This window comes from Massilia phyllostachyos, assembly GCF_021044825.1.
GTDB lineage: Bacteria > Pseudomonadota > Gammaproteobacteria > Burkholderiales > Burkholderiaceae_D > Telluria > Telluria phyllostachyos.
The window spans coordinates 452,671-680,490 of sequence record NZ_JAJNOC010000002.1 but is presented as its reverse complement, the minus strand read 5'-3'; the positions used below and the strand labels follow the sequence as shown (position 1 = coordinate 680,490).

The window sequence follows — 227,820 nt, the reverse complement described above, 5'->3', positions numbered from 1 at the left end:
CGGCCCTGGCGCCGACCGCCATGTCGACCGTCGCCGTCATCCCGAGACGCACGTCGGGGCTGTCGGGGATCGAGACCTTGACGGTATAGGTGCGCGTGGCCGGGTCGGCCACCGGCGAGACTTCGCGGATCTTGCCGGGGATCGCCGCGTCGCGGTTGGCCCACAGGCGCACGTTAACGTCACTAGCTGCACGCAACTGGCCGACCCGGTCTTCCGGAATGCCGATCACGACTTCCTTCTCGTCGGTGCGCGCAACCCGCACCACCGGCGCGCCGGCCGCGACCACCTGGCCGACTTCGGCATCGACGCCGGTGACCACGCCGTTGGTGTCGGACTCCAGGTTGGCGTAGCCGGCCTGGTTCGACTGGCCGCGGAAGCCCGCGCGCGCCGCATCGACGTTGGCCTGGGCCGCGCGCAGCGCCGACTGCTTGGCGTCCAGCACCGCCTGGCTGACGAAGTTCTGGGCGCGCAAATTCTGGTGGCGCTTGTAGTCGGCCTGGGCCAGGTCGCGCTCGGTCTCGGCGGCGCGCAGCGTCGCCTGGGCCTGGGCTTGCGCCAGCCGCAAATCCTGCGGGTCGAGCCGCATCAGGACTTGCCCGTCCTTGACGTTGGCGCCCACGTCCACCTTGCGCTCGACGATCTTGCCGCCGACCCGGAAGCCCAGGCGCGACTCGTAGCGCGGACGCACGTCGCCGGAAAACTCGACCCGCTCGGCGCTCTCGCCAGCCGCCAGCTTGATGACCCGCACCGGGCGGATGTCCTCGGCCTTGGGTTCGTCCTTGCCGCAGCCGGCCAGCAGGAGCAGGAGCAGGGGCGCCGCGCAGGCGCTGCGCAGGAGACGTTGGTGATTGGGGGAAGCGGAATGCGAGAAAGCGAACACGAGAAATCCTTTGTAATGGCACTGGCCGCGCTAGGGCATTTGTAATTGAGCAATTATAATCATGGAAACAGCAAAGAATCTGACTTTAGAGTCAATAGTCAAATATGCCCGTCGAGCATTACGAAAACTTTCCGGTTGCATCGTTTCTGCTGCCACGCCGCCTGGTGCCGGCGGTCGAAGCGATCTATGCCTTCGCCCGCAGCGCCGACGACATCGCCGACGAAGGCAACGCCACGCCGCCCGAGCGGCTGGCGGAACTCGAGCGCTACGGCCGCGAGCTGGAAGCGATCGAGCGCGGCGCCGTGCCCGCCGAGCCGATGTTCGCGCGCCTGGCCGGCGTGGTGGCGCAGTACCGCCTGCCCGTGAAGCCGATGCACGACCTGCTGTCGGCCTTCCGCCAGGACGTGGTCACCACCCGCTACGCCGACTACACCGCCCTGCTCGACTATTGCCGCCGCTCCGCCAACCCGGTCGGGCGCCTGCTGCTGGAACTGTACGATGCGGTCGATGAGCGCAATCTGCGCGATTCGGACGCGATCTGTACTTCCCTGCAGCTCATTAACTTCTGGCAGGACGTCGCGATCGACCTGGCCAAGGGGCGGATCTATATCCCGCAGGAAGACCTGGAGCGCCATCTCGTCCCGGAGAGCGAGCTGGGCCGCGAACCCTCGAACCCGGCCTGGCGCGCATTGATGCGCTTCGAGGTCGACCGCGCCCGGGCCCTGATGCTGAGCGGCGCGCCGCTGGCGCTGCGGCTGCCGGGGCGGGTCGGCTGGGAGCTGCGGCTGATGGTGCAAGGCGGTTTGCGCATCCTGGAGTCGATCGAGAAGGTCGACTACGATGTGTTCGCGCGGCGGCCGACCTTGCACGCGTCCGACTGGATCGTGGTCGCCTGGCGTGCGATGACGATGTAGGGCAGCCGGTCCTCCTGATAAGATAGCGGATTCGCCGCCAACACCGCAGCAAAACCAATAGCAAGAATTACATGTCCCCCGACGAATATTGCCAGCAAAAGACCGCCCAGAGCGGCTCCAGCTTCTACTACAGCTTCCTGTTCCTGCCGCCCGAGCGCCGCCGTGCGATCACCGCGCTGTATGCCTTCTGCCGCGAAGTCGACGACACCGTGGACGAAACCAGCGACGCCTCGGTGGCGCGCATCAAGCTGGCCTGGTGGCGCACGGAGGTGTCGGCGATGTACAAGGGCACACCGACCCACCCGGTGACCCAGGCCCTGCAGCCGCACATCGCGACCTATGACCTGAAAGAGGAACACCTGCTGGCCATCGTCGACGGCATGGAGATGGACCTCGACCAGAGCCGCTACCTCGACTACGCCGGCTTGCAGAAATACTGCTGGCGCGTGGCCGGCGTGGTCGGCATCCTGTCGGCCAGCATTTTTGGGTATAAAAATACGCAAACCCTGGCCTATGCCGAGAAACTGGGCCTGGCCTTCCAGCTCACCAACATCATCCGCGACGTCGGTGACGATGCGCGCAAGGGCCGCATCTACCTGCCGGTCAACGAGCTGCAGCAGTTCAATGTAACCGCCGCCGATATCCTGAACTTCCGCCACAGCGAGAAGTTCGAGGCATTGATGGCGTTCCAGGCGGAGCGCGCCCAGCGCACCTACGACGAGGCGCTCGCCCTGCTGCCGAAGGAAGACCGTCGCGCCCAGCGTCCCGGCCTGATGATGGCGGCCATCTACCGCACCCTGCTCGACGAGATCGAGCGCGACAAGTTCCACGTGCTGAACCAGCGCATTTCGCTCACGCCGCTGCGCAAGCTGTGGCTGGCCTGGAAGACCTATGTCCGCACCTGATGCGGTCCGCGTCGCCGTCGTCGGCGGCGGCTGGTCTGGCTGCGCGGCTGCGAGCGAGCTGGCGCGCGGCGGCGCCGATGTGACCCTGCTGGAATCGGCCCGTGCGCTCGGCGGACGCGCGCGCGGGGTCGAGGTCCAGGGCCGCATGCTGGACAACGGCCAGCACATCCTGCTGGGCGCCTATGGCGAGACCCTGCGGCTGATGAAAGAAGTCGGCGTCGATCCGGATGCGGCCCTGCTGCGCCTGCCGGTGCAGATGCGCTACCCCTTCCCCCAGCAGAACGGCGGCATGGATTTCGTCGCCCCGCGCTGGCCCGCGCCCTTCCACCTGATGGCCGCGCTGCTGCGCGCCAAGGGCTTGACGCGCGCCGACAAGCTGGCCCTGGCGCGCTTCAACAGCGCCGCGAAGATGATGGGCTGGGAGCTCTACCACGATTGCAGCGTGACGGAGTTGCTGGACCGTTTCGACCAGACCCCGAACCTGAACCGCCTGCTCTGGCATCCGCTGTGCATCGCCGCCCTGAACACGCCGCCCGAACGGGCCTCGAGCAAGGTATTCCTGGCCGTGCTGCGCGACAGCCTGGGCGCGCGGCGCCGCGCGGCGTCCGACATGCTGCTGCCGCGCACCGACATGGGCAGGCTGTTCCCGCAGGCGGTCGCGAAATATATCGAGCGACACGGCGGCAGCGTGCGCCTGGGCGTCAAGGCGGAGGCCTTGGCGGCCCACGAGGATGGCTGGCAGCTGACCCTGAACGGGACGCTTGAGAGCTTCGACGCCGTGGTGCTGGCCACGCCGGCCACCGTGTCGGCCAGCCTGCTGGCGCCGCATCCCGAGGCGGCGGAACTGAGCGCGCAGCTGGGCGGCTTCGGCTACGAGCCGATCGCCACCTGCTACCTACAATACGACCCGTCGCTGCGCCTGGAACTGCCCTTCTACGCCCTGCTCGATGACCCAGGCCGGAACCGTTGGGGCCAGTTCGCCTTCGACCGCGGCCAGCTGGACGCGAACCACCCCGGCCTGCTGGCGGTGGTGGTCAGCGCCGCCGGCGACGCCGCGAGCCTCAAGCAGGACGCGCTGGCTGGCAGCATCGCGGCCCAGCTGGCCCAGGACCTGCGCCGTCCGGAACTGGCGGCGCCCCAGTGGAGCCGCGTCATCACCGAGAAGCGCGCGACCTTCTCCTGCACGCCTGGACTGGCCCGTCCCGGCGTCGACACGCCGCTGCCCGGCGTCTTGCTGGCCGGCGACTATACCGCCAGCGACTACCCGGCCACCCTGGAAACGGCGGTGCGCAGCGGCGTGGCCGCGGCGACGGCCATCCTCGCCTGCGACACCCTGCCCCGCGAAAAGCGCAGCCTGTCGCACGCCGGTGGCGCCACGGGGAGCGCTTCCGTACAGTAGCACCATCGATACGTTGGTTTTACGGCACGGAAATGGACATCATGAACAATCTTCGACTCGGACTGCGCACCCTGGCCCTGCTGGCCCTGGTCGTCGCCAGCACCGCGGTGCTGGTGCATCCGGAACTGATCGGCGGCTCCAGCGCGGGCACGGCACTGGCGATCGGCAGCATCCCCGTGGTCGCGCACCACTGACACCCGGGACCACCATGGGCAAACTGGAATATCTCGACGCGCTCAAGCGCGCCATGCACGGCCTGCCGCCGGCAACCCAGGCCAAGACCCTGGCCTGGTACGAGCAGCGTTTCGTGGACGGCATCGAGGCCGGGCGCAGCGAAGACAGCATCGCCGAGGAACTGGGCGACCCGCGCAAGGTGGCGGTGACCCTGCGCACCAGCGCGCACATGGATGCGTTTGCCGCAAAGAAGAACCCGGCCAACGCGGCGCGCCTGATCGTGTCGAGCGCGGGCCTGCTGGTGTTCAACCTGTTCATGGCGATCCCGGCCGCCGTCTACGCAGCCCTGCTGGTCACCGTGTACGCCTGCGCGCTCGGCTTCTATGTCTCCGGCATCGCGATCACCGCGAGCGGCCTGGCGGGCGCCAATGAACTGGTGCTCAACAACCCCCTGCACCACATCGAGCGCATGGACGACGGCAGCGAGCGCCGCACCACGACCAATTCGCGCACCCGGGTCGCGATCGGCGAGCAAGGCATCCACATCTACGAGGACGACCCGGCGCCCGACCAAGAACTGGGCGGCGAGGCGGGCGACATGGGCACGTCGGAACTGGCGATCCGGCGCGCCGAACAGGTGGCCGACACCGGCATCCAGATCACCACCGACCTCGATCGCGAATCGCGCACCACCCAGACCGTGTTCGGCCTGTCGATGGTGTGCGGCGGGATCCTGCTGTTCCTGCTGTCGCTGGTGGTCACCAAATACACCTTCATCGGCCTCAAGCGCTACCTGGGCATGAACCTGTCGCTGCTGAAGGGAGCCTAGGATGCGGACCCTGGTCAAAGTGGGCTTCAGCCTGCTGCTGCTCGCCTTCGTGCTGATCGGCCTGAGCTACGGCATGCTGCGCGCCAACGGCGTGACCGCCGCGGCCGAGGGGCGCCGGCTCAGCGTCGAGACCCGCGAGGTCCCGGCCGGCATCAAGTCGGTGGACCTGGACGGCCCGATCGACCTCACCCTGCGCTACGGCGCCACGCCCTCGCTCAAGGTGCGCGGCGAGTCGCGCCTGCTGGGCAACGTCGACGTGACCCAGGATGGCGACATCCTGCACATCGGCATCCGCGGCATGGTGCTGCGCCACCGCCGCCCGCTCGAAGTCGAGCTGATCCTGCCGGGCCTGAGCAGCGTGACGGTCGACGGCAGCGGCGAGAGCACGGTCAACGGCTTTTCGGGCGAACGCATCGAGGTCCGCATGGAAGGCCCCGGCAGCCTGCGCTTCAACGGTCGCTTCCGCCAGGTGAATGCGGCCATGACCGGCAGCGGAGAACTGGACCTGAACGGCGGCGCCGGCATCGAGCGCTTCGACGCGGCCCTGACCGGCTCCGGCAGCCTGACCATCGTCGGCAGCACCCGGGCACTGACGGCCACCGCCAGCGGTTCGGGCGACCTCGATGCGCGCCACCTGCGCGCCGACACGGTCAAGGTGAGCCAGAGCGGCCCGGGCAGCAGCACGGTCCAGGCCCGCGACACCGTCGCCGCCTCGGTCTCGGGCAGCGGCGACATCGAAGTGCACGGCAATCCAGGCGAGCGCAGCGTGAGCCGCACCGGGACCGGCAGCGTCACCTTCTCGGAGTAGCGTCGTTCAGCCAGGCCAGCACGTCGCGTCCCGCGGCGCGGCCGCTGCCGAAGCAGGCGGTGAGCAGGTAGCCGCCGGTCGGCGCCTCCCAGTCGATCATCTCGCCCGCCACGAAGACGCCCGGCAGCGCGCGCAGCATGCTGCCGTGCTCCAGGCTATCAAAACGCACGCCGCCGGCGCTGCTGATCGCCTCGTCGATCGGGCGCGGGCGGGTTAGCACCAGGGGCAGCGCCTTCAGCGCGCGCGCCAGTGTCTCCGGATCGCTGTACTCGTCCTTGCCCAGGCACTCGTGCAGCAGCGCCGCCTTGACGCCCTTGATCCCGAGCCGGCCCTGCAGGTGGCTGGACAGCGAGCGCGAGCCGCGCGGGCGCATCACCTCGTCCAGCACCCTTTGCGCATCCAGGTCCGGCAGCAGGTCGAGCCAGATGGTGGCACTGCCTTCGTTCGCAATGCGGTCGCGTACGGGGGCCGAGATCGCATAGATCAGGCTACCTTCGACGCCGCTCGCGGTCACGACGAACTGGCCCTGGCGGCGCTGCAGCACGTTTTCGTGATCAAACCAGGACACGGCGACGGTGCTCAGCGGCGCGCCGGCATGCTTGTCAACCATGTGGGCGCTCCAGTCGACGTCGAAACCGCAGTTGGACGGGACCAGCGGCGCCACGTCGACACCACGCTCGTTCAGCAGCGGGACCCAGGCGCCGTCGGAACCTAGCCGCGCCCAGCTGGCGCCGCCCAGCGCCAGCACGGTGGCATCGGCGTCGACCAGCAGCTCGCCATCCGGCGTCGCCATGCGCAACTTGTCACCCTGCCAGCCGAGCCAGCGATGGCGCTGGTGGAAGCGCACGCCGGCTTCGCGCAGGCGGTGCAGCCAGGCGCGCAACAGCGGCGCCGCCTTCATCTCGAGCGGGAACACCCGGCCCGAGGTTCCCACGAACGTCTCGATGCCGAGTCCATGGATCCAGTCGCGGACCTGCTGCGGATCGAAGCCGTCCAGCCAGCGCGCCACCTCGCTCTCGCGCGCGCGGTAGCGGGCGCGGAAGGCCGGCAGCGCCTCGGAATGCGTGATGTTCATCCCGCCCTTCCCGGCCAGCAGGAACTTGCGCCCCACCGAAGGCATCGCGTCGTAGACGTCGACCTGCACGCCGCCGGCCGCCAGGGTTTCGGCCGCCATCAGGCCGGCGGGACCGCCGCCGATCACGGCGACACGTTGGGGAGGGCTGGGCTGCTGGCTCATCGGCATTCGGGGAAGGCAAAGGAGCGAAATTGTAGTCGTTTTTGCGCCCTGCATAAAATCACGAACGCGATGTAAAGGGTGCTTGACATGTCAGGTTTCCTTGACTACGATGTCAAGCATACTTTACTTCACGGAGGATGTCATGCACGAAAAGCGGGTTGCCAAAGCCTACACGCGAGAACTGATGGCGTCGCTGGTCCTGTACGCGGTGCTGCTGGTGGCGGCCATCCGCTGGGGCCGGCCGATGGAAGAAGGCGTGCTGCGTACCCTGGTGCTGCTGTCGCCGATGATCGGCTTCGCCGGCGCCCTGTGGGTGATCGTGCGCCACTTCGGCCGCATCGACGAATACCAGCGCATGCGCGCCCTGGAAAACCTCGGACTGGCCGCCGCCATCACCGCCGGCCTGACCTTCACCTACGGCTTCCTCGAGACCGCCGGCTTCCCGAAGCTGTCGATGTTCACCGTGTGGGTCGTGCTGTGCCTGTCCACCGTCGCCGTCCAACTCGCACGCAAGCTGCTCGACCGATGAACAACCAAATCCGCACCCTGCGCGCCGAACGCGGGTGGAGCCAGGCCGAACTGGCCGAGATGCTCGACGTGTCGCGCCAGAGCGTGAACGCGATCGAGACCGGCAAGTACGACCCGAGCCTGCCGCTCGCCTTTGCGATTGCCAGACTGTTTCACCTTCCGATCGAATCGATCTTCACCCCAGACCAGGAGTCAGCATGAAAGCCACTTTGTTCTCAGCCTTGTTCGCAGCAATGTTCGCCGTCGCGGCGCCAGGCTTCGCCCAGGAGGCGCCGGCCCAGCCGAACCGCTACCTGGCCGCGCTGCCGACACCGGCCGAGCGTTTCGAGATCAAGGGCATGCTGGTCGAGCGCCATGGCAGCGGCCCGCGTGCGCTGATCCTGGTGCCGGGCCTGTCGAGCGGCGCCTGGGTGTGGCAGCAGACGGTGCGCGACTTCGCCGCGACCAATACTGTTTATGTCGTTACCCTGCCCGGCTTCGACGGCCGCCCGGCGGTCGCCGGCGAACCCTTCGACAATGCCCGCGACGCGCTGGCCGAGCTGATCGTCTCGCGCAAACTCGTGAAGCCGGTCGTGATCGGCCACAGCATCGGCGCCGCCCTGTCCTACGCCCTGGCCCAGGAGCACCCGGACCGTGTCGGCGGCGTGATCGGCATCGACGGCCTGCCGGTCTTCCCGCGCACCGAGAACATGACGCCGGAACAGCGCGCCGCGATGGCCGACGGCGCCCGCACGCAGATGTCGGCGCTGAGCGGTCCGGCTTTCGAGGCCAACCAGCAGCAGTACATGCGCGGCATCGGCATGGTGGATATGGGCAAGGCCGACGATGCGGCCAAGCTGAGCGCCCGCAGCGATCCGCAGGCGGTCGGCGCCTATGCCGGCGCGCTGATGGCCCGCGACCTGCGTCCCGGCATGAGCAGGATCAGCGCACCGGTCCTGCTGCTGGCGCCGTACTACGCGCCCGACGCGCCCTACATCGGCAATATCAGCAAGGACGACAAGGTGGCGTATTATCGTGCGCTGATGGGTGCGACGCCGAAACTCGAGGTGGAAGCGATCGACAACGCGCGCCATTTCCCGATGATCGACCAGCCGCAAGCCACGAGCGACGCGATACGCCGCTTCCTGAAAAGCCTGTAACCACCTGCAAGGAGACGAAACCATGCAACGACTGATCTACTGGAGCGGCCAATACCTGCTGGCGGCCGGCACGATGTTCGCCCTGCTGGTCGCGGTCGACGTGCTGCTGCGCGGCGAAGCCTTCGAGACCGGCTGGCGTGAATCGCTGGCCTGGGCGATCGCCTCGAGCGCCCTGTTCATCGGCAGCCGCTATTACCGCGCCAGCAAGGGCGACGTCAGCTGCGACATGTGCCGCCACCCCGACGCCAAGTCCTGAGCCAGTAGCCTCCGCGCTGGATCAACACGGCCCCGGCCGGGTCGCGCAAGATACCGTCTTGCGCCCCCGCCCGGGGCCGTGACCATTTGTGATATTTGAAAGATTCCACTTGACAATACATACAAGGGGAATATTCTTGTATCCGCTACAACGAACGACGGCGCCCGCTCGACGAGGCTGCTGCGATTCGGGAGGCAGTCCGTTTGACCATCTTGGAGGATGTGTATGTCGGTAATGACAAGGGCAGCAATGTCTCGCAGGACAGTGCTGGGCGCAATCGCGTCCAGTCCACTCTGGATGCAGTCCGCATGGGCGCAGCCGAACAATCTGAAAATCTCGCACCAGTTCCCCGGGGGCAGCGTTTCCGAGGGTGATTTCCGCGACCGCCTGTGCCGCCAGTTCGCGGCCGACGTCGAACGCCGCACCCGCGGCGGCCTGAAATTCTCGATCTACCCCGGCTCCAGCCTGATGGCCCCGAACGCCCAGTTCGCCGCCATGAAGAACGGCAGCCTGGACATGGCCCTGGTGCCCCTGTCCTATGCCGGCGCCGAAGCCCCGGAAGCGAACATCGGCCTGATGCCCGGCCTGGTCACGTCCTACGAGCAGGGCTTCGCCTGGAAAAACGCTCCGGTCGGCAAGGAACTGACGCGCATCCTGAACGAGCAGGGCCTGGTGATCGTGAGCTGGATCTGGCAGGCCGGCGGCGTCGCCTCGCGCGGCAAGCCGCTGCTGCATCCGGACGACGTCGCGGGCCTGAAGGTGCGCGGCGGCTCGCACGAAATGGACCGCCTGCTGCAGGACGCCGGCGCGACCGTGGTCAACATGCCCTCGAACGAGATCGCGGCCGCGATGCGCGCCGGGAACCTGGACGCGGCGCTCACCTCCTCGACCTCGCTGATCTCGTTCCGCCTGGCCGAATCGGCGCGCTCGCTGACCACCGCGCGCGGCGGCGCCTACTGGTTCATGTTCGAGCCGCTGATGATGTCGCGCACCGTGTTCGATCGCATGAGCAAGCAGCAGCAGGCGGCCGTGATGGCGGTCGGCGCCGGGCTGGAAACCTTCGCGCTGAATGCCGCGCGCGGCGACGACGCGCAGGTGGCCTCGGTCTACGCCAAGGCCGGCGCCCAGGTGGTTGACCTGAACGCCGACGCCCTGCGCAAGTGGCAGGCGGTGGCGCGCACCAACGCCTGGCGCGAGTTCGGCGAGCGCAGTGCGAACTGCGCCAAGCTGCTGGAACTGGCCGAGCAAACCATCGTGTAAGAAAAACGGGGCGGCCGGCGCCGCCCCGCTGGCGTCAGCCGCCCGTCACCGGCGGGAAGAAGGCGACTTCGGCGCCGTCGTCGACCGGCGCGTCGGCGTCGCACATGATCTGGTTGCAGGCCATCCGCACGGCGCGCTTGTCGCCGAGCGCTTCTTCCCACGCGCCGCCGCGCGCGACCAGCAAGGCGCGCACGGCGCCGACGGTCGCTACGGAATCCGGCAGCCCGATCGCTTCGGCGCCCGTCCCCACCGCCTCGCGCACCGAGGCAAAGTATTTCACATTGATCTTCATGCTCGGTCCTAGTGCTGCAGTTCGGCGAAGGGAATGAAGCGCACCATATCGCCTTCGGCGATCGGCTGTCCCGGCGGATTGTCGATCAGGCCGTCGCCCCAGACGGTGGAGGTCAGCACGCCCGAGCTCTGGTTCGGGAACAGGTCCAGGCCTCCGGCCGCATTCACGCGCGCGCGCAGGAATTCGTTGCGGCGGTCCGCCTTGGGCAGCGCGAAATCGGCGCGCATCGTGTAGCCGCGCGGTTCGACCGGGCCCGTCGCCCCCTGCAGGCGAAGCAGGAAGGGCCGCACGAACAGCAGGAAGGTGATGAAGCTCGATACCGGATTGCCCGGCAGGCCAATGAAGAACGACGACCCGACTTCGCCGAAAGCCAGCGGCTTGCCCGGCTTGACGGCGATCTGCCACAGGTTCAGCTTTCCTTCCGCTTCCACCGCCGGCTTGATGTGGTCTTCCTCGCCGACCGACACGCCACCCGAGGTGATGATCAGGTCATGCGCGCGCGCCGCCTCGCGCAGGGTCGCGCGCGTGGCCTCGAGCGAATCCGGCACGATGCCGAAGTCGGTGACCTCGCAGCCGAAGTTCTCCAGCAGCGCACGCAGCGTGTACTTGTTCGAGTTGTAGATCGCGCCGGGTTTCAGGGGTTCGCCCGGCATCGCCAGCTCGTCGCCGGTGAAGAACACGGCCACGCGCGCGCGGCGCAGCACCGGCAGGGTCGCGAGGCCGACCGAGGCGGCGAGCCCCATTTCCTGGCTGCGCAGGCGGGCGCCGGCCGGCAGGATCACGGCGTCGGCCGACACATCCTCGCCGATGCGGCGGATCCATTCGCCGGCGCGCGGCGCGTGGCGCACGGTGACGCTGTCGCCGACCAGTTCGCACTGCTCCTGCATCACCACCGCGTCCGCGCCGGGCGGAATCAGGGCGCCGGTGAAGATGCGCGCGGCGGTACCTAGCGCCAGGTACTCGCCGACGCTGCCGGCCGGGATGCGCTGGGCCACGCGCAGGGTCGCGCTGCCGCTCTCGCAGTCGAGCGCGCGCACGGCGTAGCCGTCCATCGAGGTGTTGTCGGCAGACGGCACGTTGATGGTCGAACGCTGGTCACCAGCCAGCACGCGGCCGTTGGCGTCGAGCGTGTTCACGACCTCGGTGTCCGTGATCGGGCGCACCGCGTCCAGCAGTTGGGTCAGCGCTTCGCGCACCGACAGCATGGGAGGCCGGTTCATCTCAGAGCCCCGTGTGTTCGGCGATATAGGCCTTCATGGCGTCGACGTCCGGACGCGTGACCACGAAGCGCTGCGGCAGCGCCTCGATGTTCTCGAAGCCGGCCGGGCGCTCGGCATCCTCGCCCAGCGCTTCCAGGATGGTTTCGTTGAACTTGGCCGCCAGCGCGGTCTCCAGCACGATCATCGGCACACCGGGACGCATGTGTTCGCGCGCCACCTTGATGCCGTCGGCGGTGTGGGTGTCGATGGTGATGCCGTAATCGTCGGCGACGTCGCGGATCGTGTCGAGGCGGTCGGCATGGGTCGATTTGCCTGAAGCGAAGCCGTACTGGCCGACCAGCTTCCATTCGTCGCCGTCGCTGCCCGGCGCGCCGGACAGGTCGAAGCCGCCGTGGCTGTCGACCTTCTTGAACAGCAGATGCGTGCGCTCGGCATCGCGGCCCACCAGCTCGTAGACGAAGCGTTCGAAGTTCGAGGCCTTCGAGATGTCCATCGAGGGGCTGCTGGTGTGGTAGGTCTCGGCGGGCTTGCGCACGCGGTAGACGCCGGTGCGGAAGAATTCGTCAAGCACGTCGTTCTCGTTGGTGGCGGCGACCAATTGGTCGATCGGCAGGCCCATCATGCGCGCGATGTGGCCGGCGCAGATATTGCCGAAGTTCCCCGACGGGACCGTGAACGAGACCTTCTGGTCGTTGCTGGTGGTGGCCGCCAGATAGCCACGGAAGTAGTAGACCACCTGCGCGACCACGCGCGCCCAGTTGATCGAATTGACGGTGCCGATTTTGTGGCGCGCCTTGAACGACAGGTCGTTCGAGACCGCCTTCACCATGTCCTGGCAGTCGTCGAACACGCCTTCGACCGCGATGTTGAAGATGTTCGGGTCCTGCAGGCTGAACATCTGGGCGGTCTGGAAGGCGCTCATCTTCTTGTGCGGCGACAGCATGAACACGCGCACGCCGCGCTTGCCGCGCATCGCGTACTCGGCGGCGCTGCCGGTGTCGCCGGAGGTCGCGCCGAAAATGTTCAGCTCATCGTTGTTCTTCGCCAGCGCGTATTCGAACAGGTTGCCCAGCAGTTGCATGGCCATGTCCTTGAAGGCCAGGGTCGGGCCGTTGGACAGCGCCTGCAGCACCAGCTTGCCGTGCGGGCCTTCTTCCAGCACGCGCAGCGGGGTGATCTCGCTGGCCGCTTCGTCGGTGCGGGCGTTGCGGTAGACCTCGGGGGTATAGGTCTTCGCGGTCAGGGCGCGCAGGTCTTCGTCCGGAATGTCGGTCGCGAATTTACGCAGGATTTCGTAGGCCAGGTCGGCGTAGGACAGCTTGCGCCAGGCGTCGAGTTCTTCATGCGACACCTGCGGATAGATTTCAGGCAAATACAGGCCGCCATCCGGGGCCAGGCCGGCGAGCAGGATGTCGGAGAAACGCTGGGGATTGCGTGCTGCGGACGCGCTGGTTGCGCGGGTGGAGACGTAATGCATACGGTAAGGGATCCGGTGGGGGCCAAAGTTGAACTTTTATTATAGCGCCCTGGGGGTTCGTATGCTGCGGTGCGAGGTAATGGTGGTGGCTGCGGTGCGAAACCTGGGTTCCGGCCTGCGCCGGAACGACGGTCTTGAGGCTAGTGGAACGAAGCTGGCAGCCAGCTGCCCAGGCAGGTCGTCCCGGCGCAGGCCGGGACCCAGGTTGACGTCAACTCAGCAAGCCGCGTGGTTGACCGTCACCACATGCACCGCCAACCCACCCAGCGAAGTCTCCTTGTACTTCACCTGCATATCCGCCCCGGTCTGCCGCATCGTCTCGATCGCATTATCCAGGCTGACGAAGTGCGTGCCGTCGCCCTTCAACGCCAGCGAGGCCGCAGTGATCGCCTTGATCGCCCCCATGCCGTTACGCTCGATGCAGGGAATCTGCACCAGCCCGCCGATCGGGTCGCAGGTCATGCCCAGGTGGTGCTCGATCCCAATCTCGGCTGCGTTCTCAATGCGCTCGTTGGAGCCACCGAGCGCCGCCACCAGGCCGGCCGCCGCCATCGCGCAGGCCACGCCGACCTCGCCCTGGCAGCCGATCTCGGCGCCCGAGATCGAGGCGTTCTTCTTGCACAGCATGCCGATCGCGGCGGACGTGAGCAGGAAGTCGCGGATGCCCCCGACCGGATCGCTCGGACGGCAATCCTCGGCATAGTAGCGCAGCACCGCCGGAATGATCCCCGCCGCGCCATTGGTCGGCGCCGTGACGACCCGCCCGCCGGCCGCATTCTCTTCGTTGACCGCCATCGCGTACAGGGTCACGTGGTGGGTCGCGTCGTGCGGCAGCTCGTTGACGCGCTTGCCCTCGTTGCAGTGCGCCTGCTTCCACAGCTTGGCCGCGCGCCGCCTGACGTTCAGGCCACCCGGCAGCTGGCCCTCGGTGACGAGGCCGTGGGCGATGCAGTCGCGCATGACTTGCCAGATGCGATCCAGCCCCCCGTCGAGGTCCGCTTCGCTCATGCGCACCAATTCGTTCGCGCGCAGCATGTGCGGGATCGACAGGCCGTGCGTGCGGCCATGCGCCAGCAGCTCGGCCATCGTGTCGAAGGGGAACGGTACCGAGGTCGACGGGGCTTCGTTCGCGCGCGCCTGGCTCTCGCCGGCCGCGGTGATGAAACCGCCGCCGACCGAATAATAGATGCGCTCAATGATGCTGCCGTCGCTCAGGTGGAGAATGAACTTCATGCCGTTCGGGTGTTCGGGCAGGGTCGACTGCTTGTGCCAGACCAGCCCCGTCTTGTACCGGAACGGGACTTCCTTCTCGCCCAGCAGCTTCAACACCCCATCCATCTCGGCTTCGGCCAGCTTGTCCTCGACCGCGTCCGGATCCACGCCCTGCGGCGTTTCGCCCATCAGGCCGAGGATCACCGCCTTGTCGGTGGCGTGGCCGACGCCGGTCAGCGCCAGCGAACCATACAGGTGCGCTTCGACGCCGACCGCATCGTCCAGCGAACCGCACTCCAGCAAAAAGCGGCGCGCCGCCACCATCGGGCCCACGGTGTGGGAGCTCGACGGCCCGATACCGATCTTGAACAGATCAAAAACGCTCATGTCCATCTTGTTGTCTCGACTATCCGATTTTTATTATTGTGTTGTGACGCTTACGCTGCGACGCCGACGTCGACGTTCTTCAGCATGCTGTCGACCATCTCCTCGACGCCGATGCGTGCCTTCCAGCCCCAGTCGCTGGTAGCACGGCCGTCGTCCAGGCTCTTCGGCCAGGAGTCGGCGATCTGCTGGCGGCTGTCCGGCTTGTAGGCGATCTCGAATTCCGGCAACGCCTTCTTGATGGCGGCAGCGAGTTCGCGCGGGTTGAACGACACGCCCGCCACGTTGTACGAGGAACGGATCGCGATTTTCTCGGCCGGGGCATCCATCAGCTCGATGGTGGCGCGGATCGCGTCCGGCATGTAGATCATCGGCAGCGTGGTGTCCGGGCCCAGGAAGCACTCGTAGGTCTCGCCCTTCAGCGCGCTGTGGAAGATCGCGATCGCGTAGTCGGTGGTGCCGCCGCCCGGAGGCGACTTGAAGCTGATGATGCCGGGGTAGCGGATCGAGCGCACGTCCACGCCGTACTTGGCGTGGTAGTACTCGCACAGGCGTTCTCCGGCCAGCTTGCTGATGCCGTAGATCGAGGTCGGGTCCATCACCGCGTACTGCGGGGCCGGGTCGGCCGGGGTGTTCGGCCCAAAAGCCGCGATCGACGAAGGCCAGAACACCTTCAGCGGTTTGCCCGCTTCGCCGCGCTCGCGCGCCACTTCCAGGATGTTCAGCAGGCCGTCCATGTTCAGGGTCCAGGCCTTGAGCGGCGCCTTCTCGCCGGTGGCCGACAGCAGCGCCGCCAGTTGGTAGACCTGGGTGATGCCCTCGCGCTCGATCAGCGCCCCCAGGCCATCCTTGTCCAGCACGTCGAGCTGGGTGTAGCGCGCCGCGCCGTAGACGTTGTGCGTGCCGATGTCCGAGGCGAGGACGTTCCGCGCGCCGTGCTGCTCCGCCAGGGCGGTCACGAGTTCGCTGCCGATCTGGCCGTTGGCGCCGATGATGAGGATGCGTTCCATGTATCCAATCCAATCTTAATTATTCTTGAGGATGCCCAGCTCTTTGCCGGCTTGTTCGAAGGCTTTCAGCACGAAGTCGAGCTGCTCGCGGGTGTGGGCGGCGGAGAGCTGCACGCGCACGCGCGCCTGGCCCATCGGCACCACCGGGTAGAAGAAGCCCGACAGCAGCACGCCGAGTTCGAACATGCGCGCCGCGAATTTCTGCGCGACCGGCGCTTCGAACAGCATCACCGGCACCACCGGGTGGGTGCCCGGCTTGATGGTGAAGCCGATGCGCTCGATCTCCTGGCGGAAGTAGGCGGTGTTGTCCATCAGGCGGTCGCGCAGCTCGGTCGATTTCGAGATACGGTCCAGCACCGCGAGCGAAGCGCCGGCGATCATCGGCGCCAGGGTGTTCGAGAACAGGTAGGGGCGCGACTTCTGGCGCAGGGTCTCGATGACTTCCTTGCGGCCGGAGGTAAAACCGCCCATCGCGCCGCCCAGGGCCTTGCCCAGGGTGCCGGTGATGATGTCGATCTTGCCGATCACGCCGCAGTGTTCGTGGGTGCCACGGCCGGTCTTGCCCATGAAGCCGGAGGCGTGCGATTCGTCGATCATGGTCAGGGCGCCGTATTTCTCGGCCAACTCGGTGATTCTATCCAGCTGGGCGATGGTGCCGTCCATCGAGAACACGCCGTCGGTGACGATGATCTTGTGGCGCTTGCCGGCTTCGGTGGCCGCGACCAGCTGCTTTTCCAGGTCCGCCATGTCGTTGTTGGCGTAGCGGTAGCGCGCGGCCTTGCACAGGCGGACGCCGTCGATGATCGAGGCGTGGTTCAGGGCGTCCGAGATGATCGCGTCGTTCTCGTCGAACAGCGGCTCGAACACGCCGCCGTTGGCGTCGAAGGCGGCGGCGTACAGGATGGTGTCTTCGGTGCCGAGGAATTCGGAGAGCTTCTGCTCGAGTTCCTTGTGCACGGTCTGGGTGCCGCAGATGAAGCGCACCGAGGACAGGCCGTAGCCGTATTTTTCCAGCGCGGCGGCCGCCGCATCGGAGGTCTGCTTGTCGCCGGACAGGCCCAGGTAGTTGTTGGCGCACATATTGATGAGCGTACGGCCGTCTTGCGCGACCACTTCCGAACCCTGGCGCGAAGCGATCACGCGCTCCGGCTTGAACAGGCCGTCGGTGCGCAGCGTCTCGAGTTTCGATTGCAGGCCGCTATAGAATGCTTGGTCGCTCATTGTTGCTCCCCTGGTGGTGTTGGCATAAGCCGGCTTGACCGGCGGTTGGCGAATGTCGTATCGTTTGACTCGTTCGATTCAAGAAACCAAGTTCTGTATGTCGAACGAAAATTCAATATATTGAATCTTACCCCTCGCTAATGAACTTGGCAAGCCACGCTATAAGCATATTCATGCAATGACTAAAACTCTAACAAAGAACGCCCCGCCCGAAGTTGGCGCCACGCTACAGCGCCTGCGCTTGGCGCGCGGCCTGACCCTGGAAGACCTGTCGCGCATCGCGGGGGTGTCGAAGTCGATGCTGTCCCAGATCGAACGCGAAAAGGCCAATCCGACCATCGCCATCACCTGGCGCCTGGCCAATGCGCTCGGGGTGGAGATCGGCGAACTGCTGTCGTCCGAGGTGCGGACGGTGGATCTGATCCGCGTGGTGGACCCGCACGAGACCCCTACCCTGCCTGGTGCGCATGCAGGTTATTCGCTACGCATCCTGGGGCCGATGGACCTGGCGGGCAAGTATGAATGGTATGAACTCACCCTGGCGCCCGGTGGGGAAATGGCGTCGCAGGCGCATGATCCGGGGACCAAGGAGCATTTGACGGTCATTACCGGGACGATCGAGCTGGAGGTGGGGGTGGAGAAGAAGAAGATCAAGCATGGGGGGACGGCGAGGTATCCGGCGGATCATGATCATGTGATCAGGAATGCGGGAAAGACGGAGGCGAAGGCGTTGTTGGTGGTGGTGCAGCGCTGACGGCTGCTCTGGCACACTTGGGTTCCGGCCTTCGCGGGAAGTCGTAGGCGCCAGTGGCGCGTACGACGGTCTTACTTATAACTTAGAAAGCCGCTGCAGTCGGTTCATCACGCAACAGCGGCACGTCATCCCGGCGGAGGCCGGGATCCAAGTTCGACGCACACCACGGACGCAAAAAAAACGGCCACTCAACTACGAGTGGCCGTTTTCATATCAATCAAGGGAACTTACTTGCTACCGCCCGCCGCGACCGGCGCCGAATCACCCACCTTCAACTCCCGCGCCAGGAACCCCCAGCGATCCGCCACTTCCTCGATCTGCTTGGTGGTCGGCTTGCCCGCCCCATGCCCCGCCTTGGTCTCGATGCGGATCAGGATCGGCGCAGCCCCGGCCTGCGCAGCCTGGGCGGCCGCGGCGAACTTGAAGCTGTGCGCCGGCACCACGCGGTCGTCGTGGTCGGCCGTGGTCACCATGGTCGCCGGGTAGCAGCTGCCCGGTTTCAGGTTGTGCAGCGGCGAGTACTTGACCAAGGCCTTGAACTCGTCCGGGTTTTCCGACGAGCCGTAGTCCGAGGTCCAGGCCCAGCCGATGGTGAATTTGTGGAAGCGCAGCATGTCCATCACGCCCACGGCCGGCAGCGCGGCGCCGAACAGTTCCGGGCGCTGGGTCATGGCGGCGCCCACCAGCAGGCCGCCGTTCGAGCCGCCGCCGATCGCCAGTTTCGACGGCGAGGTCACCTTGTTCGCCACCAGCCACTCGGCCGCGCCGATGAAGTCGTCGAACACGTTCTGTTTCTGCAGCTTGGTGCCGGCCTGGTGCCAGGCTTCGCCGTATTCGCCGCCGCCGCGCAGGTTGGCGACGACATACACGCCGCCCATCTCCATCCAGGCCAGGTTGGCCGGCGAGAAGCCCGGGGTCATCGAGATGTTGAAGCCGCCGTAGCCGTACAGGTAGGTCGGGTTCTGGCCATCGAGCTTCAGGCCCTTCTTCGAGACGATGAACATTGGGACCTTGGTGCCGTCCTTCGAGGTGTAGAACTGCTGGCGGGTCTCGTAGTCCGCCGGGTTGAAGTCGACCTTCGGCTGGCGGAACACGGTGCTCGCGCCGGTCTTCATGTTCAGGCGGTAGATCGTGGTCGGCGTGGTGAAGCCGGTGAAGGAGTAGAAGGTTTCGGTGTCGCCGCGCTTGCCCGACAGGCCGCCGACGGTGCCGATGCCCGGCAGCGCGATCTCGCGCACCTGCTTGCCCTTGAGGTCATGCACGCGCACGACCGAGCGCGCATCCTTCAGGTACTCGAGCACCAGCTGGTTGTCGATGATGTCGGCGCCGGTGAGGGTGTCGGCGCTTTCGGCGACGATCTCCTTCCAGTTGGATTCCTGCGGCTTGCTGACGTCGATCGCGACGATGCGTTTTCTCGGCGCCTTGCGGTCGGTGCTGAAGTAGAACACGGTGCCGACGTTGTCGATGAAATCGTAGCCCGCGTCGAAGTTGTCGATCAGGTCGACCACTTTCGAATCGGGCTTCGACAAGTCCTTGTACGAGACGCGGTACTTCGGCGCGGTGCCGCGGGTAGTGGTGATGATCAGGTAACGGCCGTCGTCGGTGGTGTGGCCGCCGAAGCCCCATTCCTTCTGGTCGGGACGGTCGTAGACCAGCGTGTCCGCGCTTTGCGGGGTGCCGATGCGGTGGAAGTACAGCTTCTGGAAGTAGTTGACGTCGGCCAGCTTGGTCGCTTCCTTCGGCTCGTCGTAGCGGCTGTAGAAGAAGCCCTTGCCGTCCTTGGTCCAGGCGGTGCTGGAGAACTTGACCCACTTGACGTGGTCCTCGATGTCCTTGCCGCTGGCGATGTCGCGCACGCGGATCTCGTTCCAGTCCGAACCCGAGGCCGCGGTGCTGTAGGCCAGCAGCTTGCCGTCCGGGCTGACCGCCAGGCCGGCCAGGGCGACGGTGCCGTCGCTCGACATGGTGTTCGGGTCGAGCAGCACGCGCGGGGTGTCGGTCAGGGTCTTCTGGGTGTACAGCACCGACTGATTCTGCAGGCCGTCGTTGCGCGAGTAGAAGTACTGGCCACCTTCCTTGCCCGGCACGCTGTAGCGCTCATAGTTCCACAGCTTGGTCAGGCGCGCGCGGATCGCCGCGCGTTGCGGGATCTGGTCGAGGTAGGCCTGGGTGACCGCATTCTGCGCGGTGACCCACTGCTTGGTCTCGGCGCTGTTCGCGTCCTCGAGCCAGCGGTAGGGGTCGGCCACCATGGTGCCGTGGTAGTTGTCGGTCTGGTCGAGCTTCTTCGCGACCGGGTAGGTCAGGGAAGCGCCGCCGGCCGGGGCCGGGCAGGTTTGCGCCAGCGCCGGATTGGCGAAGGCCGCGGCCAGCAGGGTGACGAGCGTTACGTGTCTCAGGGTCATGTCGTTCTCGGTCGATGATGAGGCTGCGAAAAATTCGCCCATGGCTGCCTTGCCTCATCTCGCCGTACTAACGTACTGTCTTCGACTCGGCGCCTTGCCCTGGCCGCTTTTTCACACCCTCTATGTATGGGGTCGGCTATTGCCGACGGCCATCATAACGCGAATCGACGAGGCCGCCTATGGTCGGGCAGCCCGGCACACGCCTCCGCTTCACCACGTGCATACGGGCAGAAGCCGCCAAATAACCGGCTGCCGGCAGCGGACAAACAGCTATTGATCCGGCGCCTCGCGCCGCAGCCGCCCGGCCTGGACCCGGCTGGCCAGCGCCCGCGCCCACTGCCCACCCGTGCCGGGCTTTCCCACACCCCTGCCCTCCTTGCACACCGCGCCGCCATCCTGGCCGGCCGCCAGCAGCATCCACATATAGGCGCGCAACGGGTCGCGCTCGGCGCCGCGGCCGCTGCCGACCATGCCGCCCAGGTTGTACTGGGCCAGCGCATGGCCCTGCTCGGCCGCCTGGCGGTACCAGTAGGTGGCGAGGGTGTCGTCGTGCGGCACGCCCTGGCCGTTGGCGTACAGGACGCCGAGGTTGTTCTGGGCGCTAGCGTCGCCCTGCCGGGCCGCGCGCAGGTACCACTCGGCGGCCCGCGCCTCGTCGCGCGCCACGCCTTCGCCGCGCGCGAACATGACGCCGAGGCTGAACTGGGCGTTGGGCGCGCCCTGCTCGGCCGCGCGCAGCGTCCATTCGTGGGCGCGCTCGGGGTCGCGCGCGGCGCCGCGTCCGAGCGAATACATGACCCCGGCGCAGTACTGGGCCTGGACGTGGCCGCGCCCCGCCGCGCGCACGAACCAGCTCAGGGCGCGCTCGTCGTCGCCGGAGCCGTGCCCGGCCGCCAGCAGGGTGGCGAGCGCGTACTGGGCCTCGGTGTCGTCGCGCACCGCGGCGCGCTCGAGCCAGGCGACGGCGCGCGCCGGGTCGGCGGCGACGCCCTGGCCCTGGGCGTAGGCCAGGCCGAGGAAGCGCTGCGACACCGGGTCGCCCTGGCTGGCCGCCTGGCGGAACCAGCACAGGGCCTGGGCGTCGTCGGCCTCGACGCCGTCGCCGCGCCGGTACATCAGGGCCAGGCTGCGCTGGGCGCCCATGTGGCCCTGGCGCGCGGCCTTGCGGAACCACGCCATCGCCAGCGGATGCGAGACCGGCACGCCCAGGCCCTGCGCGTAGCACTCGCCGAGCAGGTGTTCGGCGCTGGCCAGGCCCTGCTCGGCCGCGCGGTAGAACCAGCCGAAGGCGACGTCGTGCGACTGCGGCACGCCGCGCCCCTTGCGGTAGAGGAGACCGAGGTTCTGCTGCGCCGAGGGGTCGCCCTGGCCGGCGGCGCGCGCGAACCACCAGGCGGCGAGATCGTCGCTGCGCGGCGCACCCTGGCCCTTGCTGTACATGGCGCCGAGGTGGTTCTGGGCCGCGGCCAGGCCCTTTTCGGCGGCGCGCCCGATCCACTTGAGCGCATAGGCATCGTCGCGTTCGACCGCCAGGCCCTGCTTGTACAGCAGGCCGAGATTGAACTGGGCATAGGGATTGCCCCGCACCGCGGCCGGATGGAACCACAGGAAGACATCGTAGCCCTCGCGGGCGGCATTCTGGCGACTCATCCCTCCCCCTCCAACCGGACGCGCGTGACGATACACGGCAAGACGCGACGACGCCGGCAACGGTGACCCCGGTGGAACGCAGATGTCCCGCCGTTGTTAAAAGTTTAAGGGGGCGACACGCGCGCGGTTTGCGTCCGCGCAAGCGTGCCGTTCTCGCGCGGATGCGCGGGGGAAGAAGCGGTTCAGGCAGCCGACAGGCGGCGTTCGCGCTCGACGGCGGCGTACTTGTCCAGGAAGACCGTGACCTTGGCCGCGGCCAGCTTGTTCACCGAGACCAGCAGGTCGGGCGCGACCTGCTCCAGGCCGTGGCTGCGGCCCAGGTGGCGCGCCGCGTGCAGCAGCACCTCGGCGGCGACCTCGGCGTCGGCCTCGGCCCGGTGGGCGGTGCCGCGGAAGGCAATGCCGAGGCTGCTGGAGAGATTGCCGAGCTTGTAGCTGGGCAGGCGCGGGAACAGGCGGCGCGCCAGCTTCAGCGAGCAGACCAGGCCGCAGTGCCCGGTGGGGCGGCCGATGCGCCAGCCCTCGGCCTTCAGGAACTTCTCGTCGAAGCTGGCGTTGTGGGCGGCCAGGGTATCGCCGCCGATGAAGTCGAGCAGCTCCGCCACCACTTTCTGGTTCGGCGGCGCGGAATCGACCATGTCCTGGGTGATGCCGGTCAGCTGGGTAATGAAGGAGGGAATCCGCACGCCGCAGTTGACCAGCGAAACGTAGCGTTCGCGGATTTCGCCGCCGACGATGCGCAGCGCGGCGACTTCGGTGATGCGGTCGCCCGCCTCGGGCGACAGGCCGGTGGTCTCGAAGTCGAGCATCACGATCGGACGTTCAAATACACTCATGGGTGTCCTCGCATCTCCAACAGTTAACCAAAGCGCCGCAGCGCGTCGAGCGCCAGGCCGGCGCCGATGCTGCCGAACAGGTCGCCCTCGACCTTGCGCGCCATCGGCAGCAGGCCGGCGATGCGTTCGCGCAGCAGGCCGACGCCGCTCGAGCCGCCGGTAAAGAAGACCGTGTCGATCGCGTCCGGTTCCACGCCCGCTTCGCTGACCAGGCGGGTTACGGTGGCGCCGACCTGGTCGACCAGGCCGGCGATCGCCGCCTCGAACGCTTCGCGGGTGACGGTCAAGGACTCGGGCGGCGCCAGGCGGTCCAGCTCCATCGTCACCTGCGGGCTGGCCGACAGGCCGATCTTGGCGGCCTCGACCTGGATCGCCAGCCAGTGGCCGGCGCGTTCGTCGATCAGCTTCTGCAGGCGCGCCAGCTTGGCCGGTTCCTTCGCATCGCGCACCAGGTCGGCCAGCTGGGCGATGCTCTTGCGCGTGTACGCCTGGTTGATCGTGTGCCAGGTGGCGAGGTTGAAGTAATAGCTGGACGGGATCGACGCGCCGGACAGCATGCTCGAGCCGTGGCCAAGCAGCGGCATCACGCTGGCCAGGCTCAGGTACTTGTCGAAGTCGGTGCCGCCGATGTGCACGCCGCCGTTGGCGAGAATGTCGTCGCGCCGTTCGATGCGCCCGGCGCGGCCGGGCCCGAGGCGCACCAGCGAAAAGTCCGAGGTGCCGCCGCCGATGTCGGCGATCAGGACCAGCTCTTCGCGCTCGATGCGCGACTCGTAGTCGAAGGCGGCGGCGATCGGCTCGTACTGGAAGGCGATCTCCTTGAACCCCACCGAGCGCGCCACCTCTTCCAGCGTGTCCTGGGCGCGGCGGTCGGCGCCCGGGTCTTCGTCGATGAAGAACACCGGCCGCCCCATCACCACGGCGTCGAAGGCGCGTCCGGCCTGGCGCTCGGCGCGGCGCTTGACTTCGCCGATGAACTGGCCCAGCAGGGCCTTGAACGGCAGCGATCGGCCGGCAACCTCGGTCTGGCCGTCGATCAGGCTGGTGCCGAGCAGGCTTTTCAGCGAGCGCATCAGGCGGCCCTCGTAGCCCTCCAGGTATTCGGCCAGGGCGGCGCGGCCATAGCTCACCTGCTCGTCGTCGGCATTGAAGAACACCACCGAGGGCAGGGTCGCCTTGCCGTCTTCCAGGACCAGCAGGGACTGGCCGGCAGCGGAATAGTCGTCGCCGGCGAGCCAGCCGACGGTGGAATTGGACGTCCCGAAATCAACGCCGCAAGCGCGCGCCATACGAACCTTTATCACGAAGCGAGTATCTGAAAGGGGCGACATGGTAACAGATAACGGCCTCGGCCGACACGGCGGGCGAGGCGTTTTTCGCGCCTGTGGCAAACTTGGCTAAGCAGATCGACAACCTTGTCTCCCCCATATATGGACGCGTCCGAACCCGACAAGCCGGCGGCCGAATGGCTGATGAAGCGCAACTGCTCGCTGAGCCCGCGCCAGGCGCTGCTGGTCTATGCCCTGCTGTGCACGGCCTCGCTCGGGATCGCGCTGGTCTTCACCTTGCAGGGCGCGTGGATGGTGCTGGCCTTTGCCCTCGTCGAATCGGCGGCGGTGGGCGCCGCCCTGCTCCACTACAGCCGCCATGCCCTCGACCACGAACGCGTCCGCCTGCAGGACGGCTGCCTGCTGGTCGAGCATGCGGACGGGACGCGGCGCCGCGTGCTGCGCCTCGATCCGGCGCACGCGCGCATCAGCCTCGCGGACAGCGGCATGCGCACCCTGGTCGACATCGAGGCGCGCGGCGTGCGGGTCCAGGTCGGACGCTATCTCACCCCCTTGGCGCGGCAGGAACTGGTGCGCGCCCTGCGCCAGGCCTTGCGCGGCGCATCCCTGCTCTATCCGGGCCAAAAAAATCTCCTGTAAGCAAGCTCTTACACAGGCACGGCAAGGGCACCGATATGGTGCGCAGGCGGCAACCCGGATAATCCTGATATTGACTCCGAGACAACGGAGATGAATATATTGCAACGCACAATCATCAGGAATACATGAGCAACACTCAACAAGCCGGCGCCGTCGTGGTGCACGGCGGCGTCGGTTCTTCGACCGACAACGAAGACGGCTGCGTCCTGGCGGCGCGCCGCGCTCTGGGACAACTGGAAGCGAACGGCGATGCGCTCGACGCCGCCATCGTCGCCGTCGCCACCCTGGAAGACGACGGCCGCTTCAACGCCGGCAGCGGCGCCACGCTCGGCCTGGACGGCGCCACCATCGAGATGTGCGCATCCATCATGGACACCCGCGGCCGCCTCGGCTCGGTGATCTGCGTGCGCGACGTGAAGAATCCGGTGCGCCTGGCGCGCGCCGTCGCCGACACCCCGCACGTGGCGCTGGCCGGCGAAGGCGCCCAGCAGTTCGCGCGCAGCCTCGGCATGCCGGGTTCCGCACCGGTCTCGGAGCGCCAGCGCAACGCGCACCGCCAGCTGATGCGCGAACTGGCCGGCTCGGTGCCGCTCATGCCCGGCATCGACAACCGCCTGTTCGAGCGCTTCTGGAACTACAAGACGCCGCTGCAGCTGCCCGCATCGAGCGCCTGCGACACCGTGGGCGCGGTGGTGCGCGGCCCCGACGGCGCCTTCGCCGTCGCCTGCTCCACCGGCGGCTCGGCCCCGCGCCTGCTGGGCCGCGTCGGCGACAGCCCGATGGTCGGCAGCGGCTTCTACGCCGGCACGCTGGGCGCGATCGCGGCCACCGGCATCGGCGAACACATCGTGCGCCACCTGCTGGCGCGCACCGTCTACGGCTGGCTCGAGCACGGCATGGCGCTCGAGGAAGCGCTCAGGCGCGGCGTCGAATTGTTCCCGAACGATGTCGACGTCGGCCTGATCGGCGTGACGAAGACCGAGGCCTGCGCCTTCGCCAACAAGGCCCTCCCCCTTTCCAAAATGACCCAACGATAAAACGACAATGAGCGCGACAATGAGCGAACCTGCACAACAGCAGAAGAACGGCCACCTCGTCATCATCGGCGGCCATGAAGACCGCAAGCACGACATGGAGATCCTGTCGCGCTTCGTCGAGCTGTCCGGCGGCAAGGATGCCAACATCGTGGTGATCACCGCGGCCAGCACGGTGCCCGACGATATGTGGAGCATGTACGACGACGCCTTCGGCAACCTCGGCGTTGAGCGCCGCAGCCACCTCGAACTGAGCAGCCGCCAGGAAGCCAACAGCGAGGAATTCGTGCGCCAGGTGGCCGAGGCCGACGGCATCTTCATGACCGGCGGCGACCAGAAGCGCCTGCTGGCCCTGCTGGGCGGCACCGCGCTCGACGCCGAGATGCACATCGCGCTCAAGACCCGCGGCGCCACCATCGGCGGCACCAGCGCCGGCGCCTCGGCGATGTCGGGCCACATGCTGGCCCAGGGCCGAGTCGAACTGCACCCCGAGAAAGGCTCGGTCAGCCTGGCGGCCGGCCTGGGCCTGCTGCAGCGGGTAGTGATCGACCAGCACTTCTCGGAACGCCAGCGCCTCTCGCGCCTGCTGACCGTGGTGGCCCAGAATCCCTACCTGCAGGGCATCGGCATCGACGAAGACACCGCGCTGGTGGTCGAGCGCGGCGTCGGCATCGAGGTGCTGGGCCAGGGCGCCGTCACCATCGTCGACGGCCGCACCATGATCACCAACGTGGCCGACATCAAGGACCGCGACACCCCGGAACTGATCGACGTGCGCCTGCACCTGCTGCCGGCCGGCTCGAGCTATCGCCTGCCGACCGACGCCACCGCGCCCGGGAAGGGCCTGCCGCTGCCGCTGCTCGACTTTCTGGAACATGTCACGAAACGGAACCCGATCCAATGAAACTCACTGAAAAACGCCTGCTGCGCGGCCCGAATCTCTATGCCGACACTCCCTGCCTGATGGCGGTGGTCGAAGACGGCGCCGTCAAGACCCCCGGCTTCGCCGCCCGCCTGTTCGCCCTCCTCCCCGGCCTGGCGCCGGACGCCGCGGTCCGCCTGGCCGACGAAGCCATGCTGGTCGAAGCGCTGGAGCCGGTCGTGATGGAGCTGCAGCGCCTGGCCGGCGCCGCCGGCAGCGGTGGCGCGACCCTCGCCGTGCTGGGCGAACCGCGCGTGCGCCGCGTCGTGTGCGGCTATGCGATCGAACAGGTGGCCGAGGAAGCGCTGCGCACCGGCCTGGCGCTGGTGCGGGCGGCGGCCGAAGACCGTCCCTTCGACCTGCCCGAAGCCGTGGCGCGCCTGCACGAGCTGGCCGAACGCCATGCGATCGGCACCTCGACCGGCGCCGTGGTGCAGGCGGCGATCCGGCGCGGCATCCCGGCGCTGCGCCTGACCGAGGAAGCGAACCTGTTCCAGCTGGGCTGGGGCAGCCGCCAGAAACGCTTGCAGGCGACCATCACCGGCGCCACCAATTCGATCGCGGTCGGCATCGCCAGCGACAAGCAGCTGACCAAGGCCCTGCTCGAGCAGGCCGGCGTGCCGGTCCCGGGCGGCGCCACCGTCAGTTCCGAAGCCGAAGCCCTGCGCGTGGCGAAGCGCCTGCGCGGGCCGGCTTGCGTCAAACCGCTCGACGCCAACCAGGGCAAGGGTGTCACCACCAACTGCGCCACGCCGGAAGAAGTGGCGCGCGCCTTTGCCCACGCGCGCAAGCACGGCCGCCACGTGATCGTCGAAGAGCACCTGGCCGGACGCGACTACCGCGTGCTGGTCACGGGCAAGAAGATCGCCGCCGCCTCGTGGCGCCGGCCGCCGTGCGTGACGGGCGACGGCCACAAGACCATTCGCGAGCTGGTCGAGATCGAGAACCGCAACCCGGCGCGCGGCGAAGGCCACACCAACATCCTGACCAGGATCCCGCTGGACGCGCTGGCCGAGGAAGCCCTGCCCAAGCAGGGCTATACCCTCGACACCGTACTGTCGCTCGGCCTGGGCGCCGACCTGCGCGGCAACGCCAACCTGTCCACCGGCGGCACCGCCGAGGACGTGACCGACCTGCTGCCGGAAGAAACGCGCGACATCTGCATCCGCGCCGCGCGGACCATCGGCCTGGACGTCGCCGGCATCGACATCGTGTGCCAGGACATCTCGAAACCGCTGCGCGAGCAGCGCGGCGGCATCATCGAAGTCAATGCCGCTCCCGGCATCCGCATGCACCAGTACCCGAGCCGCGGCACGCCGCGCGACGCCGGCGCCGCCATCGTCGACGCCCTGTTCGGCGAGTCCGACGGCCGCATCCCGACGGTGGCGGTCACCGGCACCAACGGCAAGACCACGACCTCGCTGCTGATCGCGCACGCGACGCGCATGGCAGGCCTGCATACCGGCGTCACCACCACCGAAGGCGTGTACGTCGACGGCATGCCGACCATGAAGGGCGACTGCACCGGCTACCACTCGGCCAGGAGCGTGCTGGCCGATCCAAGCGTCGACTTCGCGGTGCTGGAGACCGCGCGCGGCGGCATCCTCAAGCGCGGCCTGGCCTATGACCGGGTCGACGTCTCGGTGGTGCTGAATGTCTCCAGCGACCACCTGGGTCTGGACGGCGTCGACACCCTCGACGACCTGGCCAGGGTCAAGGCCGTGGTGGCGAAGCAGGCCGCGCGCGCGGTGGTGCTCAACGCCGAGGACGACTACTGCGTGGCGATGGCCGGCTACTTGCGCGACGGCGTCGAGATCATCTATTTCTCGCTCGACCCCGACAACCCGACCCTGCTGCGCCACCTGGAGAACGGCGGCCGCGCCGTCTACCTGCAGGACAGCACGCTGGTGCTGGCCAACGGCGCGCGCCACGAAGCGCTGCTGGACGCGCGCGACATGCCGGTCTCGCTCGGCGGCGCGGCGCGCTACAACATCGCCAACGCCCTGGCCGCGGCCGGCGCGCTGACCGCCCACGGCTTCGGCAACCTCGAGATCGCGGCCGGCCTGCGCAGCTTCGTCTCGGACGCCAAGCACAATCCGATGCGCTCGAACGTGTTCGACGTCGACGGCGTGACCGTGATCGTTGACTACGCCCACAACTGCGCCGCCTACGCGGCCCTGGCCGAAAGCGCGCGCGCGATGAGCGCCGGGCGCCTGGTCGGGGTGGTGGCGGCGCCGGGCGACCGCCGCGACGCCGACCTGATCGACATCGGCCGCGTCTGCGCCGCCGGCTTCGACGACCTGGTGGTGTTCGAGACCGAGAACCGCGGCCGCGCCGAGGGCGAGACCGCGTCCCTGCTGGTGCGCGGCGCCCAGCTCGGCAAGATCCCGCAGGACACCCTGAGCGTGGTCCTGCCGTCGCACCGCGCGATCCAGCATGGCCTGTCGCTGTGCCAGCCGGGCGACGTGCTGGTGTTCGGTTGCGGGACCACGATTTCGGAGCTGACCGAAGCGCTGCGCCCGACCCGCCCCGAACTGGCGCGCAAGATCGAGGCGGAAGCGGTCTGACGCTTTCCTCGGCCGTCATCTCGAATGCCCCGCTTGCGGGGCATTTTTACTTAGAGATGACTTAAAAGCCGGCATGCATATGTGTCAATAAGGCCAACTTATTGCATTTCGTTACAAATTGATATTTCCTTCCTTCTGCTCAGCTGTTACCTTGCCGATTCAGAATTCGGTTCAATGAAGGATTGGAAGGAAGACGCATGCGCAAATCGTTGGCTGTCCTCGTCTCGGGCTATGCACTCGCGGGTCTCGCGCATGCCATGGCCCCCGCCGCCCCGGAGCCCGACGCCCCGCGCACCGCGCCGCAAGCCTATGCCGGCCTCGGTGTCGGCCTGGTCGACTACAGCGGCGGCGGCAGCAAGGCCAGCCCGAAGCTGTTCGGCGGCTACGAGTTCACCAACAAACTGGCGCTGGAAGCCGGCGGGATCGATTTCAAGAAGGGCTACGGCCTGTACATCGCGGTGAAGCCGACCGTGCCGCTGACCGAGAAGCTGTCGGTGTATGGCAAGGTGGGGGTGGCGAAGAGCCGGCGCGAGATCCTGCCGATCGCGGCGCTGCCGGCGGCGCCGCTGGTCAGGAAGAACGACACGGGCGCGTATGGCGCGTTCGGCCTGCAATATTCGATCACACCGAATACGGTGGTGACGGCGGAATACGAACGCTTCGGCAAGAAGAAGGAAAGCGGCGCCAAGGAAGATGTCTGGACGCTGGCGCTCAAATTCTTCTTCTGATCGACCCGGTACCGCATTTCCGTAGGGTGGGCCGCCCAGGCCCATCCTACACCTGGGCTGCTACCAGGTCGGCGCTTTCCGGATCGTTGACCCGCAGCGCATCCACGAACACCTGCAGCGACGAACCGCAGGCAAACACCAGCACGTCCCCCGGCCGGCACAGCGACAGGCCGTGGCGGATCGCGTCGCCCACCTCGATCACCCGGTGCAGCGTATCGCTGATCCCCGCCGCCGCCTCGGCGCCCTCCAGGATCAGGTCGACCGCCTCGCCGATCTCGCGGCCGCGGCTCTGCGATTCGTACACCACCAGCTCGTCGAAGCGCTCGCCGCACACCCGCCCCACTTCCAGCAGGTCTTCATCGCGGCGGTCGCCCGGCGCGGTGACGATGCCGACCAGCTGGCCCGGCAGCAGCGCGCGCGCCATCTCGGCCATCGCGCGGTAGGCGGCCGGGTTGTGGGCGTAGTCGACGATCACGGTCACGCCGCGGATGTCGAACATATTGGTGCGCAGCGGATTGGTCTTGCCGTTCGAGACGAAGGTCGACAGGCCGGTCGCGATCTGCAGATTGCTGAAGCCCGAGGCCATCAGCGCGGCCGCCGCGGCCAGGCTGTTGGCGATATTGAAGCGCGCGCGGCCGCCGAAGGCGACCGGCATGCTCTCCACCCGCAGCAGTTCCTGGTGCAGGTTTTCGTCGGCCACCACGATCGCATTGTCCTGCAGGTAGACGCCGCGGCCGCCGTCTTCCAGGTGCTGCAGGAACACCGGGTTCTCCGCATCCATCGAGAAGTACACGACTTCGGTCTCGGGCTTGACGCGGCGCGCCATCGCCACGCACAGCGGGTCCTCGGCGTTGAGCACCGCCGCCTTCGAGGCCGATTGCGCGATCACCGCCTTCACCTGGGCCAGGTCTTCCACCGTGTCGACGCCATCGAGGCCGAGGTGGTCGGCGGCGATGTTCAGCACCACCCCGACGTCGCAGCGGTCGAACGCCAGGCCGCGCTTGAGGATGCCGCCGCGCGCCGTCTCCAGCACCGCGAACTCGACGTCGGGCGAACCCAGCACGGTGCGCGCCGACCAGTAGCCGGTGCAGTCGCCCTTGGCGATCTGCTTGCCGTCGATGAACACGCCTTCGGTGGTGGTCACGCCGGTCAGCTTGCCGGCCATGCGCACGGTGTGCGCGATCAGCAGGGTCGTGGTGGTCTTGCCATTGGTGCCGGTGACGGCGATGGTCGGGATGCGGCCGTCCGAATCGCCCATCAGCCCCTGCACGATGGCCGCGCCGGCGTCGCGCGCTTCGCCGGCGCTGGGGTACTGGTGCATGCGGATGCCGGGCGCCGCGTTGACCTCGATGACGGCGCCGCGCTGGGCGTCGAGCGGCAGCGCGATGTCGCGGCAGACGATGTCGATGCCGGCCACGTCGAGGCCGATCTTGGCGGCCGCGCGCACGCACAGCTGGCGCGTCGATTCCGGCAGCAGGTCGGTCACGTCCTCGGCGGTGCCGCCGGTGGACAGGTTGGCGTTGCCGCGCAGTTCGGCCGCGACGCCGACGGGCAAAACGCTGTCGAAGTCGAAGCCCTGCTTCGCCAGGACGTCGGCCGCGTGCTCGTCCAGCGCGATCTTCGTCAGGATGTTCGTGTGGCCCGCGCCGCGCGCCGGATTCTGGTTCTCGCGCCCGACCAGTTCGCGTACCGTGGAGACGCCGTCGCCGACCACGTGGGCCGGCCGCCGGCACGACGCTGCGGCGACGTCACCGTTGGCCACCAGCACGCGGTAGTCGCGGCCCTCGACGAAGCGTTCGACGATGATCTTGCGCCCGTACTCGCGCGCAAACGCGAAGCCGCGCGCGATGTCGTCCGGGGTGCGGCAATCGACGGTGACGCCCTTGCCCTGGTTGCCGTCGAGCGGCTTGATGGTGCACGGCGCCTTCAGGCGCGCGGCCGCGCGCTGGGCGTCTTCGAGCTTGGTCACGACCGCGCCTTCCGGCACCGGCACGCCGGCTTCCTTCAGCAGGGCCTTGGTGAGCTGCTTGTCGCTCGCAATCTTCACTGCGATGAAACTGGTGTCGCCGGTGGTGGTGGCCTGCAGGCGCTTCTGCCTGGCGCCCCAGCCGAGCAGGAACAGGTTGGCGTCCTCGGTGATGCGCTGGGTCGGGATGCCGCGTTCGTGGGCGGCGGCCAGCACCGAGGCGGTGCTGGTGCCGATCGCGTAGCGCGCCGCGATCGCGCGCAGTTCGTCGAGGCGCGGCGCCAGCTCGAAGGCTTCGCCGCGCGCCAGTGCGCCGACCAGGTCGACCGCCAGCTCGAAGGCGGGCTGCACCAGTTTCTCGGACTGGTAGGCGACCACGATGCGGAACTGGCCCGTGTGGCCGAGCACCGGGCGGGTGCGGCCGTAGCTGGCGGGCGCGCCGGCTTGCGTTTGCAGGTCGAGCGTCACCTGCTCGATCACGCGGCCGAGATAGGTGCCTTCGCGCAGGCGCTGGGCGAAGCCGCCGCGCTGGCCGCTGGGCAGCAGCTGGCCGTGCAGCGAAGGCAGCGCTTGCAACAGCGCGTCGTTGAAGCCGGGGATGTCTTTCGAAGAGCGTCCATACAGGTCTTGCAGGTCGACCACGCTGAGCAGGCAGGGCGAGTCGGCGTGGACGTTCGGTCCGCGCAGGAAGCGTTGTTCCAGGATTTGCACGAATAGATCCTTGTCGTAATAGTGAACGCGTCCTTCGTCTGGGAAGGACGCGGAAAACCTTGTTGCCCGCCCCTGCTCAAGCGTCGAACAGGCGCGTGTACATGCGGGTGGCCATCAGACCCACCGCCGTGTGGTGGATCTCGGGCGACATCAGGCTGCCCAGCAGCTCCATCGCTTCCCCCTTGCCGGCCGCGCTGGCGACCTGCTCTTCCAGCAGGCGCAGCTCGTTGTCCTGCGACTCGAGGCGCGGATGGCGGCGGATCAGGCCGCGCTCCGGGAAGTCGGCGCTGCGGTCCGCATGCTGGCCCAGGTTGTCGAGGGTGCGCTGGCGTGCGCGCCAGGTCATGGTGCGCGGCTCCTGCGCGCGCGAGCCGTCCGGCTTGGAGGTGATCCAGTCGCGCAGCACCTGCAGTTCGTAGGCGCTGAACACGCCGAACATCTCGGCCTTGTCGCCGTGGACCAGGCGCCAGAAGCGGCTGTGCTCGACCTCTTCGCCGCGCTGGATCCAGCCGGCCTTTTCCAGCGCCGCCAGGAAGTCCGGGATGCGCGCCGGGTCGCCCAGCCAGTCGTTGACCGAGCGGCCCGCGACGCGGCAGTAATCCGAGTGCATGTTCTTGCCGACGCCGCTCTTGGCGGCGAGGATGTCGACCAGTTCCTGCTGCAGGTCGAATTCGGCGATCACGGAAGTGGTGCTCGCGCCCAGCTCGTTCAGGCGGTAGCCGTCCAGCACGCGCTGGTAGAAGGCATCGCGGTCGCCGACGCGCGGCATCAGGCCCTCGAGCGCCTGGACCGCCTTCTGGGCGTGGCCGCTGGCGGCGTTGTCCACCGTGACGTGCAGGGTGAAGTAATACGGATCGATGCCGAACTCGTTCAGCTCGTAGGAGGTGATGAGCAGATGCAGCGGCAGCTGTTCGTAGCCGAGGTTGTAGCCGATGACTTCGGGCAGGAAGTGGTCGGCGTGGTGGCCCAGCGCCAGTTGCAGCGCGCCCTGCACGAAGTGTTCCTCGCCCAGGTTTTCCCAGCCTTCGCAGCCGTGGGTCGCGAGGAGCTTGCGGTAGATGGTGACGTGGTTCTTGCTCGGCGCGCCCTCGCCCAGTTCTTCCAGATAGGTCTTGATCAGCTCATGGTAGGCCGGGTTGTCCCAGTGCTTCAGCAAGCCGTACAGCCAGGCGCCGTCGACCAGCTTGGTCGGCGCGACCGACTTGATGAAGTACAGCGCATGCGCGCGGCAGGAGAAATAGCGGCGCGGCGCGCCGTTCTTGCGCGCCGCGAGGTAGTCGCGGTATTGACGACCGACGGCGTCGGTGCGTTCCTGGACCCAGGCCTGCAGGCCGGCTACGGTCGGCGGCAAATCGGCCGGCAGGTCCTGCACGGCGGCGATCTGGTCGGCGACATAGGCGCGCGCTTCCTCGGGATCGGCCTGCGGATTCTCGTACAGCGCGAAGTACAGGTGCCTGGCGCGCTCCGGGGTGACCGCGGCGCCCCCATGGGTGCGGGCCGCGGCGGTGGCCGCGGCTGCGTCGGCTAACAGCATCGAATTCATTTGTCTCAACTTTTGTTGGTCTGGTAGGACGATAAGCAACATTATCCGGACTGGGCCAGTTCCTCGACATCGGCTCGCGCGCTGAGTGAATGTAAGAAAGGGATTACAAAGTAACAAAACCGGGACAGTGAATCCCTTGCCTCCAAGTCAAGATTGGGCCTGCGCGCCGCGCCGCACCTCCGCCGCTTCCTCGTCGCCCTTCGCGATCGCCTCTTCGTATCGCGCCTTCTGCTGTTCGACCGTGTGCGGCGGCAGCGGCGGGATGTTCGGGTCGACCACGACTTCGAGCACGTAGGGCCGGCTGCTAGTCAGGGCGCGCTCCCAGGCGGCGCCGAGCGCTTCCGGGTCCTCGACCCGCTCGCCGTCGATGCCGAGCAGGCGCGCATACTCGGCATACGAGAAATCGGGCAGCTGCTGCGACGGCTCGTACTTCGGCTCGCCCTCGTTGCCGCGCTGCTCCCAAGTGACAAAGTTCAGGTCGCGGTTGTTCAGCACCAGCACGATGAAGGTCGGATTGGTCCAGCGTCCGCGGTGCCAGGCGACCGACATCAGGCCGTTGATGCCGTTCATCTGCATGGCGCCGTCGCCGGCCAGGGCGATGACGGGCCGGTCCGGGTGCGCCAGCTTGGCCGCCAGCGCGTAGGGCACGGCCGAACCCATGGTGGCCAGTCCGCCCGAGAGCGAGGCCAGCATGCCGCGCCGGATGCGCAGGTCAAGCGCATACCAGGCCGCCGCCGATCCGGAATCGGCCGCGAGGATCACGTCGTCGGGCAGGCGCGGCGACAGTTCGGTGAACACGCGCTGGGGATTCACCGGCTTGGCCGGCTCCATCGCCTTTTCGCCGAGCACGCGCCAGGAGTCTGCGACCTTGGCTTCGATCCGTTCACGCCAGCTTTGGTCGGTCTTGCGCTGCAAATGCGGGATCAGGGCGCGCAGCGTCGCTTTCGCATCGCCCACCAGGTTGCTCTCCATCGGATAGCGCAGGCTCAGCATGCGCCCGTCGATATCGATCTGCACCCCGCGCGCCTGCCCTTCCGGCGGCAGGAATTCGGCGTAGGGAAAGCTCGAACCGACCATCAGGAGGGTGTCGCATTCCTCCATCATCTCGTTGCTGGCTTTGGTTCCGATGATGCCGATCGAGCCGGTCACGAACGGCAGGTCGTCGGCGATGACCGCCTTGCCCAGCAGGGCCTTGGCCACGCCGGCGCCGAGCAGTTCGGCCACCTCGACCAGTTCGTCCTCGGCGCCGTGCGCGCCGGCGCCGGCCAGGATCGCGACCCTGTTGCCGGCGTCGAGGATGGCGGCGGCTTCCGCCAGCGCCTCCTGCGGCGGCACCGGGGCGGTCGTCGGCGCGCCGACGCCCGAGAAGGTATTGCCGTGCTCGCGCGGCGGCATCGGGACCGCGTCTTCTTCCTGCAGGTCGTTGGGCACGATGATGCAGGTGACGCAGCGCTCGCTCTTTGCGATGCGCAGCGCGCGGTCGACCAGGTGGCGCACCTGCTCCGCCGTGGTGGCCATCTGCACGTACTCGCCGGCCACGTCCTTGAACAGCGCCATCAGGTCGATCTCCTGCTGGTAGTTGGCGCCGAGCGCACTGCGCTTTTGCTGGCCCACGATGGCGACCACCGGCTGGTGGTCGAGCTTGGCGTCATACAGGCCGTTCAGCAGGTGGACCGCGCCCGGTCCCGAAGTCGCCAGGCAAACGCCGACCTCGCCGGTGAACTTGGCATGGGCGCAGGCCATGAAGGCCGCCATCTCCTCATGCCGGGTCTGGATGAATTCGAGGTCATCGTCCTTGCCCTCGCGCCGTCCGAGCGCGGCCATGATGCCGTTGATGCCGTCGCCGGGATAGCCGAAGATGCGCCGCACCCCCCACTGGTGCAGACGTTCGAGTAGAAAATCGCCGACGGTCGCCATCCTGGTTCCTCCTGAAGCTGTGCGCATGGAGGGGACAGCCTAATGGAGCCCGGCGGGGCGCCACCGTGCGTTGCCGCGCATACCGCGCGGCAAGCGTGGCCGATTCAGGGCAAGGCGCCGAGCGACAGGTCGCCCACCAGGCCGCCGCTGGAGAGCCGCACCGGCACCGCGCCGCGCGTGAGCATGCGCGCGATCGCGCGGTCGCCGTCGCCCGCCGTGACCTCGACCGCGCGCGTGCCTTCCAGTGCCAGCAGGATCTCGAAGCCGGCCTCGATGCCGTCGAGGACGGTATTTAGCACGCAGTAGTCGGTGGCCAGCCCGCACACCGTCACGCGGTTGATGCCCTCGGCCAGCATGGCGCGCGCCAGGCCGGTGCCGTTGAAGGCGGAGTAGGCATCCTCGGCCGCGGTGACGGCCTTCGAGACAACGATGGCGTTCTCGGGCAGGCGCAGCGCGTTCGAAAACGCGGCGCCGGCGGTATCGGCGACGCAGTGCGGCGGCCACGGCCCGCCCTGGGCGGAAAACGAGCAATGGTCGCCCGGGTGCCAGTCGCGCGAGGCGTAGACCGGCAGGCCGCGTCCGGCATACAGTTCGATGAGGGTGTTGATCGGGTCGATCACGCGGTCGCCTTCCGGCACGCCCAGGCTGCCGCCGGGCAGGAAGTCGTTCTGCATGTCGACGATGAGCAGGGCGTCGCCCTTGCCGAGCACGATGGCGCTCATGAAAAATTCTCCGCTGCTGTTGGGAGTTCGAGCTTACCACGGCGCCATGAAACGACAACGCCCGCCCCCTTTTGGAGGGAGCGGGCGCAGTTCATACGAGCGGCGTTGGCCGCTGGTACATCAAGCCTTGTTCAGCAGCGAACGCTGGCGCGCATACATGAAGTAGACCACCAGGCCAATCGCCAGCCAGATCACGAAGGCGACCCAGGTGTGCCAGCTCAGGAAGGACATCAGCGCCAGGCAGAAGATCACGGCCAGCGCCGGGATCACCGGCACGCCCGGGCAGCGGAAGGCGCGGTGCAGGTCCGGACGTTTTTTACGCAGGATGATCACGGCGACCGACACCAGCGAGAACGCGGCCAGGGTGCCGATGTTGACCAGCTCGGCCAGCACGTCGAGCGGGACCACGGCGGCGATCAGGCCGAACACGATGCCGACCATCCAGGTGGCGAAGTACGGGGTGCCGTATTTCGGGTGCACTTCGGACAGCTTGGCGGGCAGCAGGCCGTCGCGCGACATCGCGAACAGGATGCGGGTCTGGCCGTAGGCCATCACCAGCATCACGGTGCTCATGCCGAGGATGGCGGCGAGGTCGACGAAGCCGGCGACCCAGTCCTGGCCGGCGTACTGCAGGGCCAGCGAGACCGGGTGGTCGACGCCCTTGAAGTTCGGGAACGGCACGATGCCGGTCATGATGGCGGCCACGATCACGTACAGGATGGTGCAGACCGCCAGCGAACCGATGATGCCGATCGGCAGATCCTTAGCCGGATTCTTGACTTCCTCGGCGGCCGAGGTCACGGCGTCGAAGCCGATGAAGGCGAAGAACACCAGCGCGGCGGCGCTCATCACGCTGCCGAAGCCGAACGGCATGAAGGGCTGCCAGTTTTCCGGCTTGACGTAGTTGACGCCGACCACGATGAACAGGATCACGACGCCGGTCTTGATGATCACCATGATGTTGTTCAGGCGCGCCGATTCACGCACGCCCATCGACAGGATCCAGGTCAGGAAGATCATGATCAGGAAGGCCGGCAGGTTGAACAGGGTGTTCACGCCGGGCTGGGCGCCGGGGGCGGCGCGCAGCGCTTCCGGCAATACCACGCCGATGCCCTTGAGCAGGGACTGGAAGTAGCCCGACCAGCCCACCGCGACGGTGGAGGTCGCCAGGCCGTATTCGAGCAGCAGGTCCCAGCCGATCATCCAGGCCACGATTTCACCGAGGGTGAAGTAGCTGTAGGTATAGATCGAGCCGGCCACCGGCACGCTGGAAGCGAACTCGGCATAGCACAGCGCGGCGAAGCCGCAGGCCAGCGCGGCCACGATGAAGGAGAGGGTCAGGGCCGGGCCCGCGGTGACGGCGCCGGTGCCGGTGAGCACGAAGATCCCGGTGCCGATGATGGCGCCGATGCCCATCAGGACGAGGTCGAACGGGCCCAGTACTTTCTTGAGGCCGCCCGGCTTCTGGGCCGCCGCTACCATCGTGTCGAGGTTTTTGGTTCTGAAAAGACTCACTGCTGGTTCTCCAATCAAAAATAGTATGGCTCCGCGTCTCGTGGGCGCTGTTGTGTTGCGGCCGACGCCGGCTTGTGAACCGACGTAGGCCGTGGAACCGGATTCGCCGCTACTGCCGCCTTGCAAACTGCAGGCGTAACATTATCACCAGAAAGTTGTTTGGAATCAAAGCAAAGTCATGAAACAGGAAGATTTCCTTAGTTTTAAAGAAAAAACCACGCCGTTGCGCATGTGAAACGTCAATACCGACTGATAATTTCAATCGCTTGATTTCCGTAAATCAACAGAACATAATCGATTGGGTGTCGGCATTCCGCCGCGTACTGGTCACGCATGCGTCTTCTATCGCCCTCTCCCTCCGGAACCAATGCATTGCGTCGAGCTTGCCATGTGCTGCTATTGGCGCTGGCAAGTACCCAGCCGGCCTTGGCGGCAGTAAGCCCGGGCCAGGAGCGCCCAGGTGCGGCGGTCGCGGCCTCGCATCCGGCGCAATTGCGCCTGCGCGAACTCGACCAGCTTGCCAACCGCAATACGCGCGAGGCGCGCACCCTGCTGCTGCAGGAAGCGCCGCGTTTCGAGAACGGCGCCCCCTACCCGCTCCTGTTCAAGTACTTGCGCCTGCTGCGCCGCACCCATGTCGACGCGGGCCAGATGCCGGAGGCCTATGCGATCGACGAGCGCCTGGTCCAGCTTGCGACCAGCCAGAACGACACGGCCGACCTGGCGCTCGCGCGCCTGGGACAGGTCGCACGGCGCCTGAACGACAACGATCCGGCTGCCGCGATGGCCCTGCTGGAAATGCTCGTCAGCGAGTACAAGGGGCTCGGCAATGCGGAGTTCGACGCCAATTCCGAAATCGCCTACGGTTCGATCTACAACATGACCGGGCAGCACGACCGCGCCCTGGCCCACTACCTGCGCAGCCTCGAAATCGTGCAGCGCCATCCCTTGCTGTGGAGCCCGCGCGAATCGGACCTGCGCCTGGCCCTGGCGCGCCTGTACGTGAACGGCGGCGATCCGGCCAAGGCGCTCGACATCACCGCCAGCTACCGCGCGGCGCGCGCCGACCCTCGCAACGTCCCCGTGCCGCCGCGGGTCGAAGCGGCGATGCACTTCATGGATGGCCGCGCCTACGTCGGGCTGGGGCAGCTGGGCCAGGCCCACGCCGCCTTCGGGCGCGCGCTGGCGCTGGCGCGCGAGAACGACCTGCGCTGGCTGCAGGCGAGCGTGCACGGCAATATCGCCGACGCCTGGCTGAGGGAACACCGCTACGTCGAGGCCGAGCAGTCGGCACGCGCCGCCATCGCGATGGCCGAGCAGGTCAAGGATGGCGCCATCATCCAGGTTTCCTGGGCCAACCTCGGCTTCGCCCTGTTCGGGCAGGGCAAGGTGCAGGAAGGCGCCGCCCATATCGACCGCATCGCCGAAGACATGCGCAAGGCCGGCTCCATGGTGAGCTTGTCCAGCCTGCTCGACGAGAAAGCAGCTGCGCTGGAACAGGCCGGTCTGTATCGCCAGGCGCTGCAGACCGTGCGCGAGCGCGAGAAGATCCAGGAATCCCTCTCCACCGAACGGCGCGACAAGGCCTTCGCCGCGCTCAACGAACAGTTCAACGCCAAGCAGCGCGCGGCCCAGATCGAGCGCCTGCGCCACGAGAACGCCGCCAAGGACGCCGAGATCAGCAACCGCAAGCTGCGCTCCTGGCTGGCCACCGCCGGCGCGCTGCTGGCCCTGTCGCTGGCGGCGGTGGTGTTCGTGCTGTACCGGCGCTCGCGCGCAACCGGCCTGCGCCTGGCGCAGCTGAACGCCGAACTGGCGCACCGCTCGGCGCACGACCCGCTCACCGGCCTGTACAACCGGCGTTCGTTCGCGGACCGCATGCGCGAGCAGCCGCCGCCCGGCGGCGACTGCTTCACCCTGCTCGACATCGACCATTTCAAGCGCATCAACGACCAGCACGGCCACGCCGCCGGCGACGCGGTGCTGGTCGAGGTCGGGCGCCGCCTGAACGAGGCGGTGCGCGAGTCGGACATGGTGCTGCGCTGGGGCGGCGAGGAATTCCTGGTGTATTCGCCGGGCGTGGTCCCGGCCCAGCGTCCGCTGCTGGTGCAGCGCATCCTGAACGCGATCGCGGCGGCGCCGGTGGTGCTGGAAGACGGCAGCGCGGTGCAGGTCAGCGCCACCGCCGGCGCGGTGTCGCTGCCCGTGACCCCGGATGCGGGCCTGGGCTGGGAACAGGCGATCGCGCTGGCCGACCGCGCGCTCTACAAGGGCAAGGAATCGGGACGCAACCGCGGCGTCATCGTCGAGGACGTGGCGCCGGGCGGCGCCGACTGCGGCATGAAGCTGCAGGTGGTGCTGCCGGACATGTACTGGCAGGCGGCCGCGCCGTAATCCTATTCACCCACCGTCGCGCGCCTGCGCGCCAGCGCCACCACCGCCTCCAGCAGCGCCCGGGGACTGAGCGGCTTGGCCATGAAGCCGTCGAAGCCCGCCTCCCGCGCGCGCTGCTCGTCCTCGCGCCGCGAAAAGGCGGTCAGCGCGAGCGCCGGCACGCCGGCCAGCTGCGGGTCGGCCAGCGCACGCACGCGGCGGATCAGGTCGAAACCGTCCATCAGCGGCATGCCGATGTCGCTGACCACGAGGTCCGGCCGTTCGCGTTCGACGGCGCGCAGCGCATCCTCGCCGCATCCGGCGCACACGATGCGCACGCCGGTGGTCGACAGCACCTGCTGCACCAGCTCCAGCGAATCGCATTCGTCTTCCACCACCAGCACCGTCAGGCCGGCCAGCTCGCCTTGCAGCCCCGCGCAGCGCGGCGCCGCGGTCGGCGCGGCCGGCGCATCCGCGGCATCGGCGGCATCCGCGACGTGCAGCGGCAGGTGCAGCGTGAAAGTGGCGCCGCGCCCGATGCCGGGGCTGGCCACGGTGATGCGGCCGCCCTGCAGCTGCACCAGCTGGCGCGCGATCGCCAGCCCCAGACCGAGGCCGCCGTGGCGCCGCGCGGAGGAGGAATCGGCCTGGCGGAAGCGGTCGAACACGAAGGGCAGGAAATCCGGGTCGATGCCGACGCCGCTGTCGGCGACGTCGATCGCGACCTCGCCGCCGTCGAGGCGCACCGTCACGACGACGCTCCCTCCGCTTCCGGTGAACTTGACCGCGTTCGACACCAGGTTGGTCATCACCTGCTGCATCCGCGCCGGGTCGCCCAGCACCGGGCCGGCGCCTTCGCCGTTGGTCACGGCGGCCGACAGCGCGACGCCCTTGGCCAGCGCGGCCGGGCGCGCCGTCTCGAGCGCGGCATCGACGAAGTCGAGCGGCATCACGGCGCGCAGCTCGACCCGCACCTTGCCGGCGATCAAGCGGCTCATGTCCAGCATGTCCTCGATCAGCTGGGACTGAGCGCGCGCGTTGCGCTCGATGGTCTCGAGCCCGCGGCGCAGCATGGCCTCGTCGCGCGCGCCCTGCAGCAGCAACTGCGACCAGCCCAGCATGGCATTCAGTGGCGTGCGCAGCTCGTGCGACAGCGTGGCCAGGAACTCATCCTTCAGCTGGCTGATGTTCTCGGCCTCGAGCCGCGCCTTCTGTTCGCGCAGGTACAGTACCTGGCGTTCGGCGGCGGTTTCCAGCGAGGCGGCCAGCGTGCGGTTGCGGTGCTCCAGGCGGGTGTCGAAGATGGCTGACAGCAGCGCGATCGAGAGCACCGCGCAGGTCGCGACCGCCACCAGGATCGCCAGGTGGTCCTGGTTGACGCCGTCGTTCGCCGCGCGGCAGATGCTGCCGGCCTCGAAGTGGGCCGCGGCCATGCCGGTGTAGTGCATGCCGGCGATGGCCCCGCCCATCACCACCGCCGCGCCCAGCTGCAGCAGGCGCGGGTGCAGCAGGTTCTCGTTCAGGCGAAACAGGATCCACAGCGCCCCGGCCGAGGCGCCAATCGCGATCGCCACCGAGGCCAGGAACAGCCAGGGATCGTAGGCGATGCCCGGGTCCATGCGCATGCCGGCCATGCCGGTATAGTGCATGGCGTCGATGCCCAGGCCCATCAGCAGCGCGCCCCAGGCCAGGTGGCGCCCGCCGATCTCGCGGTGGCGTACCTGCCACAACGCCAGGCCGGACACCACCACCGGCAGCAGCCAGGAGACGAAGGTGATGGCGGGATCGTAGCCGAGCGGGATCGGCAGGCGCAGGGCCAGCATGCCGATGAAGTGCATGGCCCAGATGCCGCTGCCCATGGCGAAGGCGCCGCCGGCCATCCAGGCATGCGGGGCCAGTCCCTGCGACGCCTTGACCCGCATCGCTAGGCTCAGCGCCGTGTAGGACCCGAACATCGCGACCAGGATCGAGAGCAGCACCAGCGTGGGTTCGTAGTAGCCGGTCAGCATGGCAGTCGAAACATGTCTGCATCCTTCCTCATGGGGCGCACCGGTGTCGCGGCGCGCGGGCACGCCGAGTGTACACGAGGCGCCGGCGCCAGGTGCGTCCGCCTATATTACCTCACGGCAATTCTGTTCGGAAGGTTCAATGTGCGTCGCCGTGCGCCGCCACGCGGTCGCGCCCGCCGCGCTTGGCGGCGTACAGCGCCCGGTCGGCGGCCTCGATCAGCGCCGCCGGTTCGGCCGGCAGGCCAGGCGCGGCACCGTCGAAAGCCGCCACCCCGATGCTCAATGTGACGTGCGGGCGCAGCGCGCCGGGTGCGTGCGGCAAATTCAATCCGGCGATGTGCAGGCGGATCGCGTTGGCGACGGCGCGCGCCTGCTCGAGCGTGGTGTCGGGCAGGATCGCCGCGAACTCTTCGCCGCCATAGCGCGCCGCGACGTCGCCGGGACGCTTGAGCATGCCCGCCAGCGCTTGCGCGACCCGGGTCAGGCAGGCATCGCCTTCCTGGTGGCCGAAGTGGTCGTTGTAGGCCTTGAAGGAATCGATGTCCATCAGGAGCAGCGCCAGCGCGCTGCCGTGACGCAGGGCGCGGCGCAGCTCGCGGTCGAGCGCGACATCGAAGTGGCGGCGGTTGGCGATGCCGGTCAGGCCGTCCACCTAGGAGCGGGCACGCAGCGATTCGGCATGGTCGAGCAGGCGCCGTTCGCGGTCCAGGGTGCCGCTGACGTCGCGGATCTCGATCAGGCAGAAGCGCTCACCGCCTTCGGCGAAGGGCGTCACCGTGACCGCCTGGTCGAGCCGGGCGCCGTCGAAGCTGCCGGCTTCGCGCAGCGGGAACGGCGACGGCTCCTGCGATGCCGGGATGGTGGCGCCGACCTGCTGGGTCAGCGCCGCCAGCACCGCCGCCTCGACCCGCGAGCCGCGCAGTTCGGGGAAGACGTCGGTGAGCGGGCGTCCCTGCACCCGCGCCGCGGCATAGCCGGCGCGCGGCACCATCCAGGCACTCCACAGCACGATCTCCTGGGCGGCGTCGAGCACCACCAGCCCGCAGTTGGCGAGGTTGACGGCGCGCGCCAGCACGGCGCCGCCCCGATCGAGCTTGGTATGCATTGGACCGACTATTAATGTCAAAAGGAAACTATTCGATGATACCCGAGTTCACGCCGGGCGGTGCTGCTGCGTTCCTGTCGACTGCTTCCAAAGAAGGTTTGTCGAAAAGAGGCCCACTGTGATTTTTCGTGAGCCTTGCCGCCTACCTTTCCGATTACGATCAAGGCCTTGGTGCGATAAATGAGGCGAGCAGCCGACCGCAAACCAATCACGCAACGTTCGAACGAAGGGAAGTACAACATGGCGGGCAAGATGATGGATGGAGAACTGGGCATGGATCTGGCGCCGGAAACCGCGGCGCAGAACGCCGGCTGGCCGGCCGCGCCGCACGAACTGCGCCGCCTGCGCATCCGCAAGCGCGAGAGCCAGGAAAAGTTCTGGAGCCGCTTCGGCGTCACCCAGTCCAGCGGCAGCCGCTTCGAGACCGGTGTCATGATCCCGCCGCCGGTCGCCATCCTGCTGCGCCTGTACGTCAACGGCACACTCAAGGACGACGATCTGCACGGCTGAGCCTGCGTCGCCCCCGGTCCCGCCGCGCGCGGGTTTGTCGCTTCCATTTTTCGGAACAAGTCGTTCGGGAATTGACGCTTTTCCCGAAGGAGCCGGATGCTTTATTCTTTCCCATCGTAAAATACGGCACACTTGCCGTCGCTTGCGAACAACGAATAAGGTATCCGAACCATGAAGCGTCTCCTCCTCCTTCCGGCGACCGGCGTCGCCGCTGGCGCCATCGCGGCGCCGCTCTCCGCGTCCGCCTCCGCTTCCGCCCCCGTGCGCAGCTAGACCGGGACCGCTCCAGGATGCGCGCTTCCTCCTACGTCTTGCCGGTGGCCTTCGCCATCGCCCTCGCGCTGCTGCTGCAGCACTTCGTTTCCTCGCTGGCCTGGGCCGGCCTGCTGGCCGTGATCACCTGGCCGCTGCACCTGCGCCTGCAGGCGCGCGGCCTGCCGCGCATGGCCAGCGCCAGCGTGATGCTGCTGCTCCTCGTGATCGGTTTCTTCGGTCCCTCGCTGCTCTTGGTGAAAGCCCTCGGCAACGAGCTGGTCGGCCTGCGCCACCTGCTGGCGCGCCTGAACGAGGTCGGCATCGCGCCGCCCGGCTGGCTGGCCGCGCTGCCGGTGGTGGCGGAACGGGTGCTGGAATGGTGGAAGGAACACCTGGCGGTGCCGGGCGGCCTGAACGCCCTGATCCAGTCGACCCTGGGCGACGTGATGCCCCAGCTGACCGGTGCGGCGCGCCTGTGGGGTTCGGCGATCCTGGCCAATGCTCTGTACCTGTTCCTGACCTTGCTCACCCTGTTCGTGCTCTACCTGCACGGCCCGACGGTGGTGCGCTATGTCGACGGCGCCGGCGCGCGCCTGCTGCCGGCCCACTACGGCAAGCTGCGCGCCATCCTGCCGCTGTCGGTGCGCGGCACGGCGCTCGGCCTGTGCTCGATCGCGGTGCTGGAAGGGATCGTGCTGGGCGTGGCCTACGCGATCGCGGGCGCGCCGGCGCCGGCCCTGCTGGGCGTGATCACCGGCTACCTGGCCCTGATCCCGGGCGGCGCGCCGCTGTCGTTCACCATGGTGTCGCTGCTGCTGCTCGGCCAGGGCAACGCGGGCGCGGCGCTGGGCCTGTTCACCTGGGGCGCGGTGGAACTGTTCATGGTCGACAAGTTCATCCGTCCGAAGCTGATCGGACACCGGGTCAACCTGCCCTTCCTGGCGGTGCTGTTCGGCCTGCTGGGCGGCGTGTCGACCATGGGCGTGATCGGGCTGTTCGTGGGGCCGTTCATGATGGCGGTGCTGTTCGGCTGGCTGCGCGAGGGGCAGGCCGCCAAATGATTCCCCAAGGCCGCGCCCGGTGCGCGGCCCTCGACGCGAGAAGTAAAAAAGCCCGCAAACATCGCTGTTTGCGGGCTTTTCCGTATTCTGGTGGGAAGTGCAAGTTTCGAACTTGCGACCCCTGCAGTGTGAATGCAGTGCTCTACCCCTGAGCTAACCTCCCGATGCGCTTATTATGCACTAACCGTTGAGATATATCAATATCATCCGCCGGATATATCCCCTGCCACCTTAGTGATCGTTTTCCGCCTTCGGCGGCTGCGCCAGCACCCACATGAAGTACAGGGCCTTGGCCGCCTTTGCCCGGCTCACCAAGGCAGCCGGTTCCAGCACGTTGCCGTTGACCATGCGGCCGCGCGCAATGCCGGCTTCGGACCGGATCAGGCCCAGCGCGTAGGCTTCCTTCAGCTTGGCGGCGTAGGGCGCCGACACCGCGCCTGTGTCGGCCAGGCGCTCCCACGCCACCAGCGGATAGTACATCGCGCCCTGCGCGCCGCTGTCGAGGTTGGGGTCGTAGCCCGGCGCGCCCGGCACCATCGTCTTGCCGTTGTAGTCGGTCATGTACTTCGGCTTCGTGCTGAACTTGGCCTGGTAGGCGTCGAGCAGCATGGCGCCCATGACTTCGCGCGTCAGCGGGGCGTCGGGCCGGCCGTCGGGCGCGTGCGCGTGCGCGGGCAGGCGCATCACGGTCTTCAAGGCGGCCGCGAACTCGCGCGTGCGCATGGCCTGCCGCGGATGGACCATGCCTTGCGCGTCCTTGCGCAGGGCGCCGAGCTGGATCAGCTTTTCGAACTGGTCGCGGTAGTAGGCGCCCTCGCCGCCCGTGATGTCGCGCGCGATCTCGGGGTGGATCGCCGACCAGTCGCCCGCAGTGATCGCGGACTGCACTTCGGGCTTGAACTGGGCGGCGATGGTCGATGCCACCTTGTCGCCTTCGACCGCGAGGCGCGCGATCTCGGTGGCGACCATGCGCGCATACTGCTTCGACATCGATTCGCGGAAGTGGGTGCCGTCGATCTTGTTGGCCGGGTGGCCGTTGGCGTAGCTGCCGTCGTTGGTCTTGCCCGGCGTCTCGCCGGCCTCGATCGCCATCACCATCGGCGTGATCGTCTCGGCCCCGCTGCGGTTGTAATAGTCGACGCTGAGCGCATTCAGGTCGAGCACAGGCACGCCGTGTGCGGCGCCGAGCTTTTTCATCAGGTCCGGGAAGCGCCGCTTGCTGAACGAGTTCACGTAGGTCTCGCCCGGCTTGGCATCGCCCTTCACGCGCGACATCGGCGTGACGAACACCGGGACCATGCCGCGCGCGCGGATCGCCGGCAGGTAGACATCGACGATCAAGCGCTCGTACATGGCCTCGGTCGCGCCGCGTCCGAAGCGGCGCGTCTCGTCCAGGCTTTCGTCGTTGTGGCCGAACTGGATCATCACCACGTCGCCAACGCGGCCCGTCATCAGGAGGTCGTTCAGGCGTCCCTCCGCGTACGCATTGCGGAAGGAGCGGCCGCCCATCGCGTAGTTCAGCACGCGCACCTTGCGCGGGTCGAACAGCTTGTCGAAGACCTGGCCCCAGCCGCTCATCGGCGCTTCATCGAAGGTGTACGATTTGACGGTCGAATCGCCCAGGGTGAAGATGGTCGGCAGCTCGTTCCCGGCGCGCGCCTGCGCGGCGATCGGCTCGAGCACGATCTCCTCGATGCCCACCGGCGTATTCGGCCGTTTCGGCTCGATCTCGATGTCGATGAAGCCGCGCCCGTTCACGTAGCGATAGCTCCACTGCCTGCCCTGCGTGGACACGCTGGTGCGGTTCGGCAGCAGGCTGGCGGCGTCCCAGAAGGTGCCCGGGCCCAGGCGGCTGGCCTGCATGCCGGTGACCGAGACGATGGTGTCGTCCAGGCTTGAGGTCGTCCGCACGCGGATCGCGTAGGCGCCCGGCGCGGCCTTGATGCGGAAGGCCATGCCGTAGTGGTTGTAGTGGTCCTTCTCGAAGCCCTTCTCGGCCTCGAACACCGGCTCGCTGATGACGAAGCCCCGGCCGTCGCTGCGGATCTCCTTCACGTGCACCGGGCGCGCCGGCAAGGCGCCGGTGCGCTCGACGAAGCCGAAGCCGGCCGCCTCGTCGTAGAGCGGCGCGCCGCCACGGTCATTCCACTTGACCTGGACCGCGCCGGGCGCCGGCCGGGCCGTGAAATCGAAGCGCAGGGTGTCGGCGCATGCCAGGGAAGGCAGGCAGAGAGAAGCGGCCATCAAGGCGCCGCGTACGAAAGCGATATGCATGGGCAGTCCGGTTCGAAGATTAGTCGTCGGCGACGGCGCCGGGCACGGGCGCCCTGGGGCCGGCGGGCATGGCGCCGACGCGCTGGATGCGCAGGGCCATGTAGGGCTTGCCCGGCAGCGCGACGCTGCGCTTGTCCTGGTCGGCGACGCGGTAGCGCGTCAGTTCGCCGATCGAGAAAGTGCCGGCGACCGGCGTGATGGTCATGTTCCAGGTGTCGATGACGTCGACCTTGAACTGCATGCCGCTACGCAGTTCGCCCACCGGCAGCTCGAAGCGCCATTCGCTGGGGCGCTCGTCGCCGAAGTACATCAGGTAGTATTCGCCGGCCTTGCCGGCCGTGTTCATCACGAACAGCTGGTCGATGGGTTTGAGGCCCTCCTTCGGGCCGGCTTCGACGATGGTGCGCAGGAAGGCGATGCGCTCGGGGCTGGCGCCGGCCAGGTAGCCGCCGCCGCCGATCCAGCCGTTGTCGAGGATCTCGCCGTGGGTCGCATAGGCGCCGCCGGTCAGCGCGATCCAGAAGCGGCGCGTCAATTCTTCGCCGCTCAGCTCGCCCCAGCGGCTGGCCGAGTTGCCCTCGTAGTTGATCTCGTCGTGCACGATGGGCTTGCGGTAGATGTCGCGCAGCAGCGGCGACACGCCGAACACCTTCACCGCGTTGTAGTACTGCAGGCTGACGTGGGTGACCCAGGGCTTGTTGTAGTCGTAGATGCGGTCGGCATTGTGGATCGAGCGCAGGTGGCCGTAGGGGTCGTGTTTCTGCACGATCTGGAAGTAGCGGTCGAAGTCCTCGTCGCCCAGGTGCTTGATGTAGCTGTTCTCGTTCGCCATGCTCCACCAGATGTTCTGGTATGCCGCGAAGCGCGCCACCATGTAGCGCACGAAGCGCTGGTTGACGGCGTCGCTGGTGGTGTCGAAGCCCCACTGGCCCTTGTCGTAGGGGCGGAACAGGATCAGGTCGACCTGGATGCCGAGGTCAGACAGGCGCTGCACGTCGCGTTCGAGGTTGCGGAAGTAGACCGGGTTGAAGCGCGAGAAGTCGAAGTCGGCGCGCGAGCTGCCGACGAAGGGAAAGTCGGTGAGCCTGGTGGCGCCGCTCAGGTAATACGGCTTGTAGGGCGGGACGGCCAGCATGCGCGCCTTGTTGAAGGCGGTCTTGCGCAGCGTCTCGAGCGTCTGCCGCTTCTTCGCTTCAGGCTGGAAGGCCCACTCGTAGATCGTGGTGCCGAAGGGGCGAAACGGCGTGCCGTCGGCGTGTGCGAAGTGGTGCACGTTGGCGACCCGCACCGGGCCCTTGTTCTTGCCTTCCACGGCGACAAAAGCACCCTTCTTGCCGTCGAGGTCCGGATGGTTGCTGCGCGTGACCCAGCGCCACTGGCCGGCGCTGGGCGGCATGAAGCGGATGCGGTAGGTGCCGTCGCCGTCATAGAAGCCCTCGGGCGCATAGCTTTCACTGCCCTGCGTGAAGGTGGCGCCAAGTTCGAGATCGATGAAGGGATTGCCGGCGTCGGCGCCCTTCAGGACCACCTCGTACACGCCCCATTTCTCGACGCGCTCCTGGGCGTGGGCGATGGCAAGACTCGACAACAGCAGCAAGGCAGCGAACAACCGTTTCATAGCGTTCCGATCGTGGGGAGACAGGCCGGCGCACCACGGAACGAATGCATGTCTCTCCAGTGGTACGATGACCGATCGGGGGACCATAGCAGAGCTCCCCTCCGAACACAAGTGGCTGGACCACTTTCGTGGATGATGAAATTTCGTAAGCGCCCATCCCCTTACGCGCCCGCAGCTTGGCCGCCTTCGCCGCCGCGGCGTCGTCTGGTGCACGGCGCTGCCGGACTCCAGGCCCTTGCGCTGGGGCCAGCTGCGCGTCGGCAGCCGCGTGGTGTCGCACGACTTTCACATGGGAGCGCAGTGGCCGCCGGACCAGATCGTCCAGGTCCGAGACAAGACGCTGTACGCGTAACCGATTACGCAGGACTTGGAGGAAGCGCTTGGGGCGACTGGCGCAGGCAGGACTTGATCGACGCCAGCTGGGTCAGCGCGATCTCGCGCCCGCGCTTGGACGCCTGCATCGCCATGTGCCAGTGCCCGAGCGCGCGCAGCAGCTGCTCCTCGTCCTGCGCGCCCTCGACCTGGCGCACCACTTCGGCTGCCAGCAGCCCCAGGCAGACCTCGGCCGAGCCGATCATCATGGCTTTTGCCTGCGCCATGGTCTGCAGGTCGATGGCGGGAGCGGCGGGCACGGCGGGCGCCGCCGGGCCGGTGGGCGCAATGAGCTCCAGCGCCGCGAGTTCATCGAGAATCGGCAGCAGGGCGGGCGCGGCCATCGCCTGCATCAGGGCGCCGCAGGTCTTGCGGCCATCGACCATGATCAGCACGGTGCGCTGGCGTGCACTCAAGCCGGCGCCACGGCCGATGACCTCGGCGCGGCCCTTGTCAGTCTTGGCGAAGATGCGTTCCGCTACCATGTTTGAAACGTGAACGGGAGAATCGTTTGATTCTACGGAGCAAGTATGACGGGAATATGAAAAAAGGCGCTGCCCGCATACGCAGGCAGCGCCTTTCTCTGAATCCTGGTGGGAAGTGCAAGTTTCGAACTTGCGACCCCTGCAGTGTGAATGCAGTGCTCTACCCCTGAGCTAACCTCCCGAAGCGAGGCGTATTATGCCACAGACCCTCACCCCTGTGAAGAGTAACTGCGCCAGATACACTGCCCTTTCACATTCTTGTCGAGTCCAGCCAGCACGTCGTCGTGTGCGGCGAGCTCGTCGCCGCTGGCAGCGACCACGATGATCTCCCCCAGCGGGCCGGCATCGACCAGTTCGCCGACGCTGGTCGTCTCGACCGCGACGTCCATGCTCAGGCTGTTCTGGCCGCGCGTCATCGCGAGGTAGACGTCGGCCAGCAGCTCCGAGTCCAGCAGCGCGCCGTGCAGCTTGCGGTGGGCGTTCGAGATTTCGTAGCGGTCGCACAGCGCGTCCAGCGAGTTGCGCTTGCCCGGGTGCAGCTCCTTGGCTTGCACCAGGGTGTCGATCACGCCGCTGCAGTGCTCGGTGAAGGGCGGCAGGCCGAGGCGCTGGAACTCGTGGTTCAGGAAGCCCAGGTCGAAGGGCGCGTTGTGGATGATGATCTCGGCGCCCTGCACGAAGGCGCGCAGCTCCTCGGCGATCTCGTGGAACTTCGGCTTGTCGCTCAGGAATTCGGTGGTCAGGCCGTGGACCGCCAGCGCCGCCTCGTCCGAATCGCGCTCGGGATTGATGTAGCGGTGGAAGTTATTCCCGGTCAGCTTGCGATTGAAGATCTCGACGCAGCCGACTTCGATGATGCGGTCGCCCGTGCGGGGATTCAGGCCGGTGGTTTCGGTATCGAGGACAATCTGGCGCATGGGAATACGAATGAGTTAGAGCGGCCCGCAGTATAACAAACTGCGGGACCGAAAAACGCCTTAGCGGCGCACCGAGGCCGCGCCGCGGTTGGCCAGCACGTCGGCCCGCTCGTTGCCTGGATGGCCGTTGTGGCCGCGCACCCAGCGCCATTCGACCGCATGCTGCTGCTGGGCCAGGTCGAGCGCCTTCCACAGGTCGTCGTTCTTGACGGGTTCCCTGGTCGAGGTCTTCCAGCCGCGCGCCTTCCAGCCGTGGATCCATTCCGAGATCCCCTTCTGCACGTACTGGCTGTCGGTGTGCAGCACCACCTGGCAGGGACGGTTCAGCACGCCCAGGGCCTCGATCACCGCGCGCAATTCCATGCGGTTGTTGGTGGTGTTCGGCTCGCCGCCGAAGATTTCCTTCTCGTGGCCGTTCGAGACGAGGAGCGCGCCCCAGCCGCCCGCGCCCGGATTGCCCTTGCAGGCGCCGTCGGTGAAGATTTCGACCGTGGTCGCGCTGTTTGCCTTGGTATTGGTTTCGCTCATTCTCTGTTCGCCGCCGGCACCGCCTGCGGACGCTTGCTCGTTTTCTTGTTCCATGCAGGTCCGATGATGTGCATGCCCTTGACCCGCTTGATGGCGTGGACCACGTACACGGCGCCCAGGTAGGGCCACCAGCGCCGGCCGGCCGACTCCATCATCGAGAACCGGCTCAGCCAGTGGGCTGTCCGGCACGGCGGCGCGTAACAGCCGAAGTGGCTGCGCGTGACGCCGAGATTCAGCAATTTTAACCAGTCCTTCAGCCGCGGCATAGAGATGAACTCGCCGGAGGCCGGCAGGTAGCCGTTATTCGTGACCTTGCCTACGCCCTGGCGCATGCCCCACAGGCTGGCCGGATTGAAGCCGCAGATGATCACCTGCCCTTCCGGAATCAGCACCCGTTCGACTTCGCGCAAGACCTGGTGCGGCTCCTGGGCGAACTCGAGCACGTGCGGCAGCACGATCAGGTCCATGCTGTGCGAGGCGAAGGGCAGCTCCTCGAAATCGAGGGCGACCGCGATCTGCTTGCCGCCGGCGGCGAAGGCGAGTTCGTTCGACGTCGAGGTACGGGTGGCGGCCTGCCATTTGTTGGGCATGCGGTTGGCGGCGAGCGCGTCGAGTTGCGGCACGCCGATCTGCAGCGCATTGAAGCCGAAGATGTCGGCCGTCAATTCGTCCAGGCAGGCTTGCTCGAAGGCGCGCACGTAGGCGCCCGCCGGCGATTGCAGCCAGAGGTCGAGCGCTATAATGGATTTTTCGGATGCCGCGTCCATTCCATCCCTTGGTTTCACAACTCCATGACGACTTCTCAGCGCCAGACTCTTTCCGTTCTCACCGTTCCCGCATTCAACGACAACTACCTGTGGGTCATTCACGATGGGGTGAACGCCGCCGTCGTCGATCCGGGCGATGCCGGGCCGGTCCGTGATGCGCTGCGTGCGCATGGACTGACACTAAGCTGCATTTTACTCACCCATCATCATGCTGACCATATCGGGGGCGTCGCCGCCCTGCTTTCCGAGTGGGCGGTGCCGGTCTACGGACCGCGCAACGACGGCATCCGCTTCGTCACGCATGCGCTGGATGAAGGCGCCCGGGTGCGGGTCGATGGGCTCGACCTGGAGCTCGAGGTGCTCGAGGTGCCCGGACATACTTTAGGGCACATTGCCTACGTGCGCGTGACACCGGGCGAACACTGGCTGTTCTGCGGCGATACCCTGTTCGCGGGCGGCTGCGGCCGGCTCTTCGAAGGCACGCCGCAGCAGATGGCGGATTCGCTGGGTAAATTGGCGGCGCTGCAGGACGATACGCTGGTGTATTGCGCGCACGAATATACGGTGTCGAACCTGACCTTCGCGCAGGCGGTGGAGCCGGACAACCAGGGGCTGGCGCTGCGGATGCGCGACGCCACGCAGCGGCGCGGGACGCGGCTGCCGACGGTGCCGTCGACCATCGGGCTGGAACGGGGGACGAATCCCTTCCTGCGGTATACGGAGCCGGGGATCGTCAAGAGCCTGGTCGATGCCGGGCGCCTTCAGGAAGGGGCGGCGCCGGTCGAGGCGTTCGCGGCGCTGCGCGAGTGGAAGAATGTGTTCTGACCGGCTTCGTGATGGATTCGTAGGGTGGTCGGCTCTGCCGACCGCGCGTCCAACCAGCGTGGGAGTGGACGATGTGCGTCAATTCACCGTGTAGTTGAACGCGCGGACGGCGAAGCCGTCCACGCTACAAAAAAGGGGCCGCATATATAGGCCCGGAGGATCAAATCTCCTCGTACAAAGGAAGCGTGAGGAACTCCGCAAACGTATCCGACGTCGACATCTGTTCGAAGATCTCCGCCGCCCGCGCATAGCTAGGGTTGTCCCCGTTCGCCACCACGCCCTTCACCTTGGCCAGCTCTTCCGGAATCATCGCGCGCACCATGTCGGCAGTCACCTTGCGGCCGTCTTCCAGCACGCCCTTCGGCGTACGGATCCACTGCCACACCTGCGAGCGGCTGATCTCGGCGGTCGCGGCGTCTTCCATCAGGTTGTGGATCGGCACGCAGCCATTGCCCGCCAGCCAGGCGCCGAGGTAGTGGATGCCGACGTTGATGTTGTAGCGCAGGCCCTCTTCCGTGATCGGCGTCTCCGGCTTGAAGTCGAGCAGTTCGCCGGCGGACACGTTCACGTCAGGCCGCTGCTTGCCGATCTGGTTCGGCCGGTCGCCCAGCACCTTCACGAATTCCGTCATCGCCAGGTCCACCAGGCCCGGATGGGCGACCCAGCCGCCGTCGTAGCCGTCGGTGGCGTCGCGCGCCTTGTCGTTGCGCACGCCGCCCATCGCGACCTCGTTCCTGGCCGGGTCGTTCTTGATCGGGATCAGGGCCGACATGCCGCCGATCGCCGGCGCATTGCGCTTGTGGCAGGTCTTGAGCAGCAACAGCGCATAGGCTCGCATGAAGGGCGCCGTCATGGTCACCCTGGCGCGGTCGGCCAGGCAGAACTCCTTATCCAGCTTGAACTTCTTGATGCACGAGAAGATGTAGTCCCAGCGGCCGGCGTTCAGGCCGGCGCTGTGTTCGCGCAGCTCGTACAGGATTTCGTCCATCTCGAAAGCCGCCAGGATGGTCTCGATCAGCACGGTCGCCTTGATGGTGCCGCGCGGCAGGCCGAGCGCTTCCTGGGTCATCACGAAGATGTCGTTCCACAGGCGCGCTTCCAGGTGCGATTCCATTTTCGGCAGGTAGAAATACGGCCCGGCGCCGCGCGCCAGCTGTTCCTTGGCGTTATGGACCATGAACAGCGCGAAGTCGAAGATGCCGCCCGAGACGCGCTTGCCGTCCACCAGCACGTGCTTCTCGTCGAGATGCCAGCCGCGCGGGCGCACGACCAGGGTCGCGACCTTGTCGTTCAATTGGTAGGTCTTGCCGTTCTGTTCGAGCGAGATCGTGCGGCGCACGGCGTCGCGCATATTGATCTGGCCGGTGATCTGGTTGTCCCAATTCGGCGTGTTCGAATCCTCGAAGTCGGTCATGTAGCTGTCCGCGCCCGAGTTCAGGGCGTTGATGACCATCTTGCGCTCGACCGGGCCGGTGATCTCGACGCGGCGGCATTCCAGCGCCTTCGGGATCGGCGCGATGGTCCAGTCGCCGTCGCGGATGTGGGCGGTCTCGCGCAGGAAGTCGGGACGTTCACCCGCATCGAGACGGCGTGCACGCTCGGCGCGGGCGGCGAGCAATTCCTGGCGACGCGGCTCGAAGGCGCGCGACAGCTTCGCAACCAGGTCGAGGGCCTCGGGGCTCAAGATGGCTTCGTATCCGGGCTTGATCTCGGCGGAAATCTCCAGGCCGGCTGGGGTGGCGATCGTCATCGTGCTGTGCTCCTGTAAGTAAGAAACCTGTCGCGACGCCGGCGGCAATGCGCCGCCTTGGCGTTTGTCATAGCATCAAGTATATTCACTGGAAGATAGCTAAACGATACATTTTCTCACTACATCTGTGCGTTTTTGTATCAAATGGAGGCCGCATGGACAAGTTCCGGCAAATCGAAACCTTTGTGGAAGTGGTGGCGCGCGGCAGCCTGTCGGCGGCGGCGCGCGCCGAGGGCATCGCGCCGGCCATGATCGGCCGCCGCCTCGACGCCCTCGAAGCGCGCCTCGGCGTCAAGCTGCTGCAGCGCACGACGCGTCGCCTGGCGCTCACCGACGAGGGCGCGGCCTTTCTCGAGGATTGCCAACGCATCCTGGCCGAGCTCGAGGAAGCCGAATCCGCGGCCAGCGAACGCAGCGCCCGCGCCAGCGGCCACCTGCTGGTGTCGGCGCCGGCCGGCTTCGGGCGCCAGCACGTCGCGCCGCTGCTGCCCTCGTTTCTCGCCGAGCACCGCGAGCTGACCGTCAACCTGAACCTCACCGACCGCCTGGTCGACGTGGTCGGCGAAGGGGTGGACGTGGCGATCCGCATCGCCAGCCTGAACGATTCGAGCCTGGTCGGCGCCAAACTGGCCGACAACCACCGCGTGGTGGTCGGCACGCCGGCCTACCTGAAACGGCACGGCACGCCGCGCAGCCTGGCCGACCTGGCGCGCCACAATTGCCTGGCGATCAGCAGCGAAGGCAGCCAGCGCGGCTGGACCTTCCTCGACAAGGGCAGGCCGGTCACGCTGAAGGTGGCGGGGAATATGGAGTGCAACGACGGCGCCGTGCTGCATGCCTGGGCGCTGGCCGGCAAGGGTTTGGCCTGGCGCTCGATGTGGGAAGTGGGCGCCCAGATCGCTTCCGGCGAACTGTGCACGGTGCTGGACGCGTACGCGGCGCCGGGCAACGATATTCACGCTGTATTCGCACAACGCCGCCACCTGCCCTTGCGCATCCGCAGCTTCGTCGATTTCCTGCGCCGCAGTTATGCCCAGCCGGATTACTGGCGTTCCTTCGAAGCCGGACAAGCACGCGGCGACGTCGCGTCAAATTTCCAAAGAGAATGAACTCATGAAGACCACGCGGCTCGCATAATGCCGAGTCCGCTTGCACCGACGGGCAAGCAGCCGGGAAATTCCGGACAAAAAAATCCCCGGAAATTCCGGGGATTTTTCGCTATCGCTGGAGAGCGATTACAGCGGCTGGATGTTCGCGGCCTGCTTGCCCTTCGGGCCGGTGGTCACGTCGAACGAAACGCGCTGGTTCTCTTGCAGCGATTTGAAGCCGGTGCTCTGGATTGCCGAGAAGTGAGCGAACAGATCTTCGCCGCCTTCGTCAGGGGTGATGAAGCCGAAACCCTTGGAGTCATTGAACCATTTAACGATGCCAGTTGCCATTACAATTTCCTATTTCAGTTAAGTGGGCTTACGCCCGTTTAAGATCGTTTGAAGAAGCAAGAAAGGAATGACAGACAGACTGCACTACTACCTACAACCCAACGATCCCACATTATACCGAATAAAAACGGATAAACGTCCAGTTCGCAAAATAAAAAAACTGGCCGTCGCAACAATTTCGTCAAAAATTCCTTGATTCAACTATTCCGACGCCATTTTTGAATCGGCAGTAGAGAAAATATAGGGCATGGAGAGGCTGGAAATTTGCGCGGCATCAAACTATGCAGCGTTGCTTCCTTGCGCAAGCACAAAAGCCCCTAGGCAATTTCAGCCTAGGGCGCGCGGATCGCGCCGGCCGGCCTCGACGAATTCGCCGAGCTCGCCCAGCCAGATCGACCAGTCGGCGTGGGCCACCGCATCGAACGTCATCAACACGCGCAGGCGCTGCTCGAGCGCGCGCGCATGCTGGCCCAGGCCGCGATAGCCGAAGGTGACGGCGGAGCCGGCCACCGTGTGCAGCATCGCCTGCAGCTCGGCCGCGGCCGCGTTCGGCGCGGCCGGATCGAGTTCGCCGCCGAGCTGGCCCAGGCGCGCAAGGGTGGACGGCAGGCCGCTGGCGAAGCTGTCGTTCGCCGAGGCCAGGCGCGAGAAGAACTGCTGGTCTGCCGCGTGCTGCATCCGATCGTCCATGCCGTCCTCCGCGGCTTACTTGGTGCCGAAGATGCGGTCGCCCGCATCGCCCAGGCCCGGGATGATGTAGGCGTCTTCGTTCAGGTGCGAGTCGAGCGAGGCGACGTAGACCTTGACGTCCGGGTGCGCCTTCTGGAACACCTCGACGCCTTCGGGCGCGGCCACCAGGGCCAGGAACAGGATCTGCTCGCTCGGCACGCCGCGCTTCTTGAGCACGTCGACGGCGTGCACCGCCGAATTGCCGGTCGCGACCATCGGATCGCACAGGATGAAGGTGCGCTCGTTGGTGTCCGGCAGGCGCACCAGGTACTCGACCGGCTCGTGGGTGTCGGGGTCGCGGAACACGCCGATGTGGCCCACGCGCGCCGACGGGACCAGCTCCAGCAGGCCGTCGCTCATGCCGATGCCGGCGCGCAGGATCGGGACGATGGCCAGCTTCTTGCCGGCGATGACGGGCGCGTCGATGGTCACCAGCGGCGTCTTGACGACGCGGGTGGTCAGCGGCAGGTCGCGCGTGATCTCGTAGCCCATCAGCAGCGTGATCTCGCGCAGCAGCTCGCGGAAGGTGCGGGTCGAGGTGTCGTGCTCGCGCATGTGCGACAGCTTGTGCTGGATCAGCGGGTGGTTCAGGATGAAGAGGTTGGGAAAACGCGGATCTTGTTTCATGGTGGTGTTCGAATCTTGAGAGTGTTGCAAGTGACCGGCATTATCCCAGCCGCGGCCCGTTTTGTCCCGCTCTTTCGGGCCCTGGGCTCGCTGCACGGCTCACTGGGCGGCTTACTGCCCAGCCCGCAGCGCGCGCCCCAGGATCGCCGCGCAGTCGGCCGACGCCGGCAGCCGGCCGAAGGCGCCGCCCGGTTCCTGCGCGATGCGTGAGGCAACGAAAGCATCCGCTACATAGCCCGGCGCATGGCGCAGCAGCAGCGACGCCTGCACCGCCAGCACCAGGCGCTCGGCCAGCACCCGCGCCGCGCCCTCCTCCCGCGCCAGCTGCGGCAGCGCGTCCAGCAGCGCTCCGGCCCAGGCGCCGAAGCGGGCGTCGAGCGCCATCGCCGGCGCCAGTTCCGCTTCGAACGCGGCGCGCGCCTCCGGCGGCGACTTGCCGAGCGCGCGCAGCACGTCCAGGCACATCACGTTGCCGGACCCTTCCCAGATCGAATTGACGGGGAATTCGCGGTACAGCCGCCCCAGCGGCCCGTCCTCGACGTAGCCGTTGCCGCCCATGACTTCCATCGCCTCGGCGCCGAACGCCGGCCCGCGCTTGCAGATCCAGTACTTGCCGGCCGGGGTCAGGATGCGGCCCAGCAGCGCCTGCGCCGGATCGCGCGTCTCGTCGAAGCAGCGCGCCAGCCGCAGGGCGAAGGCGGTGGCGGCCTCGGATTCGAGCGCCAGGTCGGCCAGCACGTTCTGCATCAGGGGCTGCTCCACCAGCTTCCGGCCGAAGGCGCTGCGGCCGCGCGCGTGGTGCAGCGCGTGGCACAGGGCGGCGCGCATGATGCCGGCGCTGCCCAGCACGCAGTCGAGGCGCGTGTATCCGCCCATCTCGAGGATGGTCGGGATGCCGCGCCCCGGGCTGCCGACCGGCCACCCGACCGCGTCCTGGAATTCGACCTCGGACGAGGCATTCGAACGGTTGCCGACCTTGTCCTTCAGGCGCTGCACGCGGATCGCGTTGCGGCTGCCGTCCGGCAGGAAACGCGGCACGAAGAAGCACGACAGGCCGGCGCCGCCGCCATCGCCACCGCCACCGCCATCGTCGAGCTGGGCCAGGATCAGGTGAGCGTCGGCCTGCGGCACCGAGAAGAACCACTTGTGGCCGACGATGTGGTGGGCGCCCTCGCCCGCATCCCCGAAGCGCTCGCGCGCCTCGCCCGTCGGCAGCGGGACGGCGCGGGTGGTGTTGGCGCGCACGTCGCTGCCGCCCTGCTTTTCCGTCATGCCCATGCCGACCAGGGCGCCGCGCTTCTCGCTCACCGGCAGCGAGCGCGGGTCGTACTGGTTCGACAGGATCTTCGGCAGCCAGGCCGCCAGGCGCGGCTCGCGGCGCAGCGCCGGCACCGAGGCATAGGTCATCGTCACCGGGCACTGGCTGCCGTTTTCCAGCTGGCCGAACAGCAGGTACATGGCGGCGCGCGCCACCTGGGCGCCGGGCCGCGCATCCTGCCAGGGCGCCGAGTGGGCGCCGGCCTCGATCAGCAGCGTCATCAGGGCGTGCCAGGACGGGTGGAACTCGACTTCGTCGATGCGGCGGCCGGCGCGGTCGTAGGCGTGCAGGCGCGGGCCGTTGGCGTTGGCCTGGCGCGCCAGGTCGAGCGTATCGGCACGCCCGAGCGTCGCGCCGAGCGCCGCCAGGCCGTCGCGCGCCCAGCCGGCCCCTTCGCGTGCGAGGGCTTCGCCCAAGGCCGGGTCGCAAGTGAACAGGTTGACGTCCTCGAAGGGCGTGGCCTGGTTCGACACCGTATGGGTGGTAAAACGGTTTTCGATTCTATCCATTTGTTTTCCACTCCTTCGGGCGAGCGCGGCGCAGCTTGCAAACCATGTTGCAAACAGGCATCATTCGACATATCGATTATTTGCCTTACGGCAATAATCAGCGACAATGGCGCTTCACCGTTTGCTTGTCCAGGCGACAACAACGCTAACCCATCGGGGGCATCAACGCAAGCGTCTGCGTCAGCGCAAAGCCGGGCGAAACGGACACCGGCTTTGTGATTTTTAATGCCTTTCAGAATCTTTCAATGTTACAGTCGCCGTTGGTTTGGTAGACTTGCATGGTTTACGCACGGTATGCAGGGCGAATGCGCGCATGCCAGCAACAAGAAGGCAGACAACCGAGAATGCACACCAGTTCCATCGCCGCCATCCAACCCGAACCCCGCAAGCCGGCGCTGTCCCTGCTCGACAGCGTGCTGGAAGCGGCCGGCGACGCCGTACTGCGCGTCACGCTCGGCGGGCAGGTGCGCGCCGCCAGCCGCCGCGCCCAGCTGCTGAGCGGCGTCGAACTGGACGGCCGCTCGCTGGTGTCGATGGTCCACGACGTCGACCAACCGGCCCTGCGCGCCGCCCTCGCTACCGCGGGCGGCGCCCAAGCGGGCGGCGAGCCGGTGCTGGTCGAAGCGCGCTTTCGCAGCGGCGAGCGCGACGTCTGGTTCGAGCTGCGCCTGGGCCTGGTCGCCAGCGGCGACGATGCCCCGATCCTGGTGGTCGGGCGCGACATGTCGGCCCAGCATGCGACCGAGGCGCGGCTGCGCCACATGGCGACCCACGACGCCCTCACCGAATTGCCGAACCGGGTGCTGCTGTCCGACCGCATCCGCATGGTGATCGCCAACGCGCGCCGCTCGGGCCAGGGCTTCGCGGTGGCCACCATCGGCCTGGACGGCTTCAAGAAGGTCAACGACGGCCTCGGCCACGCGATCGGCGACGCCGTGCTGCGCCTGGCCGCCGGGCGCCTGCGCAAGACCCTGCGCGACAGCGACACCCTGGCGCGCGTCGGCGGCGACGAGTTCGTGGCGGTGCTGCCGGGTTCCGCCAACGAGGCCCAGATCAAGCTGGTCACCGGGCGCCTGATGGCGGCGCTGCAGTCGCCGTTCGAGATCGACGGGCACACCATCTACCTGGCCGGCTCGATCGGGGTGGCGACCTACCCCGAACACGCCGAGGACGAGGTGCGCCTGGTGACGCTGGCCGACACCGCCATGTCGCGCGCCAAGGAAACCGGCAAGGCCCGCACCGTCACCTACAGCCCGCGCGACGCCGGCCCGCCCGAGCACGACATCTCGCTGGAAGCGGCGATGTTCAACGCCGTGCGCGAAGGCGAATTCCAGCTCTACTACCAGCCGATCGTCGACGCGCGCGGGCGCACCATCGAGGGCTTCGAGACCCTGATGCGCTGGAAGCACCCGACCCTCGGCATGGTGGCACCAAGCCGCTTCATCCCGATCGCCGAGACCAACGGCCTGATCAACCTGCTCGGCGCCTGGGCCCTGAAGGCCGCCTGCATGCAGATCCGCCAGTTCGAGGAAGTCGCCGGACGCGAACTCTACATCTCGGTCAACATCAGCCCGCGCCAGTTCAGGAGCGACAAGTTCCTCACCGTGCTCGACGACGCCCTCGCCATGTCCGGCACCCAGGGCCGCAACCTGGTGCTCGAGATCACCGAGGGCACCCTGATGGTCGATCCGCTGCATGCCGAGAACGTCCTGGCCCGCATGGCCGAGCGCGGTGCGCGCATCGCGATCGACGACTTCGGCACCGGCTATTCGAGCCTGGCCTACCTGAAGCGCTTCCCGATCTCGGTGCTGAAGGTCGACCGCGCTTTCGTGAAGGACCTGCCGGGCGCCGCCAAGGACGCGGCGATCTGCAACGCCGTGATCGACATCGCGCGCCACCTCGACCTGTCGGTGGTGGCCGAAGGCGTCGAGACCGAAGCCCAGCTGGCCTTCCTCGACGGCCTCGGCTGCCAGTATGTGCAGGGCTACCTGACCGGCAAGCCGATGCCGGCCCACGTGGCGATGACGGCGCTGAAAGAAGACTTGTATACCGAACTGCTGCCAGCCGACTTCCGGGCGGTGAAACCATGACGATTCCTATCACCGCCCCGCGCTCGCGCCTGGCCGACGCCACCCTCGCCCTGCTGTGGGAACGCACCCGCCGCCAGGGCGACATGCCCGGCTTCACCAAGGCCATCAACGCCATCCTCGCCTCGATGCGCGGCGAGGACGAGCGCGAGTTCTCGATGACCCAGACGGTGCTGTCCGACCCGGTCCTGACCCAGAAGGTGCTGCGCCTGGCCAACAGCGGCATGTACTCGGCCTTCGGCCAGCGCATCAACACGGTGTCGAAAGCCGTGCTGGTGCTGGGCACCGAGGCGATCGGCCACCTGGCGCTGGGCCTGAAGCTGATCGAGGAACTGGCCCGCTCCACGCCCGACACCGAGGCCGCCCACGTCGAGATGGAAAAGGCGGTGCTGGCCGGGATGGTGGCGCAGCAGATCGCCGCCGGCAGCGTGCCGCGCGACGCCGAGGAAGCCGTGGTGTGCTCGATCCTGCATTCGCTGGGCCGCATGATGGTCACTTTCTACATGCCGGAGCGCTGGGCCCGGCTGCGCGCGGCCGCCGGCGCCGGGCGCGAGGAAAGCGCCGCCGCCGGCCTGCTCGGCCTCACCCTGGAAGAGATCGGCCGCGCCACCGCCGAACACTGGGGCCTGCCGCGCAACCTGGTGTCCAGCATGCGCCGGGTCGAGCCGGGCGAACGCTTCGAGGGCTTCGGCCACGACGACTGGCTGGCCGCGCTGGGCACCCTGTCGACCGACGCCGCCGACGCGCTCTGGCACGACGACGAGGCCGGCGCCGCGCGCGTGGCGCAGCTGGCCGATCACTTCGCGCCGATGCTGGGCGTGGAGCCCGGCAGCCTGCTGGGCGCGATCGACAAGGCGCGCGAGACCGCGTCCTCGGACCTGACCATCGCGCCGCTCGCCAAGCCGCTCGAGAAACGCGCGCGCCTGGCCGCCGCCACCCGCAAGCGCATGGCCGGCAACAAGGTCTTGATGAGCGGCGTGGCCGACATGCGCGACGCCGGCGCCAGCGCCACCCCGGGACAGATGATGTCGATGGCGCTGGAAACCATCCACAAGGGCCTGTCCTTCACCCGCTCCTTCGCTTTCCTGCGCAACCGCAAGGAAGGCAAGTACACGGCGCGCCTCGGGCTGGGCGAGGACAGCAAGGCCATGCTGCCGCGGCTCGTGTTCGACGACGTCTACGAACCCAACGTGTTCCATGCGGCCCTCGGGAGCGACCGCGTGATCTTCATCGAAAACGCGCGCGACGCCAAGTTCGCCGCCAAGCTGCCGGCCTGGTGGAAGGACGCCCTCGGCGAGGCGCGCTGCTTCGTCGTGATTCCGCTGTGCGCGCATGGGCAACCGGCCGGGTTCATTTACGGGGAGTGGGACGACAGCTTCCCGTCGGTGGTGCTGAGCCAGACGGAGTTTTCGCTGCTGAACGATTTGCGGGGGCTGGTGGTGAGGACGGTGGAGCGGAGGCATCAGACGGAGGCCGTGGCGTCGCGGGTCTGAATGCCGGCGCTGCGGCTCCACCATTCCATTGTTAGCTGAAAGACCGTCGCTCCGGCGAAGGCCGGAGCCCAATTTCGCTCCGCAGTTGCCGACGCATCCGCGAAGCGCCGTCATAACGCGACGAACTTGGATCCTGGCCTGCGCCGGGAGTCATGGGCGCCAGTGGCGCGCATGACGTTGGCTGATTATCTGGTCATTCAAATAGCGCGGCTCCGGTAGAGCCGCCTGACCCATTACGCCAGCTTCGGCGTCCCCACCTTCACATCCCCGCACTGTGCCCGGTGCATCAGCGCATGATCGATCAGCACCAGCGCCAGCATCGCCTCCGCAATCGGCGTCGCCCGGATCCCGACACAAGGATCATGACGCCCGAAGGTCTCGACCATCACCGGCTTGCCGTCCTTGTCGATCGAGCGCCGCGGCGTGCGGATCGAGGACGTCGGCTTGATCGCGATCGACACCGTGATGTCCTGCCCGGTCGAGATCCCGCCCAGCACCCCACCGGCGTTGTTGCCGACAAAGCCCGCCGGCGTCAGCTCGTCGCCATGCTCGGAGCCCTTCTGCGCCACCGAAGCGAAACCGGCGCCGATCTCGACGCCCTTGACCGCATTGATCCCCATCATGGCGTACGCAATGTCGGCGTCCAGCTTGTCGTAGATCGGCTGGCCCCAGCCGACCGGCACGCCGCGCGCCACCACGTCGATGCGGGCGCCGATCGAGTCGCCGGCGCGGCGCAGTTCGTCCATCGCGGCTTCCATGCGCCCCAGGAGGTCGGCGTCGGCGGTCGCCGCGAAGAAGGGATTCGCATGCACGTGCTCGAAGGACTGGAACGGCACGTCGATGTCGCCCAGCTGGCGCATGCAGCCGAAGAACTCGGTGCCGTGCTGCTCGCGCAGCCACTTCTTGGCCACCGCGCCGGCGCCGACCACCGGCGCGGTCAGGCGCGCCGAGGAACGGCCGCCGCCGCGCGGGTCGCGCACGCCGTACTTGTGCCAGTAGGTGTAGTCGGCGTGGCCGGGGCGGAAGGTTTCGACGATGTTGCCGTAGTCCTTGCTGCGCTGGTCTTCGTTGGGAATCAAGAGCGCGATCGGGGTGCCGGTGGTGACGCCCTGGTAGACGCCCGACAGGATCTGCACCCGGTCGGCTTCCTGGCGCTGGGTCACGTGGCGCGAGGTGCCGGGCTTGCGGCGGTCGAGCTCGGGCTGGATGTCGGCTTCGGACAAGGCCATCCCGGGCGGGCAGCCGTCGATGACGCAGCCGATGGCCGGGCCGTGCGACTCGCCGAAAGTGGTAACGGAAAACAGCTTGCCAAAGGAGTTGCCGGACATGGATTGCTCTGCATGCAAAATGATGGATTTGGCATTCTACCAGTCCCACGGGCGTCGCCGCGGCGTCGCGGTTACTGCCTCAGCCCTAAACAGTTGCCGTAAGGATACATATTTATCATGGATGGCCATTCTGTAAGGTTCCGTAAGGGTAATTGCATATATACTGAGCTGAAACAAGCCCCGCCTCTGGAGACTTATGCCTTCTTCGATGATGCCGCCGGGCCCGACAACAGAAGCGGTCGATGACCGCGACGACCTGGTATTCGCCGACGAAGCCGATCCCGCATCGTCTTCGCCGCAGTCCGCAGCACCCCCGCCCGGCATCCCGGGCTGCCCCGGCGCGAGCTGGCGCATCCTGGTAGTGGACGACGACGCCGACGTGCACTCCACCACCATCTTCGCGCTCAAGGGCGTCGAGATGCAGGGCCGGTCGCTGGAATTCCTGCACGCGTATTCGAGCGAGGAAGCCTACGCCATCCTGGCGCGCGAACCGGACATCGCGGTGGTGCTGCTGGACGTGGTGATGGAGCGTCCCGACGCCGGCCTGCAGCTGGTGCGGCGCATCCGCGAGGAACTCGGCCGGATCGAGGTCCGCATCATCCTGCGCACCGGCCAGCCCGGCTACGCGCCCGAGCTGGACGCGATCCGCAACTACGACATCAACGATTACCGCACCAAGTCCGAACTCACCCGCACCAAGCTGTACACCGCGGTGGCCGCCGCCGTGCGCTCCTACGAACAGTTGCGCGCGCTGGACGCCAGCCGCGCCGGCCTGGAACACATCCTCGGCGCCGGAGCCCAGCTGATGGCGCTGCACGGTGTGGCCGACGCGGCGCGCGGCATCCTGCGCCAGCTGGCCGCCCTGCTCGGCCAGGCCGAAGCCGGCGCGCTGTGCGTGCGCGAACGCGGCGACGGCCGGCCGGACGCGATCCGCGCGATCGCCGCCGCCGGCGAGCATGCCAGCCTCGCCGGCAGCGTGCTGGCGGGTCCGCGCCAGGCGGCGCTGGCCGGCGCGGTGCGGCGCACCCTGGACGAGCGCCGCCGCATCGAAGATGACGGCTGGCTGACCCTGCACCTGCCCGGCAAGGCCGGGCGCGACTTCGCCGCCTGCATTCCGCTGACGCGGCCGGTCGGCGATCTCGAATGCCGCCTGCTCGACGTGTTCGCCAGCGTGGCCGCGGTCGGCCTCGAGAACGTCGAACTGGTCACCCACCTGAATCAGGCCGCCTTCCGCGACCAGCTGACCGGCCTGCCCAACCGCACCCACCTGGTCGAACTGATCGACGCCGCGCTGGCCGGACCGGGGCGCAATGCGGCCACCCTCGCGATCGTCGACCTCGACCACTTCGCCGAGACCAACGACGCCCTCGGCCACCATTTCGGCGACATGCTGCTGGTCGCCGTCGGGCGCCGGCTGGAAGAGCGCCTGAAGGACTGCCCGGCGGCGAAACTCGAAGTGGCGCGCATCGGCGGCGACATCTTCTGCGTGCTGGGCGACGCCGCCGCGGTGCAGCCGGCCACGATCGCGGCGCTGTTTCGCGAACCCTTCCGCATCGACGGCCAGGACGTGCAAGTGTCAGCCACCCTCGGCCTGGTACGCCTGTCGGAGCACGACGGCAGCGGCGCCGACGCCCTGAAGGACGCCGACATCGCGCTCAAGCGCGCCAAGGCCCAGCAGCGCGCCGGCTTCTTCTATTTTTCGCGCAGCATGGGCGTCGAGATTCGCGAGCGGGTGCGCATGATGCACGCGCTGCGCAGCGGCTTCCAGCGCGGCGAACTGTTCCTGGCCTTCCAGCCGCAGGTCGACCTGGCCAGCGGCCGCGCCTTCGGCGCCGAGGCGCTGCTGCGCTGGCGCACCGAGGATGGCCGCATGATCGGGCCGGACCGCTTCATCCCGATCGCCGAATACTCGGGCCTGATCGTCGACATCGGCGAATGGGTGCTGCGCCAGGCGCTGGCCGAACTGGTGCGCCTGCGCGCGGGCGGCCACCAGGACTTCACGATGTCGGTGAACGTCTCGCAGGTCCAGTTCCGCCACCCCCACTTCGTCGACATGCTGCGCCGCGCGCTGGACGACACCGGCGCGCCGGCCGAATACGTGGAACTCGAGATCACCGAATCGATGGCGATGGAAGAACCGGCGCTGCTGGTCGAAAAGCTGGCCCAGGTCAAGCGCACCGGCGTGTCGATCGCGATCGACGACTTCGGCACCGGCTTTTCCTCGCTCTCGCACCTGCAGCGGCTGCAGGTGGACCGGCTCAAGATCGACCGCACCTTCGTTACCGAGATCACCGGCTCGGCGCGCGGCAGCAGCATCGCCGAGATGGTGATCCAGCTGGGCCGCAACCTGGGCCTGTCGGTGATCGCGGAAGGGGTCGAGGACGAGCGCCAGGCGCACATCCTGCGCACCCTGGGCTGCCCGCTGGCGCAGGGCTTCCTGTTCGCGCGGCCCTTGACGCCGGAGGCGCTGCTGGAGTGGCTGGACAACCAGGCCCTGACCGAAGCGGCGTGATGTCGTTGTGGGCGGACGGCCGCGCCGTCCACCCGGCGATCAGTCCTCGGCGGCCTGCTCGGCCGGCCAGTCGCGGATATAGGCCTTGAGCATGCGGTTCTCGAAGCTCTGCGCCTCCAGCACCGCCTTGGCCACGTCGTAGAACGAGATCACGCCCAGCAGGGTGCGGGCATTCATCACCGGCAGGTAGCGCGCGTGCTTCTCGAGCATGATGCGGCGCACCTCGTTGACTTCGGTGTCCGGGGTGACGGTGATCGGGCTGTCGTCCATCACCTTGCGCACCGTGCCGTTGCCGAGAGCGCCGCCCCCGGCGTGCAGCTCCTTGATCACTTCGCGGAAGGTCAGCATGCCGACCAGGTCGCCGTACTCCATGACGACCAGCGAGCCGATGTCCTTTTCCGCCATCGTCGCGGCCGCCTCGAGCAGGGGCATGTCGGGCGTGACGGTATAGAGGATTTCACCTTTCACCTGCAGGATCTCGGAGACTTTCATATTGGCCACCCCGTCAGCTTGGTTAGTGATACCAGAAATATTTGTATAAGGCATAACACTGACTGTAGCCGATGCCCGCCAAAAAATCCAGCTTCGCACCAAAGCCGGGACAGATGCCCCATTGCGGAACATGAAAAGGGTGCTAGGATGCGGGCCATCCCAACCACGGATGAGTACGATACGATGAGCGGTCCACAAGATCCCGGCTTCGACACCCTGGCCCTGCACGCAGGCAGCGCCCCCGACCCCGCCACCGGCGCGCGCGCCACGCCGATCCATTTCACCTCGTCCTTCGCCTTCCGCGATTCGGACCACGCGGCGGCGCTGTTCAACATGGAACGTGCAGGCCATGTGGTTTCGCGCATCTCGAACCCGACCAACGCCGTGCTGGAAGAGCGCATCGCCGCGCTGGAAGGCGGGGTGGCGGGCATCGCCACTGCCAGCGGCCAGGCCGCGATGCACCTGGGACTGGCGACCATCTGCGGCGCCGGCAGCCACATCGTGGCCTCGAAGGCGCTGTACGGCGGCGCCCATAACCTGCTTCACTACACCCTGCGCCGCTTCGGCATCGAGACCACCTTCGTCGACCCGCGCGACCTCGACGCCTGGCGCGCCGCCATCCGCCCGACCACCAAAGTCCTGTTCGGCGAAACCCTCGGCAACCCGGGCCTCGACGTGCTCGACGTCCCGTCGATCGGGGCGCTGGCCCACGAACACGGCCTGCCGCTGATGGTGGACGCCACCTTCACCACGCCGTATCTGCAGCGGCCCTTCGACCTGGGCGCCGACCTGCTGTTCCATTCGGCCACCAAGTTCCTGTGCGGCCACGGCACCGCGGTCGGCGGCCTGCTGGTCGACGGCGGCACCTTCGACTGGGACGCCGCCCACGCCCGGCACGGCCGCTTCCCGGAACTGTGCGAACCCTACGCGGGTTTCCACGGCATGGTGTTCGCGGAAGAATCGACCGTCGCCCCCTTCGCCCTGCGCGCGCGCCGCGAAGGCCTGCGCGACTTCGGCGCGGCCATGAGCCCGCACAACGCCTTCGCCATCCTGCAGGGCATCGAGACCCTCGGCCTGCGCATGGAGCGCCACGTCGCCAACACCCGCCGCGTGGTCGACTTCCTGCTGTCGCATCCGGCGGTGGCCTCGGTGTCCTGGCCCGAGCTGGACACCCACCCAGACCACCTGCTGGCCCAGCGCCTGCTGCCCAGGGGCTGCGGCGCGGTGTTCACCTTCGAGCTCAAGGGCGACCGCGCGGCCGGACGGCGCTTCGCCGACGGCCTGCAGCTGTTCTCGCACCTGGCCAATGTCGGCGACGCCAAGTCGCTCGTCATCCACCCGGCCTCGACCACCCACTTCCGGGTGCCGGCGGAAGAACTGGCAGCGACCGGCATCAGGGAAGGCACGATGCGCCTGTCGGTCGGCCTGGAAGACCCGGACGACCTGATCGAGGACCTCAAGCGCGGCCTGAAGCTGGCCCGGAAGGGAGCGTGACATGAAGCGCGACATCAACGGCGCGGCCTGCTACGCCTACACCGGCGGCAAGCCTTTCGACCCTGCGCTGCCGACGGTCGTGTTCATCCACGGCGCCCAGAACGACCACTCGGTGTGGGCGCTGCAGAGCCGCTACCTGGCCCACCACGGCTATTCGGTGCTGGCGGTCGACCTGCCCGGCCACGGCAGGAGCGGCGGCCCTGCATTGGTTAGCATCGAGGCGCTGGCCGCCTGGCTGGTCGCTTTCCTGGAAGAGGCCGGCGTGCAGCGCGCCATCCTCGCCGGCCACAGCATGGGATCGCTGATCGCGCTGGAAGCGGCGAGCCGGGCAGGCGGCATCGTGGCCGGCCTGGCCCTGCTCGGCGCCACCTATCCGATGAAGGTGTCGGACGCCCTGCTCGAGACCGCGCGCAGCGATGAAGCGGCCGCGATCGACATGGTCAACGTCTGGTCGCACTCCTCGATCGCGCACAAGCCCTCCTGCCCCGGCCCCGGCTTTTCGGTGATGGGCGGCGCGCGCCGGCTCATGCAGCGCATGTCGGCGCGCAATCCGGATGGGCTGTTCCACACCGACTTCGCGGCCTGCAACGCCTATGCCAATGGCGAGGCCGCCGCGGCGACCGTGCAATGCCCGGTATTGTTCGTGTTCGGCGCCAAGGACGTGATGACGCCGCCGCGTTCGACGAAACTGCTGACCGGACTGCTCACCCATGGCAGAATCGTGACCGTGGACGCCGGCCACCAGCTGATGGCCGAAGCGCCCGACGCGGTGCTCGACGCCCTGTCCGGCTTCGCCGCCGCCGCGCTGAAGTAAGACCATTCGAGGCACAGGAGACCCCATGAACGCACGCCATGCCAGCTTCGCGGAGTTCTATCCCTACTACCTGACCCAGCACGCCGACCGCCGCTGCCGGCGCGCCCACTTCATCGGGACATCGTCGGCGATCGCCGCGGTCGCCCAGTACATCGACAGCCTGAACGCCTGGTGGCTGCTGTTCGCCGTCGTCAGCGGCTACGGCGGCGCCTGGATCGGCCATTTCTTCTACGAGAAGAACCGGCCGGCCTCGTTCACGCAACCCTGGTATTCGTTCCGGGCCGACTGGGTGATGTACTGGCAGATGCTGACGGGGAAACTCAGCTGGTGAGCTTCAAGCGCCGTCCAGCACCGCGCGCACCCGCCGTTCCAGTTCCGCCAGGGTAAACGGCTTGGCGATCACTTCGACGCCGGGATCCAGCACCTCGCCCTGCACCAGCGCATTGCGCGAGTAGCCGGTCGCGAACAGCGTCTTCAGCGCGGGGCGCAGCGCCAGCGCCGCGTCGGCCAGCTGGCGGCCGTTGGTCTGCGGCATGATCACGTCGGTGAACAGCAGCGCCACCTCCGGATGCCCGTCGAGCAGGCGCAGCGCGCTCGAGGCATTGTCGGCGGCCAGCACCCGGTAACCCAGTTCGCTCAGCATCTCGACCGACAGGGTGCGCACCGCATCCTCGTCTTCCACCACCAGGATGGTCTCGCCGGCGGCGCGCCGTGGCGCCGGGCCGGCTGGGGAAGGCGCCGGCAGCTCGGCCTGCGCCGCGTGGCGCGGCAGGTAGATCCGCACCGCGGTGCCCGCGCCCGGCGCGCTGTCGATGCGCACCAGGCCGCCCGACTGGCGCGCGAAACCGTAGACCTGGCTCAGGCCCAAACCGGTGCCGCGCCCCACTTCCTTGGTCGTGAAGAAAGGCTCGAAGGCCTTGGCCGCCACTTCCGGGGGCATGCCGGCGCCGTCGTCGATCACCGCCACCGTCACGTAGTCGCCCGCCGCCAGGCCGGGATTGGCCGCCGCCTTGGCCGCGTCGACCTGCACATTGGCGGTCTCGATGCGCAGGTGGCCGCCGTCCGGCATCGCGTCGCGCGCATTCACGGCCAGGTTCAGGATGGCGTTTTCCAGCTGGTTGGCGTCGGCCCAGGTCAGCCACAGGTCCTCGCTCAGCCGCGCTTCATAGCGCACGTTGCCGCCCAGGGCGTGGGCCAGCAGGTCGGTCATGCTGCCCACCAGCCGGTTCACCGACAGCGCGCCGGGTTTCAAGGCCTGCTGGCGCGAAAACGCCAGCAGGCGCTGGGTCAGCTGGGCGGCGCGCTTGACGCCGCCCTTGGCCATGCCGATATAGTGCAGGGCCTTGTCGTCGCCGGCGGCGAAGCGCCGCCCCAGCAGCTCGAGCGCGCTGTTGACCACCGCCAGCATGTTGTTGAAGTCGTGCGCGATGCCGCCAGTGAGCTGGCCGACCGCTTCCATCTTCTGGGCCTGGCGCAGCGCGTCCTCGATGCGCACGCGCTCGGCCACGCCTTCGATCACGCGCCGCTCCAGGGTCTCGTTCATGTCGCGCAGGGCGATCTCGGCGCGGTGGCGCTGGCTGACGTCCTGGAACAGCACCGCCACCTGGCGCCGCTCGGGCGGCTCGATGCGCAGCGCGGCCAGCTCCAGATGACGCCCGGTGGCCTGCAGCTCGCGCCGGAAGCGCACCGGCTCGCCGGTCACCAGCACCTGGCGGTAGGTCTCGACCCAGGCCTCGGCCTCCAGCGGCACCATCTCGCGCACGCGCCGGCCGACCACGTTCGGGATGCCGGCATTGGCTTCGTAGGCGGGGTTGGCCATCACGTGCACGTAGTCGCTCAGCGGCCCGTGCGGCCCGTCGAGGAATTCGATCACGCAGAAGCCCTCGTCGATCGACTCGAACAGGGTGCGGAACTGGCGCTCACTTTCGCGCAGGGCGGCGATCGCCGCATTGCGTTCGCTGAGGTCGAGCATGGCGCCGATCATGCGCAGCGGCCGGCCGTCCGCGTCGCGCAGCACCGTGCCGCGATCAAAAATGTCGGCATAGCTGCCGTCGGCGCGGCGGAAGCGGTATTCGCCGGTCCAGCTTGTCCCGCCATGGTCGATCACGGCGTGGATGGCGACGCCGATGCGCTCGCGGTCGTCCGGATGGATATGGTCGAGCCACCAGTCGGCCGTGGTGTGTTCGAGCGCGTGGCCGAACAGGGTGGTCACGGCTTGGTTCCAGACCACGTGGCCGTCGGCCAGTCTCCAGTCCCAGATCGCGTCGTTGGTGGCCAGGCGCGCCAGCCGGTAGCGCTCCTCGACCTCCTGGCGGTCGGCCTCGCGCCGCTGCGCCGCCTCCAGGCTGGCGGCCAGCTCCTGCTGCGCCAGCATCTTGCCGGTGGTTTCCCACACGGTGCAGGACAGGCCGCGGATGGCGCCGTCGTCGTCGCGCAGCGGCGTGTAAGAAAAGGTGAACCAGGCCGGTTCGTCGAAGCCCTTGCGCCGCACCACCAGCGGCAGGTCGTTGCGCACGACGCCGGTGCCGGCCAGGGTCTGTTCGATCAGGGGCGCGACATCCGGCCAGACTTCGCGCCACACCTCGGCCAGCGGCGCGCCGAGGGCGGCCGGGTGCTTCCCGCCCAGCATCGCGGCATAGGCGTCGTTGTAGACCATCGCCAGGTCCTCGCCCCAGGCCAGCCACATCGGCACCGGCGAATCGAAGAGCATGGCGACGGCTGCGCGCAAGGGGCGCGGCCACTGCGCCGGGGCGCCGATCGTCGACCTGCTCCAGTCATGCCGCGCCAGCAGTGCGGCCTGCGGCCAGCCGCTAGCGTCGATGGGTTCACGCATGGGAGGGCCCCGCCGCGAAGTGTCCCGCCAGGGTCTGCTCCAGACCCGCCTCGACCGCACCCTCGACCTGGCGCGCCAGGGCGGCCGTATCGAGCGCCAGCGCGGTCGGTGGTCCGGTCTCGTCCAGTGCCGCGCCGCCGGCGCCGGCCACGTCGAACACGAACAAGCGGTAGACGTCGGCCAGGCGGATGGTGGACGGATCGGCCAGCAGCACCCAGTTCTCGTAGCTTTCGCGGGCGCCGCGGCCCCAGCGCACCCGCGCCGGCACCTCGTCCTGCACCCGCCCGACCCAGCCGGCCGCCACCAGCTTTTCCAGCAGCTCGCCCATCTCGTCGTAGCCGATGCGGGTATGCGCGCGCACCGCCGCACTCGACACCAGCGCGGTGCCGGTGGCCTGCGAACTGCCGTGCAGCACCTTCAGCACCGCCATCGCGTCCACGAAAGCGCTGCCCGGCGTCGGCTGGTGCCACCAGCGTTCGTACTTCACCACCGGCAGCGCCGCGGTGAACACGGCGCCGACCAGGGTGATCATCCAGGACAGGTACATCCACACCAGGAACAGCGGCAGCGCGGCCAGGGCGCCGTAGATGATGGCGTAGGTCGGGAACTGGCGGATGAACAGTGCGAAGCCGCGCTTGGCGACTTCGAAGGCGAGCGCCGCAGCCAGGCCGCCCCACAGCGCGTCGCGCCAGTGCACGCGCCGGTTCGGCACCGCCATGTAGAGCATGGTGTAGAAGCCGGTCGACAGCCCGATCGAGACCAGGGTGAAGAACAGCGCGCCGAAGAACGGCACCGAGGCGACCAGGCCGCCGGTGGCGCTGAACAGCTGCGAGGTGGCGCTCAGCGACAGGCCGAACAGGATCGGGCCCAGCGAGACCAGGGCCCAGTAGACCAGCACCCGCTGCGACCAGGGACGCGCGCGGCGCACGCCCCAGATCTGGTTGAAGGCGCGTTCGATCATGCCCATCATGGCGGTGGTCGTCCCCAGCAGCAGCACCGCGCCCAGCAGCGACAGGCCCTTGGCCTTGTCGGCGAACTGGCTCAGGTTGGAACTGATGGTGTTGGCGATCGCCCTCGGCATCAGGGTCTGCACGAACCAGGTGTCGAGCGCCGCGCGCAGCTGGCCGAACACCGGGAAGGTGGTCAGGATCGCCAGCACGATGGTGAGCAGCGGCACCAGGGCCAGGGTGGTGGTGAAGGTCAGGCTGCCGGCCACCTGCGGCAGCTTTTCCTCGCGTAGGCGGCGGCGGGCGAAGCGCAGCAGGTCGCGCGCTTCCGACAGCGTGAGCCAGCGCATGCGGTCGACGCCGAGCGAGAGCATGTCGGAGGTGCCGCGCGATAGGGAATGGACAGTTTTCGAGAGCATTGAATCCGGATTTCGATTCGCCCCTAAAGAGCGTGCGGAAAACCTCCAGGGCAAGGCGCATCGTCGAAGACAGTACGTTCGTACGGCGAGACGATGCAACGCAGCCATGGAGGATTTTTCGCACACTCGCAGGGCATGTCATTTGAGCAAACCGCCCTATAATACCAACGATGAAGCCTACCCTGACCATTCTCGTGCTCTACTATTCGCGCCACGGCGCCACCCGCAAACTTGCCGAACTGGTCGCCCAGGGCATCGAAAGCGTGCCCGGGGCCGAGGCGCGCCTGCGCACCGTACCCGCGGTCTCGACGGTGGCCGAGGCGACCGCGCCCGATATTCCCACGGAGGGCGCGCCCTATGTGGAGCTGTCCGACCTGGCCGAATGCGCAGGGCTGGCCCTGGGTTCGCCGACCCGCTTCGGCAACATGGCTTCCGCCGTCAAGTACTTCCTGGACGGCACCGCCGCCGACTGGGTCAACGGCACCCTGAGCGGCAAGCCGGCCGCCGTGTTCACCTCGACCGGCAGCCTGCATGGCGGCCAGGAATCGACCCTGCTGTCGATGATGATACCGCTGCTACACCACGGCATGCTGGTGCTCGGCCTGCCCTACTCCCACCCCGAACTCATGAACACGGCCAGCGGCGGCAGCCCCTACGGCGCCTCGCACTGGGCCGGCGCCGACGGCAAGCGCGCCCTCACCGAGGACGAACGGGTGCTCGCCATCGCGCTGGGCAAACGACTTGCCGCCGCCGCGGTCAAACTGCAGGAAATGCACTGATGGATACCGCAAAAGTCTTTCATGCCGGCGCCATCGCCAGCCTGATCTGGCTGATCGGCTGGCTGGTGGCCTGGGAAGTCTTCGTCGCCCCGCTGCACCCGGGCGGGTCCCTGCTCGCGCTCAAGGCGCTGCCGCTGCTGCTGCCGCTGCGCGGGGTCATCAAGCGCGACCTGTATACCCTGCAATGGTCGTCGATGGTGATCCTGGTGTATTTCGCCGAAGGCGCGGTGCGCGCCTGGGCCGACACCACGCAAGCCTCGCGCATCATGGCGCTGGGCGAAGTCGCGCTGGTGCTGGTCTACTTCGCCTGCGCCCTGCTGTTCCTGCATCCCTACAAGAAGGAAGCCAAGCGCCTGGCCAAGGAATTGCTCGACAAGGTCAAAGTGCCGCATGACTGAAGCGCCGGGCGACTTCCTCGCCGGCCTGGCGGCCATCGTCGGGCCTGAGCGGGTACTGCACGACGCGGCCGGCATGGCGCCCTTCCTGACCGACTGGCGCGGCCGCTTCACCGGACGCGCGCGCGCCGTGGTCCTGCCCGGCAGCAGCGCCGAAGTCGCCGCCGTGGTCGCCGCCTGCGCCGTGGCCCGGGTGCCGGTCGTGCCGCAGGGCGGGCGCACCGGCCTGGTGCTCGGCAGCGTGCCGGATGCGGGCGGCGCGGCGGTCGTGCTGTCGCTGCGGCGCCTGAACCGGATCCGCCACGTCGATCCCTTCAACCGCACCATGCTGGTCGAGGCCGGCTGCATCCTGCAGGACATCCAGGAAGCCGCGGCCAGCGCCGGCATGCTGTTCCCGCTGTCGCTGGCCGCCGAGGGCAGCTGCACCATCGGCGGCAACCTGTCGACCAATGCCGGCGGCACCGCCGTGCTGCGCTACGGGAATACGCGCGAACTTTGCCTCGGGCTCGAGGTCGTGACGGCGCAGGGCCAGGTCTGGGACGGTTTGCGCGGCCTGCGCAAGGACAATACCGGCTACGACCTGCGCGACCTCTTCATCGGGGCCGAAGGCACCTTGGGCGTGATCACGGCCGCCGTCCTGAAGTTGCATCCGCAACCGAAGGCGGCCCTGACCGCGATGGTGGCGCTCGATTCGCCGCAGCGGGCGCTCGACCTGCTGGTGCTGCTGCAGGAACGCTGCGGCGCCGCCCTCACCGGCTTCGAGCTGATGTCGGCGCTGTGCCTGCGGCTGGTGGCGGCCCATTTCCCGCAGCTGCCGCGCCCGTTCGCCGCGCCGCATCCGCAGTATGCGCTGGTCGAGCTGTCCAGCAGCGAGTCCGCAGCGCACGCCGCCGCGCTGATGGAAGCGTCGATCGGCGCGGCGCTCGCTTCCAGCCTCGCGCGCGACGCCGTGCTGGCGAGCTCGACCGCACAGTCTGTGGGCCTGTGGAAGGTGCGCGAATCCATATCGCCGGCCCAGGCCGCGGCCGGCAAGAACATCAAGCACGACATCTCGCTGCCGCTGTCCGCGATTCCGGCATTCATCGCGCGCACCGACGCCGCGCTCGAGGCCGCGTTTCCCGGCTGCCAGGTGGTGTGCTTCGGCCACCTGGGCGACGGCAACCTGCACTACAACGTCGCGCCGCCCGAGGGCGAAGGGCACGAGGCCTTCCTGCTGCGGCAGGACGCCGTCAACCGCATCGTCCACGACAGCGTGCTGGCGAGCCATGGCTCGATCTCGGCCGAGCACGGCATCGGCGCCCTCAAGCGCGAGGAACTGGCGCGGGTCAAGCCGGCGGTCGAGCTGGACATGATGCGTGCCATCAAGGCCGCCCTGGACCCGCTCGGCATTATGAACCCTGGCAAAATTCTGTGATCCCGAGACCACCATGCTGAAACTCTTTTCACTGGCCTTCGTTTTCCTGCTCAGCCCGGCTGCGACGGCCGGCACCATCTACAAATGCGTCGAGAACGGCAAGACCAGCTATTCCGACCAGCCCTGCGGCAAGAACCCGGTCGCGCTCGACCTGCGGGTGGCGCCTCCCGCGCCCGAAGAAGCGGCCGAGCGCCTGGCCCGTTCGAAAGCCTATCTTGCCGATGCCGAAGCCGCGCGTGCCGACGAGGATGCGCGCGCCGTGCGTGCCGCGCGCGTCGCCCAGCGGGTGCAGCGCGACCTGCAGGCCGAGCGCAAGCGCTGCGACAAGCTGCGCCTGCAGACCAAATGGGCCGAGGAAGACAGCCGGCGCGCCAGCCGCGAGGCCGGCGAGCGCGAACGCAGCAAGGCCAGGCGCCAGGCCGAGGCGCTGGCGGTGGAATGCCCGGCCTGAGCGTCCTCGCACGCTGGCTGCTGCTGGGCGAATGGCGCGCCCATCCGGTGCGCGCGCTGCTGGCGATCGCCGCCATCGCGGTCGCCGTCGCCATGGGCTTCGCCATCCACCTGATCAATGCCGCCGCCTTCAACGAATTCTCGGCCGCCGTGAAAAGCCTGTCCGGCCAGGCCGACCTGCAGGTGGCCGCGCGCGAGCCGCTGTTCGACGAAGCGGTCTATGCGCGCCTGGCCGGCCAGCCCGACGTGGTGGTGGCCTCGCCGGTGCTGGAACTCTCGGCCGGCGTCGCCACCGCCCAGGGCGCGCTGCGCATCGTCGGCATCGACGCCTTGCGCGCCGGCTTCATTTCGCCCGATCTCACCGGCGTGCCGGGCGCGGATCGCGTCGCCGACGTGCTGGCCGACGACGCCATCTTCCTGTCGCCCGCGGCGCAGACCTGGCTCGGTAAGCGCAGCGGCGACACGCTGCGGCTGCGCGCGGGCACCGGCGACGTCGCCCTGCGCGTGGCCGGTCCGGTGGCGCGCGCCAGGTCCGGCCAGCGCATCGCGGTGATGGACATCGGCGCGGCCCAGTGGCGCTTCGGCCAGCTGGGGCGCCTGTCGCGCATCGACCTCAAGCTGCGCGACGGCGTCGACCGCACGGCCTTCCGGCGTCAACTGGCCGCGGAGCTGGAACGTGATTATCCGGGCCGCTTCACGGTGCGTGAACCGGGCGACAGCGACCAGGAAGAACGCAATGCGAACCTGAGCCGCGCCTACCGGGTCAACCTCACCGTGCTGGCCCTGGTGGCGCTGTTCACCGGCGCCTTCCTGGTGTTCTCGACCCAGGCCCTGTCGGTGATGCGGCGGCGCAGCCAGTTCGCGCTGCTACGGGTGCTGGGCCTGACGCGCGGCCAGCTGCTGCGCCAAGTGCTGCTGGAAGGCGCGAGCCTGGGCGTGCTGGGCGCCCTGCTCAGCATCGCCGCCGGCTACGGCCTGGCGGCCGGCGCCCTGCATTTCTTCGGCGGCGACCTCGGCGCCGGCTACTTCCCCGGCATCCGGCCGCAAGTCCGCTTCACGCCGGTCGCCGCGCTGGTCTTCTTCGCGCTGGGCCTGGGCGTGGCGCTGCTCGGCTGCCTGTTCCCGGCCCTGGAGGCGGCGCGCGCGCGGCCGGCGGTGGCGATCAAGTCCGGCGCCGACGAGGCGGCCTTGTCGACCCTCGCGCGCATCTGGCCCTCGCTGGTCTGCCTGGCGCTGGCCGCCGCCTTCGCCTTTGCCCCGCCGGTGTTCGAGCTGCCGTTGTTCGGCTATGGCGCGATCGCCCTGCTCCTGGTCGGCGGCATCGGCCTGATGCCGCGCCTGGCCGCCGCCACCTTCCGCTGGCTGGAAGCGCTGGCGGCGCGCGGCCGGCGTGTTCCGCCGATCCTGCCTTTGGCGCTGGCGCGGCTCGCGAATGCGCCGGGCCAGGCGGCGATCGCGCTGGGCGGCGTGCTGGCCAGCTTCAGCCTGATGGTGGCGATGGGGATCATGGTGGCGAGCTTCCGCATCTCGGTGGACGACTGGATGGGACACATCCTGCCGGCCGACCTGTACGTGCGCACCGCGGCAGGCGGCAATACCGGCTTCCTGACGCCGCCGCAGCAAGCCGCCCTGAAGGCCGCGCCCGGCGTCGCGCAGGCCCAGTTCCTGCGCACCCGGCCGGTGTCGCTGTCGCCGGACCGGCCGAACGTGATCGTGATCGCGCGCGACATCGATGCGCGCGACCCGGGCCGCCTGCTGTTCCTGGTCGGCGCCGGCGCCACGCCGCCACCGGGCGCGCGCCCGGCCTGGGTCTCCGAGGCCCTGGTCGACCTGTACGGCGCACGCGTCGGCCAGCCGATCTTCCTGCCGCTGGGCGGCGGCCAGGCCGGCTTCTTCGTCGCCGGCGTGTGGCGCGACTACGCCAACCAGGCCGGCTCCGTCGTGATCCGCCTGTCCGACTACCGCGCCCTGACCGGTGAAGCCGAAGTGACCGACGCCGCCCTGTACGCGGCGCGCGGCGCGCGGGTCGAGGACGTCGAAGCCGGCGTACGCGCGCTGCCGTTCGGCGGCGCCCTGCAGATCATGTCGGCCGGCGACATCCGCGGCATGAGCCTGAAGATCTTCGACCGCAGCTTCGCGGTGACCTATCTGCTGGAGGCGATCGCGATCGCCATCGGCCTGTCGGGCGTGGCGGCGAGCTTTTCGGCCCAGACGCTGGCGCGCGCGCGCGAATTCGGCATGCTGCGCCACGTCGGCGTCACCCGCGGCCAGGTCCTGCGGATCCTCGCTTTCGAGGGCGGCTTGCTGACCCTGCTCGGCGTGGCCTGCGGTTTCGCGCTGGGACTGGTCATCAGCCTGATCCTGGTTTATGTTGTGAATCCCCAGTCCTTCCACTGGACGATGCAGCTGCATCTGCCGTGGACCTTGCTGGGGAGCGTGGCCGCGGTGCTGGTCGGCGCCTCGGTGGCGACCGCGCTGGCGGCGGGACGCTATGCGCTGTCGGGCGGTCCGGTACGCGCGGTCAGGGAGGATTGGTAATGCGTGGTGTGTTGTTCGTTCTGTTGTCGCTGTTGTGCGGGGCCTGTTTCGCCGACCCGCCGGAATTCGCGCCGGTGCGTCCCGGCACCGCCTTGACCTTCCCGCGCGACTTCGGCGCCCACCCGGAATTTCGCACCGAATGGTGGTACGTCACCGGCTGGGTCGAGACCCCGGACAAGAAGCCGCTCGGCTTCCAGGTGACGTTCTTCCGCAGCCGCACCGAGCACGATCCGCGCAACCCTAGCGCCTTTGCGCCGCGCCAGCTGGTGATCGGCCACGCCGCCCTGTCCGACCCCGAGGTCGGGCGCCTGGTGCACGACCAGAAGAGCGCGCGCGAAGGCTTCGGCCTGGCCTGGGCGCGCACCGGGAACACCGACCTGAAACTCGACGACTGGCGCATGGTGCGCGAAAGCTCGGGCAACTACCGGGTCACGATCCGCTCCAGCGAACTGACCCTGGAGCTGCGCCTGGCGCCGACCCAGCCGGTGCTGGTGCAGGGCGAAGGCGGTTACTCGCGCAAGGGCGCCAGCCCGCAGCATGCGAGCCACTACTACAGCGAGCCGCAGCTGAAGGTCAGCGGCAGCGTGGGCCGGTCCGGCAGCGCGCCGGTCGCGGTGACGGGCAGCGCCTGGCTGGACCACGAATGGTCGAGCCAAGCGTTGCAGCCCGAGGCCAGCGGCTGGGACTGGGTGGGCCTGAACCTCGACGACGGCGGCGCCCTGATGGCTTTCCAGATTCGCAAGGCCGGAGGTGGTAAACTATGGGCGCACGCCACCCACCGCGACAAGGCCGGCAAGGTGACCCGCTACGCGCCCGACCTGGTCGACTTCACGCCCAGCGCGCACTGGACCTCTCCGCGCACCGGGGCCGTCTATCCGGTCGCGGGCGAGATCGCGACCGGTCCCCTGCGCTGGCAGATCAGCCCCCTGCAGCAGGACCAGGAACTCGATTCGCGCCGCTCGACCGGCGCGGTGTACTGGGAAGGCGCGGTGACGGTGTCGCAGGGCGGGCGCCGCGTGGGCCGCGGCTACCTCGAAATGACGGGCTACGTGCGCCCGATGAAACTGTAGTACAGCTGAACCACGATCAAGAAGAATACCCCGAGACAGAATGACGAACCGCACCACCGGCAGCACCGATTCCGATTCCAGCCGCAAAGGCAGCCTGGCCGCCCTCAAGGGCTTGCTGCCCTTCCTGGCGCCCTACCGCCGCCAGTTCGTCCTGGCCGGCATCGCCCTGCTGTTCGCGGCCGGCGCCACGCTCGCCATCCCCGCCGCCTTCAAGCAGATGATCGACCACGGCTTCGGCGCGGCCGGCGTGGGTGGCAATGGCGGCCAGAGCATCGAGCACGTCGACGCCGTGTTCCTGGCCCTGTTCGGCGTGGCCGCCGTGCTGGCGGTGTCCACCGCGGCGCGCTTCTACATGGTGTCCTGGCTGGGCGAGCGCGTGGTGGCCGACGTGCGCGCGGCGGTGTACCGCCACGTGGTGCACCAGAGCCCCGAATTCTTCGAAACCACCCGCACCGGCGAAGTGCTGTCGCGCCTGACCACCGACACCACCCTGATCCAGTCGGTGGTCGGCACCAGCATCTCGCTGGCGCTGCGCAACACCCTGCTGTTCGCGGGCGGCCTGGTGATGCTGTTCGTGACCAGCCCCAGGCTCAGCGCCATCATCCTGGGCCTGCTGGTGCTGGTGGTGCTGCCGATCGTGCTCTACGGCCGCCGTGTGCGCAAGCTCTCGCGCGACTCGCAGGACCGCATCGCCGACGCCTCGGCCCTGGCCGGCGAGATCCTCAACGCCATGCCCACCGTGCAGTCCTTCACCCACGAGGGCATCGAGTCGGGCCGCTTCACGACCTCGGTCGACGGCGCCTTCGCCACCGCGATCCGCCGCATCCGGGCGCGCGCCACGCTCACCATGCTGGCGATCCTGCTGGTGTTCGGCGCCATCGTGTTCGTGCTGTGGCTGGGCGCGCACGCGGTGCTGGCCGGGACCATGACCGGGGGCGACCTCGGACAGTTCATCCTGTACGCCTCGATCGTGGCCGGCTCGGTCGGCGCGCTGTCGGAAGTGATGGGCGAAGCCCAGCGCGCCGCCGGCGCCACCGAGCGCCTGCTGGAACTGCTGGCGGCGCGCTCCGACATCCACGACCCGGCCCAGCCGCGGGCGCTGCCGCGGCGCATCGAGAACGGCGCCCGGGTCACCCTGGAAGCGGTCAGCTTCAGCTATCCCTCGCGGCTTGAGACGGCGGCGCTGGCCCACCTCGACCTCGACATCCGCCCCGGCGAAACGGTGGCCCTGGTCGGCCCCTCGGGCGCCGGCAAGACCACCCTGTTCCAGCTGCTGCTGCGCTTCTACGACCCGCAACTGGGGAGCATTCGCCTGGACGGCGTCGACATCCGCGACCTGGCCCTGCATACCCTGCGCGGCGCGATCGGCATCGTGCCGCAGGATACGGTGATCTTTTCCACCAGCGCGCTGGAGAACATCCGCTACGGCCGGCCGGATGCCAGCGACGAGGAAGTGATCGCGGCGGCGAAGCAGGCCGCCGCCCACGAATTCATCGAGCGCCTGCCGCAGGGCTACGCTTCCTACCTGGGCGAGCGCGGTGTGCGCCTGTCGGGCGGGCAGCGCCAGCGCATCGCGATCGCGCGCGCCCTGCTGAAAAACCCGCCGCTGCTGCTGCTCGACGAAGCCACCAGCGCGCTCGACGCCGAGTCCGAACGGCTGGTGCAGCGCGCGCTGGAAGCGGCCATGGTCGGCCGCACCACCATCATCATCGCGCACCGCCTGGCGACGGTCCAGCGCGCCGACCGCATCATCGTGCTGGAAGACGGCCGCGTGGTGGAAACCGGCACCCATGCCGAGCTGGTGGCGCAGCGCGGCGTCTACGCCAATCTTGCTGCGCTGCAGTTCAGCACACATATGCCGCTCGACGCGACCCTGTCATAGCGATATGCGCGGGTCAACCGCCAAATCACGCGGAGTCGTCAATACAAATTGACGCGCTCGCACGTTTGTTGATGGATTTGAGGAAACAGGTATTGTCACTTGGAAAAGTTCACGGGTATGATGCTGAACAATTCATACTTGACGGGTTACCATGTTCCACAAACTCTTCCGTCCGGCCAGCTGGAACGTCGGCACCCGAATCGGCGCCATCACCTTCGTCCTGACCGGACTATGCATCGCCGCCCTGCTGGCCGCCGTGACCCTCACGGTGTCGTCGCTGCTCACCGAGCGCGCCGAGAGCGGCGTCGCCAGCGAACTGCGCAGCGTCGCCAATACCATCGAGATGTTCGACCGCAGCGTGGGCAGCGAAGCGCGCAGCTTCGCCAAGCTGTTCCGCGCCTCCTTGCCGGGCGAGTTCGGACGCGACCCGCAGGACGGCGCCCTCACGGTCGGCGGCAAGCCGGCCGCGCTCGATAGCGCCGCGGTCGACGCTTTCGCCACCCACACCGGGGGCAGCGCGACCCTGTTCGCGCTGGACGGCGAAAACTTCGTCAGCGTCGTCACTTCCACCAGGACCGCCAAGGGCGAGCGCGCGCTCGGCGTCAAGCTCGATGCCGCCAGCCCCGCCTACACGATGCTGCGCAAGGGCGAGGCCTATTCCGGCCTGGCGCAGCTTGGCGGGCGCCAGGCGATCGCGCGCTACGAACCCCTGCGCGACGCCGGCGGCCGGACCGTGGGCGCGCTGCGCGTGGCGGTCGACATCGACGACGACCTGAAGTCGCTCAAGGAACGCGTGCGCGCCATGAAGGTCGGCGACACCGGCTACTTCTTCGTGCTCGACCCCACGCCGGGCCCGAGCGCAGGCACGCTCATCATCCACCCCGCCAAGGAAGGCAGCAATATCATCGGCAGCAAGGACGCCGCCGGCAATCACTTCGTCAAGGAGATGGTCGAGAAGAAGAACGGCAGCATCCGCTACGACTGGCAGAACCCGGGCGAGCCCGAGTCGCGCCAGAAGTTCGTGGTCTACACCCACCTGAAGGACTGGAACTGGGTGCTGGCCGGCGGCACCTACCTGGACGAGATCACCGAGGACGCCACCGCCCTGCGCAACCGCTTCATCGTGTTCGGCCTGCTGGGCCTCGCGGTGCTGGCCGCGCTGCTCTCGAACATCATGCGGCGCAGCGTCTCGCGTCCGCTGGCCGAAGTGCGGCGAGTGGCGAAACGGATCGCCGACGGCGACCTGGGCGCGCGCATCGAAGGCCGGCGCGAGGACGAGGTGGGCCTGCTGAACGACGCCATCAACACCATCGGCGCCAACCTGTCGCGCGTGGTCGGCCAGGTGCGCGACGGCGCCGAACAGATCGCCGCCGCTTCCGAACAGATCTCGACCGGCAACCTGGACCTGTGCCAGCGCACCGAAGAGCAGGCCGCCAGCCTGGCCGGCACTGCGTCCTCCATGGACCAGCTCACCGCCACCGTGCGCCAGAACGCGGACAACGCGCGCCAGGCCAATGCGCTGGTGCAGAACACCTCGAGCGTGGCGCAGAAAGGCGGCGCGACGGTGGCCGCGGTGGTCGAGCGCATGGAAGCGATCAGCCAGTCCTCGCGCAAGATCGTCGACATCATCGGCGTCATCGATGGCATCGCCTTCCAGACCAATATCCTTGCCCTGAACGCGGCGGTGGAAGCGGCGCGCGCCGGCGAACAGGGGCGCGGCTTCGCGGTCGTGGCAGGCGAGGTGCGCAGCCTGGCCCAGCGCAGCGCCGCCGCGGCGAAAGAGATCAAGCTCCTGATCGAAGCCTCGAACGGCGAGGTCGACGCCGGCGGCGCACTGGTGGCCGAAGCCGGCGCCACCATGCAGGAAGTGCTGGCCAGCGTGGGTCGCGTGACCGACATCATGGCCGAGATCACCGCCGCCAGCCAGGAGCAGAGCCGCAGCATCGAGCACGTGAACCGCGCGGTCGGCACGATGGACGAGACCACCCAGCAGACCGCCGCCGTGGTCGAGGAAGCCAGCGCAGCCGCCCAAGCCATGCAGGACCAGGCCGCCGCGCTGGCGCGCGCGGTGCGCCAGTTCCGCATCGGCGAACAGACGCAGCTGGCGGCGCCGGCGCGTCTGGCCCTGGCGCGAACGTGAGTCTTGGTTTTTTCTCAAGCTTGTTAACGGAAGGACAGGGTCGCGCTTGACGTAACGTCACCTTTGTTGTGTGTACGCGTCGCCAATGTGACTTTTGGTGAGGATTTGTTGCGCTGCGGAAAATGCAGACAGTAAGATTCGGGACTTCTCTCGTCCGAATCCCTGCCATGTCCGCCAACCACCGATATCACCCTGCCAACTGGAGCGTCGGCACCCGCATCAGCACCATCACCTTCGTGCTGATGGGCGCCGTGATCGCCGCCCTGATCGCCACGATCACCTTCACCACCTCGCGCATGCTGGAGCAGCGCGCGCTCGACAGCGTCGCCGGTGAGCTGCGCAGCGTGTCGAACACGGTGGAGATGTTCAACAAGAGCGCCAGCAGCTCCGCGAAGAGCTTCGGCCGCATTTTCCGCAACACGCTGCCGGGCGCCTTTGCGCTCGATCCCGCCACGCCGGTCGACATCGGCGGGCGCGCCACGCCGACCCTGAGCCTGGACGGCAAACCGCTGAACCTCGACTTCAGCACGCCCGACAACTTCACCGCCCAGACCGGCGGCAACGCCACCATCTTCGCCGTCGACCGCGAGGACTTCGTGCGCGTGACCACCTCGGTCAAGAAGGAAAACGGCGAGCGCGCGGTCGGCACCCTGCTCGACCGCGCCAGTCCGGCCTATGCCGCGCTGCGCGAAGGCCGCCCCTACATCGGCCTGGTGACGCTGTTCGGCAAGCAGTTCATCACCCAGTACGAACCGGCGCGCGACGCGTCCGGCAAGGTGGTCGCGGTGCTCTACGTCGGCGTCGACATCAGCGCGGACCTGAAGGCGCTGAAGGACCGCATCCGCGCGATCAAGGTCGGCGAGACCGGCTACTTCTACGTGCTGGACGCGGCGCCGGGCAAGCATTACGGCGAGCTGCTGGTGCACCCGTCGCAGGAGGGCAGCAAGCTGCTCGAGGCGAAGGACGCCGACGGCCGCTTCTTCATCAAGGAGATCCTGGAAAAGAAACAGGGCGCCATCGTCTACGACTGGCAGAACCCGGGCGAGGATGCGGCGCGCCGCAAGTTCGCGGCCTACGCCTACGTCAAGGACTGGAATTGGGTCATCGCCGGCGGCACCTACTTCGACGAGATCACCGCCGCCGCCACCGAACTGCGCAACCGCTTCATCGGCCTCGGCCTGGCGGCCCTGGCGCTGCTGGCCGCGGCGCTGTACCTGCTGGTGCGCGGGATCGTCACGCGTCCGCTGGCCGAAGTGCGCGACGTCGCACGCCGCATCGCCGACGGCGACCTGACCGCGCGCCGCGCCAGCACGCGGCGCGACGAGATCGGCCTGATGACCGAGGCCGTGAACGCGGTCGGCGCCAAGCTCTCGAGCGTGGTCGGCAAGGTGCGCGAAGGCGCCGAACAGATCGCCCACGCCTCGCAGGAAATCTCGGCCGGCAACCTCGACCTGTGCCAGCGCACCGAAGAGCAGGCCGTCAGCCTGGCCGGCACTGCCTCCTCGATGGACCAGCTGACCGCCACCGTGCGCCAGAACGCGGACAATGCGCGCCAGGCCAACCAGCTGGCCGTGACCGCATCGAGCATCGCCGAGAAGGGCGGCGCCACCGTGGCCCAGGTGATCGAGCGCATGGAAGCGATCAGCCAGTCCTCGCGCAAGATCTCGGACATCACCGGCGTCATCGACGGCATCGCCTTCCAGACCAATATCCTGGCGCTGAACGCGGCGGTGGAAGCGGCGCGCGCCGGCGAACAGGGCCGCGGCTTCGCGGTCGTCGCCGGCGAGGTGCGCAACCTGGCGCAGCGCTGCGCCGCCGCGGCCAGGGAAATCAAGGGCCTGATCGAGGCTTCCAACAACGAAGTCGAGGCGGGCGGCATGCTGGTGGCCGAAGCCGGCGTCACCATGAACGAGGTGCTGGCCGGCGTCACCCGCGTGACCAACATCATGTCCGAGATCACCGCCGCCAGCCAGGAGCAGACCGCCGGCATCGAGCACGTCAACGCGGCGGTCGGCGCGATGGACGAGACCACCCAGCAGAATGCCGCGCTGGTCGAGCAAGCCAGCGCCGCAGCCCAGGCCATGCAGGAACAGGCCGCCGAACTGGCGCGCGCGGTGCGCCTGTTCCGCCTCGACGACGAAGCGCAGGCGCTGCAGGCGCCGGCACGCCGCCTCGCATTGGCGGCCTGAGGTTTCTTGGCCGAGCCAGTTCGGTGTAGAGTGGCGGGCTTCGACAGGAGCCCGCCATGACCGACCAGGAACTGCAACGCCGCTGCCACACCGTCTTCCCGGGCCACCGCGCCCGCACGCCCGCCGAGATGTTCTCCGCGATGGCCGCGTGGTGCGAGGCGAACGGCGTCGAACATGACGTCTACGGCAGCGGCGCCCTGCTGCAGGAATTCGAAGCGAAGGTCGCGCGCCTGCTCGGCTTCGAAGCCGCGGTGTTCTGCATCAGCGGCACCATGGCCCAGGTCACCGCGCTGCGCCTGGCCTGCCAGGACCGCGGCCGCGACCTGGTGGCCCTGCACCCCACCTCCCACATCTTCGTGCACGAACGCTCGAACTACCAGCTGCTCGGCCACTTCAAGGCGCTGCAGGCCGGCGACCGGCACCACCCCTGGACCGTGGCCGACCTGGCCGCGATTCCCGACCGCCTGGGCGCCGTCGGCCTCGAGCTGCCGCTGCGCGAGATCGGCGGCCAGCTCTCGTCCTGGGACGAACTCGCGGCGATCAAGGCCCACGTGGCCGCGCGCGGCGCCCACCTGCACATGGACGGCGCGCGGCTGTGGGAAGCGGCCGCCGGCTACGACAAGCCGCTGCACGAAGTCGCGGCAGGTTTCGACTCGGCCTACGTCTCGCTGTACAAGGGCGTCGGCGGCCTGGGCGGCGCCATGCTGGCCGGCAGCCGCGACTTCGTGGAACGCGCCGCCGAATGGTTCCGGCGCCAGGGCGGCAACGTGATCCACCGCTCGCCCTACGCCGTCGCGGCGGCCATGCAGTTCGACGAACGGCTGGCGGCGATGCCGGATTACCTGCGCCGCACCCGCTTCCTGTACCAGGCCTTGCAGGCGCATCCGGCCATCAAGGTCAATCCCGCTGCCCCGCAGGTCAACATGCTGCACCTGCATTTGCCGGTGTCGCCGGAACGCGCGCTCGAGATCCGGCGCGAGCTGGCCGAGCGGCATGGCGTGTGGCTGTTCAACCGCATCGCGAGCGGCGTCCTGGCGGGCGCCAGCAGCTTCGAGCTGTACGTGGGCGACAACCTGCTGCGCGCGTCGGACGCGCAGGTCGTCGATGCGCTGGCGCTGTTCGCGGCTGCGTTGGAGGCGCCTACCCGGCAGGCATAAAGCGGCGCTGCGCGGACCGGGGCGCGGCTTCGCTTGCTAGAATCGCGGGTTTCCATCCGCCCCATCTTCATGCCACGTTTCGCCTTCCTGCGTCCGGCGCCGCTCGCGCGCATCGCCGTCCTGCTCCTGTGCGCCGCCTTCGCCCTCCTGTGCCTGGCGCGCGCGCGCCTGATCGGCGACGGCATGGAATACCTGGCGATGGCCCAGGGCTTCGTGGTCCACGGCTCGCCCGATCTGCGGCGCGCCGACGTCGCCGCCCTCCAGGCGATGCCGCCCAAGGCGCTGGCGCGCGGCGGCCTCGAACCGCGCATGCTGGACGACGCGATCGGCCGTATCGAGCGCGACGGGGTGATCGTGCACGGCTTCGCGCGCGCCGTCGACGGCGGCATCCACGCCGTGCACTTCTGGATGTACTCGCTGCTGGCCGCGCCCTTCTACGCGCTGGTGGCGGCCCTCGGCCAGAATCCCTTCATGGCGCCGGTCCTGCTGAACCTCGCCATCGCGGCCTGCGGCGCCTGGTGCATCCGGCGCTGGTTCCCGCGCGCCGGGCTGCCCGAACTCGGGCTGTTCGCGCTCATGGGGCCGCTCTACTACACGGTATGGATCGGTCCCGAAGTCATGGCCGGCTGCTGCGTGCTGCTGGCGGTGCTCGCCGCCCTGCGCCGCGACCTGCCGCTGTGCGTGGCCCTGGCCGGCCTCGGCGCCACCCAGAACCCGTCGATCGCGGGCCTGATCCCGGCGGCGGGCGCCTATGCCCTGCTCTATCGCTGGGCGCCGGCGCTCGTTCCCTTCCCCGACCTCGCCGCGGCCAGCGGCCGCCTGCGCGGCGCGGCATTGAGCGTCGGCGGGTTGTTGCTCGCCGTCCTGCCCTACGTGCATAACCAGGCGGTGTTCGGCATGCCAAGCATCATCAGCCACTATTACACCGACGTCGGCCTGATCCGCCCGGAGCGCCTGTTCTCCTTCCTGTTCGACTTGAACCAGGGCCTCCTGATTGGCTTCCCGGCGCTGTTGTCCTGCATCGCGCTGGTGGTGCTGGCTGGCCGGCGCCGTACCTGGCTGCCGCACCTGGCGATCGCCCTGCTGCTGGCCCTGGGCATGGCGCTGCCGACGCTGGCCGCGGCCAACTGGAGCAGCGGCGCCATCGTGGTCGCGCGCTACGCCTACTGGACCTCGATGCCGGTCCTGGCCGTGTGCCTGGCCGCGATGACGCAATGGGAAGCGCGCCGCCGCTGGCTGGCGCTCGGCCTGGCCCTGCTGCTGCAAGCCGCCGCCACCTGGAACGCCTTTCCCTCGCGCCGCGCGCCGACACTGCACACGCACGCCGCCACCTGGGTGCTCGGCCACGCGCCCCACCTATACAACCCCGATCCCGAAATCTTCCTGGAACGCGAACGTCGGCGCGAAGACCCGGTGACGCCGGACCAGGTCGTGGTGCACCGCGGGCCGGCAGGGCCGACCAAGTTGATGCGCTTCTGGTCGAACGGCGGGGACGACGGCGGCCTGTGCGCATCCGGCGCCCACCTGGAGGCGGACCATGTGAAGACCCTGGCCTCGGGCTGGCGCTACTACAGCGGCCCGCTGCGCTGCGCGCCCGGCGCGTCGCCCTTCCTCCACATCGCGATCACGCCGGACACCGCCTCGATGCTGTTGGAGGGATGGCCGGCGTCGACGGGGCCGGTGGTCTGGAACACCGGCCGCCACGCCGCGCTGCGCATCGAGGTGCCGCCGGGGCGCCGGCCCGCCCTGCTCGGCCTGCGCGGCTACTACCACCATCCCGTGCGCCGTTCGCGCGTGTCGATCAACGGCGTCGACCTGGGCGTCGTCGCGCTCGGCCAGGCGCCGCTGGTCTTGCCCGCCTCATTGCAAGACGCCCGTGTACTCGAGATCCGCTTCGAGCACACGCGCGAGCCACGGCCTGCCGTGCCCGGCGAACCTCCGCTCGGCTTTTTCCTGCACGGGGTCGACATCGAACTGGCCGACTAGCACCGCCGCGCGCCGCCTCGGTTACAATGTCAGGCTGTACCTTTTTGCAATCCCCCCATGCGCCAATACCTCGAGTTCATGCGCCATGTGAAAGAGCATGGCGCGGTCAAGACCGACCGCACCGGCACCGGCACCCTGTCGGTGTTCGGCTACCAGATGCGCTTCGACCTGCAGCAGGGCTTCCCGCTGCTGACGACCAAGAAAGTCCACCTGAAGTCGATCATCCATGAACTGATCTGGTTCCTGCAGGGCTCGACCAATATCGCCTACCTGAAGGATAAGGGCGTCACGATCTGGGACGAATGGGCGGACGAGAACGGCAACCTGGGCCCGGTCTACGGCTACCAGTGGCGCAGCTGGCCGCTGCCGAACGGCGGCCACGTCGACCAGATCTCGCAGGTGCTCGCGCAGATCCGCAACACGCCGGATTCGCGCCGCATGATTGTCTCGGCCTGGAACGTGGCCGACGTGCCCGACATGAAGCTGCCGCCCTGCCACGCCTTCTTCCAGTTCTACGTGGCCGACGGCAAGCTGTCCTGCCAGCTGTACCAGCGCAGCGCCGACATCTTCCTGGGCGTGCCCTTCAATATCGCCTCCTACGCGATCCTGACCCACATGATGGCGCAGCAGGCGGGCCTGGAAGTGGGCGACTTCGTCTGGACCGGCGGCGATTGCCACCTGTACAGCAACCACCTGGAACAGGTCGATCTGCAGCTGTCGCGCACGCCGAAGGAACTGCCGCGCCTGGTGATCGCGCGCAAGCCGGACTCGCTGTTCGACTACCGCTTCGAGGACTTCGTGGTCGAGGGCTACGATCCGCATCCCGGCATCAAGGCGCCGGTGGCCGTGTAAGCGTCGATCCCGGTCCTTGACTTTACGCTTTCAAAGCGACAATATCCACCATCGTAAATACTAGACAGAGCACGATGTCCAATGACCTGACCCTCGTGGTCGCGATCGACGCCGCGCGCGGCATCGGCGTCGACAACCAGCTGCCCTGGCGCCTGCCGGCAGACCTCGCCCACTTCAAGCGCGTCACCCTGGGGAAACCCATCGTCATGGGCCGCAAGACCTTCGACTCGATCGGCCGCCCGCTGCCCGGGCGGCGCAACATCGTCATCACCCGCAATGCCGGCTGGTCGCACCCCGGCGTGGAAACGGCGGGCTCCCTGGATGGCGCCATCGCGCTGCTGCAGGGCGAGCCGGCCAGCATCATCGGCGGCGCCCAGGTGTTCACCCAGGCGATGGCGGTGGCGACCCGCATGATCGTCACCGAGATCGACCACGTGTTCCGCTGCGATACCTTCTTCCCGCCGATCGACCCGGCCGCCTGGGTCGAGACCGCGCGCGAGCCCCATGCTCCGGAGGGCGACGGCGTCGCTTACGCCTTCGTGACCTACGAACGCAAGGAGCAGGCATGAGCGACGCGGCAATCCGCACTCCCGGCACCCGGGGCGGCGACGGCTTCGCCGGCAAGGTGGCGGTCCTGATCGCCATTCTCGCCACCCTCGGCACCATGTTCGGCTTCATCGGCAGCGCCTCGCACAACAACGCCTCGCTCTACAAGAGCAATGCGGCGATCGCCAAGACCAGCGCCGCCAACGCCTGGGCCCACTACCAGGCCAAGTCCGGCCGCCAGGCGCTGGCCGAGCTGGCCGCCGCCCTGCCCGGCGTCGACCAGGCCTTCTACCGCGAACAGGTTCGCCGCTACGGCCTGGAGAAGGAAACCATCCGCAAGGAAGCCGAGCGCCACGAGGCCGAGTCGAGCGAATGGAACGACTTGTCGGACAAGGAGCTGCACCGCCACCGCCAGTGGTCGGCCGCGTCGGTGGCCCAGCAGGTGGCGATCTCTTTGGCGGCGATCACCCTGCTGTCGCGCCGCACCTGGCTGCTGGTGCTGACCAGCGCCGTGGCCGCCTTCGGCGTGACCCTGGCGCTGTTCGCCGCCATCCATGCCGATCCGGTGCCGTTCTCCGCTGCTCCACTGGTGGCCGCGGTCGGCGCGGCGCTGCTCACCGAGGGCTTCCGGCGTCTCGGGCGGCGCGTGACCGAGCCGCGACCCGACTAGCGCACCCACGTGTGCGCCCCCGCATGCCCGAAGTGCTTACTCTTATAAAAGAGTTTGCAAAAAAACTTGCACCGGCGCCCGTGATTTCTGCGAAAATCCGTTTCCTCTTTTTCCCGGTGCCGTGGCCGGCGGTCGAGCCCCTTCGGGTCCGCCGCTTCCACGGCGCTTCGCTTTGGAGCTGTCCATGAAATTTCGTTTCCCCATCATCATCATCGACGAGGACTTCCGTTCCGAGAACACCTCGGGTCTCGGCATCCGCGCGCTCGCGGCCGCGATGGAGCAGGAAGGCATGGAAGTGCTCGGCCTGACCAGCTACGGCGACCTGTCCCAGTTCGCCCAGCAGCAGTCGCGCGCCTCGGCCTTCGTGCTCTCGATCGACGACGAGGAATTCGGCGGCGGCACGCTGGAGGAAACCGACGTTGCCCTGAGCAGCCTGCGCGCCTTCGTGCAGGAGATCCGCCACAAGAACGCGGACATCCCGATCTATATCTACGGCGAGACCCGCACCAGCCGTCACATCCCGAACGACATCCTGAAGGAGCTGCACGGCTTCATCCACATGTTCGAGGACACCCCGGAATTCGTCGCGCGCCACATCATCCGCGAAGCCAAGGCCTACCTCGATTCGCTGGCCCCGCCCTTCTTCCGCGCGCTGGTCAACTACGCCTACGATGGCTCCTACTCGTGGCACTGCCCGGGCCACTCGGGCGGCGTCGCCTTTTTGAAGAGCCCGATCGGCCAGATGTTCCACCAGTTCTTCGGCGAGAACATGCTGCGCGCCGACGTCTGCAACGCGGTCGAGGAACTCGGCCAGCTGCTCGACCACACGGGCCCGGTGGCCAAATCCGAGCGCAACGCCGCGCGCATCTACAGCGCCGACCACTGCTACTTCGTCACGAACGGCACCTCGACCTCGAACAAGATGGTCTGGCACAGCACCGTCGCGCCGGGCGACATCGTGGTGGTCGACCGTAACTGCCACAAGTCGATCCTGCACTCGATCATCATGTGCGGCGCGATCCCCGTGTTCCTGATGCCGACCCGGAACAACCTCGGCATCATCGGCCCGATCCCGCTGGAAGAGTTCACGCCCGAGTCGATCGCCCGCAAGATCGAGGCCAATCCGTTCGCGCGCGATGCGGTGAACAAGAAGCCGCGCATCCTGACCATCACCCAGTCGACCTACGACGGCGTGGTGTACAACGTCGAGACCCTGCGCGAGATGTTGGACGGGAAGATCGACACCCTGCACTTCGACGAAGCCTGGCTGCCGCACGCGACCTTCCACAGCTTCTACAAGAACATGCACGCGATCGGCCAGGACCGCCCGCGCGCCAAGGAGTCGATGATCTTCTCGACCCAGTCGACCCACAAGCTGCTGGCCGGCCTGTCGCAGGCCTCGCAGGTGCTGGTGCGCGAATCGGAAACCGTGAAGCTCGACCAGGACGCCTTCAACGAGGCCTACCTGATGCACACCTCGACTTCGCCCCAGTACTCGATCATCGCCTCCTGCGACGTCGCCGCCGCCATGATGGAAGCGCCGGGCGGCACCGCGCTGGTGGAAGAGTCGATCCTGGAAGCGCTGGACTTCCGCCGCGCCATGAAGAAGGTCGACGCCGAGTACGGCGACGACTGGTGGTTCAAGGTCTGGGGCCCGGACGTGCAGTCGGAAGAAGGCATCGGTGGTCAAGAGGACTGGATGATCCATGCCGAGGACGACTGGCACGGCTTCGGTAAACTCGCGCCGGGCTTCAACATGCTGGACCCGATCAAGTCGACCATCGTGACCCCGGGCTTGAGCCTCGACGGCCAGTTCGGCGAGACCGGCATCCCGGCCTCGATCGTGACCAAGTACCTGGCCGAGCACGGCGTGATCATCGAGAAGTGCGGCCTGTACTCCTTCTTCATCATGTTCACGATCGGCATCACCAAGGGCCGCTGGAACACCCTGGTGACCGCGCTGCAGCAGTTCAAGGACGACTACGACCGCAACGCCCAGATGTGGCGCGTGATGCCGCAGTTCGCCGCGGCCAACCCGCGTTATGAAAACCGCGGCCTGCGCGACCTGTGCACGGAAATCCACCAGTTCTACAAGCAGTACGACGTGGCGCGCCTGACCACCGAGATGTATTTGTCGGACATGGTGCCGGCGATGAAGCCGTCGGACGCGTTCGCGAAGATGGCGCACCGCCAGATCGAGCGCGTGGCGATCGACGAGCTGGAAGGCCGCATCACCGCGATCCTGCTGACGCCTTATCCGCCGGGTATTCCGCTCCTGATTCCGGGCGAGCGGTTCAACAAGACGATCGTGGATTACCTGCGCTTCGCACGTGACTTCAACGAGCGGTTCCCGGGGTTCGAGACCGACGTGCACGGGCTGGTGAAGAGGGAAGTGGATGGGAAGCGCGGGTATTTCGTGGATTGCGTGATGCAGGACGCTTAAGAGGTATTCACGCAAACTTGGGTCCCGGCGAAGGCCGGGACCCAAGTTCGCTATTTCGCCACCAACCTCAAGTCTTGGGCAACGTCACCCCGTGCTGCCCCTGATACTTCCCACCGCGATCCTTGTACGAGGTCTCGCACACTTCATCCGACTCGAAGAACAGCACCTGCGCGCAGCCTTCGCCCGCATAGATCTTGGCCGGCAGCGGCGTGGTATTCGAGAACTCCAGGGTCACATAACCCTCCCACTCCGGCTCGAACGGCGTCACGTTGACGATGATGCCGCAGCGCGCGTAGGTCGATTTGCCGAGGCAGACGGTCAGCACGTTGCGCGGGATGCGGAAGTACTCGATGGTGCGGGCCAGCGCGAAGGAGTTCGGCGGGATGATGCAGACGTCGCTCTTGATGTCCACAAACGAATTCGAATCGAAGTTCTTCGGGTCGACGATGGTGCTGTTGATGTTCGTGAACACCTTGAATTCGTCGGCGCAGCGGATGTCGTAGCCGTACGAGGAAGTGCCGAAGGAGATGATCTTGCGCCCGTCGGACTCGCGCACCTGGCGCGGTTCGAAGGGTTCGATCATGCCGGTTTCTTCCGCCATGCGGCGGATCCATTTGTCGCTCTTGATAGCCATTGTCGAAATTCCAAGAAATCAATCCCGCGATTTTACGCTAAATGGCGGCCTCCGGCACTGTCAATGGCAGGAGCGTTTGAATCATGTCGTGGGTGAGCTTCGCCGTGGCTTCCGGCTTCTCCAGCGGGTACAGGTGGCCGCCCTCGATCATCACCAGGTTGGCGCCCACCAGCCTGCGGGTGGCCTCCAACCCGGCCTGGCGCAGCTCTTCCGAGGTAGTGCCGGCGATGAAGCCGATCGGCACCGGATAAGGCTCGCGGATGATGGCGCCCATGTGATGCGGCAGGGTGTTGTAGATCCGCGTTTCGACGGCGCGGTCGAAGCGCAGCTGTACGCCGTCCGGATGGGGCGTGAGGCCGTGGTCGAGGTAGTCGTCGAGCGCGCCGGGCGCCCAGGCCTGGAACATCGGTTTCGAGATGAAGTGCTGGTAGGCGGCGGCGCGGTCCGGCCACACATTGCGGCGCCGCTCCGAAAAGCGCGCGGGCGAAAAGCGCGAGCCGAGGCCGCGCGCCTTGACCATGCGCCAGGCGAAGGCGCGCCAGCCGGCGACCACCGGCGAATCGAGCATCACGACGCAGCGCGCCAGTTCCGGGCGCTGCTTGGCCGCCATCATGCTCAGCATGCCGCCCAGCGAATGGCCGACCAGGATCGGCGGCTGGTCGTAGCGTTCCAGATGGTGGATCAATTCGTCGACCAGTCCATGCCAGCCGTCGCCCACCGGAAAGCGCGGGTCGTGCCCGTACATATCATGGGCGCGCACTTCGTAGTGGGCGCCGAGGGCCTGGAACAGCCGGCCGTAGGTGCCGGCCGGGTAGCTGTTCCCGTGGGAGAAATGCAGCAGGGGTTTGCTCATGCGCTTCCAGCTTCATTGACGATGACGGTCCATTGTAATGAAGCTGGAACACGCATGAACCCGGTTTAGAGGGAAACGCCTACAGTGAGGGTCGCCACGTAGCCCTGCGTCGCATTGCCTGTTACGCTCGCCATCTGCAGGGCCGTGCCGTCGCTGAACACATTGTCCGTGGCGAAGCTGATGCGGGCCAGGTTGCTCACGCTGGTGGCATAGCCGCTGGTGGCGTAGGCTTCGTTCAGGGTCGCCAGCGGGAAGGCGAACTGCGAAGTCTTGACCCGGTTCGATGCGCTGCTCGCTTTCGCCAGGGTCGGGTAGACCTCGAAGTGCACGTGCGGCATGCGGCCGTCGTAGCAGCCGGGGAAGATGGTCTGGAAGGTGACCACGCCCTGGCTGTCGGCTTCCTGCACGCCGCGCAGGTAGTTCTCGTTCACGATGCCGGTCGAGTACAGCGAATAGCCGCCCTCGCGGGTACAGTGCCACAGGTAGACCGCCGCGCCGGCCGCCGCCGCGCAGTTGGCGGCCACGTTCACGAGCTGCAGTCGGATCGTCAGCGGGATGCCGGCCGCGACGCCGCTGGCGCCGGCCACGCTGGCGCGGATGTCGCTGCGCACGATGCCGGACAGGACCAGGGCATTGGCGACACCGTTGGCGTTGCGGTTGGTGCCGTCGCCGGGGTAAGGGCCGCCGGTTTCTTCGGGGATGACGGTGCACGCCGCGGTCGTAGTGGCGCCGCTGCCGCTGCTGCCAGTGGACGAGGATGCGGTGCCGCTGGATTCCTCGGCGCCTCCGCCGCAGCCGGCCAGCGGGATCGCGGCTGCGCCGGCCAGCAGCCAGCGCAGCGACTGGCGGCGGCTTGCGGCGATGTTCATCATGGTCGCGAGGTCGTCGGCCAGGGTGGTGTGATCGTGTGCCATCGGGTTCTCCTTTTTCGATGTTCAACGGCGCGGGCCACGTGGGCCGCGTTCGCTGCCGAGGAACAGGGCGATGCGGCGATGAGAGGTGGTCATGGCCCTGTCCTTTGGGTGGTTCGGAAGGCGCATTGTGGTTTTTCGACCTGTTAAACGCGGTTAATCCGGTGTAAATCCGGGTAAAACTACCCCCTATACAACAGCCCGGCGCGGCGCTTTTGCTATCCTTCTCCCCATGAACCACGTCCTGCTGATCGACGACGACGTCGAGCTCGTCGCCATGTTTGCCGAATACCTCGAACAGGAGGGTTTCGCCGTCACCTGCGTCCACAACGGCCACGACGGCGCGCGCGCCGCGCTGAGCGGCGACTACGCGATCGCCATCCTCGACGTCATGATGCCGGGCACTAACGGCATCGAGGCGCTGCGCCTGATCCGCGCCGGCAGCCGCATCCCGCTCCTGATGCTGACCGCGCGCGGCGACGACGCCGACCGCATCCTCGGCCTGGAACTGGGCGCCGACGACTACGTCGCCAAGCCCTGCACCCCGCGCGAGCTGACCGCGCGCGTGCGCGCCATCCTGCGCCGCACCCAGGCCGCTCCGGAATCGGGCGCCGGCGCGGGCGCCGCGATCACGGTCGGCAAGCTGACCATGTATCCGGAACAGCGCCGCGTGACCTGGGACGGCGCGCCGGTCGAACTGACCAGCACCGAATTCAACCTGCTCGACGTCCTGGCGCGCAATGCCGGGCGGCCCGTGAGCAAGAACGAGCTGTCGGAACAGGGCCTGGGCCGGCCGCTGGCGCGCTTCGACCGCAACATCGACGTCCACCTGAGCAGCCTGCGCCACAAGCTCGGCCCCCTGGCCGACGGCCGCTCCTGCCTGCAGACGATCTACCGCCAGGGCTACCAGCTGATCCGGGAATAGCATGGGCCGCCTGTTCTGGAAGTTTTTCCTGTGCATCCTGCTGGCCCAGCTGGCCGCCACCATCGGCGTGATCGGCGCCTTTTGGCTGCGCGACCAGGCCAGCACCCGCGCCGCCGAACTCGACGTCGGCCCGCCGGCCTGGATCGCCCTCGACGCGGCCGGCGCCACCCTGAAGCACGGCGGCCTGCCGGCCCTGCGCGGCATGCTGGGCGAGCTGCAGCGTCCCCAGGTCTTCGTGCTCGACGCCACCCGCCACGAGCTGCTGGGACGCACCGTGCCGGCCGAGCTGCTGGCCGAAGTCGACCGCCAGCTCGCCGCCAATGAAGCGCCGCGGGGCGTGCGCCGCATCGCCGGCCCGGACGGCGAGCGCTACCTGGCCTTCGTCCAGCGCCTGTATCGCGGCGGCCCGCCGGCGGCGCGACTGGACGCGCCGGGCGGCCCGCCCGGCCCCGGCGGCCCGGGATTCAACCGCAGGATCGGCCAGATCGCCGGCATCGTCGCCGCCACCCTGGCCAGCCTGCTGTTCGCGGCCCTGCTGGCCTGGTACTTCTCGCGCCCGATCCGCGCCTTGCGCAGCGCCTTCGAGGCGGCATCGAGCGGCGACCTTGCGCCGCGCTTCGCCGACGGCGCGCGCGCCGGCGACGAGCTGAGCGACCTGGGACGCGACTTCGACCGCATGAGCGCCCAGCTGCGCGCCCTGATGGACGGCCAGCGCCGCCTGCTGCACGACGTCTCGCACGAGCTGCGTTCACCGCTGGCGCGGCTGCAGGCGGCGGTCGGCCTGGCGCACCAGCAGCCCGAGAAAATCGCCTCCTCGCTCGACCGCATCGAACGCGAGAGCATGCGCATGGACAAACTGGTCGGCGGGCTCCTGACCCTGTCGCGCCTCGAGGCCCCGCCCGACTTCACGCGACGCGAGCCGATCGACCTCACCGAACTGGCCGACGAGATCGTGGCCGATGCACGCTACGAGGCCGGCCAGGACGGACCGCGCCTGAGCGTCGAGGCGCCCGGCACCATCGTCGTGCAGGGCGATCCCGACCTGCTCTGGAGCGCACTGGAAAACGTGGTGCGCAACGCGATCCGCCATGGCGGCGCCGGCGGCGTCGTGCAGGTGCTGCTGCAGCGCGACGGGAAGGAAGCGCGCATCGAGGTGCTCGACCGCGGCCCCGGCATCGCGCCGAGCGACATGGCGGCGATCTTCGAACCCTTCTTCCGCTCCCAGGCTGCACAAGCCGCCGTCGACGGCCACGGCCTCGGCCTGCCGATCGCACAGCGCGTGCTGCAGGCCCACGGCGGCACGATCCACGCCGCCAACCGCGAAGGCGGCGGCGTCAAGGTCACCATCACCCTGCCCTTGCAGGATGGCGGCGCGACTCACGGCTCGTACCAGTAACGCGGACGCTCGGTCCGATATTCGGTGATGGCGAGCTTCGCGCCGAAGCCGAGCGTGACCGCGCCCGACTGGTCGGTGCGGATGCGGCGCACGCCCAGGTCGGCGTAGCGCGCGTAGATCTCCTTTTTTGGGTGGCGATAGCGGTTGCGGTGGCCGACCTGGAAGATGCCGACCGAAGGCCGCACCGCCGCCAGGAAGGCGGCCGTCGACGAGGTGCCGCTGCCGTGGTGCGGCGCCAGCAGCACGTCGGCACGCAGCTGCGCCGGTGCGCTGGCGAGCAGCTGGGCTTCCTGGGCCGCCTCGATGTCGGCCGCCAGCAGGATCGCGCCCCCCTTCCCGCTCACGCGCAGCACGCAGCTGCGGGCGTTGGCCTTCAGGCCGGGGTCCTCGTAACTGGATCGCGTCGGGCCGAGCATGTCGAAGCGGACGCCGTCCCAGGTCCAGCCCTGGCCCGACTCGCAGCGCCTGTGGCGGGCGGCAGTGAGTACGACTGGGTGCCGCGGCGGGAGCGAGGAATGGACGCTCGCAACCTTGCTACCTTCTAGGATGGCCTGGGCGCCGCCGGCGTGATCGAGATCGCTGTGCGAGACCAGCATGGCGTCCAGCTGCGCGATGCCGCGTCCGCGCAGATAGGGCAGCAGGATGCGGCCGGCGGCGTCCTGGCCGGGCGCGTACTGCGGGCCGGCGTCGTACAGGAGGCGGTGCGTGTGCGTCTCGACCAGCAGCGCCATGCCCTGCCCCACGTCGAAGGCGGTGACGGTGAAGGCGCCCTCCTGCGGCGTGGCCGGGAGCTGGGCCAGCATCGGCAGCCACGCCGCCAGGCCCGTCCAGCGATGCGGCCAGCCGCGCGGCGCCAGCATCCAGGCGGTTCCGAGCAGGGCCAGCGCCAGGATCCACCCCTGCGGTGCGGGAGCGCCCCAGGTCGCGAGCGGACCGGCCGACAGCCACGCTAGACGCTCGGCCAGCAGCGCCACCGCCGCGTGCGCGAGCCACAGCACCCAGCCGGCCAGCGGCGCCGGCAGCAACGCGCCGACCAGGGCGAGCGGCGTCACCAGCAGGCTGATGACGGGAATCGCGACCGCATTCGCCAGCGGGCTGATCAGGGAGACCTGGGAGAACAGGCACATCGTCAGCGGCACCAGGCCGATGGTGACGGCGTATTGCGTGCGCGCCGCCATCGCGAAGCTGCGGCGCCATCCGGTCTCCTTGCGCACGCGGCCCATGTTCGCGTACAGGATCACGCCGACCGCGCCGAACGAGAGCCAGAAGCCGGGCGCCAGCACCGCCCACGGATCGAGCAGGATGACGACGCCGAGCGCCAGGCACAGCACCTGAGACAGCGTGACGAGTCGGCCGCTGCACAGGGCCAGCGCGACGACGGCCAGCATGTAGAAGGTGCGCTGGGCCGGCACGCCGAAGCCGGCCAGCAGGACGTAGAGCAGCGCCACCGCGGCGCCCGTGACGGCCGCCGCCTTCTGGGCCGGCAGCCGCAGCGGCAAGACTACGCCTTGGATGAAAAAGGAGCGCCGCCAGAGAAAGGACATGAGCCAGGCGCCCAGGCCCGCCACCATCGTCACGTGCAGGCCCGAGATCGACACCAGGTGGCTGATGCCGGTGCGATTGAAGACGTCCCAGTCGGATTGATCGATGCCGCGCTGGTCGCCGATCACCAGGGCCACGATGACGCCGGCGTAGGGCTGGCCTTCCAGCTGTTCGAGGATGTGGCGGCGCAGCGCGGCGCGCGCGCGTTCCACCACGTGTCCGGGGCGCGCCACGAAGGTGTCGAGGCGCGCGTTGCGCGTGCCGGCCGGGCGCACGTAGCCGGTGGCGCGGATGCGCTGCTGGAGCAGCCAGGCTTCGTAATCGAAACCGTGGGGGTTGGCGTTGCCGTGCGGGCGCTGCAGGCGGACGACGAGCTGCCAGCGCTCGCCGGGTTCGGGCAGCGCGCCGGCGCCGGGGGCTTCGTTGCGGCCATACCAGGACAGGGCCACGCGTGCGGGCACGGTGGCCGCGTGCGTCAGGACGCGTTCGACGCGAAAGTGGAAGCGGGTGCCGCCTTCGAAGGTGTGGGGCAGGCTGTCGACGGTGCCGACGATAGCGACGTCGACCCCTTCCCGTTCACGCGGAAGCGCGTCGGCGAGCGCCAGGTGGGCGCAGATGGCGGCCCATGAGGCACCGAGCAGCGTGGCGGCCAGCAGGATCGCGATGCGGCGGCGCAGTATGCACAGGAGGATGGCGGCGCTGATCGCTGCGGCGAGTTCGTTCGCGGTCGGGAGCCGGCTGCAGGTCTGCAGCCAGCAGGCGCCGCACAGGAAGGCGAGGGTTGCGCAGCGCATGCATTCGAAATGGCTGAAATAGAATCGGGAAGCGAAGTAGCGGACATGGGTATTGACGTCTTGCTACAGGCTCAGGTCTGGTCGAGCGTTTGTGGGACTTGCCCTCAGGATGTCGACTTCGATCCCGCCACATCGCGAGCAAGGGCTGCATGATGTACGCGAATGCTGGAGACACCGTTGTGCCACAGGCGAAGCGCACGTTTTCTTCAGTCCGTTTGACCTCCCACGAAAAGCGATGGACATGCGCATCATGTTGCTCGACAACCCGCCTGACCAGTTGCTGTAATGGCGCCTGTAGCTCATCGCTGCCTCATCGTTAGTGAAAACTGGAATCTAACCGTGCTCGACAGACGAACATTGCAGCGACACAAGCGATTCTGGTCGTGGAGCTATGCCTCTCGGATTGGTGATGAATTTGTGCCCAGGCCCGACGCCTGGCTGTCGGGATTGCCTTGAGCTGATGCGTCCGCGAGCCGGACCAGCCGCCATTGGCCCCGACGTTGAATCGATTTGGGCGCCTTCGTCGATCCGCCGAAGACACCAGGCGAGACAGCAAACGTTGCGGGCGGTAGCAAGACCCCCTGAGCAAACCAGCGGGTTCCGTCAAGCGCATGCGATTGTTCGCAACGCCACCAGCCGCTTGCGGGGCATGGGACCCCAGTGACAGCAAAACTGCCGACGCAGACGTGACTTTGCTCGCTTACGCCAACGCCGCGGCTGGCAAAGGACGTGGTCGCTGGCGGCACAGGCAAAGCCAGGGGCAGAGGTGGTGGCAGACGCTTTTGGAGACGCTTATCAACAAGCTTCCAAAATGTTCGGTTCTTCGATTCAAAGCTAGGTTGCAAGCCCCTCAGCTTGTCCCATAGGGTTTGCCGTGGAAGAAGCAGCGCCTGGGGCATCAGCTCACCTTTTTTCATGTACTGCCGCTGTCCACCATGCACACCAATACCGTCGCCACCATCACCACAAAGCCACCAGCCGCTTTCGGGGCAGCGTTCGCCGGCCGAAGCGTATGTGCCAAGCGGCGTAGTCGGCACCTCAACTTGTTCGTTCGCTACAGGTTCGGTCGACCGTAACCGAATGCTGGACGAGATCTTGTCCCACAACCCGAGTGCGGCGCCGTCCGACAGCGAGGATGGAACCGGCTTTCGATTGCCGTTCCCGGTACTCATCCTGAATACGACGTGTGGAACAAAGATGTTGTCTTCGGTCCCGCTCACCTCCCACCAAAAACTGTGGCCACGTGCTTCATTTTCCTCGACCACCAGCTCCGCAAGTTCCTCCCCGGCCAGGCCGCCAATCTCCCGCGGCGCCTCTCGTAATCTCGTAATACGCATCCGCTCAGCCATCGATAGCGCTTCGTCTGCAGCCTGATTCCTTGCCAGGACGCCTTGCGGCTCGGGTTTCACTCCCGCCGCAACAATGAACATGAATTCGATATCCGGATGACTTGGCAGTCGGCCGAACATCATGATTTGTTCGCGCTGATCGGCGCGCAGTGGATCGCGGACATAAACGCGATCCATACAGAATCCCGGTTCGGTAGGAATACGGTTATCGGGGTTCGCTACAAGCTGGTTAACCATCCGCGGAAGATCTTCGACCCACTTGAGGGCCCGATTTTCATAGGACAAGTCGATGCTGACGCCATCTCCATGCACAAGGGCTTCCGTCGTGATGCCTTCATGGCGATAGCGTTCCACGCCACCCAGACCGTTGCCTTGGGTACCTTCTTGCACTTTCCGACTGTGTATAAAGATTTTTCCAAAAAGACCGCTGTCGGTCTTGACCTCCCTTGCCGACTCCATGTTCTTATTGCCACCAAGGTAATCCGGCTTGGCCTTGATTTGCGCCTCACGGTCCGCAACACGCTCCTGAAATTCCTCTTCGGTTTCGTTGAACGACGCAATTTCGAAGCCATCGACGCGCGCCTGTCTCAGTTCAATCTCTGCCTCTTCCGGCACGTCAATTAAGAACCTGCCGACACATACTGTTTTCATTTTGTCGGTCATTCGAGCTACCTCATGTTGGTCTCGCCGGCTTTCTTCGCGTTTATCCAATACTTTGCCCACCGCCCATGTGGCGACCAATCCCGCGCATAGAGCGCCGGCCAGCATTCTTGCCGGCCTGCTCCGGAGCCAACTCTTCACGCGATCTCCTGGACAATCTTGGTGATCAGTCGGAGCGTTAACATGAGCATGTGCTCATTGTTATACGATCCTTGGTGGTCGTAGCCCTCCGTCGCAAACACCTGTTTTACTTTGCCTGCCGGCCCCGCCCCGGATTGATGCGGTACGGTCCCGTCGCCTCGCGCATCCTGATTATCAGGCGCGAAGCGAAGCTCGGTCTTTCCCTCGACGAGCACGCGCCGCTGTCCGGTTGCAGAGTGGCCGATATACCGTGCGGCGGTAAGATTCGCCGGCGTGAGTGCGGTTGCCGACCCTGCCTGCTGAAGGGCGACCCATCGTACCTGTCCATATGAAAGATGCTGTTTGTCATCGCCATGGAAACTGTACGTATTAGGGTGGTAATAGTCACCAAGCTCTCTATGAAACTTCTCTGCAGTATTGATTGCCTCCTTTATTGCCGGCGCCGCTCCCATGTCGTCTTTCGAATACTTGTCAGCCGGATCGGCGAGATCCGGATTGACCAATCGGAACCAGACATTCATGTCACGGTACAGATCATATGGATTTTGCAAGTTCGCATTGGGAAAAGACAGCGCGTCATAAGGCTTGGTCTGGTAACCGTTTGCCCCATGCTTCCCCGCCTGGTTCGCTCCCTGCGAGCCGGCCGCAAGCCTGATCACGCGAACATGTAACCACGGGTGCGGATACAGGTGATTGGGCAAAAGCTCGAGCGCCCCGGGCGATACAGCTAAAACAGGCGTCGTTTTGTCAGCACTATTCCCCAGAATCGTTGCCAGCTTGGAGTCTGCATACTTCTTTAGAGGGGTACTATTCAGCGAAAACGGCTCCATTCCAGAGGCTAGCCTGCGGTAGGCCACCGGTGCGCCAAGCGCCGGCATGACGCCATGGATGATGCCGGCGATTTTGTCGGGAATACGCCTTGCGCACGCTCTGGCCACCAGCCCGCCCATCGAGTGAGTTACCAGGATAACTTTGGAGCACTGCCGCTTCCCTCCCTGCCACGATCTGATGATCTCAAGAATGCGCTTTTCCAGCAGTTCCGCCGACGCCTTACAGTCTTGTAGCCAGAGGTACCCAGTCGCGTACACGGGAAAGTAATACTGAGCGTGCTTGACGAGCTGGTCTTCCGTTAGTGGCGCGAAGTGGCGCAGCCCCCATCTCTGAGGGTCACAGGCCATCACGTCTTTCCAATGCTGTTGGACAAAGCGCTTCTTGCCCTGCTCGTCAAACCCGAACGTCTGGTTAAGGCGAGTCTGCAGGCCGTAGAGAAGCCCGCCATACGAATCGGCATGCAGTTCGCCCCACCCGCGTTCCCTTGCCTCACGCTCAGTCAGAACATAGCCGTCCTCGGACTTCGGTATGACAATAGGTCCGTTGGGGTCCACTTCCAGAGTCGCAGCATCAAACAGCAGCTGACGCTCGCGCGGCGTGTACTTGCCCCAAATTTTGGCGGCCTTGAGCCCCTCGTCATCGCCATTAGGCGGGCGCCAGACAGGTTGGCCAGGGTCGACCATCTGGTTCCTCTCATCTTGGATGCGTCCCAAGCGTGGTTTTTGTCTGGCCCTCAGATTCGTGCCCATGATGCCGGGTACGACGATGACCGGAATGATTTTGTCGGGAGGTACAAGTCCCAGCCCCCGCAACGTGTACTCAACCGACGACATGAACGAATTGACTTGCCACCCGCCGTGCGACAACGGAATAAGCGATGGGAGTGGTCGGGTCGATTCACTCATGACGGCATAGTCCCTCTAAGGAAATTATGGGAGAAGTTCGAAGCAAACGGGGCCCAGGGTATCGCTTTGGACCAGTGCCGCAGCGCTAGAACCTTCCTGCGTTCCATTCGGGGCTCGCCATACCGGAGTGCCAGGATTTGCTCTGCGATTTCGCTCATCGGGCAATCGGCCTAACCGCGGAGCGCGTTTCGCACGGAGGTTCGTACCCATGATGCCTGACACGATAATGACTGGTACTACGCAGTTCGCAGGCATCAATCCCATGCCGCGAATCGTATATTCAGAGGAAGACGGAAACGAATTGACTTCCCACCCGCCGTTCGACGAGGGAATCAGCGGCGGCAGTGGTCGCGTGGACTCACTCATCACGGCTCCAGCGCAGACGGCGGCGGTTAAGGAAGGAGCTCGAAACGCACCGGACCCAGGGCATCGCTCTGGATGAGGGACGTGCGGCCGAGATCGTCGCTTTCCCCTGCGATGGTCCTGCCGTCGTCCAGGTGGGCGATGTAGCGTTGGTGGGGGATCGGTTCGCGGGTCTGCAGGTGGCGCAGGACGAGGCGTTCGTCGCTGCGCAGCTTGGTCTCGGCGAAGTCGAGTTTGGTGGGGTCGCCGCCACCCGGCCCGGAACGGAGGTGCGTGGCCGCCTTGATCAGGTGCTCACCGGTGCTTTGCTCGGTGATCTTGCCGTTCACCCAGTCCGTCTGCGCGCCCTGCGAGACGATGCGCACCGCCGGCGCTTCCAGGTGGATCGCCTCGCCGGCGATCAGGCTGATGCGCCCGGACGACTTGATCTTGACCGCGCCCTGATGCGTTTCAACCGTGATGTCGCCGCGGCCGGCCACGGCCTTGATGCCGAGCGCCTGGGCGAAGGCGCTGATGCCGCGCGCGGCGCGCAGGAAGACGTTGCGGCCGCTCGACGCGCGCACGTCGGCGCCGCTGACCAGGTCGAGCTGGCTTTGCGAGCCGATCGAGACGCTTTCCTGGCTGGCGACCACGATGCCGGCCGGCGCCGTCACGGCGACGATGGGCTCGCCCCCTTGCGCGTCCGGCGCCAGGTTGGAGCCATGTTCCCAGGACTTCAGTTTCTCCGTGAGTTCGCCGAGCTGGCGGGTGCTCGCCTCGTCGCCGGTGTGCTGCTCGGCCAGCTTGGTGACTTCGTCGGCGATGCTCTGCATCAGTTCCGCCAGGCCGAGCAGGCCGGCGCGCGCCAGCTGCGGCCCGGCGCCATCGACAGCTGCTTCGGCAGTGAGCAGGACCCCTTGTTTTCCGCGGATGGCGACGCTGCGGTCGCTGCGCAGTTCGGCGCCCTCCCCGCGCGGCGCGGCCGTGCCGTTCGCTTTCGGCTGGGTCAGCCAGCCGAGGTTCAGTTGCGAGGCGCCGTGGTCGCTTGCGAGCTGGGCGCTGATTTCGCCGCGGGTGTCGTCGAAGCGCAGCTGGTTGCCGCGCTGGCCGCCGATTTCGCGGGTGCGGGTGCCGGACAGGTAGCGGTTGCCCGGCAGGCTGCCGTTCGTGGCGTCCATGCCGTGCAGGCCGAGCGCAGGCGGCTCGCCGCGCTGGTTGAAGACCTGCGACAGGATGACCGGACGGTCCGGGTCGCCGCCGAGAAAGGCGACCAGCACCTCGCTGCCCACGCGCGGCAGCGACACGGTGCCGCACTGCTGGCTGGCGCCCGGGCCATTGCCGGCCCAGTTCGAGGCGACGCGCACCCAGGCCGAATCGGCGGGGGTGTCGGAGGCGCCGGCGCCGTGCGCGTGCTTGTGGTCGCCCGTGCGCATGCCGGGGAAGCGGATCTTGACGCGGCCCAGCGTGTCGCAGTGCACTTCCTCGCCCGGCGGGCCGACCACGATGGCGCTTTGCAGCTCCGGGTGCGGCAGGTCGACGCGCGGATCGAAGCTCGGCGCCAGCGGGATGCCGCGGCGCACGCAGTCGAAGCGCATGCGCACGCGCACGCCGTCGCCGCCTACCGGGTGCTCGTTGGGGGCCAGCATGGCGCGCTCCGGGTGGAAGTGGCCCATCAGGCGGCGCACGCGCGCCGACAGCTCGGTGGGCAGGTTGTTCTCGGCTTCCATCCAGACCGTCGTGACGACGAAATCGCGCTCGGCTTCCGGGTGCGCGTCGATCTCGGGGTGGCCGTCGAGGGTGAAGTATTCGCCCGCGCACAGGTCGCGCACCGTGCCCTCGCCGTGGAAGCACTTGGTGTCGAGTTCGTGGCGGTTCATGCGCAGCTGGCCCAGGCGCCAGTGGTCTTCGACGTCGTTGCCGGCGTGCGGCATCTCGACCAGGTAGTCGTCGAGGGTGGCGGCCAGGGCGTTGCCGCTGCGGCCCTGGTCGGCCATGCTGCGCGCGGTGGTGGTCATGAATTGCACGCCCAGCGGATTGCGGTAGTCCCAGCTGTGGCGGGTGATCGAGCCCGGCTGCAGGCGCCGCGCGGCGCACCAGGAGACGATGGTGTCGCGCTCCAGGGTGGCGTCGTCGCGGTGGTAGCGCACGGTGCCGGCGGCGCTGCGCGGCAGGGATGCGGGGTCGGAAAACAGGACCAGGGTGTGGACCGGGGTGTCGTCGCCGTCGGCCTCGTTGGCGCCGGCGCTGGCGCGGGCGCGGCCCGGGCGGAAGGTCCAGGCGACGCCGCGCCGCTTGAGCAGGCGCCGGACGAAGGCCGCGTCGGATTCGTTGTACTGCATGGTCTGTTCGCGCGGCGGATACTGGCGCATGTCGAACAGCGGGTCGAGCTCGTAGTCGAAGGCGCTGGCCATCACGCTGTTGGACTGGCGCCATTCGTCGAACAGCACCTGCACGATGTCGAGTTCGCTCTGGTAGCGGAACACGCGGCTGTTGACGCGCTTTTCCATCACCGCCAGGGCGTCGCGCAGCACCAGCTGGTAGACCGCCAGGCCGCCGTCATGGTCGCCGGCGCGCGCCTCGGCGACGATGCCGCAGATGCTGCGCAGCTGGCCGCGGTCGGTCACCATCTGCAGTTCGGCCGGCAGCGCGATGAGTTCCTTGAGCGGCAGGCGCGGCGTGTCGGCCACGCAGGTGACCAGGTATTCGAAGCCGCCGCACACCGATTCCTGCCCCTGCACCCGCTGCGGCAGCAGCAGTTCGTCGGCCAGGTGGTCGGCATGGCCGAGGCGCAGCCGGACCGGCCGGTGGGCGGTCGTCAGCGACTTCTCGTGCCTGAGCATCCGCAGGAATTCGCTCGCGCTGTCCAAGTGCTTCTCCCTCTGGCAAACATGCTGGTGGCTGCGGCTGCAGCGAAGAGTGCATATTGGCAGAAGGGTTGGTTTCAAGCATTGCGGCCTGTCACAATGCCGGGACTGAACTTCGGGGAACGGCGACGGTCGGACGCCGCAGGACAGCAGGAAGGCGCGAAAGTTTTAGTAGTAATCCACTAAGACTTCAGGCGCCCTGCCAGGCGCGGAATCGCCGCCAGCGTGTTGCGCCGCACCGCTTCGCGCACCTCGTCCACGCCGATGCCGCGCAGTGCCGCCAGCGCGGCGCCGATGCGCGGCAGCTGGTCCGGGGTGTTGCGGCCCGGGTGGATCCAGCTCGGGGCGATGTCCGGCGAATCGGTCTCCAGCACGATGGCGCTAAGCGGCAGCTCGGTGGCCAGGCGCCGGATCTGCAGCGCGCGCGTAAACGTCATGGCGCCGCCGAAGCCCAGGTGCAGCCCGAGGTCGATGAAGGTTTTCGCCTGCTGGAAGCTGCCGTTGAAGGCGTGGGCGATGCCGGCCGGCGGGCGGATCTGGCGCAGGTGCTTCAGGACCTGGTCCTGGGAGCGCCGCACGTGGGTCATCACCGGCAGGCCGAGGTCGCGCGCGATGCGCAGCTGCTCGCGAAAGAACCGTTCCTGCTTGGCGCGCATGTCCGGTTCGCACAATAGCGGAATGAAGTAATCCAGCCCGATCTCGCCGATGCCGACGAAGTTCGGGTCGCCCAGCGCCGCCGCGGCCGCGGCGCGCAGCACCTCGAGGTCCTCGTCGCGCGCCTGGGGGATGCAGATCGGGTGGATGCCGAGGGCGTAGGTGACGTTCGGCGCCCCCGCGGCCAGTCCGGCCACCGCGGCGAAGTTGCCGCGCTCGACCGCCATCGCCACGATCGTCGATACGCCGGCATCCGACGCCCGCCGCGCCACGGCCAGCGACTCGGCGCCGAATTCATGGGCGTCCAGGTGGCAGTGGGTATCGATCCACATCGCCTACGCCTCCACCGCCTGCAGGCCGTGCTCGGTCAGGCGGAACACGCGGTCGCAGCGCCGCGCCAGCTCCATGTCGTGGGTGACGATCACGAACGCCGTGCCGAGGGTGCGCGACAGTTCCAGCATCAGGTCGAAGATCGATTGCGCGGTGCTGTGGTCGAGGTTCCCGGTCGGCTCGTCGGCCAGCACGCAGGCCGGCTGGGTCACCAGCGCGCGCGCCAGCGCCACCCGCTGGCGCTCGCCGCCGGACAGTTCGCCGGGACGGTGCACCACGCGCTTGCCGAGTCCCACGCGCGCCAGGATCGCTTCGGCCTTGGCCAGCGCGGCGTCGCGTTTCTCGCGCCGGATCATCAGCGGCATCATGACGTTGTCGAGCGCCGAGAATTCCGGCAGCAGGTGGTGGAACTGGTAGACGAAGCCGAGCGAGGAGTTGCGCAGCTCGCCGCGCCGGGTCTCGCTCAGGGTGGCGAAATCCTCGCCCTGCAGGGTGACCGAGCCGGTGGACGGCGTATCGAGCCCGCCCAGCAGGTGCAGCAGGGTCGACTTGCCGGAGCCGGATGCGCCGACGATGGCGACGCGCTCACCGCGGTAGATCGCAAAGTCGATCTTGTCCAGCACCTGCACGCTGTAGTCGCCCTGGCGGAAGGTCTTGCCCAGGCCGCGGCAGGCCAGCACCGGCGCGGCGCCGTTGGCATTCACGGGATCATTCATAACGCAGCGCCTCCGCAGGTTTCACGCGCGACGCCGCCCAGCTCGGATAGAGCGTGGCGACGAAGGCCAGCAGCACGGACAGGCCGCCGATCTTGAACACGTCCGGCCAGCGCAGGTCGGACGGCATGGCGCTGATCAGGTAGATATCTTTCGACAAGAACTGCACTCCCAACAGGTTTTCGATAAACGGGACGATGACGTCGATGTTCAGGGCCACCAGCACGCCGCCGCCGACACCGAGCGCGGTGCCGAGGATGCCGACCAGCGCGCCCTGGACCATGAAGATCTTCTGGATCGAGCGCGGCGAGGCGCCCAGAGTGCGCAGGATGGCGATGTCGGCCTGCTTGTCGGTGACGGTCATGACCAGCGTGGAGACCAGGTTGAAGGCGGCCACCGCGATGATCAGGGTCAGCACGATGAACATCACCTTCTTCTCGGTCTGCACGGCGGCGAACCAGGTGGCGTTCAGCTTGGACCAGTCGCGCATCTCGAGGTCGCCCGACATGGTCTTGGAAAGCTCCTGCGCCACCAGCGGCGCGTCGCGCACTTCCGCCACGCGCAAACGCAGCCCCATCGGCGCCGGCAGGCGCTCCATGCGCTGGGCATCCTCGATGTGGATGAACGACAGCGCGGCGTCGAGCTTGGGGTCGCCCGCCTCGAAGATGCCGGCCACCGTGAAGCTGCGGCTGCGCGGCAGCAGCCCCGCCGGCGTCACCTGGCCCTGGGCCAGCATCATGGTGATCTTGCTGCCGATGCCGACGTCGAGCGCGCGCGCCAGGCCCTGGCCCAGCACGATGTTGTAGGCCCCCGGCTGCAGCGCCGCCAGGCTGCCCGCGCGCACCTGGTTCGCCACCTGCGACACCTTGCCCTCTTCTTCCGGCAGGATGCCGCGGATCGCCGACGGCCGCATCGCGCCGCCGTTGACCAGCAGGCCCTGGGTCTCGACGAAGGGCGCGGCGCCGCGCACCTGCGGATTGCGCGAGGCTTCGAGCGCCGCCGCGCGCCAGTCGGCCATGCTGCCGCTCCGGTCGAACACCTCGATGTGCGCCAGCACCGACAGCATGCGGTCGGTGACGTCCTTTTGGAAGCCGTTCATCACCGACAGCACGATGATCAGGGCCGCCACGCCCAATGCGATCCCGGCGACCGAAATCAGGGAGATGAAGGAAATGAAGCTGTTGCCGCTGCTGCGCTTGCCGGCGCGCGTGTAGCGCAGGCCGACCAGCCATTCATAAGGGAGATTCTCGATCGGTTTCATTCGTACCTCAGCGCTTCGGCCGGTTTCACGCGCGAGGCCGACCAGCTCGGATACAGGGTCGCCACGAAGGCCAGCAGCACGGCCACGCCGCCGATCCAGCCGACGTCGCCCCAGCGCAGCTGCGAGGGGATCTCGCTGATCAGGTAGACCTCCTGCGACAGGAACTTCACCTTGAAGAGCTCTTCGATGAAGGGCACGATGACGTGGATGTTGAGCGCCACCAGCACGCCCAGGCCCACCCCCAGCGCCGCCCCCAGCAGCCCCACCAGCGTGCCCTGCACCATGAAGATCGTCATGACCGAGCGCGGCGAAGCGCCGATGGTGCGCAGGATGGCGATGTCGGCCTGCTTGTCGCGCACCGTCATGACGAGGGTCGACACCAGATTGAAGGCCGCCACCGCGACGATCATGGTGAGGATGATGAACATCATGCGCTTCTGCGACTGCACGGCGGCGAACCAGACCGCGTTCACTTTCGACCAGTCGCGCACGTACAGCTCGCCCGGCAGGCTCGCCTGCAGTTCGGCGGCCACGCGCGGGGCGGCATCCATGTCACTCAATTTCAGGCGCAGGCCGCCGGGCGCGCGGACGCCGGCCAGTTCCTGGGTGTCTTCGAGGCTGGCGAAAGCCAGGCTGGAATCGAATTCGAAGTGGCCGGCTTCAAAAATGCCGGCGACGGTCAGCGGACGGGTGCGCGGCGCCGCGTTCGGCGCGGCCGCCTGGCCCGGGCTGCCGGCCGCCATCAGCATGGTGATGCGGTCTCCCACCTCGACGTCGAGCGCGGTGGCCAGCGCGCGGCCGATGACGATGTTGTACGAGCCCGGCTGCAGGGCGTCGAAGCGTCCCTCGCGCATGTGCGTGGCGACTTCCGACACCGTGCTTTCCTTCGCCGGCATCACGCCGCGCACCAGCACCGGCTTCATCACGCCGTCGCTGAGCAGCATGGCCTGGGTGTCGACGAACGGCGCGGCGGCGCGCACTTCCGGGTGGCGCAGGGCCTGCTGCGCGGTCTCGCGCCAGCCCGGCATCTCGCCGCGCGCATCGAAGATCTCCACGTGGGCCAGCACCGACAGCATGCGCGCCGTGACTTCCTTCTGGAAGCCGTTCATCACCGACAGCACCACGATCAGCGCGGCCACGCCCAGGGCGATGCCGGCCACCGAGGCCATCGAGATGAAGGAGATGAAGCTGTTGCGGCCGCTGCGCTTGCCGGCGCGCGTGTAGCGCAGGCCGACTTGCCATTCGTAGGGCAGCTTGTGGGTGATGCTCATAAATCCGGTCGAGGTCTCTTATTGGTTTGCCAACCCGACAGTTTGCCAGACATCGGCCGAACGTGCCGGAAAAAGCGTGGCCAAGCGTGCGCCGGCGGGGATGCGGCCGTTCGCTCGCGCCCTATTTGCCCTAAAATAGCGCCCATGTCCCAGATTACCCTCGTCGTCCCCTTCCTGCTCCCGCTCCCCGAATTCGCGCCCGACCTGGTGCGGGCCCTGCAGGCCCCGGCGCTGTCCGCCCTGCTCGGCCGCACTAGCAATGCGGCGCGCAGCGGCCAGCAGCATCCCAACGCCCTGCCCCACGAGAGCTGGCTAGCGCGAGAACTGGGCCTGGCGCAGGACGGCCGCCCGGCGTTCGCCGCGGCCGCCATGCGCGGCTTCGGGCTCGACCCGGCGGACGACGCCTGGTTCATCGTCAATCCGGCCCACGTGCAGATCGCGCGCAGCCACCTGATGCTGGGCGACCTGCGCCAGCTCGGCCTGCGCGAAGATGAAGGCCGCGCCCTGTTCGAGGCCGCGCGCCCCCTGTGCGACGAGATCGGCCACCCGCTCCTGTACGGCGACGCCGGCACCTGGTTCCTGCGCGCCGGCGACTGGGTCGATGTCGATCCGGCCACGCCGGACACCGTGGTCGGCATGGACCTGACCGACTTCGTCCCGCGCGGCCAGGCGGCCCTGGCCTTCCGCAAGCTGCAAAACGAGGTGCAGATGGCCTGGCACACGCATCCAGTGAACGCCGCCGGCCGCGTGCCCGTGAACAGCTTCTGGCTGTGGGGCGCCAGCCGCGCCAGCGCCCGCAAGAATGGACAACTTGCCGCCGTTTCAGCGCCGGGCTGGATTTCCGGCCTGTCCGACCCTATATGGGACGGATTCGACCGGCTCGACACCCTCTACGGCAATGATGCGACTCTGATCGTGGGCAGCCTGGCCGAAGCAGCCCTCGCCGCCGACTGGGGGACCTGGCTGCTGCAGGTGCAGGAGCTCGAACAGCAGCTGTTCGCACCGCTGCTCGGCGCCCTGACGCAAGGCCGCATCAAAAGCCTGCGCATCGTCGCCAGCAGCCGCGAAGGCCTTGCCGAATTCACCACGACCGCCATGGCCCAGCGCAAATTCTGGCGCCGGCCGACCCTGGAAGCACTGACTTGAGCATCATGACCCGCATCACCACCCGCCCCTGCCCCTGGCGCACTTCCGAAATGCTGCGCCAGGGAGGGGTCCATCCCGTCCTCGCGCGCATCTATGCGGCGCGCGGCCTGCTCGACGTGCGCGAGCTGTCCAGCGAACTGGCCGCCCTGGTGCCGCCCGGCGCGCTGCGCCACATCGATGCGGCCGCCGTGTTCCTGGCAGACGCCATCGCGGCCAACAAGCGCATGACCATCGTCGCCGACTACGACTGCGACGGCGCCACCGCCTGCGCGGTCGCGCTGCGCGGCCTGCGCATGATGGGGGCGAACGTCGACTACATCGTGCCGAACCGCTTCGAGTACGGCTATGGCCTGACGCCCGAAATCGTGGAACTGACGGCGCGCGAAAAGTCGCCCGACATCATCATCACGGTCGACAACGGCATCGCCAGCATCGACGGCGTGTTGGAAGCGAACCGGCGCGGCATCGAGGTCGTCGTCACCGATCACCACCTCCCGGGCGACGCGCTGCCGCCGGCGCGCGTGATCGTCAACCCGAACCAGCCCGAGTGCGGCTTCCCCAGCAAGCACCTGGCCGGCGTCGGCGTCGTGTTCTACGTGCTGCTGGCCCTGCGCGCCGAACTGCGCCGCCGCGGCGTGTTCGATGCCCAGAGCCAGCCCAAGCTCGACAGCCTGCTCGACCTGGTGGCGCTCGGCACCGTGGCCGACGTGGTGCGGCTCGACGCCAACAACCGCATCCTGGTGGCGCAAGGCTTGAAGCGCATGCGCGCGGGCCGCATGCATGCGGGCGTGGCCGCCCTGTTCCGCGTCGCGGGCCGGGAAGCGCGCTGCGCCTCGCCCTTCGACCTCGGCTTCGCGCTCGGCCCGCGCCTGAACGCCGCCGGCCGGCTGGAAGACATGTCGCTCGGGATCGAATGCCTGGTCACCGACGACGTCGGCCGCGCCTGGGCCATCGCCCAGCAGCTCAACGAGATCAACCTGAAACGCCGCGAAATCGAGGCCGAGATGCAGGACACGGCGCTGCTGCACCTGGACAGCTTCGAACCCTCGGGCGCCAGCACCATCAGCGTGTTCGACGACGGCTGGCACCAGGGCGTGATCGGCATCGTCGCCTCGCGCCTGAAGGAGAAGTTCTACCGGCCGACCATCACCTTCGCGCCCGCCAACGATGGCTGGATCAAGGGCTCCGGGCGCTCGATCCCGGGCTTCCACCTGCGCGACGCGCTCGACCTGGTGTCCAAGCGCGTGCCGGGCCTGATCGACAAGTTCGGCGGCCACGCGATGGCGGCGGGCCTGACCATCCGCGGCGAGCACTTCGACAGCTTCCAGCAAGCCTTCGAGGCCGTGGGCCGCGCCTGGCTGACGGAGGCGCAACTCGAGCGCATCATCGAGACCGACGGCCCGCTCGAGGACGAGTTCTACTCGACCGGCTTCATCGAGCAGATGGATGCCCAGGTCTGGGGCCAGGGCTTCGCGCCGCCGGTGTTCTGCGACGAGTTCCGCGTGGTCAGCCAGCGCATCCTGAAGGAGCGCCACCTCAAGCTGCTGCTGGAGAAGAACGGCCGCCGCATGGATGCCATCTGGTTCGGCCATACCGGCAGCCTGCCCGAACGCGCCCGCGTCGCATTCCGCCTCGATGCAAACGAATACAACGGCGTGACAAAAGTACAGCTACTGGTGGAGCACGCCGAACCCGCGTAGGGTGGGCCTGGGCGGCCCCGCGGGCCTCCGCCCACGCGTTCAACTCAGGGCGGCGCGCCTGATCGCCTCCTCGGCCACCGGCATCCGCGCCGCCAATCCGGCTTCATAACGCGCCACCCTCTCAGCCCCCGCTGCCTCCGGCGTCCCGCAAGCAAACGGCGGCGCCGGATCATACTCCAGCGCCAGCTGGATCATCTTCGCCGCCTCCTCCCCCGCCAGTTCCGCCGCCAGCGCAAACGCGAAGTCGATCCCCGCCGTCACCCCGCCCCCAGAAATCCGGTTACGGTCACGCACGATGCGCTCGGCCACCGGAATCGCCCCGAACGCCGGCAGGTAGCGCCGCCAGCGCCAATGACAGGCCGAGCGATACCCCTGCAGCAGCCCGGCCGCGCCCAGCACCAGCGAGCCGTTGCAGACCGAGGTCACCCAGCGCGCCCCCGCAGCCTGCCCGCGCAGGAAGGCCAGCGTCTCCTCATCCTCCAGCAGGTCCTTGGTGCCAAATCCTCCAGGAACGCACAGCACGTCGAACTGCGGACAATCGGCAAACGCCGTCGTGGGAACGATCGCGAAGCCGGCATCCGTCATCACCGGCGCCGTATCCTTCCAGGCCAGGTGGACGCGGGCGCCGGGCACCCGGCTCAGGACCTGCGTGGGTCCGGTCAGGTCGAGCTGGGTAACGTTGGGGAACAGCAGCATGCCGATGTGGATGGTCGTGCTCACGGTGGGCTCCGATCAATGAGGAAGACACCATTCTAGGAAATAAAGCTTTGGCAGGAACGTCATCGACAGATGAAATCCTGCCATTCCTATTTCCTGGCAGGCGGCGGCGCGAAATCGGAACCGCGGTCGAACACGACCTTCCACTGCCCCGGCGCTTCCAGGCGCCAGATCGAATTGAAGCGCCCGATCCTGCGGCCGGACGGATCGTAGATCGGTCCGCCGCTATAGGCCAGGGTGCCCGATGCGACGACCTCGACCTCTTCCGGCTCCCAGGAAAACGGCGCCTGCGGCTTGTCGTAATAGGGTCGCCACCCGCGCGCGATGGCTTGCTTGCCGCGCAGCTTGCCTTGCGGAGAAAGGAAGATCGCCTCGTCGGCGACGTAGCGGATAAAGGCGTCGAAATCGCGCGCCTTCATGGTGGCGGCGAAGGCGCGCTCGGCGTCCATGACCTGCCTGCGCAAGTCCTGGTTGGAATCGCGCGCGCTGGTCGGCACATTCGCCGTGGCGGCGAGCATCAGGCAAGCAGCGAGAAGAGACAGCGAACGCAGGCGCATCGGTGAACCCTTTCCTAAACTTTTCCATTTAGCAAGGTTTTGGATTCTGTCATGTGACCGCACGTTTTACAACCGCTCCTTGCAATCGATCCGGAATTGGAGTATAAATGGTCCAACTTCGGAGGATACGATGAGCTTAGCCTACTCCTACCCAAAAAGCCGGTTCGAACCGGCCGTGCTGGTCGACCTGAATTCGCGCGCCGAACGGGAGCGCCTGTCGCGTTCCGCCCTGCTGGGCTTCTTCAAGCTGGCCGGCGCCTGGAACGTGCGCGACGACGATGCGCGCGAGCTGCTGGGCGGCCTGTCGTCGTCCTCGTACTACGACTGGAAGAAGAACCCGGACCGGGTGCTCGAGGTCGACCGCATCACCCGCATTTCCTACCTGCTCGGCATCTACAAGGCCCTGCACATCCTGTACGGCGACAAGCTGGCCGACGAGTGGGTCCACTTGCCGAACACCAACATCATCTTCGGCGGCCGCACGCCGCTCGCCTACATGCAGGCCGGCGGCGTGATCGCCATGCAGACGGTGCGCAAGCTGCTCGACGCGCGTCGCGGAGGTCTCTGATCTTGCGGGTCGTGCACAAAATTACGCCGCTGCGCCAATACGACACCTGCCGCCTGATCCCGTCGCGCTTCGCGGAGTTCGAGGATTCGGTGCTGACCCCGCTGGCCGAGAACGACCAGGTACTGCGCGACCTGTTCGACCTCGACAACGCCACCAACGAGCGGCTGCGCGGCGAATCCGACCTGCTGCCGGGCATCGGCATGGACGAACTGGTGTTCGGCGTCCCCAACTTCCGCATCGTCAACGCCGCCTACACCTACGCGCGCCCCGAGGGCAGCCGCTTCAACGACGGCGAGCGCGGCGCCTGGTACTGCGCCTTTGCGGCGGAAACGGCGCTGAGCGAAGTCATCTTCCACAAGACCGTCGAATACGTCGAGATCAACCGCTTCGACGACAGCGTGAGCTACCAGTCGCTGCTGGCCGACTTCAACGCCGGCTTCCACGACCTGCGCGGGCTCGACGCTTACCTGCCCTGCCTCGATCCGGACAGCTACATCGCCTCGCAGGCGCTGGCGGCCGAGCTGCTGGAGGCCGGCTCGATGGGCGTCATCTACCCCAGCGTGCGCCATCCGGGCGGCACCAACCTGGCCTGCTTCCGCCCCGCCCTGGTCGGCAATGTGCGCAAGGCGCAGACATATCGCTTAACATGGGCGGGCTCGCCGCGACCGGCGGTCGAGATCATTTAACGAGATGTAGAAGCAATGAAGACGAATCCCGAAAAAGACCTGGAACTGCACGACAAGATCAACCGCGAGACCGGCCGCGTCAAATGGAGCGAACTGGAACGCCACTTCGCCAGCGGCTCGGTGATCTGGGTCAGCGAAGCGCTGGACCTGATCGACGTGGCGCTGCGCATCGCGCATGACGACAAGGAGAGCGTGACGAAGTGGATGGCGGCGGGGGCGGTGGCCAAGGTCAGCGATGTGCAGGCGCAGACGTGGACGGCGGCGGATGAGACCTTGTGGGCGTCGGTCGTCAGTCCCTTCGTGCTGGTGCAGGTCGAGAAGAAAGCGCTGCACTGAGGGTTGAGTTGGTGGCTGCTCAACTAGACTTGGGTACCGGCCTTCGCCGGTAGTCGTAGGCGCCAGTGGCGCGTACGACGGTTTTGCAGCCAACTGTCAGAACAAGCTTAGCTGCGTTCTCACTACTATCCTAAAGACCGTCGTACCGGCGCAGGCCGGTACCCAATTTTGCGAACACACTGCTAGCGCTTGAGCTCGCCCCGATGCGACAGCGCATGCGCCGCCCTCCGCATATACTGCCCCGCCTTCTCCGGATCGGTCTCCATCAACCCCAACTGCTGCCACGCCTCCGGATAATCCAGCTCCGCCGCCGCCTCCAGCCACCTGCGCGCCGCAGCCTCGTCGCGCGGGCCACCTTCACCGTCCAGCAGCAGGGTCGCCAGCATGAACATCGCCTCAGGCATCCCGCGCGACGCCGCCACTTCCAGCCAGTGCAGCGCCAAGGCCGCATCGCCCCCGCTGCGGTACGTCAGCGCACGCCGATAAGCGATATCGCCCTCGTCGCCATGCTGGGCCGCCACCGGCTGCGCCAGCATCAGCGCAGCCAGGCCCGCGATCAGGACGCGCTTCATTTCGACAGGTCGATCGCGTACAGCGCCGCACCCTTGCCGCGCCCATCGTCCGCCGCGACCTGGCTGACATTGTGCAGCCCCGCCTCGTGCGCCAGATCCACCATGCCCGGCGCCGACGAGAACACCACCGGTCCCGCCGTCTTCACCTTCGCGAAGGTCCAGCTGCGCGCCGAACCATTGGCCGCGCGGGTCAGCTGCTGCGCGCCTTTCACATAGGCGATCAGGATGTCGCGGTTGTTGTCCGGCGAGGCGATCACGGTGCGGCTGCCGTCCAGGCCCGGGAAGTTGCCGCCGCCGCTGGCCCGATAATTGTTGGTCGCGACCAGGAACTCCTGCTCCGCCGCCACCGGCTTGCCGCGCCAGGCTAGCGCCCGCACACGGTCGCCTGGCGCACGGGTGACGTCGATCTCGTACGACACATCCTTCGAGGTGACGGTATCGAAGTTATAGCTCGGCACCGCGCCGTTGACCAGCTGCTGCGGTTCGGTCTTCGACGGGTCGATGGTATTGAAGCGCGTCGCCGACTTCTCCAGCCAGGCCTTCAGGCCGGCCCCATTCACCTTCACCGCATACAGCGCGTTCGGATACAGGTAGAGATCGGCCGCATTGTTCAGCGCCAGGTCGCCCGGCTTCACATCCGTGTAATCCGCCGGGCCGGCGTTGCCGCTCTTGAACGGCGCCGACACCGACAGCACCGGCAAGTCCTTGTACTGCGGCAGGTTGGCGGCGACGTACTTCACCACGTAGTCGGTCTGGGCCTGGTTGACGATCTCGATGGCCGAGACGTCGCCGACGTCGGCGAAGTAGCTCGACATGCGGAAGTCGGTCGACCCCACCGGCGTCTTCACGTAGCGGATGGTCGCCTCGTGCTCTTCCTTGACCAGCGCCAGCACCGCCGGATCCGCCTGCACGAAGGCCTTGGCATCAAGCTGCGCCGCGCGCGCCTGCACGAAGGTCTTGTCCTTTTCCACTGCCCAGCGCTTGCCGTCGTGCTTCAGGTGCAGCCCGATCACGCCCAGGTGCTTGCCCCACAGGTTGGCCATCACGGTCGGCACGCCGTGCACCAGGCCGCGCGCCTTGTCCACGCCCGGCAGCTTGAATTGCGGGGCCGTGCTGGCCGGGTTCGGGAACAGCTGGTGCGAGTGGCCCAGCAACATGGCGTCGATGCCCGGCACCTGCGCCAGGTACCAGCCGGCGTTTTCCATCTCCGGCGAATACGGGCTGTCGTCCAGGCCGCCGTGGGCGATCGCGATCACGAGATCCGCGCCCTTCTTCTTCATCTCGGGGATGTACTTGCGCGCCGCTTCGCGCACGCCGGTCGTATAGACGCGGCCCTCGAGGTAGCGCTTGTCCCAGGACATGATGGTCGGCGGCGTGAAGGCGATGATCCCGACCCGCACCGTCGTGGCGACCGGCTTGCCGTCGGCGCCCACGGCGCTGACCTGCTTGTCGATGATCGCGTAGGGGCTGAACAGCGGCTTCTTCGTCTTGGCGCTGTAGACGTTGGCCAGCACCATCGGGAAGGCCGGGCCGGCGCAGCGCTTGGGCTGCTCGATGCCCTTCACCTGGAAGCGGCTGCCGGTCACCTGGCCCAGGAACGGCAGGCCGTAGTTGAATTCATGGTTGCCGATGCCCGCGCCATCGTACTTCAGGGCGTTCATGATCTTGTACATGCTGAGCGTCTCGTCGCAACGCAGGGGCTTGACCAGCGCCTGGTAGTCGGCCAGCGCCGTGCCCTGGATGGTGTCGCCATTGTCGAGCAGGAGGGTGTTGGCGAATTCCTTGCGCGCCTGGTGGATCAGCGTCGCGGTGCGATCGAAACCGTGCGAGGGCTCGGCGGCCAATTTGTAATAGTCGTAGCCGACCACGTTGGCGTGCAGGTCGGTGGTTTCCAGCACCGTCAGCTGGGCCGTCGTGCCGGCTTTCGGCGCCTTGGCGGCGTGGACGGGAAGGCTGAGCATCGCCGGGACCAGGGCGATGCCGATTTGATAACGAAGAGAGTGGGACATGGGGGTGACCGGCTAAGTGAACCGGGCGATGATACGGTAGCCGGCTGCGCTGGGGCAAGCCATGTGCGAACCATGGCGGGCCTGGTGCCGTCCTGGGGTATAATCGAAGGTTCGATTCCACCAATTCAAGAAGACTGCCACTATCATGGAAGCTGAACGCATCAATGCCATCTCCGCCCTGCTGAACGACCTGACCGGTCGCGAGGCCGAACTTCGGAGGTATCTTTGACTTCGATCGCAAGTCGGAGAAGCTAGAACAGGTCAACCAGGAGCTGGAGGACCCGACCGTCTGGAACGACCAGAAGCGGGCCCAGGACCTCGGTAAAGAGAAGAAGGCGCTGGAAGCCGTCGTGCTGACGCTCGAGAAGGCCAAGGCCGACCTCGCCGACGCATCCGATCTGTTCGAGATGGCGAAGGAAGAAGGCGATCACGATACGCTCGAGTCCATCGGCGGCGACGCCGAAGAGATCCAGAAGACCATCGAGGCGATGGAATTCCGCCGCATGTTCAGCAACCCGATGGACCATGCGAACTGCTTCATCGACATCCAGGCCGGCGCCGGCGGCACCGAAGCCCAGGACTGGGCTTCGATGCTGCTGCGCCAGTACCTGCGCTATTGCGAACGCAAGGGCTTCAAGGCCGAGATCCTGGAACAGTCCGAGGGCGAGGTCGCGGGCATCAAGACCGCCACCATCAAGGTCGACGGCGAGTACGCCTACGGCCACCTGCGCACCGAGACCGGCGTGCACCGCCTGGTCCGTAAATCGCCGTTCGACTCGGCCAACGGCCGCCACACCTCGTTCACCTCGCTGTTCGTGTACCCGGAAGTCGACGACTCGATCGAAATCGAGATCAACCCGGCCGACGTGCGCATCGACACCTACCGCGCATCCGGCGCCGGTGGACAGCACATCAACAAGACCGACTCCGCGGTGCGCCTGACGCACGGCCCGTCGGGCATCGTGGTGCAGTGCCAGAACGACCGCTCGCAACACCGCAACAAGGCCGAAGCCTGGGACATGCTGCGCGCCAAGCTGTACGAACTCGAACTGCGCAACCGCATGAGCGAGCAGCAGAAGCTGGAAGACTCGAAGACCGACGTCGGCTGGGGCCACCAGATCCGCTCCTACGTGCTGGACCAGTCGCGCATCAAGGACCTGCGCACCAACTTCGAAACCGGCAACACCAAGAACGTGCTGGACGGCGACCTGGACGACTTCATCTCGGCCTCGCTGAAACAGGGCGTGTAAATGGCGAACGCCTTCCTCTTCGACATGGACGGCACCATCGTCGACAACATGGCCTTCCACACGCAATCGTGGATCACCTTCTTCGAACGCCGTGGCCAGACCATCGACGCGGATGCGTTCTTCCGCGCGACGGCGGGCCGCCAGGGGGGCGAGATCATCCGCACCTACCTCGGCGAACAGCTGACTGACGAGGAAGTCGGCCTGCTGAACCAGGAGAAGGAATCGGTGTACCGCGAGCTGTATGCGCCGCACCTGAAGGCCCTTGCCGGCTTCGATGCGTTGATCGCGCAAGCAAAGGCGCATGGCGTCAAGCTGGCCGTCGGTACGGCCGCACCGCCCGCCAATGTGGAATTTACGCTCGACGGCCTCGACCTGCGTCAGCATTTCGACGCCATCGTCGGCGCCGCCGACGTCGCGCGCGGGAAACCGCATCCGGACGTGTTCCTGGAAGCGGCCGCGCGCTGCGGCGCCGCGCCCGAGAATTGCATCGTGTTCGAGGACGCCCCGCTGGGCGTCGAAGCCGCGCGCCGCGCCGGCATGCGCTGCATCGTCCTGACAACCACCCTGCCGGCCGAGGCGTTCACCGCATTCGACAACGTCATCGCCATCGTGCGCGACTTTACCGAACTGAAGGCCGAACTGCTGTTCGCCTGACTTTAACAAGAACTGTCTATCCCATCATGACTACGGAAAACCAAGACCAGTCGCCCGTCGTGGCGCTCGACGAAAACAAGATCATGGCCGAGCGCCGCGCCAAGCTGACCGCATTGCGCCAGCAGGGAAATCCCTTCCCGAACGACTTCGTCCCGCAGGACAAGGCGGCCGACCTGGTCGAGACCTACGGCGGCAAGACCCGCGAAGAGCTGGAAGCCGAGCCGGTGGCCGTTGTCATGGCCGGCCGCATGATGCTGCGCCGCGAAGCCGGCAAGAAGGCGGCTTTCGCGACCCTGCAGGACAGCTCGGGTCCGTCGGCCTCGGGCCGCATCCAGATCTACGTCACGCTCGACAGCGCGGGCGAGGAAGCCATGGAAGCGCTGCGCTCCTATGACCTGGGCGACATCCTCGGCATCGAAGGTGTGCTGTTCAAGACCAAGGTCGAGGAGCTGACGGTGAAGGTGACCAAGCTGCGCCTGATTTCGAAGGCCCTGCGCCCGCTGCCGGACAAGTTCCACGGCCTGGCCGACCAGGAGACCAAGTACCGCCAGCGCTACGTCGACCTGATCATGAACGAAGAGACGCGCCGCACCTTCAAGGCGCGCACTGCCGCCATGTCGTCGATGCGCCGCTTCATGGAAAAGAACGGCTTCATGGAAGTCGAGACCCCGATGCTGCACCCGATCCCGGGCGGCGCCGCGGCCAAGCCTTTCGTCACCCACCACAACGCGCTCGATATGGAAATGTACCTGCGCATCGCGCCGGAACTGTACCTGAAGCGCCTGGTGGTCGGCGGCTTCGACCGCGTGTTCGAGATCAACCGCAACTTCCGCAACGAGGGCGTGTCGGTCCGTCACAACCCGGAATTCACGATGATGGAATTCTATGCGGCCTACACCGACTACAAGTGGATCATGGACTTCACCGAACAGGTGATCCGCCAGGCCGCGATCGACTCGAACGGCAGCGCCGTGCTCACCTACGGCGGCCGCGAGCTCGACCTGTCGAAGCCGTTCCAGCGCCTGACCATCGTCGAAGCGATCGACAAGTACGCGCCGGGCTACACGCCGGAGCAGCTGAACAGCGCTGACTTCATCAAGGAAGAACTGAAGAAGTTCGGCGTGAAGCCTTTCGCCACCGCCGGCCTGGGCGCGCTGCAGCTGACGCTGTTCGAAGAGACCGCCGAAGCGCTGCTGTGGGAACCGACCTTCATCATCGACTATCCTGTCGAAGTCTCGCCGCTGGCGCGCGCATCCGACGCCGTTGACGGCATCACCGAGCGCTTCGAACTGTTCATGGTCGGCCGTGAAATCGCCAACGGTTTCTCGGAGCTGAACGATCCCGAAGACCAGGCGGCGCGCTTCCTGTCCCAGGTGGCGGCCAAGGAAGCCGGCGACGACGAAGCCATGTACTTCGACGCCGACTACATCCGCGCACTGGAATACGGCATGCCGCCGGCGGGTGGCTGCGGGATCGGTATCGATCGCTTGATGATGCTGATTACGGATTCGCCGAATATTCGCGACGTGCTGCTGTTCCCGCACTTGCGCAAGGAAGACTAAGTGAAAAAAGCGGCCTCGGCCGCTTTTTTGTTATTGACGATCGCATACCCCTACCGCCCCTTCTGACCCGTACACTCAAGACCGTCATCCCGGCGAAGGCCGGGATCCAATTTTGTGTGCGCACCACTACGTGTGAGTACACCGACTACGGAACGAACTTGGATTCCCGCCTTCGCGGGAATGACGGTCTTGAGGCTAGCGGTCAAGGCAAAGTCTGTGGTCAAACAGACTACTGCACCACGGTATAACAAGGGGTATAGGCTTTCCCCGGCAGTTTCATGCGACTCTGCTCCACAAAAGACGCCAGCAACGCATCCATCGGCCCCATGATCGCGCTCTCGCCATGGATCACATACTTGCCGTGCTGCTCGATCGCCCGGATCCCCTCCTCCTTCACATTCCCCGCCACGATGGCCGAGAAAGCCCGCCGCAGGTTCGCCGCCAGGATATGCGATTCCTGGTTCCGGTGCAGCTTCAGGTTATTCACGTTCTCATGCGTCGGCCTGAACGGCTTCTGGAATTCCGGATCGATCTTCAAACGCCAGTTAAAGTAATACGCATCGCTGTGCGCCTTGCGGAATTCGCGCACCGCCTTGATCCCGGCGTGCATTTCGCGCGCCACGGCGTCCGGATCGTCGATGATGATCTTGTAGCGCTTCTGCGCCGCCGGCCCCAGGGTCAGGCCGAGAAACGCGTCGATCTGGTCGAAATACGCCCGCGCCGTCGCCGGACCGGTAAAGATCAGCGGGAACGGCATCTCCGCATTGTCCGGATGCAGCAGGATCCCAAGGATGTACAGGATCTCTTCGGCGGTGCCGGCGCCGCCCGGGAACACGATGATGCCGTGGCCGGTGCGCACGAACGCTTCCAGGCGCTTCTCGATGTCCGGCATGATCACCAGGTCGTTCACGATCGGATTCGGCGATTCCGCCGCGATGATGCCCGGCTCGGAAATGCCGAGATAGCGCCCGCCGTGGATGCGCTGCTTGGAGTGGCCGATCGCCGCGCCCTTCATCGGGCCCTTCATGGCCCCCGGCCCGCAGCCGGTGCAGATATCGAGCTCGCGCAGGCCGAGCGCGTAGCCGACCTCTTTGGTGTAGTTGTATTCGACGCGGCTGATCGAGTGCCCGCCCCAGCACACCACTAGATTGGGATTACGCTGCGGCTGCAGCACGTTGGCGTTGCGCAGGATATGGAACACGGCGTCCGTGATGCCTTCGGGACGCTCGAGATCGAATTTCGGATTGCTTGTTACTTCGAAATGCACGTAGACGATATCGCGCAGCACCGAGAACAGGTGCTCGTGGATGCCGCGGATCATCTTGCCATCGACGAAGGCGTTGGCCGGCGCGCTGCGGATGTCGAGCTTGATGCCGCGTTCGCGCTGCAGGATGTTGATGTCGAAATCGCGGTAGCGTTCCAGCAGTTCCTTGCCGTCGTCGACCGAGCTGCCCGAATTGAGCACGGCGAGCGCGCATTTGCGGAACACGTCGTACAAACCGCTGCGGCTGGTGTCGAGCAGCTTGGTGACTTCGGCTTTCGACAGGACTTCGAGGCGGCCTTCCGGAGAAATGAGCACGTCGATTACTTCATGGGTCATGGTTTTGTTTTCCCTTTCTAAGGCTGATACGGTCTGGCCTGCTCTCAATATACGCCAAAGCGCAGGGATTTGCGCCCCGATACGGAGCATGACCATGAGGCATATCGCACCGTGCGCGAGCGTCAATACCACATCCAGAAAAAGTTCGCTTGCGATGACCGATTTACACTAAAATGCGTGCCAACTGGAATTTCCGTGCATACGAAAATTCCTCATAAAAACCATCGATTTATACGTAACTCGATTATTCATTTTGGAGGGAACCGCATGAGCGGTGCAGCTACTTCAGCCAAGGGACCAATCCCGGAATTCAAGCAGATCATGGGGCACCCCGCTCCATTGTGGATGCTGTTCATGACCGAATTCTGGGAGCGCTTCGCGTTCTACGGCATTCGTTGGGCCCTGGTGCTCTATATCGTCGCCCAGTTCTACGAGGGCAGCGCGGTCGGCCAGCAGGACGCCAACCTCACCTACGGTTCCTACCTCGCGCTGGTGTACGCCGGCGCCGTCTTCGGCGGCTACATCGCCGACCGCGTCATCGGCTACCAGCGTTCGATCCTGGTCGGCGCCGTGTTCATGGCGGCCGGCCTGTTCATGATCACCTTGCCGAACCACGACCTGTTCAAGCTCGGCCTCGCCACCATCATCGTCGGCAACGGCATGTTCAAGCCGAACATCTCGGCCATGGTCGGCCAGCTCTACACGCTGAACGACACCCGCCGCGATTCGGGCTTCACCATCTTCTACATGGGCATCAACGCCGGCGCCTTCATCTCGCCGATCCTGACCCAGCAGCTGGCGCAGAACGTGTTCAACACCGGCGACACCCCGGCCTACAAGATCGTGTTCTTCGCCTCCGGCATCGGCATGCTGATCTCGCTGGTCTGGTTCTACTTCGGCCGCAAGCAACTGAAGGGCATCGGCGCCCCGGTCGGCGAACTGGCCAATCCGAAGCGCCTGATCGGGGTCGTGATCGGCTCGCTGATCGTGATCCCGGGCGTCTACCTGCTGCTGCAGGCCGGCGCCGCCAACCTGCAGATCGTGCTGTCGGTGCTGTTCATCGCGCTGGCCCTGATGCTGATCGTCGAAGGCGTCCGCGAGGGTAAAGTCTCGCGCGACAAGACCATCGCCATGATGATCATCTTCATCTTCAACATCCTGTTCTGGTGCTTCTTCGAGCAGGCCGGCAGCTCCTTCACCTTCCTGGCCGACCAGATCGTGAACCGCGGCTTCGGCGACTGGACCTTCCCGGTGGCCTGGTTCCAGTCGGTGAACTCGATCGCGATCATCGTGTTCGCGCCGATCATCGCCGCGATCTGGGTCGCGATGGGCAAGCGCAACGTCAACCCGTCGATCCCGCGCAAGTTCGGCCTCGGCATCATCTTCAACGGCCTGGCCTTCGGCCTCTTGATGTACGCGCTGACCCAGCTGATCGACGACCAGGGCAAGATCCCGTTCTGGACCCTGTTCGCGGTCTACGTGGTGCAGTCGATCGGTGAGCTGTGCCTGTCGCCGATCGGCCTGTCGATGGTCACCAAGCTGGCCCCGACCCGCCTCGTCGGCCTCGGCATGGGCGGCTGGTTCCTGTCGACCGGCATCGGCAACAACCTGTCGGGCATCTTCGCCTCGCACGTGTCGGGCGAGACCGGGATGTCGGTGTCCTCGGCGCTGGAAGGCTATACCTTCGGCTTCTGGATCCTGCTCGGCGGCGGCGTGCTGCTGTTCCTGCTCGCACCGCTCATCCAGAAACTGATGCACGGCGTGAAGTAAGCGCAGCAAACTGGAAGTAAAATCGGCAGCCTTCGAGGCTGCCGTTTTTTTTTAACCGTCCAGTGACGCGTGCATCGCGTCCATCTCCGCCACCATCCACTCCCGAAAGCGCCGCACCTTGCGCATCTGCTCCTTGTGCGGGTTGGCCAGGAACCTGTAGCCGTAGTCGAAGGGCGCGCTGCGGCAGCGAATCTGGCGCAGCGCGCCGGAAGCGATGTCCTGGCAGGCGATCCCGTAGGGCACCAGGGCCACGCCCTGCCCCGCCACCGCCGCCTGCACCAGCACGCCCCAGTGGCTGTAGCCGCGCGAGAAATCGTACTTGCCCTTCAATGCCCGGTTCTCGTTGAGCAGCTGCAGCCAGCGCTCGGGCGACTGCTCGATCAGCAGCTTGTGGCGCGGCAGGTCGGCCAGCTGCAGGTCTTCCTGTCCGGGCGCCAGCAGCTCCGGACTGTAGACCGGCACCAGCCGTTCATGGAACAGCACCGCCGGGTCGCCGTCGCGCACGGGTCCGTAGCGCACCGCGACGTCGGTGCTGTCGGCATGCAGGTCGACCGGCGCATCGTTCGAATCGATGCGGATGTCAAGTTCCGGATACAGCTTGTTGAAACGGTGCATGCGCGGCACCAGCCACTTGATGGCGAAGGAATGCGTGGTCGAGATGCGCAGCACGGCCTCCTCGTCCCCCACCTGCAGCGCCGCCACCTTGGCGCGCAGGTCACCCAGCATGCGCGCGGTGACGATCGCCAGCTCCTGGCCTTTTTCGGTCAGCGCGATGTGGCGCGGATGGCGCACGAACAGCGCGAAGCCGACATTTTCCTCGAGCTGCTTGACCTGCAGGCTGACCGCGGCAGGGGTCTTGTGCAGCTCCTGGGCGGCCAGCTTGAAGCTGCCCCAGCGGGCGGCGCATTCGAAGTCGATCAGGCCGGACAGGCTGCGCAGCGGTTTCATCCTGCCTCCATGCGTAAGTTTTTCTTATTCAACGCCAGCACTTTTTCTCGGTTGATGGATTTTGCTGCTTTGCAGAAAATATACTCGATCCTACAAGGAAAATCATGGCCAAGCATATATTGGTGATCGGCGGCACGCGCTTCTTCGGCAAACTCCTGGTCCAGCGCCTGCTGCGCGCAGGACACCGTGTGACCATCGCCACGCGCGGCTATGCGCCGGACCCGTTCGGCGCACGCATCGAACGCGTGCGCGTCGACCGCCGCAACGAACACGCGATGCGCAACGCCTTCCGCGATGCAGCATTCGACGTCATCCATGACCAGATGTGCTACTCGCCGCTCGACGCCGCGATCTCGACCCGCGTCTTCGCCGGCAAGGTGGGGCGCTACGTGATGACTTCGACCATCGACGCCTACCGCGGCCTCGAGGCCATAGGCCGGCCCCTGCGCGAATCCGATCTCGCGGTGCAGGCGCAGCGCATCGATACCGCCTACCCCTGGCACGACCCGAAGCGCGCGATCGAAAGCTATGTGTCCGGCAAGGTGCAGGCCGAGGCCTACCTGGTGCGCGACGGCAGCCTGCCGCTCGTCACCGTGCGCCTGGCCCACGTGCTGGGCGGCCCCGAGGATTTCACCGGCCGCCTGGCCCACTATGTCGACCTGGTGCGCCAGCGCGGCGTGCTGCGCTACGCGGATGCGGCGGCCAAGGTTTCCTTCATGGACGCCGCCGGCGCCGCCGACTTCCTGGCCTGGGCCGGCGCCCAGGAGTTTACGGGGCCGATCAACGCGGCGGCCGAGGAACCGCTGTCGGCCTTCGACCTGCACGCCCGCGCCGCCCGCGTGCTGGACGAGCCGGCGCACGCGGTCAAGGTGGCGCACGCGGGTAACGCCCCCTTCGACGCCGCCCGGCCGCTGGTGCTCGACACCACCCGCGCGCAATCGCTCGGCTACCGCTTCAGCCATACCGAGGAGTGGCTGGACGATACCATCCGCCACCACGACCTGGCCTTCGTCTGAAATCTTCCGCGTAAAAAAATGGCCCGGATTTCCGGGCCATTTTTCTTAACGCTTCGCTTTCTCGCGCGCCACCCAGAACAGCAGCACGATCAACAGCGCATACGGAATCAAGGTCAGCACATCCGCATTCGGCCCCGCGAAGAAGGGATTTGCGCTTTCGGCCCATTTCGCCATATTGCTGTCGAAATCGGTCAGCACGCCCGCCGTGATGGCGATGATGATGCCGGCCAGCGCGCCGCCCGCGATGTAGCCCGACGCCAGCAGGGTGCCCCAGCTGCGGTCGCCCGCCGCCTGGCGCTCTTCCTCGTTCAGGTTCGCGTACTGCGGCAGCGTGTTGTTGCGGCGGTCGGCGACCCAGCGAACCAGCCCGCCCACCGCGATCGGCAGGGTCGACACCAGCGGCAGGTAGACGCCGACGGTAAAGGCCAGCGACGCGATGCCCGCCATCTCCAGCACCACCGAGATCATCACGCCGAACAGCACCAGGGTCCAGGGCAGCTGCTGGTCCAGGATGCCCTTGATGATGTAGGACATGAGCACCGCCTTGGGCGCGTCGTATTTCTTGACTTCGGTGCCGTCGGGGCGCGTCTTGTGGGTGCCGTTGATGCCCGGGTCGACCAGGTAGGCCAGCTTGCCGTCGTCGGCCACCAGGTATTTACCGGCCGGGCCGCCGACCGTGTCCGTCTTCTGCCAGACCTTGTAGGTGTTATGGTCGCTCGCCGCCTGCGGGCCTTGCAGCTGGGCGGTCTGGGTCAGCTTCGACGCATCCACCGTCAAGCCGGGCGCCACCTGCGCCGCCGGCACATACACCGTGCCGGCGTCGTTCAGCTTCAAGAGAATCGGCCCCAGGATCAGCGCCGAGGCGAACGCGCCGCACAGGATCGCATACTGCTGCAGGCGCGGCGTCGAGCCGACCAGGTAGCCGGTCTTCAGGTCCTGCGAGGTGGTGCCCGCATTGCTGGCCGCGATGCAGACGATGGCGCCGACCGACAGCGCGGTGACGTAGTAACGCCCGCCGGTCCAGCCCATCACCAGGAAGATCAGGCAGGTGAACAGCAAGGTCGCCACCGCCATGCCCGAGATCGGGTTCGAGGACGAACCGACTTCGCCGGTCAGGCGCGAAGAGACGGTCGCGAACAGGAAGCCGAACACCAGGATCAGCAGCGCGCCGAGGAAGTTCATGTGCAGCGGCGTGGCCACGGTGATGATGGCGATGATGGACAGGCAGCCGATCAGGACCCACTTCATCGGGATGTCGCGGTCGGTGCGCAGGTTAGCGTCGCCGCTGCTGACGCCCTTGACACCGGCCAGGCCCGCGCCCAGGCTCTTCCAGATCATCGGCATCGAACGCACCAGCGAGATCAGGCCGGCCGCCGCCACCGCGCCGGCGCCGATGTAGAGCACGTAGGCGTTGCGGATCTCGTCCGGCGACATGTCGCGGATCAGGGTCGTGCCCGGCGACAGCGGCACGCTCAGGCCCTCGCCGAAGAAGCGGATCATCGGGATCAGGAGCAGGTAGGAGAGCACGCCGCCCGCCGCCATGGTGAAGGCGATGCGCGGGCCGATGATGTAGCCCACGCCCAGCAGCTCGGGCGAGACCTCGGCGCCGGCCGAACCGCCACGCAGCGGCGCGCCGAATTCGAAGTTGACGGTGTCGCGCCAGCCCTTGAACGAAACGCTCAGGGTCTTGTACAGCAGGCCGATGCCGAAGCCGCCGAAGATGACGAGAGCGCGGCGGCGCGCATCCTTCTCGGCGTCCGAGCCGGCCTCGCGCACCTCGCCGGCCGCCTCGCGCGAGACGTCGGTGGCGGCGGCCTTGAGCACCTCGGCGCAGGCCGTGCCTTCCGGGTATTTCAGCTCGCCGTGCTTGTCGACGATCATGGTGCGGCGCATCGGGATCATCATCAGGATGCCGAGCAGGCCGCCCAGCACGCCGACCAGCATGACACGGGAGATCTCCAGGTCGAAGCCCAGGATCAGGATCGCCGGCATGGTCACGCCCAGGCCAAAGGCCAGCGATTCGCCGGCCGAACCGGCGGTCTGGGTGATGCTGTTTTCGAGGATGGTCGATTCGCGCGCGCCCATCTTGCGCGCCACGCCGAAGAGGGTGATCGCGATGACGGCCACCGGGATCGAGGCGCTGACCGTGAGGCCGACCTTCAGCACCAGGTAGAGCGAGGACGCGCCGAACACCATGCCCAGCACCACGCCCATGATCAGGGCGCGCAGGGTCATTTCGGGCAGATGGGCGGTGGCCGGGATGTATGGCTTGAAGCCGGCCGGTTTGGGATCGTAAGGCATGCAGGGTTCCTACTCGGGTAAAACGCAATGCGTGACTATGGCACATGCCGAAATGGAATGAAAGCGCTAAAACGACAAGGCCGAGGGTACAATGCCCCGCTGGTTCAACGCAGTGAAAGAGCAATACAGTGACCAAGAAGACAACTCCGCAGCAAGCCGCGCGGCCCTCCGCCTGGCGCCGCATCCGCACCATCATCTTCCTGCTGCTCGCAGCCGCCATCCTGTTCGCCGCCGGCGCCGCCATCTACGTGATGAGCACGATCCTGCCGAACGTGCCGAAGATCGACGCGGTGCTCGACTACCGGCCCAAGATCCCGCTGCGCGTCTACACGGCGGACAATCACCTGATCGGCGAATTCGGCGTCGAGCGGCGCGATTTCGTGCCGATTGCGAAGATCCCGAACCGCATGAAGCAGGCCCTGCTCGCGATCGAGGACGCCCACTTCTACGAACACCACGGCATCGACTGGCGCGGCGCCGCGCGCGCGGTGGTGGCCAACCTGCGCGAAGGCTTCGGCGCCGGCGGCGCCTCGACCATCACGATGCAGGTGGCGCGCAACTTCTTCCTCACGAAAGAGAAGGTCCTGTCGCGCAAGTTCACCGAGATCGCCCTGGCTTACCGCATCGAGGATGCGCTGACCAAGGACCAGATCCTCGAGCTGTACATGAACCAGATCTTCCTCGGTAACCGCTCCTACGGCTTCTCGAGCGCGGCGCGCAGCTATTTCGGCAAGTCGATGGACGAACTTACCTGGGCCGAGACCGCGATGCTGGCCGGCCTGCCGCAGAACCCATCGCGCCACAACCCGGTCGCCAACCCGAAACGCGCGCAGCAGCGCCAGCACGCGGTGCTGGGACGACTGCACGACCTGGGCCAGATCAGCGACGCCGAGTACCAGCAGGCGCTGCGCGAACCGCTGCGCATCCGGCGCGGCGGCCAGACTTTCGAGACCAAGGCCGACTACGTCGCCGAACTCGCGCGCCAGGCCGTCTTCAACCAGTTCGGCGAAGAGGCCTACGAACGCGGCATCGTGGTCACCACCACCATCCTGAAGGCCGAGCAGGATGCGGCCTACGAATCGGTGCGCCGCAACGTGATGGATTATGACCAGCGCCACGGCTACCGCGGCCCGGAAGCGCGCATCGATCTGCCGCAGGATGCGGCGGAGCGCGAGGAAGCGATCGTCGAGGCGCTGCAGAAGCGCCCCAACAGCGACGGCTTGATCCCGGCGGTGGTGCTCACCGCCTCGCCCCAGCGCGTGACGGTGGAAACCCTGAGCGGCGACGAAATCGCCATCGACGGCGCCGGCCTGAAGTTCGCGGCGCGCGGCCTGGCGGCCAACGCCAAGGACGGCGTGCGCATCGCGCCGGGCGCCGTGGTCCGCATCGCCCAGCGCGGGAAAGACGGCAAGACCTGGTCGCTGACCCAGGTGCCGCAGGTGGCCGCCGCCTTCGTCGCCCTGGACGCCGAGACCGGCGCCTATCACGCCCTGGTCGGCGGCTTCGACTACAACCTGCAGAAGTTCAACCACGTCACGCAAGCCTGGCGCCAGCCGGGTTCCGCGATCAAGCCCTTCGTGTACGCCGCGGGCCTCGACAAGGGCTATTCGCCGGGCACCCTGATCCTCGACGAAGCGCTCGACATGCCGGGCGAGAACGCCGGCGAGACCTGGTCGCCGCAGAACGACGACGGCGTCTTCGACGGCCCGATCACGATGCGCTACTCGCTGGCGCATTCGAAGAACGTTACCACCGTACGCCTGATCCGCGCGCTGGGCGTGGACTACACCCATGACTACCTGGGCCGCTTCGGCTACGACCTGGCGCGCCATCCGAAGAACCTGACCCTGGCGCTCGGCACCGGCGCCGTCACCCCGCTGCAGATGGCCGGCGCCTACGCGGTGTTCGCCAACGGCGGCTACCGCGTCAAGCCCTACCTGATCGCCCGCATCGTCGACGGCAACGGCACAGTGCTGGTGGACAACAAGCCGCCCGCCCCGCGCCAGGACGCCGACCGCGTGCTCGACCCGCGCACCGCCTGGGTCGCCGACAGCATGCTGCGCGACGTCACCCGCTACGGCACCGGCGCGGCCTCGGTCAAGCAGCTCGGCCGAACCGACATCGCGGGCAAGACCGGCACCACCAGCGACGCCATCGACGGCTGGTTTGCCGGCTACGGCGGCAAGGTGGTGGCGGTGGCCTGGATGGGCTACGACGAACCGCGCTCGCTGGGCGGCCGCGAATTCGGCGCCACCCTGGCGCTGCCGATCTGGATCGACTACATGCGCGTGGCGCTGGCCAAGGTGCCGGTCCAGGAGACGTCGATCGAGCCGGACGGCGTGGTGCGCGAGAACGACGACTGGGTGTTCGAGGAAAACGTCGAGCGGCCGGAACTGCGCTTCATCGACATCGACCCGGCGCCGACCAATCCGGCGCCGGAGATCGACCCGCTGACCGGAGAAGCCATCCCGGCGCCGGTTCCCCCTCCGCCCCCAGCGGCGCCGACGCCGACACCCACGCCGCCGCAGTCCAGCCCCCTGTTCTGATGCTATGCTGACCCGGGTTTGCGCAAGCTTCGTTGCGCTTGCGGGAACCCGGCAGCGTTACCCTGGTCTGTCATGAACGCTGCCCGTCCACTGACAAACAAGAGGAGAACAAGATGGCCTATGTCGATGGTTTCGTCCTGCCCCTGCCCAAGGCAAACCTGGAACGCTACAAGGAGATGGCGAACCTGTCCGCCACCGTCTGGCGCGAACACGGCGCCCTGGAATACCGCGAATGCATCGCCGACGACGTCAAGCCCGGCACCCACACTTCCTTCCCGCAGAGCGTCGACCTGCGCGAGGACGAAACCGTGGTGTTCGCCTGGATCGTCTATGAATCGCGCGAGAAACGCGACGAGGTCAACGACAAGGTCATGAAAGACCCGCGCCTGGCGCCGATGATGCAGCCGGGCGGCCTGCCCTTCGACGGCAAGCGCATGTTCTGGGGTGGGTTCGAGATGCTGATCGACCGCTGATCGACCGCGATCTCGTAGAGGGTGTGAAAGAACGGCTATGGCAAGGCGCCGAGTCGAAGACAGTACACTCGTACGGCGAGACGAGGCAACGCAGCCATGGACGAATTTTTCACACCCTCGTAGGGTGGGCGGCCCTCCGCCCACGCGTTCAACCAGCCTGCGAATGGACGATGCGCGCCAGTTGAACGCTTCTCACTCCCAGGCGTCGATGATCCAGTCCGTCAGCTTGCCGCTGGCCTGGCGCGGCAGCGCGGCGCCGAAGGAATAGGCGGTCGGGCGCTCCGGCGCCGACACGCGCTCGCCCATCCACGTGGTCAAGTCCGTGCGCAGCGCGTCGGCGTCGAACGCTGCACCGTCGCGCGGCACGACAAAGGCTTTCAGGCGCCGGCCTTCGTCCGGCCGCATGAGGCGTACGCTCGCCTCCAGCACGCCAGGATGCATGCGCAGCACGTCCGCCACATAGCCGGGGAAGACGTTGATGCCGCCGACCTGCACCGCGTGGTCGATCCGGCCGGCCGGGCGGAAGTGCTCCGGCGAGGACCACATCAGCCGGTCCTGCAGCGCATATGCCACCGTCTGGCCGCACACGCTCGCGCGCAGCAGCGTCTGCCCACCATCCTGCCGCTCTTCGCCGCGCTGCCACCAGGGAAACAGGCGGTAATCCTCGTCCGGACCCGCGCGCCAGCCGACGCCGGCGGTCTCGCTGCTGCCATACACTTGCACCAGGCGCGCGACGCCGGCAGCCTGCACGGCGCGCGCCACCTCGTCCGGACAGGGCGCGGTCGAGGTCACGCCCGTAACGTCGGCCGGCACGCTGCCCGCCACCGGCGCGAAGGTGCGCCAGAAATCCGGAAAGCCGATCACCACGTCGCCCGGCTGCAGCTGGCGCGCCACCGCCCCCGGCGAGGCCCCGCGCAGGTCGTGCACCTGTGCCGGCGCCAGGCCCAGCGCGCGCGGCAACAGCACGGTGAACAGGAAGCCATAGATATGGTGCGACGCCACCAGGCTGACGATGCGGCGCGTGCCCGCGAACAGCCCGGCCAGCGCGGCCGCCTCCCGCTCCAGCTCCACCAGCGCATGCGGACAATCCTTCGGCGCCCCGGAACTGCCGGAAGTCCGGAACACCATCCGCTCCCCGTGCGCCGCCAGTCCCGCCGCGACCGCGTCGACCCAGGCGTCCAGGCGCGGATTGGCCAGCACCCGGTCCTCACCGATGCAGCCGATCGCCAGCACCTGCTCCATCGCGGTCGCCAGGCCCAGCAGTTCGAGCGAATCGGCCCCGAGGTCGGCCGCCAGGTCGATGCCGGAGGGCCAGGGCAAGGGCCGGCGCGCCAGGCCGGGACGCATCAGGGCCAGCTCGCCCGCCAGCAGGTCGGACACGACGCGCGCCAGGGTCGGGCGATGCGCCCACCAGCGTCGGTCCAGGGTCGGTTGGGTCATGATCGAAAAACGAAAAAAAAAACGGAAAAGCGGAAGCGCCGATGGTGCCGAGATGCCTCTGAACTGTCAATCGATAACAGAATGTCCACCAAAAAGGCAAATTGACAACGTAAACTGTCAAAAGAGGGGTGCGCACAATTGACAAGCGAAAAAACACCTGCCACCATCAATTTCCTTAAATCAATTAAATTTCCAAAAATTAAAACGGAGCCTGACTATGACTGCAACCCTGTCGTTTTCTTCCGCCGACCTGGCATCCCAGCTTGACCAGTGCAGCCCGGAGCAGCTCGACCAGCTCGACTTCGGCGTGATCGGTTTCGACGCCGACAGCAATGTCCAGCGCTACAACGCCTTCGAATCGCAAGCCGCCGGCCTGTCGCCGCAGCGCGTGATCGGCCAGCCGCTGTTCACCAATGTCGCGCCCTGCCTCAACAACTTCATGGTGGCCCAGCGCTTCGAAGATGCCCAGGACGAGGGCAGCCAGCTGGACGACACCATCGACTACGTGCTGACCCTGCGCATGCGCCCGGTGAAGGTCGCGCTGCGCCTGCTGGCCAGCCCGGCCACCAATCACCGCTACGTGCTGGTGCAGCGCCAGGCGCGCTGATCCTGCGGCGGACGACCAGTGAGCGACCAGGTGACCTACCCACAGGACCCGCACGGCGGCTGCGAGCAGTTGCGCGCCGAGCACGAGGCGCTGATCCAGTTCCTCTACCTGGCCCCGGTGGGCCTGGTGCAGGCCGACATCGACGGCGCCATCGTCATGATGAACCCGATCTCGGCCCAGCTCCTGATGCCGCTGTCGCGCAGCGGCGGCCTGGACAACCTGTTCGACGCCCTCGACAGCGTGGCGCCCGACCTGCGCTACCTGTGCGACCAGTACGCCCTCCCGTCCGGCAAGATCTGCGACGGCCTGCACGTGCACCTGAACGCGGGCGCCCCGGGCAAGAAGCTGCCGCAGATCCTGTCGGTCACCCTGCTCAAGCTCGACGCGACGCGCCTGATGGCGGTGATCGACGACGTCACCATGCAGGTGCGGCGCGAACGCCAGCTGCGCCATAACGACGCCTGGCTGAACGCCATCCTGACCGGCATCACCGACTACGCCCTGGTCGGCCTGGATGCGCGCGGCGCCGTCACCGAATGGAACCCGAGCATCGGGCGCGTCACCGGCTTCGGCCAGGACGCGGTGGGCCAGCCTTATTCCATCTTCTATCCGCAGGATGCGATGACACAAGAGCACCTGCTCGACCGCCTGCGCGACGCCGACAAGGACGGCTGGAGCATGGACGAGGGCAAGCGCGTGCGCGCCGACGGCAGCGCCTTCTGGGGCAGCGCGATGATCGCGCCGCTGCCGGACCGCGACGCCGTCGACGGCGAAGAGCCGGACGGCCCGGCCTACTGCCTGATCCTGCGCGACATCACCGACAAGCGCGAAGCGATCGAGCGGCGCCGCCGCGAAGCCTTCGGCGACCACCTCACCGGCCTGGCCAACCGCCGCGCCTTCTTCGAGTCGGCCGAGCAGGAACTCGTGCACAGCCGCGCGGCGCCGCGCCCGACCGCCGTCATCGCCTTCGACGCCGACCATTTCAAGGCCATCAACGACCGCCACGGCCACCCGGGCGGCGACGCCGTGCTGCAGCACCTGGCGGCGATCCTGGCCGAGACCTTCCGCGAAGTCGACGTGGTCGCGCGCATCGGCGGCGAGGAATTCGCGGTGCTGCTGCCCTCGACCGATCTGCCGCGCGCGGCGGTGGTGGCCGAGCGCCTGCGCGCCATCGTGGCGTCGAGCAGCGTACACTTCGAAGGCGCCCGCATCCACTACACCGTCAGCGCCGGCGTGGCCTGCGTGCTCGATGGCGAAGGCGGCATCGACCTGCTGCTCAAGCGCGCCGACCAGGCGCTGTACGCCGCCAAGCGCGCCGGCCGCAACCGGGTCGAGCGCTGGCGCGCCGAGTTGTCGGCCGTGCCGATCCACCCTGCCGAAGGAGGACGCGATGCTGCCTGATCCGAGCGACGCCTATGAAGCGCTGGTGCAGTTCCTGTACCGCGCGCCGATCGGCCTGGCCCAGGCCGGCCCCGACGGCGCCATCGACATGCTCAACCCGATGGCCTCGAACCTCCTGATGCCGATCGCGCGCGAGACGGGCCTGGACAACCTGTTCGCGGTGCTGGCGCCGATCGCGCCGGACCTCGAAGCGCTGGCCCGGAACTTCACCGAACCCTCGGGCGTGATCTGCGAAGGCCTGCGCGCGATGCTGCCGCCGACCATGACGGCGCCGGGCAGCCCGCACGTGCTGTCGATCAGCCTCATGAAGCTCGATGGCGAGCGCCTGATGGCGGTGGTGACCGACGCCACCCAGGAGGTCATGCGCGAGCAGGAAGTGCTGTCGCGCCGCCTGCGCAACGCGGCCCGCACTGACGCCCTGACCCGCATGCCGAACCGCGAAGCGGTGCGCGAGCAGCTGCAGGGACTGGTGGCGCGCGACGCCGCCGCCTGCGCGGCCGGCGGCGAGTTCGCGGTGCTGTTCATGAACTGCGACCGTTTCCGCCGCATCAACGACACCCTCGGCCAGGCCGCCGGCGACGAGCTGCTGGTGCAGATCGCCGACCGCATCCGCGGCGCCCTGCGCCCGCCGAGCGACCGCATCGCCCCGGTCGGCGGCGCCGGCCAGCTGGCCGCGCGCGTCGGCGGCGACGAATTCGTGGTGGTGCTGGACGGGATGCGCCAGCGCGAGGACGCCGAACGCGTCGCCGGCCGCCTGCTCGACGCGCTGGCGCGCCCGTTCCGGGTGCAGGGCCGCGAAGTCGTGTGCGGCGCCAGCCTGGGACTGGCCTGGGGCCCGGACAGCGCGCAGGACGCCGACGAGGTGCTGCGCGACGCCGGCATCGCCATGCTGGAAGCCAAGCGCGCCGGCGGCGCGCGCCAGCAGATTTTTGAAACCGCGATGCGCGAACGCGCCGCGCGCCGCGCCGGCATCGAGGCCGAGCTGCGCCAGGCGATCCTGGAAGAACAGCTGTTCGTGGTCTACCAGCCGGTGGTCGGCTTGAAGCCGGACGGCGGCACCGACCGTGCGGCCGGGGTGGAAGCGCTGGTGCGCTGGCGCCACCCGGTGCGCGGCATCGTCCCGCCGATCGACTTCATCACGGTGGCCGAGGAATGCGGCCTGATCGGCGCGGTCGGCGACTTCGTGCTCGAGCGTTCCTGCCGCGACTTCATGGACTGGCGCGCGCGCTTGGGTGCGGGCGCGCCGCGCCTGATCGCGGTGAACCTGTCGCGCGCCCAGCTCGGCCAGCCCGGCTGGATCGACACCGTGCGCCGCATCCTGCTCGACACCGGCATGCCGGCCGAGGCCCTGCAGCTCGAGGTCACCGAAAGCCTGGCGGCCCAGGACCAGGACATCCAGGCGCGCCTGCACGAACTCAAGGCGCTCGGCATCCAGCTCGCGCTCGACGACTTCGGCACCGGCTATTCCTCGCTCTCGAGCCTGCACCTGCTGCCGGTGGACACGGTCAAGATCGACCGCTCGTTCGTCAGTCAGTCCGACACCAGCGCCCACCACCGGGTGCTGATCGAAGCCACGGTCAAGGTGGCCCAGAGCCTGGGCATGCGCACCGTGGCCGAGGGAATCGAGACCGAATCGCAGCTCGACGTAGTGCGGGCGCTGCGCTGCGCCAAGGGGCAGGGCTACCTGTTCAGCCGCCCGCTGCCCTCGGGCGAGCTGCTGGCCTGGCTGGCCAGCCACGAGGAAGCCCTGGTCGCCTGAACACCGCCGCAGAGTATGTACGCCGCGTCCTACGTGCGCTGGGGCGCTGCGCCTATTTCAAGCCTACGGCCGTCCTCGGATGATGGATGAACCCATCCAAACGAGGAGAATACGAATGAAGAGCACCTTCCAAAGCGCGCTGCTGGGCGGCCTGCTGGCCCTGTCCCTGGCTGCCTGCAGCTCGACCGGCACCGACAGCGACTCGATGAACGGCAGCTCGTCGTCGTCGTCGATGAGCTCGGGCAGCACCGGCACCACCGGGGCGGCGGGCGCGAGCGGCACCAACACCGGCGTCACCACCAGCGATCCCGCCACCGGCAACAGCACCACCGGCTCCTCGGCCGTGCCGCCGCCGGCCACCACGCCGCCGATCACCAATTCGACCCCCACGAATTCGTCGACCTCGGGCGCCGGCCGCTGAGCGGCTTCGCGTGCGTGATACTGCAGCCAGGCCGCGCGCCTGGCTGTTTTCATTGGCGGCGCGGCTCCGGTAGAATCATGCCGCCTGCATACATCGCTCTCCCATCATGAAAAACTGGTTCGCCCGCTGGTTCGGCGGCGCCACCCGTGCCGACGCCGGCACCCCCGCCGTTCCCCACGTTCCCGCCGCAGCCGCCCAGGCCGCGCCGGCCGCGCACGCTCAGCCCTCCTTCGACCTCGAGCTGGCCTTCCACGCCTGGCTGTCCGGCCCCGTCGCCCACGCCGGCGAGACCAGGGACGCGCTGATCCTCGACGAACTGGCGAAGCTGGCGCGCCAGCCCGACAGCGCGGCCGAACTGGTGCCGCGCGTGCCGGCCGTCGTGCCCCAGCTGCTGCGCAGCCTGCGCGAAGAAGGCACCTCCAGTACCGAACTTGCGCGCCAGGTGGCGCAGGACGTGACCCTGGTGGCCGAAGTGATCCGCGAAGTCAACAGCCCGTATTACCGCCCGGCGGCGCCGGTGCGCACCATCGAGGGCGCCGTCATGCTGCTCGGCCAGAACGGCCTGCGCATGCTGCTGGCGCGGGTCGCCTTCCGCCCCGTCATCAGCGCCCAGACCGGCCGCCTGGCGCGCCAGGCGGCGCCGCAACTGTGGCGCCAGTCCGAGAAGTGCGCGCTGGCGACCAGCCTGGCCGCGCCGGGCTGCGGGGCCGACCCGTTCGAGGCCTGCCTGGCGGGCCTGATGCAGAACGTCGGCCTGGTGGTGGCGCTGCGCCTGATCGACCAGGTCGACGGCGCGGGGCGCATGCCGCAATCCGACGCGTTCGCCCATGCGATGCGCGGCAGCGCGCGCGTGCTGTCGGCGCGCATTGCGCAGGAATGGGAGTTGCCGCCGCCGGTGGGGGCGGCGATCCTGCAGGCCGGCGAAGCGGATACCACGCCGCTGGCGCGGGCGCTGCGTGTCGGGGATCGCCTGGCGACCTTGCGGGTGCTGGCGGAGGCCGGGGTCGAAGAGGCGCAGGAAGCCGTCGGCCAGCTTCCCGATCATGAGCGCCGCATCTTCGACAAACTCGGCGAATCGTAGGATGGGCGGTCCTCCGCCCACGCGTTCAACTACACGGTGATATGACGCGTTATCTCTATTGAAGTACGGTCTGAACGCGCGGACGGCGAAGCCGTCCACCCTACGCGTATCCGATCCAGCCTCGGAAGACGCCGGCGGCGTAGAACATACTCACGTCTTTAAAACCCTCTTCGCGCAGCAAGGCTTCATCCTGCTCCGGCGACAGCACCGGCATGATCCGCTCGATCACCTCGCGCCGGTGGCGCGCCTCCTCCGGCTCCGCCCCCGACGCCACCGCATACGCCTCGTCCCGCGCCAGCCACAGCGCCCGCTCGTCCTCGTCCTGCCCGAAACTCATGTGCGCCACCACGAACGGCGCCCCGCGCCGCAAGCGTGCGCGGATCGCCCGCAGCGCATGCCGGCGCTCGCACGGGGGCATGAAATGCATGGTCAGCAGGCACACCGCCGCATCGAACGGTCCATCCGGCGCCACGTCCACATACCCCTGGTGCAGCGCCACGCGCGGCGCATGCTCGCCCACCGTTCCCAGCGCCAGTTCCAGCATGTCCGGCGAAGGATCGACCCCGTCGAAAATCCACCCCGGCTGCGCATCGGCAAAGGCCTTGAGTTCCAATCCCCCGCCCGCCCCCAGCACCAGCACCCGCGCATCGAAGGGCGCCCGCTCGGCCAGCAGAACCTGCGCCATGCGGTGCAGATCGCCGAATCCCGGCACCAATCGCGGCGGCCCATCCAGGTAGTGCGCGACCGCACGCGGGTCGGAAAAATGCCTCTGTGCACTTCTCATACTTGTCCCCGATTCTGTCCCTGCATCGCGACGTCCGCGCCGCGCGTCCTGCCCGGCGTCGAATGGTCCATTCGTCTATAATGGTCAGCCACTGTTGCGAACGTCACTGCGCACTCGATGCCCTTCGATCTCAAGAAAAATCTTCCCAAGCCAGGATCCCGTTTTGCCCTGCCGGCGCTGCACGGCTCGAGCGACGCGTATGCGCTCGCCACCGCCGCGCTCAGCCTGAAAGCCAGCAATCAGATGCTGACCGTCATCGTGGCCAATGCCAGCGACGGCCAGCGCCTGCTCGACGAGATTCCCTGGTTCGCCGACGGCAAACTGTCCTGCCACCTGCTGCCGGACTGGGAGACCCTGCCCTACGACGCGTTTTCCCCGCACCAGGACCTGGTGTCCGAGCGCCTGGCGACCCTGCACGAGATCCGCAACGGGCAGTGCGACGTGCTGGTGGTGCCGGCCACCACCGCGCTGGTGCGCCTGGCGCCGCCGTCGTTTTTGGCAGCCTACACCTTCTTCTTCCGCCAGGGCGAACGCCTGGACGAGGCGAAGCTCAAGGCCCAGCTGACCCTCGCGGGCTACACCCACGTGTCGCAGGTGATGTCGCCGGGCGAATACTCGGTGCGCGGCGGCCTGATCGACCTGTTCCCGATGGGTTCGGCCCTGCCCTACCGGCTCGACCTGTTCGGCGACGAGATCGAGACCATCCGCACTTTTGATGCCGACACCCAGCGCTCGCTGTATCCGGTGCGCGAAGTGCGCCTGCTGCCGGGCCGCGAATTCCCGATGGACGAAGCCGCCCGCAGCGCATTCCGCGGCCGCTGGCGCGAGCGCTTCGAGGGCGATCCTTCGCGCTCGCCGATCTACCGCGACATCGGCAACGGCATCGCCTCGGCCGGCATCGAGTACTACCTGCCGCTCTTCTTCGAAGAGACCGCGAACCTGTTCGACTACCTGCCGGAAGGCGCGATGCTGGCGATGGTCGGCGACATCGACGCCGCCATCGGGCGCTTCTGGCTCGACACCGAATCGCGCTACAAATTCCTCAAGAGCGACCGCGAACGCCCGATCCTGGAGCCGCGCGAGCTGTTCCTCGGCGCCGAGCAGTTCTTCACCTGCGCCAAGCCGCACGGCCGCTGGACCATCGCGCGCGAACCGTCGCAACCGGCCTCCGAGCTGAGTGCGCCGCTGCCCGACATCTCGGTCAACCGGCGCCTGGACGACCCGCTGGCCAACCTGCGCGCCTTCTTGCTGCGCACCGACACCCGCGTGATGATCGCCGCCGATTCGGCCGGCCGCCGCGAGACGCTGCAGCAGTACTTCCACGAGTACGGACTGGAACTGGCGCCAGTCGAAGGCTTCGAGGGTTTCAAGGCCAGCAGCGCCAAGCTGGCGCTGGGCGTGGCGCCACTGCAGGCCGGCTTCGAGCTGAGCGAGGACGCCGCCGGCAATCTCGTCTTCATCACCGAAACCGAGCTGTATGCCGGCTCGGGCCGGCGCGCCGGCAAGAAGAAGCAGGAAGCGACCAGCCAGGTCGAATCGATGGTGCGCGACCTGTCGGAGCTCAAGATCGGCGACCCGGTGGTGCACATCAACCACGGCATCGGCCGCTACATGGGCCTGATGAGCATGGACCTGGGCGAAGGCGAGACCGAGTTCCTGCACCTGGAATACGCGAAGGAGACCAAGCTGTACGTGCCGGTCTCGCAGCTGCACGTGATCTCGCGCTACTCCGGCACCTCGCCCGAAGACGCGCCGCTGCACGCGCTGGGTTCCGGCCAGTGGGACAAGGCCAAGAAAAAAGCCGCCGAGCAGGTGCGCGACACCGCCGCCGAGCTGCTCAACCTGTATGCGCGCCGCGCGGCGCGCCAGGGCCATGCCTTCGAATACTCGAGCATCGACTACGAGAACTTCGCCGGCAGCTTCGGCTTCGACGAGACGCCGGACCAGGCGGAAGCCATCCACAACGTCATCAAGGACATGACTTCGGGCCGCCCGATGGACCGGCTGGTCTGCGGCGACGTCGGCTTCGGCAAGACCGAGGTCGCGCTGCGCGCCGCCTTCATCGCGGTCATGGGCGGCAAGCAGGTCGCGATCCTGGCGCCGACCACCCTGCTGGCCGAGCAGCATGCGCAAACCTTCGCCGACCGCTTCGCCGACTGGCCGGTGAAGATCGCCGAGCTGTCGCGCTTCCGCACCGGCAAGGAGATCAACAACGCCATCAAGGGCATGGCCGACGGCACCCTCGACATCGTGATCGGCACGCATAAATTGCTGTCGCCGGACGTGAAGTTCACGCGCCTGGGCCTCGTCATCATCGACGAGGAACACCGCTTCGGCGTGCGCCAGAAGGAAGCGCTGAAGGCCCTGCGCGCCGAGGTCGACGTCTTGACGCTGACCGCGACCCCGATCCCGCGCACCCTCGGCATGGCGCTGGAAGGCTTGCGCGATTTCTCCATCATCGCCACCGCGCCGCAGAAGCGCCTGGCGATCAAGACGTTTGTCCGCAGCGAGGACGGTTCCGTGATCCGCGAGGCCTGCCTGCGCGAGCTGAAACGCGGCGGCCAGATCTACTTCCTGCACAACGAGGTCGAGACCATCGAGAACCGCCACGCGATGCTGCGCGAGCTGCTGCCCGAAGCGCGTATCGGCATCGCCCACGGCCAGATGCACGAACGCGACCTGGAAAAGGTGATGCGTGACTTCGTCCAGCAGCGTTTCAACATCCTGCTGTGCACCACCATCATCGAGACCGGCATCGACGTGCCGACCGCGAACACCATCATCATGCACCGCGCCGACCGCTTCGGCCTGGCCCAGCTGCACCAGCTGCGCGGCCGCGTCGGCCGCTCGCACCACCAGGCCTATGCCTATCTCTTGGTGAACGACGTGCAGGGCCTGACCAAGCAGGCGCAGCGCCGGCTCGATGCGATCCAAGCGATGGAAGAACTGGGCAGCGGCTTCTATCTCGCCATGCACGACCTCGAGATCCGCGGCGCCGGTGAGGTGCTGGGCGAGAACCAGTCGGGCGAGATGCTCGAAGTCGGCTTCCAGCTGTATTCGGACATGCTGAACGAAGCGGTGCGCGCGCTGAAGGCCGGCAAGGAGCCGGACCTGGCGGCGCCGCTGTCCTCCACCACCGAGATCAACCTGCACGTGCCGGCCCTGCTGCCGTCGGATTACTGCGGCGACGTCCACGAGCGCCTGTCGATTTATAAACGCCTGGCCAACTGCGACAGCCAGGACAAGATCGACGGCATGCAGGAAGAGCTGATCGACCGCTTCGGCAAGCTGACCGACCCGGTGAAGGCGCTGATCGAAACGCACCGCCTGCGCATCGCCGCCAAGTCCGTCGGCATCGTCAAGATCGACGCCCATGACGAGGCGGCCAGCCTGCAGTTCATGGAAAAGCCGCCGATCGACCCGATCAAGATCATCACCCTGATCCAGAAGAACCGCCACGTCAAGCTGGCCGGCCAGGACAAGCTGCGCATCAGCGCCAGCATGCCCGACCTGGCGGCGCGCGTGACGCAGGTAAAACAGACCATCAAACAGCTCCTCGCCTGAACCACAATGACCAAGAACCTGGTGCTCCAGGGGCCGCAGGCCTCACCCGAAACCCTCGAGCGCCTGGCGCGCCTGGCCCAGCCCGCGCGCATCCAGGCGCTCGGCGCGCACGCGCTGCGCTGCGAGGACGTGGCGTTCACGCCGGAACTGAAGGAGCGCATCGATGCCGCGGCGTACGAGGCCGGCGTCGACGCCTGCTTTATCGCGGCCGGCACGCAGCTCGCGGACTTCGGCCTGGTGGCGATGGACATGGACTCGACCCTGATCACGATCGAATGCATCGACGAGATCGCGGACATGCAGGGCCTGAAACCGCAAGTCGCCGAGATCACCGAAGCGGCGATGCGCGGCGAGCTCGATTTCGCCGCCAGCCTGACGCGCCGCGTGGCCCTGCTCGAAGGACTGGAAGCGTCCGCGCTGCAGCGCGTGTACGACGAACGCCTGCGCATCTCGCCGGGCGGCGAAGCGATGCTGGCGGCGGTCCAGGCGGCGGGCCTGAAAACCCTCCTGGTGTCGGGCGGCTTTACCTTCTTCACCGACCGCCTCAAGGAGCGCCTCAAGCTCGATTTCACCCATGCGAACGTGCTCGAGGTCGCGGACGGCAAGCTGACCGGCCGCGTGGCCGGCGGCATCGTCGACGCCGAGGAAAAGCGGCGCACCGTGGAACGCGTGTGCGCGCGGATGGACATCGCGCCCAGCCGCGCCATCGTGATGGGCGACGGCGCCAACGACCTGCGCATGATGGGCGTGGCCGGCCTGTCGCTGGCCTTCCGCGCCAAGCCGGTGGTGCGGGCCCAGGCCTCGGTCGCCCTGAATTTCTCGGGGCTCGATGGATTGCTCAACATCATCGCTTGATTTAATTTCCCCTCAAGAATAGCGATGTAGCGCAAACCTTCGCACGCTTTCCATTCGTGCGCGCTCCCTGCTGGGCTATCGTGAAACCGAAGCCGCAGCCATGTTGGCAGCGCGAGGGAGAGCACCATGCGACCCGTCGATGTTTCCGCTACGTCCCCTGACCAGGAAGACGCACCCCGCAGCCCGGGCCGGCGCCGGCTTCTGATTGCCGGCCCCGCGCTGGCGTCAAGCCTGGCGCTCACCGGTCGCGCGGCGGCGCAGCCGGCGGCCGCCGGCGCTTGGCGCAACGAGGGCTGGTGTCCCACCTGGGGTTGCGCGCCAGCCGGCCCGCCGACCAGCGCCAACCTGCTTGCCTTCAGCGACCAGACCGTGCGCCTGGTGGCCCATGCCAGCATCGGCGGCGCCAGGGTGCGGGTGCGGCTGTCGAACGAATTCGGAACCACGCCCCTGACGATCGGCGCGGCGCAGATCGGCCTGCGCGACAGCGGCGTCTACGTGCGCCCCGGCAGCAACCATCCGCTCACCTTCGGCGGCAATGCCTCGGTCACCATCCCGCCCGGCGCGCCGGTGCTGTCCGACCCGGTCTACTTGACGGTGGCGCCCTTCGCCGACCTGTCGGTGAGCCTTTACCTGCCGGGCAGCGTGGCGGCCAACACGGTGCACGGCACCGCCCTGCAGGCCGGCTACGTCTCCTCCACAGGGAACTTCGCGGCCAGCACCTCCTTCAGCGTGGCGCGCACCATCGCCTCCTGGCCCTTCCTCACCGAGGTGCTGGTCGAGGGCGGCGGGCGCTGCATCGTCGCGATCGGCGACTCGATCACCGACGGCGCCGGCAGCTCCACCAACCTCAACCGGCGCTGGCCCGACCTGCTGGCGCGCCGCCTGCAGACCGAACTGGGCGCGGCCGGCGCGATCGGCGTCGTCAACCGCGGCATCGCCGGCAACCAGATGCTGCGCGAGGAAACCGCCGCCATGGTCGGCGGACGCGCCCTGCTGGCCCGCTTCGACCGCGACGTGCTGGCCACGCCGGGGGTGCGCGCGGTGATGCTGCTCATCGGGATCAACGACATCTGCTATACCTCGGGCGCCAGCCTGGTCAAACCCGCCGACCTGATCGCCGGCTACCGCCAGCTGATCGCGCGCGCCCACGGCCATGGCTTGGCCATCGTCGGCTCCACGCTCATGCCCTTCGAGGGATTCACCTACTACAACGCGGCGCGCGAAGCGGTGCGCCGGACGGTCAACGACTGGCTGCGCGCTTCCGGCGAATTCGACCTGCTGCTCGACTGGGAAGCCGTGGTGCGCGATCCCGAACTGCCGGGCCGGCTGAAGGCCGAGTACAACAGCAAGGACTGGATCCACCCGAACGATGCCGGCTACACAGCGATGGCCGGCGCGGTGCCTTTGCCGCAGCTGGTGGCGCTGCTTGGGTGATTGTCGCCGGCGGCCCCTATGTGTAACCGGCTGTAAGAGCGTGTGCGCGCTAAAGTGCAATTTTTTATCATGACAGGAACAGGAGGACCGTCATGAAGAAATTACTTTTCGTCGCCGCGTCGCTGGCCATGCTGGCCGGCTGCGCCGCTCCCAACCAGAACTACTACGGCGCCCAGGCCTATGGCCAGCCAAGCGATCCGAACGGATGGCGCGTCGTGTCCGTTACCCCCGTGCCGCTCGGCACCGGCTCGCGCGCGGCCGCCGCTGGCGACACCGGCGTCACCACCTCGTTCGTGCCGCAGTCGGGCTACACCACCACCTACACCACCCAGCCAGTGTACGTACAGCAACAGCCGGTGTACGTGCCGCAGCCGGTCTACGTGCCGCAGCCGGTCTACAACCCGGGCTACTACTATCCGCCGATCTCGATCGGCCTGGGCTTCGACTTCGGCCGCAGCTGGGGCCACCGCGGCTGGGGTGGGCACGTCGGGACGCGCTTCCCCTACCGCTACCGCCGCTGATTCGGGGGGTGTGGACGTAACGAGGCCGGCGTTCGCCGGCCTTTTCTTTAATCAATGCCCGTGCTGACGCTCGTACTCGTCCGCTTCCGCCTTGGTCACATGGATGATGCCATCAGGATGCTCCGGCGGGGTGTACAAGGTGTACAGGCGCATCGGCTCGGACGTCGAGGTATTGATGACGTTGTGCTCGGTCCCGGCCGGAATCACGACGGCGACGCCGTCTTCCAGTTTGTGCTCTTCGCCATCCAGCAGCGCCACACCCTGGCCCGCTTCGACGCGGATAAACTGGTCATGGCCTTCGTGGCGCTCGACGCCGATTTCCTCGCCCGGCTGCAGGGTCATGATGACCAGCTGGCTGCGCTGGGTGGTGTACAGGACTTCGCGGAAGTTGTTTCCAGCGAGGGTCTTCTCTTCGATATTGATGCTGTAGCCCGACATGGTAGTGCTCCTCTTGACGAATAATGTGCGGCGATGCTGCCTAGACACTATTGTATAAGAGCAACGCGAATCGCGTGCACCGGCCATTCAGCCAGCTTGACCACCGAACAGATCATGTGCATCGAGCAGCGCCCAGGCGATATCGGGCCGCTCATGCAAGCGCCGACGTACGGCGCTCGGCACCGCCTGCCGCGCCTTCTTGCACAGGCCAGGCTTCTCTTCGAGCACCACGATGATGCCGCGCACCGTGCGCACCTCGTTCGGCCCCGGTTCGACGCGCAATCGCGCGCCCAGGTTCTTCTGGATCAGCGCCTGCACGTGCTGCAGGTCCGCATAGCTCTCGATGCGTTCGATGCGTTCGACCAGCTTCTGTTCCTGCTGGCGTGTCAGGGCCAGCGGCCGGTGGTCGGCCTGCGGGTCGGCCATGACACGGTCGCGCTCGCACACGCAGGCGCCGGGCGGGCACTCGGTGCGGATCGGGAATGGGAATGGCGAAGCGGGGTCGCTCACGTTCTCACGCATCGGGGTTGGGGGGGGCGCGGCAATTCTACATCAGCGGCCCTGGCGGCCACGCCCTCGAGCATGGCGTGCATGCGCGCGTGGTGCGAACCCTTCCAGTAGACGCGCCGGCAGGCGTCGCAGGTCGTGAATTCGTCATGGGTGGCGCTGACACGCGGCGGCAATCGCTCCAGCACGTCATCCTTGGCGACCGGACGCAGCGGCAGGTTGCAATGCAGGCAGAGCGTGAAGGGCTGCAGGGCGCCGGCCAGCTGCAGGCGCGCCAGCAGCTGGCGCAGCTGCTCTTCCGGTTCGATCGCATGGAGGTAGCAGCCGAATTCGACGGTACGGCGCTTGAGCAGCTCGCGGTCGCGGGTAAGCAGGATTCTCCCCTCCTCGCGCGCAATGCGTTCGATCTCGTCGTCGTGGTAGGCGTTGTCGTACAGGGTGTCGAAGCCGCCCATGCGCAGCAGCCGCGCCAGGCCACCCAGGTGAGCGTCGGCCACGAAGCGCGGACGGCCCGCGGGACGCGTGCGCAGGCGCTGGATTCCGCCCACGCCGAAGTCGGCGAAGCTGGGATAAACGGCGACCCGGTCGCCCTCCACCAGCAGCCGCTCGAAGCTGCTGGATTCGCCGTTCACCAGCAGCAGCTCGACCTCCGTATGCGGCACGCCGAGCGCCTCGACCATGTGCTTGACCGTGGCTTCGCGCGCGCACGGCGTGACGACGTCGCGCCCACGCCGGTCGCGCGGCAGGAAGTCGTTCAGTCCGTCGTAGAAGCGAAATGTCGCGGTCACCATGGCCTGGCTAGTATGGCAGCGTCGTCGAGCGGCTGCGCATACTGTCCGTGCATCAATTCCAGCGCATTTGGCACGGCCTCGAAGGCGGCCGTATTGTCGAAGATGCACCAGCAGGTTTTCCCGGCCGCCGTCTGGCGCATCAGCTCCCGGCGCACCGATTCCACATACTCCGGCATGTAGCGCGAATAATAGATGCGCGGCGTGCCGTGCAGGCGTACGTAGAGCGTGTCGGCGCTGGTCGGCACATGCGGGCCGGGCTGGCCGGCCGCCGGGTCGGCGATCACGCGCACCACGCGGCTGTCCACCAGCAGCTCGGTCGCGGCGTCCGAAAACCAGCTCGGGTGACGGGCTTCGAAGGCAACGGTGCAGCCGAAGATGTCGTGCAGCTGGCGGAAGAACAGCCGCGCCGTCGCGTCGACGAAGCCGAACTTCGGCGGGAGTTGCACCAGCAGGCAGCCGAGCTTCTCGCCCAGCTCGCCGGCTTCGTGTGCCAACTGCACCAGTTGCTGCTCGACGTTTTCCATGCGCGCATCGTGCGTGATGGCGCGCGGCACCTTCACCGAGAAGCGGAAATGTTCGGGCGTGCAGCCCGCCCACTTCGCGTAGGTGGCGGGTTTGTGCGGCCGGTAGAAGGACGAATTGATCTCGACCGCCGGGAAGGTGGCGGCGTAGCGCTCGAGGTGGCTGCCCTCCGCGGGGAAGGCGGCGGCATCTTGTTTCGGCAGGCTCCAGCCGGCGCAGCCGACCAGCAGGTCGCCCGACATGACTGCTTGTTCGCTCATCGCGCTCATCGATATTATAGAAATGGCAATGAGGCGATTCTACGGAATGGCGGCGCGCCGCGGCGCATGGCTGGGCGTGGTTTCGATGATCGTCCTACAATACAGCCATGGATCAAGAATCAAGGAGACCCCGATGAGCGAAGCCCTCCACGTCGTCTGCCCGCAATGCGATGCGGTGAATCGCCTGGCGGCCGAGCGCCTGCTCGATGCGCCGGTATGCGGCAAATGTGCCCAACAGTTGTTCAGCGGCCGCCCGCTGGACGTCGACAGCGCGCGCTTCAACAAGCACGTCGCGCGCAACGACATTCCGGTGCTGGTCGATTTCTGGGCCGAGTGGTGCGGGCCCTGCAAGATGATGGCGCCGCATTTCGCCCAAGCCGCGCAGCGGCTGGAACCGCGGGTGCGCCTGCTGAAAGTGGACACCGAGCGCAGCCAGGACCTGTCGGCGCAGTACGGCATCCGCAGCATTCCGACCCTGGCCCTGTTCCGCGGCGGACGCGAGGTGGCGCGCCAGGCCGGCGCGATGGATGCGGCGCGCCTGAACGCCTGGGTCGAATCCCAGCTCAGGTGACAAGGCGCCCAGGTCTTGAAAAACCGGCAAGGAGCCGCATGTTGGCAAAGTGGCAGCACCCGCTGTTACAATGGGATCGCCAGCCGGGCGTTTCCGGCTTTCCTCTGAAGGAGAATACTGATGTCGCAAGACCTGGTAATGGATCGCGGAACCGAAGATGCGAAGCAGTTCGCGCGCATCCTGTACGTCGCGCATGCCCTGACCTTCCTGTTTTCCGCCGGTTTGCTGTCGCTCCTGGTGCTGATCGTGAACTACGTGAAGCGTCCCGATACCCAGGGCACCATCGTCTATTCCCACCACAGCTGGATGATCCGCTCGTTCTGGTGGTACCTGGTGTGGGTTGTCGTCGGCGCGGTGCTGTTCGCGACGATCATCGGTATCTTCTTTGCCTGGATCGTGTGGGGCGTGGCCTGGCTGTGGGCTGCTTACCGCATCATTCGCGGTTTCCTCGATCTGAACGCCAACCGCGCGATGCCTTGATTTCGTAGGGTGGGCGGTCCTCCGCCCACGCGTTCAACTATGGGAGGCGCAGCCGCCAGGCACGCCGAAGTTGAACGCGCGGTCGGGAGACCCGACCACCCTACAACTGCGTTAGCGCCTGTTCGATGTCGGCGATCAGGTCGGCGGTGTCTTCCAGGCCGACGTTGAAACGCACCAGCACACCCTCTTCCCGCCAGGCCGTGCGGATCGCCCGGATCCGGTATGGCATCACCAGGCTGTTCGGCCCACCCCAGCTGTAGCCGATCCCGAACAGGGTCAAGGCATCGACAAAACGGTCGACCTGTTCCTCGCTGTAGCGCGCATCGAACAGCACCGAGAACAGCCCGCCGGCTCCATGAAAATCGCGCTTCCAGTTCGTGTGCCCCGGGCAGTCCTCGAAGGCCGGGTGCAGCACCTTGGCGATTTCCGGCCGCGCCTTCAGCCACGCCGCCACCTGGCGCGCGCTCGCATCGTGCGCCTCGAAGCGCAGTTTCATGGTCGGCAGGCCGCGCATCACCAGGTAGGCATCGTCGGCGCCGACACCCAGGCCGAGGCGCATGTGCGCCTGCGCCAGCTGTTCGTTGAGCGCCTTGTCGCGCGTGATCACGGCGCCCATCAGGAGGTCGGCGCCGCCCGACTGGTACTTGGTCAGCGCATGCATGACGATGTCGGCGCCGACGTCGAAGCCGCGCAGGGCCAGGCCGGCCGACCAGGTGTTGTCCAGCGCCACCGGCACGCCCTTCTCCTTCGCCGCGCGGCAGATCGCGGGCAGGTCCGGCACTTCCATCGACACCGAGCCCGGCGCCTCGGTCCAGACCAGCTTCGTGTTCGGCTGGATCAGTTCCGCGATACCGCTACCGATCATCGGATCGTAGAAACGCGCGCTGACGCCGAAGTCCTGCGCCAGCCAGCGCCCCAGTTCGCGGTTCGGGTTGTAGACGTTCTCCGGCAGCAGCACGTCGTCGCCGCTTTTGAGGAAGGCGAAGTTGATCATCGCGATCGCCGACAGGCCCGAGGGCGCCAGCAGGCAGTGCGCGCCGCCCTCGATCGCGGCCAGGCGCGCTTCCAGGGTGAAGGTGGTCGGGGTGCCGTGCAGGCCGTAGGTGTAGGCGCTCTTGTCCTTCCACTGCATCGAGCGCATCGCGGCCACGTTCTCAAACAGCACCGTCGAGGCGCGGTGGGTGCCCGGCGGGAAGGCGTCGAAGCCGCCCGGGGCCTCGTAGTCGCTGTGGATCAGGGAGGTCTGGACGGTCTTCTTCATGCTGGCCTTTTGCTGAGCTTTAAGCGACGGTGGCCCACAGGTCGTGGGCGTCGGCGCGGGTGACGACCACGTCGATGAACTGGCCCAAGACCGGCTTGGCCTTGCCCGGCACCAGGGCGCGCTTGATGTGGACCACGCCGTCGATCTCGGGCGCGTCGGCGGCGGTGCGGCCGATCGCTTCGCGGGCGCCGACTTCGTCGACGATCACGCGCATGGTCTTGCCGACCTTGGCCTGCATGCGTTTCAGCGAGATCTCTTCCTGCAGCAGCATCACGCGCGCGCGGCGTTCTTCACGCACGGCTTCCGGCACCGGATTGTCGAGCAGGTTGGCGGTCGCGCCTTCCACCGGCGAGTAGGCGAAGCAGCCCAGGCGGTCGATCTGCGCCTCGCGCAGGAAGTCCAGCAGGTACTCGAATTCCTCTTCGGTCTCGCCCGGGAAGCCGGCGATGAAGGTGGAGCGGATGGTCAGGTCCGGGTTCATCTTGCGCCAGGCCAGGATGCGGTCCAGGTTCTTCTCGCCGCTGGCCGGACGCTTCATGCGCTTCAGGACGTCCGGGTGCGCGTGCTGCATCGGGATGTCGAGGTAGGGCAGCACGTGGCCGTCGCCCATCAGGGGGATCACCTGGTCGACGTGCGGGTACGGATAGACGTAGTGCATGCGCACCCAGGCGTCGTACTGGCGCGCCATCTTGCCCAGTTCCTCGGTCAGCTGGGTCATGTGGGTCTTGACCGGACGGCCGTTCCAGAATCCGAGGCGGAACTTGACGTCGACGCCGTAGGCGCTGGTGTCCTGCGAGATGATCAGGAGTTCCTTGACGCCGGCCTTGAACAGGTTCTCGGCTTCCTGCAGCACTTCGTGGATCGGACGCGAGACCAGGTCGCCGCGCATCGACGGGATGATGCAGAAGCTGCAGCGGTGGTTGCAGCCTTCCGAAATCTTCAGGTAGGCGTAGTGCTTCGGGGTCAGCTTGACGCCATGGTCCGGCACCAGGTCGACGAAAGGATCGTGCGGTTTCGGCAGGTGCTCGTGGACCGATGCCATGACTTCGGTCACGGCGTGCGGGCCGGTCACGGCCAGCACCTTCGGGTGCACCTTGGTGATGATGTCCTGGCCATCCGCATCCTTCTTGGCGCCCAGGCAGCCGGTGACGATCACTTTACCGTTCTCGGCCAGCGCCTCGCCGATCGCGTCGAGCGACTCCTGCACCGCGGCGTCGATGAAGCCGCAGGTGTTGACGATCACCAGGTCGGCGCCGTCGTAGGACTTGGCGGTCTGGTAGCCTTCCGCGCGCAGCTGGGTCAGGATCTGCTCGGAGTCGACCAGCGCCTTCGGGCAGCCGAGCGACACGAAGCCGACCTTGGGCGCGACGACGCCGGCGGCCGGGCTCGGGATGACGAGCGCGGGCGCGGCAGCAGCAGGGGTAGCGGCGGAGGAAGGAATACGACGGAGTTCGGTCATGGGCGGACGACAAAAAATCTGGGCAATCCGCGATTGTACCCGAATGGGGCATGCCGGTGAACCGGCGGGGAAGATTGCCGGCCCTGGAGCGGGCCGGCAGGTGTCGTCAAACAACGATTTTGTTAATTACTTCTTATCGCCTGGAGGCGGCGTCATGCCCGGGAACGGGAAAGCGCCGAACATCGCCTTGCTCTGGTTCTGCATCTGCTCCTGCATCTGCAGGAACAGGTTCTTCGACTGGTCGATGTAGTTGTTCATCATGCCCTGCATCATCGGGCCCTGCACATTCATGAACTGGGTCCACATTTCCGGGCTGAAGGGTTTGCCTTCGAGCGCGCCGGCGGCGTTGCTGGTGAACTTGTTCTGGATGTCGGTAAAGGCCTGGACATTCTTTTCCAGGTAGGAACCCATCATGCCCTGCATGGCGTGGCCATAGTAGCGGATGATCTGGGCCAGTACCGAGCTCGAGAACATCGGGACGCCGTTGGCTTCTTCTTCCAGAATAATCTGGAGCAAGATGCTGCGGGTCAGGTCTTCATTGCTCTTGGCGTCGACGACGGTGAATTCGTCGGCGTCGAGCACCAGCTGCTTCACGTCGGTCAGGGTGATGTAGGAACTGGTCTGGGTGTCATACAGACGGCGGTTCGGATACTTCTTGATCAGGCGTTCGGCGTTTTTTTTCGCACTACTCATCTCATGTCTCATCGTTGTGCGCTGCGGCGCTGTCGCCGCGCGCTATTTTTCTTGATTGGTTACCAGAAAAACCGGCCTGGGCGGCCGTTCCACCGGGCAGGAATATTTCCGGGCGGGACGGACAAGTCGAACCATACCACGAGCGGCGCGCAGGTGCAGCAATTATTAGAGTACAAACTTCCGTGATGTTTTTGCTATCGTAAACATGCCGTTGCTCCTGTAGGGTGGGCGGTCCCCCGCCCACGCGTTCAACTCTCGCTCGCTGTATCTGAACCCGCGGACGGCGGAGCCGTCCTCCCTACGGGTCAGTCTGCTCTTGCCTTGACGTAGCGGCCCGGCGCGTCCTCGGTCGGCTGGTAGCGATCGTTGCCGAACGCCGTCGGCGCCGGCACGTCGGCGCCGCCGTTCTCGGCCAGGAAGGTCGCCCACTCCGGCCACCAGCTGCCCTTGTTTTCAGCCGCGCCCGCGAACCAGGCCTCGGCCGTCTTCGGACGGTTCTTGCCGCCCTTGTCGTTGACCCAGTAGCTGCGCTTGTTCTTCGAGGCCGGGTTGATCACGCCGGCGATGTGGCCGGAGGCGCCCAGCACGTAGCGGTTGGCCTTCGCGTTCTTCGGATTCAGCAGGTTCATCGACGCGAACGCCGCTTCCCAGGGCACGATGTGGTCTTCCTTCGAGCCGTACAGGAACACCGGCGCGTCGATCTTGCCCAGATCGACCGGCACGCCGCAGACCGTCAGCGCGCCCGGCACCCGCAGCTTGTTCTCCAGGTAGGTGTTGCGCAGGTACCAGCAGAACATCGGACCCGGCAGATTGGTGCTGTCGGCATTCCAGTACAGCAGGTCGAAGGCCGGCGGCTCCTTGCCCTTCAGGTAGTTCTGCTGGACGTAGTTCCACACCAGGTCGTTGGGGCGCAGGGCCGAGAAGGTGGTGGCCAGGTCGCGGCCCGGCATCAGGCCGCCGCCGCCCAGGGTCTGCTCGCGCAGAGCCACCTGCGCTTCGTCCACGAACACTTCCAGCACGCCGGTATCGCTGAAATCCAGCAAGGTGGTCAGCAAGGACAGGCTGGCCGCCGGCTGCTGGCCGCGCGCGGCGAGCACCGCCAGCGCGGTCGCGGCGATGGTGCCGCCGACGCAGAAGCCGAACACATGGGTCTTGTCCTGGCCGCTGATGGCGCGCACCACCTCGATCGCCTTGATGGCCCCGGTTTCGACGTAGTCGTCCCAGCGGGTCGAGCCCAGGGTGCGGTCCGGGTTGCGCCAGGACACCATGAACACGGTATTGCCCTGTTCCACCACGTAGCGCACCAGGGAATTTTCCGGCTGCAGGTCGAGGATGTAGAACTTGTTGATGCAGGGCGGGATCATCAGGAGCGGCACCGCTTTCACGTTCGGCGTGCTCGGCATGTACTGGATCAGCTGGAACAGCTCGTTTTCGAACACCACCTTGCCCGGCGTGGTGCCGACGTTGCGGCCGACTTCGAAGGCCGACTCGTCGGATTGCGAGATGCGGCCCTTCTGGATATCGGCCAGCATATTGCTCAAGCCCTTGGTCAGGCTCTCGCCCTTGGTCTCGATCAGCTTCTTCTGCGCTTCCGGATTGGTGGCGAAGAAATTGGCCGGCGACATGGCATCGACCATTTGCTGGACCGCGAAGCGGATCTTTTGCTTTTCGCGCGGGCCGGCCTCGACCGCGTCGGCCAGGGCCAGCATGAATTCGGAATTCAGCAGGTAGGAAGCGGCCGAGAAGGCCGACATCGGGTGCTCGCGCCATTCCGAGCTGGAGAAGCGCTTGTCGTGCAGTTCCGGCGACTTGCCGCTAATGAAATCCTGCCACAGTTGGCCGGCCTTGCTCAGGTAATCGCCGCGCAGCGCTTCCAGTTTTTCCGGGGCCACGCCGACGCCGACATCCTTCATGATGCCGGCCAGAGGATTGCTCGCTGCGGCCGCGGGCATCTGCGGCATGAAGCCGGCCCAGCCCTGCCAGAGGGTCGGATCGGTGAACTGGGACATCCAGGAAGCAGCGAAAGCTTGAGGGTCAGGCATGTTCATGTGGGAATCCGTTGTTAGAATCAGCGTACTTGAAGCACAACAATCGTTCGATAGAGGAGCAAGCCATGTGGATCGTCGCCGTCGCCTGGATCTATGTCGTCGCCCTGATGGCGGCAACCGAACCGAGCATCGTGCACGGCCTCATGACCTTCCTCTGCTATTGCGTCCTGCCATTATCCATCCTTTTCTATCTGACGGGGTCGAAACGCCGGCGTGCGCGGCGCGCGGCGCAGGCGCAGCGGCAGGCGCCCGCCAACCGTACGGCAGGCGACGACAGCACCCCGGTGCTGGCGGGCGCGTTCGGCAATGACTTCCTGATTGACCGCAGCGACAGCGGCAACAGCCGCGACAGCAACTGCAGCGACAGCAGCTTCGACGGGGGCAGCAGTTGCGACGGTGGCGGAGGTGGCGGCAGCGACTGAGGATTCTGCCGCGCCCCTGCCCTGCTTATTTGATCCAGATCAGGCTGGCCTGGCGGCCGGTGACGCGGTCGCGCCGATACGAATAGAAGCGTTGCGGCGCCGTCGCCGTGCACTGCCCGCCGCCATGGACACGGCTGACGCCATCGCGCGCCAGCATCAGGCGCGCCAGCGTGAACATATCGGCCAAGAATTTTACCGGTTGGTCAGAAATTGGCTTGAAGGCGGCCAGGGCGGCCTCGCCCGGCAGCGCCGCAAGGAAGGCCTCGCGCACGTCCTCCCCGACCTCGAACGCGTCCGGCCCGATCGCCGGCCCCATCCAGGCGGTGATCTCGCCGGCGCCCGCCGCCCGCATGGCGGCGATGGTCTGCCCCAGCACCCCGCCCGCCAGCCCGCGCCAGCCGGCATGGGCCGCGCCCACTACCTTGCCGTCCAGGTCGGCGAACAGCACCGGCAGGCAATCGGCGGTCAGGATCGCGCACACCACACCCGCTTCGGTCGCGATGCTGGCGTCGCCGGTGCGCACCGGCTGGTCGGGGCCGACAGTGGCTGCGTCGACCACGTCGGCGCCGTGCACCTGGGCGATCCAGGCCGGCCGGCCTGGCAGGTAGTCGTGCAGGCGCGCGCGGTTGGCCTGCACGGCCGCGGGATCGTCGCCGCAGTGCATGCCGAGGTTCAGCCCGCCGCCGCCCTTGCCGTCGTCGTAAGGCCCGGTGCTGACGCCGCCGTCACGGCCGGTGGCGAGTGCGCCGACATTCGCCGGCAGGTCCGGCCAGTCGGGCCAGACCAGGGCTGAACGGTCGATCATTCCTCGTCGCCGCCGTCGCTACCGTCGTCGTCACCCGGCTCCTCGATGCCGGCCTGGGCGATCAACATCGCAAAATCCTCGGCCAGCGGCACCGTCCATTCGCAGGGCTCACCGGTACCCGGATGCACCAGGCCCAGGCGGCGCGCCTGCAGCGCCTGGCGGTGGAACACCGGGGTCAGGTGCTGCTTGCCGTAGACCGAGTCGCCCACCAGCGCGAAGCCCAGGTGCTGCATGTGCACGCGGATCTGGTGGGTGCGGCCGGTCTCCAGGCTGCAGCGCACCAGCGACACCGGGCGGCGGTCCAGTGTGCCGGTAGCGACCCGCTTGTAGTGGGTGATGGCCGGCTTGGCGAACGGGCTGCTCGAGACCGCCATCTTGACCCGGTCCTTCGGGTGCCGGCCCATCGGCGAATCGATGGTGCCGCGCGCGTGCGGCGTGCCCCAGACCAGCGCGAAGTACTCGCGCTTGACGGTGCGCGCCTGCAGCTGGCGCACCAGGTCGGTCTGGGCGGCCAGGTTCTTGCCGACCACCATCAGGCCGCTGGTATCCTTGTCGAGGCGGTGCACGATGCCGGCGCGCGGCACGCCCACCAGCTGCGGGCAGTGGTGCAGCAGGCCGTTGAGCAGGGTGCCCGACCAGTTGCCCGCGCCCGGGTGAACCACCAGGCCGGCCGGCTTGTTGATCACCAGGATGTCGTCGTCCTCGTACACGATGTCGAGCGCGATGGCTTCCGGCGTGAAGGCGGTGTCTTCCGGCGCGGCTTGCGGTGCGATGACGACGGTTTCGTCGCCGTAGGCGGTGCTCTTGCCCTTGGCCGGCTTGCCGTCGACCAGCACGAAGCCGCCCTCGAACCACAGCTGCATACGCGCGCGCGAGAATTGCGGCACCATGCCGGCGACCACCTTGTCGAGGCGCTGGCCGCAGACGTCCGGGGTCAGGCGCAAGGTGATCGGCGACAGGTCGGGCCCGGCGGCAAGGCCGGCCCCGCTGTCGAAGTCGTCGTCTTCCTGAGCGTCGAGTTCAGGGTCAAAAGGCATTTCCGCCGAATTCGGCGCAGGAGTTAAAATCACGTGAGTTCCATCGGCTATAATCAGCCGTTCGTTGAATCTAGGTAAAACTTTCTTGCAAAGAGCTATGCAAAAAAAATTGTCTGTGTTGGTCGCCGCTAGCGCCCTCGCCCTGTCTGCTTGCAGCATGCTGCCGCAATCCGGTGACGAGACCAAAAACTGGTCAGCGGAGAAATTATACGCTGAGGCGCGCGATGAAATGAATGGCGGCCACTACGAAGCGGCCGTCAAGCTGTTCGAAAAGCTGGAGACGAACTATCCGTTCGGCACCTACGCCGCGCAAGCGCAGATGGAAATTGCGTATGCATATTATAAACAGGCGGACCAGGCCCAGGCACTGGCAGCGGTCGAGCGCTTCATCAAGCTGCACCCGAACCACGCCCAGGTCGACTATATGTATTACCTGCGCGGCCTGATCAACTTCAACGACCAGATCGGCTTCCTGAGCTTCGTCTACGAACAGGACCCGACCGAGCGCGACCCGAAGGCGACCCGCGAAGCCTTCGCCGCCTTCAAGGCCCTGGTCGACAAGTTCCCGAACAGCAAATACACCCCGGATGCGATCGCACGCCTGAACTACCTGGTCAACGCGATGGCCCAGTACGAAGTGCACGTGGCGAATTACTACTATCGCCGCGGCGCCTACCTGGCCGCGCTGAACCGCGCCCAGGCCGCCGTGCAGGACTACAGCACCGCGCCGGCGCGCGAAGAAGCGCTGTTCATCATGATGCGCTCCTACGACAAGCTCGGCATGCCGACCCTGCGCGACGACGCCCAGCGCGTGTTCACCATGAACTATCCGGACAGCCGCTTCCTGAATCCGAACGCCTCGGGCGATGCGCCGTGGTGGAAGTTCTGGTCCAAGGCTGCCGCCAAGCCGTCGCCGAAGGACGCGCTGCAGTAAGACCCGCGGCGGCGCGTGTCGAACGCGCCGCCGTCGCCGTTTTTTATACTTCCACGCGGCGGCGGAACACCCAATTGCGCTCCGTGGACACGGCGTCGTCGAAGGCGTAGCCGTCCACATCGAACCCCTTGAGCGCTTCCGGATCCGTGATCGCATGCTCGGCCGCGTAGTGCGCCATCAGGCCGCGCGCGCGCTTGGCGAAGAACGAGATGATCTTGTACTTGCCGTTCTTCCAGTCCTCGAACACCGGGTTGATCACCGGCGCCTCGAGCAGCTTCGGCCTGACCGACTTGAAGTATTCTTCCGATGCGAGGTTTACCAGGGCCGCGGCTTTTGTGGCGGCAAGCTGGCGATTGATCGCCTCGGTGACGCTGTCGCCCCAGAAGGCATACAGGCTGGCGCCATGGGGATTCTTCAGGCGCGTGCCCATCTCGAGGCGGTAGGGATGCATGCGGTCGAGCGGCCGCAGCAGGCCGTACAGGCCCGACAGGATGCGCACGTGGCGCTGGAGGTAGTCGATCGCCGGCTGCCCGAGCGTGCGCGCATCCAGGCCGGCGTAGACGTCGCCGTCGAAGGACATCACGGCCTGGCGCGCCTCGGCATGGTCTTCGTTCCAGTGCGCATAGCGCGAGACGTTCAGCACGGCCAGCTTGTCGGACAGGTCCATCAGTTCGGCAATGGCGGCTGGCGAATAGCCGCGCAGCACCTCGATCAGTTGGGCGGCGCGCGGGATGAATTCCGGGGTGGTGTGTTCGGCAGCGGGGCTGGGGGATTCGAGATCGAGGGATTTGGCGGGCGACAGGACAATCAGCATCGGATGTACAGCTTTACTTAGACTTGAAAAAATTTCCCACATGATACCCGTTCCAGCCGATCCCATCGTCATCGACACCAATGTCTGCCTCGACCTGTTCGTGTTCCGCGATCCGCGCTGGGCCGAACTCCTGGCGGCGCTCGAGTCCGGCGCCGTGCGCGCCGTGACGCGTGCCGATTGCCGCGACGAATACCACGCGGTGCTGCGCTACCCCCACCTGCCGCTCGATGAGGCCGGCCGCCAGCACGCCGTCGCGCGCTTCGACGCCCTGCTGCAGGTGGTGGCGCCGGATGCGAAACACGTGCGCCTGCCGGTGTGCACCGACCGCGACGACCAGAAATTCCTCGAGATCGCGCGCGACGCCGGCGCCTCGGCCCTGATCACCAAGGACAAGGCCCTGCTCAAGCTGGGCCGCCGCTGCGCGCGCGAAGGGCTGTTCCGGATCATGGTGCCGGAAGCCTGGCTCAAGGCCTGGCTCGCTTCCACGCTAGAATGAACGCATCGACGCTTACTTCGCCAACATGACCACTCCCGTACTGCGCAGCCGCCTGCCCCACGTCGGCACCACCATCTTCACCGAAATGTCCCAGCTCGCCGCCGAACAGGGCGCGGTCAACCTGGGCCAGGGCTTCCCGGATTTCGCCTGCGACCCGAAGCTGATCGGCCTGGTCGACGAGGCCATGCGCGCCGGCCACAACCAGTATCCGGTCATGACCGGCGTGCCCGCCTTGCGCGCGGCCATCGCCGCCAAGATCGCCGCGCTGTACGGCCGCAGCTACGACGCGAACAGCGAGATCACGGTCACCAGCGGCGCCTCGCAGGCGATCCAGACCGCCATCCTGTCCAGCGTGCATCCGGGCGACGAGGTGATCGTCATCGAGCCGGCCTACGATTGCTACGCGCCGGCGATCGCGCTGTCCGGCGGCGTGGTGGCGCCGGTGGCGATGCGGGTCGGCAGCGAAGGCTACAGCGTGCCCTGGGACGCGGTCGCCGCCGCCGTCACGCCGCGCACCCGCATGATCGTGGTGAACTCGCCGCACAACCCGACCGGCTCGATCCTGCGCGCCGCCGACCTCGATGCGCTGGCCGCGATCGTCGAGGGCACCGATATCCTGATCCTGTCGGACGAGGTCTACGAGCACATGGTGTTCGACGGCCAGCGGCACGAATCCTTGTCGCGGCACCCAAGGCTGGCCGAACGCGCCTTCGTGATCTCGAGTTTCGGCAAGACCTACCACGTCACCGGCTGGAAGGTCGGCTACGTGGCGGCGCCCGCCGCCATGATGGTCGAGTTCCGCAAGGTCCACCAGTACAACGTGTTCACGGTGAACACGCCGATGCAGCACGGGATCGCGGCCTACATGGCCGACCCGGCGCCCTATCTCGGCCTGCCGGCGTTCTACCAGGCCAAGCGCGACCTGTTCCGCGCCGGCCTGGCCGGCTCGCGCTTCGAGCTGCTGCCGGCCGACGGCACCTACTTCCAGTGCGTGCGCTATGGCGCGATCTCGGATTTGCCGGAAGCGCAATTCGCGAAGTGGCTGACGCGCGAGGCGAAGGTGGCGGCGATTCCGGTGTCGGCGTTCTATGGCCAGCCGACCGAATCGGGGGTGGTGCGGTTCTGCTTTGCGAAGAAGGACGAGACCCTGCACAAGGCGCTGGAGACGCTGTCGCAGTTGTAGGGTGGGCAGGTCTCCTGCCCACGCGGTCAGCGAACGGTATTCAAGCCACGGAGCGGGCCAGGAAAACGTGATTTGAACGCGTGGGCGGAGGACCGCCCACCCTACCGGCAGATCAGCGTTATTGGGCGAACTGCTTGAGCTTGCGCTCGACGAAGGCCTGCAATTCCGGCGTCAACGATCCGCTATCGCGCGCCTTCTGGAACGCCACCATCGCCTCCGGCGTACGCTTCTCCGCCTGCAGCGAAATCCCCATCCCCATCCACCACACGCCGTTCTGCGGCGCGGTGCCGAGCGCCTGCCGGTACTGCTCGACCGCTTCGCGGTGGCGCTCTTCGCGCTGCAGGGCGCCGGCGAGGAAGGCGTGGTATTCGCCGTTGCCGGCGGCGTAAGGCAAGGTGCGCATCAAGGTGTCGATGCCCGGGCTGCCGCGCTCGAGCTGCAGGCGCGCCAGCAGCATCGCCATGGCCGGCTGGCGCGCATCGAGCGCCAGCGCCGCGCCCAGCTGGCGCATCGCTTCTTCCGGACGCTTGGCCTCGATCAGCAGGCCGACCAGGGTCTGGCGCGCGGCGTCGTGGCGCGGGTCGGCGCGCAAGGCGGCCTGCAGGTGTTCGATGGCCTCGGTCACACGGCCGTCTTCCAGGCTGGCCAGCGCGCGGCGGTAGCCGTTCTCGGCGCGCTGCGGCGTCGTCTCGACCCGCCCCGCCGCCGGCTTCGGCTCGACCGCCGCGGGCGCCGGTTTCGCCTTCGCGACGTCGCGCTTGACGGCCGCGACGTCGCGTTTCGACGCGGGCTTCGGCGGCTCCGCCTGCACGGGCTCGGGCACGGGCGCAGCAGCGACCGGCTCGACCGGTTCGGCGGGCGCCGGCTGTACCGGCACTTCCCGGACGACAGGCGCAGGCGGCGGCGCCTTCGACAGATCGAGCGGCACTTCCTCGGCCGGCGCCGACGGTGCAGCCGCCTTCAGGCGCCAGGCCATGTAGCCGGACCCGCCCAGCACCGCCACCAGTCCCGCGATCAGCGCCACGCGCAGCCATGGGAAGGCGCGCTCGGGCGCCGGCACCGGCCTGATCTCGGGTGCGCTCGCGGCATGGCCGGGCTGGCCGCCGCGCGCGTCGAGGTCCTGCAGCATCTTGTTAATCAAACTCATCGTACGAATGCCCATGCAATGCCGGCCGCGGCGCCGGCCAGCAGGCCGCCCACCGCCAGGCCGGCCCAGTAGCTGCGCCTGGCGCCGACGGTGTCCAGCGCCGCGGTGCCGACGTGGCCGCCGGCGACCTGCTGCCGGCCCTGGCCATAGGCCAGCATCAGCGCCTTGTGCGCCAGGATGTTCACCAGCCGCGGCACGCCGCCGCTGGCCTTGTACAAGCGCCGGATCGCGCCCCGCGAGAATAGCCGCGCGCCGTCGAAGCCGGCCACGCGCAGGCGGTGCGCCACATAATAATCCAGGTCGTCCTTCGACAGCGGTCCGAGATGGTAGTGGAAGGTGATGCGCTGCGCGAGCTGGCGGATCTGCTGCAGTTCCAGCTTGCGATTCAGTTCCGGCTGGCCGAACAGCACGATCTGCAGCAGCTTCCTCTTCTCGGTCTCGAGATTGGTGAGCAGGCGCAGCGCCTCCAGGCTCTCGACCGGAATCGCCTGCGCCTCGTCGATGCACAGCACGGTCTGCAGGCCCTGCCCCGCCAGGTCGAGCAGGCGCTGGTTGATCGCCTTGAGCAGCCGGTGCTGGTCGACGTCGCGCTCGAGTGATATCGCGAGTTCGTCGGCCAGGGCCAGCATCAGCGTGCGCGGCTCCAGGTAGGGGTTCGGGATGTAGGCGGTGACGAAACCGTCGCCCAGCGTCGCCATGAACTTGCGGCACAGGAGCGTCTTGCCGGTGCCGACTTCGCCCGTGATCTTGATGAAGCCTTCGCCGCTGCGCGCCGCCACCAGCAGGGTGTTCAGCGCTTCCTGCGATCGCGGGCTGCCGAAGAAGAAGCTGGTGTCGGGCGTGATCCCGAAGGGCAGCTCGCGCAGGCCGAAGTGCGCCGCGTACATTACGGACGGCCCTTCGGCGCCAGCTCGTCGATGCGGCGCGTGGTGTCGAGCAGGTCCTGGCTCCAGTCGCTGGCGCCTTCGACGATGGTCGGCTTGATCAGCACCACCAGCTCGCGCTTCTGGTTGACCCGGTTCTTGTTGCGGAACAGCGCGCCCAGCACCGGGATCTTGTCGGCGCCCGGCAGCTGGTCGGTGTCGCCGGTCGAGGCCTGGCGCATCAGGCCGCCGATCGCGACCACGCGCCCGTTCTGGCCGCGCACGATGCTGTCCAGTTCCGAGGTCGCCGACGCCGCCAGCGGCAGGTTCAGGGTGCCGGCGGTGCCGAGATTGACGCCCTTGTTGACGGTGGTGACCTGGCTGACCGAGGGGTGCACGTGCAGCAGGATGTTGCCCTTGTCGTCGATCTGCGGCGTCACGTCCAGCACCACGCCCGAGAAGAAGGGCTGCAGGGTCACGCTCGGCGTGATCGTGTTGCCGGTCGCGGTGCTGTTGATGTTGCTGGTCACGCCGGTGACGTAGAACTCGTCGGTGCCGATCTTGAGCACCGCCTTCTGGTTGTTCATCGCGGCCACGCGCGGCGAGGACAGCACGTGCACGCTGCCCTGCGATTCCAGGAAGGTGATCAAGGCCGCGAAGTTATTGGTCTGGAAGGCGAAGCCGAACAGCGAGCCGGCCGCTTCCGCCGCCTGCGACAGCGAGAAACCGGTGCTGGCCGACAGGCCGCTGCCGTTGTTGATCAGGGGCGGCTGGCTGCCGTCGTACGGCAGCGGCGCCAGGTTCGCGCCCGGCGAGATCATGCCGCTCGACACCCGGTTCGGGTGCGAGCCGCGGAACGAGGCGAACGAGGCCCAGTTGATGCCGCTCTGGAAGCTGTCGTTCAGCTCCACCTCGAGGATCTTCGCTTCCAGGATCACCTGGCGGTCGACCGACAGCTGGGTCGCCTTCAGGTACATGTCGACGTTGCGCAGCTCATCCGGCATGGCGCGGATCACGACCACGCCCGACTGCGGGCTGATCACCACGCTGCGCCCGCCCTCCTTCGAGCCGACGATGGCCTCGACCGAGGCCTTGAGGTCGGCCCAGAAGTCGCTCAGCGAAGTCGTGTTGACGTCGGTGCGCTCCATCTGCACCTGGGTGGCGCCGTTCGGGTTGCCGTTGTTGTTGTTGGGCTGGTTGTTGTTGACGTTCTGGCCGTTGACGCCGTTGCCGCCCGAGCCGGTGGGGCCGACGTCCGCCACCGAGGTCGAGGTGACGCGCAGGTTCGAGGCGCCGCGGCGCTGCCCGACCAGGTAGTTCACATGGAACATCCGGGTCTGCATGGTCAGCGGGCGGATCGTGATGCGGGCGCCGTCGATCTTGTAGTCGTAGCCGTACATCTCCTTGACCGCTTCCAGCGTCTCGACCAGGGTCACGTCCTTCAGGTTGGCGCTGATGCTGCCGCTCACGTCCGGATGCACCAGCATATTGTAGCGGGTGCCGGCCACGATCGAGCGGAAGAACTGCTGGGCCGGGACGTTGTTGAAGGAGACGTTGAAGCGCTCTTCCAGCGCGGGACGGGCCTTCGGCAGCTGGGTGGCGAGCGCGCTGGCCGGCGGCAGCAGCGCGTTGGCGACGGCGTCGTCGACCGCCGGGGTGGCGGCCGGCTGGCTGTTGGCCTTGGCCATCTCGCGCTTGACCGCGTCGTAGGTCGCGTTGTTGTTCGCGGTCTGGCAGCCCGCCATCAGGAGGGCGGCGCACAGGGCGAGCGGAGTGAGGAAAAATGTTCGCATGTCTGGCTTCAGGTGTCTGGCTTCAGTTGAGCGATTGGATGCCGGCGCCCGCCACGGGCGGCAGCGCGGAAGGCTCGAGGCGCAGCACCTGGCGTTCGTTGCCGCGCCTGAGTTCCACCTCGCTCTGGGTCATGCGCGCCACGCGCGCGCCCTTGTAGTTGTCGCCCAGGCGCACGGTCTCGCCGTCGATCACGGCGACGTGGCGTCCGCCCTGACGCGGCGAGATCAGCACCGACTGCAGGCGCGGCATGCCGTCGGCGCCGGCGGCGGCGGCGTCACCCCGCACGCCGAGCGTGGCCGGCGGACGGGTGGGGTCGAGCAGCGCCTGGGCGCCGGCGGTGTGGGTGGACAGCATCAGCGCTGCCAGGATCGTCAGGTTCAGGATTTTCACAGCTTCATCCAATTCCGGTCCAGGCTCAGGGTATAGAGCGTGAGCGTCAGGCGGGAGGCCGGATATTCCTCCACGTCGAGCTGCGCCTTGCCCCAGAACAGCCGGGTCGGCATCGCTTCGAGCGCGCTCATGTAATTCACCATGTCGAGATAATTGCCGCGCACGGTCACTTCGACGCCGTGGCGGTACAGCATGTCGGGGGCCCGGCCGTCCTGCGCGGCAGGCGTGGCGGCAGGTGCGGCAGTGGCGGCCGCGCCGGCGCTGGCGGCGCGGCCCGAGATCGTCTCCACCGGCAGCGTGCGCATCGAGACCAGCTGCAGGCGGCCGTTGGCGCGCAGGATGGCGTCCACCAGCGGCGCCATGCGCTCCGGCGGCACCAAGCCGTTTTCCATCGCCAGCAGCGAATCGGCCAGCTGGCTGCTCTCGCGCTTGACCGCCACCAGGCGCGCGCGCGAGGCGGCGTCCGGGTCGTTCTGGTAGGCGGTGACCTTGGCCGTGATCTCGGCGTCGATGCCGGCGATATTGTTGCGCTGCTGTTCGATGGTCTGCTGCAGCGCTTCCTGGGCGCGGTAGATCGGCGCCAGCACCAGCTGCTGGCCGGCGAAGCCGAGCACCGCCACGGCGGCCGCGAACATCAGGGCGCGCTCGCGCAGCGACATCGCGTCGATGCGCGCGCCCAACTGGGTCATGCGCTGTTTCAGGCTCGGGCTCATGGCTGCCCCTCCGGTTTCGCGTCCGGCACCGACTGCAGGCTGAACTCGACGTAGGGCGCGGCGCTTTTCACCGGCTTGCCGTCGGCGCCCTGGGTCTCGACCGGCGCGGCCTGGCCGATCTGCAGGCTGGAGAAGGCCTTGCCCTGCAACAGCGGCTCCTGGGTCAGGCGCCCGATATAGCCGGGTACCAGCGCCGGGTCCGTGGTGCGGCCCTTGAGGCCGATGTCCTTGCCGGCGATGCTCACCGACGTCAGCCACAGGCCCTGCACGCTCTGGCGCGCGAAGGCCTTGAAGTAGCCGGCGAAGCCGGCGCTGTCGCCCAGTTCGCCGCGCTCGAGCACACCGGACACGTGGCGCAGCGCGGCCAGCTGGGCGTCCGCTTCCACCAATTGCGTGGCCAGCTCGCTGGATTTGCCGCGCGGCGCGAATTCGGCGTTCACCGACGCCAGGCGCGCCTGCTTGCGCGCGAGCTGGGTGGCGCCATGGTCGGCCTCTTCCTGCAGGCGCGCGGTGTGCGCCTTGCCGGTCACCGCAAGACCCGCGATGCCGGCCACCAGCACCAGCAGCGCCACGCCCATCATCGGCGCGGTGAGGAGCTGCTTCTGCGGCTGGAAGGCCGGGTTAAAGAGATTGATCTGCTGGGGGTTCCGTAAAGTCATGCGCCGTCCTCCGCACGCAACGCGGCGCCCAGCGGCAGGAAGAAGCGTCCCTGCTGCGCCTTGTCGAGCAGCTCGGGCGTGCGGCCGAAATCGAACACCGAGGCCAGGTCGATCGACTCGACCGGCATGTAGAGATTGCTCGACAGGTATTCGTCCAGGCCGGTGATGTCGGACGGCGCCAGCACCAGCTTCGACACGCTGATGAAGGAGAACTGGCGCTCGAAGTGGTCGAGCGAACGCTGCAGCTCGAGAGTGATGCGGTCGAACGCCGCATGCTTGCGCTCGTGGTCCGCATCGAGCAGCAGATCGAGGCCGATGTCGACCCGGCGCGACAGGTACAGTTCGCCGCGGTAGGACACCGTCAGCAGGCCGCCGTCCGTCCCGAACGACAGCATGGCGACGCCGCGCCCTTCCGGCTCCAGCATGGCCGAGATGTTCCGCTGCGCCATCTCGGGAATGTCGATCACGCTCAGCGCGATCTTCGCATCGAGGAACAGTTGCTGGCGCGGCTTGATGACGCTGTTGCGCGCCGCCACCGCGAACACCGAACCCTGGGCCCGCGCGCCGGCGCCGGCATCGACCGGGATCTCGAGCACGTCCACGGTCGCATCGGCCACCGGAAAGTCGAGCAGGTCCTTCAGGCGCCAGCGGATCGCGGTGCGCAGTTCTTCCTTTGGCACATTGGGCGATTCGACGGAGAGCAGCTGGTACTCGCCGGCGCCGAGCAGGGTCGCGCAATGATAGGCGTTGGCCTGGCCTTCGCGGCCGGCCTTTTCCAGCGCGCCCGCATCGACCTGGCCCGGCAGGAAGTGGGCGAAGCGCACGACCGGCTTGCCGTCGGCGCCGCGCTTGACGCTGGTCGCGGCCACGCCGTCGCGCTGGACGGCGATGGTCAGCCACCCGTCTTTTTTCCTGGCTTTCTTAAAAAAACGCATCGATCGAACGAGGTCCTGTTCGCGGGTGAATGAGGGGTCCGGCAAAGTCTTGATTATAGTCAAGACTCGTCAAACGGGCTAAAAAATTGCCGAAAAGCTCAGAAAAAATATCGGCTTTATCGGCGTTCTGATCATTTTCCGTTGTCAGTAGACTTCACGGATGTAAATCACTGGACTTTTATAGGCGCCGATCGTGATCTGGCCGTACATGCTGGGCAGCCAGGCCGGCGTGTTCATCCTGATGCGCACGCTGCCGACGCGGCCGGCGCCGGTCGGCGCCAGCAGGTACTTGCCGACGCCGGCGCCGACCGCGAAGGCGCCGGCGCCGGCCGCCTTGACGGCCGCCGTGTCGCACACGCGCGCGCCCGCGGAATTTGTGGTCTGCAGCCGGTTGGTGCAGGCGCTGAACACGGCCTGCTCGGTCTTGAGCAAGGTGTCGGTGCTGAACGAAGTGTTGTTCTCCCAATTCTTGCCGTTCCAGTACTGCGCCCGCATCGGCACCGGGGTCTTGAGCAGTTCCGACCCGATCACGTTGTCGATCGCCAGGCGGCCGTTGACCACCATGATGCCGCCCTCTTCCGATTCGCCGACGTCGTCCTGCACCGAGGTGGTGACGACCTTGGTCCCCATGCGCACGTCGTCCGAGGTGGCGCGCAGGTAGACCGCGGTCGGCCCGGCCCAGGCGGTCTTGGCGGCGTCGGCGCCGAACTGGGCGCCGAGGCCGAACTGCACCGCGCGGGTGGTGGCGGCGGCGGCGGTATCGACGAAGCCCGGCGTGTACCTGGTCCCGAACGAGACTCCGGTGCCCGGGGCGTCGACCGCGGCCAGGGTCAGCTTCGGCACCAGGCTCGGATAGCGCGCCGAATCGAAGTTCGGCAATTCCTTGCCGTTCTCGTCGAGCGCGATGATGGTGGCGTTGAAGGGCTGCTGCGAATAGATGGCGTCGCTGATCGCGGCCAGGCCGACCGAGGGGCAGTTCATGTGCGGCAGGCAGTCGAAGCCGGGGCCGGCCTCGGTCTTGTACGAGGCCGGATAGACGCGCCCCACGTTCTGGCTGCCGAAGGCGTTCGGCTTTTCGCCGAGGTAGTCGTCGAGCGAGGTCTTGAGGCTGAAGCTGCCCACGTCGCTCCAGGAGAACTGGGTGCCGGTGAAGGCGCCGCTGCTCGGGAAGTCGCCCTCGAGCTGGGTCGGCTCTTCCTTGTCGGCGCCGCTCGCGATCGCATCGAGCCGGTTCACCACGGTGTTGACCAGGGTCGGCCGTCCATTGCCGGTCTCCTTGCCGAAGCTGGGCAGCGGCACCAGATTGGCGCCGGCGCTCATCGCCTCGGCCTGGATCGTGAAGTTTTCGCCGGCGCGCACGAAGCCGTTGCCGGCCAGGCCGACCGCGCCCGGATTGAGCTGGCCCTCGGCGTTCTTGACCGTGAGCCGCAGGGAGGACGGCATCGAGACGAATTGCGTGCTGCTGCGCGTGCTGGTCGCGGCGGTGCCGTTGGTGCTCAGGTAGAGTTTGACCGAGCCGGCATCCAGGTACTGGAAGTCGTAGCCGACCGACGCTTTGTTGGTCGGGAAGGTGACCGGGAAGGCGGTCCAGATTTTCGTGTCGGTGGTGGCGGAATTCGGCACGCTGGTGTCGGCCACGCAGGCCGGCAGCTTGTAGCCGGAGGCGGTCGGCTGCACCGTGCCCGGGCCAGGCGGGTTCACGCAGCCCATCGCCACATTCAGGTTCACCGTATTGTTCACCGCGCGCGCCTTGTTGTTGGCGTCCACCGCGGTGACGAAGATCTTGGGCGTGGCGCCGGCCACCACCGGGCCGTCGAACAGCGGGCAGCCGGCGTCGGTGCTGACGATCTCGCCGACATTGCATTCGCGCGTCGTGTACACATAGGAGGTGCCGGTGGCGGCGACCACGGTGCCGGTCTCGCTGCTGCTGTCGTTGCCCGCGGCCGGGTCGTTGTTGCCGACCACGGTGACGCCCGTGGTCTTGCTGCCGGTGGCGTTGCTGGCGACGGTCGCCTTCAGCGTCAGCGCCGTCTTGGCGCCGTTGGCCAGCGCGCCGGTATAGGTGCAGGTGGCGGTGGTGCCGGAACCGGTGCAGCTCCAGTTGGCGCCGCTGAAGGAGTTGTAGCTCAGGCCCGCCGGCAATGTCAGCGTGACCTTGAAGGGGCCTGTTTCGACGCCGGGGCCGTTGTTCGTGACGGTAGCGGTATACGTCGCGAGCGCGCCGGGACGCAGCTCGGTGGTGCGCACCAGGTCGACCGAGAGGTCGGCCGCGGGCGTGCTCGGTACCGCGAGCAGCGCGGCGTTGAGCAGCACCATGTCGCCGCCGGTCTTGAACACGGCCGAAACGGCATTGAGTCTGGCCGGCCAGCCGGTCATGCTGTAGGCGTCGAAGTCGATGCCGAGCGAGTTGGTGTCCGAATTGATGCTGCTCTTCGAGTTGAAGTTGTTGCCCGAGGGGCCGTAGGTGCTTTGCGTCAGCGTGTAGTTGTAGAAGGTCAGCGACTCGCCCTGCTGCGCGAGGTCGGAGTCCCCTTCCCACACGATGTGGCCGAAGCGGCCGACCGAGGTCGATTGCACGTTGTCCGGCACCCGGAAGTTCGCCATGTCGAGGCGCACCTCGCTGTTGAGCATCGCGCGGAAGCCCTCGTACAGGTTGAGGGTGCGGTAGGTCTCGTCCTTCTGCGAATAGACCACCACCAGCGCGAAGCCGCCCAGCACCGCGCTGCGCTCGCACCAGGGGCTGCCGCTCGAGACCCTCAGGCCGGAAAAGGTATAGGTGCCGCCGCCCTTGAGCTTGACCAGGTCGGTCACGTCGGCCGCCGCCGAAAAATAATTCAGGCCGCCGCCGATGGTCGCCGAGGTGTAGATGCGGCTGCTCGGGGCGGTGACGCTCTTGCTGTTCATCGTGACGGTGGCGTCGGCGCTGCCGGAACCGGCCCAGTACAGCTGGGCCGAGACCACCGCATAGCCGCTCGGCAGTGTCAGGGTCGCGCTCTGCGCGGTGCTTTCGGCCGAGACCTTGCAGGCGCTGGCGCCGCTGCTGCGGTCGCGCAGGGTCACCTGGGTGCCGGCGAAGTTGACGGTGCCGGTGAAGCTCTTGTACAGCCCCATATTGGTGTCGGCGCGCGCAGGTCCGGCCAACAGCGCGGCCAGCGCCCACAGCAGGAGCAGGATGCGCTTCATACCTGCACCTCGAGGCGGCGCTGCACGAAGTCCGGATGGGCGACGGGCGTGGTGGTGCACGCGCCGTTCTTCGGCTGGTTGCAGGCGATCGATTCGATGCGCCAGCGGGTGGTATTGGCGCTGTTGCCGCTGCTGTCCGCGGGGCCCGGGACGGGCGTGCAGGTCACCGACACCGTGAAGTTCGCCAGCACGCTGTCCGCCGGCATGGCGAAGGTCCTGCTCGCGCAATTACTGTTGCGCAGCTGCTGGAACAAGCCCCATTCGATGCCGGCGCGCGCGGCCTGGTAGGCGCGCGCGCCGTCGAGGTCGAGGCTGGACGTGACCTGCTGCGCGGTGAAGATGCGCACCGCGGCGACGCCGATCCCGGCCAGCACGATCAGCAGGAACACCGCGGTGATGATGCCGACACCGGCGCTGCGGACAAGACGGCGCGGATGGAAGCGGGAACGGGCGTGCATGGCGCTCATGGGGTGTTGTCGACGTGGACCTGGTGCACCAGGTTCACCACGCCGCTGTCGCGCGTGCGCAGCGAGAGGTTGAGGATGACCAGGGCGCTGGCGCGCGAGGCCGCGGCGCCGTACTGAAATACGTTGTTGCAGCTGGCCACGTGGCCGGCGACCATCGCCTGGCGCGAGCTGCCCTGCGGCCGCGCGTACTGCACGGCGCTGATCGGGTAGTTCCAGTAACGCACCAGGCCCAGGCTGCCGTCCGCGAGCTGGGTGCACAGATAGGTGACCGGCGTGGTCACCACCTGGAAGCGGCGGTTGGGCGACGGCATCGGCACCGCTTGCTGGGCGAAGGCATTGCTCGCCAGCGTCACGACCGAGGTGTTGTCGGCCCCGGGCGCCACCGCCGTGACCTGGGCGATGTTGACGTTCGCGGGGCCGGCGGGAAAGTTGTAGGCTTCCGAAGGCGCGATGCCGTCGCCCAGGTTGTAGACGACGATGAAGTTGCCGGCCTGGATCGGACGCTGGGTTCCGCCGATGGCTGTGAAGGTCGTGCTGGCCGCGTTGTCGAAGTCGAGGAAGGGCAGGCCCGCCACGTCGTCGTCGACCGAGAGATAGCGTCCGCCGGTCGAGGACAGCAGGAACTCGACGGCGTTGCCGTTCGCCGTGACGCGCACGCTGTTCGGCAGCGCCAGGCGCAGGTCGCGCGCCATGCGGCGCAATGCCAGGTCGGCTTCGTCGGTGACGGCGGCGCGGTCGACGCTTTCGGTGTAGCCGAGGATCGGCGCGCGGATGAACACGGCGACGATGCCGGCGACGATGCCGATGATGACGATCACGACGATCATCTCGACGAAAGTGAAGCCGCCGTTGCGGCGGGAGAAGGTCACGGCGTTCATGGGAAGTTCGGCGCGTAGCGCATGCGGAACCCATCGAGCACCACCTGCTCGCTGCCGTAGCTGACCGTGACCCGGATGCGCAGCACCTCGGTGTCGGCGCTGGCGCCGGCCGTGCCGACGCCCGCCAGCACCTGGGGCGTGATGGTCAGCCTTGCGGTATAACCGGCCGGCATCGCGCCGCCGATGGCGTTCACCAGCTGGCCGCCGGCATCGAAGGCGGCGGTCGGCGTGTTGGAGGCCGCGACGTAGTCGTTGATGTTGTCGTGCGGGCGGACCGTGCCTTCCGCGCCCCAGTTCTCGGCCAGGCCGGGGCTGCAGCCGGCGGCGTTCGCCGCGGTCTCGACGTTGGCGTCGGTCGGCTGGCAATAGGTGAACTTGGCCAGCTGGACTTCTTCCAGCAGGCCCTCGGCGATCATCAAGGCCTGCTTGCGCGGCAGCGGATCGGCGCTATTCGTCGTGGTCAGCGACAGCACGCCGAGCAGCGCCATCACGGCGATGCCGACCACCATGATGAACACGATCAGCTCGATGAGGGTGACGCCGGCCTGGCGCCGGCGGGCGAAGAATTTACTGGACATAGCCGGTTTCTTCGAACACCTGGACACTGGCGCTTTCCTTGCCGCCGCTGAGGCTCAGGGTAAGGCCGCCCGGCGCATCGTTCAGCAGCAGCGGGCGTCCGAGAGGATCGAACCTGACCCAGGCCGGCGACGGCGCGGCGGTCCAGGTGACGCCGGCGGGCTTGCCGAGGCAGTACCAGTTGCCGTTGCCGCACTGGCTGCTGCTGGCGTCGTCGCCGGCGGAGAAGCCGCCGGGAATGCTCACCTGCTGGGCGAGCGCGCATCCGGAGGTCGGGTCGGTGTAGCACAGCGAAATGCGTTGCGCTTCGAAGCGCACGAAGACGTCGCCGTTGCGGGCGATTGCCGCCTTCTGCGCGAAGCGCAGCATGGCGCGCAGCTGCTCGGCATGGGCCGGCAGGTCGAAGGCGGAACGGTCGAAATAGCGGCCGACGCCGATCGCCGCCAGGATCCCGGCGAGGACCAGCACCACGATCAGCTCCACCATGGTGAAGCCGGAAGCACGGCGTAGGGACGTGCGGCCGGAATATCCCGCCGGCTGGGAAGGAATCGAGCCTTGCACAGCGATGAATTAATTGCAGTTGTAGGTAGTCGCGCCTTCGGTGATGCTGGGCGCACCACCCGCGACGGCGGGCGGCTGGTAGCTCACGAAGCATCTGCCGGCGTTGGCCGTCTTGACGCCTTTCGGCGTCACCTTCAGCTCGCCCTTGTCGGTCTCGAGCGTGTAGTCGCTGGCGTTGATGCCGGCCAGCTCGGCGAATTTGCGCGCCTGGGCATCGGTGCCGGTAGCGGGATAGCCGTTGGTCAGCGTGACCTGCACGCCTTCCGAAGTGACGGTGGTGGCGGAAGGATTCACCAGCGCAACCGCATGCGCCATGGCGGCCGCCGAACTCATGGCGCCCTTGGCGGCCTTGAGGCTTGCGGCCCGGGCGTCACCGCCCAGGTCCGCGAATTTCGGCAGCGCGGTGGCTGCCAGGATCCCGAGAATCACGATCACGACGATCAGTTCGATCAGCGTGAAACCACCCTGGTGCGAACGAAATAACAGCCGTTTGCTCATGATTCCGGATTCCAGAAGCAATGTTTAGTTGCAGTTATCGGTTTTCATGTCGAAGGTCGGCGCACCGGTGGAGGTGGCAGGCGCAGCGTAGGTGAAGTAGCACTTCGAAGCGTCTTTCACACCCAGCGGGCTGACCTTGAAGATGTTGGCGGTCGCAGTGTCGATGGTGTAGTCGCTGCCTTCCAGGCCAGCAAGTTTCGCAAGTTGCTTGCCGTTGGTGTCATCGGCGACCGAAGGATAACCATTCACCAGGTTGACCTTGACGCCCTCGAGCGTGACATCGGCAGTAGCATTCTTCACCAGCGCCTGGGCATGCGCCATCGATGCCGCCGACGAGACCGAACCCTTGGCGGCCTTCAGGCTGGCGGCGCGGGCGTCGGCGCCCAGGTCGGCAAACTTCGGCAGTGCGGTGGCGGCCAGGATGCCCAGGATGACGATCACGACGATCAATTCGATCAGGGTGAAACCGCCTTGTTGGCCAGCCTTGAAATTCTTGTTCATGAAGCTCTCTCCGTAAAAGAAGTAATGGTGCGGAAAACCCGCGTTCTAGTGGTCGGTGGATGCCGCTTTTCCAGCGATCTGGGCCAGCGCAATTCCCGGTTCGGACTCCCTCCGTTCACCAGTGCGGTTCGGATTGGGCTCACGAAATAATTCTACCTTGAAATTCAGCAATTTCGGTATCTCTGGGGAAAAAGTGTCGCGAACCTGCACAAAATTGACGGTACGGTCGGACGGGTCGAAATACCAGTTGCCTTCCTTGACCAGTCCGGGGCGCGGCCGGTAGTACTCGCCCTGGTAATTCTTCGGCAATTCGGCCAGCCACAGGAAAGGATTTTCCCGCTGCAAGGCGTCCAAATCCGCCCCGCTCCCCGCGCCCTGCAACTGGGCGGCGCGCACCGCCATCGCCGTGCGCATCGCGCTCACCATGCCCTGCGCGGCCACGCGCTGCGACTCGCGCTGGTAATCCGCGAGCCGCACCAGCAGCGCACTGGCCAGCAGCGCGCACAGCGCCAGGCAAATCGATAATTCCAGTAACGTGAAGCCGCGCGCCCTGACCACCTCACTTGCCTCCGTGCAGGGCGGCCTTGCCCAGGTCCCAGATCGGCAGGAAGATGCCGAGCGCCAGGATCAGCACCATCACACCAAGGAACGTGATCAGGATCGGCTCGATCTGGCTCGACAGCGTCTTCAGCTCGTAATCGACTTCGCGCTCGTACATCTGCGCGATCTCGTCCATCAGCTCGTCGATCGACCCGGTCTCCTCGCCCACCGCGATCATCTGCAGCACCACCGGCGTAAACACATTGGCCGCGGTCGAGGTGCGCAGGATGCTCTCGCCGCGCTCGACGCCGTCGCGCATCTGCTCGATGCGCATGCTCAGGTAGGCATTGTCGGCGGTCTGCGAGACCACGGTCAGCGCCTGCACGATCGGCACGCCGCTGCGCATCGACAGCGAGAAGCTGCGCGCGAAGCGCGCCATGGTGGCTTTATGGATGATCTTGCCGGCGATCGGCAGGCGCAGCTTGTAGCGGTCCCACGCCAGCCGCCCCTTGACCGTGCCGGTCCACTGGATAAAGACGGCGACGGCGGCAAGCACGGCGCCGGCCATCAGCGGCCAGTAATCGACCGTGAACTTCGAGGTCCCGATCAGGATCCGGGTCATCAGGGGCAACTCGGCGCCGAACTGCTTGAACACCGTGCTGAAACTCGGGATCACGAAGATGTTCACGATCACCATCGCGATGATCATGGCGATGATGACGAAGCTCGGATAGCGCAGCGCGGCCTTGACCCGGTCGCGCATGTCGCGGTCGAACTCGAGGTGGTCGAACAGGCGCAGGAAGACTTCTTCCAGGCGGCCGGTCATCTCGCCGACCCGCACCATCGACAGGTAGAAGGTGTTGAACACCAGCGGATGGCGCGCCATCGCGGTCGAGAGTTCGCGGCCGGAGTCGAGCGATTCGCGCAGGTCCTTGATCACCTTGGCGAAGGACTTGTTGATCGCCGACTCCTGCAGGCCCGCCAGGCCGCGCATGATCGGCACGCCGGACTTGAGCAGGGTGTAGATCTGGCGGCTGAACAGCTGCACGTCCATCGAGGTGACTTTCTTGCGGGTCAGGCGCGCCCACAGGCCTTCGTCGCCGTCCTTCGACGCCGGGCCCTTCTTGCTGGGGTTGATCTCGATGGGCGTGGCGCCGCTGCCGAACAGCTGGTCGGCGATGGCGTTGCTGTCGGCGCCTTCCAGCACACCGCTGAGCAGCTCGCCGCGCGCGTTGCGCGCCTTGTAGGCAAAGTAAGGCATCAGTCGTCGATCTGGTTACTGATGCGCATGGCTTCGGAGATGGTCGTGCGGCCCTGCACGGCCAGGCCGACGCCATGGCGGCGCAGGGTCTCGCCTTCCATCTCGGCGTGCGCGACCTTCAGGAAGTGCGAGGGGTCCGGGTGGTTCGCCGCCTCGGTGACGGCGCGCGTCATCTCGAGCAGTTCGTAGACACCGGTGCGGCCGCGGTAGCCGGTGCCGTTGCAGTGCGAGCAGCCCTTCCCGTGGAAGAACTGGGTCGAGACGGCGCGCTCGCCCATTTCCTGCAGCACCCAGGTCAGTTCGGCCGGGGTCGGACGGTAGGGCGTGGTGCAGCTCTCGCAGATCACGCGCACCAGGCGCTGGGCCAGCACGGCCTGCAGCGAGCCGCCCACCATATAGCGCGGCACGCCCATGTCCATCAGGCGCAGCGGAGTGGAAGCGGCGGAATTGGTGTGCAGGGTCGACAGGACCAAGTGACCGGTCATGGCGGCGCGCAGGCCGATCTGGGCGGTTTCCTGGTCGCGCATCTCGCCGACCAGCACGATGTCCGGGTCCTGGCGCAGCGCGGAGCGCAGCACGCGCGCGAAACTCAGCTCGATCTTGTCGTTGACCTGCACCTGGTTGATGCCGGGCAGGCGGTATTCGACCGGGTCCTCGACCGTGATCAGCTTCTTCTCGACCGAGTTCAGTTCCGACAGGGCGCTGTACAGGGTGGTGGTCTTGCCGCTACCCGTGGGGCCGGTCACCAGCACCAGGCCGTTGGGACGCTGGACGATGGCACGGAAGCGCTCGACGATGCGCGGCGGCATGCCGATCGCATCCAGCCGCAGGTTCATGCCGACCTGGCTCAGCAGACGCATGACGACCGATTCGCCGTACTGGGTCGGCATGGTCGAGATACGCACGTCGATGCGCTGGTTGCGCACTTTTACCGCGAAGCGGCCGTCCTGCGGCAGGCGCTTTTCGGAAATGTCGAGGTCGGCCATGAGCTTCAGGCGCAGCGCCAGGGGCGTCGCGACCTTGATGTCGGCCTCGGTCTGCAGGTGCAGCACGCCGTCGATGCGGAAGCGGATCGCCAGGCGGCCGTCCTGCGGCTCGATGTGGATGTCGGACGCGCGCACTTGGGCCGCGTCATCGAACACCGACTGCAGCAGCTTGACGATCGGCGCCTCTTCCAGGCCCGGATTGGCGGCCAGGGCGCCGAAGTCGATCGAGGTGTCGCCCAGGTCCTGCTCGACCTCGCGCGCGAAGTCGGTGATCTGCTCGGTGCGGCGGTAGATGCGGTCGATCGCGGCCAGGACTTCGGTCTCGTTGACCACCGCGAGCTCCACGCCCTTCTTCAGCAGGCGCGCGATTTCGTCGTAGGCGAACAGGTCGGTCGGGTCGGACACGCCGACCAGCATGGTCTCGCGGCGGTCTTCCAGCACCAGCGCGCGGAAGCGGCGCGCGGCCGTTTCCGGCAGCAGGCGCACCAGGTCGGCGTTAATGTTGTAGAACTTGAGAGTGATGTAGGGGATGTTCAGCTGGCGCGCCAGCGCGCCCGAGATCTGCTCCTCGGTGACGAAGCCGTTCTCGACGAACACGCGGCCCAGCTTGCGCCCGGTGCGCTTCTGGTCCGCCAGCGCCTGGTTCAGCTGCTCTTCCGACAGCAACTTTTGCGAGATCAGCACCTCGCCGAGGCGAATTTTTTCCGGCCTTGCCATGGACATCCCTTATCGTTATATATTGCAGCGAATATTTTATGCCAGAACATGTCGAAGTTGACGGTAGGAATTAGCTGCTTGTGGGCAAAGTGTCTCCCTTTCGCCTCGACGAAATGGCATCGCGGTGTAAGATGAGCAAGTCTCAGCCTTCAACCACGGACCCAGATGAGCGAACCAGCACGGCGCCGCCGCATCTACCTGATGCGGCACGGTAGCGTCACTTACTTCGACGAGACCGGCAAACCCTTCCTGCCCGAGACCGTTCCGCTGAACGAAGACGGCCGCGCCCAGGCCGATGCGGCTGGACATGCCTTCCGCGAAGCCGGCCTGCGCTTCGACCGCGTCATCGTCTCCGGCCTGCCGCGTACCGTCGAGACGGCGCAGCGCGTGCTGGCGGCCAGCGGCCAGGCCATCGCGCCGGAAGTGTGGCCGGAGCTGCACGAAATCCGCGGCGGACGCCTGTCCAGCATCCCGGCGCACGAACTGCGGCGCGCCTTCACCGGCGCCTTCGAGGGCATGGTCGGGGAAGACCAGCGCTTCCTGGGCGGCGAATCGGTCGGCGAGATGATGGACCGGGTCCATCCCGCGATCGACCGCCTGCGCGCGCAAAACGATTGGGACACGGTGCTGCTGGTCCTGCACGGCGGCGTCAACTGCGCGATCCTGTCGCTTGCGCTGACCGGGCAGCGCCTGTTCCTGGGCGGCCTGTCGCAGGCGGCCGGCTGCATCAACGCGCTCGACGTCGGCGCGCAGCCGCTGGACTGGGTGGTCCGCTTCGTCAACCACCTCCCCCCTGCCCCACTGCAGCCCGGCGCGCGTACCACGACCATGGAGCAGTTGTTCGAGCAATACCGCCGCGGGCGCTGATTTTTTGCGTCCGAAAATAGCACGTCCGTACATTTTTGTGCGGGGTCGGGCTAGAATGAAGAACAACCACAAGAACGGAGATCCCATGTACGAGGAAATGATGGGCACCAAGCCGGTGTCCGAGCGCCAGCGCTTCGACGTCGACGCGGTGGGCGCCTGGCTGTCCGCCAATGTGGACGGCTTTCCGGGCGGCCCGATCGCGGTCGAGCAGTTCAAGGGCGGCCAGTCGAATCCGACCTTCAAGCTGACGAGCGGCGAGCGGCGCTACGTGCTGCGCACCAAGCCCGGTCCGGCTGCGAAATTGCTGCCCTCGGCCCACGCCATCGACCGCGAATACCGCGTCATGAATGCGCTGCACGGGGCCGGCTTCCCGGTGCCGCGACAATTGGCCCTGTGCCTGGACGAGTCCATCATCGGCCGCGCCTTCTTCCTGATGGAGTTCATCGAAGGCCGGGTGTTGTGGGACCAGTCGCTTCCCGGCATGACGCCCAAGGAACGCGCCGCCATTTACGACGAGCAGAACCGCGTGATCGCGCAGTTGCACACGGTCGATTACGCGGCCATCGGCCTGGGCGACTATGGCAAGCCGGGGAATTATTTCGCGCGCCAGATCGAGCGCTGGACCAAGCAGTACCAGGCCTCGGTGACGGAACCGATCGAGGCGATGGACCGGCTGATCGCGTGGCTGCCGCAGCACATTCCGCCGGGTGACGATACCAGCATCGTGCATGGCGACTACCGTCTCGACAACATGATCTTCCATCCGACCGAGCCGCGCATCCTGGCGGTGCTGGACTGGGAGCTGTCGACCCTGGGCCATCCGGCCGCCGACTTTTCCTATCACTGCATGAGCTGGCACATCCCGCCGGGGCGGTTCCGCGGCATTGCCGGCCTGGACCTGGCCGCGCTGGGCATCCCCTCGATGGACGCGTACGTGGCGCGCTACTGCGAGCGCACCGGCAAGACGATCCGCGCCGAGGACTTCGATTTTTATCTTGCCTATAACATGTTCCGCCTGGCCGGCATCATGCAGGGGATCATGAAGCGCTATGTCGACGGCACCGCCGCCAGCGCCCAGGCCCTGGAGAACGGCAAGGCGGCGCGCCCGATGGCCGAAATGGCCTGGGGCTTCGCCTCGCGCAGCCGCTGAGCCCGCACAATCAAGGAGACGCACATGGAATTCGCTTACTCGGAGCGCTGCCAGGAGCTGCAGGCGCGCCTGCTCGCCTTCATGGAAGAACACATCTATCCCAACGAACGCGGCTTTACGGAAGAAATCGCGGCCAATGCGCGCGACAGGGGCACGCGCTGGCTGCCACTGGAGCTGATCGAACGGTTGAAACCCCTGGCGCGCGAGGCCGGGCTGTGGAATCTGTTCTTGCCGAAGTCGCAGCGCGCACCCGAAGGGCTGTCGAACCTGGATTACGCGCCGCTGTGCGAGATCATGGGCCGCGTGCCCTGGGCGCCCGAGGTGTTCAACTGTTCGGCGCCGGACACGGGGAATATGGAAACCCTGGAGCGCTACGCTTCCGAGGAAATAAAAACGACCTGGCTCGAGCCGCTGCTGCGCGGCGAGATCCGCTCGGCCTTCGCGATGACGGAGCCGGACGTGGCCTCGTCGGACGCGACCAATATCGCCACCCGCATCGAGCGTGACGGCGACGACTACGTCATCAACGGCCACAAATGGTGGATCTCGGGTGCGGGCGATCCGCGCTGCAAGGTCTTCATCGTGATGGGCAAGACCGACCCGCAAGCCGCGCGCCACCAGCAGCAGTCGATGATCGTGGTGCCCGCCGACACGCCCGGCATCACCATCGTGCGCCCGCTGCCGGTGTTCGGCTACGACGACGCGCCGCATGGCCACTGCGAAATCCTGTTCGAGAACGTGCGGGTGCCGGCCGCCAACCTGCTGCTGGGCGAAGGCCGCGGCTTCGAGATCGCCCAGGGCCGCCTGGGGCCGGGCCGCATCCACCACTGCATGCGCGCCATCGGCGTGGCCGAACGCGCGCTGGAACTCATGTGCCGGCGCCTCGACAGCCGGGTCGCCTTCGGCCGCAGGATTTCGGAACAGGGCGTGTGGCGTGAGCGTATCGCCGAAGCCCGCATCCGCATCGACACCGCGCGCCTGCTGACCCTGAAGACCGCCTACATGATGGACACGGTCGGCAACAAGCACGCCCAGGCCGAGATCGCGATGATCAAGGTGCTGGCGCCGAACGTGGCACAGGATGTGCTGGACTGGGCGATCCAGGCCCACGGCGCGGCGGGTGTGTCGGAGGAGTTCCCGCTGGCTTACCAGTGGGCGGGCAACCGCACCCTGAGGCTGGCGGACGGGCCGGACGAGGTGCACCGGAATGCGATCGCCAAGCTGGAGTTGGCGAAGTACGCGCAGCGCACCACTTGACCGGCGCGGCGCCGTAGCTTGCGCGGCGCCCCGCCATCCACCCCTGACAGGTTCAGGCGTAGGCGCGGACCAGGAACTCGGCGGCGCAGACGGGTTTGGCGCCGCCTTCGCTCTCCACCGTCACCGCCCAGCTGAGCTGGACGCCGCCCGCGATCGGCTCGGCCGCCGCCAGCAGCCAGCGCCCGCGCACCCGGCTGCCCACCGGCAGCGGCGCCGGGAAGCGCACCTTGTTCAGGCCATAGTTCAGGCCCATGCGCATGCCCTCGATGCGGATCGCGCTCTCCAGCATGGCCGGCAGCAGCGACAGCGTCAGGAAGCCGTGCGCGACCGGCGCCCCGAAGGGCGATTCGCGGGCGCAGCGCTCGGGATCGACGTGGATCCACTGGCGGTCCTCGGTCGCCTCGGCGAAACCGTTGACGCGGCCCTGGTCCACCAGGAACCAGTCGGAGACGCCGAGCTCGTGCCCGACCAGCGCGGGCAGGCTGTCGAATCGAAGGTGCTCAGGCATCGGCGCCTCCCGCGGGACGGCGGCCGAACATGCCCATGCCCTCGATGGTGCAGACGTCCTCGCCGTGCTGGTTGCTGCCCACCCACTTCGACCACACCACGCCGCGGTCCGGCTTCGACGCCGAGGCCTTGACCCGCGTGGTCAGATAGCGGACCTTGAGGGTGTCGCCGGCGCGCAGCGGTTTCAGCCAGCGCACGCCGTCCAGGCCGGGCGAGCCCATGCTCGAGGCGTCGCACATCAGGCCGTCGACCACCATGCGCATCATCATGCTGCAGGTGTGCCAGCCGCTGGCGATCACGCCGCCGTAGATCGAGGCGCCGGCCGCCGCGCGGTCGACGTGGAAGGGCTGCGGGTCGAATGCGCGCGCGAAGGCAATGATCTCGTCCTCGCTCACGCTGCGCTCGCCCAGGTCGATCTCCTGGCCGACGTGGAAATCCTCGAAGTACCGGTATGTGCGCCCGTCGCTCATGCGGCCTCCTGGAAGCCCGGCCGGGCGATGAAGCGCGCCAGGTGGTGGTCGCGGTCGCCCAGGGTCAGCTCGATCATCGACAGGCGCTTGAAGTAATGGCTTGCCGCCAATTCGTCGGTGACGCCCATGCCGCCGTGCAGCTGCACCGCCTGCTGGCCGATGAAGCGCGCGGCCTGCCCCACGCGGTACTTGGCGGCCGACACCACACGCCGGCGCTCGTCGGCATCGTCCTCGTCGAGCGTGACGGCGGCCAGCAGCGCCATCGAACGGGCCTGCTCCAGGTGGATATACATATCGGCCATGCGGTGCTGCAGGGCCTGGAACTTGCCGATCGGGACGCCGAACTGCTGGCGCGTCTTGAGGTAGTCGAGGGTCGTATCGAACAGCGCCTCCATCGCGCCCAGCGCCTCCGCGCACAGCAGGCCGGCGCCATAGTCCGCGCCGGCCTCGAGGATGTCCCATCCGGCGTCCGCTCCGCCGATCAGGGCGCTCGACGGCAGCTCCACGCCGTCGAAGCGCACGTCGGCGGCACGCAGGCCGTCCAGGGTGCGGTAGCCGGTGACCGTCACGCCCGGCGTGTCGAGCGGCACCGCGAACAGGCTGATGCCCGCTGCATCGCGCTGCTCTGCGCTGCTGCGCGCCGACACGATCAGGACGTTCGCCGCGGCCCCGTGCAGCACGGCCTTCTTTTCGCCGCTCAGGCGCCAGCCCGTGCTGCTCCTTTCCGCGCGGGTCGCAATATCGCGCAGCTCATGGCGCGACTGGCGCTCGCCCAGCGCGCACGCCAGTGTCAGGTCGCCCGCCGCCACCCGCTCCAGCAACTCCGGATGCGCGCCACCCAGCGCCAGGAAGCGGGCGCCGAGCACGGTGGCGAAATACGGTTCGACCACCAGGCCGCGGCCGAGTTCGCGCATCACGACGAACAGGTCGACCGCGCCGCCATCGAAGCCGCCCTGCGCTTCCGGCACGGGCAAGGCTGTCATGCCCAGTTCCACCAGCGTCGCCCACGCGGCGGCCGAAACGCCCGTTTCCGATTGGACGATGGCGCGGCGCTGCTCGACCCCGTAGTCGCGTCCGATCCAGCGCCGGAGCGCATCCGCGAACGCCCCCTGTTCTTCCGTATAGTCGAAGTTCATCGTGTGCTCCTCACAGGCCCAGGATCATCTGGGTGATGATGTTGCGCTGGATCTCGTTCGAACCTCCATAGATGGAGGTCTTGCGATAATTGAAGTAGTGTGCGGCGAGCGGCGCGGCCATGTCGTCGTCCGCGACGCTGTGCTCGGCCTCGCCCTCGAGGAAGGCCGGATCGAAGGGCAGCGCCATCGGGCCCGCCGCTTCCAGCATCAGTTCGGTGAGGGTCTGCTGGATGTCGGTGCCGCGCACCTTCAGCAGCGAGGCTTCCGGCCCCGGCGCCTTGCCGGCCTGCGCCAGCACCCGCAGCACCGTCGTCTCGAGCGCCATCAGCTCGATCTCGAGGTCGGCGACCTTGGCGGCGAACAGCGGGTCTTCCAGCAAGGGCCGGCCGTTCCTCTGCTCGCGCCGCGCCAGGCGTTTGAGAAAATGCAGCTCGCGCTTGCTGCGCCCGACCGCGGCAATGCCGGTGCGTTCGTGGCCGAGCAGGTACTTGGCATAGGTCCAGCCGCGGTTTTCCTGGCCCACCAGGTTGGCGACGGGTACCCGGACGTTGTCGAAAAAGACTTCGTTCACCTCGTGGTCCTCATCGAGCATGATGATCGGCCGCACGGTGACGCCGGGCGCATGCATGTCGACCAGGAGGAAGGAAATGCCCTCCTGCTTGCGCACCGCGCTGTCGGTGCGCACCAGGCAGAAGATCATGTCGGCGTGCTGCGCCAACGTGGTCCAGGTTTTCTGGCCGTTGACGACATAGTGGTCGCCATCGCGGACGGCGGTGGTCTTGAGCGACGCCAGGTCGGAGCCCGCGCCCGGTTCCGAGTAGCCCTGGCACCACCAGTCTTCGCAGGACAGGATGCGCGGCAGGAAATATTCCTTCTGCTCCTGCGAGCCGAAGGCCATGATCACCGGCGCCACCATGTCGATCCCGAAGGGCATGACGCGCGGCGTCCCGGCGCGGGCGCACTCTTCCTCGAAGATGTGGCGCTGCACCGGCGTCCAGCCGGGGCCGCCGAATTCGGCCGGCCAGCCGGGCGCGACCCAGCCTTGCTGCGCCAGGATGCGGTGCCAGCGGACGAAGTCGTCCTTGCTCAGGCGCAGGTGGCCGAGCACCTTGGCGCGCAAGTCCTGGGGCAGATGGGAATCGAGGAAGGCGCGGACCTGGTCGCGAAAGGCCAGGTCCGCGCTCGAATAGCGCAGGTCCATGTCGTCTCCTTGTGATGGGCCGCCATAAAAGCACGACCGTTCACAAGGATTGTACAGGAATTGAAAGTGCTGCCAAGCCGGAAATCACCGGCACGGGCGGACGGCGCCGCCCGTCATATTGATCAGCGGCTGCGGCGGCGCGAGAGTGCACCAGCACCCAGCATGCCGGCCAGCATCAGCGCGATGCTCGACGGTTCCGGGACTTCGGACGGGTCGACCGCGTCCTGGGTCGGGAGCTGGCCTGCGCCGCCGCCGACACCGGTCCCGCCACCCGGGTTGGTGATGTCGCCGGCGACCGGATTGCCGGTCTCGCTGCCGTCCGAGCCATTCTGGCCGGCGCTGCCGTTCGAACCGTTGGAACCGTTCGCACCGTTCGCGCCGGTCGCGCCGGTGGATCCGTTGGAGCCACTCGAACCGGTCGAACCATTGGAACCGCTCGAGCCGCTCGAGCCGCCTGAGCCGCCGGTGTTGCCGCCACCCGAGCCGCCGGAGCCACCCTGCGCATTGCCGCCGCCGGACATGACCGGCTTGCCGTTGACGCCATCCAGGATCAGGGCGCCGTCGGCGGTGCCGATCACCGATTTGCCATCGCCGAGGGTTGCGGCCAGGATGCCGTTGCCGGCTGCCAGCAGGTAGGTGCCTTCGACGCCGCGCGAGAAGAACAGCTGGGTCTTGCCGTCGACTTCGGCCATGCTGGCCGATGCCTTGCCCATCAGGATGTCGGTCAGGCTGTTGTCTTTCGCCGCGCTGCCGTAGGACACGCCACCAACCAGGTTCAGGTTGCCGTTGCCGAGGACACCCGAGCTCAGCACATCGGTGCCGTTGCCCGTGGTCCAGTTGTTCAGAAAGCCGGTCGAGGGCGCGGAAGTGGCCGAGATGGTATCAGCGTGGGCAGCACTTGCGCAGACCAGCAGTGCGGCGGCAGCGATGTGACGAATTGCCATGGTAGAAACTCCTTGGATGGTGTGAAATTGTTGTTCTTACAACCGTAGAGTTATCCTAACACAAGTAAAAAAAAGACAACTTCTTGTGTAACTCAACCGTGCGCAGGTCTGTACTCCCGGAAAGTTGCGCAGAATCATGATCCTTATGGCAATACCTTTATCTGCGCGCCAAGTTCTACCTTAGAGCCAGATGATCAAAAATGCAATACGGAGTGTGTACTTTATGCAATAAAAATGGCCAGGCTGCAATAGCAGACCTGGCCATGGTGGGCTGACAGGCGCGCTCGGCGCCCCGTGGATCAGTTGCCGGCGCGCGGTGTCGCCATATAAGGCATGGCGCGCGACGCCATGCGGGTGTCGGTACGCAGCATCGCCACTTCGTCGGCGAGGATGTGGGCCGCTTCCTGCAGCAGGATGTCCTTGGCATCCTTGGCCGCCTTCTCGGCCGCGATCTCCGACGCCAGGTCGCGCTCGTCGTATTGCAGGCCGTCGTCCTGGCGCGGGGTGCCGCGCACCGCGGTCACCGTCTTGCCCGGCTTGGTCGGCTCCGGCACCTTGCCGCGCGCTTCCTTGCCGCCCGGGGCCGCCGCCGGCTCGTCGCTGGCGGTGCCGCTGGCGCCGGCCAGGCGCGCTTCACGCAGCTTGGCGCGAGCGTCCTGGGTGTCGCGCTCCTTGCGACGCACGGCTTCGTTCAGCGAGATCGCATTTTCCTTGCGCAGCTTGAGGACTTCGTCGATGTCTTCCTTCAGGAACTGGAACTCCTTGTCCTTGGCGATGCGCGCCTCATGACGCTGCTGCAGCGGACCGATCAGTTCCTTGAGGTCGCCCGCCGCGGTATAACTGGCCGGCTTGATCGAGACCCAGGGCAACGCGTTGTTGTACGACGATTCGCCGAAGCTTTCCATGTCCGACAACTGCGGCAGCTTGATGTCCGGCGTCACGCCGCGCAGCTGGGTGGTGCCGCCATTGATACGGAAGAACTGGGCGATGGTCATCTTCAGTTCGCCGTAGCGCACCTTTTCGCCCGGGGCGAAGCGGTCGAGGTCGATCAGGGTCTGGACCGTGCCCTTGCCGAAGCTCGGTTCGCCGATCACGATGCCGCGGCCGTAATCCTGGATCGCGGCGGCGAAGATTTCGGAAGCCGAAGCCGAGCCGCGATTGATCAGGACACCCATCGGGCCGTCCCAGGACAGGCCGGCCTGGGTATCCGATTCGACCTCGATGCGGCCGGTCGCGTCGCGCTGCTGCACCACCGGGCCCTTGTCGATGAACAGGCCGGTCAGTTCGATCGCCTCGGTCAGCGAACCGCCGCCGTTGTTGCGCAGGTCGATCAGGACATTGTCGACCTTCTCTTTCTTGAGCTCGCCGAGGATGCGGGCCACGTCGCGGGTCGCGCTGCGGTAATCCTTGTCGCCGCGGCGGCGGCCTTCGAAGTCGAGGTAGAAGGTCGGCAGCGAGATCACGCCGACGCGGCGCTTGAAGGCGCCATCCTTGACTTCGATGATCGACTTCTTGGCGGCCTGCTCTTCCATGCTGATCTTCTTGCGCACCATGGAGACGGTGACGTGCTTGGCGTCCTGTCCGGCGTCGCCCGGCACCACGTCGAGGCGCACGGTGGTGTTCTTCTCGCCGCGCACCAGCTGCACGACGTCGTCGATGCGCCAGCCGAGCACGTCGGTGAACGGACCGCTGCCCTGGGCCACGCCGACGATCTTGTCGCCGACCTTCAGCTTGCCCGACAGCGCCGCCGGGCTGCCCGGCACGATCTCGCGGATCACGGTGTACTCGTCGCGCGACTGCAGCACGGCGCCGATGCCTTCCAGCGACAGGCGCATGGCGATGTCGAAGTTGTCGGCCGAGCGCGGGCCCAGGTAGTTGGTGTGCGGCTCGATCGCGGTGGCGTACGCGTTCATGAACATCTGGAACACGTCTTCGTTGTTCAGCTTCTTGATGCGGGTGACGTAGTTCTCGTAGCGCTTGTCGAGCGTGTCGCGAATGGCTTTCTCATCCTTGCCGGCCAGCTTCAGGCGCAGCCAGTCGTTCTTGACGCGCTTGCGCCACAGTTCGCGGATCTCGTCCTCATTCTTCGCCCACGGCGACTTTTCGCGGTCGAGCTCGAGCGACTCGTCGAGGGTGAAGTCGGGCTTGGTCTTGAGCAGCTCGCGCGCGTACTTCATGCGCTCGGTAAAGCGCTGCTGGTACAGGTTGTAGATCGCGAACGGAGCCGTCAGGTTCTCGTTGTTGATCGCATCGTCCATCTTGGTGCGCAGCGCTGCGAAGCCGTCAATATCGGCCTGGACGAAATACAGCTTCTCGCTGTCTAGATTGTCGAAGTAATTGTCGAAGATCTTCTCCGACATCGCATCGTCGAGCGGGGTCGCCTTGTAGTGATAGCGGCCGAGGACGCGCGAGGCCCAGAGGGCGGCCTGGGTCTGCTCGGCGAGCGGTTTCATCTGGAGCGGGGTGGACGCGGCAGCCACCGTTTTCACGGGCGCCGTGGCGGCGACTTTTTCCGGCTGGGCGGTGACCACGTGGGCCGACATGGCGAAGGCCATTGCGGCCATGAACAGATGGTGTTTCTTCATGCGTCGTCTCTCCGAAACGGGGAACACTTGTTGCCTGGCGCATCCGGCGGGCTGCCGGACAATACGCCCTATGCGGGCCATTCTACAGGAAGGCACAGGGAGGCAGAGCCGGCTTGTATGCTTTTCCGATGAATACTTACAAAGCTTAAGGCTGGCATAAGCCGCGCATGTTCATCCTTTGGCAAGAAGCAGCAACTGGCGGCCGTACAGGGTGCCCAGGAGGACAATGATCCCGATCGGAATCCAGGGCCAGGAGCGCGCCGCCAGGCGCCAGTCGACCGGCGACGGCCAGAACGACAGGAATTGCGGGGCGATGAGGAAGGCGAGCGCCAGGTCGAGCGGCTCGAACAACCAGCCATGCCGGGTGCGCCACCACGCAACCGCGAACGGCAGCAGCAGGATCAGCAGCGGCGCCAGGGCGGCGGGCGCGGCGTTGTACCAGCGCAGGTTGGCGAAGCTGACCGAACCCAGTTCCCAGTTGTGGCCCTTGCCCGGCTTCTTGATGCGGCGCGGGAAGATGCTCATGCCGACCGGCTCGGCATTGGTGAGCAAGCCGACGGAAAAGTGCGCCAGCTCGTGGCACACCGTGCCGGCCGCGGTCAAGACGAAAAAGAAGGGATGGGCGCCGGAACCGATCCACAGCAACAGCGCCAGGGCGGCGGACGGCACCAGGTACAAGAGCATGTCGCCGCCCGCGCAGGCAGCCGGCGGCAGCCAGGTCGTGCAGCCGGCCAGCATGGTCGCTTACACCGCGTAGAAGCAGCGGCCGCAGGCCTGGCGGTAGCTCTCGTTGCCGCCGATGCTGACCTGCTCGCCTTCACGGATGCGGCGGCCTTCGGTGTCGACGCGGATGTTCATGGTCGCCTTCTTGCCGCAGGTGCAGATGTTCTTGATTTCCTCGATGTCGTCGGCCAGCGCCAGCAGGAAGGCCGAGCCCGGGAAAGGCTCGCCGCGGAAGTCGCTGCGCAAGCCATAGCAGATCACGGGGATGCCGCGCACCTGCGCCACCTGGTGCAGCTGCTGCACCTGGAGCGTGGTGAGGAATTGCGCCTCGTCGACCAGGATGCAAGCCACTTGCGGCGCGTCGGCGAGGAAGTTGGTGCCGGCGTCGAACAGGTCGACCTGGCGCTGCGGGCCGAGGCGCGAGGTGATCAGGCCGACGCCGTAGCGGTTGTCGATCGCGGCCGTGTACAGCTTGACCTGCTGGCCCTGCTCTTCGTAGTTGTGCGCCACCTGCAAGAGCGAGGTCGATTTGCCGGCGTTCATCGCCGAATACCTGAAATAGAGTTTTGCCACGGCCCTGCCCTGCACAACGAAGTTAATTGCCGGATTATAACAAGCGCATCCGGTCCCTGGCAGGTGGGCGGCATCCCGCCATGGCCATTTTTTACATGCCCGGGTGGTATTTGCGCTCGAGGTTCTTTTCGATGTCTTCCTTGTAGAACAGCACGTCCTTGAACTCGCCGCGGCTGTACATCTCGGCCTGGTCGGCAAAGTGTTTCGAAGCCGGATTGTTGCTGTTGCCGCCGGCCAGGATACTCTTGGCGCGGACCTTCGGACCGAACTCGACGACAGCCACGAAGCTGTTGCCGCGGTCGCCATAAATGCGCTTGGTCTTTTGCTTGGCAACCATGCCGAACGAGGCCAGCGAACCCCAGTTGGCCGAGGCGAAGCCGACCGGCCAGCTCGGCTTGCTGTCGTCGTACTGCTGCTCGATGTCGCCGCTGATGCGCTGGAAGCGGTTGATCTCGCCCCACGGCGTTTTCCACGAACCGAAGTCGGCCGTCAATTTCTCGCTGGCGCGCTGCAGCGAGGACAGGCGTTCCTCGGCGCTCAAGCTGTTGCTGATGAAATCGACCACCGGCATGCCCTGCGCACGGGCGCGCGGCGCGTTCTTGGCGACCATATCCTGGCCCCAGTAGATCGCGACCGAGGTCGGCACCGAGCTGACGCCGAAGCGCAGGTCCCAGCCGCGCAGCAGTTGCACCTGCTCGGCAAGCAGCGCCTTGCGCGGATCGCTCGCCGGCAAGGCGTCGTAGTCCTTCAGCAGCTGCGGCACCAGCGGCTCGAAGGCGGTCAGGTGGCTGTCGTAGGCGGTGGCGATCAGGCTGTCGAGGGTGAAGCCCTTGGCGTCCTTGAGCACGCGCTCGGCGTGGCGGCCGCGGGCGTTCTCGGGCAGCGACCACATGTACTCCGGCCAGGCTTCACGCTTCGGGCTGCTGGCGCCGGACGCGCTGAACGGCCAGTTGTTGGTGTTCGAGATATAGCCGCTGGCCGGGTTGAACAGGGTGATGGTTTCCTTGATCGCATGCAGCCCCTGCCATTCGGTGGCCGGGTTGCTGCCGTCGACCGGCTTGTTCCAGTCGAACTTCGGATCGCGCTTCGGAATGAAGTTGCCGTGGAAGTAGGCAATATTGCCCTTCGCATCCGCATACACCGTGTTGTTCGAGGAATTGGTGCGCAGTTCCATGGCCTTGTAGAAGGCGTTGTAGTCGCGCGCCTTGGTGCGGCTGTAGGACTGGGTCAGCGCCTTCAGTGGCTCGTCCATCATCTTCACGGCCACCCACTTGCCGTCGAGCTCGCGCACGATCGGGCCGTGGTGGGTGAAGTAGGCGGTAACGGTCTTGCTGGCCATCGCGCCGGACGGGGTCTTGTACGGCAGGGTGATCGGCTTGGCCGTCACCTGGCGCTCTTGCTTGCCGTATTTGTAGAAGAACTTGCCGTCGCGCTCGACCACGGTTTCCAGGTACTCGTCGATGACGTCGCCGCCGCCCGAGGTGTGCATCCAGCCGGTCTTGTCGTTGAAGCCCTGGTAGATAAAGAACTGGCCCCAGGTCACGGCGCCGTAGGCATTCAAGCCCTGCTCGCTCACCATGTGCACTTCCGGACGGAAGTAGAAGGAGGTGTGCGGGTTAATCAGGAGCAGCGCATTGCCCGAGGCCGACAGTTTCGGGGCGATGGCGAAGCCGTTGGAGCCGCGCGGCTCGGCATCGAAGCCCTTGTCGCGGCCGGCCAGCGCCAGCTGCGTGTTCTTGCCATAGAAACGTTCCAGGTCCTTCAGCTCGATCGACTCGATGTCGCCGCCGATGCTGCCTTCGCTGAAGCTGAGCGCCATCCAGGGCTCGAAGCGGGTCAGCAGCTTCGGCTTCACTTCCGGGTGGATGTGCAGGTAGTAGTTGAGGCCGTCGGCGAAGGCGTTCATCAGCTCCTTCAGCCAGGCCGGGCTGGCCGCATACTTGGCCTGCATATCGGCCGGCTGGATGTACATCTTCATGCGCAGGTCGCGCCAGATTTCCTTTTCGCCCTCGACCTCGGCCAAGCGGCCCATCGCATTGATGTAGTTCAGCTCGACGCGGTTGAAGTCATCCTCGGCCTGGGCGTACAGCAGGCCGAATACAGCGTCGGCGTCGGTCTTGCCGAAAACGTGGGGAATCCCCCACTTGTCGCGCATGATGGTCACCCGCTCCGCCGTCTTTTTCCAGCGGGCCAATTCTGCCTTGCCCGGCGCCTGGGTCGCCACGGGGGCTTCGGCGTGCGCCATGGCGGGCATGGCGGCGCCGAGGACAGCGGCGAGGATGGTCGGGAGGATGCGGCGGGCGAGCGTCATGCGGGTCTCCTTGTTGTTCTCGTAATGGTCTTATGCCAGGCCGGCGTGCACCAGCTTCTGCTTCAGGACTTCGTTTTCGGTCAGCAGGGTTGCCACGCGGTCCTTCAGCTTCGCGACTTCGGCGCGCAGGGCGGCGCGCTCGTCTTCCGGGTCGACCGGGGCGGCTTCCTTCTTGGGACGGGTGGCCTGCTTCTGCTCGCGCACCTGGCGCGCGGCCTGCTGCAGTTCCTTCTTGCCGCCGGCGACGGCTGCCTTTTGCTCGTCTTCCGACAACTGGGCCACATTCGCCGCGGCATTGATCGAAATGGTGCCGGTACGCACGGCTTCACGCAGCTCCGGCGTCGCGGCCTTCTGGATGCGCTCGATCTGGCTGATGGTGTTGGCCGACACGCGCGCGGCCTTGGCCACTTCCTCGCGGGTATTCCACGGTGGCGGCGGACGCGAATCCATGTCGTCGGCCTCCGGCTTCGGCGGCTCCTTGGCCATCTGCTCGGCCATGCGCGTGGTGATGATTTCCTTCTTCTTCAGCGCAAGCAGGCCGCGCTGGAAGTCGGACACGCTGCGGCGGGCCAGGTGGTTGTCGATCATCCACAGCATCACGTCGTCGATCGACGCGAAGTTATTGTTGTGGACGGTGCGGAAGGGAATGCCGTGCTTCTGGCAGATTTCGTAGCGGTTATGACCGTCGATCAGGGTGTCGCGCCACAAGACCAGCGCATCGCGGCAGCCCTCGGCGAGCAGGCTGCGCTCCAGGGCCGCGTATTCGATGTCGGTGAGCGGGTCGACGAAGGCGCGCAGTTCGTCGTTGATGGTAATGTTCATTCGTGTCCTCTTACTACCGCGGCAACAAAATAGCCGCAGTCCGGCATGCTACACCATACCGGAGGGAGGACCAATGGATGAGCATCCAAAAGATTTCTCGACCAGGAAATCCTGGTGCGGGCAGCCGGAATCGAACCGGCACGCCTCACGGCGGCAGATTTTAAGTCTGATGCGTCTACCAATTTCGCCATGCCCGCGACGGCGAAGATTGTACTACGGCACGCCGTCGGGGTGTTAGCAGTCGGGCATGACGAAAAAAGGCTGTGTTCGCATTAATTATGGATTCGCAGCCGCCTTCACTGAACTTGTCGTACCGCAGCACATAGCCACTGCGCTGGTGTACGCAACGCTTGCGCATCCAGTAATCGCTGCCACCCCGAATAATTCGCCAGGTAGCGGCTGGCCACGCCCTTGAAGCGCACCAGCCAGTTCTTGAAGCGGCTGTGCCAGCCATTCACGTTCTGGATGTGGATCGCACCGCGTGCGCGCCGCCCGGCCCGTACGTTGACGGATTCGTGCATGATTCCGGCGTCGAGGGCAAACCGGACATAGGCCGCAGCGCCATCGCTGATGAGCAGCCCGTCGCCGGGCAGCACCGACTGCAGGCAGGTATGTAATTGCGCAGCGGTCACGGGACCGCGTCCGGTATGAAAGTCCAACGTCGTGCCGATGCGGTCACGCGCCACCAGCAGGCAATCGTGCTCGCGGTTGATGCCGCGCCGCCGGGCCGCGCCACCACGCTTGCGCGGCGGGCGCGACAAGGTGCGCGAACCCTTCTGCGATTCCAGTCTGTAGGTTTCGTCGGCCTCTATGATGCCCGTCAATGTGGCGGGCCGGTGCCGGGCGGCGCCTGGCGCGAATCGGTGGCGCCAGCGAAAACTCGTTGTGCGATGCACGCCGGTCGCGAGCGCCGCGTCGCGCACGGTGCGTGATTCCAGCAAGCACTTGATATAAGGTAGCCAGCACTCGCGCTTGCGCAGCCGGGCCAGCGGCGTGCCGGTCAGCGCATTGAAGGAGCGGCGACAACCCAGGCAGCGATAACGCTGCAGGCCGCTGGCGAAGCCGGAGCGGTGCAAACGCGCGCAAGCACAATGTGGACACGGCCGACCTGCCGCGGCCGCTTCGATGAGCGCCAGGCACTCGGCCGGGTCGCGGATGCTGTCGAGCCAGTCGCGCAGCCGGGCAAGATCGGCGCTGGACAATGGCGCGGCGGTCAGAAAAGCAAACAATTCGTCGAAGCGCGGGCCTTGCATCGTCACTCCAGATGAGTTAACTCGACGATGCGTAGGACCCCGACAACGCGACTTGGTTCACCCAACGATCGCGAACACAGCCAAAAAAAATGCCGCTGTCCCGGAGGACAGCGGCCAGAAGACTCAGTCAACACTGAGTTGGAGACACGCGGAGAGAGGTGGACCTATCCACCAGAGAACGATACCTACTTCGGGCCTCTCCCCTGCATCTCAAGCGCCGATCCATCCCGCCGATTTGTCGGACTGGTCGCACGCACATTCGGAAATCTCACGCACCCGACTTCAGGCTCTGCCAAGCCACCGCGACGCAAACGATGCCGACGAAAAACAGCAGGCCATACACGAAGATGCGCATCGACGAGGCCAGCCCGGCCACGGCGCGGTTGGCGTGCTCGTTCAGCTTGCCCTTGCGGCGCGCTGCGTTCAGCAGCATGGAGACGAAGACGAACAGCGTCGCCAGGATCAGTAGGACTTTCATGCAAGCACTTTCAGGTCCGCGCCATCACCAGTGCCAGCGCCACCAGCGCCAGGATCGACGAGACCCCGGTCGCCACGCCCAGCCACAGCAGGCGAGTGCGCGCCAGTTCCATCTTGGCGATCAACTGGGCATTCTGGTCGGCCAGATTGGCGATGATCTCGGAAGCCTGCAGCATCTGGGTGCGCAAGTCGGCCAGGTTCGCCTCGTTCTTGTCGACGCGCAGGAACAGCGTGTCGAAGGGGTCTTCCTGCGGCGCTTCTTCCATCGGTGGGCCCGGCGCCGTGTTCGACTTGCGCGCCACCGTGTCCCATAACCTGCGCGCGCCGGTCGCCACTTGCGGCGCGGCATTGATCACGTCGCTCCAAGGCACGGTCTTCAGGACGCTCCACCAGCCAGTTGCCATACCTGCTCTCCTCGTTATATCTATCGCCATCCCGATGCGGGTCAGGCGCGAGCATACCATCCGGACGTGCGCGCAAGAGGAAATCCCCTGCCGCGCTACCGTGCCGCACCTGGAGCGCGCCTGCGCTACCATGCGCCCATGTGCGGACGATTTGACCAGAGCCAGACGGCTCGCTATTACGCCAGCGTATTCGGCTGGACCGACGCGGTCTACGACAGCGAATCCTCGCCTGCCTGGAATGTGTCGCCCGGCAGCTACCGGCCATTGCTGCACCTGCAGGATGGCGAGCGGCGCATCGACGACGTGTTCTGGAGCTACCGCGCGCGCTGGGCCGACGGCAAGGTGCCGATCACGATCAATGCCCGCCTCGACAAGCTCGACAAGCGCTACTGGCGCGGCCTGCTCAAGAAGGGGCGCGCGATCGTGCCGGCCGAAGGCTGGTACGAGTGGACCGGCGAGAAGGGCCACAAGCAGCCCTGGCATATCCACCGGCGCGACCGTGCGCCGCTGTTCATGCTGGCGCTGGCCAACTTCGGCGGCTTCACGGAGAACCGCGCCGAGGCCGGCTTCGTGATCGTCACCGATGCGGCCGGCGAAGGCATGCTCGACATCCACGACCGGCGGCCGGTGGTGGTCGAAGCGGCGGATGCCGAACTGTGGCTGGATCCGGACCTGTCGCCGGAACAGGCGCTGGAGCTGGCGCGCCGCGCCGCGCTGCCGCCGGAGGCCTTCGAGTGGTACAAGGTGACGCCGGCCGTCAACCGGGCGGGAGCGCAGGATCCGCAGATGGCGCTGCCCCTGCTGGATTCGTAGCGTGTGCAACCCACGCCGGTGAAGCCGCACACCCTGCGGGCACCGTCTCGTAAGAAACTAAACGCAGGCATGATCTATATCGAAGCCCAGCACGCAACCAAGCGACGTTCCCAGCGGTCTCATACACACTGCTACCAAACCTGGGGACGTGTTAAATGGGCGAATACATGCAAGTCAGGGCTACCCTGCAAGACGGCGAAACCTATGCCGGTCTGATTCTCGGCAAGGACGAAGCCGACTACCACCTGATCCTGCTGCCGGGCGAAGCCGCCGACGTCAGCTGGCCGACCGCCGCCGACTGGGCGTCGTCCCAGGGCGGCGCACTGCCGACGCGGCGCGAGCTGGCGCTGCTGTTCGCGAATGCGCGCGGCAACTTCGAGCGCAGCTGGTACTGGTCGAGCGAGCCGCACGAAACGCGCACCCAGCTGGTCTGGGGCCAGAACTTCGCCAGCGGCATCCAGACCATCTACGGCCGCCCCTACCGGGGACACGCGCGGGCGATCCGGCGCATCCCCATTCCCTGACCCGGCGGGCTGACCTCCTGCGCTCAGCGATCGACGGCGCGGCGCTCCGGCACGGCTGCGCGGCCGATATCCTGCTCGATATTGGCCAGGAACCAGGTCGTTGCGGCCATCAGCGCCACGTGGCGGCGCAGGTGGTCGGGGTCGACCTTGTCCAGCGTATCGGCCGGCGTGTGGTGATAGTCGAAATAGCCCGAGGTATCGATGAGCGGGGCGAAGCTCGGCACGCCGGCGCGTTCCAGGCCGGACAAGTCGCCGGTCGAGAGCGCATCCTGGCGCTGCAGCACGCCCGCGCCGATCGGCTGCATGGCCGCTTGCAGCGGTGCGAACAGCCCGGTCATGCCGGCCGGCACGCTGGTGCGCATGCCGAAGGGACGGCCGGCGCCATTGTCGCTTTCGATGGCGCCGATGTGCTTCTCGGCATTGGCCTGCTCGGCGGCCAGGTAGCCGCGCGCGCCGCGCGCGCCATTCTCTTCGTTCATCCAGGCGATCATGCGGATGGTGCGGCGCGGACGGTAGTCGAGCTTCTTCAGGGTCTCGAGCACGGCCATCGCACTGGCGACGCCGGCGGCATCGTCGTGGGCGCCGGTGGCCAGGTCCCAGGAATCGAGGTGGCCGGACACGATGACGATCTCGTCGGCCTTGTCGGTACCCGGCAGGTCGGCGATCACGTTGTAGCTGTCGGCGTCCGGCAGGGTCTTCGGGGTCAGCACCAGGCGCATGCTGATCGGCCCGCGCTTGGCCAGGCGGTTTATCAGCATCGCGTCCTCGCTGGTGACGGCGGCGGCCGGGATGCGCGCGTTGTCCTGCAGGCCGGTCGAGCCGGTATGCGGGATGCGGTAGCTGGCGCCGCCGATCGAGCGCACCAGCGCGCCGACGGCGCCCATCTCGGCGGCCATGCGCGGGCCGTCGCGGCGGTAGGCCGAAGCTTGCCCGTAGGCCTGGCCGGCCAGGCCGCGGTCGGCCTGGTGCTGGTCGAATTCGACATCGAACAGGACGATCTTGCCTTTCACTTCGCCGGAATGGGCCTTCAGTTCGTCGAAACTCTTCACCACCACGACCGGCGCGGTGAGGCCGGCGGCCGGGGTGGCGCCGGAGCCGCCCAGCGCGGTCAGCACGACGCGCTGGGTGACGCCGTTCGGCCGGCCGCTGTACTCGACCAGCTCGCCGGTCTCCTGGCCGCGCACCCAATGCGGAACCTTCACCGGCTGCAGGGTCACCTTGGCGCCGAGCTTGCGCATCGCGTCCGCGACCTGGGTCACGGCGGCCGCCGCGCCGGGCGAACCGGACAGGCGCGGGCCGATCAGGTCCGTCATGTCTGCCATGCGCTCCCAGGCGTAGTCGCTCTGCATCGCCGCATCGCGGATCTTCGCCAGCGCGGCCGGGTCGTTACCGGGGCTGGCGGCGAAAACGGAAGCGCTCGCCAGCGAGGCGGCAAGGATGGTCAGGACAGGGAGGCTGCGGCGGTTCATGCGTCGGATCCTTTGTGGGTTCAGAGGGTTTTTACAGTTCGCGCGAAACTTGTTCATATCTGAGTTGTCATACAAAAGCAGCTTCAATTCGTTTTACGTAAGGGGAAAAGTGACAGCCCATACGAGGAGCGAGTTGAGAAGCATCGCGCTGAGTTCCACCGTGACTGCCTGTGGAGGGGAAGGCGCTGGCCTTGTGCCTGGGCGCAAGGTGAGACCAGCCCCTGCGAAGCAGGAATCCGACTGTATGGCAAGCCTTAAGCACCATTGGGCAGCTTTGCGTAAGTTTGTGGGAACGGATTTCAACGATAGCGCAAGTGGCAACATTTTGCTGGGAAATATTGCCGTAATTACAGTTCCGTGGGGTGGGCCTGGGCTGCCCCGCGGTCCTTCGCCCACGCGTTCAACTCACGGACGCACTGTGATGACGCCCTCGCTGGTCGAACGCGTGGGCAAAGGATTGCCCACCCTACGAATCCGCAACGTCAGGCCGGGACCAGACGCAGCAAGGTAATTTCCGATGGCGCCCCGAAGCGCTTCGGTGGCCCCCAATACCCGGTCCCGCGGCTGATGTACACCCACATATCGCGCACCCGGTGCAGCCCGGCCACGAAGGGCTGCTGCAGCGGCACGAACAAATTCCACGGGAAGAATTGTCCGCCATGGGTATGCCCCGATAATTGCAGGTGGAACCCGGCTTCCGCGGCCTCGGCCGCGCTGCGCGGCTGGTGCGCCAGCAAGACCCGCACCCCCACGTCCGGCGGCGCCCCGGCCGCGGCCCGCTTCGGGTCGCTCTTGTGCGAGGGATGGAAATGGTGGGCCGTGTAGTCGGCCACGCCCGCGATCATCAGCGCCGCGCCCCCGCGGCGGCGTACCACGTGCTGGTTCATCAGCACCGTCAGGCCAAGGCGCCGCACCTCGGCGATCCACTCCTCGGCGCCTGAATAATATTCATGGTTGCCGGTCACGAAGAACACGCCGTCCGGCGCCGCCAGGCGCGCCAGCGGCTGGGTATGCAGCGACAGGCGCTGCACGCTGCCGTCGACCAGGTCGCCGGTCACCGCGATCGCATCCGCGCCGAGCTTGTTGACCCGGTTGACGATGGCGTTCAGGTAGGGCCGGCGGATGGTCGGCCCGACGTGGATGTCCGACACCTGGGCGATCGCATAGCCATGCAGGCTCGGGTGCAGATCGGCGATCGGCACGTCGACCCGCTTCACGCGGGCCAGCCGGCGTGCGTTGACGAAGCCGAGCGTCGTCACGCCCAGCGCCACCAGCGGCACCGCCAGCGCGCTGAAGCGCACCACCTCGGGCGTCAGCATTCCGGCCGGGCGCAGCGCCAGCAGAATCAGGTCGCGCACCACGGTGGTCACCAGCAGCGAGGAAAAGAAGCCCATCGACAGCAACCCGGCCCAGCTGACCAGCCCCGACCAGCGATGCCGGCGCAGCGAGGCCGACATCAGCCCGATCGGCACCAGCACCGTGAGCGCGGCCAGCACCGGCACGCCGACCGCGATGGACCAGACGCCCAGGTCCATGTCGGACAGCACGCGCAAGCCGATGTACACCTGTAACAGGACGAGAAGGAAGAGAATGGTGGCAAACGATCGGTTCACGTGAGGGGCGCGAGGCGCAGAAAAACGGTAACAAATGTTAGATGGGGCGGGCCGGCCCCACTGCAAGGGCCGTTCGGAATGTGTATCCCACCCGTTCCGTTTGTAAAATTCTGTATGAACGGATGGCAGCACGATCCCGCAAGTCTATAGTTATCCCATGCCCAGCGTCGTTCGATCATTCCGATCACCGCAGCGGCAAAAAGGAAAAGCCATGTGGAAATCTAAATGCGTTGGTGCGGTGGTCCTGGCCGCGGTTGCCGTCTCCCCTGCGGCAATGGCAGGCGACCGTGGCGTGAATACGGCGATCGGCGCGGTGGTTGGCGCGGCGATCGGCAACAGCGCCGGCGGCGGCACCGGCGCCCTGGTGGGCGGCGTGCTGGGTGCGGCGGTCGGCAACTCGATCTCGACCCGCGACGACCGCCGCTACCGCGACAACCGCTACTACGGCAACCGTGGTTACGGCTACGGCGGCGCCTACGTCCAGCCGCGCCCGGTCTACGTGCAGCCCCGTCCGGTCTATGTCGAACCGCGTCCGGTCTACGTACAGCCGCGCCCGGTCTACGTCGGCGACCGCTACGACCGCTACGACCGCCGCGACTGGGACCGCCATGACCGCCGTGACTGGGACCGCCACGACCGCCGTGACCACGACCGCTGGGACGGCCGCCACGGCCGCTGATCGACAAGCCGCGCACCGCGCGGCTTTTTTATTGGTGCGCTGATGCTAGCCCCGGGTTTCGTAGGGTGGGCAAGTTCCTTGCCCACGCGGTCAACGCACGGGTGAGCGCCACGCAGCAGGCCTGGATACCTGATTTGAACGCGTGGGCGGAGGACCGCCCATCCTACCGACACCCGCCCGGCCTTTCACCCTCCCCCCGCTTGATTCCGGCAACGGCGCTGACGCCGATCCGGAGACAAGCATGGTCCAGCAAGGCAGTATCGTTTCCCTCACCCGCGGCCACTACCGCCTGAGCGCGCCGCTCGGCGGTTCGGCCTACGGGGTCGTGTGGCGCGCCGAAGCGCCGGACGGCGGGGCCGTCGCCCTCAAGCTGGTCAACACCGAACAGATGGCGCGCGCGCCGATCGCGCTGCGCGGGCACTGGATCGACAGCGCGCGCCTGGAGGCCGCATTCCTGGCCGGTCTCGCTCCCTGGGACGGCCGCCACGTGGTGCGCCTGATCGACAGCGGCAGCCACGCGGGCCTGCCGGCGATGGCGCTCGAACTGCTGGATGGCGACCTGGCATCCTGGCTCGCCGCCGAACGCGCGGCCGGGCGCTGGATCGCGCCGGAGCAGGCTCTCGACTGGTGCGCCCAGGTCAACCAGGCCCTCGGCAAGGTCCATGCGGCGGGCTTTCGCTACCTCGACCTGAAGCCCGGCAACCTGCTGATCGAGCGCGCCGGCCGCTGCCTGAAACTGGCGGACTTCGGCACCAGCCGCCCGCTGCTCGAGAACGCCACCGATGCGTATGCGGGCACCGCGAGCTGGCAGGCGCCCGAACAGTTCTTCCCGGCGCCGGACGGCCGCTACCTGGCCGGCCAGCGCAGCGATTATTTTTCCTTGGGAGCCCTGCTCTACTACCTGGTGTGCGGGCGCATGCTGCGCTATGGCGCCGCCTGCGGCGAAGCGTATGGCCTGCACGGCCGCGCCGGCTTTGCCGCCCTGCGCCAGCGCCATGGCGGCGCGCTGCCGCCCAGCCTCGCGCCGGATGAAGCGCTCGACTTCGCAAGCCATTTCGGCGCCGGCGCCTGCCAGGCGACGCTGCTGCTGCAGTCGCTGCTGGCGCCACGTCCCGAGGCGCGGCCGCAACACGCGCTCGAGATCAGCCGCATGCTCGGCGCGCTGCGCGAAGCATCGCATGGCGTCACCCACAGGATGGCGGCATGATTTCCCGCATTTCCGCGCGCCTGCTGTGGGCCGCCCTCGCCCTCGGCCTGGTCTGCTTACTCCAGCTCGCGGCCCTGCTCGCCACGCCGCAGCGCTACCTTCCGACGCAGATTGACCTGCGCCTCGCGCCTGGCGAATCGGCCGTGCTGGGACGCGCGGAACTCGCCGCGCCACGCGCCGGGCCGCGCCAGTTCCTGCTGCGGCGCGACGCGCAAGGAAGCTGGTGGCTGCGCAACACCCATCCCGCCCAGCCGGCCGTGCTGCTGCGCGGCGAAAACAGGCAGGCCACCGGCACGCTCGCGCTGGCGCCGGGCCAGCAATTGCAGCTGGGCGCCACGCCATTCGAGGTGCTGGGCGCCGACGATGAACGCGTGCTGCTGCGCGGCGCCGGCCACCGCTGGGAATACGATGGCGCGCTCCTGACCCGCGACGGCGCCGTACAGCCTCCGTGTCCGGACGCCGGCGCGGGCAGCCGCATCGTCGGCTTCTGGAACCGCATCGCCCCGCACGCCCTGAGCGCGCGCCGGCCCCTGAACGCGGGCGGCTATCTGTATTGCGGCAACCGGCTGGCGGCGCCGGGGCTGGAGGCCGGCACGGTGTCGATGGCGCGCGGCGCCGATGGTGGCATCGTGCTGCAGGTCCGCGGCGCCCAGCCGGTGCCGGTGCGCGACGCCGACGGCATGCGCGACGTCGCCCGTCGCGAGCACCTACTGAGCGGCATCGACACGATCGCGGTCGGCCGCACCCGGCTCGACCTCGAGATCGCCGGCGATACCCTGCGCCTGCGCCCGGCCGCGCAGGTGGAGCTGTTCGCCGAGCCGCGCGCGGAATTGCCGCCTGCCTTGCGCTGGACCTGGACCGAGCGTTCGCTGTGGACCTTCCCTGCGCCGTCGAGCGCCGCCTGGGCCGCCGCCCTTGCCGCCGGCCTGCTGGCCGGCCTGGCCGGCCTGCGCCGCGGCGTCCACGTACAAACCGGCTGCGGCGCCGCCATCGTCGGCGTGGCGCTGCTGCTGCTCGTCATGCAGCGCGGCGGCCAGGCGCCCGGCGTCGGCTGGGCATTGCTGCTGGCCTGGGCGGCGCTGTGGTACGCGCTGCTGTGGCCCCGCCGCCCGCCGCTGCTGGCGGTGGCCGCCACCTTGCTGCTCGGCGCCGGCCTGCTGGTGCAGCTCGAACTCGGCCTCGGCGCGCGCGACACGTCCTGGATGCGCCAGGTCGAGACCAGCTGCGTGCTGCTGGGCGCCGGCCTGCCCGCAGGCCTGCTGCTGATGCGTCGCGTGGCGCGCGCCGAGGTCTCGCGCGGCGCCACCGAATGGCTGCTGGTGGCGCTGGCACTCGTCGCCCTGCTCGGACTGCTGCTGCAGGTCGCCTTCGGCAACGAGACTGGGGTGTTCGACATCCAGCCGGTGGAATTCGCCAAGCTCGCCCTGGCCGCCCTGAGCGCGCACTGCCTTGCCGTGGCGGCGGGCAGCGGCGGCTTGATGCGCGGCGGCTGGCGCGCCTGGCTGCGGGCCTTGGCGCCGGTGCTGCTGTTCGTGCTGTTGCTGGCGGTCGCCCTGGTCCAGGTCGACGACTATTCTCCCCTGGTCCTGCTGCTGGTGTGGGCCGCCGCCATCCTGCTGGCCTGGTGCCTGGCGAGCGGCCGGCGGCACGCGGCCGGCTTGGTCGGCGCGGCCTGCTGCGCCGTGCTGGCGGGCGCGATGGCGCTGCAGGCGCTCGGGCCCAGCCTGGGCGCGGCCGGCTTCTACACCGAGCGCTTCCAGGTCTGGGCCGACCCAGGCGTGCACCCGCACACCGGCCAGCAGATGCTGCTGGGCGCGCGCGCCGTCGGACAAGGCGGCTGGCTGGGCATGGATGGCATGCTCGGCCTGGCCTCGCTCGGCCAGCAGGCCGGCGAGGCGCTGCGCATCCCGGCGGTGCAGGACGACTTCGCGCCCTCCTTCCTGTTGCATCGCCACGGCCTGGCGAGCGCGGTGCTGCTGTGGGCGCTGCAGGCGCTGCTGCTGGGCGCCCTGCTGCATGCGGCCGTCCTCAGCTGGCGCGCCGGCGTCGAGGCCAAGGATTTCAGGCGCGCCTGGCTGGGACGCTTCCAGTGCTTCGCGCTGGCCGGCGGCGCGGCCTTCCTCGGCGGGCACTTCCTGCTCTCGTGGGGCACCAACCTGGCGCTGTTCCCGATCATGGGCCAGCCCATGAGTTTCCTGTCGGCCGGCGGCTCGCACCTGCTGTTTTTCATCTGCCCCCTGCTAGCGTTCGGCGTGGCGAGCGTGCAGAGCGCACAGCGCGATTAAAGCATCCATTCTTATCTGGAGATTCCCATCATGCCGGTCTATGTCCAACACGAAGTCCTAGCCAGGATCAACGATGTGTTCAACGCCGAGGCGCTGTGGCAGGCGCCGGGGCTGTCGCTGTTCTCGCGCCGCCCGCTGCTGCGCGACCTGCTGGAACGCGCGCCGCGCGAACAGCGTGGGCGCGCCGCCACCCGCTGCTTCTCGCACGTGACCCTGATGCTGCCGCAGGAGGAGGTCGACGACGACCGCCACCTGACCCGCGGCGCGCGCGTGCGCGACCTGGCGCAGTCGCTCGCGGCCCTGCACCAGAAGGACTTCGGCGACCTGCTCGCGGGCGACGAGGTGCGCTACCAGGTAGTCGGCGCGGACGCGCTGGGCCCGGGCGAAGTCAAGGTCAAGTTCGGCCACGCCGTCTACCTGCCGGCGCCGGGCGAGGAAGTGCTGTACAAGGTCAGCGCCTCGCGCGACAGCGCGATCTGGCAGCCGGTGTGCGCGGTCTATCCGGACCAGCGCCTGACCCTGGTCGGCCAGGACGCCGCCAACGCCACCTGGGCGGCGCCCGGCTGGCCTTTCGGCGACGGCGGCATCCTGCTGATCAACGACGGCCCGGACGCACCGATCGAGGTGCAGGTGAAGCCGAAGGATGCGCTGGAGTGCCGCTTCGACGCCGCCAACGATTACTACGTGATCCGCAATAAAGGCGGCGCCGGCCCGCGCCTGCTGCTGCGCATCGAGCGCGCCGCCGCCGCCAGGCCCGCCGCCGCGATCAAGCCGGCCGCCCAGCCTTGCGCCCGCCCGCCGGCCGTGTGGAAGACCCGCAGCAATCCGGAAAACGACATGACGGCGATGCCGCTGGCCGCGCCCATCCCCGCGCCGGCCCCGGTCGTGCCCGAAAACGACGCCACCTACGCCCCGGTGGCGCGCCACCGCATCACGCTGGCCGCGCTGGCCCTGCCGCGCCTGAGCCGCTACCGCGACACCGGCGCCCAGGCGCTGGAAGTCGGCCTCGGCCCCACCCTGGCGCCCGGCGCGCCGGGCAAGGAAAGCCTGATCCGCTTCGCCGTCGACGATGCCGACGAGGTGCATGCCATCACCGCCGACGGCCGCCAGCGGGTGGCGGTGCCGTCGCGCTTCGCGCCGCTGGACGGCGCCGCCGTTCAGCTGCACGCGGCGCCCGCCGGCATGGGCGAGCGCTACGCGGCGCTGCTCGGCCTGGCGGACGGCCCGAGCCAGCCGGCCGCCGCCGGTACCCGCCTGGTGTTCGGACGCGGCATGCCGGCGCTGGCCCAGCTGCGCGTGCTCGACGCGCCGCACTTCCTGCGCCAGCAGGACGGCAGCGCCGCGGCCAGCGCCGACCGCCTCGGCCTGTCGCGCAACGCCTTCAGCTGGGAAGCGACAAGCGAGGGGCTGTCGATCGTGCGCCTGTCGGAAACCCAGTCGCTGTTCCATCTCGACCAGGACCTGCGCCTGGTGGCGCCGATCGACAGCGCCACCCCGGACCGGCCCTACGTGATCCCGTCCGGCCACCACCTGGTCGCCGGCCACTACGTGCTGCGCTTCGACGCCTGAGCCGACATGAGCCTCTTCCTCGCCTATGGCGCCGCCCTGCTGGCCACGCTGTGCCTGGCCGCCTGGCTGACGCCGCGCAGCTGGTGGCGGCGGGCGAATGCGCGCGCGCTGGCGGTGCTCGCGGGCGGCACGCTGCTGATCGGGACCCTGCTGCATGCGCTGTTCGCACCAATGCAGCAGGCAAAGCCCGCGCCACTCTCCGCCGCACAGGGGCAGCTGCCGGTCCCCGGCGCCCGCTACCGCGCCTGGGACAACCTGAACTTGCGCTCGGACGTCGGGGTCGGATCGCGCCGCCTCGCGGTGCTGCCGGCGGGCGCGCAGGTGACGGCCAGCGGGCGCCACCAGGGCGACTGGTGGGAAGTCAGCGCGACCGTCGAGGGACGGCGCCATCAAGGATGGGCGAGCAGCCTGTGGCTGCGCCGCGCCGACGAAGCCGGCTCACGCTTCTTCCAGGCGCATCGGATTGAAGAACAGGCCCTTGGCGCACTGGGTCGGGCCGACCCGCACGAAGCCGAACGCCTCGTAGACCGGCACCGCGAAATTCGATGAGTTGACGGTGAAGGCGCCGTCGCCGCCGGCCGCCAGGGCGTGCGCACGCGCCGTCTCCCACAGGGCGCGCGCCAGTCCGCGCCGGTGCCAGCGCTTGCCGACGAACAGGTGGAACAGGTGGCTGTTGTCGCGCATCGCCACGAAACCGGCCAGCTCGCCGTCGACCAGCGCCACGTGGTAGACGTGGCCACGCGCCAGGAAGCCGCGCACGCCCATCTCGTCGTTCTCGGCGAGGAAGGTGGACGCCCCTTCCGGCGGCGACTCGTGCACGATGTACTCGCGCGCGAGTTCGCGCAGCAAACCGGCGACGGCGGGGATATCCGCGGAGACGAGCGGTCGGATCAGCATGACGTCGATCGTAAATATGTTGGGGAACTCCACGATAGCATGGAACGTCATTTCCGTACGGCAATTCATTCGCCGCCTCGCCGCCCCGTGTTCAGGTGTACAGTAGCAAACTTGCCAAGACCTCCCGACCGATGCCGTCCGCCCACGATCCGCTTGCCGATTTCCAGTTCTCCCCGCGTTATGAGGTGGCGGTCGCCAGCAGGCGCGGCGCCGGCCCGCTCCAACGTCCCGAAAACCAGGACAACTTCCTCGTCATCGATGCAGCGGGCGCCGCCGCCTGGCTCGACAACCAGGAAGTGCGGCGCGCCATGGTGGCCGGCTGGCCGGCGGGGCACGGCCGCGTCGCCGTACTGGACGGGATGGGCGGCCACGGCCATGGACGCGAAGCGGCCGAGGCCGTGGTCGCGGGACTGCTGGCCATGCCGCCCTGCGGCACGGGCGAGGAACTCGCGCGCCGGCTTGACGCCCTGCACGCCCAGCTGCAGCAACGGTTCTCGTTCGAGTCCGGCGCACGGCCCGGCACCACGCTCACCATGCTCGAACTGCCGGCCGGCGGCGCGCCGATCCTGTACCACGTCGGCGATTCGCGCCTGTACGAAATCGATGCCGGTCACGCCAGGCCGCTGACCGTCGACCACGTGCCGGCGACGGTGGCGGCCCTCAGCGGGCGCATCGACGAGCGCGACTGGTGGCGCCAGGTGCACGGCGGGCACACGCCCCAGATCGCCCAGGCCTTCATTCTGGGCAATGCCTTCAGCCGGCCTTCCCAGCTGTCCGATCCCCTGTATGAACTGTCGGAACGCAAGCTGCCGAGCTGGCTCGGCGGCATGGCGGACCGCCGCGTGCTGACCCTCCGTCCGGACGCGCTGTACCTGCTCGCCACCGACGGTTTCTGGTCCTGCGCGACGCCGGACGGTTTCGTGGGCGGCTGGCCCGCCCTGCTGGCCGGCGCGCCGGATGCGGCCGCCGCGGTCGACCGCCTGTTCGCCGCCATGGAGGACGCGCCGCCACCCGGCCTGCAGCCGGACAACCTGACCGCGCTGGTCCTGCGACCCCGCTTATCCCCTTCGGACGAGACCGCCCTGCCGAGCAATGCCCTGAGTTAATATATTCCTAACGGAAAATAATGTTGTTAATCAACGAACTCGGTGCGCCGCCCAGCCGTAAAACAGGCTAAGCTTGCAAGGTCTTCGAAAATCGTCCGCCCATGAGCCGCTGCCGCAATCCCGATCATCCGCACTGCACCGTCTGGGTCATGCCCGGCGAGGCCGCGTGCGCGCACGGGCATGCGCAGCCGGCCATATCGCATGCCCCGGATGCCGCGGAAGCCGCGAACAAGGCCCCGGCGCCGGCCCTGCCGGCCAGCTTCGACATCATCGGCGCCCTGCGCGCCGGCCGCGCCGCCGCAAGCGGCCCGGCGCCGCAAGCGCCTGCCGCAGCGCCGGGCCTGCAACGTCCGCAGCTGCACATCAGCGGCTTCGACCCGCGCGCCGCCGGCGGCCGCCAGGCGATCAAGCTCGAACTGCGCGGCATGCCCATGGATTGCGCGGCCGAGGTCCGCATGCTGGTGCGCTCCAGCCTGCGCCTGCGCGACGGCGAACATGTTGCCTTTCACCGCACCTCGCGCGGCGACTGGCGCCCGGTGTTCCTCGAGTTTTCCTCGCGCGGCCTGGAACACGGCCAGTACCGCATCGAGATCGAGCTGCACAGCCGCCATCCGCAGCACGCCGGCGCCTCGCGCACCTGGACCTGCTCGCCGGTGATCCTGGTGCCGCGCCTGGACGCCAGCCTGGGCGAAATCCACCAGACCTTCCTCGCCACCCACAAGAACGTGCGCGTGATGGCCGACGACGCCGGCATCGCGCGGGTGCAGGCGCCGGGCGGCGGCCGGGTCGACATCGACGTCACCGCGCGCAACGCCTCGATCGCCAACGTCGACCTGCGTGACCCGCGCGAGAGCGTCGGCAAGGTCGACCTGGCCATGTCGAGCATCGCCTGGGACGAGGACCTGATCGAAATCGACGTGCCGCAGACGCCCGCCGGCCACCCCTGCCCGGCGAGCAGCGCCTGCCTGGTGCAGGCCGAGCCCGATTCCAGCAGCCAGCGCCACCTGCGCCTGTTCGCCCTCGACGAATGCGTGCTCGGCCGCTTCGAGGAAATCGAACCGGAAGCCGACCTCCTGCTCATGCACCACGGCGAGCATGGCGAGGACCGCGGCGGCCTGACCCGGCGCCTGTCGGGCCGCCACGCCGTGATCCGCCAGGGCCGCCACGGCTTCGAGATCGAGGACGTGTCGCGCTACGGCCTGCTGCTGGACGGGGTCTGGCCCGGCAAGCACACCCCGGTGCTGCTGCGGCTCGGCATGCGCATCGCGCTCACCGCCAGTATCCGCGGCGTGGTCGAGCTCGAAGTGACGGCCCTGCTGCCGCACGGCGTGGTCCTGCACCGCGCCGACCTTGGCGCCCGCGCCGAATGCTTCATGGTGCTGGCGCCGGAACGCGATCCGGCGCACGAGATCGGCAAGCAGACGGCTGCCTCGCCGCGCGCGGCCGGCCTGCCGACCCTGTTCCACCGCGACGGCGGCTTCTGGCACCGCGACCCGGTCAGCGGCCAGGAAACGCCGCTGGCGCCGGGCGTGGCGCTGGATCGCCTGCGCGGTTTCGGCCAGCAGCTGCGCTTCGCGGCGCAAGCCTATCCGGAAACGCAGACGCGCGTCCGGGTGCCCCGCGCGGGGGAACGCCGGCGCGTGCTTCCTGCCTGGCTCGACGCCTGAAACCTGACGTTCATACCGTCAGAGGCTGGCGGGGCGAAGGATCAGGAAAATCAGTGAAACGGCAGCCAGCAGCGCTCCCTGCAGGGCGAACACGATGAACGGTATCCTGAGGTGCTCGGGGATCTTCATGACGCATCCTTTCGTCTGCGTCACGTTAAAACCGATCGGCGCGCCGTAGTTCCCGCGTACCCAGGCAGTTTCAGTCGGCGCGCGGCGCCTGCTGCTTCCACGCCGCCGGCCAGGCCGGCAGCGGGATGCGCTCGGTCTCGCCAGGCACCGGCACGAAGGCGTCCGCTTCCCAGTCGCGCGCGGCCTGTTCGATGCGCTCGCGGCTGCTCGAAACGAAGTTCCAGAAGATGTAGCGGCGCCCGTCCAGCGGCGCCCCGCCGACCAGCACGAAGCGCGCGCCTTCGGCCGACGACACCGTCACTTCCGCACCCGGTTCCAGCATGGCCATGGTATTGCCGGGAATCGCCTCCCCGTTTACCGCGATGGCGCCGATCGGCGCGTACACCGCGCTCTCTTCCGGCAGGCCGCCCAGGTCGATCGCTCCGCCCGGCGCCAGCTGCACGTCCAGGTACAGGGTCTGGCTGAAGGTCGGCACCGGCGAACTCACGCCGAAGGCGCTGCCGACGAGAACCCGCACCGTGGCGCCTTCGAACGACACTTCGGGGATCTGGTCGGCCGGCGTGTGCGAGAACGCGGCCGGCGCCTCCTCGTGCTCGCGCGGCAGCGCGGCCCACAGCTGCAGGCCGTGGGTGCGGCGGGTGCGCTCCAGCAGGTCCTCGGGCGTGCGCTCGGAATGGACGATGCCGCTGCCGGCCGTCATCCAATTGATCGCGCCCGGCTCGATGCGCTGCTCGGTGCCGAGGCTGTCGCGGTGCATGATCGCGCCTTCGAACAGATAGGTCACGGTGGCCAGGCCGATGTGCGGATGCGGACGCACGTCGTGGCGCGCACCGGGCTGGGCTTCCACCGGGCCCATGTGATCAAAAAAGAGGAAGGGCCCGACCGACTGGCGCGCCGCCGCCGGCAGGATGCGGCGCACGGTGAAGCCGCCGCCGAGGTCCTTGTCGTGCGATTTGAACAGGTGGGCGATGGCCATGGCGATGTCTCCGATGTGAACAATACGTCAACTGTACACCACCCCGCAGCGCTGTGCGCGGATCGGCCGGTCCCTACATCAGCTCGCGCACGACACGAAAACCGACGATATCGTTGGACAGCACGCTGGAGAATCCATTGCGCAGCGCCGCGCGCAGGTAGCGCGGGTTGTACAGCCAGGAGCCGCCGCGCAGGATGCGGCGCGCCGGGTCGCCGCCTATTTCCCAGGCGCTGCCGTCGCTGGGGGCGCCGTCGTAGTTGTCGTGCACCACGTCCTGCACCCATTCCCACACGTTGCCGTGCATGTCGAACAGGCCCCAGGGATTGGCCGGGAACATGCCGGACGGCGTGGTGCCGCCGCGGTAGGCGCCGCGCGGGCCGCCGTTATAGGTGAAGGTGCCGTCGTAGTTGGCCTGCTCGGGGCTGATGCTGTCGCCAAAGCTGAACGCGGTCTTGGTGCCGGCGCGGCAGGCGTATTCCCACTCGGCCTCGCTCGGCAGGCGGTAGCGCTTGCCGGTGGCGGACGAGAGCCAGGCCAGGTAGTGCTGGGCGTCGTGCCAGGTGACGCCGACCACCGGGTGGGCGTCGGTCTGCGGGAAGCCCGGCGCGGACCAGTCGACCTCACCCAACGGCTCCCAGCCGCTCGCCTTGACGAACACGCGCCACTCGCCCACCGTGACCGGATAGCGTCCCATGGCGAAGGGCCGCTCGATACCGACCCAGCGCTGCGGGGTCTCGCGCTCCAGCCATTTTTTCTGGGCGCCCGCCGCCATCGCGATCTTCCGCTCATGTTCGTGGGATCCCATCTGGAAGCGCCCGGTGGGGATCAGGACCAGCGAGGGGCCGCTGCCGGCGCCGTCCAGAAACGGGTCGCACAGCACGCCGTCGCCGTCGGCCACCGGGCTGCCAGGGGTCGGCATGAGCCTGGCCAGGTCCTCGGCGCTGCGGGCGGCCTGCAGTTCGCGCGCACGCTTCTGCTGCGTCAGGTAGAGCGCGGCGGCCTTGGCCTGGGCCGCCTTGCGCTGGGCCTCTTCCTGGGCCAGGCGCGCCTTGGCGGCCTCCTCTTCGCGCTTGGCCAGCAGCTGCCGGCGCAGGGCGTCCTTCCTCGCCTCGCGCGCGGCCTCCTGCGCGGCGCGGTCGGCGCGCTGGCGCTGGCGCTCTTCTTCCTTGCGCCGCAGCTCGGCCTGGGCGCGCGCGGCGGCCAGCGCCTGCTCGCGCGCCTGGCGGCGCGCGGCCAGTTCGCGCTCGCGTCGTTCGTGCTCGACGCGCAGGCGCGCTTCCTCGCGCGCGCGTTCTTCTTCCGTCGGGCCGACGCCATCGCGGATGGTGTCGAGCAGTGCGCGCACGCTGGCCGGACGTGCGCCCGGGTCGCGCGCGAAGCCGGCGCGCAGCGCGGCCCACTGGCGCGGGGCCAGCCCTGCGGGCGCTTGTCCGGCCGCGGGCGCGGCGCCCAGCATCCGGCACACCATCATCGCGACCGCGTACACGTCCAGCGTCCGCGCCGGCACGCCATCCGGGGCGCCGGCTTCCGGCGCGCGGTAGCCGCTGGTGCCGGAACTGGCCGGCGCATCCATGGGCGACGGCGCACGCGCCCGCGCCGCGATGCCGAAGTCGAGCAGTTTCACCTCGCCGCGGCGGGTGAGAAAAACGTTGGCCGGCTTGATGTCGCGGTGAACCAGGCAGTGCTTGTCCCAGGCGTAGTCGAGGGCGCCGGCGACCGGCTCGAGCAGCGCCAGCACGCGTTCCAATGGCAGGCTGCCTTCGCGCGCCAGCAGGCTGTCGAGGTCTTCGCCCTCCAGGCATTCCATGATGATGAAGTAGCTCGCCGTGGCCGGGTCCTGGGCCCATTCGTAGACGCGCACGATGTGTTCGTGCGCCAGGCGGCGCGCGCGGGTCGCTTCCTGGATCAGGAGCTTGGCGTGGCTGGCGGACTGGGTCAGCTGGGGCGGCAGGATCTTCAGCGCGACCTGGGCGCTGTGGCCCAGCTCCGCATGGGTGGCGAGGTCGGTGGCCTGCCACACCTGGCCCATGCCGCCGTGGGCGATCAGGCGCTCGAGGCGGTAGCGGCGGTTCTGGGGGCCGACTTCCTGGCCGACCATCAGGCCGATCTCGGTGCCGACGCGCACCGGCAGCGCCTCTTCCAGCGCATCGGCCGCGGGTGCGTACTCGGCGTCGAGGATCGCGTTCTTGCGCAGGTCAAATTCCTGCCGGCTCAAGAGGCCATCCTCGTGCAGCGCACGCAGCGCGCGGATCTTGTCGATGGCCGATTGCATTGCTTCCTTCAGGATTGCAAGGGCGCGCCGCAGGCGCTGCAGAAGCGCTCGCCCTCGCGCATGGCGTGGCCGTGGCTGCAGCGCGGCGCGGCCACGCCCGCGGCGACGGTCAGCAGTTCCACCTGGTGCCGGCGGTCCTTGTCGACTCCGCCGTCGCGCCGCGCCTGTTCGCGCGCCACCAGCTCGAGGGCGTCTTCAAGCGTCAGCTTGCCGGCGCCGGCCACGGCGGCCAGGCTTGCCAGCTGGTCCGCGTCCATGGTGGCGTGCACGCGCGTCTTCATGAAGTCGTTCAGGAGCGTGGCGTTGGGCACGGCGGCCAGCGCCAGTTTCGCGCTGTCGTCCATGGCGGCGAAGGCATCCAGCTCGCTCAGGCGCAATGCATGGCGGCGCTCCTCGCCCTCGAGCGTCACGCCTTGCTGCGCGCGCGCCTGCATCGCTTCGAGCTCTATCGTGCGCCGCAGCTTGTCCTGCTGGGCGGTGCTGCGCGCGGTCTCGATGGCCAGGACGGCCTGCGCATCTTCCCACTCCTGCAGGCGCTCGGCTTCGCGCCGGCGCGCGGTGTTGGCCAGCACCAGCAGCTGGTGGCGCGCCACGTGTTCCTGCTCGTCGATCTCGCGGCCGCGGCGCGCCGCATCCGCTTCCATCCGGCGCAGGCGCACGAGTTCAGCCTGCTTGCGCGCGCCATCCTCGATCAGGGCCGCCTGCTCCAGCTTGTGCCGGATCTGCTGCTGCAGCAGGGTTTGCGAGAAGCGCTGGCGCGCGATCGCCTGCGCCTGCCGCGCGTCCTGCTGGGCGACTTCGAGTTCGCTGCGCATGCGCACCTGGGCCAGCGCGCGCAGGTGCTGCCACGCCAGGGCCTCGTCGCGACGCCCCGCGCTCTTCTTCGCCAGTTCGTGTTCGAGCTCGGCCAGCACGTCGCCCGCGCCGCGCTCGAGCGCCTGCTTGCGCGACTGGGCGTCGAGGATGCGCGCATACAGCTCGATCTGGCGCGCGCGCACCGCGTGGGCGCGATCGGCGCCCCGCAGCGACTGTTCGGCGCGCGCGATCGCATCGTCCTGGCGCAGCTCGGCCTCGCGCTGGCGCACCCGGGCCGCGGCCTCGGCGCGGCGCAGGCGCTGCCATTCCTCGGCGTCGTACAGCTCGTCGAGGTGCTTGCGGTGCTCGACCTGCACGTGGCGCTCGTCGACCGCCAGCCACAGGCTGCCGACCCTGGCGCGGTTGGCGTCGTACTTGTCGTGGCGAAGTTCGACCGTGTCGACCTTCACCACGGCGAGGCCGTATTCGGCCAGCAGCAGCGCGAGGCCGCCCTGCAGGCGCGCGTCCAGCTGTTCGCGCAGCCCGGCGTTGCCGGCCATGTCGCGGATCGAGCGCGCGCCGACGAATTCTTCCAGCAGCTGGCGTACCGGCGGTGTCAAGAGTTCGCGCAGTTCGGCCACGCCGATGGTGCCCGGCTCGGTCATGAAATGGCGCGCAAAGGCGGGCACGTTCTCGATGCGCAGGCTGACCGTGAAGCGCGCCGTCACCGCCAACTGTTCGCTGGTCAGCACATCGTCGAAGGTGAAGGCGACCGGCAGCGCGCCGGTGCGGGTAACCAGGATCTCGGCGTGCTGGTCGCGCAGCAGGTGGTTCAGGCGCGTGAAGAAGCCTTCGATCTCGTACTCTCCCTGCGGCACCTCGGTCGCCTTGTCGCCCTGCAGGATATAGGCGCGGCTGGTGGCCGGCACCCGCAGCGTCTTGACGAACACGCCCGACAGCGCGCGCACGCCGAAGAACACGGCCAGCTCGTCGGGGCCCGCGACCCAGCGGTTATCGACCAGCACCGGCGCGCCGCGCGGCGCGCTCATTCCGACATGCTCCACCATATGCGGCTCCGTTTCGTTCCGTACCAGCGACTGCTTCGAGTTTACCAAGGCCGGGACCCCATCATATGATGCCGATCCGGTCCACGCAGGCCACGCTGGCGCCTTGCGCCTTTACCTGCGCGCGCCAGTCGGGCGTGAGTTCCGTTTCCCAGGCGCGCGGCAGCAGGATGCGGTCGCCCGCCGCGGCCTCGCGCAGCAGCAGCGCGCACTTGGCCGCCACGCCGTCCACGTTCTCGACCTTGCCCGCATGCCAGCTCGCCGACTGGCCGCTGGCCAGCAGGCGCCCGCGCGGCAGGAAGTCGCGGCCACGCGCCATGCGGTCGGCCATCACCAGGGCCAGCTCGTAGGAGCCGCCCTGGAAGCGCGCATCGGCGAAGCGCACGGTGGTGCGCCACTGCTTGTTGCCGCGCCCGTCGTGATGGCGCGCCGCCACCAGGACCGCGCGCACCCGCGCCTGCAGGGCCGCATCGGCGCCGGGGACCACGATCGTGGACTCTTCGTCCTCGCCCTCCGCCTGGGCCGGGCGCAGGTTCACCTCGACCCAGGCCAGGCTGTCTTCTAGTCCGCCGCTCACCAGCGGGAACCAGGCGCGCGCGGTCGACACGCCGACCGCCGGGTCCGGATGTCCGTGCAAGGCGCCCAGGTGCGGCAGGCCGTCCGCGCCGCCCACCAGCACGCCGAAGGGCACGGCGCCCAGGCCGTGGCCGTCGATGCGGCCCAGGTGCCAGGCATCGGACCAGCCGTTGGCCACCACCGGCACCTGCGGTTGATACAGTCCACGCACCATGCGGTCGGCCAGCACGGCGGCCAGCTCCCAGTCGCGTTCACCGTTACCTGGTGCGCGATCGAGGCTCAGCACGACCTGGGCCCGGCTGTCGAAGCGCGCCTCGGTGTGGCGCGCCAGGCGCACCACGGCCTGCATGCGTTGCGCCACTTCTAGCGCATCCGGCACGCTGCATTTGACTTCGGCGCGGCCGTCGCGCGGACGCACCGTGGCGGTGACGGTCAGGTAGCCGCCGTCCGATGTCATGCTGCGGCAGGTGACGGGTGCGCCGCTCATGCGTCTTCCTCCTGCGTGGCGCGGCGCGCGGCGCAGTCGCATTCGAGGTTGGCGACGATGCGGTCGGCCTCGTCCAGCAGGGCGATCGCCTGCGGCAGCGCGCTGACCGCCTGCTTCATGCGCGCCAGCAGGGCCCAGGCCTCGTCCAGCGCCGCCACCGCGCGCCGGCTGTGGCGCGCGCGGCGCAGCTGTTCGCTCCCCGCCAGGGGCAGGTTCGGGGCCGCCAGTTCCAGCGCCGGCATGGTGCCGGCCGCCAGGCTGACCAGGTCGAGCCGGCGCAGCAGGTCCTGGTGGCGGCGGAAGGTGGCGCAGTCCGGCGGCAGCACCGCCAGGCGCAGGCCGCACAGCACGCGCGGCAGCTCCAGGAACAGGCGGCGCAGCGCCTTGCGGTCTTCCAGGGCGGCGTCGAAGGCTTCCTGCGGGGCGGCGGCCGGCGCCGTCACCGGCTGCACCGCCAGGCGCGCCGCCAGCAGGGCCGCCAGGTCGCGCGCGGCGCCCAGGTCGACCGGCACGCAGTCGTCCACCATCACGCCGAAGCGGGTGTAGAGCAGCTGGTTGAAACCGGCGCGGAACAGGTTCCACTCCTCGAAGCTGGTGCAGGGCGGCAGCTCCAGGTTGCCCTGGGCCAGTTCGCGCTGCAGGGCAGCCTGCAGCTGCGCCACGAAGGCGTCAAGCGCCACGCGGGCGCCGCCTTCGCTGGCCAGGAACAGGTCGAAGCGCTGCTGGGCTTCGCGCGGGTCGGCGCCGTCGATGGCGAAAGCGACCTTCAGGCCGATCTCGGGCGCGGCGGCGAACGGCGTCAGTTCGCAGGCATAGGGCCCGGGATGGATGCACCAGGCGGTCTCGTTTTCCAGGGCATTGACGCGCGCGCCTTCGCTCAGGCGGCGGGTGTGGCCATCGCTGCTTGCCAGCACGGCGAAGCGTCCGTTCGGCACCGTGCAGCCGCGCGCGATCGGCAGCGCGATATAGGCCGCGCCCAGTCCCTCGAGGTCCGGGGCCGCCTGGCGGAACGGCTTGATGAACAGGTTCAGCATGCTAGCGACCGATCGGCTCCACCGTGAAGGCGCCGCCGTGGCGCGCGAAATGCCGGGCCGGGGTGTCGTCGAAAGGCCATGGGCCTTCGCACTCCCCGTCCGGGTCGAGCCGCCCTTCCAGCACCGTGTTGCCGGCGCCGTCGCGCACGCGCACTTCCTGCGCCGCCCGCAGGAGGCCCGGGGCCAGCCTGGATTCCGGGTCGAGCTGCAGGATGGCGCGGCCGGCCACCACGTGCAGGCGCCAGGCGCCGTCGTCGGTCACCAGCGCCTCGAACGGCGCGCCGCTGTCGGCCGCGCGCAGCAGGCCCGCGCTGCCGCGCCAGGCCGCCGGGCCGGCTGCGGCGCGCCGTTCCTGCGCCAGCACCGCCAGCCGGCGCGTGGTCAAGGGCGATGCCTGCAACGCCGCGCGTTCGCCGCTGGTCAGCGGCCGGCTGCCGTCCAGCGCGGCCAGCAGGGTCGCATCGAGCAGCACCAGGCGGTCCGCTTCCACGCGGCGTCCCGCCAGCAGGCGCGCCTGCAGCCTGCGGTCCAGTTCACTCAATCCCATCATCCGTCCTCCTTCATGCCCGCTTCCAGCCGGGCGATCGCCGCATCGCGCCGCTTGCGCAGGGTCGGCTGCGAGACCCCGTCCAGCAGCGCCAGTTGTCCCATGGTCGGCAGCTCGCCGGTGGCCGGGTCCAGCCATTCGGCCGGATAGCTGTCGTCGAACGGCCCGAACAGCTTCAGGTACACCGCCAGCCGCACCGGCAGCGAATCGCCGGCCATCGTGCGCACCGCCCAGCTGCCGCCGTCCTGCGCGGCCGCCGCCATCTCCAGGTAGCGGGGGGGCAGTGAAACCTGGCGCGCCAGCACCGCGTCCAGCACCGGGGCGCGCATGTCGGCCGGCGCTTCCTCCTCGACCACGGCATCCGCCTGGTCGAGCGCATCCTGGCGCGCTTCCAGGATCTGGTCGGGGCCGGGCGTCGATCCCTGCGCCGACTCGTCGAGCACGCGCCAGTAGTCTTCCAGCCAGGCGCCGGCGTCGTTCGCATCCTGCAGCCAGGCGCGTTCGCCGTTGGCGGACAGCGCCTCGTACTCGCCGATCTCGCCCAGCATCGCCTGGATTTTTTCCGGACTGGTCTTCAGGCTGGCGAAGCGTTTCGAGCGCGTGTGCAGCGGGCCGGGCGTGCCCTTGAGCGCCTCCAGCGTCTCGCTCCAGCGCAGGATCCACTCGGCGCGGCAATCGGCCACGCCGCGCAGGCGGCGCGCTTCGATCGGCTCGGCCTCGATGGTGCGGCCGAGGATGGCGCCGACCTGCGCCCGGTGTTCGCGCCAGCCGAACAGCAGGCGCGCCACCTCGGCATAGGCGGTATCGAGCATGCGGTAGGCGTACATGCGGTTCGGGCTGCAGGGGCGGCCGCATGCGGCCTGGTAGTTGTCGCTGTCGACCTTGTCGCGCAGGACGGCATACAGGTCGTTGAATTTCTTGCGCAGCAGGGCGTCGCCGCCCGGCGCTTCCCAGAACGGCCCCATGCGTGCATGCTCGGCCTGCACCGCCGCGCACAATACGGCCCAGTCGCCGGGGCGCGCCTGCAATTCGTAGACCAGGCTCAGGGCCAGCTCGAGGACGGTGTCGCCATAGCTGTTGCCCAGCAGGGCGCCGCGCCGGCCGCTCGCATGCAGCACGCGCGCGACGGCGTCGACGTAGTCCGCCAGCGCCGCCTCGCGGTCGGCGTCCAGCAAGACGGCGTGCCCCGTATGCGCGAGCGCCGCCAGCGAGCACTGCCCCAACAATTTACGGACCTGCTCCCACCCGTGCTCCTGGTACCGGGTTCCCGGCAAACGCATGTCTTCCTCATCCTGTAATGCACCCGCGCAGAGGCGGCTTGTCAACAGATGATGCCATAGAAACACACATTACAGGCGCGCAGCAGAAGGCCAATCCCCCTTTTATTCGGGGGACCGGGCCGCCATCGTGCGCAGCAGGGCGGCCACGACCGGGGCGGCGTGGGCGCCGCCGGTCAGGTCCGAGTGGCTGACGAAGGCCGCGAACGCCAGGCGCCGGGTCTGGCCGGGCAGGCTGCCGGGTTCCAGCCAGCCCATGAACCAGACCGTGCCCTGGCCGTCGGCGCCGACCGGGGCGGTGCCGGTCTTGCCGAACAGGCCGCCGCGCAGGCCGTCGAATTCCTTGCCGCGAAATGCCCCGGCCGCGGTGCCGCCGTCGATCACGCCCTTCATGCCGGCGCGGATGCGGTCCAGGCGCACGCCGAGCTCCGGGCCCATGCTCTTGTTGGCGGCGCGCCCGTCGAGCTCCAGCAGCAGGCGCGGAGTCACGGTCCTGCCCTGCCCGACCGCGGCCGCCACCAGCGCCATCTGCAGGGGCGTGGCCTGCATGCGCAGGCCGATCGCCATCTGGCGCACCTCGTGGCGCGTGAGGATGGGGTCGATCCGCGCGGCGCTGGCCTGCAGCGCATCCCAGGCGCTCCAGCGGAAGTCGCCCGGCAGCAGGCCGCCGTCGAGGCGCAGCGGCGCGCCGAAGCCGAGCCGGCGCGCCATGCCGTCGGCCGGCCGCAACCCGTCCAGCGCGCCCGGCTCGAGCGCGCGCACGCCGGGCACCCCGCCCTGGGCCGCGCCGCCCAGGCTGCGGTCGCCCAGCTCGGCGGTCCAGGCGAACCAGGTGTTGACGCTGTGGGTCAGCGCCTGCGCCAGGCCGAAGCGGCCCTCGACCGCACGCGCGCCGGCGAGCTGTTCGCGGAAGTTGGTGACGCGCGCGCCGCCCGTCTCGGGGTAGCTGGGCGCGCCGATATGGAAGGCGTAGCCGCCGTCACGCGCGACGGCGTCGATGGCGGCCAGCGGCATGCCGTCCAGCAGCCGGTCGAGCCGGGGGTCGCGGCGCGCGGCCTGCTCCAGCCCCAGGCTCGAGATCACCTTGAAGGTCGAGCCGGGCGCCCGGTGCGCGCCGCCGTCGTGCTGGAAGGCGGGCAGGCGCAGCGGGCTGCGCGCCGGATCGGCGCGGTCGAAGTCGCGCACTTCCTGCCAGCGCGCCGGATCGGCCTGGCCCATGCCGGCGCCGGCGGCCGCCAGCACGTCGCCGCTGCCGGCATCGAGCAGCACCAGGCCGGCCTGGCGGCCCGCCGGCGCGGCATGCGCGCCGCGGCACGTCGCGCCGTCCCAGCTGCCGCCGCGCAGGCCGATGCAGTCGAGCGCCGCCTGTGCCGCCGCCTGCAGGCGCAGGTCGAGGCTCAGCGACGCCGTGTGCGCCGCGCCCGGCACCCGCGCCAGCATGCCGGCCACGCTCGCTGCATGGTCGCGGTGCACGCCCAGCAGCGGACCGAGGCCGGCGGCGCGCGCTGCAAGGCTGGCGCTGCCGTCGATCCATAGCGGCTGTCCGTGGCGGTCCGCCAGGCGCACTTCGGCCAGCGCGGCGCGCTGCGGCGCAGCTTCCGTCGGCAGCGCCTGCCATACCGGCTTGCCATTCTCGACCCGCAGGTGGCGGTAGGCGGCATCGGCGCCATCCGCCAGCCGGCCCAGGTCCAGCGCCTCGATCTCGAGTTCGATCCGGCGCGCGCCCGGCATGGGCGACAAGCGCAGCCGCTGCACGGCGTCGCGCGCGGGGCAGGCGCGGCCCTCGCATTCGGCGCTGATCGCCAGCGTGGCGCCTTCCACCTTGCGCACGCGGCCGGCCAGCAGCAGCTCGACCGGCCCGGCTGCGTCGAGCGCCAGCCGCGCCGTCGAGGCGCCGTCGCCATGGTCCCAGGCCGCCACGCGCTGCCACGGCGCCCAGCCCTCCGGCAGGCGCGCGAACAGGCGCATCGCCGCCACCGGCAAGCCCTCGTCCAGGGCCACCGGCACGCCGCCCACGCTGGCCTGCCACGACCCATGCATGCCGGGGCGCACGCGCCAGGCCAGCAGGCGGCGCTCGCTATTGAAGATACGGACCTGCTCGCGCACGAAGGCGCCGTCGGCGCGGTAATACAGGCGGCCGAGCAGCTTGCGGCCGGCGTCGTCGAGAGCGAGGTGGTCCCAGCCGGGCAGCGGCGCGCGGTCGGCGCCATCCGTGCCCTGCCAGGCGGCCAGGTCGCGCGGCGCGAGTTCCAGCAGGCCGCCGCGGCCCAGGCGCACCAGGCCATGCGCCTGCAATTGCTGGAACAGCAAGGCGTCTTCGAGTCCGCGCGGCGCCGCCGCCGGCACGGCGTGGGCGCCGGGCGCCAGGCGCAGCGCCGGCGAGACGGCGCCAGGGCCGAAGGCCTGCACCAGCGCGCCGGCCGCCTCCCCCGGCGCGTAGCGCTGCACCAGCAGTTCCCCGGCCTGCGGACAGGCCGCACTGGCGCGGCGGCTCAGGCGCAGGGCGCCGTCGCGCCAGGCCAGCCAGCCGGTCTGTTCGATGCTGCCGGCGCCGCTCGCGCCGCGGCTGGCCACGCCGCCCGCGCTGTCGGCGATCCAGGCGGCGTTCCTGTTCGCCTGCCAGCGCACGTTCAAGGCGCCGCGCGCGTCGCCGCGCAGCTCGACGCGCGGCACGGTCGATCCTGGCGCGGCCAGCAGCACGTTGCGCGGCGGCGCGCCTGCGGCTTCCTGCAGCGGGTAGCCGATCCGCAGCGGCAGCAGGACCGGCCGGGCCGGGTCCAGCACCTGGGTGCACAGGTCGACCACGACCGGGGCGCCTGCGGTCATCCCGCTGAGCAAAAGCACCGCAGCACCGCCATGCTGTTCGACGACGGCGCCGGGCGTGTCCGGCACGTGCAGGGTGACGCCGCCCAGCAGCGGCTGCAGCGTCGCCAGCGCGCCGGCCGGGGCAGTCTCGAGCGACACCGACAACGAGCGCGCGGCGTTGATCAGGACGGCCGCGCCGAGCACGATGACGGCGAGCGCCAGCGCCGCCAGCAAGTTGATGCCGCGTCGTGGGGCGCGCAGTGGACGGACGCCCGCACGCAGGTTGCGGGCGCGCCGCCAGGCCGTGCGGCTGGCGGCGAGGTGGCCGGCGAGTTGTGCGAGGGTGGCGCTCATCGGGGTCCGCTTCTCAATGCGGCCCTCGGGGCGGACCGCTTCCCGGAGCGCTAGCGGGGGGCCGCTGAAAGCCCTGGCGCGCGCGCATTCGCGGGGGATTTTCGACCGCTCATTCCGCGTTTTCGTCGTCTCGTCGCATGTGGCTCGCGGCTTGGTAAGCCTTGGCCTACAGTGCACACATCGACAAACCACACGCAAGGAGAAACAGCATGAACATCATCAAGAACATGGAAGCCGTCTTCGTCGTCGCGATGGCCCTGGCAGTCCCCGGCAGCTACCTGCTGGACGGTATCCCGCAAGCCCGGGCCCGCACCTATACCGCTGACGCGGCGCAGATCGCCAGCGGCGACAAGGTGGCGGTCGTGACCGTCAGCGCCAAGCGCCTGAGCGCCGAAGACAAGGCCGACGGGAGCCGCGGATGAGCACCTCGGACCGGCCCGCTGTCGCAAGCAGGCGACAGCACAGCCGGTCCATTTGTATCACCGCGCTATACAGTTTTCAGCAGTACCTGTTTCAGATGTAACCCCAGGTTTCAAAGCAGGATTTCCAGCGCCGCCCCCGATATAGTGCGTTCATCCGCTTCACGGACCTGGAGACCGACATGCAATCCACGCACACCCGTACCCTTTCCCTCGCCGCCCTGATCGCCATCGGCGCCGCCTTCGCGCCGCTGCCGGCCCTGGCGCAATCCGATTTCCAACTCTACATCGGTTCGGCCCCGCCGGCGCCGATCTACGAGGTCGTTCCCGCCGCCCGCCACGGCTACGTCTGGGCGCCGGGCTACTGGGAGTGGCGCGGCCACCGCCACGCCTGGGTCCCGGGCCACTACATCGCCGCCCGACCCGGCTACGCCTATGCGCCGCCGATGTGGCGCGAACGCGGCGGCCGCTGGTATATGGAACCGGCGCGCTGGAACCGTTACGACCGCGACCGCGACGGCATCCCCGACCGCTACGAGCGCCGCGGCTATGCCCATGGCTACGGCGGCTACTACGACAACCGCGGCCGCGACTACTACCGCGACGGCCGCGGCCGCTATCGCGACAGCGACCGCGACGGCGTGCCGAACCGCTACGACCGCGACCTCGACAACGACGGCATCCGCAACGAGCGCGACCGCGACCGCGACGGCGACCGCGTGCCCAACCGTTACGACAGCCAGCCGAACAATCCCTACCGCCGCTGACCGCGAAGATCCGGGACGGACGAAGGCGCCTGCGGGCGCCTTTTTTCGTGTGCGCCGGACAAAGCGGTTATGCTTGTCGCCCATGACAGACGAAGCAGAAGCATTACTCCGGGCAGCCGCGTTCAAGGCCGAACTGGCCGCCAGCCGCCGCCTTGCCGAACGCAGCGGCATGAACGACACCGAGGCCCTGCGCGCCACCCTGGCTCATAGCGCCGGCGCGGCCGGGCTCGACCAGCTGCTGCGCGAACGCGCCGCCCGGCGCCTGCGCAGCGAACAGGCCCAGGACGCCCGCCGCGCGCTGGCCGCGGCGTCGCTGGCGCGGCGCCAGGCCGGCCCGGCCGCCGCCCCGCAGTGGCGCGCCTGGTTCGACGGCTCGGCGCGGCCGAATCCCGGGCGCTGCACGCTCGGCGCCGTGCTCGAAGGACCCGGCGGCGTGCAGGTCGAGCTGTCGCGCGCGCTCGGCTACGGCAACAGCAGCGAGGCCGAATACCAGGCCCTGATCGCGGTGTTGCAAGCCGCCGTCGAGCACGGGGCGGTGGCGCCGGCGATCCAGGGCGACAGCCAGGTGGTGATCGACGACGTCCACGCGCCCGAGTCCGCCGCTGCCTCCAGCCTGCAGCCCTACCGGGCGCAAGCGCGCGCCCTGCTGGCGCGCCTGCCCGGCGCCACGCTGCGCTGGATCCCGCGCCACAAGAACGGCCGCGCCGACGCCCTGTCGCAGCGCGCGGCCACCATCGATACCGAAGAAGAATCGCATGCAGGAACCGAAGACTGACCTCGCCACCTGGCGCCCTCGCCTCGCGGCCCTCGCCGCCGGCTCCAGCGGCGGCGACGGCGCCCACGACAGCACCCACCTCGAGCGGGTCTGGCACAACGCGCAGCTCCTGCTTGAACAGCACCCGGAAGCGGATGCGCTGGTGGTGATGGCCGCCTGCTACCTGCACGACCTGGTCAACTTGCCGAAGGACGATCCCGAACGCGACCAGGCCTCACGCCGCTCGGCAAAACTGGCGCGCCACCAGCTCGCCTGGATGGATTTTCCGCCCGCCCGGCTGGACGCGGTGGCCCACGCCATCGAGGCGCACAGTTTTTCGGCCAATATCGCTGCCGAGTCGCTGGAAGCGAAGATCGTGCAGGATGCCGACCGCCTCGACGGCCTGGGCGCTGTGGGTCTGGCGCGCATGTTCTACATCGCGGGGCGGATGGGGAGCAGTCTGGCGCATCCCGACGATCCGCTCGGACTGGAGCGCGAATACGACGACCGCCGCTATGCGCTCGACCACATCATGGTCAAGCTGGCCAGGCTGCCGGGAATGATGCAAACAAGCGGCGGCCGCGCCCTGGCCGAGGAACGGCTGGCGCGGCTGCTGGACTTCAGGCAGGAATTCGCCGCCGAGGGCGGCGCCTGAATCAGCGCTTGGCGGCTGCCTTGCGGCGCGCCGCGATCAGGCCGGCGAGGCCGAGCGCGGTGAGGCCGAGGGTGGCCGGTTCCGGCACGTCGCCGCTCGCAGCGTCGACGCCGAAGGTGAGGTCGTCCAGGGCGATGTCGGCTGCCTGGCCGAAGAACACCACCGAGCGCGCGAAGCCTTCGAAAGCGATGCTTGCTTTGGTGAAGTTGCAGATCAGGTTATTGAAGTCGCGGCAAGCTGCGGAGTTGGCGCTCAGGTCCAGCGTTGCCAGCAGTTCGCCGGTCCCGTTCTGTCCTTCGTAGATATTGACGTAGCCTGCAGAGAGGGCGCCGTAGAATAACGAGAACCCTTTTTCGAAGCCGCCCAAGACAGTGATGGCAGTGTCGTTCCCGTCGAGCCAGGTCGCGACAGTCGTGCCCGATGGATTGTTGACGAAGAGGCCACTGCCGCCTGCGTCGGTGTCGATCATTCCCAGGAACGAGGAGCCGAAGACGATGCCGTGATCGGCGCCGCTGGCGCCGTTCGTGTCGGTCCCGCCGGCGTAGTAAGTGTCGATGTTATGAATATCGCCCACGCCTTCGAAGCTCAAGGTAATCGGCGCGCCAACCGCATTGCCGGCAGCGAGGGTAGCGGCGACGGCGCAGGCGCCGGCAATCTTTTTCAGGTAGCTCATGTTTTTTCCCTATTATTTGGACGATGGCCATTTGGCGCTTCCTGTCCAGCAGGAAACGTGCCAGATGCGCCGCAAGGGGCATGAGCGCGTGTCAGAATCAAAAATGACTACTATGTGTCAATTTTCTCGACGCAAAGTTACGCGCGTCGCATGAGGTAAATACGCCGCTCAACGACCAGCGACCACCCCACCGATCGACCTCGCTTCGGGCACCGCCGCCTGCATGCCCCAACCGGCGCCCGCCACCAGCAGCGTCGTCAGGACGAAGGGAACCGCCGTGCGCCTGACCGCCGCCACCATCCAATGCCGGCGATCCAGATGGCGTAAGCGCCGGTACAGGCCGGCGGCCAGGAAAGCGTCCACCAGGATCTCGGCAAACAGGACCGGCGCCGTCCACACCACGAACAGCGACGACGATAGCAGCCCCAGCGCCAGCAGGATCACCGCCAGCGGAATCGCGCCCTCTTCGGCGTGTCCGATCGCCGCCAGCGGCTTCTCGACGATGGAGGCGCCGACCTCGCCCTCCGTGCCGAAGTCGACGTTGGCGCTGGCCCCGCCGCCATCGAAGCTGCCGCCCCCGCCCGTGAAATCGTCGCGCGCCGCCCCGGGCCCGCAGGCCGGGCCGTCACTTCCATCGACCGGAAACACGTCCAGGTAATCCGACGCGCTGGTATGCAGCCAGACCCACAACAGCGCCAGGAAGGCCAGGTAGGCGGCGCCCATCGCCAGCGCGTAGCGCAGGGCCATGGTCTCGATCCCGGCCAGCAGCATCGCCGCCGACGCCGCGAAGCCCACCGCGCCGGTGAGCGACACCAGGATGAACATCTGGACGCGCGGGAAGCTGTCGCGCAGCAGGCGCGCGCGCATGGTGCGGACCGCGAAGGCGCGGCTCATGGGGCGGGAAGTCGGCATTGGTCGCATGTCGGCAGTGGGCTCATC

At 67.7% G+C, this 227,820-nt stretch carries 197 protein-coding genes and 3 tRNA genes (1 of these 200 only partly in view); 88 read left to right on the top strand and 112 right to left on the bottom strand.

Features of this window, described 5'->3' with window-relative positions:
- On the bottom strand, positions 1-880 hold the 5' portion of the coding sequence (locus LQ564_RS10000) for an efflux RND transporter periplasmic adaptor subunit (RefSeq protein WP_231057949.1). 281 nt of this gene lie to the left of the window's left edge; 880 of the gene's 1,161 nt are visible here — the first part of the coding sequence; its start codon is at positions 878-880; its stop codon lies beyond the left edge, outside the window.
- A 104-nt stretch (positions 881-984) separates the two neighbouring features.
- On the opposite strand from LQ564_RS10000, the gene hpnC reads away from it, so the two are divergent.
- The 6 genes from hpnC (at position 985) to LQ564_RS09970 (ending at position 5,909) form a co-directional block, all read left to right on the top strand.
- Entirely contained in the window at positions 985-1,794 is an 810-nt protein-coding gene (gene hpnC, locus LQ564_RS09995; RefSeq protein WP_231057948.1) for a squalene synthase HpnC, read from the top strand.
- 71 nt (positions 1,795-1,865) lie between these two features.
- Entirely contained in the window at positions 1,866-2,699 is an 834-nt protein-coding gene (gene hpnD, locus LQ564_RS09990; protein ID WP_231057947.1) for a presqualene diphosphate synthase HpnD, read from the top strand.
- Positions 2,686-4,098, top strand: coding sequence for a hydroxysqualene dehydroxylase HpnE (gene hpnE / locus LQ564_RS09985; protein WP_231057946.1), 1,413 nt, complete (start codon positions 2,686-2,688; stop codon positions 4,096-4,098). Before hpnD ends, hpnE begins: the two co-directional genes overlap by 14 nt.
- Positions 4,099-4,139: 41 nt before the next feature.
- Positions 4,140-4,292 (top strand): hypothetical protein, encoded by a 153-nt coding sequence (locus LQ564_RS09980; RefSeq protein ID WP_231057945.1) that lies wholly within the window; start codon positions 4,140-4,142, stop codon positions 4,290-4,292.
- Between the two features lie 14 nt (positions 4,293-4,306).
- Positions 4,307-5,101, top strand: a complete 795-nt coding sequence (locus tag LQ564_RS09975; protein WP_231057944.1) for a DUF1700 domain-containing protein — start codon at positions 4,307-4,309, stop codon at positions 5,099-5,101.
- A 1-nt stretch (position 5,102) separates the two neighbouring features.
- Positions 5,103-5,909, top strand: coding sequence for a GIN domain-containing protein (locus LQ564_RS09970; protein WP_231057943.1), 807 nt, complete (start codon positions 5,103-5,105; stop codon positions 5,907-5,909).
- Here LQ564_RS09970 and LQ564_RS09965 read toward each other — a convergent pair.
- The gene (locus LQ564_RS09965) at positions 5,893-7,152 is read right to left on the bottom strand and encodes a TIGR03862 family flavoprotein (protein ID WP_371873455.1); all 1,260 of its coding nucleotides are present in this window, start codon (positions 7,150-7,152) and stop codon (positions 5,893-5,895) included. The two genes, LQ564_RS09970 and LQ564_RS09965, sit on opposite strands and share 17 nt — an antisense overlap.
- A 136-nt stretch (positions 7,153-7,288) precedes the next feature.
- Between LQ564_RS09965 and LQ564_RS09960 the strand changes: the two genes are divergently transcribed.
- The 5 genes from LQ564_RS09960 to dctP all read left to right on the top strand — a co-directional run bounded on the left by LQ564_RS09960 (position 7,289) and on the right by dctP (position 10,329).
- Positions 7,289-7,675 (top strand): hypothetical protein, encoded by a 387-nt coding sequence (locus tag LQ564_RS09960; protein WP_231057941.1) that lies wholly within the window; start codon positions 7,289-7,291, stop codon positions 7,673-7,675.
- Positions 7,672-7,875: a helix-turn-helix transcriptional regulator gene (locus LQ564_RS09955; protein WP_231057940.1), complete on the top strand. Its 204-nt coding sequence runs from the start codon at positions 7,672-7,674 to the stop codon at positions 7,873-7,875. Before LQ564_RS09960 ends, LQ564_RS09955 begins: the two co-directional genes overlap by 4 nt.
- The gene (locus tag LQ564_RS09950; protein WP_231057939.1) at positions 7,872-8,813 is read left to right on the top strand and encodes an alpha/beta fold hydrolase; all 942 of its coding nucleotides are present in this window, start codon (positions 7,872-7,874) and stop codon (positions 8,811-8,813) included. The genes LQ564_RS09955 and LQ564_RS09950 overlap by 4 nt, the downstream gene beginning before the upstream one ends.
- 22 nt (positions 8,814-8,835) lie before the next feature.
- Entirely contained in the window at positions 8,836-9,069 is a 234-nt protein-coding gene (locus LQ564_RS09945; RefSeq protein ID WP_231057938.1) for a hypothetical protein, read from the top strand.
- A gap of 297 nt (positions 9,070-9,366) precedes the next feature.
- On the top strand, positions 9,367-10,329 hold the full coding sequence (dctP, locus tag LQ564_RS09940; protein WP_231057937.1) for a TRAP transporter substrate-binding protein DctP: 963 nt from the start codon (positions 9,367-9,369) through the stop codon (positions 10,327-10,329).
- 34 nt (positions 10,330-10,363) lie between these two features.
- On the opposite strand, the gene moaD is transcribed toward dctP, so the two are convergent.
- From moaD to LQ564_RS09910, 6 genes are all read right to left on the bottom strand, one after another.
- Complete coding sequence (gene moaD / locus LQ564_RS09935; protein WP_231057936.1) at positions 10,364-10,621, bottom strand: molybdopterin converting factor subunit 1; 258 nt, start codon at positions 10,619-10,621, stop codon at positions 10,364-10,366.
- A gap of 8 nt (positions 10,622-10,629) precedes the next feature.
- Positions 10,630-11,841, bottom strand: a complete 1,212-nt coding sequence (locus LQ564_RS09930; RefSeq protein WP_231057935.1) for a molybdopterin molybdotransferase MoeA — start codon at positions 11,839-11,841, stop codon at positions 10,630-10,632.
- Between the two features lies 1 nt (position 11,842).
- Positions 11,843-13,318 (bottom strand): threonine synthase, encoded by a 1,476-nt coding sequence (gene thrC / locus LQ564_RS09925; protein ID WP_231057934.1) that lies wholly within the window; start codon positions 13,316-13,318, stop codon positions 11,843-11,845.
- Between the two features lie 216 nt (positions 13,319-13,534).
- Positions 13,535-14,923, bottom strand: coding sequence for an L-serine ammonia-lyase (locus LQ564_RS09920; RefSeq protein ID WP_231057933.1), 1,389 nt, complete (start codon positions 14,921-14,923; stop codon positions 13,535-13,537).
- A 44-nt stretch (positions 14,924-14,967) separates the two neighbouring features.
- On the bottom strand, positions 14,968-15,924 hold the full coding sequence (locus tag LQ564_RS09915) for an NAD-dependent epimerase/dehydratase family protein (protein WP_231057932.1): 957 nt from the start codon (positions 15,922-15,924) through the stop codon (positions 14,968-14,970).
- A gap of 15 nt (positions 15,925-15,939) precedes the next feature.
- Positions 15,940-17,145, bottom strand: coding sequence for a glycine C-acetyltransferase (locus LQ564_RS09910; RefSeq protein WP_231057931.1), 1,206 nt, complete (start codon positions 17,143-17,145; stop codon positions 15,940-15,942).
- Positions 17,146-17,323: 178 nt separating this feature from the next.
- On the opposite strand from LQ564_RS09910, the gene LQ564_RS09905 reads away from it, so the two are divergent.
- Positions 17,324-17,899 (top strand): helix-turn-helix domain-containing protein, encoded by a 576-nt coding sequence (locus LQ564_RS09905; RefSeq protein ID WP_231057930.1) that lies wholly within the window; start codon positions 17,324-17,326, stop codon positions 17,897-17,899.
- Positions 17,900-18,126: 227 nt separating this feature from the next.
- On the opposite strand, the gene LQ564_RS09900 is transcribed toward LQ564_RS09905, so the two are convergent.
- The 4 genes from LQ564_RS09900 to LQ564_RS09885 form a co-directional block, all read right to left on the bottom strand.
- On the bottom strand, positions 18,127-20,304 hold the full coding sequence (locus LQ564_RS09900; protein WP_231057929.1) for a prolyl oligopeptidase family serine peptidase: 2,178 nt from the start codon (positions 20,302-20,304) through the stop codon (positions 18,127-18,129).
- Positions 20,305-20,574: 270 nt separating this feature from the next.
- Positions 20,575-21,954, bottom strand: coding sequence for a tetratricopeptide repeat protein (locus tag LQ564_RS09895; RefSeq protein ID WP_231057928.1), 1,380 nt, complete (start codon positions 21,952-21,954; stop codon positions 20,575-20,577).
- Between the two features lie 182 nt (positions 21,955-22,136).
- Positions 22,137-22,790: a 3'-5' exonuclease gene (locus LQ564_RS09890; protein ID WP_231057927.1), complete on the bottom strand. Its 654-nt coding sequence runs from the start codon at positions 22,788-22,790 to the stop codon at positions 22,137-22,139.
- Positions 22,791-22,813: 23 nt separating this feature from the next.
- Complete coding sequence (locus LQ564_RS09885) at positions 22,814-24,079, bottom strand: Hsp70 family protein (RefSeq protein WP_231057926.1); 1,266 nt, start codon at positions 24,077-24,079, stop codon at positions 22,814-22,816.
- Between the two features lie 126 nt (positions 24,080-24,205).
- Between LQ564_RS09885 and LQ564_RS09880 the strand changes: the two genes are divergently transcribed.
- From LQ564_RS09880 to LQ564_RS09860, 5 genes are all read left to right on the top strand, one after another.
- Positions 24,206-24,718 (top strand): DUF2244 domain-containing protein, encoded by a 513-nt coding sequence (locus LQ564_RS09880; protein WP_231057925.1) that lies wholly within the window; start codon positions 24,206-24,208, stop codon positions 24,716-24,718.
- A 125-nt stretch (positions 24,719-24,843) separates the two neighbouring features.
- A complete protein-coding gene (locus LQ564_RS09875; RefSeq protein WP_231057924.1) occupies positions 24,844-25,755 on the top strand; it encodes an isoaspartyl peptidase/L-asparaginase in 912 nt (303 codons plus the stop codon).
- Positions 25,756-25,774: 19 nt separating this feature from the next.
- Positions 25,775-26,656: a cyanophycinase gene (locus tag LQ564_RS09870; RefSeq protein WP_231057923.1), complete on the top strand. Its 882-nt coding sequence runs from the start codon at positions 25,775-25,777 to the stop codon at positions 26,654-26,656.
- Positions 26,653-29,241, top strand: coding sequence for a cyanophycin synthetase (cphA, locus tag LQ564_RS09865; RefSeq protein WP_231057922.1), 2,589 nt, complete (start codon positions 26,653-26,655; stop codon positions 29,239-29,241). The genes LQ564_RS09870 and cphA (LQ564_RS09865) overlap by 4 nt, the downstream gene beginning before the upstream one ends.
- Before the next feature lie 197 nt (positions 29,242-29,438).
- Positions 29,439-29,969 carry an outer membrane beta-barrel protein gene (locus tag LQ564_RS09860; RefSeq protein ID WP_231057921.1) on the top strand — a complete coding sequence of 177 codons (531 nt, stop codon included), beginning with the start codon at positions 29,439-29,441 and terminating at the stop codon, positions 29,967-29,969.
- A 46-nt stretch (positions 29,970-30,015) separates the two neighbouring features.
- Here the strand turns inward: LQ564_RS09860 and cphA (LQ564_RS09855) are convergent, their stop codons facing one another.
- The 5 genes from cphA (LQ564_RS09855) to bcaP all read right to left on the bottom strand — a co-directional run bounded on the left by cphA (LQ564_RS09855) (position 30,016) and on the right by bcaP (position 38,343).
- A complete protein-coding gene (gene cphA, locus LQ564_RS09855; protein WP_231057920.1) occupies positions 30,016-32,646 on the bottom strand; it encodes a cyanophycin synthetase in 2,631 nt (876 codons plus the stop codon).
- Between the two features lie 76 nt (positions 32,647-32,722).
- Positions 32,723-34,180 (bottom strand): iron-containing redox enzyme family protein, encoded by a 1,458-nt coding sequence (locus LQ564_RS09850; RefSeq protein ID WP_231057919.1) that lies wholly within the window; start codon positions 34,178-34,180, stop codon positions 32,723-32,725.
- 156 nt (positions 34,181-34,336) lie between these two features.
- Complete coding sequence (locus LQ564_RS09845) at positions 34,337-36,106, bottom strand: thiamine pyrophosphate-requiring protein (RefSeq protein ID WP_231057918.1); 1,770 nt, start codon at positions 36,104-36,106, stop codon at positions 34,337-34,339.
- Between the two features lie 104 nt (positions 36,107-36,210).
- On the bottom strand, positions 36,211-36,828 hold the full coding sequence (locus LQ564_RS09840) for an isochorismatase family protein (RefSeq protein ID WP_231057917.1): 618 nt from the start codon (positions 36,826-36,828) through the stop codon (positions 36,211-36,213).
- A gap of 120 nt (positions 36,829-36,948) precedes the next feature.
- On the bottom strand, positions 36,949-38,343 hold the full coding sequence (gene bcaP, locus LQ564_RS09835; protein WP_371873454.1) for a branched-chain amino acid transporter BcaP: 1,395 nt from the start codon (positions 38,341-38,343) through the stop codon (positions 36,949-36,951).
- Positions 38,344-38,769: 426 nt separating this feature from the next.
- On the opposite strand from bcaP, the gene LQ564_RS09830 reads away from it, so the two are divergent.
- The gene (locus LQ564_RS09830; protein ID WP_231057916.1) at positions 38,770-40,737 is read left to right on the top strand and encodes a tetratricopeptide repeat-containing diguanylate cyclase; all 1,968 of its coding nucleotides are present in this window, start codon (positions 38,770-38,772) and stop codon (positions 40,735-40,737) included.
- A gap of 2 nt (positions 40,738-40,739) precedes the next feature.
- Here LQ564_RS09830 and LQ564_RS09825 read toward each other — a convergent pair whose 3' ends face one another.
- The 3 genes from LQ564_RS09825 to LQ564_RS25960 all read right to left on the bottom strand — a co-directional run bounded on the left by LQ564_RS09825 (position 40,740) and on the right by LQ564_RS25960 (position 43,830).
- On the bottom strand, positions 40,740-42,725 hold the full coding sequence (locus LQ564_RS09825; protein WP_231057915.1) for an MHYT domain-containing protein: 1,986 nt from the start codon (positions 42,723-42,725) through the stop codon (positions 40,740-40,742).
- A gap of 136 nt (positions 42,726-42,861) precedes the next feature.
- Positions 42,862-43,377, bottom strand: a complete 516-nt coding sequence (locus tag LQ564_RS25965; protein WP_371873453.1) for a diguanylate cyclase — start codon at positions 43,375-43,377, stop codon at positions 42,862-42,864.
- Positions 43,378-43,830, bottom strand: a complete 453-nt coding sequence (locus tag LQ564_RS25960) for a PAS domain-containing protein (protein WP_307729948.1) — start codon at positions 43,828-43,830, stop codon at positions 43,378-43,380.
- A 180-nt stretch (positions 43,831-44,010) separates the two neighbouring features.
- Between LQ564_RS25960 and LQ564_RS09815 the strand changes: the two genes are divergently transcribed.
- Together LQ564_RS09815 and LQ564_RS09810 are read left to right on the top strand one after the other, a co-directional pair.
- Positions 44,011-44,340 (top strand): helix-turn-helix domain-containing protein, encoded by a 330-nt coding sequence (locus LQ564_RS09815; protein WP_371873452.1) that lies wholly within the window; start codon positions 44,011-44,013, stop codon positions 44,338-44,340.
- 290 nt (positions 44,341-44,630) lie between these two features.
- Positions 44,631-45,656 (top strand): AI-2E family transporter, encoded by a 1,026-nt coding sequence (locus LQ564_RS09810; protein ID WP_231057914.1) that lies wholly within the window; start codon positions 44,631-44,633, stop codon positions 45,654-45,656.
- Between the two features lie 88 nt (positions 45,657-45,744).
- Here the strand turns inward: LQ564_RS09810 and LQ564_RS09805 are convergent.
- The 8 genes from LQ564_RS09805 to LQ564_RS09770 all read right to left on the bottom strand — a co-directional run bounded on the left by LQ564_RS09805 (position 45,745) and on the right by LQ564_RS09770 (position 52,617).
- A tRNA-Val gene (locus tag LQ564_RS09805) sits at positions 45,745-45,819 on the bottom strand.
- 68 nt (positions 45,820-45,887) lie between these two features.
- The gene (locus tag LQ564_RS09800) at positions 45,888-47,930 is read right to left on the bottom strand and encodes a GDSL-type esterase/lipase family protein (RefSeq protein WP_231057913.1); all 2,043 of its coding nucleotides are present in this window, start codon (positions 47,928-47,930) and stop codon (positions 45,888-45,890) included.
- Between the two features lie 19 nt (positions 47,931-47,949).
- Positions 47,950-49,548: a DUF5605 domain-containing protein gene (locus tag LQ564_RS09795; protein ID WP_231057912.1), complete on the bottom strand. Its 1,599-nt coding sequence runs from the start codon at positions 49,546-49,548 to the stop codon at positions 47,950-47,952.
- Positions 49,549-49,904: 356 nt separating this feature from the next.
- Positions 49,905-50,405: a hypothetical protein gene (locus LQ564_RS09790; protein ID WP_231057911.1), complete on the bottom strand. Its 501-nt coding sequence runs from the start codon at positions 50,403-50,405 to the stop codon at positions 49,905-49,907.
- A 106-nt stretch (positions 50,406-50,511) separates the two neighbouring features.
- Positions 50,512-50,586 (bottom strand) — tRNA-Val (locus tag LQ564_RS09785).
- 28 nt (positions 50,587-50,614) lie between these two features.
- A complete protein-coding gene (gene dnaQ, locus LQ564_RS09780) occupies positions 50,615-51,322 on the bottom strand; it encodes a DNA polymerase III subunit epsilon (RefSeq protein ID WP_231057910.1) in 708 nt (235 codons plus the stop codon).
- 60 nt (positions 51,323-51,382) lie between these two features.
- Positions 51,383-51,850: a ribonuclease HI gene (rnhA, locus tag LQ564_RS09775; protein ID WP_231057909.1), complete on the bottom strand. Its 468-nt coding sequence runs from the start codon at positions 51,848-51,850 to the stop codon at positions 51,383-51,385.
- Complete coding sequence (locus LQ564_RS09770; protein ID WP_231057908.1) at positions 51,847-52,617, bottom strand: class I SAM-dependent methyltransferase; 771 nt, start codon at positions 52,615-52,617, stop codon at positions 51,847-51,849. The genes rnhA and LQ564_RS09770 overlap by 4 nt, the downstream gene beginning before the upstream one ends.
- 24 nt (positions 52,618-52,641) lie before the next feature.
- Between LQ564_RS09770 and gloB the strand changes: the two genes are divergently transcribed.
- Complete coding sequence (gene gloB, locus LQ564_RS09765) at positions 52,642-53,442, top strand: hydroxyacylglutathione hydrolase (protein WP_231057907.1); 801 nt, start codon at positions 52,642-52,644, stop codon at positions 53,440-53,442.
- A gap of 160 nt (positions 53,443-53,602) precedes the next feature.
- Here gloB and aceB read toward each other — a convergent pair whose 3' ends face one another.
- On the bottom strand, positions 53,603-55,192 hold the full coding sequence (gene aceB / locus LQ564_RS09760) for a malate synthase A (RefSeq protein ID WP_231057906.1): 1,590 nt from the start codon (positions 55,190-55,192) through the stop codon (positions 53,603-53,605).
- A gap of 155 nt (positions 55,193-55,347) precedes the next feature.
- Between aceB and LQ564_RS09755 the strand changes: the two genes are divergently transcribed.
- Positions 55,348-56,301 carry a LysR family transcriptional regulator gene (locus tag LQ564_RS09755; protein ID WP_231057905.1) on the top strand — a complete coding sequence of 318 codons (954 nt, stop codon included), beginning with the start codon at positions 55,348-55,350 and terminating at the stop codon, positions 56,299-56,301.
- Positions 56,302-56,427: 126 nt separating this feature from the next.
- Here the strand turns inward: LQ564_RS09755 and LQ564_RS09750 are convergent, their stop codons facing one another.
- From LQ564_RS09750 to LQ564_RS09735, 4 genes are all read right to left on the bottom strand, one after another.
- Entirely contained in the window at positions 56,428-56,631 is a 204-nt protein-coding gene (locus LQ564_RS09750) for a cold-shock protein (RefSeq protein WP_036215636.1), read from the bottom strand.
- Positions 56,632-56,958: 327 nt separating this feature from the next.
- The gene (locus tag LQ564_RS09745) at positions 56,959-57,321 is read right to left on the bottom strand and encodes an Hpt domain-containing protein (protein ID WP_231057904.1); all 363 of its coding nucleotides are present in this window, start codon (positions 57,319-57,321) and stop codon (positions 56,959-56,961) included.
- A gap of 15 nt (positions 57,322-57,336) precedes the next feature.
- Positions 57,337-57,987 (bottom strand): uracil phosphoribosyltransferase, encoded by a 651-nt coding sequence (upp, locus tag LQ564_RS09740; protein ID WP_231057903.1) that lies wholly within the window; start codon positions 57,985-57,987, stop codon positions 57,337-57,339.
- Between the two features lie 111 nt (positions 57,988-58,098).
- Positions 58,099-59,814, bottom strand: a complete 1,716-nt coding sequence (locus LQ564_RS09735; RefSeq protein ID WP_231057902.1) for an isovaleryl-CoA dehydrogenase — start codon at positions 59,812-59,814, stop codon at positions 58,099-58,101.
- A 344-nt stretch (positions 59,815-60,158) separates the two neighbouring features.
- Between LQ564_RS09735 and LQ564_RS09730 the strand changes: the two genes are divergently transcribed.
- Positions 60,159-61,904, top strand: coding sequence for a putative bifunctional diguanylate cyclase/phosphodiesterase (locus LQ564_RS09730; protein ID WP_231057901.1), 1,746 nt, complete (start codon positions 60,159-60,161; stop codon positions 61,902-61,904).
- The gene (locus LQ564_RS09725) at positions 61,901-63,394 is read left to right on the top strand and encodes an HDOD domain-containing protein (protein WP_231057900.1); all 1,494 of its coding nucleotides are present in this window, start codon (positions 61,901-61,903) and stop codon (positions 63,392-63,394) included. Before LQ564_RS09730 ends, LQ564_RS09725 begins: the two co-directional genes overlap by 4 nt.
- Before the next feature lie 233 nt (positions 63,395-63,627).
- On the opposite strand, the gene aroC is transcribed toward LQ564_RS09725, so the two are convergent.
- Positions 63,628-64,722 (bottom strand): chorismate synthase, encoded by a 1,095-nt coding sequence (gene aroC, locus LQ564_RS09720; RefSeq protein WP_231057899.1) that lies wholly within the window; start codon positions 64,720-64,722, stop codon positions 63,628-63,630.
- A 196-nt stretch (positions 64,723-64,918) separates the two neighbouring features.
- Between aroC and LQ564_RS09715 the strand changes: the two genes are divergently transcribed.
- Positions 64,919-67,234, top strand: a complete 2,316-nt coding sequence (locus LQ564_RS09715; protein ID WP_231057898.1) for a GGDEF/EAL domain-containing response regulator — start codon at positions 64,919-64,921, stop codon at positions 67,232-67,234.
- A 39-nt stretch (positions 67,235-67,273) separates the two neighbouring features.
- Here the strand turns inward: LQ564_RS09715 and LQ564_RS09710 are convergent, their stop codons facing one another.
- Positions 67,274-67,726, bottom strand: a complete 453-nt coding sequence (locus LQ564_RS09710; RefSeq protein ID WP_231057897.1) for a CBS domain-containing protein — start codon at positions 67,724-67,726, stop codon at positions 67,274-67,276.
- A gap of 183 nt (positions 67,727-67,909) precedes the next feature.
- Here LQ564_RS09710 and LQ564_RS09705 point away from each other — a divergent pair, with 183 nt between their 5' ends.
- From LQ564_RS09705 to LQ564_RS09695, 3 genes are read left to right on the top strand one after another with little or no spacing between them, the layout of a single operon-like run.
- Positions 67,910-69,220, top strand: coding sequence for an O-acetylhomoserine aminocarboxypropyltransferase (locus LQ564_RS09705; protein ID WP_231057896.1), 1,311 nt, complete (start codon positions 67,910-67,912; stop codon positions 69,218-69,220).
- A 1-nt stretch (position 69,221) separates the two neighbouring features.
- A complete protein-coding gene (locus LQ564_RS09700) occupies positions 69,222-70,034 on the top strand; it encodes an alpha/beta fold hydrolase (protein ID WP_231057895.1) in 813 nt (270 codons plus the stop codon).
- 25 nt (positions 70,035-70,059) lie between these two features.
- Positions 70,060-70,365, top strand: a complete 306-nt coding sequence (locus LQ564_RS09695; RefSeq protein WP_231057894.1) for an Mpo1-like protein — start codon at positions 70,060-70,062, stop codon at positions 70,363-70,365.
- 3 nt (positions 70,366-70,368) lie between these two features.
- Here the strand turns inward: LQ564_RS09695 and LQ564_RS09690 are convergent, their stop codons facing one another.
- On the bottom strand, positions 70,369-72,867 hold the full coding sequence (locus LQ564_RS09690) for a hybrid sensor histidine kinase/response regulator (protein ID WP_231057893.1): 2,499 nt from the start codon (positions 72,865-72,867) through the stop codon (positions 70,369-70,371).
- Entirely contained in the window at positions 72,860-74,188 is a 1,329-nt protein-coding gene (locus LQ564_RS09685; RefSeq protein WP_231058140.1) for a YihY family inner membrane protein, read from the bottom strand. The genes LQ564_RS09690 and LQ564_RS09685 overlap by 8 nt, the downstream gene beginning before the upstream one ends.
- A gap of 215 nt (positions 74,189-74,403) precedes the next feature.
- Here LQ564_RS09685 and wrbA point away from each other — a divergent pair, with 215 nt between their 5' ends.
- The 15 genes from wrbA (at position 74,404) to LQ564_RS09610 (ending at position 94,744) form a co-directional block, all read left to right on the top strand.
- A complete protein-coding gene (gene wrbA, locus LQ564_RS09680; protein WP_231057892.1) occupies positions 74,404-75,012 on the top strand; it encodes an NAD(P)H:quinone oxidoreductase in 609 nt (202 codons plus the stop codon).
- Positions 75,012-75,410, top strand: a complete 399-nt coding sequence (locus LQ564_RS09675) for a DUF2069 domain-containing protein (RefSeq protein WP_231057891.1) — start codon at positions 75,012-75,014, stop codon at positions 75,408-75,410. The genes wrbA and LQ564_RS09675 overlap by 1 nt, the downstream gene beginning before the upstream one ends.
- On the top strand, positions 75,403-76,821 hold the full coding sequence (locus tag LQ564_RS09670) for an FAD-binding oxidoreductase (protein WP_231057890.1): 1,419 nt from the start codon (positions 75,403-75,405) through the stop codon (positions 76,819-76,821). Before LQ564_RS09675 ends, LQ564_RS09670 begins: the two co-directional genes overlap by 8 nt.
- A gap of 13 nt (positions 76,822-76,834) precedes the next feature.
- On the top strand, positions 76,835-77,272 hold the full coding sequence (locus LQ564_RS09665; protein WP_231057889.1) for a DUF4124 domain-containing protein: 438 nt from the start codon (positions 76,835-76,837) through the stop codon (positions 77,270-77,272).
- On the top strand, positions 77,260-79,809 hold the full coding sequence (locus LQ564_RS09660) for an FtsX-like permease family protein (RefSeq protein WP_231057888.1): 2,550 nt from the start codon (positions 77,260-77,262) through the stop codon (positions 79,807-79,809). Before LQ564_RS09665 ends, LQ564_RS09660 begins: the two co-directional genes overlap by 13 nt.
- Complete coding sequence (locus LQ564_RS09655) at positions 79,809-80,879, top strand: lipocalin-like domain-containing protein (protein WP_231057887.1); 1,071 nt, start codon at positions 79,809-79,811, stop codon at positions 80,877-80,879. Before LQ564_RS09660 ends, LQ564_RS09655 begins: the two co-directional genes overlap by 1 nt.
- A 40-nt stretch (positions 80,880-80,919) precedes the next feature.
- Positions 80,920-82,761, top strand: coding sequence for an ABC transporter transmembrane domain-containing protein (locus tag LQ564_RS09650; RefSeq protein WP_231057886.1), 1,842 nt, complete (start codon positions 80,920-80,922; stop codon positions 82,759-82,761).
- A 151-nt stretch (positions 82,762-82,912) separates the two neighbouring features.
- Positions 82,913-84,901, top strand: a complete 1,989-nt coding sequence (locus tag LQ564_RS09645; protein ID WP_231057885.1) for a methyl-accepting chemotaxis protein — start codon at positions 82,913-82,915, stop codon at positions 84,899-84,901.
- Between the two features lie 167 nt (positions 84,902-85,068).
- Positions 85,069-87,090, top strand: coding sequence for a methyl-accepting chemotaxis protein (locus LQ564_RS09640; RefSeq protein WP_231057884.1), 2,022 nt, complete (start codon positions 85,069-85,071; stop codon positions 87,088-87,090).
- A gap of 56 nt (positions 87,091-87,146) precedes the next feature.
- Positions 87,147-88,247, top strand: a complete 1,101-nt coding sequence (locus LQ564_RS09635) for a threonine aldolase family protein (protein ID WP_231057883.1) — start codon at positions 87,147-87,149, stop codon at positions 88,245-88,247.
- A 69-nt stretch (positions 88,248-88,316) separates the two neighbouring features.
- On the top strand, positions 88,317-90,233 hold the full coding sequence (locus LQ564_RS09630) for a hypothetical protein (RefSeq protein WP_231057882.1): 1,917 nt from the start codon (positions 88,317-88,319) through the stop codon (positions 90,231-90,233).
- A gap of 57 nt (positions 90,234-90,290) precedes the next feature.
- The gene (gene thyA / locus LQ564_RS09625; RefSeq protein ID WP_231057881.1) at positions 90,291-91,085 is read left to right on the top strand and encodes a thymidylate synthase; all 795 of its coding nucleotides are present in this window, start codon (positions 90,291-90,293) and stop codon (positions 91,083-91,085) included.
- 74 nt (positions 91,086-91,159) lie between these two features.
- Positions 91,160-91,654 (top strand): dihydrofolate reductase, encoded by a 495-nt coding sequence (locus LQ564_RS09620; RefSeq protein ID WP_231057880.1) that lies wholly within the window; start codon positions 91,160-91,162, stop codon positions 91,652-91,654.
- Complete coding sequence (locus tag LQ564_RS09615; protein ID WP_231057879.1) at positions 91,651-92,301, top strand: DUF4337 domain-containing protein; 651 nt, start codon at positions 91,651-91,653, stop codon at positions 92,299-92,301. Before LQ564_RS09620 ends, LQ564_RS09615 begins: the two co-directional genes overlap by 4 nt.
- A gap of 184 nt (positions 92,302-92,485) precedes the next feature.
- Positions 92,486-94,744 carry an arginine/lysine/ornithine decarboxylase gene (locus LQ564_RS09610; RefSeq protein ID WP_231057878.1) on the top strand — a complete coding sequence of 753 codons (2,259 nt, stop codon included), beginning with the start codon at positions 92,486-92,488 and terminating at the stop codon, positions 94,742-94,744.
- 67 nt (positions 94,745-94,811) lie between these two features.
- On the opposite strand, the gene dcd is transcribed toward LQ564_RS09610, so the two are convergent.
- The 3 genes from dcd to LQ564_RS09595 all read right to left on the bottom strand — a co-directional run bounded on the left by dcd (position 94,812) and on the right by LQ564_RS09595 (position 97,145).
- Positions 94,812-95,378 (bottom strand): dCTP deaminase, encoded by a 567-nt coding sequence (gene dcd, locus LQ564_RS09605; RefSeq protein ID WP_231057877.1) that lies wholly within the window; start codon positions 95,376-95,378, stop codon positions 94,812-94,814.
- A 37-nt stretch (positions 95,379-95,415) separates the two neighbouring features.
- Complete coding sequence (locus LQ564_RS09600; protein ID WP_231057876.1) at positions 95,416-96,231, bottom strand: alpha/beta fold hydrolase; 816 nt, start codon at positions 96,229-96,231, stop codon at positions 95,416-95,418.
- A 65-nt stretch (positions 96,232-96,296) separates the two neighbouring features.
- Positions 96,297-97,145: a dioxygenase family protein gene (locus LQ564_RS09595; protein ID WP_231057875.1), complete on the bottom strand. Its 849-nt coding sequence runs from the start codon at positions 97,143-97,145 to the stop codon at positions 96,297-96,299.
- A gap of 229 nt (positions 97,146-97,374) precedes the next feature.
- Here LQ564_RS09595 and LQ564_RS09590 point away from each other — a divergent pair, with 229 nt between their 5' ends.
- Both LQ564_RS09590 and LQ564_RS09585 read left to right on the top strand, forming a co-directional pair.
- Positions 97,375-98,067 (top strand): response regulator transcription factor, encoded by a 693-nt coding sequence (locus tag LQ564_RS09590; protein ID WP_231057874.1) that lies wholly within the window; start codon positions 97,375-97,377, stop codon positions 98,065-98,067.
- Position 98,068: 1 nt separating this feature from the next.
- Complete coding sequence (locus LQ564_RS09585) at positions 98,069-99,463, top strand: sensor histidine kinase (RefSeq protein ID WP_231057873.1); 1,395 nt, start codon at positions 98,069-98,071, stop codon at positions 99,461-99,463.
- On the opposite strand, the gene LQ564_RS09580 is transcribed toward LQ564_RS09585, so the two are convergent.
- From LQ564_RS09580 to LQ564_RS09545, 8 genes are all read right to left on the bottom strand, one after another.
- The gene (locus tag LQ564_RS09580; protein ID WP_231057872.1) at positions 99,445-101,799 is read right to left on the bottom strand and encodes a DNA internalization-related competence protein ComEC/Rec2; all 2,355 of its coding nucleotides are present in this window, start codon (positions 101,797-101,799) and stop codon (positions 99,445-99,447) included. The two genes, LQ564_RS09585 and LQ564_RS09580, sit on opposite strands and share 19 nt — an antisense overlap.
- A gap of 389 nt (positions 101,800-102,188) precedes the next feature.
- Positions 102,189-103,811 carry a T6SS immunity protein Tli4 family protein gene (locus LQ564_RS09575; protein ID WP_231057871.1) on the bottom strand — a complete coding sequence of 541 codons (1,623 nt, stop codon included), beginning with the start codon at positions 103,809-103,811 and terminating at the stop codon, positions 102,189-102,191.
- Positions 103,812-103,945: 134 nt separating this feature from the next.
- Positions 103,946-105,685: a PGAP1-like alpha/beta domain-containing protein gene (locus LQ564_RS09570; protein WP_231057870.1), complete on the bottom strand. Its 1,740-nt coding sequence runs from the start codon at positions 105,683-105,685 to the stop codon at positions 103,946-103,948.
- Positions 105,686-106,077: 392 nt separating this feature from the next.
- Positions 106,078-108,894 carry a type VI secretion system Vgr family protein gene (locus LQ564_RS09565; protein ID WP_231057869.1) on the bottom strand — a complete coding sequence of 939 codons (2,817 nt, stop codon included), beginning with the start codon at positions 108,892-108,894 and terminating at the stop codon, positions 106,078-106,080.
- A gap of 179 nt (positions 108,895-109,073) precedes the next feature.
- On the bottom strand, positions 109,074-109,877 hold the full coding sequence (locus LQ564_RS09560; protein ID WP_231057868.1) for a TatD family hydrolase: 804 nt from the start codon (positions 109,875-109,877) through the stop codon (positions 109,074-109,076).
- A 3-nt stretch (positions 109,878-109,880) separates the two neighbouring features.
- Positions 109,881-110,591, bottom strand: coding sequence for a lipoprotein-releasing ABC transporter ATP-binding protein LolD (gene lolD, locus LQ564_RS09555; RefSeq protein ID WP_231057867.1), 711 nt, complete (start codon positions 110,589-110,591; stop codon positions 109,881-109,883).
- The gene (locus tag LQ564_RS09550) at positions 110,584-111,849 is read right to left on the bottom strand and encodes a lipoprotein-releasing ABC transporter permease subunit (protein WP_231057866.1); all 1,266 of its coding nucleotides are present in this window, start codon (positions 111,847-111,849) and stop codon (positions 110,584-110,586) included. The genes lolD and LQ564_RS09550 overlap by 8 nt, the downstream gene beginning before the upstream one ends.
- Positions 111,846-113,120 carry a lipoprotein-releasing ABC transporter permease subunit gene (locus LQ564_RS09545; protein ID WP_231057865.1) on the bottom strand — a complete coding sequence of 425 codons (1,275 nt, stop codon included), beginning with the start codon at positions 113,118-113,120 and terminating at the stop codon, positions 111,846-111,848. The genes LQ564_RS09550 and LQ564_RS09545 overlap by 4 nt, the downstream gene beginning before the upstream one ends.
- 144 nt (positions 113,121-113,264) lie before the next feature.
- Between LQ564_RS09545 and LQ564_RS09540 the strand changes: the two genes are divergently transcribed.
- Entirely contained in the window at positions 113,265-114,266 is a 1,002-nt protein-coding gene (locus LQ564_RS09540; protein ID WP_231057864.1) for a hypothetical protein, read from the top strand.
- A 5-nt stretch (positions 114,267-114,271) separates the two neighbouring features.
- Complete coding sequence (gene recJ / locus LQ564_RS09535) at positions 114,272-115,966, top strand: single-stranded-DNA-specific exonuclease RecJ (RefSeq protein ID WP_231058139.1); 1,695 nt, start codon at positions 114,272-114,274, stop codon at positions 115,964-115,966.
- A gap of 39 nt (positions 115,967-116,005) precedes the next feature.
- Here recJ and LQ564_RS09530 read toward each other — a convergent pair whose 3' ends face one another.
- Together LQ564_RS09530 and LQ564_RS09525 are read right to left on the bottom strand one after the other, a co-directional pair.
- Positions 116,006-116,662, bottom strand: a complete 657-nt coding sequence (locus LQ564_RS09530; protein WP_269143508.1) for a DJ-1/PfpI family protein — start codon at positions 116,660-116,662, stop codon at positions 116,006-116,008.
- A 110-nt stretch (positions 116,663-116,772) separates the two neighbouring features.
- Entirely contained in the window at positions 116,773-117,240 is a 468-nt protein-coding gene (locus tag LQ564_RS09525; RefSeq protein ID WP_231057862.1) for a YybH family protein, read from the bottom strand.
- A 130-nt stretch (positions 117,241-117,370) separates the two neighbouring features.
- On the opposite strand from LQ564_RS09525, the gene LQ564_RS09520 reads away from it, so the two are divergent.
- From LQ564_RS09520 to LQ564_RS09510, 3 genes are read left to right on the top strand one after another with little or no spacing between them, the layout of a single operon-like run.
- On the top strand, positions 117,371-117,808 hold the full coding sequence (locus LQ564_RS09520; protein WP_231057861.1) for an MbcA/ParS/Xre antitoxin family protein: 438 nt from the start codon (positions 117,371-117,373) through the stop codon (positions 117,806-117,808).
- A 2-nt stretch (positions 117,809-117,810) separates the two neighbouring features.
- Complete coding sequence (locus tag LQ564_RS09515; protein WP_231057860.1) at positions 117,811-118,494, top strand: RES family NAD+ phosphorylase; 684 nt, start codon at positions 117,811-117,813, stop codon at positions 118,492-118,494.
- Positions 118,495-118,509: 15 nt separating this feature from the next.
- Positions 118,510-118,830: a DUF2288 domain-containing protein gene (locus tag LQ564_RS09510; protein WP_231057859.1), complete on the top strand. Its 321-nt coding sequence runs from the start codon at positions 118,510-118,512 to the stop codon at positions 118,828-118,830.
- Positions 118,831-119,012: 182 nt separating this feature from the next.
- Here the strand turns inward: LQ564_RS09510 and LQ564_RS09505 are convergent, their stop codons facing one another.
- Together LQ564_RS09505 and LQ564_RS09500 are read right to left on the bottom strand one after the other, a co-directional pair.
- A complete protein-coding gene (locus LQ564_RS09505; RefSeq protein WP_231057858.1) occupies positions 119,013-119,402 on the bottom strand; it encodes a tetratricopeptide repeat protein in 390 nt (129 codons plus the stop codon).
- Positions 119,399-121,363 carry a bifunctional 2',3'-cyclic-nucleotide 2'-phosphodiesterase/3'-nucleotidase gene (locus LQ564_RS09500; RefSeq protein WP_231058138.1) on the bottom strand — a complete coding sequence of 655 codons (1,965 nt, stop codon included), beginning with the start codon at positions 121,361-121,363 and terminating at the stop codon, positions 119,399-119,401. The genes LQ564_RS09505 and LQ564_RS09500 overlap by 4 nt, the downstream gene beginning before the upstream one ends.
- 193 nt (positions 121,364-121,556) lie before the next feature.
- Here LQ564_RS09500 and prfB point away from each other — a divergent pair.
- The 3 genes from prfB to lysS all read left to right on the top strand — a co-directional run bounded on the left by prfB (position 121,557) and on the right by lysS (position 124,877).
- Positions 121,557-122,661, top strand: a protein-coding gene (gene prfB / locus LQ564_RS09495; RefSeq protein ID WP_231057857.1) for a peptide chain release factor 2 whose coding sequence is annotated in 2 segments (ribosomal slippage) — positions 121,557-121,637 and positions 121,639-122,661 — 1,104 coding nt in all. Because the reading frame shifts where the segments join, the coding sequence is not laid out codon by codon here.
- Entirely contained in the window at positions 122,662-123,315 is a 654-nt protein-coding gene (locus tag LQ564_RS09490; RefSeq protein WP_231057856.1) for an HAD family hydrolase, read from the top strand.
- 26 nt (positions 123,316-123,341) lie between these two features.
- Positions 123,342-124,877: a lysine--tRNA ligase gene (gene lysS, locus LQ564_RS09485; protein WP_231057855.1), complete on the top strand. Its 1,536-nt coding sequence runs from the start codon at positions 123,342-123,344 to the stop codon at positions 124,875-124,877.
- Positions 124,878-125,106: 229 nt separating this feature from the next.
- Here the strand turns inward: lysS and ppnN are convergent, their stop codons facing one another.
- On the bottom strand, positions 125,107-126,477 hold the full coding sequence (ppnN, locus tag LQ564_RS09480) for a nucleotide 5'-monophosphate nucleosidase PpnN (protein ID WP_231057854.1): 1,371 nt from the start codon (positions 126,475-126,477) through the stop codon (positions 125,107-125,109).
- 267 nt (positions 126,478-126,744) lie between these two features.
- Here ppnN and LQ564_RS09475 point away from each other — a divergent pair, with 267 nt between their 5' ends.
- The gene (locus tag LQ564_RS09475) at positions 126,745-128,247 is read left to right on the top strand and encodes a peptide MFS transporter (RefSeq protein ID WP_231057853.1); all 1,503 of its coding nucleotides are present in this window, start codon (positions 126,745-126,747) and stop codon (positions 128,245-128,247) included.
- Between the two features lie 51 nt (positions 128,248-128,298).
- On the opposite strand, the gene LQ564_RS09470 is transcribed toward LQ564_RS09475, so the two are convergent.
- Positions 128,299-129,195, bottom strand: coding sequence for a LysR substrate-binding domain-containing protein (locus LQ564_RS09470; protein WP_231057852.1), 897 nt, complete (start codon positions 129,193-129,195; stop codon positions 128,299-128,301).
- A gap of 104 nt (positions 129,196-129,299) precedes the next feature.
- On the opposite strand from LQ564_RS09470, the gene LQ564_RS09465 reads away from it, so the two are divergent.
- A complete protein-coding gene (locus tag LQ564_RS09465) occupies positions 129,300-130,211 on the top strand; it encodes an NAD-dependent epimerase/dehydratase family protein (RefSeq protein ID WP_231057851.1) in 912 nt (303 codons plus the stop codon).
- Between the two features lie 45 nt (positions 130,212-130,256).
- On the opposite strand, the gene LQ564_RS09460 is transcribed toward LQ564_RS09465, so the two are convergent.
- Positions 130,257-132,512 carry an OPT family oligopeptide transporter gene (locus tag LQ564_RS09460; RefSeq protein ID WP_231057850.1) on the bottom strand — a complete coding sequence of 752 codons (2,256 nt, stop codon included), beginning with the start codon at positions 132,510-132,512 and terminating at the stop codon, positions 130,257-130,259.
- Between the two features lie 128 nt (positions 132,513-132,640).
- On the opposite strand from LQ564_RS09460, the gene LQ564_RS09455 reads away from it, so the two are divergent.
- Positions 132,641-135,058 (top strand): penicillin-binding protein 1A, encoded by a 2,418-nt coding sequence (locus LQ564_RS09455; protein WP_231057849.1) that lies wholly within the window; start codon positions 132,641-132,643, stop codon positions 135,056-135,058.
- Positions 135,059-135,171: 113 nt separating this feature from the next.
- The gene (locus tag LQ564_RS09450; protein ID WP_231057848.1) at positions 135,172-135,531 is read left to right on the top strand and encodes a DUF1428 domain-containing protein; all 360 of its coding nucleotides are present in this window, start codon (positions 135,172-135,174) and stop codon (positions 135,529-135,531) included.
- 192 nt (positions 135,532-135,723) lie between these two features.
- On the opposite strand, the gene LQ564_RS09445 is transcribed toward LQ564_RS09450, so the two are convergent.
- Positions 135,724-136,971 (bottom strand): AMP-binding enzyme, encoded by a 1,248-nt coding sequence (locus LQ564_RS09445; RefSeq protein WP_231057847.1) that lies wholly within the window; start codon positions 136,969-136,971, stop codon positions 135,724-135,726.
- Positions 136,972-137,188: 217 nt separating this feature from the next.
- Here LQ564_RS09445 and LQ564_RS09440 point away from each other — a divergent pair, with 217 nt between their 5' ends.
- The 5 genes from LQ564_RS09440 to LQ564_RS09420 all read left to right on the top strand — a co-directional run bounded on the left by LQ564_RS09440 (position 137,189) and on the right by LQ564_RS09420 (position 142,240).
- Entirely contained in the window at positions 137,189-137,578 is a 390-nt protein-coding gene (locus LQ564_RS09440; protein ID WP_231057846.1) for a PAS domain-containing protein, read from the top strand.
- A gap of 18 nt (positions 137,579-137,596) precedes the next feature.
- Entirely contained in the window at positions 137,597-138,979 is a 1,383-nt protein-coding gene (locus LQ564_RS09435) for a sensor domain-containing diguanylate cyclase (RefSeq protein WP_231057845.1), read from the top strand.
- The gene (locus LQ564_RS09430; RefSeq protein WP_231057844.1) at positions 138,969-140,738 is read left to right on the top strand and encodes a putative bifunctional diguanylate cyclase/phosphodiesterase; all 1,770 of its coding nucleotides are present in this window, start codon (positions 138,969-138,971) and stop codon (positions 140,736-140,738) included. Before LQ564_RS09435 ends, LQ564_RS09430 begins: the two co-directional genes overlap by 11 nt.
- Positions 140,739-140,853: 115 nt before the next feature.
- Positions 140,854-141,159 (top strand): hypothetical protein, encoded by a 306-nt coding sequence (locus tag LQ564_RS09425; protein WP_231057843.1) that lies wholly within the window; start codon positions 140,854-140,856, stop codon positions 141,157-141,159.
- A gap of 106 nt (positions 141,160-141,265) precedes the next feature.
- The gene (locus LQ564_RS09420) at positions 141,266-142,240 is read left to right on the top strand and encodes an HDOD domain-containing protein (protein WP_231057842.1); all 975 of its coding nucleotides are present in this window, start codon (positions 141,266-141,268) and stop codon (positions 142,238-142,240) included.
- A 100-nt stretch (positions 142,241-142,340) separates the two neighbouring features.
- Here the strand turns inward: LQ564_RS09420 and LQ564_RS09415 are convergent, their stop codons facing one another.
- Complete coding sequence (locus LQ564_RS09415; protein ID WP_231057841.1) at positions 142,341-143,024, bottom strand: class I SAM-dependent methyltransferase; 684 nt, start codon at positions 143,022-143,024, stop codon at positions 142,341-142,343.
- Positions 143,025-143,141: 117 nt separating this feature from the next.
- Here LQ564_RS09415 and mfd point away from each other — a divergent pair, with 117 nt between their 5' ends.
- The 4 genes from mfd to LQ564_RS09395 all read left to right on the top strand — a co-directional run bounded on the left by mfd (position 143,142) and on the right by LQ564_RS09395 (position 149,398).
- Positions 143,142-146,588, top strand: coding sequence for a transcription-repair coupling factor (mfd, locus tag LQ564_RS09410; RefSeq protein ID WP_231057840.1), 3,447 nt, complete (start codon positions 143,142-143,144; stop codon positions 146,586-146,588).
- 6 nt (positions 146,589-146,594) lie between these two features.
- Complete coding sequence (serB, locus tag LQ564_RS09405; RefSeq protein WP_231057839.1) at positions 146,595-147,443, top strand: phosphoserine phosphatase SerB; 849 nt, start codon at positions 146,595-146,597, stop codon at positions 147,441-147,443.
- Between the two features lie 126 nt (positions 147,444-147,569).
- A complete protein-coding gene (locus LQ564_RS09400) occupies positions 147,570-148,877 on the top strand; it encodes an SGNH/GDSL hydrolase family protein (RefSeq protein WP_231057838.1) in 1,308 nt (435 codons plus the stop codon).
- Positions 148,878-148,969: 92 nt separating this feature from the next.
- Positions 148,970-149,398 carry a hypothetical protein gene (locus LQ564_RS09395; protein WP_231057837.1) on the top strand — a complete coding sequence of 143 codons (429 nt, stop codon included), beginning with the start codon at positions 148,970-148,972 and terminating at the stop codon, positions 149,396-149,398.
- A gap of 51 nt (positions 149,399-149,449) precedes the next feature.
- Here LQ564_RS09395 and LQ564_RS09390 read toward each other — a convergent pair whose 3' ends face one another.
- The 4 genes from LQ564_RS09390 to LQ564_RS09375 form a co-directional block, all read right to left on the bottom strand.
- Positions 149,450-149,836, bottom strand: coding sequence for a cupin domain-containing protein (locus LQ564_RS09390; RefSeq protein WP_231057836.1), 387 nt, complete (start codon positions 149,834-149,836; stop codon positions 149,450-149,452).
- Between the two features lie 87 nt (positions 149,837-149,923).
- A complete protein-coding gene (locus tag LQ564_RS09385; protein WP_371873449.1) occupies positions 149,924-150,358 on the bottom strand; it encodes a hypothetical protein in 435 nt (144 codons plus the stop codon).
- A complete protein-coding gene (locus LQ564_RS09380) occupies positions 150,343-151,134 on the bottom strand; it encodes a Mut7-C RNAse domain-containing protein (protein WP_231057834.1) in 792 nt (263 codons plus the stop codon). The genes LQ564_RS09385 and LQ564_RS09380 overlap by 16 nt, the downstream gene beginning before the upstream one ends.
- Positions 151,128-151,916, bottom strand: a complete 789-nt coding sequence (locus tag LQ564_RS09375) for a DUF72 domain-containing protein (protein ID WP_231057833.1) — start codon at positions 151,914-151,916, stop codon at positions 151,128-151,130. The genes LQ564_RS09380 and LQ564_RS09375 overlap by 7 nt, the downstream gene beginning before the upstream one ends.
- A gap of 133 nt (positions 151,917-152,049) precedes the next feature.
- Between LQ564_RS09375 and trxC the strand changes: the two genes are divergently transcribed.
- Together trxC and LQ564_RS09365 are read left to right on the top strand one after the other, a co-directional pair.
- Positions 152,050-152,487: a thioredoxin TrxC gene (trxC, locus tag LQ564_RS09370; RefSeq protein WP_231057832.1), complete on the top strand. Its 438-nt coding sequence runs from the start codon at positions 152,050-152,052 to the stop codon at positions 152,485-152,487.
- Positions 152,488-152,607: 120 nt separating this feature from the next.
- A complete protein-coding gene (locus LQ564_RS09365; protein ID WP_231057831.1) occupies positions 152,608-152,967 on the top strand; it encodes a DUF4870 family protein in 360 nt (119 codons plus the stop codon).
- A 100-nt stretch (positions 152,968-153,067) separates the two neighbouring features.
- On the opposite strand, the gene LQ564_RS09360 is transcribed toward LQ564_RS09365, so the two are convergent.
- From LQ564_RS09360 to phaC, 4 genes are all read right to left on the bottom strand, one after another.
- On the bottom strand, positions 153,068-154,228 hold the full coding sequence (locus LQ564_RS09360) for a cystathionine beta-lyase (RefSeq protein WP_231057830.1): 1,161 nt from the start codon (positions 154,226-154,228) through the stop codon (positions 153,068-153,070).
- 19 nt (positions 154,229-154,247) lie between these two features.
- Positions 154,248-155,687, bottom strand: coding sequence for a 30S ribosomal protein S12 methylthiotransferase RimO (gene rimO, locus LQ564_RS09355; protein WP_231057829.1), 1,440 nt, complete (start codon positions 155,685-155,687; stop codon positions 154,248-154,250).
- A gap of 126 nt (positions 155,688-155,813) precedes the next feature.
- Complete coding sequence (phaR, locus tag LQ564_RS09350) at positions 155,814-156,380, bottom strand: polyhydroxyalkanoate synthesis repressor PhaR (RefSeq protein ID WP_231057828.1); 567 nt, start codon at positions 156,378-156,380, stop codon at positions 155,814-155,816.
- Positions 156,381-156,685: 305 nt separating this feature from the next.
- Entirely contained in the window at positions 156,686-158,428 is a 1,743-nt protein-coding gene (gene phaC / locus LQ564_RS09345) for a class I poly(R)-hydroxyalkanoic acid synthase (RefSeq protein WP_371873448.1), read from the bottom strand.
- A gap of 65 nt (positions 158,429-158,493) precedes the next feature.
- Between phaC and LQ564_RS25955 the strand changes: the two genes are divergently transcribed.
- A complete protein-coding gene (locus LQ564_RS25955) occupies positions 158,494-158,850 on the top strand; it encodes a hypothetical protein (RefSeq protein WP_307726598.1) in 357 nt (118 codons plus the stop codon).
- A 25-nt stretch (positions 158,851-158,875) separates the two neighbouring features.
- On the opposite strand, the gene pgeF is transcribed toward LQ564_RS25955, so the two are convergent.
- Together pgeF and LQ564_RS09330 are read right to left on the bottom strand one after the other, a co-directional pair.
- A complete protein-coding gene (gene pgeF / locus LQ564_RS09335) occupies positions 158,876-159,655 on the bottom strand; it encodes a peptidoglycan editing factor PgeF (protein ID WP_231057827.1) in 780 nt (259 codons plus the stop codon).
- A complete protein-coding gene (locus tag LQ564_RS09330) occupies positions 159,652-160,692 on the bottom strand; it encodes an RluA family pseudouridine synthase (RefSeq protein ID WP_231057826.1) in 1,041 nt (346 codons plus the stop codon). The genes pgeF and LQ564_RS09330 overlap by 4 nt, the downstream gene beginning before the upstream one ends.
- 97 nt (positions 160,693-160,789) lie before the next feature.
- On the opposite strand from LQ564_RS09330, the gene LQ564_RS09325 reads away from it, so the two are divergent.
- The gene (locus LQ564_RS09325; protein WP_231057825.1) at positions 160,790-161,626 is read left to right on the top strand and encodes an outer membrane protein assembly factor BamD; all 837 of its coding nucleotides are present in this window, start codon (positions 160,790-160,792) and stop codon (positions 161,624-161,626) included.
- Positions 161,627-161,669: 43 nt separating this feature from the next.
- On the opposite strand, the gene yaaA is transcribed toward LQ564_RS09325, so the two are convergent.
- A complete protein-coding gene (gene yaaA / locus LQ564_RS09320; RefSeq protein ID WP_231057824.1) occupies positions 161,670-162,440 on the bottom strand; it encodes a peroxide stress protein YaaA in 771 nt (256 codons plus the stop codon).
- Positions 162,441-162,480: 40 nt separating this feature from the next.
- On the opposite strand from yaaA, the gene LQ564_RS09315 reads away from it, so the two are divergent.
- Both LQ564_RS09315 and LQ564_RS09310 read left to right on the top strand, forming a co-directional pair.
- Complete coding sequence (locus tag LQ564_RS09315; RefSeq protein WP_231057823.1) at positions 162,481-162,936, top strand: putative toxin-antitoxin system toxin component, PIN family; 456 nt, start codon at positions 162,481-162,483, stop codon at positions 162,934-162,936.
- Between the two features lie 25 nt (positions 162,937-162,961).
- Positions 162,962-164,119, top strand: coding sequence for a pyridoxal phosphate-dependent aminotransferase (locus LQ564_RS09310; RefSeq protein WP_231057822.1), 1,158 nt, complete (start codon positions 162,962-162,964; stop codon positions 164,117-164,119).
- A gap of 118 nt (positions 164,120-164,237) precedes the next feature.
- Here LQ564_RS09310 and LQ564_RS09305 read toward each other — a convergent pair whose 3' ends face one another.
- The 17 genes from LQ564_RS09305 to LQ564_RS09225 form a co-directional block, all read right to left on the bottom strand.
- Complete coding sequence (locus LQ564_RS09305; RefSeq protein WP_231057821.1) at positions 164,238-165,266, bottom strand: tetratricopeptide repeat protein; 1,029 nt, start codon at positions 165,264-165,266, stop codon at positions 164,238-164,240.
- Positions 165,263-166,153 (bottom strand): ExeA family protein, encoded by an 891-nt coding sequence (locus tag LQ564_RS09300; RefSeq protein ID WP_231057820.1) that lies wholly within the window; start codon positions 166,151-166,153, stop codon positions 165,263-165,265. The genes LQ564_RS09305 and LQ564_RS09300 overlap by 4 nt, the downstream gene beginning before the upstream one ends.
- Positions 166,153-167,922: a pilus (MSHA type) biogenesis protein MshL gene (mshL, locus tag LQ564_RS09295; protein ID WP_231057819.1), complete on the bottom strand. Its 1,770-nt coding sequence runs from the start codon at positions 167,920-167,922 to the stop codon at positions 166,153-166,155. The genes LQ564_RS09300 and mshL overlap by 1 nt, the downstream gene beginning before the upstream one ends.
- Before the next feature lie 22 nt (positions 167,923-167,944).
- Positions 167,945-168,313 (bottom strand): hypothetical protein, encoded by a 369-nt coding sequence (locus LQ564_RS09290; RefSeq protein ID WP_231057818.1) that lies wholly within the window; start codon positions 168,311-168,313, stop codon positions 167,945-167,947.
- Positions 168,310-169,026, bottom strand: a complete 717-nt coding sequence (locus LQ564_RS09285; RefSeq protein WP_231057817.1) for a hypothetical protein — start codon at positions 169,024-169,026, stop codon at positions 168,310-168,312. Before LQ564_RS09285 ends, LQ564_RS09290 begins: the two co-directional genes overlap by 4 nt.
- Positions 169,023-169,685, bottom strand: a complete 663-nt coding sequence (locus LQ564_RS09280) for a PilN domain-containing protein (RefSeq protein ID WP_231057816.1) — start codon at positions 169,683-169,685, stop codon at positions 169,023-169,025. Before LQ564_RS09280 ends, LQ564_RS09285 begins: the two co-directional genes overlap by 4 nt.
- Entirely contained in the window at positions 169,682-170,620 is a 939-nt protein-coding gene (gene pilM / locus LQ564_RS09275; RefSeq protein WP_231057815.1) for a type IV pilus biogenesis protein PilM, read from the bottom strand. Before pilM ends, LQ564_RS09280 begins: the two co-directional genes overlap by 4 nt.
- 144 nt (positions 170,621-170,764) lie before the next feature.
- Complete coding sequence (locus LQ564_RS09270) at positions 170,765-173,803, bottom strand: DUF6701 domain-containing protein (RefSeq protein WP_231057814.1); 3,039 nt, start codon at positions 173,801-173,803, stop codon at positions 170,765-170,767.
- The gene (locus LQ564_RS09265; RefSeq protein WP_231057813.1) at positions 173,800-174,261 is read right to left on the bottom strand and encodes a pilus assembly PilX family protein; all 462 of its coding nucleotides are present in this window, start codon (positions 174,259-174,261) and stop codon (positions 173,800-173,802) included. Before LQ564_RS09265 ends, LQ564_RS09270 begins: the two co-directional genes overlap by 4 nt.
- Before the next feature lie 5 nt (positions 174,262-174,266).
- Positions 174,267-175,148, bottom strand: a complete 882-nt coding sequence (locus LQ564_RS09260) for a prepilin-type N-terminal cleavage/methylation domain-containing protein (protein WP_231057812.1) — start codon at positions 175,146-175,148, stop codon at positions 174,267-174,269.
- Positions 175,145-175,726, bottom strand: a complete 582-nt coding sequence (locus LQ564_RS09255; RefSeq protein ID WP_231057811.1) for a type II secretion system protein — start codon at positions 175,724-175,726, stop codon at positions 175,145-175,147. Before LQ564_RS09255 ends, LQ564_RS09260 begins: the two co-directional genes overlap by 4 nt.
- Positions 175,716-176,285 carry a GspH/FimT family pseudopilin gene (locus LQ564_RS09250; protein ID WP_371873446.1) on the bottom strand — a complete coding sequence of 190 codons (570 nt, stop codon included), beginning with the start codon at positions 176,283-176,285 and terminating at the stop codon, positions 175,716-175,718. Before LQ564_RS09250 ends, LQ564_RS09255 begins: the two co-directional genes overlap by 11 nt.
- 9 nt (positions 176,286-176,294) lie before the next feature.
- Positions 176,295-176,783, bottom strand: coding sequence for a type II secretion system protein (locus tag LQ564_RS25900; RefSeq protein WP_272492084.1), 489 nt, complete (start codon positions 176,781-176,783; stop codon positions 176,295-176,297).
- Between the two features lie 24 nt (positions 176,784-176,807).
- Positions 176,808-177,284, bottom strand: a complete 477-nt coding sequence (locus tag LQ564_RS25895; protein ID WP_272492083.1) for a type II secretion system protein — start codon at positions 177,282-177,284, stop codon at positions 176,808-176,810.
- A 45-nt stretch (positions 177,285-177,329) separates the two neighbouring features.
- Entirely contained in the window at positions 177,330-177,842 is a 513-nt protein-coding gene (locus tag LQ564_RS09235) for a prepilin-type N-terminal cleavage/methylation domain-containing protein (RefSeq protein WP_231057809.1), read from the bottom strand.
- A gap of 1 nt (position 177,843) precedes the next feature.
- Complete coding sequence (locus LQ564_RS09230) at positions 177,844-179,085, bottom strand: type II secretion system F family protein (protein WP_231057808.1); 1,242 nt, start codon at positions 179,083-179,085, stop codon at positions 177,844-177,846.
- Positions 179,085-180,788 carry a GspE/PulE family protein gene (locus LQ564_RS09225; protein ID WP_231057807.1) on the bottom strand — a complete coding sequence of 568 codons (1,704 nt, stop codon included), beginning with the start codon at positions 180,786-180,788 and terminating at the stop codon, positions 179,085-179,087. The genes LQ564_RS09230 and LQ564_RS09225 overlap by 1 nt, the downstream gene beginning before the upstream one ends.
- A 165-nt stretch (positions 180,789-180,953) precedes the next feature.
- Here LQ564_RS09225 and LQ564_RS09220 point away from each other — a divergent pair, with 165 nt between their 5' ends.
- From LQ564_RS09220 to LQ564_RS09210, 3 genes are all read left to right on the top strand, one after another.
- Positions 180,954-181,655, top strand: a complete 702-nt coding sequence (locus LQ564_RS09220) for a histidine phosphatase family protein (RefSeq protein ID WP_231057806.1) — start codon at positions 180,954-180,956, stop codon at positions 181,653-181,655.
- An 85-nt stretch (positions 181,656-181,740) separates the two neighbouring features.
- Positions 181,741-182,805, top strand: a complete 1,065-nt coding sequence (locus LQ564_RS09215) for a phosphotransferase (protein ID WP_231057805.1) — start codon at positions 181,741-181,743, stop codon at positions 182,803-182,805.
- A 24-nt stretch (positions 182,806-182,829) separates the two neighbouring features.
- The gene (locus LQ564_RS09210) at positions 182,830-184,062 is read left to right on the top strand and encodes an acyl-CoA dehydrogenase family protein (RefSeq protein ID WP_231057804.1); all 1,233 of its coding nucleotides are present in this window, start codon (positions 182,830-182,832) and stop codon (positions 184,060-184,062) included.
- A 52-nt stretch (positions 184,063-184,114) separates the two neighbouring features.
- Here LQ564_RS09210 and LQ564_RS09205 read toward each other — a convergent pair whose 3' ends face one another.
- The 14 genes from LQ564_RS09205 to LQ564_RS09140 form a co-directional block, all read right to left on the bottom strand.
- On the bottom strand, positions 184,115-184,570 hold the full coding sequence (locus LQ564_RS09205) for a MaoC family dehydratase (RefSeq protein WP_231057803.1): 456 nt from the start codon (positions 184,568-184,570) through the stop codon (positions 184,115-184,117).
- Positions 184,563-185,039, bottom strand: a complete 477-nt coding sequence (locus LQ564_RS09200; protein WP_231057802.1) for a MaoC family dehydratase — start codon at positions 185,037-185,039, stop codon at positions 184,563-184,565. Before LQ564_RS09200 ends, LQ564_RS09205 begins: the two co-directional genes overlap by 8 nt.
- Positions 185,036-186,175 carry an acyl-CoA dehydrogenase family protein gene (locus tag LQ564_RS09195; protein ID WP_231057801.1) on the bottom strand — a complete coding sequence of 380 codons (1,140 nt, stop codon included), beginning with the start codon at positions 186,173-186,175 and terminating at the stop codon, positions 185,036-185,038. The genes LQ564_RS09200 and LQ564_RS09195 overlap by 4 nt, the downstream gene beginning before the upstream one ends.
- Positions 186,176-186,185: 10 nt before the next feature.
- Positions 186,186-187,376: an acyl-CoA dehydrogenase family protein gene (locus tag LQ564_RS09190; RefSeq protein WP_231057800.1), complete on the bottom strand. Its 1,191-nt coding sequence runs from the start codon at positions 187,374-187,376 to the stop codon at positions 186,186-186,188.
- 122 nt (positions 187,377-187,498) lie between these two features.
- A complete protein-coding gene (locus LQ564_RS09185; protein WP_231057799.1) occupies positions 187,499-188,320 on the bottom strand; it encodes a PEP-CTERM sorting domain-containing protein in 822 nt (273 codons plus the stop codon).
- A 299-nt stretch (positions 188,321-188,619) separates the two neighbouring features.
- Positions 188,620-190,905, bottom strand: coding sequence for a carboxy terminal-processing peptidase (locus LQ564_RS09180; protein WP_231057798.1), 2,286 nt, complete (start codon positions 190,903-190,905; stop codon positions 188,620-188,622).
- A gap of 171 nt (positions 190,906-191,076) precedes the next feature.
- Entirely contained in the window at positions 191,077-191,643 is a 567-nt protein-coding gene (locus LQ564_RS09175; protein WP_231057797.1) for a hypothetical protein, read from the bottom strand.
- Between the two features lie 6 nt (positions 191,644-191,649).
- Entirely contained in the window at positions 191,650-192,201 is a 552-nt protein-coding gene (locus tag LQ564_RS09170; RefSeq protein WP_231057796.1) for a thymidine kinase, read from the bottom strand.
- A gap of 91 nt (positions 192,202-192,292) precedes the next feature.
- On the bottom strand, positions 192,293-194,512 hold the full coding sequence (locus LQ564_RS09165; protein WP_231057795.1) for a penicillin acylase family protein: 2,220 nt from the start codon (positions 194,510-194,512) through the stop codon (positions 192,293-192,295).
- Positions 194,513-194,542: 30 nt separating this feature from the next.
- The gene (locus LQ564_RS09160) at positions 194,543-195,334 is read right to left on the bottom strand and encodes a hypothetical protein (protein ID WP_231057794.1); all 792 of its coding nucleotides are present in this window, start codon (positions 195,332-195,334) and stop codon (positions 194,543-194,545) included.
- A gap of 112 nt (positions 195,335-195,446) precedes the next feature.
- A tRNA-Leu gene (locus tag LQ564_RS09155) sits at positions 195,447-195,531 on the bottom strand.
- 99 nt (positions 195,532-195,630) lie between these two features.
- Positions 195,631-196,587: an IS1595 family transposase gene (locus tag LQ564_RS09150; protein WP_231057793.1), complete on the bottom strand. Its 957-nt coding sequence runs from the start codon at positions 196,585-196,587 to the stop codon at positions 195,631-195,633.
- Between the two features lie 268 nt (positions 196,588-196,855).
- Positions 196,856-197,065: a hypothetical protein gene (locus LQ564_RS09145; protein WP_231057792.1), complete on the bottom strand. Its 210-nt coding sequence runs from the start codon at positions 197,063-197,065 to the stop codon at positions 196,856-196,858.
- A gap of 10 nt (positions 197,066-197,075) precedes the next feature.
- The gene (locus LQ564_RS09140; RefSeq protein WP_231057791.1) at positions 197,076-197,468 is read right to left on the bottom strand and encodes a hypothetical protein; all 393 of its coding nucleotides are present in this window, start codon (positions 197,466-197,468) and stop codon (positions 197,076-197,078) included.
- A 138-nt stretch (positions 197,469-197,606) separates the two neighbouring features.
- Between LQ564_RS09140 and LQ564_RS09135 the strand changes: the two genes are divergently transcribed.
- Complete coding sequence (locus LQ564_RS09135; protein ID WP_231057790.1) at positions 197,607-198,281, top strand: SOS response-associated peptidase; 675 nt, start codon at positions 197,607-197,609, stop codon at positions 198,279-198,281.
- Positions 198,282-198,448: 167 nt separating this feature from the next.
- On the top strand, positions 198,449-198,805 hold the full coding sequence (locus LQ564_RS09130) for an Lcl C-terminal domain-containing protein (protein ID WP_231057789.1): 357 nt from the start codon (positions 198,449-198,451) through the stop codon (positions 198,803-198,805).
- 23 nt (positions 198,806-198,828) lie between these two features.
- Here LQ564_RS09130 and LQ564_RS09125 read toward each other — a convergent pair whose 3' ends face one another.
- Complete coding sequence (locus LQ564_RS09125; protein ID WP_231057788.1) at positions 198,829-200,274, bottom strand: M20/M25/M40 family metallo-hydrolase; 1,446 nt, start codon at positions 200,272-200,274, stop codon at positions 198,829-198,831.
- A 482-nt stretch (positions 200,275-200,756) separates the two neighbouring features.
- The gene (locus LQ564_RS09120) at positions 200,757-201,809 is read right to left on the bottom strand and encodes a metallophosphoesterase (protein ID WP_231058136.1); all 1,053 of its coding nucleotides are present in this window, start codon (positions 201,807-201,809) and stop codon (positions 200,757-200,759) included.
- Between the two features lie 289 nt (positions 201,810-202,098).
- On the opposite strand from LQ564_RS09120, the gene LQ564_RS09115 reads away from it, so the two are divergent.
- From LQ564_RS09115 to LQ564_RS09095, 5 genes are all read left to right on the top strand, one after another.
- Positions 202,099-202,566 (top strand): glycine zipper domain-containing protein, encoded by a 468-nt coding sequence (locus LQ564_RS09115; protein WP_231057787.1) that lies wholly within the window; start codon positions 202,099-202,101, stop codon positions 202,564-202,566.
- Positions 202,567-202,807: 241 nt separating this feature from the next.
- The gene (locus tag LQ564_RS09110; protein ID WP_231057786.1) at positions 202,808-203,773 is read left to right on the top strand and encodes a serine/threonine-protein kinase; all 966 of its coding nucleotides are present in this window, start codon (positions 202,808-202,810) and stop codon (positions 203,771-203,773) included.
- Positions 203,770-206,058: an FtsW/RodA/SpoVE family cell cycle protein gene (locus LQ564_RS09105; RefSeq protein WP_231057785.1), complete on the top strand. Its 2,289-nt coding sequence runs from the start codon at positions 203,770-203,772 to the stop codon at positions 206,056-206,058. Before LQ564_RS09110 ends, LQ564_RS09105 begins: the two co-directional genes overlap by 4 nt.
- 30 nt (positions 206,059-206,088) lie before the next feature.
- On the top strand, positions 206,089-207,627 hold the full coding sequence (locus LQ564_RS09100; protein WP_231057784.1) for a hypothetical protein: 1,539 nt from the start codon (positions 206,089-206,091) through the stop codon (positions 207,625-207,627).
- 6 nt (positions 207,628-207,633) lie between these two features.
- Entirely contained in the window at positions 207,634-208,176 is a 543-nt protein-coding gene (locus tag LQ564_RS09095; RefSeq protein ID WP_231057783.1) for an SH3 domain-containing protein, read from the top strand.
- Here LQ564_RS09095 and LQ564_RS09090 read toward each other — a convergent pair.
- Complete coding sequence (locus LQ564_RS09090; protein ID WP_231057782.1) at positions 208,066-208,524, bottom strand: GNAT family N-acetyltransferase; 459 nt, start codon at positions 208,522-208,524, stop codon at positions 208,066-208,068. The two genes, LQ564_RS09095 and LQ564_RS09090, sit on opposite strands and share 111 nt — an antisense overlap.
- 131 nt (positions 208,525-208,655) lie before the next feature.
- On the opposite strand from LQ564_RS09090, the gene LQ564_RS09085 reads away from it, so the two are divergent.
- Both LQ564_RS09085 and LQ564_RS09080 read left to right on the top strand, forming a co-directional pair.
- Entirely contained in the window at positions 208,656-209,630 is a 975-nt protein-coding gene (locus LQ564_RS09085) for a PP2C family protein-serine/threonine phosphatase (RefSeq protein ID WP_231057781.1), read from the top strand.
- A gap of 101 nt (positions 209,631-209,731) precedes the next feature.
- Positions 209,732-211,297, top strand: a complete 1,566-nt coding sequence (locus tag LQ564_RS09080; RefSeq protein ID WP_231057780.1) for an FHA domain-containing protein — start codon at positions 209,732-209,734, stop codon at positions 211,295-211,297.
- A gap of 199 nt (positions 211,298-211,496) precedes the next feature.
- On the opposite strand, the gene LQ564_RS09075 is transcribed toward LQ564_RS09080, so the two are convergent.
- The 8 genes from LQ564_RS09075 to LQ564_RS09040 form a co-directional block, all read right to left on the bottom strand.
- Positions 211,497-212,402 (bottom strand): pirin family protein, encoded by a 906-nt coding sequence (locus LQ564_RS09075; protein ID WP_231057779.1) that lies wholly within the window; start codon positions 212,400-212,402, stop codon positions 211,497-211,499.
- Positions 212,403-212,475: 73 nt separating this feature from the next.
- Positions 212,476-214,674, bottom strand: coding sequence for a bifunctional serine/threonine-protein kinase/formylglycine-generating enzyme family protein (locus LQ564_RS09070; protein WP_231057778.1), 2,199 nt, complete (start codon positions 214,672-214,674; stop codon positions 212,476-212,478).
- Between the two features lie 8 nt (positions 214,675-214,682).
- Entirely contained in the window at positions 214,683-216,518 is a 1,836-nt protein-coding gene (locus LQ564_RS09065) for an SPFH domain-containing protein (protein ID WP_231057777.1), read from the bottom strand.
- Between the two features lie 79 nt (positions 216,519-216,597).
- Complete coding sequence (locus LQ564_RS09060; RefSeq protein ID WP_231057776.1) at positions 216,598-217,596, bottom strand: hypothetical protein; 999 nt, start codon at positions 217,594-217,596, stop codon at positions 216,598-216,600.
- Positions 217,593-218,630 carry a hypothetical protein gene (locus tag LQ564_RS09055; protein ID WP_231057775.1) on the bottom strand — a complete coding sequence of 346 codons (1,038 nt, stop codon included), beginning with the start codon at positions 218,628-218,630 and terminating at the stop codon, positions 217,593-217,595. The genes LQ564_RS09060 and LQ564_RS09055 overlap by 4 nt, the downstream gene beginning before the upstream one ends.
- A 1-nt stretch (position 218,631) precedes the next feature.
- The gene (locus tag LQ564_RS09050) at positions 218,632-219,180 is read right to left on the bottom strand and encodes a hypothetical protein (RefSeq protein ID WP_231057774.1); all 549 of its coding nucleotides are present in this window, start codon (positions 219,178-219,180) and stop codon (positions 218,632-218,634) included.
- On the bottom strand, positions 219,177-220,457 hold the full coding sequence (locus LQ564_RS09045) for a hypothetical protein (protein ID WP_231057773.1): 1,281 nt from the start codon (positions 220,455-220,457) through the stop codon (positions 219,177-219,179). Before LQ564_RS09045 ends, LQ564_RS09050 begins: the two co-directional genes overlap by 4 nt.
- A gap of 102 nt (positions 220,458-220,559) precedes the next feature.
- Entirely contained in the window at positions 220,560-223,613 is a 3,054-nt protein-coding gene (locus LQ564_RS09040) for a penicillin-binding transpeptidase domain-containing protein (RefSeq protein WP_231057772.1), read from the bottom strand.
- Between the two features lie 209 nt (positions 223,614-223,822).
- Here LQ564_RS09040 and LQ564_RS09035 point away from each other — a divergent pair, with 209 nt between their 5' ends.
- From LQ564_RS09035 to LQ564_RS09020, 4 genes are all read left to right on the top strand, one after another.
- Positions 223,823-224,035 (top strand): hypothetical protein, encoded by a 213-nt coding sequence (locus LQ564_RS09035; RefSeq protein WP_231057771.1) that lies wholly within the window; start codon positions 223,823-223,825, stop codon positions 224,033-224,035.
- A 179-nt stretch (positions 224,036-224,214) separates the two neighbouring features.
- Positions 224,215-224,799, top strand: a complete 585-nt coding sequence (locus LQ564_RS09030) for a YXWGXW repeat-containing protein (protein ID WP_231057770.1) — start codon at positions 224,215-224,217, stop codon at positions 224,797-224,799.
- Between the two features lie 82 nt (positions 224,800-224,881).
- Positions 224,882-225,574, top strand: a complete 693-nt coding sequence (locus LQ564_RS09025) for a ribonuclease HI family protein (protein WP_231057769.1) — start codon at positions 224,882-224,884, stop codon at positions 225,572-225,574.
- Positions 225,555-226,208, top strand: a complete 654-nt coding sequence (locus LQ564_RS09020; RefSeq protein ID WP_231057768.1) for an HD domain-containing protein — start codon at positions 225,555-225,557, stop codon at positions 226,206-226,208. Before LQ564_RS09025 ends, LQ564_RS09020 begins: the two co-directional genes overlap by 20 nt.
- A gap of 1 nt (position 226,209) precedes the next feature.
- Here the strand turns inward: LQ564_RS09020 and LQ564_RS09015 are convergent, their stop codons facing one another.
- Positions 226,210-226,881 (bottom strand): PEP-CTERM sorting domain-containing protein, encoded by a 672-nt coding sequence (locus tag LQ564_RS09015; RefSeq protein ID WP_231057767.1) that lies wholly within the window; start codon positions 226,879-226,881, stop codon positions 226,210-226,212.
- A gap of 168 nt (positions 226,882-227,049) precedes the next feature.
- Positions 227,050-227,793: a hypothetical protein gene (locus tag LQ564_RS09010; RefSeq protein WP_231057766.1), complete on the bottom strand. Its 744-nt coding sequence runs from the start codon at positions 227,791-227,793 to the stop codon at positions 227,050-227,052.
- Positions 227,794-227,820: the final 27 nt, after the last annotated feature.

Coding starts and splice junctions, on each gene's coding strand:
- hpnC (WP_231057948.1), top strand. CDS start 985: ATGCCCGTCGAGCATTACGAAAACTTTCCGGTTGCATCGTTTCTGCTG.
- hpnD (WP_231057947.1), top strand. CDS start 1,866: ATGTCCCCCGACGAATATTGCCAGCAAAAGACCGCCCAGAGCGGCTCC.
- hpnE (WP_231057946.1), top strand. CDS start 2,686: ATGTCCGCACCTGATGCGGTCCGCGTCGCCGTCGTCGGCGGCGGCTGG.
- LQ564_RS09980 (WP_231057945.1), top strand. CDS start 4,140: ATGAACAATCTTCGACTCGGACTGCGCACCCTGGCCCTGCTGGCCCTG.
- LQ564_RS09975 (WP_231057944.1), top strand. CDS start 4,307: ATGGGCAAACTGGAATATCTCGACGCGCTCAAGCGCGCCATGCACGGC.
- LQ564_RS09970 (WP_231057943.1), top strand. CDS start 5,103: ATGCGGACCCTGGTCAAAGTGGGCTTCAGCCTGCTGCTGCTCGCCTTC.
- LQ564_RS09965 (WP_371873455.1), bottom strand. CDS start 7,152: ATGCCGATGAGCCAGCAGCCCAGCCCTCCCCAACGTGTCGCCGTGATC.
- LQ564_RS09960 (WP_231057941.1), top strand. CDS start 7,289: ATGCACGAAAAGCGGGTTGCCAAAGCCTACACGCGAGAACTGATGGCG.
- LQ564_RS09955 (WP_231057940.1), top strand. CDS start 7,672: ATGAACAACCAAATCCGCACCCTGCGCGCCGAACGCGGGTGGAGCCAG.
- LQ564_RS09950 (WP_231057939.1), top strand. CDS start 7,872: ATGAAAGCCACTTTGTTCTCAGCCTTGTTCGCAGCAATGTTCGCCGTC.
- LQ564_RS09945 (WP_231057938.1), top strand. CDS start 8,836: ATGCAACGACTGATCTACTGGAGCGGCCAATACCTGCTGGCGGCCGGC.
- dctP (WP_231057937.1), top strand. CDS start 9,367: ATGCAGTCCGCATGGGCGCAGCCGAACAATCTGAAAATCTCGCACCAG.
- moaD (WP_231057936.1), bottom strand. CDS start 10,621: ATGAAGATCAATGTGAAATACTTTGCCTCGGTGCGCGAGGCGGTGGGG.
- LQ564_RS09930 (WP_231057935.1), bottom strand. CDS start 11,841: ATGAACCGGCCTCCCATGCTGTCGGTGCGCGAAGCGCTGACCCAACTG.
- thrC (WP_231057934.1), bottom strand. CDS start 13,318: ATGCATTACGTCTCCACCCGCGCAACCAGCGCGTCCGCAGCACGCAAT.
- LQ564_RS09920 (WP_231057933.1), bottom strand. CDS start 14,923: ATGGACATGAGCGTTTTTGATCTGTTCAAGATCGGTATCGGGCCGTCG.
- LQ564_RS09915 (WP_231057932.1), bottom strand. CDS start 15,924: ATGGAACGCATCCTCATCATCGGCGCCAACGGCCAGATCGGCAGCGAA.
- LQ564_RS09910 (WP_231057931.1), bottom strand. CDS start 17,145: ATGAGCGACCAAGCATTCTATAGCGGCCTGCAATCGAAACTCGAGACG.
- LQ564_RS09905 (WP_231057930.1), top strand. CDS start 17,324: ATGACTAAAACTCTAACAAAGAACGCCCCGCCCGAAGTTGGCGCCACG.
- LQ564_RS09900 (WP_231057929.1), bottom strand. CDS start 20,304: ATGACCCTGAGACACGTAACGCTCGTCACCCTGCTGGCCGCGGCCTTC.
- LQ564_RS09895 (WP_231057928.1), bottom strand. CDS start 21,954: ATGAGTCGCCAGAATGCCGCCCGCGAGGGCTACGATGTCTTCCTGTGG.
- LQ564_RS09890 (WP_231057927.1), bottom strand. CDS start 22,790: ATGAGTGTATTTGAACGTCCGATCGTGATGCTCGACTTCGAGACCACC.
- LQ564_RS09885 (WP_231057926.1), bottom strand. CDS start 24,079: ATGGCGCGCGCTTGCGGCGTTGATTTCGGGACGTCCAATTCCACCGTC.
- LQ564_RS09875 (WP_231057924.1), top strand. CDS start 24,844: ATGAGCAACACTCAACAAGCCGGCGCCGTCGTGGTGCACGGCGGCGTC.
- LQ564_RS09870 (WP_231057923.1), top strand. CDS start 25,775: ATGAGCGAACCTGCACAACAGCAGAAGAACGGCCACCTCGTCATCATC.
- cphA (WP_231057922.1), top strand. CDS start 26,653: ATGAAACTCACTGAAAAACGCCTGCTGCGCGGCCCGAATCTCTATGCC.
- LQ564_RS09860 (WP_231057921.1), top strand. CDS start 29,439: ATGCGCAAATCGTTGGCTGTCCTCGTCTCGGGCTATGCACTCGCGGGT.
- LQ564_RS09850 (WP_231057919.1), bottom strand. CDS start 34,180: ATGCTGTTAGCCGACGCAGCCGCGGCCACCGCCGCGGCCCGCACCCAT.
- LQ564_RS09845 (WP_231057918.1), bottom strand. CDS start 36,106: ATGGCGACCGTCGGCGATTTTCTACTCGAACGTCTGCACCAGTGGGGG.
- LQ564_RS09840 (WP_231057917.1), bottom strand. CDS start 36,828: ATGAGCGCCATCGTGCTCGGCAAGGGCGACGCCCTGCTCATCGTCGAC.
- LQ564_RS09825 (WP_231057915.1), bottom strand. CDS start 42,725: ATGCTGACCGGCTACTACGAACCCACGCTGGTGCTGCTCTCGATCCTG.
- LQ564_RS25960 (WP_307729948.1), bottom strand. CDS start 43,830: ATGCATACCAAGCTCGATCGGGGCGGCGCCGTGCTGGCGCGCGCCGTC.
- LQ564_RS09815 (WP_371873452.1), top strand. CDS start 44,011: ATGAGGCGAGCAGCCGACCGCAAACCAATCACGCAACGTTCGAACGAA.
- LQ564_RS09810 (WP_231057914.1), top strand. CDS start 44,631: ATGCGCGCTTCCTCCTACGTCTTGCCGGTGGCCTTCGCCATCGCCCTC.
- LQ564_RS09800 (WP_231057913.1), bottom strand. CDS start 47,930: ATGCATATCGCTTTCGTACGCGGCGCCTTGATGGCCGCTTCTCTCTGC.
- LQ564_RS09795 (WP_231057912.1), bottom strand. CDS start 49,548: ATGAAACGGTTGTTCGCTGCCTTGCTGCTGTTGTCGAGTCTTGCCATC.
- LQ564_RS09790 (WP_231057911.1), bottom strand. CDS start 50,405: ATGGTAGCGGAACGCATCTTCGCCAAGACTGACAAGGGCCGCGCCGAG.
- dnaQ (WP_231057910.1), bottom strand. CDS start 51,322: ATGCGCCAGATTGTCCTCGATACCGAAACCACCGGCCTGAATCCCCGC.
- rnhA (WP_231057909.1), bottom strand. CDS start 51,850: ATGAGCGAAACCAATACCAAGGCAAACAGCGCGACCACGGTCGAAATC.
- LQ564_RS09770 (WP_231057908.1), bottom strand. CDS start 52,617: ATGGACGCGGCATCCGAAAAATCCATTATAGCGCTCGACCTCTGGCTG.
- gloB (WP_231057907.1), top strand. CDS start 52,642: ATGACGACTTCTCAGCGCCAGACTCTTTCCGTTCTCACCGTTCCCGCA.
- aceB (WP_231057906.1), bottom strand. CDS start 55,192: ATGACGATCGCCACCCCAGCCGGCCTGGAGATTTCCGCCGAGATCAAG.
- LQ564_RS09755 (WP_231057905.1), top strand. CDS start 55,348: ATGGACAAGTTCCGGCAAATCGAAACCTTTGTGGAAGTGGTGGCGCGC.
- LQ564_RS09750 (WP_036215636.1), bottom strand. CDS start 56,631: ATGGCAACTGGCATCGTTAAATGGTTCAATGACTCCAAGGGTTTCGGC.
- LQ564_RS09745 (WP_231057904.1), bottom strand. CDS start 57,321: ATGGACGATCGGATGCAGCACGCGGCAGACCAGCAGTTCTTCTCGCGC.
- upp (WP_231057903.1), bottom strand. CDS start 57,987: ATGAAACAAGATCCGCGTTTTCCCAACCTCTTCATCCTGAACCACCCG.
- LQ564_RS09735 (WP_231057902.1), bottom strand. CDS start 59,814: ATGGATAGAATCGAAAACCGTTTTACCACCCATACGGTGTCGAACCAG.
- LQ564_RS09730 (WP_231057901.1), top strand. CDS start 60,159: ATGCACACCAGTTCCATCGCCGCCATCCAACCCGAACCCCGCAAGCCG.
- LQ564_RS09725 (WP_231057900.1), top strand. CDS start 61,901: ATGACGATTCCTATCACCGCCCCGCGCTCGCGCCTGGCCGACGCCACC.
- aroC (WP_231057899.1), bottom strand. CDS start 64,722: ATGTCCGGCAACTCCTTTGGCAAGCTGTTTTCCGTTACCACTTTCGGC.
- LQ564_RS09715 (WP_231057898.1), top strand. CDS start 64,919: ATGCCTTCTTCGATGATGCCGCCGGGCCCGACAACAGAAGCGGTCGAT.
- LQ564_RS09710 (WP_231057897.1), bottom strand. CDS start 67,726: ATGAAAGTCTCCGAGATCCTGCAGGTGAAAGGTGAAATCCTCTATACC.
- LQ564_RS09705 (WP_231057896.1), top strand. CDS start 67,910: ATGAGCGGTCCACAAGATCCCGGCTTCGACACCCTGGCCCTGCACGCA.
- LQ564_RS09700 (WP_231057895.1), top strand. CDS start 69,222: ATGAAGCGCGACATCAACGGCGCGGCCTGCTACGCCTACACCGGCGGC.
- LQ564_RS09695 (WP_231057894.1), top strand. CDS start 70,060: ATGAACGCACGCCATGCCAGCTTCGCGGAGTTCTATCCCTACTACCTG.
- LQ564_RS09690 (WP_231057893.1), bottom strand. CDS start 72,867: ATGCGTGAACCCATCGACGCTAGCGGCTGGCCGCAGGCCGCACTGCTG.
- LQ564_RS09685 (WP_231058140.1), bottom strand. CDS start 74,188: ATGCTCTCGCTCGGCGTCGACCGCATGCGCTGGCTCACGCTGTCGGAA.
- wrbA (WP_231057892.1), top strand. CDS start 74,404: ATGAAGCCTACCCTGACCATTCTCGTGCTCTACTATTCGCGCCACGGC.
- LQ564_RS09675 (WP_231057891.1), top strand. CDS start 75,012: ATGGATACCGCAAAAGTCTTTCATGCCGGCGCCATCGCCAGCCTGATC.
- LQ564_RS09670 (WP_231057890.1), top strand. CDS start 75,403: ATGACTGAAGCGCCGGGCGACTTCCTCGCCGGCCTGGCGGCCATCGTC.
- LQ564_RS09665 (WP_231057889.1), top strand. CDS start 76,835: ATGCTGAAACTCTTTTCACTGGCCTTCGTTTTCCTGCTCAGCCCGGCT.
- LQ564_RS09660 (WP_231057888.1), top strand. CDS start 77,260: ATGCCCGGCCTGAGCGTCCTCGCACGCTGGCTGCTGCTGGGCGAATGG.
- LQ564_RS09655 (WP_231057887.1), top strand. CDS start 79,809: ATGCGTGGTGTGTTGTTCGTTCTGTTGTCGCTGTTGTGCGGGGCCTGT.
- LQ564_RS09650 (WP_231057886.1), top strand. CDS start 80,920: ATGACGAACCGCACCACCGGCAGCACCGATTCCGATTCCAGCCGCAAA.
- LQ564_RS09645 (WP_231057885.1), top strand. CDS start 82,913: ATGTTCCACAAACTCTTCCGTCCGGCCAGCTGGAACGTCGGCACCCGA.
- LQ564_RS09640 (WP_231057884.1), top strand. CDS start 85,069: ATGTCCGCCAACCACCGATATCACCCTGCCAACTGGAGCGTCGGCACC.
- LQ564_RS09635 (WP_231057883.1), top strand. CDS start 87,147: ATGACCGACCAGGAACTGCAACGCCGCTGCCACACCGTCTTCCCGGGC.
- LQ564_RS09630 (WP_231057882.1), top strand. CDS start 88,317: ATGCCACGTTTCGCCTTCCTGCGTCCGGCGCCGCTCGCGCGCATCGCC.
- thyA (WP_231057881.1), top strand. CDS start 90,291: ATGCGCCAATACCTCGAGTTCATGCGCCATGTGAAAGAGCATGGCGCG.
- LQ564_RS09620 (WP_231057880.1), top strand. CDS start 91,160: ATGTCCAATGACCTGACCCTCGTGGTCGCGATCGACGCCGCGCGCGGC.
- LQ564_RS09615 (WP_231057879.1), top strand. CDS start 91,651: ATGAGCGACGCGGCAATCCGCACTCCCGGCACCCGGGGCGGCGACGGC.
- LQ564_RS09610 (WP_231057878.1), top strand. CDS start 92,486: ATGAAATTTCGTTTCCCCATCATCATCATCGACGAGGACTTCCGTTCC.
- dcd (WP_231057877.1), bottom strand. CDS start 95,378: ATGGCTATCAAGAGCGACAAATGGATCCGCCGCATGGCGGAAGAAACC.
- LQ564_RS09600 (WP_231057876.1), bottom strand. CDS start 96,231: ATGAGCAAACCCCTGCTGCATTTCTCCCACGGGAACAGCTACCCGGCC.
- LQ564_RS09595 (WP_231057875.1), bottom strand. CDS start 97,145: ATGGCACACGATCACACCACCCTGGCCGACGACCTCGCGACCATGATG.
- LQ564_RS09590 (WP_231057874.1), top strand. CDS start 97,375: ATGAACCACGTCCTGCTGATCGACGACGACGTCGAGCTCGTCGCCATG.
- LQ564_RS09585 (WP_231057873.1), top strand. CDS start 98,069: ATGGGCCGCCTGTTCTGGAAGTTTTTCCTGTGCATCCTGCTGGCCCAG.
- LQ564_RS09580 (WP_231057872.1), bottom strand. CDS start 101,799: ATGCGCTGCGCAACCCTCGCCTTCCTGTGCGGCGCCTGCTGGCTGCAG.
- LQ564_RS09575 (WP_231057871.1), bottom strand. CDS start 103,811: ATGACCGACAAAATGAAAACAGTATGTGTCGGCAGGTTCTTAATTGAC.
- LQ564_RS09570 (WP_231057870.1), bottom strand. CDS start 105,685: ATGAGTGAATCGACCCGACCACTCCCATCGCTTATTCCGTTGTCGCAC.
- LQ564_RS09560 (WP_231057868.1), bottom strand. CDS start 109,877: ATGTGGATCGATACCCACTGCCACCTGGACGCCCATGAATTCGGCGCC.
- lolD (WP_231057867.1), bottom strand. CDS start 110,591: ATGAATGATCCCGTGAATGCCAACGGCGCCGCGCCGGTGCTGGCCTGC.
- LQ564_RS09550 (WP_231057866.1), bottom strand. CDS start 111,849: ATGAAACCGATCGAGAATCTCCCTTATGAATGGCTGGTCGGCCTGCGC.
- LQ564_RS09545 (WP_231057865.1), bottom strand. CDS start 113,120: ATGAGCATCACCCACAAGCTGCCCTACGAATGGCAAGTCGGCCTGCGC.
- LQ564_RS09540 (WP_231057864.1), top strand. CDS start 113,265: ATGTCCCAGATTACCCTCGTCGTCCCCTTCCTGCTCCCGCTCCCCGAA.
- recJ (WP_231058139.1), top strand. CDS start 114,272: ATGACCCGCATCACCACCCGCCCCTGCCCCTGGCGCACTTCCGAAATG.
- LQ564_RS09530 (WP_269143508.1), bottom strand. CDS start 116,662: ATGCTGCTGTTCCCCAACGTTACCCAGCTCGACCTGACCGGACCCACG.
- LQ564_RS09525 (WP_231057862.1), bottom strand. CDS start 117,240: ATGCGCCTGCGTTCGCTGTCTCTTCTCGCTGCTTGCCTGATGCTCGCC.
- LQ564_RS09520 (WP_231057861.1), top strand. CDS start 117,371: ATGAGCTTAGCCTACTCCTACCCAAAAAGCCGGTTCGAACCGGCCGTG.
- LQ564_RS09510 (WP_231057859.1), top strand. CDS start 118,510: ATGAAGACGAATCCCGAAAAAGACCTGGAACTGCACGACAAGATCAAC.
- LQ564_RS09505 (WP_231057858.1), bottom strand. CDS start 119,402: ATGAAGCGCGTCCTGATCGCGGGCCTGGCTGCGCTGATGCTGGCGCAG.
- LQ564_RS09500 (WP_231058138.1), bottom strand. CDS start 121,363: ATGCTCAGCCTTCCCGTCCACGCCGCCAAGGCGCCGAAAGCCGGCACG.
- LQ564_RS09490 (WP_231057856.1), top strand. CDS start 122,662: ATGGCGAACGCCTTCCTCTTCGACATGGACGGCACCATCGTCGACAAC.
- lysS (WP_231057855.1), top strand. CDS start 123,342: ATGACTACGGAAAACCAAGACCAGTCGCCCGTCGTGGCGCTCGACGAA.
- ppnN (WP_231057854.1), bottom strand. CDS start 126,477: ATGACCCATGAAGTAATCGACGTGCTCATTTCTCCGGAAGGCCGCCTC.
- LQ564_RS09475 (WP_231057853.1), top strand. CDS start 126,745: ATGAGCGGTGCAGCTACTTCAGCCAAGGGACCAATCCCGGAATTCAAG.
- LQ564_RS09470 (WP_231057852.1), bottom strand. CDS start 129,195: ATGAAACCGCTGCGCAGCCTGTCCGGCCTGATCGACTTCGAATGCGCC.
- LQ564_RS09465 (WP_231057851.1), top strand. CDS start 129,300: ATGGCCAAGCATATATTGGTGATCGGCGGCACGCGCTTCTTCGGCAAA.
- LQ564_RS09460 (WP_231057850.1), bottom strand. CDS start 132,512: ATGCCTTACGATCCCAAACCGGCCGGCTTCAAGCCATACATCCCGGCC.
- LQ564_RS09450 (WP_231057848.1), top strand. CDS start 135,172: ATGGCCTATGTCGATGGTTTCGTCCTGCCCCTGCCCAAGGCAAACCTG.
- LQ564_RS09445 (WP_231057847.1), bottom strand. CDS start 136,971: ATGACCCAACCGACCCTGGACCGACGCTGGTGGGCGCATCGCCCGACC.
- LQ564_RS09440 (WP_231057846.1), top strand. CDS start 137,189: ATGACTGCAACCCTGTCGTTTTCTTCCGCCGACCTGGCATCCCAGCTT.
- LQ564_RS09430 (WP_231057844.1), top strand. CDS start 138,969: ATGCTGCCTGATCCGAGCGACGCCTATGAAGCGCTGGTGCAGTTCCTG.
- LQ564_RS09425 (WP_231057843.1), top strand. CDS start 140,854: ATGAAGAGCACCTTCCAAAGCGCGCTGCTGGGCGGCCTGCTGGCCCTG.
- LQ564_RS09420 (WP_231057842.1), top strand. CDS start 141,266: ATGAAAAACTGGTTCGCCCGCTGGTTCGGCGGCGCCACCCGTGCCGAC.
- LQ564_RS09415 (WP_231057841.1), bottom strand. CDS start 143,024: ATGAGAAGTGCACAGAGGCATTTTTCCGACCCGCGTGCGGTCGCGCAC.
- mfd (WP_231057840.1), top strand. CDS start 143,142: ATGCCCTTCGATCTCAAGAAAAATCTTCCCAAGCCAGGATCCCGTTTT.
- serB (WP_231057839.1), top strand. CDS start 146,595: ATGACCAAGAACCTGGTGCTCCAGGGGCCGCAGGCCTCACCCGAAACC.
- LQ564_RS09400 (WP_231057838.1), top strand. CDS start 147,570: ATGCGACCCGTCGATGTTTCCGCTACGTCCCCTGACCAGGAAGACGCA.
- LQ564_RS09395 (WP_231057837.1), top strand. CDS start 148,970: ATGAAGAAATTACTTTTCGTCGCCGCGTCGCTGGCCATGCTGGCCGGC.
- LQ564_RS09390 (WP_231057836.1), bottom strand. CDS start 149,836: ATGTCGGGCTACAGCATCAATATCGAAGAGAAGACCCTCGCTGGAAAC.
- LQ564_RS09385 (WP_371873449.1), bottom strand. CDS start 150,358: ATGCGTGAGAACGTGAGCGACCCCGCTTCGCCATTCCCATTCCCGATC.
- LQ564_RS09380 (WP_231057834.1), bottom strand. CDS start 151,134: ATGGTGACCGCGACATTTCGCTTCTACGACGGACTGAACGACTTCCTG.
- LQ564_RS09375 (WP_231057833.1), bottom strand. CDS start 151,916: ATGAGCGAACAAGCAGTCATGTCGGGCGACCTGCTGGTCGGCTGCGCC.
- trxC (WP_231057832.1), top strand. CDS start 152,050: ATGAGCGAAGCCCTCCACGTCGTCTGCCCGCAATGCGATGCGGTGAAT.
- LQ564_RS09365 (WP_231057831.1), top strand. CDS start 152,608: ATGTCGCAAGACCTGGTAATGGATCGCGGAACCGAAGATGCGAAGCAG.
- LQ564_RS09360 (WP_231057830.1), bottom strand. CDS start 154,228: ATGAAGAAGACCGTCCAGACCTCCCTGATCCACAGCGACTACGAGGCC.
- rimO (WP_231057829.1), bottom strand. CDS start 155,687: ATGACCGAACTCCGTCGTATTCCTTCCTCCGCCGCTACCCCTGCTGCT.
- phaR (WP_231057828.1), bottom strand. CDS start 156,380: ATGAGTAGTGCGAAAAAAAACGCCGAACGCCTGATCAAGAAGTATCCG.
- phaC (WP_371873448.1), bottom strand. CDS start 158,428: ATGAACATGCCTGACCCTCAAGCTTTCGCTGCTTCCTGGATGTCCCAG.
- LQ564_RS25955 (WP_307726598.1), top strand. CDS start 158,494: ATGTGGATCGTCGCCGTCGCCTGGATCTATGTCGTCGCCCTGATGGCG.
- pgeF (WP_231057827.1), bottom strand. CDS start 159,655: ATGATCGACCGTTCAGCCCTGGTCTGGCCCGACTGGCCGGACCTGCCG.
- LQ564_RS09330 (WP_231057826.1), bottom strand. CDS start 160,692: ATGCCTTTTGACCCTGAACTCGACGCTCAGGAAGACGACGACTTCGAC.
- LQ564_RS09325 (WP_231057825.1), top strand. CDS start 160,790: ATGCAAAAAAAATTGTCTGTGTTGGTCGCCGCTAGCGCCCTCGCCCTG.
- yaaA (WP_231057824.1), bottom strand. CDS start 162,440: ATGCTGATTGTCCTGTCGCCCGCCAAATCCCTCGATCTCGAATCCCCC.
- LQ564_RS09315 (WP_231057823.1), top strand. CDS start 162,481: ATGATACCCGTTCCAGCCGATCCCATCGTCATCGACACCAATGTCTGC.
- LQ564_RS09310 (WP_231057822.1), top strand. CDS start 162,962: ATGACCACTCCCGTACTGCGCAGCCGCCTGCCCCACGTCGGCACCACC.
- LQ564_RS09305 (WP_231057821.1), bottom strand. CDS start 165,266: ATGAGTTTGATTAACAAGATGCTGCAGGACCTCGACGCGCGCGGCGGC.
- LQ564_RS09300 (WP_231057820.1), bottom strand. CDS start 166,153: ATGTACGCGGCGCACTTCGGCCTGCGCGAGCTGCCCTTCGGGATCACG.
- mshL (WP_231057819.1), bottom strand. CDS start 167,922: ATGCGAACATTTTTCCTCACTCCGCTCGCCCTGTGCGCCGCCCTCCTG.
- LQ564_RS09285 (WP_231057817.1), bottom strand. CDS start 169,026: ATGAGCCCGAGCCTGAAACAGCGCATGACCCAGTTGGGCGCGCGCATC.
- LQ564_RS09280 (WP_231057816.1), bottom strand. CDS start 169,685: ATGACTTTACGGAACCCCCAGCAGATCAATCTCTTTAACCCGGCCTTC.
- pilM (WP_231057815.1), bottom strand. CDS start 170,620: ATGCGTTTTTTTAAGAAAGCCAGGAAAAAAGACGGGTGGCTGACCATC.
- LQ564_RS09270 (WP_231057814.1), bottom strand. CDS start 173,803: ATGAAGCGCATCCTGCTCCTGCTGTGGGCGCTGGCCGCGCTGTTGGCC.
- LQ564_RS09265 (WP_231057813.1), bottom strand. CDS start 174,261: ATGCACGCCCGTTCCCGCTTCCATCCGCGCCGTCTTGTCCGCAGCGCC.
- LQ564_RS09260 (WP_231057812.1), bottom strand. CDS start 175,148: ATGAACGCCGTGACCTTCTCCCGCCGCAACGGCGGCTTCACTTTCGTC.
- LQ564_RS09255 (WP_231057811.1), bottom strand. CDS start 175,726: ATGTCCAGTAAATTCTTCGCCCGCCGGCGCCAGGCCGGCGTCACCCTC.
- LQ564_RS25900 (WP_272492084.1), bottom strand. CDS start 176,783: ATGAGCAAACGGCTGTTATTTCGTTCGCACCAGGGTGGTTTCACGCTG.
- LQ564_RS25895 (WP_272492083.1), bottom strand. CDS start 177,284: ATGAACAAGAATTTCAAGGCTGGCCAACAAGGCGGTTTCACCCTGATC.
- LQ564_RS09230 (WP_231057808.1), bottom strand. CDS start 179,085: ATGCCTTACTTTGCCTACAAGGCGCGCAACGCGCGCGGCGAGCTGCTC.
- LQ564_RS09225 (WP_231057807.1), bottom strand. CDS start 180,788: ATGGCAAGGCCGGAAAAAATTCGCCTCGGCGAGGTGCTGATCTCGCAA.
- LQ564_RS09220 (WP_231057806.1), top strand. CDS start 180,954: ATGAGCGAACCAGCACGGCGCCGCCGCATCTACCTGATGCGGCACGGT.
- LQ564_RS09215 (WP_231057805.1), top strand. CDS start 181,741: ATGTACGAGGAAATGATGGGCACCAAGCCGGTGTCCGAGCGCCAGCGC.
- LQ564_RS09210 (WP_231057804.1), top strand. CDS start 182,830: ATGGAATTCGCTTACTCGGAGCGCTGCCAGGAGCTGCAGGCGCGCCTG.
- LQ564_RS09205 (WP_231057803.1), bottom strand. CDS start 184,570: ATGCCTGAGCACCTTCGATTCGACAGCCTGCCCGCGCTGGTCGGGCAC.
- LQ564_RS09200 (WP_231057802.1), bottom strand. CDS start 185,039: ATGAGCGACGGGCGCACATACCGGTACTTCGAGGATTTCCACGTCGGC.
- LQ564_RS09195 (WP_231057801.1), bottom strand. CDS start 186,175: ATGAACTTCGACTATACGGAAGAACAGGGGGCGTTCGCGGATGCGCTC.
- LQ564_RS09190 (WP_231057800.1), bottom strand. CDS start 187,376: ATGGACCTGCGCTATTCGAGCGCGGACCTGGCCTTTCGCGACCAGGTC.
- LQ564_RS09185 (WP_231057799.1), bottom strand. CDS start 188,320: ATGGCAATTCGTCACATCGCTGCCGCCGCACTGCTGGTCTGCGCAAGT.
- LQ564_RS09180 (WP_231057798.1), bottom strand. CDS start 190,905: ATGAAGAAACACCATCTGTTCATGGCCGCAATGGCCTTCGCCATGTCG.
- LQ564_RS09175 (WP_231057797.1), bottom strand. CDS start 191,643: ATGCTGGCCGGCTGCACGACCTGGCTGCCGCCGGCTGCCTGCGCGGGC.
- LQ564_RS09165 (WP_231057795.1), bottom strand. CDS start 194,512: ATGACGCTCGCCCGCCGCATCCTCCCGACCATCCTCGCCGCTGTCCTC.
- LQ564_RS09160 (WP_231057794.1), bottom strand. CDS start 195,334: ATGAACATTACCATCAACGACGAACTGCGCGCCTTCGTCGACCCGCTC.
- LQ564_RS09150 (WP_231057793.1), bottom strand. CDS start 196,587: ATGCAAGGCCCGCGCTTCGACGAATTGTTTGCTTTTCTGACCGCCGCG.
- LQ564_RS09145 (WP_231057792.1), bottom strand. CDS start 197,065: ATGAAAGTCCTACTGATCCTGGCGACGCTGTTCGTCTTCGTCTCCATG.
- LQ564_RS09140 (WP_231057791.1), bottom strand. CDS start 197,468: ATGGCAACTGGCTGGTGGAGCGTCCTGAAGACCGTGCCTTGGAGCGAC.
- LQ564_RS09135 (WP_231057790.1), top strand. CDS start 197,607: ATGTGCGGACGATTTGACCAGAGCCAGACGGCTCGCTATTACGCCAGC.
- LQ564_RS09130 (WP_231057789.1), top strand. CDS start 198,449: ATGCAAGTCAGGGCTACCCTGCAAGACGGCGAAACCTATGCCGGTCTG.
- LQ564_RS09125 (WP_231057788.1), bottom strand. CDS start 200,274: ATGAACCGCCGCAGCCTCCCTGTCCTGACCATCCTTGCCGCCTCGCTG.
- LQ564_RS09120 (WP_231058136.1), bottom strand. CDS start 201,809: ATGGACCTGGGCGTCTGGTCCATCGCGGTCGGCGTGCCGGTGCTGGCC.
- LQ564_RS09115 (WP_231057787.1), top strand. CDS start 202,099: ATGTGGAAATCTAAATGCGTTGGTGCGGTGGTCCTGGCCGCGGTTGCC.
- LQ564_RS09110 (WP_231057786.1), top strand. CDS start 202,808: ATGGTCCAGCAAGGCAGTATCGTTTCCCTCACCCGCGGCCACTACCGC.
- LQ564_RS09105 (WP_231057785.1), top strand. CDS start 203,770: ATGATTTCCCGCATTTCCGCGCGCCTGCTGTGGGCCGCCCTCGCCCTC.
- LQ564_RS09100 (WP_231057784.1), top strand. CDS start 206,089: ATGCCGGTCTATGTCCAACACGAAGTCCTAGCCAGGATCAACGATGTG.
- LQ564_RS09095 (WP_231057783.1), top strand. CDS start 207,634: ATGAGCCTCTTCCTCGCCTATGGCGCCGCCCTGCTGGCCACGCTGTGC.
- LQ564_RS09090 (WP_231057782.1), bottom strand. CDS start 208,524: ATGCTGATCCGACCGCTCGTCTCCGCGGATATCCCCGCCGTCGCCGGT.
- LQ564_RS09085 (WP_231057781.1), top strand. CDS start 208,656: ATGCCGTCCGCCCACGATCCGCTTGCCGATTTCCAGTTCTCCCCGCGT.
- LQ564_RS09080 (WP_231057780.1), top strand. CDS start 209,732: ATGAGCCGCTGCCGCAATCCCGATCATCCGCACTGCACCGTCTGGGTC.
- LQ564_RS09075 (WP_231057779.1), bottom strand. CDS start 212,402: ATGGCCATCGCCCACCTGTTCAAATCGCACGACAAGGACCTCGGCGGC.
- LQ564_RS09070 (WP_231057778.1), bottom strand. CDS start 214,674: ATGCAATCGGCCATCGACAAGATCCGCGCGCTGCGTGCGCTGCACGAG.
- LQ564_RS09065 (WP_231057777.1), bottom strand. CDS start 216,518: ATGAGCGCGCCGCGCGGCGCGCCGGTGCTGGTCGATAACCGCTGGGTC.
- LQ564_RS09060 (WP_231057776.1), bottom strand. CDS start 217,596: ATGAGCGGCGCACCCGTCACCTGCCGCAGCATGACATCGGACGGCGGC.
- LQ564_RS09055 (WP_231057775.1), bottom strand. CDS start 218,630: ATGCTGAACCTGTTCATCAAGCCGTTCCGCCAGGCGGCCCCGGACCTC.
- LQ564_RS09050 (WP_231057774.1), bottom strand. CDS start 219,180: ATGATGGGATTGAGTGAACTGGACCGCAGGCTGCAGGCGCGCCTGCTG.
- LQ564_RS09045 (WP_231057773.1), bottom strand. CDS start 220,457: ATGCGTTTGCCGGGAACCCGGTACCAGGAGCACGGGTGGGAGCAGGTC.
- LQ564_RS09040 (WP_231057772.1), bottom strand. CDS start 223,613: ATGAGCGCCACCCTCGCACAACTCGCCGGCCACCTCGCCGCCAGCCGC.
- LQ564_RS09035 (WP_231057771.1), top strand. CDS start 223,823: ATGAACATCATCAAGAACATGGAAGCCGTCTTCGTCGTCGCGATGGCC.
- LQ564_RS09030 (WP_231057770.1), top strand. CDS start 224,215: ATGCAATCCACGCACACCCGTACCCTTTCCCTCGCCGCCCTGATCGCC.
- LQ564_RS09025 (WP_231057769.1), top strand. CDS start 224,882: ATGACAGACGAAGCAGAAGCATTACTCCGGGCAGCCGCGTTCAAGGCC.
- LQ564_RS09020 (WP_231057768.1), top strand. CDS start 225,555: ATGCAGGAACCGAAGACTGACCTCGCCACCTGGCGCCCTCGCCTCGCG.
- LQ564_RS09015 (WP_231057767.1), bottom strand. CDS start 226,881: ATGAGCTACCTGAAAAAGATTGCCGGCGCCTGCGCCGTCGCCGCTACC.
- LQ564_RS09010 (WP_231057766.1), bottom strand. CDS start 227,793: ATGCCGACTTCCCGCCCCATGAGCCGCGCCTTCGCGGTCCGCACCATG.